This is a genomic window from Sphingobacterium sp. UBA3549 (genome assembly GCF_002376635.1).
Lineage (GTDB): Bacteria > Bacteroidota > Bacteroidia > Sphingobacteriales > Sphingobacteriaceae > Sphingobacterium.
Map to the genome: position 1 here is coordinate 115,344 of NZ_DFOE01000028.1, position 230,686 is coordinate 346,029.

Below are 230,686 nucleotides of genomic sequence, written 5' to 3' on the forward strand. Positions count from 1 at the left end.
TTTCGGCGAGTTGGAAAGCAGATAATACGTCGGATTCATATTGATATACTTTCTCCGTGCTGGCACCTTTCTGCAAAAGATAATCTATGGCTATTTTGTTTTTCATTAAGATCGCTTTTCCAAGTAATGTACATTGTGTGAAGCTATAATCTGCTTTAACTTCATCTATACCCAGACGGTTCAGACTATTTAAAGAAGCTTTACGGATAAAATCCATGTCATTTTTTTCTATTGCCATCTTCAAGACTTCGAAATCATTAAATTGTCTATTTCGAGGCAGAAATAAGCGGTAAAATTGTTTGGCAATAGCATACTGATCCTTTTCTAAAATCCGATGAATGGCATTGCTGCTAAATTCCTCTACTGTGGAAAATCCATGCAGCTGACTAAAAAATAAAAGTATATTTTCAAAAGGGAGCATGGTCGTTTCGAGTTGCAGGAGGCCATGGAGGTCATTCGTGTCAAACAGCTCCTCTATGTGCTTCAGACTATCCAACGTCATCGTGCGAACTGCCGGCTGCATGCTAGGCAGCCAATTTGAGGATTTGGATACAACAAATCTGTGGTCGGTAATCTTATAACTGGCGGAAATGGGAGGAGTATCAAAGCTAATGATCGTTATTATTGTATCGGATAGCTCATAGTGCTTTGATCGAAGGTGCTCTACCGTTGAATTTGTAAATACCGCGTTTAAATCAACCTGAATTGTGTTGATTTGATTCTCCTCAGCCGACAAATTGTAACAAAGTATTCCTTGGTCGCTGATGTAAAAGGGCAGTTTGTCGCCTGTCTGTTGCTGTATATCAAACACCATACTGCTTTGGGATGAAAAAAGTACCGTTGGCAGGAATGATAGCCAACAAAGTAAGTAAAGACCTGTTTTTAGCCATTGGCGATTAATAGGATAAAATGATCGCATAATTAATCGTGATACTGTTCTAAAAACTGATTGATCTGATTCGTTAGACCGAAAGATTCTGTTTCCAATAAATTGATTTCAGCCTCTATCTCGGTTGTCGTCGGTGATAAGGTTAGCTTTTGGTACACCTGAATGTCCAGTTCCAAAACAGCTAATTGCAGCGCTAACAGATGCTTTCCCTCGGTAGTATGGAGCTGCAGTTCGTTGAAGGCATGTTTTAAACGTTCCAGTTCAGCAATTGACTTTTGAAAGTCATTTTCATCGGCCTTGCCAAAGTTCGGATAGGTTTCACCCAAGGTACGAAAAGCATCGAGGTATTCTTCCTCTGACATTTCATAAATATTCGAATAGAGCATATTGTACGCATCGATGGCGTCATAGGTCTCCTCATCCATTAAGTCTTCGCGATAGTTTTCGACCAATTGGTTGATGTCTTGAGATTCAATTTGTATGATTGATTCAATATCTTGTTTGATAAGATTGGCTAATTCCATGCTTTATGCTTAAATAAATCAAAGTCTCTCTCAGCCTACAAATGTGCTGACAAAGATTTTCGTGACTATGGTATAGACAAAGATCATGTTTTATCGTAAAATTTCAATCCCTATAATCCGCTAATTTCGATGAAAACCAGATCGATTTTTTCGTTACACAGATTTTTTCAAATTATTTAACTGGTTTTCAGTGCTGTATGTTCTATTTTAATTTTTATGAGTAAAAAGTACTCAATATATTTTGCAGCGTTAAATTTAATCTCCATATTTGTTGAGTAAAAAATACTCAACAGGATAAAGGAAAATTAGAAGTTATGATTGTATTAAATAAGCATCAGATAGTCACAGAGCAATTTCCAAATGGGGAGACAAAAGTGAAAGATTTTGATCAGTTGATCTTAAAGAACAATCTCATCGAATTTACTTATCAGGAGGATGGCGATTTGATCCGCTTGCTTTTTGTCAAAAAGCGACTGGACGAGGTTCCCTGCGAATCTTGCCGTCTACTGATTCGATATATGCCCTATAGCCGCATGGATCGTAAGATTGAAGGTGATTTGTTTACCTTACAGTATGTGGCTGACTTTATAAATAGTTTACAATTTGATACGGTATCTGTTGTCGAGCCACATTCCAATGTGACGTTGGAGCTCCTGGCGAACAGTGTGGGGATTTATCCGGCACTGGACTGGTTGCCACAATTAATGGAAAAACTTGATTTTTCAGCTCAAGACCGGATTGTTTTTCCGGATAAAGGAGCCGCGGCACGTTATATCAACAGTGGTTATGAAAATAGCTGCATTTTTGAGAAGAAGCGAAACCCACAAACAGGCCGAATCGAAGGGATGGAGCTCAAGGCCGGGGATATTCCGCTCGGGGCAAAATGCATTATTGTCGATGACTTATGTTCTGCAGGTGGAACCTTTCTCTGGGCAGGGAAAATTTTGAAAGAAATGGGAGCTAGTGTGGTCTATCTTTTGGTTACACATTGTGAACCTCGAATTTTTAAAGGCGCATTGCTGGATGATGATTCACCGATAGTCAGTGTGTTTACCACCAATTCAATGATGGATACGGTCCATCCTAAAATAAATTATATCAACTTAACAAATGAGAACCATGTTTAAATCGATGAACAAAAATCCAATCCTTTGGACAGATGGTTACAAATTGTGTCATAAGGATCAATATCCGGATCATACACAATGGGTATACGAAACCTGGACTCCACGCATGTCACGCCTAGAAGGTATCAATCATGTTGTTTTCTTTGGACTTCAAGGGGCACTCGCCGAAATCACCAATTCATTTGATGAGAACTTTTTTGCCCAGCCGGAAGAAAAGGTCGTCGCGGCGTATGAGGAAGCAATCGCATCCGTTTTTGAGCCGACAAACGTTAATTTTGCCTCAACACATGAATCAAAACATATCCGCGATCTGCATCGATTGGGCTATCTCCCAATCAAAGTAAAAGCCTTGCCCGAGGGCAGTCTAGTGCCAATCGGTGTGCCGATGTTTACGATTGAAAATACACATCCGGATTTTTTCTGGCTGCCCGGATATCTGGAGACACAGCTATCCGCTTACGTCTGGTCGCCGATGACTGCGGCGACGATAGCGGATCAATATAAAAGATTGTTGATGGGCTTTGCGGAGAAAACGGGCGACGTCAATAAAGTTTTCACGCAAGCCGGAGATTTTTCCATGCGTGGCATGGGTTCTCCCGAAACAGCATATCGTACAGCCGGTGGGCATCTATTAAGCTTCGGTGTATCGGCTACGCTTTCTGTCAGAGAGTATCTGAAATCGTACTACCATGCAAAAAGTGATGTAATGATGTATACCCCATCCACGGAACACAGCGTTATGTGTTCCTATGGAGACGACGAAGTGGAAGCTTTCAGGCATCTCATCACCAACGTCTACCCAAGTGGAAATATCTCTATTGTATCAGACACCTATGACCTCTGGCATGTCGTCGATCATGTTTTGCCGCAGTTGAAGGACATTATTATGGCAAGAGCGGGTAAAGTGGTGATCCGTCCCGATAGTGGCGATCCTGTAAAAATTATCTGTGGTGATGCAGAATCTGATCGCAGTACTGTTCAGAAAGGTATTGTCGAACGTCTATATGAACTTTTTGGCGGCACGACCAACAGCAAAGGATTTAAGGAGCTGGATTCACATATCGGAGTGGTATATGGCGATTCCATTACACTAGATAGGGCCAATGAAATCTGTCAAGGTCTGCTTGATAAGGGTTTTGCTTCCACCAATACCATATTGGGAATAGGCTCTTATACCTATCAATATGTCACACGCGATACTTTTGGTTTTGCGTTAAAAGGGACTGCCGAAATTGTCAATGGAGAATTTAAAGCAATTCAGAAGCGTCCCGCTACAGATACCGGAAACTTTAAGAAATCGCAAAAGGGTATGGTGGCTGTTGTTTTCGAACATGATGAACTTCGTTTAATAGATAACCTGAACCCACAAACTGTAGCTGAACTGGAAAATAGAAACTTGCTGCGAGAATGTTATTTGAACGGTGAATTTATTCACACGTCTAGCTTTGAGGAAATAAGAAATAGATTAAAAACCGAAACAATTCGAGTATATGGAAAATAGCGTAAACAAACCGTTTTTCATCCAGGATGAAAACGTAGCACAGTATGCACAATTAATGGCATCCTGGATTGCTCAGCAAGTGAAATCGGCCGGCCGTAAAGGACTTGTATTGGGAATGAGCGGTGGTATCGACTGCAGTGTTGTGGCTTGTTTATGCCGCCTTGCTCAAGTGGATGTACACTTGGTTATGATGCCCTATGGCAGCGATATGAATACTAGTAAAAGCCATCAGCATGCGATGGAGCTTATTCAGAAGTTTGATTTTCCCTATCATGTATTTGATATTCAGCCCGCGGTTGATGCCCTGACGATTCAGCGCGAAGGGTTTATAACGGAAGCCTCAGCAGCAAACAGAGCCTTGAGTATAGCGAATATCCGTCCACGTGTGCGGATGACCTATTTGTATCAATTTGCGCAGCTAGGAAGTAGATTTGTCATCGGTACAGGTAATATGGCCGAAGCTACCGTGGGTTATTTTACAAAATGGGGCGATGGTGCCTACGATCTGAATCCGCTGGCAATGGTCACTAAACAGGAAGTGTATACATTAGCAAAATACTTGGGCGTACCGGAATCTATTCAGTATAAAAGTCCGTCTGCTGGTCTTTGGGAAGGGCAGACAGATGAAGAGGAATTGGGGATGACTTATGCGCAAATTGATGGGTTTATTCTTAGCGGCACATCGGGCGACCTTACGATAGACGAACGTATTCGTAAGCGTATTGAGCAATCTGCACATAAGTTTGCTGCGATACCTACTTTTAAGGGGTAGTTTTAAATGTTTAAGTAAACTAGCGCAAGCGCGCTCAGGTTGATCGGACCGCAAGGACGATTAGCGTTTTAACGCAATAAATACGGACTTAAAGAAAATGAATAGCATGAAAACACCATTTGATCAGATTGTCGATGTGCAGCATATTGCCAGCGGCAAAAGCGATAATGTACCGGCAATGCTGGCCTTGGCACATGAGGAAAAGGTCGAGCCTGCAGCTTTGGATGCGAAACGAACACTGCTTTTGGCAATAGATGTTCAGAACGATTTTATGGAATCTATTGGGAGCCTCGCCGTCAAGGGTTCCAAAGGAGATGTTCACCGTCTAACACAGTGGATGTACCGCAATTTGGGTTCCCTGACACAAGTGATGTGCAGCCTTGATTGTCATTCGATGATGCAGATTTTCCATGCCGACTGGTGGGTGGATGCGGAAGGAAATCATCCGGAGCCATTTACCATCATTCGCTATGCCGATGTCCGCTACGGTATCTGGCGCGCTACCGATGGCTGCCATACAGCATTAGCGCTCGATTATCTCCAGCAGCTGGAATCTGCGGGTAAAAAACAATTGTGTATCTGGCCATACCATTGTTTGGAGGGAACCTGGGGTGCACAGCTTGAGAGTCAATTTACGAATATGCTCTATTTCCATAGTGCTGTGCGCAAGGTAAAACCGATCTTGGTTTACAAAGGACAGGATCCGTATACGGAGATGTATGGTATTATCAAAGCCGAGTATGATGACAATAAATTCGTAAACCATGCTGTACTTGAAGCAATACGGGCATACGATGCTATTTATATTGCGGGGGAGGCATCAAGCCACTGCGTATTGGCTTCGGCGGTACAGATTTTGGAATATTTTGAACATGATCGGTCAATTACCTCCCGTATTACTTTATTAACAGACTGTATGTCGCCGATCGGCGGATTCGAAGAGCAAACGCTACTGCAGTTTGACGCACTTAAAGAAAAATATGGGATACAGCTCAAACTGTCAACCGAAGTAAATTTGTAGCTCATGGAAAGTTCAATAGAAAAATACACCTATGTATATCCCAGACCGGCTGTCACAGTGGATTGTGTCATCTTTGGCTTTGATAAAAGCCAGCTCAAGGTATTATTGACAAAACGGGCAATAGAACCTTTCTTGGGAAAATGGGCATTTCCTGGCGGTTTTATCCAGGAAGATGAAACAGCCGAAGACTGTGCGCTTCGTAAGCTGCGCGAGGAGGCGGGTCTCCAGGATATTTTCCTTGAACAGCTATATACGTTTTCAGACTTAGCTCGTGATCCGCGTGGAAGAGTGATCAGCATTGCTTATTATGCACTTGTCAAGCCTGAAGCATATATGTTGCAAGCGGGTGTAGATATTGAAGCGGTTAGGTGGTTCGGCATTGATGAAAATAAAGATCTCGCTTTTGATCATATGCAGATCTTGAATACCGCAATCCAAAGACTCAAGGGGAAAATACGTTATCAGCCGATCGGTTTTGAACTTTTGCCCGAGCAGTTTACGTTGCCCGATTTGCACAATTTGTATGAAACCGTTCTGCAGCGCTCAATCGACCGCGGTAATTTTCGGAAAAAAATCCTCAGTATGGGGTTATTAATCGACCACAGCGATAAGCAAAAAGATCGGCGTGCTAGGGCCGCGAAGATCTATAGTTTTGACAGGGTAAAATATAAACAACTTACTGAATCGGGTTTTTATTTTGAAATATAAGTTTAACCATTGGAGCCAGACAGGCGGTCGTCAATGAACGACTGCCTGTCTGTTTTAACCCAGGCTGAATCTTTTGATATCTTTAATAAAGGCTCCGTGCAGATTTCATATCATCCCGCAATTGTCAGGTGAAGTCGGGTTAGGCTAACCCTGAAAATCGCCACAATCATGGACTTCAAACTGATCGATCAAAGCTTTCTGTGTGTAGTGTTTTGCGATACGTTTATTCTTTAGCAAAAGAGCATCCCCCTTTATTTGCAATTCGAAAATAGGTTCTTTCTCTACTCGCTTGAAGATAAATTCATTGTGTTGAGTCTTTAGGATTAAGCCCGCCTCGCTGCTGGTATAGGTGAAGTCCTTAATCTGGTAGATTTCATTCGAATCACAGACGTTGACCAAATGAAGCTGCTCTTTACTGATCTTGATTTCTGCAAGATCACAGGCATAACATATTCCCGAGAATTCGATCCCATATTTTTTAAAACTATTTTTGCTTTCCGGCCGAAGAACGGTAATGGGATAGAGCTGCCTGAAAAGCGTAAGGTCATCAACGGATAGCGAGGTTTGGTCTTGTTGTTTGTGTATGGAGTCTATGCTGGGAGCCCTGCTAAATACAACAGTAGATTTTTTAACCTCATTCTTTTGTTGGCAGTTAAAAAGCAATGCCACGCAGGGCAGAAAAATAATCTTTCGTATTAATTTCATTGTCGTTTCTTTTAGTAATGATTGTCGTTGCTGATAAACATATGGATTGACATGTAGTTTTCATTGTTCAATCTCGATACATTTTTTTTAAATAGAGACCGAAAAAAATCCCTATTTTCCGCTATTCGAAAAAACTGATAAATGCGGTATTTTTATCACATTCGCACGAGTCATAGGATGATTTAAATCAATGCGACAAAGACGAAAAATAGAAAAATTAACGCATGGCACATCGCATTTATATTTATAATGTAAATCTCAAGACCAAAGAAACATATCCTTTTTATCTGGCCGAATGGAATTACGAAATTCCTATCCTCATGCGGCCGTTATTTTCCGCCAATATTCGGTCTAAAGGTAGCCAGCTTTTTGCAAATAAGGAAGATGGAATCGCTAGGCTTCGCTATTTTTATGCGTTGTTGGCCGATAGGTATCAACTGCATTATAAAAAAAAATATTATGAGCCTGTGAACCGAATGTTTGAATTTTTGGGAGGCTTACCTTTCGATACATTTCAGATCGATGGGCGGGATGTGTTTAGCATGAACGCGGAGAAAGATACCCTGCAGGCTAAAGCATGGGCCGAAGAAATCAGCATGCAAGCCTTATTGTATGAACAAGCTGTCGATGAACAATCCTTAGATCCGCTGGGCTCGCTGTTGGAAACTTCTGGCTATGCTTCTTTTTTGGATGCTCTTCAAACCGATTGGATTGATTACGGATTGGGATTATGGTCGGAAGAGCTTTTGCGGGACAAAGGAGCTGAGGTTTTTGAAGCAGAGGGAAAGCAAGGATTAAGAAATGCGAAAGGTGATCTCCTGATTCCGGCAATATATGATGAAATATTCGAATTTAATGAACAGGGGATCGCTGTAGTTGAAGCAAATGGACGATTTGGCTACATCCATGCGAGCGGCGCTGAACTGGTATCCTGTCAATATAGTGATGCTTTTGACGCCCGGTCTATCCATGGAAACAACTATGCAGAAGTGGAAGTGGCAGGAAAACGTGGCGTACTACATATTGATAGCAAACAGCTGAGCATACCTGCCTTATACGATGAGCTCGACTGGATCGCCTACGGTTTTTTAAATGCGAGACAAGGGGAGAGCAACATTCTCCTTTCAGTTGAAGGACGATTGATTATTTCAGATCCTGTGCCCGAGTCGTTTATGTATGACTATAACAAGCTGTTCTATAGCCGACAAAAAGGAACGATAAAAAAGAAGTATTATCTTATGGACGGTCAGTATTTGGGGACTTTTTTGGAAGGTAGCCTGGAGCCATTGGCCAATCGGTATTTTTGGATTAAACCCAATAAGCTACAGCCAAAAATTTCTGTCATTCAACCCAATGGTAATATGTTGGATGAGGGAATTGACCGGATTATTGTGTTAGAAGGCTACCGAAGTATCGCGTATCTCAAAAATAAGAAATGGCAGCTTTATTCGCTTGAACATGGGATATTCCGATTGATGGATAATCTGATAGAAAACGTCGCAGTAGATAGTATACAGCAGTACCGTAAAGATATTTTTGTCTTAAGCTGCTCCAAGACACAGGGGATTTATGATGCGCATCGCGGAAAATGGTTACTTGAACCTGCTGATGTCTATCAGAAAATCGAACATTGCTTTTTGGATTTTATGCGCATACACTGCCCACAGGGAATGCGCTATTTCGATACGAAGCTTAAATTTTGTAGTGAGCCTTATGATTATATCTGTTCGCCTTTTCACTATCCAGCGCCCGATGCAGTCTCAGGCGAACTTTTATTGCTTTTTAAGGGTGAGCGGATGTTTTATCTCGACCTAAACCGAAATGTGATAGAAATACCGGAGACAGCATTCGGATATTTATATACAGAGCGCTATCATCTACAGGGACGCGATCAAAACTATTTTGTACAGTTTTATCAAGCCTGGACGAAACGCAAGGGGGATGGGTATGAACAGTATTTCGATAATGACACATTAATGGAAAAGGGGAAGAGGCTTGATGCTGAAGGAAAATTCTCCGAAGCTATTCGCTTGCTCACAATCGGAGCCGGTCGCGGTAGTGCAGACTGTCAGTATTTACTTGGAAATATATATACAGATGCAGACTACGAGGGGATGGATATCGAAAAGGGAAAGTCCTTCTATGAACAGGCAATGGCGCAGGATCATGCTCAAGCATGGAATAACTGGGCGTTTCTTTATGCGACAGCACATGGGGTTGAACTCGATATTTCGAAAGCTTTAAAAGGATATAGGCAAGCTGTTGCACTTGGAGAAGCTCAAGCTATGAGCAACTTAGGGAATTGGTATTACGAGGGTGTCTACGTGGAGCAAGACCATAGCGTAGCCTTGGATTACTTTAAGCAAGCGGAAAAGGCGGGTATTTTCAATGATGCGCAAATGGCAGAAATCTATTATCAAAGACACGATTACACGAACTTATTGCGTTATTTGAAGAGAGATAAGGCAAATCAGTTTGCGGCTATTTATTATGGAATTTTGTATGAGGAAGGACTGGGCGTTAAACAAAGCTTACCCAAAGCCATCCGTTACTATGAGCAGGCCAATCAAGGGAGCGTGTATGTCTATGCTGTCAATCGTTTGCTGCAGCTGTATGCTGCGCATGGAGTTGCAGCAAATGCTGAAAAATATGAGTTTTGGTTACATTTTGCTAAAGAAAATGCTGTGGAAATTGAATAATAGCACGAGCATTATGATCGCATGGAAAACGACTCATTACAAATACCGCTATCGCACGGATAAGAGAAGTGTCTTTAATAAATTAGTTAAACATAATTAGTAAATCATGTTGTCATCAGCAAATATAGATTTCAGCGGCATTCTAATCGATTTGATCACGATTGTTTTTTTTGGATTTGGAACAGTTTACACGCTCGCGCTGGGGATTATTCACATTGTAAGGAAAAAGACGCGAACTGTAGGTTATTATTTGCTGTCGTTTCTGCTGTCGGGCCTTATTGGGCTGGCTATTGCAGGATTGATGGCCTTTCTGTGGGTATTGTCACTTCAATAAAGCGTGATGGCGTCGTTGGCTTTATTGCCATGATCTTTTATCGATGAAATGATCATTGCGATAAAGCCAACGCTATTAATAGTTTTTGGCATTGGCAATGTGCATAAGGTGATGGTTACAATGCCAGGCATATAAGCCAATGTTTACCTTTAAAGAGATCAACCTTTTGGTAGCCGGATGAATAAATCCTCTTTCTAGCTGTTCATCGGTTAGACTTTTGAGCAGAATCCCCCAACGTTCATGTAGGCCTTCAAGTAATTTTACCGAACTTTCTATGGGAATATTCTTAGCGTCTGGAAGTTCGGCCCACAATTTTTCTTCATATAATTTGATGGTGGGATCTTCTTCTGTCAAGGCCAATTTGAATCGAATAAAGCTGTTCATATGGCTGTCAGCACAGTGATGAACAACCTGACGAATGGTCCACCCTTCGGGCCGGTAGCGTTTCTCCAGCATATCGTCCGTTAGGTCCCCGACTTCGGACTTTAATCTAGCCGGAAAATCTGTAATTGTTTTAATCCAGTCATTCAATAGCGTATGGTCGATAACATCTGATATGGCGAAGCGACCGATAGGGTATCTGAGTTTTTCTAATTCATGTTGCATAGCCTAAAATTAATTAAAATAAACGCTAGATTCCTAATATTTATAGCTATGGCTTAGTAAATATTTTCTGGTATTTGCACTTATGCTCGTGTAATTTGGATGCGATAAAGAATTGTGGTAATTTCGGCAAAATTGATTAGGACATGGAAGTTCCATTCGGGTGGTGGGCGATTGACCATGCAATAAAAAGCAAAAAATGAAAAGTCTAAAAGAATTGATAGATACAGGTAATTCTGGATGGAAGCTCGTGCAGAGTTGGATGAACGAAGCGACAAATTCATATGAAGTGCTTACCCGCGATCCAAAGAGAGCTGATGAAGAACTTCTGCGGGCGCAGATCACCACGAAATCTCCCATGGGAGCCATTATCCACCAGACTGGTGGCATTTTAATCGATGGAGGCTGGCTACGAATTTTAGGTTCAGGTTCGCCAAAACTGAACCGCGGAATAATGGAATGGAATAAAGGGAAGAGCTTTGTTAAGGAAGGTGAAAAAGGTGGCTTTTTACTCATAGCTGACGACGTTTTGGGTGGTTACTTTGCGATCAACGCAGGGGCTCTAGGCGATAGTATTGGACAGGTTTACTATTTTGCGCAAGATACTTTACAATGGGAAAGCTTGGAGTGTGGCTATTCGGACTTTATCTTTTGGGCATTAAAAGGGGATGTCGCACAGTTCTATGAAACGTTCAAATGGAAAGACTGGAACGACGATGTGAAATCCCTCAATGGTAATCAGGTATTTTTGTTTTACCCGTTTTTATGGACGGATGAAGCGCGGGACTTTCGAAAAGTGGACCGTAAGCCTGTGGCTATTGACGAGAACTACCACTTTACCATGGAATTTGCGGGCGGACGTTAATCCGTTACGTTGTGAATAGCAGGGATTAAGCCGTTTAATGCCATTGCGCTATCAATTCGAAAGCAGTCGAAGATCGTATTCCAGAAGATCGTATTCCATTTGTTGGGGCCCACTACAATTTAATTAGTCGATAAAACAAACCGTATTGTCTTATCGACTAAAAAATCTGCTTGAGTAACACCAATCTATATAGATTTGTTTTGAAGGCTAAAGCTTACTTCGTTCAGCCTAACAATTTGTATTTGGATCCCCTCAGCGAGAGCAAGTTGGGTTGCAGCTTCCTTTCCTAATTTAAGGACGTGAAAGCCTCTGCCCCGATAGGTGAAATTACATTCATATTCACCAGCGTTGATCATAATCCTTAATTTTTGGGATTTGGTTGGAAACAAAGGTTTAAATTCCTTTGTGATCCGGATCTGTGTCTTTTTAACATCATCCGCCGTGATCTTATTGCCTTCCGAGGGGAATAGCATACTGCTGGACAAATCGCCCGATGTTGGAGCAGTGACTTCTTTTTTCTGTTCCGGCGCCGCAGGACTTTGCACAGTCTCTTTTGGCGTTATTTCAGCAGGTATTTTATCCTGCCGTTTCCCAGGCCTTCCTTTTTTTCTACCGTTTTGATTCGCTGGTTTGTCTGTATGTTCCGTTGTAGTCGTACTGTTCGAAACTATTTTAGGTTCACTATCCAGCGGCGGTGTAGGCGTCACAGCGGACAAAGGACGCTTAATGATGTTACGGATATAATAGTGTTTTATACGCGATTTGTCCGTGTTCCTTTCCTCAATTTCAAAATCTTCCTTATACGCTTTGAAAAGGTGGGACATCTTGTCGTAACCGTAATTGCGCGCATCAAAGTCAGGCTTTCTTTTATTAAAAAGACTTCCAATCTCTCCCAAGAATGCCCAGCCATTTTCATCCGCTGTATCATCCACAGTGTCTTTCAAAAGTTCTAGGGTTTCCTCATCCAGTACTGCTATGCTTGTTACATTTTCAACAGGATTTGGTTTAGGCTGATTTTGCTGCTTTTTCTTCGCTACCGTTTCTTTCTTTTGATTTTTTTCAAATATTTCGACGTAGATGAATTTGTCACAGGAGGCGATGAAAGGCTTAGGAGTCTTTTTTTCACCAATACCGATAACAAGTTTACCCGACTCCCGTAAACGTGTGGCTAAACGGGTGAAGTCACTATCGCTTGAAACGATACAAAATCCGTCCACTCTGTCCGAGTGCAGAATATCCATGGCGTCAATAATTAAAGCCGAATCGGTCGAATTTTTGCCTTGTGTATAACTGTATTGTTGGATTGGAGTAATAGCATGGGTAAGAAGTTTGTCCTTCCATTTTTCAACGTAAGGATTGGTCCAGTCTCCGTAGATGCGCTTGATGGTTGGAATTCCATACCTTTTAACTTCATTCAAAATCTCTTCGATCTTTCGATAAGATACATTATCCGCATCGATTAGTATTGCGATTTGCAAATCCCCATGTTCTGCCATATATTTCGATTATATTTTCACTATTAAAATTTCTTATTTATACATCTGAGGGCTTTCATCCCAATATATCCGTTAAAAATACAGTATTGTTAAACAACTTCTCTAATTTTTTGAGAATTAATTTAAGCACTATTCTTTTAGAACAGGCGATCAGCAAATTTTGTTTTGTAATAAGCGTTGTTGAAAAAGGGTTGATAGAACATTAGAGTAATAAAAAAAGGTTTTCAAACGGGGAGAATGAAAACCTTAAATAACCAATTATAAACCTAAATTATGATGATACAAAGATAGTGTAAATGTTACACCTCTGCAAATCTTATTTCATTTTTTTTTAATTACCCTTGATACTTGTAGCTAAAGAGCTATGGATAAGCAGTGTTATTCTGAGTCATTAATCCTTCAGCCTATCAAATTCAATGTATGTTGCATTATTCACATCATGAAAGATCCGTTGGGTAGCTTTCTGAAAATCAGCTTTGGTAGCGGTATATGGTGGTAAGAATACCTGTGGATTTCGTTCTGCTAGGGGAAACCAGGAATTTTGTACCTGAACCATTATCCGATGCCCTTTTTTGAAGGTATGGGCCACATCTGGCATTTCAAAATTGACCTTTTCGACCATTCCTGGCGTTAGTGCCTCTGCTTTTTCAAAACCGTTGCGATATTTTCCCGCCATAATTTCTCCGCGAACCATCATTTGGTATCCGGCCATTGTTTTTCCTTGATAGCTCGGTGCATCATTCGGATAAACATCAATCAGTTTAACGACATAGTCTGCATCTGTACTCGTTGAGGACACTTTAAGATGGTTTTTGATGGGACCCACAATTGTAATATCCTCAGTCAATGGATCTGTTTGATACACCATTACGTCCGGACGGCTGGCTGCAAAACGTTGGTCGTCAACCATATATTCCCGTGTTCGGTTTTGAATTAAGCCACCTTGATGTGGAACGGGTTTATTGGGGTCAGTTACATATTCATCCCACGAATCTGTACGTTGCACTTTGTCAAATGCAAGTTTTCCCTGAGGGTGGAAGTAGAGTTTTTTTGTCTCTACATTTTTCGGAGGCCATTGTTCAAAATGTTTCCATTCGTTGGTGCCCGATACAAAAATAGTAGCTTCGGAAGGAGTGAAACTCCCTTCATCTTTCAGGTAATATTTGAAAAATGGTTGCTCAAATTGTTCCTGATACGTAATGCTGGTTTTTTTATCAAATTGAATATCGCCCAGAAAGCTGCCGTCTGATCGTACCCAGCCGCCATGATACCAAGGGCCAGCCACCAAAATCGAATTGTTTTTATTACTTTTATCTTCAATCGATTGATAGGTCTTAAATGTTCCATAGGCATCTTCAGCATCGAAGAAGCCCCCGACGACCATCACTGCTGGTTTCACCTCCTGTAAAGCGTTGGTAATTACACGAGATTTCCAAAAATCGTCGTAATCGGGATGTTTAAACAGGTCATTCCAGAATTGAACAGAATCGCCAAAATATTTTTCTTTGAGTTCTCGCGCTGTTCCAGCTTCTAAAAAGAAGTTGTATTTATCAGCTTCTTTGATCTGAATTTTGCTTTTAAACTGATCTGGGGTAATGGGCTTGGGCCGCGGGACGCCAAAGGTTGACATAAAGGTAAACGCATCCTGCAAAAACAGTACGCCGTTATGATGGAAGTCATCGCCGATGTACCAATCTGTTACCGGAGCCTGGGGCGAGACTGCTTTTAAGCTTGGATGTGTTTTGACAAGCCCTACAGTAGAATAGAAGCCCGGGTAGGAGATTCCGTAAAGCCCGGCGTTACCATTGTAGTTTTTAAGATTCTTCCGCAACCATTCCAGTGCATCGTAGGTGTCTGTACTTTCATCAATTGCTTTTTTATCTTTGCTGTATGTAGTTGGACGTATATCCTCAAAATCGCCTTCACTCATCCACTTACCGCGCACATCCTGATAGACGAAAATATAACCGTCACGCATCATTGCCGGAAAGTTTCCTAGACTTTTCTTATATTCATTTTGCCCATAGGGAGAAACAGTATAAGGCGTTCTGTTGAGCAAAACTGGATACTTCTTGGATTTATCTTTTGGACTATAGATCGCAGTAAACAATTTTTTTCCATCTCTCATTGGTATTGTTACTTCAGTTTTTTCATAAAAATCTCTAACATAAGCAGAGTCGGCAGCTGTTTGAGCATGTAAATGGCTGGCACATAAAAACGTTAAGGTGAGGTACGAAATCGTATTTTTCATTCAGATAATTATTTGTTCGGTGCTTACTCGGTGTAACCGTATTTCACACTCCATTTGTTACTAATAATGTTGTGGAATTATTGCGGGTATTAGATTTTAAACCTAAAGGTAGTGCTAGTAACGCCATTTTCCAATTTTATTGTCATATTTGTGAGAAATAGAAAAGGAAAAATTGACCAGTTTTTTAGAAATAAAAACTTTTTTTGTTTTGAATTTGGATTAGATTTCGAATGTTGATATATTGAGTAGGATTAGTAGGAGGTTATTTTTCGATTGACATGTATAGCTAAAATCATTAAATCTCAGCGAGATGGTGTGATTTAATACGAATAATAATTGTTTTTCAGGTTATTTATTTCGGTTTCAAATCGCATTATTATCGATACTTTTCACGATTTTTATAAATATAATGCCAAGTGGTATGAATTATGTTTTTTTAAGCTAATTTTAAGAATTATTTTATCATAATACATCAATTAAATAACAATTTAAGTATATAGAATTAATATGGGACAACAAGTGAAAGATGCCAATGGGAAATTGGGTATTCTTATTCCGGGATTAGGTGCTGTGGCTACAACATTGATCGCTGGTGTGGCATCTATAAACAAAGGTTTTTCAAAACCAATCGGATCTGTTTCTCAATTGAGCAGAATTCGTCTGGGTAAACGCACTGAGAACAGAAATCCATTAATTAAAGATTTCGTCCCTTTAGCAAAATTGGAAGATGTAGTTTTTGGCGGATGGGACGTATATGAAGATAACGTATACGAGGCTGCGTCAAAAGCACAGGTATTGGAGCAAGGTCAATTGGATGCTGTTAAAGCTGAATTGGAGGCTATCCAACCAATGAAGGCTGTGTTTGATCGTAATTTTGTTAAAAATTTAGATGGAACACACATCAAATCTGAAAAAACTCGTCGTGAATTGGCAGATGCCGTACAACGAGATATTCGTGAATTTAAAGAGAAAAATGGATTAGACCGCGTCGTATTGGTATGGTGTGGCTCTACAGAACGTTATATTGAAACGAACGAAGCTTTTTCAACATTAGCTAAATTGGAAGAGGCTTTGGATAATGACGATCAGCGCATTCCGCCAAGCATGATTTATTGTTATGCGGCTTTAAAAGAAGGTGCTCCTTATGTCAATGGTGCACCAAATTTAACGTGTGATGTTCCGGCAATCGTTGAGCTAGCTCACGAAAACGGGGTAGCTATTGCAGGTAAAGACTTTAAAACAGGTCAAACATTAATGAAAACAATCGTAGCACCAGGTCTTCAGGCAAGAGCTTTAGGTGTTGAAGGTTGGTTCTCGACCAACATCTTGGGCAACCGCGATGGATTGGTATTAGATGACCCTGAAAATTTCAAAACAAAAGAAGTCTCTAAATTATCGGTATTGGAAGAAATTTTAGATGCGAAAAAGAATCCGGAGTTGTACGGTGACCTTTATCACAAAGTGCGCATCAATTATTATCCTCCTCATGGTGATAATAAAGAGTCTTGGGACAACATTGATATCTTCGGTTGGTTGGGCTACAAGATGCAGATTAAGATCAATTTCTTGTGCCGTGATTCAATTTTAGCAGCTCCAGTTGCGTTGGATTTAGCACTTTTTATCGATTTGGCTCAACGTGCAGGTATGTCAGGTATTCAAGAGTGGTTGTCATTTTACTTGAAATCGCCTCAAACGGCTCCAGGTTTACCTCCAGAACATGATATCTTCAAACAATTGATGAAATTGCAAAATACCTTGCGTCACATTATGGGTGAAGATTTAATCACGCACTTGGGATTGGATTATTACCAAGAGCTCGTAGATAGCATTCAATAAGCGACCTTAATAAGATGGGGGAAACAATTGTTAAAGACAGTTTTTCCCCTTTTTCTTCAACACCATTGATGCGGTTGAAGACTTGATATAACCCTCTGTAGGCTTTTGTGTTTATCAACGCTGAGCGAGTGACGGGGGTTTTGCTTTTTTTAATAAATGATTTTATTTTGCAATTAGAAGAGATGGAATTTGCTATCATAGCAGCGGGAGAAGGTTCTCGATTGCGAAAGGAGGGATTCAATTTACCGAAACCCTTGCTACCATTACATGGAGTTCCATTAATTGAACGATTGATTCGCATATTTGCCAAAGAAGGAGCACAAAAGGTTCATGTCATCATCAATAAACAATCTCCGGAATTGAAATTGTTTTTGGAAAAAACGACTTTTGAGTTACCTATTGTGCTGCTAGAGGAAGATACTGAAAGTTCCTTGCACAGTTTTGCTTTGCTTGTTAAAAACAATCCTGATTGGTCTTCCTGTTGTCTTACGACAACCGATACGGTCTTTAAGCCACATGAATTTCATGCCTATTTAGATGATTTTCATCACCATAAAAATGCAGATGCTTTTATGGCTGTTACCCCTTTTATTGATGACGAGAGCCCTTTGTATGTCAATACCAACCAACAACTTGAGGTGGAAGCTTTCTTAGATAGAGCGACACCAGAAACGAGATATGTTTCTGGCGGAATTTATTGTTTTCGTAAAGCCGCCATGGATTGTGCATTAAGTTCCGTTGCTGCTGGAAATTCGAGAATGCGTAATTTTCAGCGTGCGTTACTGGAAAATAGTTTGAAAGTTGAAGCATTTGTGTTTGAAAAAGTCGTCGACATTGATCATCTAAAAGATCGAGAAGTCGCAGAACAATTTTTGAGTGAGGAAGTTAGTTAGAAAAATGAGCGAGATGATTTCTATTTTAGGCGTAACTCGAAAAAATCGCTTTTCACCCAATCATGTGGGGAATGACGCCGCTATATTCAATGAAGTAATTTTAAAACTGAACGAAAAAGGTGCTTCAGTCGAAATTTGTAATGAAGATGAATTTTTGTCTTTGGCAACCATAAAGCAAGATAATATCTTAACGATGGGGAGAACAAAGACTTTAGTCAAAAAGTTGCAATCGCTTCAAAGCAAAGGTACCTATGTTTTGAATTCGGGTTTTGGAATTGAAAATTGCTATCGTAAGAATATGACACTTAAACTTTTGGAAGGCGGAGTTCCTTATCCCAAAAGCATTGTGATATCTACTGTAGCAGACATTCAATCTATTTTTGAGAAATTGAAAGGGAAGGGGGTGTGGATTAAGCGTGGCGATTTTCATGCTATTCATAAAGAAGATGTTACGTTTGCCAGTAGCCTGAAAGAAGCTCAACATATCTTGAATGAATATGCGCTCCGTGGAATTAAAGAAGCTGTAATTTCTGAACATCTTGCCGGAGACTTATTGAAGTTTTATGCTGTACGCGGAACAGCGTTCTTTTATTATTTCTACCCCTATGAACACAATCATCATAAATATGATTTGTACGAGCAAATTAATGATGAGGTGGTACATTTTCCTTTTGACCTAGCAAATTTAAAAGAAGTCGCTAATCGTGCGGCTGAAGTCCTTGATGTATATATCTACGGCGGCGATGTGATTATTGATGCCAATGGAGATTTCCATATTATAGATTTAAATGACTGGCCAAGTTTTGCGCCATGCCGGGCCGAGGCCGCAGAGGCTATTGCCCAAATGGTTTACCATAAATTTACTGAAAAGAACCACAATGCAGAAAGAACAAGTTAATGTAACCGAAGAAGCAAATTTGAGTGCATTCGAACAATCTTTAAAATCTAATGATACAGAAGAGCGAATTGACATCTGGTTTTATCGACCTATTGGTTATCGTATCGCAAAAGTATGTGCTAAAATAGGCATTACACCTAATGCGGTGACGATTATTAGTATCTTCTTTGGTGTTGCTGCGGGTATTTTATTCTATTACCCAGCGCTGTGGATTAATGTAATTGGTATGCTTTTACTGGTTTTTGCCAATTCTTTAGACAGTGCCGATGGACAGCTGGCAAGAATGACAGACAACAAAAGTCGTTTTGGCCGTATCTTGGATGGTTTTGCCGGTGATTTTTGGTTTGCTTCGATTCATATAGCAATCTGTTTACGCAGTATCAATGAGGGATGGTCACAATGGTTATGGGTCTTTTGTGTGCTTGCAGGTGTATCGCATATGATTCAGTCAGCAATGGCCGATTATTACCGCAATGTTCACCTGTATTTTATAAAAGGTAAAGCCGGAAGTGAGCTGGACAATACCCGTGATTTGAAAGCGGACTATGAAGCCTTATCCTGGCGTAAGAATTTCTTTAGCAAATTTGTGCTGAATGGCTATGTGGGCTATACGCGAAACCAAGAAAAGCTTTCTCCCAAATTGCAAAAACTATTGCATATTGTGAAGAGTCGCTATAAAGATGAACTGCCACAACAATTGATGGTAGATTTTAGAGCGCGGAACAAGCCATTGATGAAATATACCAATATTGTACAGTTCAACACCCGGGTGATTTTCCTATTTGTTTGGTTGTTTATCGGTCAGCCTTGGATTTATTTTTTCTTTGATATGTTTGTCTTAAATCCAATATTAATCTATATGTGTAACCGGCAGGAGAAAGTAAGTGGTTATTTTGTGGATAAATTAACAAATGATCCAACCTATGGGGAGTAAGATCTACAAAGTACTCTTTATGCTGATTGGTATAGGTACACTTGCCTATATGATTCAGGCAATGGGCATTGATGAGATTTGGAACAACCTCGAAAATATAGGATGGTGGTTTTTGCCTGTACTTGGCAGTTGGGCGGTACTCTATTGGATGAATGCAATGGCATTTAAGGCAATTATTGAAGAGCCCGAATTACCTCAGACGGACGTGCCTTTTTGGAAGGTGTTACAACTGACGATATCTGGTTATGCAATCAATTATATCACGCCATTTGTCGCCTTAGGGGGAGAACCCTATCGTATTATTGAACTCAAAAAATATGTGGGAGGCTCGAAGGCTGGTTCTTCGGTACTGTTGTATGGCGTCATGCACATCTTGTCCCATATTTTATTTTGGGTAGCTTCTGTTTTCCTCATCCTTTGGTTTGTACCGGCCAGTACGATGGTGAATGTGGCCTGTGCTGCGATTTTTGTAATGGCTATTATTTGTACTTGGCTATTTACAAAATTTTATAAGAAGGGAATTACAGTTTCGCTTTTGAAAGCATTGTCTAAATTACCTTTGGTCGGTAAAAAAGTCAATCATTTGTTGGAAACGAAGTATGAAACCTTAAATGATGTGGATCAGCAGGTGAAAAACCTTTTTCAAAATCGCCGCGACCGTTTCTACAAAGCTCTTTTCTGGGAGTTTGTAGCACGGGTAGTGGGGTGTTTTGAGATTTATTTCATTGGTTTAGCACTAGATATCAATATTGATTTTGTTGATGCCATGATCATTAGCTCAGGTTCTTCATTATTTGCCAATCTGGTGTTTTTCTTCCCCATGCAATTGGGGACTCGGGAGGGCGGATTAGCCATGGCTGTGATGAGTATAGGATTGCCCGCTAAAGTCGGTATTTTTATGGGCGTTGTCACGCGAATTAGAGAAATTGTATGGATTATGATCGGCTTGGGTTGGATGAGTTTAGTAAAAAAGAAATAAAATGAATAAGTTTAACGTTAAGGGAATTATTTTTGATTATGGTGGAACCTTGGATACGAATGGTGGTCATTGGGGAGCCGTTATCTGGTCGGGTTATGAGAAATACGAGGTTCCTGTAAATTTGAACGCTTTTCAGGAAGCCTATAGTTACGCAGAACGTCAAATGGCTTTACAGCCGATTATTAAGCCGGACTTTGATTTTTTAGCGGTACTGAAGGCAAAGCTTAATGTACAATTTGAATACCTTATTGCTGCGGGATACGAACTGGATAAAACATTAGCTGATAAAATTGCATTTGATGGCTACTCCCTCGCGAAGAATACAGTTAATCAGGTGAAGCCGCTTCTAATTTCACTGCGTGAAAAATATCCAATTGTCATGGTTTCCAACTTTTATGGCAATCTGAAATCTGTCCTCGCCGATTTTGGTATCTTACCTTATTTTCAGTCCGTTGTGGAATCTGCCGTTGTCGGTGTACGCAAACCTGATCCTGCAATCTATGCATTAGGTGTCGACAAATTAGGACTTCCTGCCCAAGAAATTGTTGTCGTAGGTGATTCGTATAGCAAAGATATGGTTCCGGCTAAAGCCGTTGGATGTCAAACCTTATGGTTGAGAGGACAGACTTGGGGCGAAGATAAACTGCAGGATACTTCTGCTGCAGATCAGCAGTTTACAAGTATCTTCGATTTAATCGACTTTGTTTAAATAGAGGTTCTGACGAAATTCTTTAGGCGAGATACCAACATTTCGCTTAAAGAATTTACCGAAAAAAGACTGATCCGAGAAGTGTAATTTCATTGCAATTTCGCGCATCGGAAGCCCTTGGCAAAGTAAAGACTTTGCTTCTTCCACCAAGACATTCTGAATAAGTTCTATTGCTGATTTTCCAGTAAGCTCCTTGGTAATTACCGAAAGATGCTTCGCCGTGATACCGAGTTCCACGGCATAAAACTGAACCATGTGTTCTTTGTGAAATGACTTTTTGAGCAGCAGGTAAAAATTTGCCAGTATTTCTCGTTTCCGCGAAGGAATAGCAGGAGTATTTCGAAGGTTTTGGCTTCCTAATCGAGCGATTTCACAAAATAGTATTTCTGTTAAAGACTTTACAATCTGATTTTTGAATAGGTAGGTAGATGCTTGCCGATCATAATGAATAAACTGCTTGAATAAGTTAGACAGGTTGATCGCATCTTGATTCGATAGCGACCAGATATAACTATCGTTGATGGCCAGCGATTTTTTCGTTACCTCAAAAAAATCCTCCTGAAAGTCCAATTTGAAGCTGAAATCCAATGTAAAGAAAAGCAAATACACTTCACAGTCCCAAGATTTGGCGACCGAAGAGCTATTGACTCTCGATGATGGACTGGTTAACAATAGGTGATTTTGGGCCACCTGTATGCGTTCATTATTAATGATAAAAGAAGTTTCACCCTTTTTTATTAAACAGAGCGAATAGAGTTCACCCTTTTTTAGGATGTGCTGCTGCTCAGAGCTGAACACAGGCTTTGATTTGTTGCCTTTAAAATGAAAAACATAAAAGCCCTTATTTTCGAATGGTATTTCCTTCACAGACATGTTTACTTCACGATAAAATCAAAATAAGTTTTACGATAAGGTTCATTTTGCAACGTATAATGCCACCATTCTTTATCGTAAGCTTTAAACCCAAATTTAGCCATAGCTTCTTTTAGAATTTTTCTATTTTTTTTCTGTTGTGCCGTTAGATTTGCATATTGATGGTGTGACACGGCTCCGAAAAAATCGAACGGCCCGCCCATATCAATCTCTTTTTTATCTTTCAGGCGAATGATCGTAAGATCTACTGTACTGCCACGGCTATGGCCTGATTTGGAGGCAATAAACCCGAGCTTAAACAAATTCTTCTTATCAAGATGTGGATAAAACTCTCTTTTTGCAATGGTGTCGTCAGTTTTTAATGACCATGACTTGAAGTTGTCAACAGCGCGCTGTGGACGGTAGGCATCAAATATTTTCAAGCCCAAACCTTTTTTATTTAAATGGTTTTCGACCTGCTGCAGTGCGAAGGCTGCCCGCTTAGTTAAAATCGCAACAGGCTTCTCATAACCCCGTATTGGTCTTCCTGTAAAGTTGTGACTGCCGAAATAACGCATTTCCAAGCTAACATTAGGAATAATGTCCTTGACGTATACAAAATCTAATGGTATGCTTTTTTCCTGTGCACAGATGAATGAACTGAAAAAGCTTAAACCAAGGGCAAGACACAAGTTGATTTTCATGGAATGAAGATACAACTTGTGCCTGAATTAATATAATAAAACATTGATTCTCGTCCGTATGGAAAGCATCCGCCAATTTCAGTGTATTGATCCGTTTGCTGTTAGATAGAAAGCCCGCTTAATGATCAGCTAATTTTTTTTTCAGGTAATTGTATATTTCAATTTGTGACCGGCATGGCGCCTTGTTATTCTCGACATAATGATTACTCAGCGAATTGTTTAGTATCCGTGCTTTGACATTATCATTAAGCTGAATTTGAAGCATTTCTTTTAAATCCTCCTTTATTTTTTTGCTTGTTATTTTTACGGCTGCTTCAATACGATGATCCAGGTTTCTTGTCATCCAGTCTGCTGACGAAATAAATAGCTGCTCCCGGCCAGCGTTGTAAAAATACATCACACGTGCATGTTCTAGATATTCGTCTACTATTGAAATGGCATTCATCTGCAGTTTAAAATTCTTCTGGTTTGTTGCGCAGTAGATTCCCCTGATAATTAGGTCTATTTTAACACCAGCCGTTGCCGCATCGTAGAGCTTTTTAATCATTTCCTTGTCGCTCAATGAATTTACCTTCACAATGAGGTATGCTTTTCGGCCTGCTTTGGCTTCTGTAATTTCTTGGTCGATGTAATGGAGCAGCTCTTTGCGCATATCCGTTGGGCATACCAAAAGGCTTTTACAATTTTTGATAATTTCAGCGGGGTTTGATTTAGGACGTCGAAGGTAATTGAAAATCTTATTGATATCGGCAATCACATCTCTGTTACTTGTTAAGAGGCAATAGTCTCCATATAATTTTGCTGTTTTTTCATTGATATTTCCTGTACTGACAAACCCATATTGGATGGTTTTCATGCCAGCACGTTTTTTTATCACACATAGTTTTGCATGTACTTTTTTATTTGGGATACCAGTCAATACTTTAATGCCCTCCAATTCGAGTTTTTCCTTCCAGTCCAAGTTATTTTCCTCATCAAATCTTGCACGGAGTTCGAGCATCACGGTGACTTCTTTTCCATTGCGGGCGGCATTGATCAAGGCATTTGCAATTTTTGAATTTGAAGCTAAGCGGTATGCTGTAATCTGGATGGTCTTCACATCCGGATCCATTGCTGCCTCACGAAGAAGGTCAATAATCGGTCTAAACTCATGATATGGAAAGGAGAGAAGCACATCCTTTTTTAATACAGTATCCGTTACCCGCTCGTAATTTTGAAAATTAGGATGCGGAAACGACGTTCTTTCCAGTGGTTGATTGTAGGATTTAAATACATTTGGAAAGTCCATAAAGTGTTTAAAGTTGTGTATTTTCTGCCCTGGAATGATGCTGTCTTTTTTGGATAGGTTAAGTTTTTTGATCAAGAATTCCACCAACTTGGTGTTCATTTCCTGGTCGAATATAAAGCGTGTGGGTTTACCTTTTCGCCTATTTTTTACCCCTTTGCTAATTTTTTCAACAAGGCTTGTATTGATGTCGTTGTCAATGTCAAATTCGGCGTCTTTCGTCACTTTAAAGACATGAGCATGGAATACATCGAAACCAAAATAGGAAAATATTAATGGGAGATTAAACTTGATCACATCCTCCAAAAGTATAATGTGCTTTTCATCCTTTGGCGACGGTAACTGTACGAAGCGCCCATTTGAACTTGTAGGAATCTCAATGAGGGCAAATTTCGTTTCATATTGCCATTCCTTTTTGCCCATCGCAATACCTAAATAAAGACTCTTGTCGCGAATATAGGGCATTGGTCGTACGTCATCTAATATTAAGGGGATAACGTTCGATTCGACATCATCCTGGTAATAGTCACTGACAAATTTTTGCTGTTCGACATTCAGTTCTTCGCTGGTTTTAATATAGACATGCTGTTTGGCCATATCTTTTTGAATACGATTCCAGGTACTGTCAAATTTCTTTTGCTGTTTGATTACCCTGATATTGAGTTCTTCGAGGATGAGCTGTGGGTCTTCATAAAATGACTGGTTGGCACTTTTGTCTTTCAGGTCAATAGCTCGCTTTAGTCCAGCGACACGTACACGGAAAAATTCATCAAGGTTATTTGAAAAAATACCTAAAAATTTGATTCTTAAGGGTAAAGGAACCGTCTCGTCCGCAGCTTCTTGGAGCACTCTTCCATTAAAGCTCAACCAACTAACATCTCTAGGAATAAATTTCTTCGCCATAACTAAATATACGTAAATTTAAAAAGCAAAACTATAGCTCTAGCGCGGATAATCGAACTTTTTTGTGTTAACGAATTATTAAGTTATTCCAAAAAAAATCCCCAAAGTTTTATACAAACTTTGGGGATGTGTCTTTCCGTTTGGCAAGGTCTAGTCCTTTTTTCCGTATTTCTTTGAGATTTGAATTGCTTTGAATTTTGTGGTGTCGAAATGCGGTGTATCGATCGATAGACTTGTTGGATAAGGAGCCGTTCGATCGAAGAAGTACACGGTTGTGATACTTCCATAATCATTAACAGGCATGAGCTCAAGACAACCTGTATAGTCTGCATTTAAAACGTCACCCACGGTCACGGCATAGATACGGATAATACCACCTTTATTTTGTTCATTTCTGACAAACGCAACTTCCTTAAAACCTCCCGGTAAGTCTTCAATACTTTTTTGATTGAAGCTATCTTTTAAAATAAATCCCAACAGCACCAAAATTGGTATGACCAAAAGCCATAACCTTTTATTCTTCTTCATTAAAATACCCTTAAATTGTAATTGTTATGCCTAATAATTTGTAAAACTCTTTCAAAATTGCCTGATGTCCTGGCCAGGCGGGAGAAGTGACCAAATTTCCATCCACGACTGCCTGATCCGCAGGAATATTTTTCCATGTGCCGCCAGCCAATTCGATATCCGGACCTACAGCAACATAGGCGGTAAGCGTACGTCCTTCAAGAACCTTTGCTGCCGTTAACACTTGAATGCCATGACATATTGCCGCGACAGGTTTATTGTGCTCAAAGAAGTGTCTTGTAATCTCCAAAACACGTTTGTTGAGTCGGATATATTCTGCCGATCGGCCACCAGCAATATATAGACCATCATAATCTTCAACATTTACCTCATCAAAATCCTTATTGATAGCGAAATTATGTCCGCGCAATTCTTTGTAGGTCTGGTCACCCGTAAAATCATGGACCGCTGTTGGCACCACATCACCGCTTTTTCGGTCTGGTGCAATTGCATCTACAGTTATTCCTATGGAACCCATTGCCTGAAATGGAACCATCGCTTCGTAATCTTCTACAAAGTCTCCTACCAGTAATAATATTTTTTTTGCCATATCAAAAACCTCTTTTAATAGGTTATCAATTTACATATTAAAAGAGGTTTTCACAATGATTATTTGTTAATCTTTTGTCAACCTTGTATCGCTAATTTTTCCGCAAGGATACGTTTTGTCTTTCTTACTTTAGCCTCTAATTGACTTCTTAAGGTTGGATCTATAATCCCTTTACCTTCTTCAAAATTTTTGTGAAATTCAGGAAGAGAGAAAGAATCTAAGATATCCGCACCATCCCAGGTAATTCGGTTGACAGCAGTGTTCAATACCGTTGCACCACCCATTGGACCAGGGGCCGTAGCCAACAAGAAAACAGGTTTGCCGTTGAATAATTTACGATTAGGAATACGCGAAACCCAGTCAACGATATTTTTGTAGGCTGAAGTATACGACCCATTGTGTTCTGCCAAAGAAATCAAAAGAAAATCTGCCGCATCCATTTTAGCAGCAAAGTCATAGGCCAATTGCGGAATGCCTAGCTCGGCTTCTTTATCGTAAGAATAGATAGGCATTTCAAAATGGTTTAGGTCCAGCAGCTCGATGGTGTCTTCTGCTTCTTTGTAGTATTTGGACGTACTTGTAACGAACATTTTGTTGATAGAATTTTTATTGCTTGTGCCTGCAAATGCTAATATTTTCATCGTTATATCATTAATTTAATCTTTATTCCTTTTATTTTCGATCTCTCTTATTTTAAAAGATGGTCAAACTTACAATATAATCGCTAAAAAAAAGTCAATCAAATGTCCTTGTGCGCTATGGAAGTGTATTTATTGATGTAGATCAATAAAATTGAACCGTTCATACATCCCAAGAATCCCTGTTAATCCGCCGGTATGAACCACAAGTATTTTGTCTGCTGGAGTGAAGTAATCATTTTTAATCAGATCATCTAGGGCATAGAGCAATTTGCCGGTATATGTAGGTTCGATCATTATCCCGGTATTTGTTACAAAATTTTGAACAAAAGATAGTAAGTCGGCAGTTGTTTTTGCATATCCTCCAAAATGATAATTGAGATGTAAAATAGGGGGAGCTATGTTGGGGTAAAGTTGATCAACTTCCTCTTGAATAAAGCCACCATTCTTTAAAACAGGTATACCATGCACACGTGTAAGAGCATCTCGTTTATCTATGGCGTTGGCTATTCCGGCCAATGTTGTTCCGGTGCCACAAGCAGTAAAGATATGCTGGTATTCTTGTCGGAGTTCATCGACCAGTTCGGCGCATCCCTTAGCGCCTAAAATACCATAGCCCCCTTCATGAATATAGAAAGTGGTTGGATCCTGACCGAAATATGTTTTGTACAGATTCTCTTTATTTCGGTAAGATTCGCGTTCGACATAAATCAGCTGCATGCCAAAGAGTCGACACATGGCTAAAACAGGGTTGTTGACTCCTTCTTCCCCTCTGACAAAAGCGGTTGTTCTAAACTTAAAGGTCGCTCCGGCGCAGGCTGTAGCTAAAAGATGATTGCTCCAGGCACCACCAAATGTAACAAGATGACTCTTCTGAAGCCGTATTGCTTCCGCTAGATTGTATTTTAATTTGCGCCATTTATTGCCTGAAATAAAAGGATGTATGAGGTCATCCCGCTTAAGCGTTACTTTTACATGCTTCTTCTCCCAAGCGGGGAGATACAATTCAGTTTCGGGACTGTGGATTTTGAACGGCAACATAACATTAAATGAAAACAAATTTAACGAAAATTGTTTCATTTGGTTTATTTTTGTAGCATGACAGAACAAATTGGATTGCAAGATCAGGAAGAACAAGAATTATTTGAACATCTACGGATAGAGGTGGACAAGGGGCAGGCCTTACTCCGCATTGATAAATATCTGATGAACAGAGTCGAAAATGCGACACGGAGTAAAATTCAGCATGCGATAGAAGCAGGTTCTGTCATGGTCAACGGTAAGGAAATCAAGGCGAGCTATAAAGTTAGACCCGATGATGTGATTACATTGGTGTTGCCTGATCCCCCGCGTGATAACGAAGTCTATCCAGAAAATATTCCTTTGGATATCAAATATGAAGATGATGACGTTCTGATTGTGAACAAAGAAGCTGGAATGGTTGTACACCCAGGATATAATAATTATACAGGAACTTTGGTGAATGCGCTCACTTATCATATTCAGCAGTTGCCACAGCTACCAGGAAATTCTGATCGTCCGGGATTAGTACACCGAATTGATAAAGATACTTCTGGGCTATTGGTTATCGCCAAAAATGAAAAGTCCATGGCCTTTTTGGCGAAACAGTTTTTCGACCACAGTATTACACGCAAGTATATCGCCATGGTATGGGGTGATTTAAAAGAAGATGGAACGATAACAGGTTATATTGGACGTCACCTAAAAGACAGACGCATCATGGCGATGTATGATAGTGAAGACAAGGGGCGTTGGTCGGTAACACACTATAAGGTTTTGGAACGCTTAGGTTATGTAACTTTAATCGAATGCCAGCTAGAAACGGGAAGAACACATCAGATCCGTACGCATATGCAGTCTATCGGGCATCCGCTGTTTAACGATGCAATGTATGGTGGAGACAAGATTTTAAAAGGTACCGTGTTTTCAAAGTATAAGCAGTTTGTCGATAACTGTTTTTCTTTGCTGCCTCGTCAAGCTCTTCATGCGCAAGTACTGGGATTTATTCATCCTGCTACAAAAGAAAATATGTACTTTGAAGTACCATACCCTGAAGATTTTCGTTTAGCTTTAGAAAAATGGCGTGGATACGCAGCAAATTCAATGGCTGTAGAAAATGGTTAAAATTTAGAACAGAATTAAGATGCCAACAAACTATATTAATTTCAATGGCAATGTAGTGCCGGAAAATCAGGAAATATTTAGCATTGAGAATAGAGGTTTTCGTTACGGGGATGGATTGTTCGAAACCATGCTCTATAAGGATGGTGATATCCGTTTTCTAAATTTTCATGTCGAACGCTTACAGAAAGGCATGGAATTGATTCATCTGGACGATGCAAATCTTTTCGACGAATTTTTTATTCGTTCGCGTTCCGAAGAATTAATCCGTAAAAATAATATGTTGGGGCAACAGGTCCGTATCCGATTGATCGTATTTAGATCAGGGGGCGGGCTGTATAGTCCGACAAGTAATAAGCCCGGCTTTGTTTTGCAGGTACAACGTCTAGAACCCAATCTGCGTGATAAGAAGGTGGGGCTGATCGTAGGCTTGTACAATGAATTTAAAAAACCGTATAGCGATCTGTCAAAAATTAAGTCTTTAAATGCGCAGATTTATGTTTTGGCCGGTATTTATAAAAAGAAAATGGCCTTTGACGATGTATTGATCCTAAATCAGGAGGGCTACTTATGTGAATCACTGACATCCAATATTTTTGTCTTTTATGAGAAAGTACTTTACACCCCTGCGCTGTCCGAAGGATGTATCGAGGGAGTTATGCGTAGGGTAGTGATGGACATGGCACAAGATGAGGGTATCGAGGTCGTTGAAGCCCAAATAAGCCCCGAAATTATGAAGCGGGCCGACGAGATTTTCTGTACCAATGCTGTACAGGGTGTGCAATGGGTGATGGGATATAAGCAAAAGCGTTATTTCAATAAAATATCCCGTATTCTGCAGGAAAAACTGCTAAACTGGAACTATGATATCAGTGATGAACAAGACTAGTACGATAGCGTCGTGGTGCCAAGAGCAGCGAAAATTAACAAAGGGCGGGAATTAATCCTGCCCTTTGTTAGTTATAAACTGCTCAGCCCATTGCTCAAATGCTTGTTTAAAGCTGTGTAGAAAATCCTTGGTTTCTCCGGATTCAATTTTGCCGTCAGATCCGATACTTGACTCAATATCACCAATATATGCTTCGGGTTGTTGCATTGTCAAGAGATTGACGAATACAAGGGATTGCCGGAGATGGTGATTGGCACCAAAACCGCCTAACGCCCCAATTGAAGAAGATATTACTGCAGCAGGTTTGCCATCCCAATTGTTCTTACCATAAGGTCTTGATCCTACATCAATTGCATTTTTCAACACAGCAGGAACTGAACGGTTATATTCTGCCGTGATAAAGAGCACTGCGTCCAATGCATTAATCTCCTCACGAAATCTTGTATAGCTAGCCGGCGGAGTGCCTTCATCATCGAAATCCTGATTATACAAAGGGAGATCGCCAATATCGATCAGGCTATAGCGAAATTTAGATTCCTCCTGATCAACGATATACTCTGCAATCTTTTTGTTAAACGAGTTTTTTCTTAAGCTACCAACCAATATACCTACGTTATATATGCTCATCGTATTTATTATTAAAGTTTCTATTATCTATTTATTTGAACAACATAGTATCCAATAATGTTTTTACTTTATTGCGAATAATACAGGTGTTCAACCTGTTAATAATGAGTTTTTTATCGATTGGTTAACAAAAATTAACATTTCGATATTAATCTTTTGCATACAGTTTGTTGTCGTATTGTAAAGAAGAAATTACAAACTAAGGGAGGAGTTACTTATGAAAAAATTGCTTTATGCAGCTGCTATCATTGCAGGCCTTTTTACGGCAAATGCTGCCCAGGCGCAAGTCAGTATTCGCGTCAACATCGGAAGTCAGCCTAATTGGGGCCCAGTAGGCTATGATTATGCCCGCTATTATTATATTCCAGAATATAATATGTATTACGATGTGCCCGCGAGATGTTATGTTTATTACGACAATGGCGGCTGGGTAAGGAGAGCTAACCTTCCTAGAAGATATAGACACTATGATTTTTATCGAGTACACAAGGTAGTTATCAACGACCGTACACCGTGGCATCATCACGACCGATATAGAAGTCGTTACGGGGGCTACCGCGGAAGACAGGTAGCCATTCGCGACAGCCATCATGGCGGTGGGTATTCATTTGCGAGCGAGCGCCGCAAAGTGAGCCGCGGACATTCATGGAATGAAGGCCATCGACACGATAGAGGACCTGGTCATCATGGACGCGGTAAGGGGCATGGACCTGGAAAGCACAGGCACTAATTTGTTACATTGAAATACAATCGTTCAATTGAAATACAAGGTCAATTGAAGTACAAAGAAGAATCTATAAGGCCATAGATTCTTCTTTTTTTACGCCCAAATAAATTAAGAAACATAATACCTTGATTCATAAAAATTATCTTAATTTTGCGCTACAATAAACCTACATGAGGCGCATGTAGTCTTCACGATAGGTTTTTGAAACAATAGTAATGCGTAAGTTAATTTTTGTAATGAGAAAAGGGATTCGTTTAGGTGCTGTATGGATAGGTTTGGGGATAGTTAGTTTAGGATTATATGCCTGTGATCAAGGAGGGAAGAGCAAGGTTCAAAATGGTGATACTACGGATGATTCCATCCCGGCCGTAAAAGATAGTTTAGTTACAGTGCAGGACTCGATCAGTAACGTGGATTCCTTACAAAAAGATACCATTGCTAAAACGGAAGAAGATAAGCCCTTTAAAAGCGCTAAAGATACAACCGTATTATTGACCGATACTGTTTCTCCGCGCTATATATATCTTACTTTTGACGATGGCCCTCTGAATGGAAGTCAGTATCTTGATTCCATTGCAACTGCAAAGGGTATTAAAATCAATACTTTTCTGATTGGACATCATGATAAAATGAGTAAAAAGCTGCACAGCTATACCGAACGTTACAAGAATAATCCTTTAGTTGATTGTTATAACCATAGTTTTTGGCATGCGCACGACAAGTATACTGTATTTTATTCCAATCCGCAGGCTGCTTTTGAGGATTTTGAACATGCTGAGCAATCCTTGGGGCTCGAGCATAAAATCGTGCGATTGCCGGGAAGAAATATTTGGTATATCGGAGACCGTAAGAAAGTTGATTTGAAAACAGGGGGATCAACGGCCGAGTTACTGCATCAAAATGGTTATAAGGTCATTGGTTGGGATTGTGAATGGAAAATTAATGGTGTGACGGGAAAACCAGACTTGTCGGTAAATCAGTTATATACCCAAATGAAGAATCTACTTCGTAAAGGAACGTCGTATACGAAAAACAATGTGGTACTGTTGACACATGATAATATGTACCAGACTAAAAAAGGACAGCGACTTTTATCAGATTTAATCGATAGCCTAAAACAACATCCAAACTATCACTTTGAGTTTGTGCGGAATTATCCCAGATAGTGAGAATAGTTAAAACAAATAAAAAGGTATAAAAGCGAAAGGCTTAAAAAGNNCTTTTTAAGCCTTTCGCTTTTAAAGAGGCAATACTTAGTTTTGTTTACGGAGATATTTGGTTAAAATAACGATCGTCTGACCTTCAATCTTTCCTTCAATCTGCTCAATGTTGTTAGCTACCAATCTGATATTCTTTACAACTGTACCTAACGTGGCTTTAAGAGAAGAGCCTTTTACGTCGAGTGTTTTCGTTAATACAACTGTGTCACCTTCAAAGAGTCTTTGACCAATGCTATCTTCATGAAAAGAAACATAGCCATCATTTTCGTGGTCGCCGGTTTTTTTAGCTTCAGCCAACGTTTCATCGTCCAAATATAAAATATCCAATGCTTCCGATGCCCAGCCTTCATTTTTTAATCGGCTTAACATCCGCCAGCATACAATTTGTACAGCCGGATTTTCAGACCACATCGCATTTGGAAGAAACTTCCAGTCTTCGGGATTTAATTGTTCTGTCTTATTAAGCTGGTTGACTAATTTTTCTGAAATCAGTAAGGTATTGTCCAAATTTGCCGTTATTTCTGGAGGTAGTGTATAGGCAACTAAAGTCAATTCATTGCCCGTTAATTCACATTTTCCGCCAGCTCTCGCCTGTAATTGTTCTTCTAACTTCATATCTTTTTTTTGAAAGTCCAAACTTAACCAAATTTGTTTTGACACGCAATGACCAATATCACGACTTTACTAATTTAGCCGCTTCTATTGCTATTTTAATGCACTGCTTTGGATAATGAACATCTTTCAATACCCGTGAATTTATGGCGTTAAAAAATGTTGGACTGCAAATGCGCTACAATTTTTTTCTTAAAATAAAGCCTTTGTATGTAGAACATTGGTATTGAATTTGTATTAGTCCAGCTTTGGAAACGATTATTAACTATAATTTAGCGATACTATGAAATGGCAAGGAGGAAAACAAAGTGGTAATTTTGAAGACCGCAGGGGGATGTCGGGTGGTGGAAAAATAGCATTAGGTGGAATAGGGGGGATTATTGTTTTAGTCATAGGATTTCTGATGGGAGGAGATCCTACGCAACTTTTACAACAAGCCCAGAATATGGGGGCGCAGACCGAACAGTCGGGGCAGCCACGTGAGCTAAATCCTGAAGAGAAAAGATTAACAGAGTTTTCATTGACTGTGCTCCAAAGCACCGAAGACGTCTGGGCAAAACTATTTAAAGAACAGATGCAGAAAAACTATACACCAACAACACTTGTGTTTTACGATGGTGGAACGCAAACGGACGGTTGCGGTATGGGACAGGCGTCTTATGGCCCTTTCTATTGTCCTGGTGATCAAAAAATTTATCTCGATTTGAGCTTTAGTAAAGAATTGTCAGATAAATTTGGAGCAAAAGGAGAATTTGCGATGGCTTATGTGATAGCGCATGAGGTTGGACATCATATCCAGCAACTGGTTGGACTGTTACCCCAAACCAATGCAGCACGAGGAAAGCTCAGTGAACGAGAAAATAATAAAATCTCTGTCATGACCGAACTACAGGCGGATTTTTATGCAGGCGTATGGGCACATTATCTCAACGAGTATACCGATATAAAAATTGATTATAACGATATTATGGATGGTATGAAAGCTGCTGAAGCGGTCGGCGATGATAAGCTGCAAACAGAAGCACAAGGTTATGCTGTGCCAGAATCATTCACCCATGGGACATCTGCACAGCGTATGGCCTGGTTTAAAAAAGGATATGATTCTGGGGATATGCGATCGGGTAATACCTTTGAGGATCCTAGCCTGAAATAATCGTTGATTTCAATGAGAACACTTGATCACACCATGGTCAAGTGTTTTTTTAGTTCAGTACCGGTAATGCGCAACAATGCTACCATATACGCTTTTTCAAATCCCTATTGAACCAGCAAGTTGCAACCCCGTATATCACTTTGATCAAACCGACCCAATATTTCAAACGATCCATCCGCATGTACTTTCCCTAAATCCTGTGTTGCGATAAACGAACAGGAATAGCGATTCGCTAGATCGATAACATTAATTCCACCAGATTTATTCGAAGGAATCAAACTCAATGGATCATTGGTATCCCGGATCAGTATTTTCATCCATTTGGGTAGCTGAAAAATTCCTTGACCAGAGGAATAACCCTGAGATAGTAGTTCCGTCATCCCATATTCAGAATGAATTCCTACCACACCGAAAGCTTTTTCAAGAAGCTGATGGATTTCTTGTTTGACCATTTCCTTGCGCTTTCCTTTCATTCCTCCTGTTTCCATAATGATTAATTCTGGAAAATCGAAGGCATAGTGTTCGATAAAATCGAGAAGGGCATACGTCACTCCGAAGAGTATCGTCTTCGTTCCTTTATTTTTGAGCCGGACAAGTGTTTCGTATAGCTCTTGATGGTTATACAGAAAGTAATTGCTTTCAGGTTGATCACTTTGTTTCATAAGATCGTCAACCATATATATCAAAGAAGATCCACTTCTCTCGAGGTAAGAAGGGAGAAGTGCGAGTACGGCAATATTGCTCAAAGGGCCATAAAAATCTTCGAAGATCCGACGAAAGGTATGTTCATAAATATTCAGGTCTGTCACAAAATGTTTCGAGGTCAGCATTCCCGTCGTTCCGGAACTGGAAAAGACCATTTCAGCCTCCATTCCTTCGGTGATAACCTGTTGGGTTTTGAAAAATTCAATAGGTAGGAAAGGAATCTCGGTATAGTGTTCAATAAGGGCTTTATCCTTTCCCAAGATGCGGATATAGTCCCGATAAATTTTGCAATGCTGGCTTTGGAATTGGTAGGTCTCTAAACACTGCTGATTAAAATCATACTCGGTTTTAATCTCAAAAAAATCCTTCCAATTCGTCATAGCATTTAAAAATTTGATAGACAAAATTAACTAAAATTTGGAAACATTAACAGGTCTTATTGTTTCAGTTTTATCGGATGCGTAGTGAAGTTGAACGATAGCATAGCCGATAAGCAGGTGCAGGCAAGAATTCTTGGGGCTAAGCTGCAGCGCGCGTGTTCACTTGTGTACGATAGGTATGTACTGGAGCTGCTAGGAAAGCGCATGCCATACATATCGTGTAACAAGCTCAGATCCAATGTAAAAAAGCATCTGAGCTTGTTTATGTTTATAGCATACCGCCGTCAACAGGAAGAACCTGGCCGGTTACGTACGCCGATAAGTCGGATGCTAAATAAAGACAGGCATGAGCAACATCTTCCGGCTGTCCCGCGCGTTTCAACGGAATTCCTGCTTCCCATCCGGCAACAACTTTCGGATCCAATACATCCGTCATTTCCGTCCGTATAAAACCTGGAGCAACAACGTTAGCACGGATATTACGCGAACCTAATTCTTTTGCGACAGATTTTGTGAACCCGATAATACCTGCTTTTGAGGCAGCGTAATTCGCCTGACCAGCATTGCCCTGAACACCCACTACCGAAGACATATTAATAAATGAACCCTTGCGGTTTTTCATCATAATTTTTGAAGCTGCCTTGGTGACGTTAAACACCGACTTGAGGTTGACATTTAAGACATCGTCCCAATTTTCTTCAGTCATACGCATCAATAAGCCGTCTTTTGTGATACCCGCATTGTTTACAACAATATCCAGTCCACCGAAATCGGCAACAATGGAATTGATTAGTTGTTCCGATTCTTCAAATTTTGAAGCATCAGAACGATAGCCGATTACTTTCGTACCGAAAGCCTGAAGCTCCTGCTCTAACGCCTGTCCTTTTTCGACAGAAGAAAGATATGTGAAAGCGACGTTAGCACCATGTTGTGCAAAAACTTCTGCAATTTTCCTTCCGATTCCTTTCGATGCTCCTGTTATTAAAGCAATTTTTCCTTCGAGTATTTTCATCTGTATAAGTTATTTATCTTTAATTATTTACGATACGACATAGATCCATCGTTCCGACTTCCTCCCGCGTTGCTCTTCCTACACATTATGGAGATCAATACGACACGGGCGCTTTCCTTCGGTCGCTATCCAGCTATGCCACAGCGATTCTTTTTTTTTATTTTTTATCCCTGTCGCTTCTAGACATTTTGCAAAAATGTTAAAACTATATTATAACACAAAATCTTTCGATAAATAACGGTCTAAATTAGCAGAACATTATGCCTTCAGCTGATGTTTACAAAAGCGTTGCTTGCTATTTTTTTAGCGAACGGATTTAGTGGTTAACAGTAAGCGTTTACTCACTTTATATAATTTTAATAAATCCATGGTATTTTTGAATAAGTGCTTCTAAAAAGTACAGTTTTTTGACAAAAGACTTGGACGTTTATCAAAAACTATATTAAATTTGCATCAATCACAAAAACATGAGCAAAAAATCAAATAAAGAAGTTGACGTTGTTCTAATCGGCGCCGGTATTATGAGTGCTACTTTGGGTACTCTAATCAATGAATTAAGCCCAGACGTTAATATTGAAATTCTTGAGCGTTTGGATGTTGTGGCTGCTGAAAGTTCAGACGCTTGGAATAATGCTGGCACGGGTCACTCTGCCTTATGCGAGTTAAATTATACGCCCGAACAGAAAGATGGTTCTGTAAAGATTGATAAAGCAGTGAAAATTGCTGAGCAATTTGAGGTATCTAAGCAGTTTTGGTCCTACCTTGTTGATAAAGGCATCATTACCCAGCCTGAAAATTTTATCCGTAGTATTCCACACCTGAGTGCGGTTTTTGGTGAAAAAGATGCTAAATTTCTAAAAACAAGATGGGAAACGTTAACGACCCAAAACTTGTTTAAGGGGATGGAGTATACCGAAGATGCTGAATTGCTGAAATCATGGATTCCATTGATGATGGAGGGGCGTGATAAAAACGAAAAGATTGCTGCAACGAAAATGGATCTTGGTACAGATGTCAATTTTGGCTCATTGACACGTGATTTGATCGCTAATCTTGCAAATAAAGAAAATATATCCATTTCGCTAAACCATGAAGTCATTGACATCGAACGTGAAGATGATGGCCGTTGGGAAGTGGAGGTCAAAGATTTAAAAACAGGAGTAAAGAGAGAAATCAAAGCGAAATTTGTATTTATTGGTGCTGGTGGACACTCCTTGCTGTTGTTGGAAAAATCTGGAATACCAGAAGCAAAAGGGTATGGTGGCTTTCCGGTAGGAGGCCAATGGCTGCGTTGCGTGAATGAGGAGATTATTAATGCCCACCACGCCAAAGTGTACGGCAAAGCCTCTGTAGGTGCTCCACCGATGTCTGTGCCGCATTTAGATACGCGTTATATCGATGGCAAACAAGCTTTGTTATTTGGGCCTTATGCGGGTTTTTCAACAAAATTCCTCAAACAGGGGTCTTATTTCGATCTACCGGCTTCTATCAAGTTGTCGAATATCCGACCGATGCTATCTGCCGGACTTGATAATTTGCCCTTGACCAAGTATTTGATCACAGAAGTCATGAAATCTCCGAAAGATAAACTGGAATCATTGAAACAATTTATGCCCACAGCAAAATTGGAGGACTGGGTGATTGAGAAGGCGGGACAACGGGTTCAGGTGATCAAGAAAGATGAGAAGAGAGGTGGAATTTTGGAATTTGGAACAGAGGTCGTTTCTAGTTCAGATGGCTCTATTGCCGCGTTATTGGGCGCTTCTCCTGGCGCTTCTACCTCTGTTGCTATCATGATCAGTTTGCTGAAGAAATGTTTTCCTGAGCGTGCTAAATCAGATGAATACCGCAAGAAGTTACGTGAGATGATACCATCACACGGTAAATCATTGAACGATGATGCACAGCTTTGTAAAGAAACACGTATACGCACACATAAGGCGCTGAAATTAATCGATATCGATTAATCAATTCGACCGCCAATATACTTGAGGGGTGCTTCGAATGGCTTTGGCCGTTCTGGGCTGAGATTATACCCAATAAAAGCGATTGTTCCTCTTTGTACAATCGCTTTTATATACCTGATCCAGGTAATGCTGGCGTAGGGATTTAATTTCAATAAAAACAGCTTTTTTCCCCGAAGGTTTATTATAAGATCACAAGCAATAATAAACAATTCGAATGACTCCCGAATCCATTATCGACGCTTTTATAAAACAGATGCAGCAGGCCACAGTAGCGGAATGGCTAGGGGTTTCTTTCGGCATTCTGCAAGTCTGGTTTTCACGGCAAAATAAATCAATCCATTATATTTTTGGAATTATAGGCATACTGATATCCGTATATGTATTATTTCATGCAAAACTGTATGCTGAAATATTGTTGCACCTGTATTATTTAGTCATGAGCATCTACGGCTGGATGTATTGGAAATATAGCAGTGACGTCGCTACGCCGATAACGCATTGTGAAAAGAAAGATTGGTGGATAGTAAGCTTTATCTGCACCGCTGGTTTTCTGTTGTTCTATTTTGGATTGGTGCACTTAACAGACTCGGATGTTCCACTATGGGATTCTGCCGTTTCTTGTACCGCTTGGGCAGGAATGTGGTTGTTGGCAAAACGTAAAATAGAAAATTGGATACTGTTGAACATTAGCAATCTAATGGCTATTCCGTTATTGATCCATAAAGGATTGTTCCTTTATTCCGGACTGACTTTGTTTTTATTTGTGATGGCATTTAGTGGATATTTAAATTGGAGGAAAATCATACGTGAAGAGAGATATGCAACTCAATAGTGCGGATATTGCAATTCTGAAAGACAGTCAGGCAAAAGGTATTCAGCAGAAATCCTTGTCGGATGAACAGTTGGAGCTAATCTATCGCAGAAAATGGTTCAAAATCTGGATTCCCGTTGAATTGGGGGGATTAGGTTTAACGGTGCCCGAAGGTCTCAATGTATTGGCTGATTTAGCGTATTGGGACGGCGGGCTGGCCTGGACAGTTACATTATGTTCGGGAGCAAATCTTTTTGTGGGTTTTATTGACCCCGTTTTAGGTGATCAAATTTTTAAAACGGAACGCGTTTGTTTCGGTGGTAGCGGTCAGGCATCTGGCACAGCAACGCGCGATGGTGAACATTATCGACTCACAGGATTTTGGAAATACGCCACTGGAGCTCCCCATTTAACCCATTTTACGTTGAATGCAACGATTCAGGAAGAGGGCAAACCCGTATTGGATGACAAGGGAGATCCCCTTGTAAAATCATTTTTTGTCGATAGGGAACATGCGCTGGTTCATTATGACTGGGATACATTCGGATTAGAAGTGACAGCCTCGCACTCTTTTTCGCTGCAGGACGTTCCTGTTGATGGTAAACGGTGTTTCGAAATCAATGCGGCAAAAAGCACACGCAGTGATCTACGCTATCAATATCCCTTTATGCCTTTTGCTGAGTTGACCCTGCTGGCCAATTTTATCGGGATGTATAAGCGATTTCTGGATTTGATTGAAAAACTGTTTGTGTTAAAAAGTAAAGCGTCCAAATGGGAGCATGCAGCGAGTAAAGCTGCTTTCGACATGCTCGATGAACTTCAACAGGATTTCATAATACAAAAGGATGCTATCCTGAATTTGGCTGATCATTCTTGGGATAACCTCAGCAATGGAATCGATAATGCCTTAATTTATGCGCAAATAGCGACGCAAAGCCGTGATTTTGTGTCTTCCATCTTAATGAATACCGCTAAACTCTATCCTCATGCAGGGATTTTGGGGGCGGCCGTTGACCAAGAGATCAATATCATCTTCCGAAATATTTTTACTGCTTCACAGCATAAGTTGTTGCAAAAAAGTATATAAATAAAAGCTTAGTTTAAAGAATTTTTTGTTACAAATGCTGGGTTATCTACAGATTTTCCGCTGCTAATTTTTGATGTGCCAAAAGAAGACCAACTTGTAACCAACTCGACCCTTTTTGCAGTGCTTGCTCAGTGCTCGTTCAGTGCTTACTCAGTGGTGATTCAGTGACGAGTGAACAAGCACTGAATCACCACTGGTTAATAATTGTTCTAAAGCTGTGTTTAGGGGTAAATTGGTGTTAGGATATCTTCTTTCTAATTGGTATCTTAGCTATTTTTTGCCATGACATAGCCAACCGATTCGCACGCATTGCGGAATTTTTGCCGTTAAGGAATGCTGAGGAATATTAAAATGGCGAAGTCAACATGGCGCTGGATTAGGTATATAAAAAAAGGAGACAATTTCTTTGAAATGTCTCCTTTTGTGTTCCCGGCGGGGGTCGAACCCACATCGTCAGAACCGGAATCTGAAATTCTATCCATTGAACTACGGGAACGTCCCGCAAAGATATACTATTTTCTAGATCTAACAAATATCTTTACGATAAAATTGAAACTTTTAGCAGGCAATTTTTAGCGATAATTAGCGCCGTTTTTTTGCTTCTAGATTTCAGCAGTTCCTCATTTTTTTAAGTCGGTGCTAATGATTTGTTTAGGCATACTTCGGATCGGAAAAAGGTGACAGTTGACAGCAGGTTGGTTATGACCGTGGGTGGTATTGCGTGATTACGGAATGCAGGTAATCCTTGTCAATATGCGTATATATTTCGGTAGTTGTGATACTTTCGTGTCCGAGCATATCCTGTACAGCGCGCAAATCGGCACCGCCTTCCACCAAATGAGAGGCAAAACTATGGCGAAAGGTATGTGGGCTAATGTTTTTCTGTAAGCCTATTTTTAGGGCAAGTTCTTTGATTATCAAAAATATCATGACCCGGGATAATGCAGCTCCTCGTCTGTTGAGAAATACAATATCTTCATTTCCCGGTTTAATCTTGATGTGAGGCCTGATGGTTTCCAGGTAGATGCGGAGGTGTTTAATGGCGTGTTGACCAATTGGTATGAGGCGTTCTTTGCTTCCCTTGCCTTCAACTTTGATAAATTCTACATCTAAAAATAGATTGGATAGTTTGAGTGTGGTAAGTTCCGAAACACGGAGGCCACATCCATATAAGATTTCGATGATAGTTTTATTTCGTTGGCCCTCGGATGAAGAGAGATCGATTGCAGAAATCAATTGATCGACCTCCTGTATACTTAAAACACTGGGCAGCTTGCGCGCCAAGCGCGGTGCCTGAATAAGGTCTGTAGGATTGTTGCTGAATGCATGCTCAATGATCAAAAAGCTAAAAAAGGTTTTAAGTCCAGATATCAATCTCGACTGCGTGAACGGTGAAATATTGAATTGCTGCAGCCAAACCAAAAATTCCTGGATATTTTTTCTCGCTATGTTGTTTAAAACCAGATGATTGTCTTCACAATATATCTGAAATTTGGATACGTCATTTAAGTAAGCGTCAATAGAATTTGCACTTAAGCCTCTTTCGAACTTTAAGAATTGTTCGAATTCTTTTTTGATGACGTTCCAGTTTTTAAAATCCATTTGCAGCAAAATTACAATTAACTGTCGTTCTTTTTGAAAGATATTCAGTATTTTTAGAATGATTTCTACCGGTCCGAACCAAATGCAGTAAAAGCAGCAGCAGTATGCTGTTCGATAAGGTGTTGGAGAATAATCGTAGTGATCTGTATTTTATGATTTATCGGAACATTCATCTCCAGTTCCGTTTACCCTAATAGCAAACAATTGATAAAAATAACTGAAAAAAAAGAAATTTTTTCTATGAAATTCATTAAACCATTAGCATTAGCTTTTCTGTTACCAGCTACCTTTTATGTAGCGGAAGCAACAATGCCAACCACGTTAACTGCGGAAGCGCGAGCGATTCTATCACAAGATAGTGTGGCTCTGAATCAGAAATTACCCTTCGACAATGAAGTGGTTACAGGTAAACTCAAAAATGGATTTACATACTTTATTCGTAAAAATAGCGAGCCGAAAGGTCGTGTTACGATGTATTTGGGTATGAAAGCAGGCTCTATTCTGGAAAATGAAAAGCAACTGGGCTTAGCCCATTTTTTGGAGCACATGAATTTCAATGGTCTGAAGCATTTTCCGAAAAACGAATTGGTCAATTATCTGCAAAAGGCCGGGGTTCGCTTCGGTTCGGATCTGAATGCCTACACCAGCTTTGACCAGACCGTTTACCAATTGCCAATTCCTTCTGATGACCCTGAACTTTTAAAGAATGGTTTGCAAGTCATGCGCGACTGGGCCCAAGATGCACTATTGGATGCTGAGGAGATCGATAAAGAACGCGGAGTTATCTTAGAAGAGAAGCGTGGCGGGAGAGGAGTGCAACAACGTCTCCAAGATCAATATTTTCCAATGTTGCTGAATGGTTCGCTTTATTCCAAACGCTTACCAATCGGTACGGAGGAGATACTTAAAACGTTTCCTTATTCGGAAATACGCCAGTTTCACCAAGACTGGTATCGGCCCGATTTGCAAGCTTTAATTATCGTAGGAGACATTGATCCTAAGGAAATGGAAGAACGGGTGAAGGTGTTGTTTGCCGATATGAAAATGCCCAAGAAAGCATTGGAGCGTAAAAAATACCGGGTAGACCTGCTAAACAAAAACCAGTTCTTAGCAATTTCAGATCCAGAGTTACCTTATACGGTGGCTCAGATTCTCATCAAAAGCGAAAAGGATAAAGTGGAAACCGTAGGAGATTACAGAAACGAACTTTTGAAAAGTGTTTTCAACAAGATGATCGCTGGTCGTTTTTCTGAATTGATGCAACAGCCGAATCCTCCTTTTATGCAAGCCGGTGGAAGTATTAGCGATTTTGTGGCCAACCTCAATACCTTTTCATTGTTGGTTGTGCCTAAGCCCGGGGAGCTCGAGTCGGGATTTAAAGCTATGTTAACCGAATTTGAGCGCATCCAAAAGTATGGTTTCACGCAAACGGAGCTGAACCGTGCTATTGCAGATATGAAAAAAGGTAATGAGATGTCTTTTATCGAACGCGATAAAAAGAAATCGGATAGCTATGTCAATCGTTATCTCAATTATTTTATCGATGGCGAACCTGCTTTAAGCAATGAAGATGCCTACCGTCTGACTAAGCAGCTGCTACCGACTTTAAAACTAACTGAGGTCAACGGCTTGGTAAAAAAATATTATACCGATCTGAACCGCGATGTATTGGTGATGGCGCCCGAGAAAGATAAAGCAACCTTGCCGACTGAATCTGCGGTAATGGGCTGGGTAAAAGCAGTTGAAGAGAGCCCCGTCACTGCTTATGATGATAAAGTTTCTGATCTTCCGCTACTCTCAAAAGAACCCGTGAAAGGCAAGGTTGTATCGTCTAAAAATATTGATGCCGTTCAAGCAAAAGAATTGACACTAAGTAACGGCGTAAAAGTGATCCTTAAGCCTACGGATTTTAAAAACGATGAGATCCAGATCATGGCGTATAGCCCGGGGGGAACCTCGCTCTATAACGACGCAGATTACTTTTCGGCCGCCAATGCATCTTCTTTAATTGATGCCAGTGGTGTAGGACAAATGAGCAACATTGAGCTCACAAAGTACCTTTCAGGAAAGGATGTTTCCATCTCTCCATACATCTCCGAACGTTATGAGGGTATTTCAGGTCGTACAGATAAAGAAGGTTTAAAGAACGCTTTTGAATTGATTTATGGTTATTTTACTGAACCTCGTTTAGATCAGGATATTTTCCAGAGTACAATGACCAGAGCGAAAGGATCTTTGGAAAATAGATTAAGCAACCCCAATAATGTGTTTTCCGACAAAGTGAAAGAAGTATTGTACGGTAATAATGTCCGCCGTCAAAATCCGACGGTCGAAATGATCAGCAAAATCGATAGGGACCGTGCGTTGGCAATTTATAAAGAACGCTTTGCGGATGCCTCTGATTTTGTGTTTACCATCGTAGGGTCGTTTGACGAGAATCAGATTAAGCCTTATTTAGAAACGTATCTCGCTTCGCTACCGATTCAAAAAAGAGGCGAAAGTTATAGAGATCTAAATATTGTGGAGCCAAGCAAAGGCGAACGCGTAGTTGTTCACAAAGGCAAGGAAGAAAAGGCGAGCACACAATTGGCGTATTATGGAGACTATAGCTTTGGAGAGGCTGAAAATGTCAATATGGAAGCTTTAGAAAGTGTGTTGACGATCAAATTACTTGAACGACTTCGTGAAAAAGAAGGTGGTGTCTATGGTGTAGGGGCTCAGGCAAATTTCAATAAACTACCAAGACCCCGCTATGCTTTTTCTATTGGCTTTGGTTCAGCAGTTGATAAGACTGATGCCTTAATCGCTTCGGCATTGGATGAGGTAAAAAAGATTCAGGAACAAGGACCCGACAAAGTGGATCTGGAGAAATTTCTGGCAGAGCAACAGCGACAAAACGAGTTAAATCTTCGTGAAAATAGCTATTGGTTGAACTACATATCCAGTTCTTATCAGAATGATCTCGATCTTATGCGCTATACACGCAGGTTGGATAATTTGAAAAAGGTGACACCAAAGTCCGTACAGGATGTTGCAGGAAAATATTTGAAAAAGGATCGACTTTTTGAATTTATTTTGATGCCGGATTCAAAATAAGAGGTACATAAAAAATCCCAATCATTTCTGATTGGGATTGCCAAAATTTTTAATAAGTATCTCTTATTAACCCAAGTAGGATTTTAAGATTTTGCTTCTTGAAGTGTGTCTCAAACGTTGAAGAGCTTTGTCTTTGATCTGACGAACGCGCTCACGTGTCAAACTGAATTTCTCTCCGATTTCCTCTAACGACAGTTGGTGGTTGGAACCTAATCCAAAGAAAAGTACGATAATTTCACGTTCTCTTTCTGTTAATGTTGCCAATGATCGTTTGATTTCTTCGGATAGTGATTCATCGATCAAAGAACTGTCTGTGTCTGGATCATGGTTTTCCAGTACGTCCAAAAGTGTGTTTTCTTCACCTTGAACAAAGGGAGCATCCATAGATACGTGACGCCCAGAGTTACTTAGGGTATCCGAAACTTTGTCTACCGTAGTTTCAAGAATATCCGCTAATTCTTCTGGAGACGGCTCTCGTTCGTATTCTTGTTCTAGTTTTGAGAAAGCCTTACTGATTTTGCTCAATGAACCAACTTGATTCAATGGCAAACGTACGATACGTGATTGTTCAGCAATTGCTTGAAGAATAGATTGGCGAATCCACCAAACCGCATAAGAAATAAATTTAAAACCCTTTGTTTCGTCAAAACGTTTAGCTGCTTTAATTAAGCCCAAGTTACCTTCATTGATTAAATCACCTAAGGTTAAACCTTGATTTTGATATTGTTTTGCTACTGATACGACGAAACGAAGGTTGGTTTTAGTCAATTTTTCCAAGGCAACTTGGTCACCTTCACGGATGCGCTGTGCTAATTCAACTTCTTCTTCTGCTGTAATTAAGTCTACTTTACCAATTTCGTGTAAGTATTTGTCCAAAGACTGTGACTCACGATTGGTAATAGATTGTGTAATTTTGAGCTGTCTCATTAATTTTTATTAATTCTCCTCTCTAAGAAATGTTTGCGAAAATACGAAAAATTTTTGAATTATTAATGGAAAATTGATTAACTAACCACTCATATCTAATGAGTTAGGTTTTTTTGACATGGAATTTAAAGCTATCAAAAACTATTCCATTTTAATGTTTTTTTTCTTATATTTACCACTAATCGTATTCAACTATTTGACTGCTAAAGCGCTAAAGGGTTTAATTTTTTTTCTTATTATTCGCAATCTAACGGTCTGATAGTTGATTCATGTTCCAATTCACATTTTCGAAATTTATTTTAAAATGATAATTTTATGATAAAACAAAACTGTGTGTGTTTTTGTTTTACTAATGACATTAATAAATTTTAAAGAATAAAAATTATATTATGCCAATCTTAATTCACTTGGATAGAATAATGAAAGAGAAAAAGATGTCACTCAATCAATTGAGTGACAAAGTCGGAATTACCTTGTCTAATCTTTCAATCATTAAGAACCAAAAAGCAAAGGCATTGCGATTAGACACCCTTGAAGCGATATGCAAAGCATTAGACTGTCAGCCTGGTGATCTGCTGCAATACGATGATGGTGGGGACTAGAAAGGCTAAAATCGATAGCCTTTTAGAAAATCCACTACATTCATTCTTTTTTTGCCTTCCAGCTGAAGGTCAGAGATAATAAGGTAGCCGTCCTGAGTCGCAATTTTTAAGAAACTTTTTTTATCGGTGGCAAGTGTGCCCGGCACTGTACTAGTATGAACAGTTTCTTTTTTCGCATCATAGATTTTTAATACCTTTTCATTTAGCAGCGTAAATGCAGCAGGGTAAGGGCTTAAGCCTCGGATAAAGTTGTAGACAGTTTCTGTTGGTTGATCCCAATTTATTTTACAGTCTTCTTTAAAAATTTTTGGTGCATGTTTTAAAGGCCCTTCTGTTACAACGACCTCTTGCGGCTGAGGCTGTAAAGTTCCTGCTTTTAATTGTTGGATCGTTTGAAGAAGCGTTTCTGCCCCCGCAACCATAAGCTTGTCATGAAGATCGCCCGCATTATCGGTATCTTTGATCGTCACTTTTTTTGACAATAATATATTGCCGGTATCGATTTCGTGTTGTAGCAAGAAGGTAGTTACTCCGGATTCTTTCTCCCCATTTATAACTGCATGGTTAATGGGCGCAGCTCCTCTGTACTGGGGTAGCAGAGAGGCGTGAACATTGATTGTTCCAAATTTAGGCATATTCCACACCACCTCAGGAAGCATGCGAAAAGCAACTACAACCTGTAGGTCAGCTTGGTAGCTCCTCAGTTCGTTTAAAAAAGATTCCTCGCGCAGCTTGACCGGCTGGAGAACTGGAATGTGATGTTGTTTAGCAAATATTTTTACGGCCGACTCGTGTATTTTTTGTCCACGTCCAGCAGGTTTGTCCGGAACCGTTACTACAGCTACGACTTGTTCGCCAGATTGAATAAGTGCCTCAAGTGAAGCGACAGCAAAATCGGGAGTACCCATGAAAATAATACGCATCATATTTTTTTTTAAACTCTTTAAACAGGTGTCGTAATGGATCGTGGAATGACCTGCTACAAAACACCTAATTATTTGTCATTTCAGTTTTGAGACTAACAAATTTTTATAACTTTGCGAAGTTACATAAATATATTTAAAGCTTGAATTTTCCTTATTTTTTAGCAAATCGGATTGCATTTTCTGGCAAAAGAACGTTTTCAAAATTGATCGTTCGGGTAACTATTGGTGCTATTGCTCTTGCCATTGCAGCGATAATTATCTCCATTGCAGTATTGCGCGGATTCAAAGACGAAATTATAAGTAAGCAAAGAAGCTTTTTTGCAGATGTATTGGTCCTACGTTACGACCTCAATAAATCGTACGAGAATGCCGCGATTTCGCTTACGCCAAAGCTTCAAAAGTCAATACTGGCTATTCCTGAAGTAAGTTCGATCAGTTCTTTTGCAACCAAGGCAGGGATTATTAATGTAAACAATGAGGTTGAAGGCGTAGTGCTTAAAGGTATCGATTCATTGTATAATCAACAGCCCTTTCAGCGTATGTTGATTGAAGGGAATATGATAGACTTTAAATCGGACGATGCTGACAATCAGATTTTGGTATCCAAGTATCTTGCAGATCGATTATTGTTGAACGTTGGTGATGATTTTATCATGTATTTCGTCCAAGACCCAATCCGTAAACGTAAATTTGTCATAAAAGGAATTTTTAATACGGGTTCTGAAGAGTTAGATAAGGTTTATGTCATCGGATCGCTCCATGTTATTCGCAAACTAAGTAACCTCGACGATCATGAAGTGGGCGGTTATGAGATTAGAATTAAAGATTTTAGTCAGCTTGCTCAGACAACCAGTAAGGTGGAAGATCTATTGCCTATCGATATGCAGGCGATCAATATTAAGGATCAGGTGCCGGATATTTTTCAGTGGCTGGAATTGTTGGATATGAATACCAAGATCATTTTTATATTGATGACTGTGGTCGCTATCATTAATATGATCTCTGCACTGTTGATCACAATCCTTGAGCGCACATCGATGATCGGTATTTTAAAAGCACTGGGCTATCACAATGCTGGAATTCGTCGGGTCTTCATGTATAGTGCACTTTACCTGATCGGTCTTGGATTATTAATTGGTAATCTGATCGGTTTGGGCTTTTACTTTTTCCAGGACTTTACCCACTTTTTTAAATTGGACGAGAAAACCTATTACATCTCCTATGTCGCTGTTAAGCTGCAGTGGTCTGATGTGATTTTAGTCAATTTTGCCGTTGTATTTATTGGGATGATTTCATTGTTTATTCCTTCGATGTTAATTACCAAGATTAATCCAATTAAGGCAATTTCTTTTAAGTAGCACTGTTTTTAGACATCGCATTCTAAAAAAAATCGTATTTTTAGTGCTGTTAACTATTTTTCGAGCTGTATAGAAAAATAAGTAGTTATGTTTTACGGTTAGTATACAAGCACTTATGAATAAAACTTTTGAGCATATTTCCCACGCTTTCGAAGCGCCTTTACAAAATCCTGTACTTATATTTTCTCTGGTACTTTTTATTATACTTTTATCACCTATTGTACTACGTCCAATTAAGGTTCCGGGTATTATAGGATTGATTATATCGGGTGTGATTATTGGTCCGCATGGGTTAAATTGGCTGGAGAAAAATTCGGCTATTACACTATTTTCAACAATAGGTCTTCTCTATATCATGTTTATCGCCGGCCTCGAGTTAGATATGAATGAATTTAAAAAGACCAAGAACAAAAGTCTGCTTTTTGGCTTCCTGACATTCATTGTTCCGATCAGCATTGGCTATCCGGTTTGTCACTTATTACTCGGATATGGTGTATTGCCAAGCTTATTGATTTCGAGTATGTTCGCTACCCACACATTGGTTTCCTATCCCATTGTAAACAGTTATGGTATTTCGAAAATGGAAGCTGTTGCCATTACGATCGGTGGAACAATCCTGACGGATACGGCTGTGTTAATTATACTTGCTGTTATTACGGGAGTGTCTCAGGGGAATATTGGAAATGAGTTTTGGATAACGCTGGCAATTTCTTTCGCCATCTTCCTTTTTATCATGTTTGGTGTTATTCCGCGAATTGCAAAATGGTTTTTTGAACGTCTGGGGAGTGAAAAGACCTCCAATTATATTTTTGTTCTTTCTGTGGTGTTTTTTGCTGCTTTTTTAGCTGAAATTGCTGGTTTAGAGCCTATTATTGGAGCATTCGTGGCAGGTTTGGCCCTGAACAAACTGATTCCTCATTCCTCCGCTTTGATGAATCGGATTGAGTTTATTGGGAATGCAATTTTCATTCCGTTTTTCTTGATATCGGTAGGGATGATTGTCGATGTGAGTGTGATTCTGAAAGGTCCACAAGCGCTTATAATCGCGGGGACGCTCACCGTTGTGGCGATCGTCGGAAAATATGTGGCGGCCTGGTTGACACAGATTGTTTTCAAGTATAGCCGTGGTCAGCGCAATCTAATATTTGGGTTGAGTAGTGCGCATGCTGCGGCAACACTGGCTGTAATCATGGTTGGCCATAAGAATGGAATTATCGATGAAAACGTACTTAATGGAACGATCTTGTTGATTTTGGTTACCTGCATTGTCGCAACTGTGGTTACGGGGAATGCTTCACGTAAAGTGGTGATGGACGGAGAACAGGATGAAGAACATACGGATGTAGTGAAGGAAAAAGACGAAAACATTCTCATATCAATCGCTAATATGGATAATATGGAACCTATTCTTGATTTTTCAACCTACATTAAGAGTAAGAAGTGTTCGTATCCCGTCAGTATTGTTTCTGTTGTGAAAGATAACGAACAGGCACAATTGAACATGTCAAAGGCACGGAAAAATCTGGATAACATGGTGCGTTATGCCTCTGGCAGTGAGACAAGTGTTAATATCAGTGCAACAATAGACTTGAATATTGCCAGCGGAGTGGCGAGGTCTGCAAAAGAAGTTTCTGCCAATTGTATTGTTTTGGGCTGGCCGAGTGTAGCCAATTTTATGGATAAGTTTGTGGGGGAGAAAACGGAAAGTATTTTAAATCGAACGTCAGCGAATGTGATGTTATGTCATTTTAAAAAACCCTTTATCTCCAACAAGTCCATTATCGTTTTTGCTCCGCCCATGTGTGAGGCCGAATTTGGTTTTGAGTACTGGCTGGAAAAGGTTGTCAAGCTTGCTCAGGAGTTATCCATTCCGATCACGTTTGTTGTCGATGAGCGCTCTGCTGCCGCGATTGAAGAATATCTTGTTGAGTTGAAAAATTCTGTCCCCGTTACTTTTAAACATTATAATGCCTGGGACAATTTGCAGGGGCTTAAAGCGTTTAAAGAAGAAGGGGCGATGTTCATTTTCGTTTCTGCCAGAAATGGTGAAGTTTCCTATCGCGATTCATTGGATGGTGTAGCAAAGAAATTAGATCGGATTTATGCAAACGAAAATCTTGTTTTAGTGTTCCCTAGTAGGATTGAAAATGCACACATCGATGAGTATGAAGATGTAGAAGCTGCTCCAATCTTTAGAAAGATTAGCAAAGAAATCGGAAATATGTTTAATAAGGGATAGTAATTTGTCCGTTAAAATTGAAGGTTATGTCAAATAAGATTACAATGTCAAGCGAAGGCGTCTTACAGGTGCCAGATTTCCCAACAATTCCTTTTATTATCGGTGACGGTATAGGTCCTGACCTTTGGCATGCGGCCGTTCGTGTGTTTGATAAGGCGGTAGAAAAAGGGTATGGTGGACAGCGTAAAATAACATGGAAAGAGGTGTTGGCAGGCGAGAAGGCCTTCAAAGAAACGGGTGAATGGCTGCCAAGAGAAACGTTGAATATATTGAAAGAATATCTGGTTGGCATCAAAGGGCCGCTAACAACACCTGTTGGGGGAGGTATTCGTTCGTTAAATGTTGCATTGCGTAAGGATCTGGATCTGTATGTTTGTCAGCGTCCTACCAAATGGTTTAAAGGAGTTCCTTCGCCTGTTAAACATCCGGAATATGTGGATATGGTTATCTTTCGGGAAAATACGGAGGATATTTATGCGGGAATAGAATTTCAGGCGGGTACAGCTGAAGCCAATAAACTTCAAGATTTTTTGCACGATGAGCTTGATATCGACTATGGCTTTTCGGCGACTACAGGAGTCGGCGTTAAATTAGTCTCTGAGGAAGGTTCTAAGCGATTGGTTCGCGCTGCTATAGCACACGCTATTGATCACAGTTTACCTTCCGTGACGATCGTTCACAAAGGAAACATCATGAAATTTACCGAAGGGGCGTTTAAGTTATGGGGCTATGAGGTTGCTGAGAAGGAATTTGCCGATCATACGTATACCTGGGGGCAATGGGAGCGCACAAAAGCTGATAAGGGTGAGGAGGCTGCCAATCAAGAGCAGAAAGATGCGCTGGGATCGGGGAAAATTTTAATTAAAGATATCATCGCAGATAATTTTTTACAGCAAATTCTGCTCAATCCACGTGATTTTTCGGTGGTCGCTACATTAAATCTGAATGGTGATTATATTTCAGATGCTTTGGCGGCAATGGTTGGGGGGATAGGTATAGCACCCGGGGCGAATATTAATTTTAAAACTGGGCATGCCGTTTTTGAAGCAACCCATGGTACTGCGCCAAGATTTGCCAATACCGATACCATGAACCCCTCTTCTGTGATTTTGAGCGGTGTCATGTTATTTCAATACCTGGGCTGGAACGAGGCAGCGGACGCAATTGTAAAGGCTTTGGGTGAGACAATAATAGCCAAGACGGTGACGATAGATTTTTATAATTTGATGGACGATGCTACGTTAGTCAAAACAAGTGAATTTGCGGATCGGATGATTGAAAAAATGTAAGCATTTTATTTTTCGAGATATTAAGCAGAAATTAGAATAAAATTTCTGCTTTTTTATGGATTATAATCAACTGCCGGTTTTTGTAAGGGAATCGAATATTTTTACTGAAAGTGATAAAATTAAGTTAGCTCAGATCGAACGTTTACCGACGCCTCAGGAGGTAGATGAGATTACGAGCCTCCCCGAAATTTACGAATTGTTAAATGCCTTTATTGGCGATCAATCCGCCCGTAATACTCATCTGCAGTTAAAAGCAAAGGAGTATTTGCAAGAGAATCAGTTAGATATGGCCTGGCGTGTACTGCTTATCTGATGTTTTTCGCATTAAATTTAGTATTTTTTGTGCGATCTTTTTATTGAAATCATTTGTAATTTTTTAAATTTTCAATAAAAAAACAGATTAGTTGAAAAATATATAATTTTATTTTAACTTTGGTTTTTAAAACAACAGATTGCTTAGCTAGGGTTAAACAAAAGCAATCAAACAAACTATAACATCAATGAAACATAATTTTGGAGCAGGTCCATGTATTCTGCCAAAGGAAGTATTTCAACAAGCCTCAGAAGCTGTAATTGATTTTAACAACACCGGTTTGTCAATTTTAGAGATCTCTCACCGTTCCAAAGAGTTTGAAGCAGTGATAGATGAAGCGACACAATTAGTAAGAGAGTTATTGGCAGTACCGCAGGGATATTCGATTCTTTTCCTTCAAGGCGGAGCTAGTTTGCAATTTGCGATGGCACCTTTGAATCTTTTACCTGAAGGAGGTAAAGCCGCATATTTGGATACTGGTGTGTGGGCGACAAAAGCATTAAAAGAAGCCAAAAAATTTGGTACAGTAGATGTTGTCGCTTCGTCCATCGATAAAAATTATTCCTACATTCCTAAAGGATATGTTATTCCTTCGGATGCAGCATATTTCCACTATACGGCCAATAATACTATTTATGGGACGGAAGTCTTTGAAAAGCCCGCCACGACGTTACCCGTGGTGGTGGATATGTCTTCAGATATTTTCTCACGGGAAATCAACGTAGCAGATTACGATTTGATCTATGCAGGAGCGCAAAAAAATATGGGGCCTGCTGGTGTTACACTTGTCATTGTCAAAGATGATAGGCTAGGTAAGTCAGGACGTGTTCTTCCATCGATGTTGGATTATCAATTGCAGATAGCTGGTGGTTCAATGTATAATACACCGCCTGTATACTCCATCTTTGTTTCGATGTTGAACCTACGCTGGTTAAAAGCAAAAGGTGGTGTGCCAGTATTGGAACAAGAAAATATCATAAAAGCACGTGCTTTATACGATGAAATAGATCGTAACCCATTCTTTAAAGGCACTGCTGCTGTAGAAGACCGCTCTCGTATGAATGTAACGTTTGTAATGGATACACCAGAGCTGGAAGCTGAATTTTTGGCTTTGGCAAAAGAACGCAATTTGATAGGCATCAAAGGTCACCGTTCGGTCGGTGGATTTAGAGCTTCCATCTACAATGCGTTACCACTAAGTAGTGTAAACGCACTGATTGATGCGATGAAGGAATTTGAAGACACCCATACTGCCTAAAGCTGTATGCATGTTGCTGAAGTTTAAATAGTGGCAAATAAACCATTAGTTTAGATGAAGAATTAACGAGGTCAAATCTTTTCACATGGTAGGTCTTCGGATAAGTTGAATGTTACTGATACTTTTAAAAACGATTTATAAAGATGAAAATATTAGCAAATGACGGTATCGATCCACTAGGAAAAAAAATGTTGGAGGATGCTGGTCATACGGTAGATACCAATCATATCCCACAGGAGGAGCTTGCAGCAAGGCTACCTGCCTATGATGCAATTACGGTGCGTAGCGCAACAAAAGTTCGCCAAGCCCTGATTGATGGCTGCCCCAATTTGAAAGTGATTGGTCGTGGTGGGGTAGGTATGGATAATATTGATGTAGACTATGCCCGTTCAAAAGGGATTGCGGTTGTTAATACACCGGCGGCATCTTCATTATCGGTTGCTGAGCTGGTTTTTGCCCACTTATTGAATGGTGTACGTTTTTTATACGATGCCAACAGGAAAATGCCTGTTGAAGGCAATACAAAATTTGGTGCACTCAAAAAGGCGTACGGTGCTGGAACGGAGCTACGTGGCAAGACGATCGGTATTGTTGGTTTTGGCCGTATCGGTCGCGAAGTGGCTAAAATCGCTATTGGTTTGGGTATGGATGTTGTTTACACGGATTTATTCGAGGGACCAAAAGCGTTGACGGTAACACTTTCAGGTGGTATACACGTGGAGGTTCCGATTAAACAGGTTGACATGGAAAGCCTGTTGAAAGTTTCTGACTTCATCTCTTTGCATGTTCCATTCTTGGATAAACCGGCTATCGGAGCTGCTGAGTTCCCATTGTTGAAAGATGGTGTTGGGTTGGTCAATGCCTCAAGAGGTGGTGTTATTGATGAGTTGGAATTGGTCAAAGCATTGGATTCGGGTAAAGTTGCCTTTGCAGGTTTAGACGTGTTCGACAATGAGCCGACTCCACGCGAGGAAATCTTAACGCACCCAAAAATTTCATTGACGCCACATATCGGGGCGGCAACCAACGAAGCGCAAGAACGGATCGGCGAAGAATTGGCTGGCCTGTTGATCGAAAACTTGAAGAAGTAATTCTTCCGCATAACACAAAGATATGCGGCACAAAACTTTCATGATTTTGTGCCGCATTTTTTTTAATATAAATTCATGAATTGCCTATATTGGCACACAGAAATTTAATAATTGTAACTTCAGTATGAAAGTTTTAAAATTTGGTGGTACTTCCGTGGGGAGTGCAGCACGTATCAAAGGGTTGTTGGATATTGTAAACCCTGCTGAACGTCAGATCGTCGTGTTGTCCGCAGTTGCTGGAACGACAAATGCTTTGGTCGAAATAAGTCAAGCTTACACAGCAGGTAAGAAGGACGAAGCTAAAGATTTGGTCAAGAAGCATAAGGACAAGTACGAAGACCTTATTAAAGAACTTTTCAGCACTGAACAAGGATATAAAAATGGTAAAGAATTGATCGATTACCATTTTAATCTGATTTCTACCCTAGCCAATGAATTATTTACATCAATCGAAGAGAAAGTGATCTTGGCTCAAGGCGAGTTGATGTCTACTGCCTTATGGCATTTCTACCTCAATGAAATCGGTATTAAATCCGTGTTGCTGCCGGCCTTGGATTTTATGAAAATCGACGAGGACAATGAGCCTATGGTCGAGTATATTGGTGAAAAGCTGAGCCACATCCTGGCGCAAAGCCCAGAGAATACGTTATTTATCACACAGGGTTTTATTTGTAGAAACTCGTTCGGCGAAATCGATAATTTGCGCCGTGGTGGGTCGGATTATACCGCATCTTTGATCGGCGCTGCAATCCGTGCTGATGAGGTTCAGATCTGGACAGATATCGATGGTATGCACAACAATGATCCACGTGTCGTGAAAGGTACAACACCGATTGCACACCTGAGCTTTGATGAAGCTGCCGAGCTGGCTTATTTCGGTGCTAAGATTTTACACCCCCAATCGGTATTTCCTGCACAGAAATATAATGTTCCTGTCCGGTTGTTGAATACCATGGAACCGAATGCTAAGGGTACATTGATCAGTAAAGACGGTGCTCAAAAAGGGTGTATCCGTGCCATTGCCGCGAAGGATGGTATCACGGCAATCCATATCCATTCCTCGAGAATGCTCCTTGCTTATGGCTTTTTACGTCGCGTATTTGAAATATTCGAGCGTTACAAAACGCCAATCGATATGATTACGACTTCGGAAGTAGCCGTATCGTTGACCATAGACGATACCACAAACTTGACTGATATTATTAAAGAGGTGGAAGATTTTGGCTCTGTCACCGTGGATGGCGATCAGACCATTGTTTGTGTTGTCGGAGATTTTGGATTGAATAGCCACGGATATGCTGCTCGTGTACTGGATGCTGTTAAACACCTGCCTGTCCGTATGATTTCCTATGGGGGTTCAGACTTTAACGTGTCGATTCTATTGAATTCAGATCATAAAACTGAAGCATTACGTTCACTGCACAATCGTTTATTTTAAGTTTAGGTTTTATATGATAAATACAGATATCGCGGCGAAATTTGCGGAGAACGAAACGCCGTTTTATTATTATGATCTGAATGTGTTGAACAAGACTTTGGAAGCTGCACATGTTGCATCCCACAAACGGGGATTTCACGTTCACTATGCATTAAAAGCCAATTTTAATGATCAGTTATTGAAAGCCATCCAATCGGTCGGCTTTGGAGCGGATTGTGTGAGTGGCAACGAGGTAAAGAAAGCCATTGAATGTGGCTTTGATTCTAAAAAAATTACCTTTGCCGGCGTTGGTAAATCCGATAAGGAAATCAATTATGCACTCGATCAAAATATCTTTGCATTTAATGTGGAATCTATCCAGGAGCTTGAAGTAATCAATGAACTTGCCTCCAACAAAGGTGTGAAGGCCAATGTTGCGTTGCGGATTAATCCTAACGTGGATGCGCACACCCATCATTATATTACCACGGGGCTTGATGAAAACAAATTTGGCGTACCCAATGCGGATTTGGAAAAATGTGCCGCAGTGCTTAAAAGATGCGAATTCATTGAATTGGTAGGCCTGCATTTCCATGTAGGTTCGCAGATTACGGATATGACGGTATTCAAAAGTCTATGTGTGAAGGTCAATGAATGGAAAAACTGGTTTGAGGAACGTGGTACACAAATTCGTGTGTTGAATGTTGGCGGTGGACTGGGGATTGATTATAAAAATCCTGACGGAAATGCAATTCCTGATTTTGAAGCTTATTTTGATATTTTCGATCGCTTCCTGGAGCGTACGCCACAGCAGGAAGTGCATTTTGAGTTGGGGAGAGCTTTGGTCGCGCAGTGTGGAAGCCTCGTTAGCCGCGTGCTATATGTCAAAAACGGTGTAAAGAAAAACTTTTTGGTATTGGATGCGGGAATGACGGAATTAATGCGTCCGGCTTTGTATCAGGCTTATCATAAAATAGAGAATATCAGTGCCGCAAATACGGCTGAGCCTGTGAACTATGACGTTGTTGGACCGATCTGTGAATCGTCCGATTGCTTTGGTAAGGAAGTTCCACTTCCTATTTCAAAACGTGGTGACTTGATCGCCATTCGATCGGCTGGAGCATATGGAGAGGTGATGGCTTCGCGGTATAACTTACGGGAAGAAATTCGTTTTGTATATAACACGCAGTTATAAACTGCGGTAACAGAAAATTCATTTTAAAGCCAGTCCAAAATAAGGACTGGCTTTTTGGTGTCCATACTGTCGTGTGTGTGTGCAGCGTGCTATTTTGTTCATCATTTTATTGATTGTCTTTTGTATACTTGTTTATGCTAATGACCATCGAATTTCCAGTAACGATTGATCTGTTTGGAAAAACATTTCTCCTACATCCTTTTATGGAAGGGCTGGGCATGTTTATTGGCATGCGCTATTATCAGTTGCTCAAATGGAAGGATCAAGAAAGCCTGGGGCATAGCAATTCACTTCTTATTGTCATCGCAGCAGGAGTAGGGGCGCTCATCGGATCACATCTTATCGGCTCCCTGGAGCGTCCGGACGAATTGCTTAGCGCGAGCAATATATGGGCCTATATCTGGGTAAATAATACCATTATAGGGGGCTTAGCTGGCGGTTTGATTGCAGTTGAACTGATGAAAAAGCTCATGGGGAAAAAAGAGAGCACGGGCGATCTGATGGTTTTCCCCCTGATTTTGGCCATCGCCATTGGTAGAGTTGGTTGCTTTTATACAGGAGTCTTCGAACAAACCTATGGTCTGCCTACCGAATGCCCATTTGGGATGTATCTCGGTGACGCTTATAAACGTCATCCGGTGGCGCTGTATGAAATTGCATTTCTCCTTCTTTTATTTACAGCGCTCCAATGCTTTAAAACACGCTACAATTATCATAAAGGGGTATTATTTCAGCTTTTTATGCTCAGTTATTTTAGCTTTCGTTTTGTGTTGGATTTTATAAAACCGCGGGCGATTATTCTTTTTGGCCTCAGTACCATACAAATTACGTGCATCGTGGTGATAATTTATTATATTTATTTATTAAATAGTGAACGTTTCATCAAAAAATAGGAACTATGTATTTGCTTGAAGGATCATTTGGGTCGGAAAGTACCGCAATGTTGGGACTGTTTCTACTTACCATAGGGGCTATTGTGATCGGTATTGCGCTCTTGGTGATTATTATCGGTTCGATTATCAAAGCAGGCAATAAGGAGTCAAAATTCAATGTTAACCCCTGGCTGAAAGTACTTTTGGGTGGAATTGGTGCGATGTTGGCAGGAGGACTTGCCTGTGGTCTGACTTTTATGAACTAGAAATTGTCTTTATGCCCGTTAGAAACTACACCTATTACGACTATACCATCAGTCTCTGTCCAACATGTCTTTCGCGTGTTGGCGCAAAAATCATTATTGAAAATGAGCAGGTGTTCATGACAAAAACCTGTCCCGAGCACGGATTTTTCAAAACGCTGATTGCTACCGATGTGGACTATTATAAAAACATTCGAAATTATAATAAGGCTTCGGAGACTCCTTTAAAATTCGATCATCAGGTTCACTATGGTTGTCCCTATGATTGTGGTCTATGCATCGATCATGAACAGCACAGTTGTCTCTCGATCATCGAGGTGACCGACCGGTGTAATTTGACCTGTCCAACCTGTTATGCAATGTCTTCGCCCCACTATGGGCGGCATCGGTCACTGCAAGAGATTGAGCTGATGTTGGATAAAATCGTCGAAAGTGAAGGTGAACCCGATGTCGTTCAGATCAGCGGCGGCGAACCAACCATTCACCCTGATTTTTTTAAGATTTTAGATATCGCAAAAACGAAACCCATCAAGCATCTTATGCTCAATACGAATGGGATCCGGATTGCCAATGATCCCGGTTTTGCGGAGCAACTCGCCACTTATGCGCCCGAATTTGAAATCTATCTCCAGTTTGATTCTTTTCGCCCATCGGTGCTCGAAAAGTTTCGGGGCAAGGATTTGACAGCTATTCGAAAAAAGGCTATTGACAAATTAAATGCTTTGAATTTGAGTACAACACTGGTGGTGGTGCTGGAGAGAGGGGCTAATGACGATGAAATTGGCGATATATTGGACTTTGCATTGAAGCAGCAATGCGTTAGGGGGGTAACTTTCCAGCCGGTGGAAATTGCGGGTAGAAATGCGACCGATGCGCACCATCATAAAATGACGCTTACTGAAGTACGCCAAGAAATACTGAATCAGTGTTCATTGTTGGATCCTCATGATATTATCCCTGTACCCTGTAATCCAGATGCGTTGGCTATGGGCTATATCTTGAAGATAGGAGATGAACGGATACCGTTAACCCGACATATTGATCCCGCTTTGCTGTTGAATAATCAATCCCGCAACACCATTGTCTATGAGCAGGACAAGGGGGTACAGATGCAGTTGCTGGATATTTTCAGTACGGGAATTTCCGTAGACAGCGTCAAACCAAAAGTTAATCAGCTGCTTTGCTGTCTGCCGGAGGTTTGTGCTCCCGACCTCGACTACGACAACCTTTTTCGCATCATCATCATGAATTTTATGGATGCTTACGACTTTGACGTTCGCGCTGTCAAAAAGTCCTGTGTGCATATTGTCAATAAAGATTTGAAGATAATTCCATTTGAAACAATGAATTTATTTTATCGTGATGATAAATTGAAGCGTCTGGAAGAACTTAAATTATCGGACGCTATTCGATTTTAGTGTTATATAAGCTATTTTTGTCGAAAAAAGGAACGCCGGTCCTTTTCTGGATTTTTTAGCTGGTTGGGGGGCTCTCGGCTTGTAGATCGGAGCGGAAAAAAGGGTAATAAAATAAGCAGTATGAAATTGGGGATTTTTAAGCATTTAGTTTTTGTTTTCAGCCTTTTGGCTTGCCAGTTGCAGGTCTCTGCGCAAGATTCAGTTCAAGTAAGGAGAATTTTGAGCATTGATCGGACGTCGCATGCCAACCTGAATAGACGGGCCAGTTCCGATTCAACCCGTGTCGGAAACGATTCTTTGCGGAATGACCTGAAGAAGGTTAATCTGACTTTTTTATCCAACATCCGCACATCGTCGCTAGCCGAATTTGTTGCGCAATTGAATGAAAAGTCCAACGCTTATTTGGGCACGAATGCGAGATCAGCGAAAGATAGTATTGCTGCAATAAAAAATAGTATTCAGGAAGAGATCCGACAGCTTAAGTCCATTAAAGGGAGTATCAGTAATTATTCAAACAGCCTCAACGCTACGCAAGATCAAATCAGAAACCTGATCAGCCAATACGATATCAATGCCAACAACCATAGCCGTGCATACCAGTACCTCGATAACGCGCAGGTTAAACTTGAGGCTAAGATGGACTCCCTAGAGCTGATCAATCGGACCATCGATGAACTGATCGTCAAGAATCAGCGGCATTTGGTTCGGTTAGACGACGTACATGCGTTAAAAAGCGATAGTAAGAAGGTAGATACCGTAGCAGGTAAGCGTTCAATCTGGAAAGCCAATACGACAGCAATTTCAAAGGATGTGCTACTGAATAATATCCGTACAAATTACAGTAACAATAAATCGATCGACAAATACGTCAATCGGACAGACTGGGCAAGCCGTATCCTGCTCATTATACTGGGCTTGGGATATTGCTATTGGATAGCACGGGTGTCCTATATTCTAAGACAACATGATCCTGAACATCAACTTGCTATTGACGCTATTGTCGGGAAGACAATCATTTTTCTACTGACTTTATTGCCTTTTGTAAACTTCTTTACGCCGAGTTTTATTTTGCAGGCTTCCCAGTTGATCATCATGTTGATCTTTATGTTTTTACTAAGACATCGTATGACGGGGGTGCAGCGTAAAATAGCCATTATTCTCATTGTATTCTATGTACTTGATATTTTTGTCAATATAATCGTAAGTGACGATCTCTTCCCGAGGATCATTTGCATTGTTTTTAATCTGATTGCCCTTGGGCTCGTCAGTTATACAAAACGACGCATAAAAAATGCGCAAAGTCCGGGATACATCAGCAATTTTATCTATGTCATTTTCGCTATTTTAAATATTACGGCAATAACATTGAATGTCATTGGTCATGTCGAGCACTCTCGGAGTTTCAGTATAGCGTGTGCCGTCGGTTTGGTGCAGTCGTTTACATTGCAATACTTCGCAGACATGATTAAGGCTGATGTGCGTAATCAGTTTAAAAAAGATCGCCTCACGTTGGGGTTCTGGATGCGGTTCAATGAGCAGCGCACATTGGGGATCATCACCCAGTTTCTTCGGGTCGTTTGTATACTTTTAGCAATCATCGTGCTGGCCAATAATCTGCAGTTTATTGAAACATTACTGGCCGTTAGTGAAGTCTTTTTTGGTAAAGTGCGCAGTATTGGTAGCATATCGTTCACACTGGGTAATCTTGTAGTGGCTATCTTACTGCTTTTGGTGGCGCAGTGGTTCCAAAAAAATATCAGTTTAATCGTACTTGGAGGCGAAGACGGCCAACTTAGCCAGGCCTATAATCAGAAGATGACGCTATTTCCGCTATTTCGGTTGGCAATTATTCTGATTGGTTTTTTTATGGCGGTTTCTGCATTGGGCATGAGTTTGGATAAACTGACCGTTGTGATTGGAGCGCTGAGTGTTGGTATCGGTCTGGGGTTGCAGAATATCATCAATAATTTTGTGTCAGGTATTATTTTGGTTTTCGACAAGCCGTTTCGGGTGGGGGATCAAATTGAGCTTGCCGATAAAAAAGGACGTGTTAAAGAAATCGGTATACGTGCCAGCGTTTTAAAAACGGGCGATGGGGCTGATGTTATTATTCCAAATGGTGATTTGCTTTCAGGAAGGGTTGTCAACTGGACGTTATCCCAAGAATACAGCAAGACAAGTTTTGTCCTCCACATCGATCGGAAAGCAGATTTGGATCAAGCTAAACAGTGGATTAAGGATGCGATGGAAAGTAGCGCCCATTTTATCAAAGATAGAGATAGCGGCATCAGTATACAGGATATCAGTGAAGAGATGATTTATCTCAGCGTGTCCGGCTGGGTAAACTTTGCGGCCAATACCTCAGCCTTTAAAAATGATGTATTACTTATATTATACAAAAAGTTTGAAGCAGAGGGTTTGAAGTTCTACAGTGTCATGCCGCCCAAAAGCTAATCCAATCCATTGATTTTCTATTGACGGATGTATTTAATCGTGTGCTGTATAGGCTTACAATTTAATCAGCTGCGTTCGGTAGTATAACGGACTGAATCCTTTGGCACGTTTGTAGAAATGTGAAAGATGGCTCTCGTCTGTAAATCCGAGTTCTGCAGCAATTTGCTTCAGTGTGTAAGCCTTGGATTTCAGTCGATTTTCGATGAGTTCGATCCGGTAGGTATTGATATATGACCTTAAGCTCGTGCCAAAGTTTTTCTTAAAATAGATACCAAAATAGGATGGAGCGATATTGAATTTCTGAGCCAGGATACTGACTTTGAGTTTTTCGGGTGAAAAGATATAGCGATGGATGTAGGCCGAAATTGATCGATCAATATATAATTCAGGCTGCTGGGGCAAACGCTGTGCCTCCGATATCTCTTTATAAAGCCCAAATATGGCAACGAGTTGGTCAAATAGCCAGTCAGCATGCTGATTGATGGCCATATCAGCATATAGTCGGACAGCTTCCAGCACATGGGAAAAAATCAGACGATAATGTTCGCCAATATTCAATTTGCGCTCCTTGAGGCCTTTATCGTTCATCAGCTCCATGATCCAGGAATAGAGCTTTTGGTTCCGTTTGTTCTGCAGGAAATAACCGTCTGTAAACAAAATAAATAAGAAATGTGTCTTTTTCTCAATTTTAAAATAATGCATGTCTGCTGGACTAATCAAGAAGATATCGCCACGTTCATAATTCAGTTCAAATTTGTTAATCACATGCGTTCCTCTACCCGAACGAATATAAACGAGCTCATAATAATTCTGCTGATGCGGTGGCAGGTGGAAGCTATCCTCAACAAATTCACTGATCCGTAGCGGTTCAAACTGTTTTTTACGCATTACTTTTCGGTTTGTACATCCCTAAATATACATAAAAATAATGTATTTATACATGTTTTTGCCTGTTGTACTATTGCACCTTTGTGTCGGATAAAACGGTATAAAACATGGTTAATTTTATAATGATTGCATTTTGCATCGCGGCCGGCATGTTGTTGCGGAGAACAAATTTAATTCATTCCGAAGCACATAAGGGCATCAATACCTGGATTCTTTATTTTGCACTGCCAGCAGTATCTTTTAAATATATTCCAAAGATCGTATGGTCTTCACAATTGCTGTTTCCTGTATTTTCGGCCATACTCGTTTGGGCAGGTAGCTGGTTATTTATGGAGGTATACTGTAAACGTAAAAATTATAAGCAACGTTCGCGCAGCAGTTTGGAATTGGCGGCGGGATATAGTAACACTTCTTTTATCGGTTTCCCGCTGATTATTGCTTATTTTGGTGAGGCACACTTACCCATAGCGATTATTTGCGACCAAACGACCTTTATTCTGCTCTCCACAGCAGGAATTATCAATGCGCTGAAAGCGAATGTACATGAGGGCGAGACAATTGATGTGAAATTTATGCTGCGAAAGCTGCTTAGCTTTCCGCCTTTAATCGGTTGCACTGCCGCCTTGCTGCTATCTCAATTTGTTGATCTGTCCGTTGCCGAGCCTTTTTTCGATAAGCTCGTTGCCACAGTGGGACCTTTGGCACTATTCTCTATTGGGTTGCAGCTTAAGTTTGATGGCTGGAAGCAGCAGGCCTCGCAAATTAGCACAGCAATGATCTATAAACTGATTTTAGCACCCCTGCTTGTCTGTATATTTGCTTTATTGTTGGGTGTAAAGGGTTCCATTGCAAGGATCAGCATTTTTGAAGCAGCCATGCCAACTTTGGTAACTTCAGGTATTATTGCCGAGCAATATCATTTAAATACGAAACTGGTCAACCTGGTCATTGGCTTTAGTATCGTCGCCGGATTGCTGACCACCTTATGCTGGGATTTTGCCATTCGGATATTGTTTCCCTAATTGACAAGGTGAATAAAAAGAAAAAACTCCTTCATGTATGGAAGGAGTTTTTTCTTTTTACTATTTGCTATGTGTGTCAATCCATTGGCGCGCATTGACAAATGCTTCAATCCAAGGAGAAACTTCATCTTGGCGTCCTTTGGGGTAATTTGCCCAATGCCATTGGAAAATCGAGCGTTCGATATGTGGCATAGTAGCCAAGTGGCGACCGGTTTTATCACAGATCATTGCGGTATTATAATCTGAACCATTTGGGTTGTGCGGATAGTGTTCATATCCATATTTTGCGACAATATTGTATTGGTCTTCAGCATATGGAAGGTTGAATTTTCCCTCACCATGTGAGATCCAGACACCCAAAGTACTTCCGGCTAACGTCGATAACATCACAGAATTGTTCTCTTGCACTTTTACGGAAACGAAGTTTGACTCATGTTTTCCTGAGGTGTTGTGCAGCATTTTTCCATGTACTTCGTGCTCAGGATTGATCATTTCGAGTTCCATAAATAATTGGCAACCGTTGCATATACCAACAGAGAGCGTGTCTGGGCGAGCAAAGAAATCTGTTAGCGCTTTTTTCGCTTTCTCATTGTAGAGGAAGGCTCCGGCCCAGCCTTTTGCTGATCCAAGTACATCGGAGTTAGAGAAACCACCTACTGCACCGATAAACTGTATATCCTCCAATGTCTCCCGTCCAGTTATCAAATCTGTCATGTGGACATCCTTCACGTCAAAGCCGGCCAAAAACATGGCATTAGCCATTTCACGTTCTGAATTCGAACCTTTTTCACGAAGAATGGCAGCTTTTGGACGTACCTTAGTACTGTCGATCACTGGTTTCTTACCATTGAATTGGCTTGGAAAAGAAAAAGTTAAAGGCTGGTTTTTATAGTTGTCAAAGCGTTGTTGTGCCGTTCCATTTTTAGATTGCTTTGAATCCAAAAGGAATGATGTCGTAAACCATACATCACGGGTCGCTGCGACATCAAAGCTAAAAGAAGCCTCTTGATTTTTAACTGTTACCGTATTTCCTTCGATCACCTGGCCAATTTTTACAGCATCAACACCTGCATCCTGCATACTGGCTTCGAAGGCCGCATCGTCTTTCGCTTGCAATACCAGTGCGATATTTTCATTAAAAAACGCTTTTACGGTATCCGATTCATTTAACGCCGAAAGGTCATAGTTGGCAGCAAGGTTGGTGTCAGCAAAGGTCATTTCCAATAAGGTGGTAATCAAGCCACCCGATCCGACGTCGTGACCAGCTTCGATCTGTCCTTCTTGAATTAATTGCTGTATGGTATTAAAAGCTGTTTTAAAATAAGCAGGATTCTGAATGGTCTGTACTTCAGTACCTAATTTATTGATGATTTGCGCAAATGACGAACCGCCTAATTTGAACTGATCTTTTGATAAGTTGATGTAATAGATCGATCCAGCCGTTTTGTTCAGTACAGGTTCAACCACTTTGGTGATATCCGTACAATTTCCGGCGGCAGAAATGATCAATGTGCCTGGAGCAATGACGTTTTCGCCGTTTGGATATTTTTGCTTCATGGACAAGGAATCTTTTCCCGTCGGGATATTAATTCCCAATGCGATGGCAAATTCCGAGCAGGCTTTAACAGCTTGGTATAAGCGGGCGTCTTCACCTTCATTATTGGCTGCCCACATCCAGTTGGCCGATAGGGAGATTCCTGCGAGGCCATTTTTGATCGGAGCAAATACGATGTTGGAAAGCGATTCGGCAATAGCCGTTCGGCTTGCCGCAGCGGGATCCACTAAGGCAGCAATAGGGGAGTGACCTATTGTTGTCGCAATACCTTCTTTACCTTTATAGTCAAGTGCCATCACTCCGACGTTGTTCAACGGCAATTGCAATGGACCAGCACATTGTTGTTTGGCAACACGGCCTCCAACACAACGGTCTACTTTATTGGTTAACCAATCTTTGGAAGCAACAGCTTCCAATTGCAATACTTGGTTTAAGTAGCTTGGAATGTTGGCTGCATCATAAGCAAGGTCAGCGTAGTTACGAACTACGGTTTTATCGCGCATAAAAGTTTTTGGCGATGAGCCAAAGAAATCTTCGAGCGCATAATCCATTGGTTTTTCACCCGTACTTTTTGATTCGAAAGTAAAGCGGTGGTCGCCAGTAACATCACCTACGGTGTACATTGGTGCACGTTCGCGATCGGCAACACGTTTTAAGGTGTCAATATCATCTTTAGCGATCACAAGCCCCATACGTTCTTGCGATTCATTACCGATAATTTCTTTTGCGGATAGTGTCGGGTCGCCTACAGGAAGTGCATCCAGATCAATTAAACCGCCGGTCTCTTCAACAAGTTCAGAAAGGCAGTTTAAGTGGCCACCTGCACCATGATCGTGGATAGAGACAATGGGGTTATGATCAGACTCCACTAATCCACGAACAGCATTCGCTGCACGTTTTTGCATTTCGGGATTGGAACGCTGAATGGCATTAAGCTCAATTCCAGAACCAAATGCCCCTGTGTCTGCAGAAGATACAGCAGCTCCACCCATTCCGATGCGGTAATTTTCACCACCCAGGATAACGACTTTATCACCGGTTTTCGGTGTATGTTTTTTCGCTTGATCCAGTTTTCCATAGCCAACTCCGCCGGCCTGCATAATGACTTTGTCGTAACCAAGTTTACGGCCATCCTCTTCATGCTCGAAGGTCAATACAGAACCCGTAATTAGGGGCTGACCAAACTTATTACCGAAGTCAGAAGCACCATTGGATGCTTTGATCAGGATGTCAACTGGGGTTTGGTACAACCATTGACGCTCTTGCATCGCATTTTCCCATGGACGCGTCTTGTTGAGTTCTTCTGCTGGCGCAGTTAAAGTTCCTGCCTGAAGATCCAATTTATTTTGTTCCAATCGCGAATAAGCAGTCATGTATACGGCTGTACCCGCCAATGGAATTGCACCTTGGCCGCCCGCCATACGATCCCGGATTTCGCCACCCGATCCTGTTGCTGCACCAGAAAATGGCTCTACTGTAGTTGGGAAATTATGCGTTTCAGCTTTAACAGATAAAACCGAATCAAAAGGTTTTTCTTCGTAAAAATCAGGTTTGTCGGCAGATTTAGGGGCAAATTGTGTCACACGTGGACCTTTAACAAAAGCAACGTTATCTTTATACGCCGAAACAATCTCGTTGGGATTGGTCTCAGACGTCTTTTTGATCATTTTAAACAGGGAAGTCGGTTGTTCTTCGCCATCAATGATAAAGGTACCATTGAAAATCTTATGTCTACAGTGTTCTGAATTGGCTTGTGAAAAGGCGAATACTTCAGAATCTGTGAGCAAGCGACCTAACTTGGCCGAAAGTTGATTAAGGTAATCAACCTCTTCTGCATTGAGCGCTAGTCCTTCAGCTTTATTGTAGGCATCGATGTCTTCGATTTCCACTATCGGTTCTGGCGTGATGTTAACAGTATACATATCCTGCGTCAGCATGCTGAATTTTTGGGAAATCATTGGATCGAAGTCATTGAAATCTTCTGACACCGGCTGAAATTCTTCAATGCGAACAATGCCGTCAATACCCATGTTCTGTGTGATTTCTACAGCATTGGTACTCCAAGGAGTAACCATCGCAGCACGGGGTCCTACAAAGTAATGGTTAAGGTTTTGGTCGTCTAGTTTTTTGGCGTTGCCGAATAGCCAGTTGAGTTTAGTAATGTCTTCTTGTGATAAAGAGTTTACGCTTTGAACACCATATATAGTGTTCGATGGGTTCTCAAAGAAATGAATCATTATAAATGTTTGTTTTGAACGTTCTTCAAATTAAAGCACAAAGTTACATATTATTTTGGTGGAAATGATTGAATTTTGATTAAAAAATAGGTGTATATTTCCCCTGTTACGTCGGGTTATAAATTCGTTTAACGGTAAATTGACGTTGGATATAAACGCAAATTTATCTAAGTTTGTGGATCAAATCAAATTCGAGATGAATATTTCATATAATTGGTTAAAACAACATGTTAATATAGATTCAACTCCGGAAGAACTCTCTTTAATCTTGACAAATACAGGATTGGAAGTAGAGGCTTTGGACGTTGTACAGAGTATCCCCGGTGGATTAGATGGCTTGGTGGTTGGTGAAGTGAAAACTTGTGAACAGCATCCTAACGCAGATAAATTGCGCGTAACTACGGTTGATGTCGGTGGGCCGGACTTGTTGCACATTGTGTGTGGCGCTCCAAACTGCCGTACAGGCTTGAAAGTTATTGTTGCGACGGTAGGGACTACGTGTCATCCATTGACAGGGGAGCCTTTTAAAATAACTAAATCCAAAATTCGTGGCGAAGTTTCCGAAGGTATGTTGTGCGGGGAAGATGAAATTGGTTTAGGTACATCCCATGCAGGAATTGTGGAGTTGCCGGCTGAAGTGGCTGTAGGAACTTTGGTGAAAGAACACTTCAATGTTCAGGATGATTACCGTTACGAAATTGGTTTAACACCAAATCGTGCAGACGCAGCTTCGCATTTGGGGGTTGCCAGGGACATTGCTGCACATTTCCGTACGCAAGTTTTAAAGGCAGATGTTTCTGCATTCGAGGCCGGAGAGGCTGAGGGAACGACAGTCGTCGTGGCAGATGCGCAGGCCTGCCCGCGTTACAGCGGTATTAATATTACTGGTGTTCGCGTTGGCGAATCTCCAGATTGGTTGAAAGAGAAATTAAACGTGATCGGTGTACGTCCGATCAATACTATCGTCGACGTAACGAATTATATCCTGCACGACTTAGGGCAGCCACTTCACGCTTTTGATGCCGATAAAATTGCAGGGAATAAAGTTCTTGTTCGCCAGGCGACGGAAGGTGAAAAATTTGTTACGCTTGACGGTGTTGAACGGATCTTATCTGCTGAGGATTTAGTGATCGCGGATACGGAAAAACCGATGTGTATTTCCGGTGTTTTTGGCGGCGCATATTCGGGTGTGAGTGCAGAAACAACGACTATATTTTTGGAGTCTGCATATTTCAATGCTGTTTCTGTACGGAAGACCGCTAAAAGGCATGGCCTAAAGACAGATTCGTCGTTCCGTTTCGAACGCGGTACTGATCCGAATATTACGGTTGAGGCGTTGAAACGTGCGGCATTATTGATTCAGGAAATCGCGGGTGGAACAATTTCATCGACGCTCAAAGATGAGTACCCCGTCGAGATCAAACCGTTTTCGTTCCACGTCAGCTATGCAAACGTGATTCGTTTGATCGGACAGGAGATTCCAACGCAAGAAATTAAATCCATTATTGTTGCACTTGGCATTGAGGTAGCTGCTGAAACGGAAGAGGGCCTTGATGTGCTGGTACCTGCTTATCGTGTTGACGTAACACGTGAAGTGGATGTTGTCGAAGAGGTATTACGGATTTATGGCTATAATAATATTGCGTTGAAGTCGCAAATTAAGGCCTCTTTGAATACGGTTGAAAAGCCGGATAAGGAAGTTGTCTTAAATCAATTGGCCGATCTGCTCATCGCCAATGGATTTCGTGAGATCCTATCTAATTCATTGACGAAGCTAGATTATGTTGATGATAGCGATACAGCGGTTAAGTTGTATAATCCATTGAGTTCGGATTTGGACACGATGCGTCAAAATATGGTTTTTTCGATGTTGAATGCGATTGAATATAACCAGAAGCGCAGAAATTTTGATCTAAAATTCTTTGAGTTCGGTAAGACCTATGCATTGGATGGTGAAGGTTATAAAGAAACACAGCACCTTGTTTTTGCGATGGCAGGCAAAAATGAGCCAGAGCAATGGAATAGCAAGAAAGATGCAGTCAATTTCTATCATCTGAAAGCAGCCGTAGATACCCTTGTCAAACGGCTGAAAATAGAAGGTGTTCAAATGCAAGATACATCGAGTGCGCATTTTGCGTATGGCTTAAACTATATGAAAGGCCAGAAATGTCTGGTTTCTTTTGGTGCGGTAGCCCAGCGCGATTTGAAAAAAGCCGATGTAGAGGGGCAGGTGTTCTTTGCTGACTTTGATTGGGATGTTTTAATGAAAATAATCCGTAAAAATAGTATTCAATATAAGGAAGTTTCTAAATTCCCTGCTGTACGTCGAGATTTGTCACTTTTGATTGATGAGAATGTGAGTTTTGATAAGCTACAATTTGTTGCTCAGAAGACCGAACGCAAGCTTTTAAAGCATGTAAATGTGTTTGATGTGTATAAAGGTGACAAAATTCCGGAAGGGAAAAAGTCTTATGCTCTGAGCTTTATCTTACAGGATGAAGAAAAAACACTCAATGATAAGCAAATTGATGCGATAGTTCAAAAATTAATTGTTAATTTTGAGAAGGAACTAGGCGCGGAAGTGCGTGGTTAATGCGAGATACAACATTAATTGGTAATATTCAATTTATAATATGGCAACATTGTCTTCACAAATGAATCTGATCGTTGAGAAAACGAAAAATTTAATTCAATTGTGCGAAGTCTTGCAAGAAGAAAATGATTTGCTTAAATTAGAGGTACAATCTTTAAAAGTAGCTTTCGATGCGAGCAACGATAAGAGCAAGCAGTTGGAAGAGAAGGTTAAAGCACTGGCAGTGGCCCGTACTTTAGATTCAGAAACGGATAAAGATGCAATTAATGAAAAAATACTTGACACAAAACAAAAAATTAACGATTTTGTGCGGGAAATAGACAAGTGTATTAGTTTGCTGAAGTAGTAAGGATACGTGAAGTCGGATTCATTCAAACGAATACAACGTTAAAAAGCTCAAAGAAATGGGAGAGATTTCCATAAAAATAAATATCGCAGATCGTGTTTACCCGCTTCGTGTGGAGAGCGCGGAAGAGGAAGTAATTCGACATGCTGCGAAATTGATAAATGAAAAAGTAAAGGAATTGCAGGAAAACTATACTGTGCGAGATAAGCAGGATTTGTTGTCCATGTGTGTATTGCAATTTGCGACGCGTATGCTCAATGCCGAACGACAGTCCCAAAATCACGAAGTGGGTTTGGAAAATTCAGTACAGGAACTTGATCAGTTGTTGACGGATTTCTTTAAAAAATAAATTTACGTTCTTTATATTTAGAGCTTAAACGACGAATTTGCCGCAATTAAATTCGGGTTGTCACTATTTTAAACTTAACGCTTCAATATTACAGGCGCAAAAAGATATAGGCCATTTTGCGAAAGCCATCTGGGTCACAATCTAAGCCTAATTATGTAATCTCGAAGTTTAATAATACATGATACCTGTTTAAATTTAATTGCGGTTTTTTTTTGTCATGAAATCCTCCGGAGCGCATGGAGCTCGTAGTCTATTGGCTACATCGACCTTACGGATTGAAAAGGGCAATTGACGATTTTAGGGGAATTGAAACACAAATTAGGATATAATTAATAAAAACAAATAAATAATACAATTATACATACATGGACATCGCAATTTATAGCATAATTTCTCTGATTGTTGGTGTTGTTATAGGTCGTTATCTATTGGTTCTGTTGTTTAAAAAACAAGAACAGGAAGCCAAAGATAAGGTAAATAGCATACTGAAAGATGCAGAGCAGGAAGGGGAACTCATCAAAAAGAAACGCCTGTTGGAGGCTAAAGAGAAGTTCCTTCAATTAAAATCTGAACATGAAAAGGAAGTCAACCAACGTAACAATGCCATCAACCAAAAGGAAAATACGTTGAGACAAAAAGAGCAGTCAATTAACCAAAAACTGGAAAACATCAACCGCGATAAGCAAGAGGTGGATACAAAGAAAAAGCAATTGGATAAGTTGGTTGAGTTGAATGAAAAGAAATCCGAAGAAGTAGAGTCCTTAAAATTACAACAGATTAAGCAACTGGAGAGCATCGCTGGCGTAACTGCCGACGAAGCAAGAAATCAATTGGTAGATTCTTTACGTGAAGAAGCACGTTCACAAGCAATGATTCAAATCAAGGATATAGTGGATGAGGCAAAACTGACGGCGACAAAAGAGGCTAAAAAGGTTGTAATCCAAACGATCCAACGGACCGCTACTGAATCGGCAATCGAAAATACCGTTTCAATTTTCAATATCGAAAACGACGAAATCAAAGGCCGTATTATTGGTCGCGAGGGGCGTAATATTCGTGCGCTGGAAGCTGCAACAGGAGTTGAAATCATCGTAGATGATACCCCCGAAGCCATTATCCTCTCTGGTTTTGATCCGGTACGCCGCGAAATTGCGCGTCTGGCTTTACACCGTTTGGTAACCGACGGTCGTATTCACCCAGCCCGAATTGAAGAAGTGGTCGCAAAAACACGGACACAAATTGAAGATGAGATCGTCGAAATTGGCGAACGTACAGCGATTGATTTGGGAATACATGGTTTGCACCCCGAATTGATCCGTATGGTAGGACGTATGCGTTACCGTTCGTCTTACGGACAGAATCTTTTACAACACTCTCGTGAAGTGGCTAATTTTGCGGCAACAATGGCTGCAGAGCTTGGACTGAATGTTAAGCACGCAAAGCGCGCAGGTTTACTACATGATATCGGTAAAGTGCCTGATGATAATCCTGAGTTGCCACACGCTATTTTGGGGATGCAACTTGCTGAGAAATACAAAGAACATCCTGATGTATGTAATGCCATCGGCGCTCACCACGATGAGATCGAAATGACCGCCTTAATATCTCCGATTGTTCAGGCCTGTGATGCGATTTCTGGGGCACGTCCGGGTGCACGCCGCGAGGTGGTAGAAAGCTATATTAAGCGGCTGAAAGAGCTGGAAGATCTGGCGCTATCTTACCCTGGTGTTGAAAAAACTTTTGCGATACAAGCTGGACGTGAGCTTCGTGTGATCGTGGAAAGTGAGAGAGTATCTGATGCGCAATCGGAAATATTGGCCGCGGATATTTCCAACCGTATCCAAACGGAAATGACTTATCCGGGACAAATTAAAGTAACTGTTATCCGCGAGACGAGATCGGTGTCTTACGCAAAATAGACCATTCAAGCGCAACACGAATAAAAAAGCTCCAATCAGCAGATTGGAGCTTTTTTTATTATCCGAAAAATTCAATTAAATCTGCTACACTATGCAACAAGTAGGCGGGCGACTCCTGTTCGATTTCCATCCGGCTACCATAGCCATACAGCACTCCGATCGCATCCATTCCCGTCTCACGGGCGCCAATCAGGTCATGTTTACGATCGCCGATCATGATGCAGTGCTGGGGATCGGAAAGCGCACTGTTTTCCATCACATATTGAATGACGCTGGTCTTTGTCGGTCTGGAATCATCCAAAGCACTTCCGCCTGCAAAATCAAAATATTGATCGATTGCAAAATGACTCAATATTTTTCGGGCGAATATTTCAGGTTTCGATGTGGCTAGGTAGACGTGGTAATCTTTTGATTTTAGCTTTTCCAAAAGTTCGGGTATCCGATCGAACAGTATATTCTCATATAATCCTATTGTTGAAAAGCGTTCCCGATATTTGTCGACACAGCTGATCGCTTCGTTTTCCTCAAACCCAAAAGTATGCATAAAGGAATCTTTAAGCGGCGGGCCGATCAACGGTTTGAGACTGTTGAGGTCTGCTGTCTGGATTCCTTTCGATTCCAGCGCATAAGCAATACATTTGGTGATACCTTCTGCGGGGTCGGTGAGTGTTCCGTCAAGATCGAATAAGATATGTTTGTAAGACTTCATGCTGCAATATTACGGAATAGTATAGGAGTAAGCGAGTCTGTAGGGCACGAAAGTATTTAATGACTTATGGCAGACCTAAAAATAGCGAATATTATTAGGGTACAGGGCCAAGGCATGCGCAATATTTGTTAAATTTGCCGAATGAAACAAAAGAAGAAAGTGCAAGAAGCCGAACCTTTACGCCCCGTAGACAAGTATTTTGCGGAGCTGGATGCTAATTTTCAGGATCCGACCAACCGTCTGATTCAGGCCATCTTTTTACCGTTATTATTTTTTGGTATCATGGGTGCGATCTGGATGATTCCATTTCCGCAATTCGAGTTCCTGGTTAAACTTAATTGGCATACTTTTTTAAACTGGGGCTCTTTCTTCATTGCTATTGTCATTTATTATTATTTAAAGCTGTCGGCAACCTTATCGTATGCGATATTATTCACAATAGGGGCTATGAGCTACTTTATCGTACAATTGGAGCATGTGCAGCGGGATGGTGGCCCAGCGGTCATTTGGGTGTGTCTTGGCATCGCACTAATTTCTATTATAGCCTTATTTCTCGGAAAGGGGAAGGAGAAAAGGGATATAACCGGGCAGCAGTTTCTCCAATTTCTATTGGTTGGACCGATTTGGCTTTGGCATTTTGTATTTAAAAAATTGAAATTAAGATACTAGTTGAACGATCCTGAGGTGCTGATCTTGCGCAATAGGATTAAAACCTAATGCGCCAAAGCCCAAAAAAGCCAANNTTGGCTTTTTTGGGCTTTGGCGATGTCTGTATCGCATTTATCACGATGTAGCTGCTGCTGTCCGCAGCTAACTTTTGTAATTAAACCATTTGATAATTTCCTTTAGATTTGCCTTCTTACCATAGATCAGGATGCCTACGCGGTAGACCCGTGCAGCAACCCAGGTGACCAATAGGAAGGTTACTATGAGGAGCGCCAATGAAGTGAGGATCTGCCACAAAGGGACACCGAAAGGTATGCGTACCAGCATGGCAATAGGTGAGGTGAACGGAATAAAGCTCAACCACGTTGCAATTGGACCATTGGGGTCATTGATAATAACGCCGAAAGAAAGGATGTAGGTTAATAACAACGGCATGGTAATGGGCATGGAGAATTGATTGGCTTCGGTTTCATTATCGACAGCAGAACCGGCGGCTGCGAAAATTGCACTGTACAATAGATAACCAGCGATAAAAAATAGAAAGAAGAAAATGATAACTTCGGTAAAGTTGAAGCTTTGTATTGAACTAAGGATAGCAGCTGATCCATTTTGCGCCATTGCTTTTGATACCGTGCTCATGTTACCTCCACCAGGCTGGCTCGCTGCTACTTCCTGCATGTCATGAGGATTGACGAATAAGATCGTTGCAGTAATAAATAGGCCACCCGTAAGCAACAGCCACATGACAAATTGTGTCAGGCCAACCATACCGATCCCGACAATTTTGCCCATCATGAGCTGAAAGGGTTTGACAGAGGAAATAATAACTTCGATGATGCGACTGCTTTTCTCTTCGATAATGCCCCGCATTACCTGCGCTCCATATAGAAATAATGATAGATAGACTAAGATGGCCAAAGCAACGCCCAGCCCCATTGCGATGGCGGTATTGCTGTTCTTTTCTTCACCGTCGGCTGTTATTTCTTTGGCATCAATGGCCACTTTGGGTTTAATCGATTGGATGATAGTTAGGTCGATACCCTTGGCTTTGTACTCCTTTTCGCGGATGATTTCTTCTAGTTGCTCAGTAATAATCTCCTGTGTGACAAAACTGGTCTTTCCGCTCGTAATAAGCTCCGCTTTTTGGCTGGATAAAATGTCTTTGGGAATATAAAGAATCGACTGTTTTGCTTCACTTTTGGCAAGCTGTGCTTTTTGTGCTTGGAGACCTAGTGTGCTAACTGTATAACTTACATTTTTATTACTTTGGAGTTTGCTTGCAAAGTCGCCTTGTTCATCTAAGACAAAGACTTCGGTATGCGAATCTTTAAAGCTCTTTTTGGTGAGATAAAACATGCCTGCATATAGGGCGAAGAAAAACAGTGGCACGGCAAAGGTCATGACAATAAAGGATTTTTTCTTGACTCTAGACAGGTACTCTCTTTGGATAATAAGTAATATTTTATGCATGACTGTTGGCTATAGGTGAGGCTTGTGTAACTTTTTGAATGAAAATATCGGCCATGGAGGGGACGATTTCTATCAGTTGATTGAGCTGTATTTGCGGTATTAAATGCATTAAGACTTCATTGATATGGATATTGTTATTTAGCTGAATTGTAGTGAAGTATGTTTTATCTATCATTTTTGTCTCGATGACTTCAAACTGGGTGTTATGGGATAGAAGAAAATTATCTTCGGTTGTTGTATATTCTAGTTTATAGGTTTGATTACGGTATTCTTTTTTAATGGCTTGTACAGCACCATCCAATATTTTCTTTGATCGGTTGATCAGCGCAATATTATCACAGAGTTCTTCAACGGTTTCCATTCGGTGGGTAGAGAAGATGATGGTTGCACCTTCTTGATTCAAACGGAGAATCTGCTCTTTTATGATATTGGCATTGACAGGGTCGAATCCCGAAAAGGGTTCATCCAGGATGATCAATTGCGGTTGATGAATGACTGTAGCAACAAATTGTACTTTTTGCTGCATTCCCTTACTAAGGTCTTCTATTTTTTTGTCCCACCAGGATGTGATGTCTAAGCGTTCGCACCAATCTTGAATGCGCTGTAGTGCTTCTTTCTTGGAAAGCCCTTTCAGCTGTGCCAAATACAGCATTTGATCGCCAATTTTCATTTTTTTGTATAACCCGCGCTCTTCTGGTAAATAGCCGATTTGAGCAATGTGCTTAGGTCCTAAAATCTCGCCATTAAACAAGATTTCGCCAGAATCGGGGGCTGTAATTTGGTTGATAATACGGATTAGGGACGTTTTTCCGGCACCGTTCGGCCCTAGTAATCCAAAAATTTTCCCCTTGGGAATTTGAATGGAAACATCGTCCAATGCCCGGTGATTGGCGTAATCTTTAGTAACATGATTGATTTCGAGTAACATCTATTGAAGGTTTAATTTTAATTTTTATGTTGAGTTTGTTAAAGCTATTCTATCGCTCAATGACTGCTGTCTATTGATAGGTTAGTATCATTTACCAGTGAATTGTTACAGCACCGCTGAAAAATTTGTTTTGAGTGCTATTTCAATCGTACTGTTGCAACGGCTTCTGGTATTGGTATGATGGCAAATATTCTACCAACGATAGGGCAGCTTCAGCGCTGGCGTACTCATTTTGACAGTTGCTAGAATGGAAAGTTAGAAATAATTGCGCACATTTTGATCCTCATCTTATAAAATGGGACATAAAGCTTTTTTATGGAATAGAAGCTGCACAAATCTTGTCAAAGGGATTGATTTAACGTACCTTTGCTCCATGGAAGTGAAAAAAGCCGAATTCGTGTGTAGTAACACGAGAGTTGACAAATTACCAGCACCAACTTTGCCGGAGTATGCTTTTATCGGACGTTCGAATGTCGGTAAATCATCATTGATTAATGCGATGACCAACAAAAAAGGACTTGCCAAAACCTCTCAAAAGCCAGGTAAGACCCAGTTGATCAATCATTTTATCATCGACGACACGTGGTATCTGGTGGATTTGCCAGGATATGGTTTTGCCAAAGCCTCAAAGACAAGTCGTAATGAATGGGAAAAGTTCATCCGCAGATACCTTACTCACCGGGATAATTTGCAATGCGTTTTCGTGTTGGTGGATAGCCGGCTTGAACCACAAAAGATCGACCTGGATTTCTGCTATTGGCTCGGAGAATGCGGGTTGCCTTTTATGTTGGTTTTTACAAAAGCCGACAAGCAATCGGCTGTCAAATCTGATGCTAATGTTGCGAAGTTTAAAAAATCATTGCTACAATGGTTTGAAGAGGTACCACAGATTTTCCTTACCTCGGCGGAAAAGAAAATGGGGCATGAGCCTATTTTAGATACTATTGCTGAAGTTAACAGCCGATTTGTTCGCCCTGAGCTGGATGGAAACGAACAGTTTCAGCCTAGATTTTAAGTTCGGATGAAAAAATATTTGTCTTTAGTTTTATTTGCCCACAGTGTATTCGCATTGCCATTTGCCTTTATAGGTTTTTTTTTAGCTCTGCATACAATGGAGTATGCTTTTTCGTGGAAATTATTAGTGCTGATGCTTGTATGCATGGTAACGGCTCGTAATGCCGCTATGGCATTCAATCGCTATCTGGATAGAGATATTGATGCGATAAATCCAAGGACAGCCATGCGTGATATTCCTGCAGGAAAGATTTCAGCGAGTAATGCATTGGTTTTTACGATTGTAAATAGTCTCATTTTTATCGGCGCGACGTATTTTATCAATTCTCTTTGTTTTATGCTGTCGCCGGTAGCACTTTTTGTGGTACTTTTCTATTCTTATACGAAGCGTATAACACCCTTATGTCACCTTGTTTTGGGGGCTGGACTGGGATTGGCGCCAATAGGCGCCTATATGGTGATTACCGGGCAGTTTGCAACAGTACCCGTGCTTTACGGCTTTGCAGTGTTGACCTGGGTGAGTGGATTTGATATTATATATGCTTTGCAGGATGAAGCGTTTGATCGGGAAAATCAGCTCAATTCTATACCTGTTTGGTTAGGGACGAAAGGTGCCATGCGCGTTTCTGAATGCCTGCACGTATTGTCCTTTATCTTTATTTTAATACCGGCATTTTTGATGCCCGTAGGCTGGATTTATTGTTTAGGGGTGGTCTTTTACGCCGCACTGCTCATCTATCAGCATACCTTGTTTTCTTCAACAGATTTAAGCCGGGTCAACCGTGATTTTATGACCACTAACGGCTATGCCTCGGTAATCTTTGCTCTGTTTTACCTCTTGGATATTTGGCTGATTAAATAAACGTTTTAGCATAAAATAAGAAAGGCTTTAGGAATTCCTAAAGCCTTTCTTATTTTTGCATCTAAACCCATATAGATGAAATGAAGAAAAGTTTCCTTTTTGCCGCTATTTTAGGTGTATCATTAACCTCACGGGCACAAAAGCTGCCGGCCTATGTAATTCAATATAACCAAAGTTTCAATGGAAATGCAGCTGCTAATCAGAATGCCATTCTGGTTTATGCAAACGAGAAAGAGACGTTTGTAAGTTCAGAGAAAGAAATGAAGGGACAGTTGGCGGCACCCTACGAACGTGTTGTAGTGCAGCGTGATGCGGGCAATTCCCTACTTAAAATTGCTAAACTCAAAGACGGATCAATCATCCTGACAAAAGATGCTCTTGCACTTGGAAAACAGCAGTTTAATGCAACCAACGAGACTAAAACCATCTTAGGCTACCCCTGTAAAAAAGTGGAAACGAGTATCAACTCTAATAAAATAGAAGTTTGGTATACCGACAAATTGGGAATAAAGGCTGCGCCTACGGAACTGGGTCAGGATCTTGGTTTGGTACTTGAAGTGATCCGCAACGGGAACACGCGCACCTTTGCAACCAAGGTAGAAAAGGTAAAGGCTCTTCCTGAACAACTGAGGTTAACAGGAAATGAGCAACTTTATGATGAGCTCACCTATAAGGATCTCATCTGGAAGAATCGTTTTGTTCAAATACCGATTTTTAGAAAGGAACGCGTACGTTTCGCTGATGATGTCAGGTCGGATTCTATCTTGCGTTTTGCTCATGGGACAGTTATTGTTAAAAAAGTGAAAATCCCAAAAATAAAGAGCGGTGACAATGTATTTGTACAGCTGGTGGAACAATCCAAAGGTGACGCTTACGATCGCACCGGGTCAGTTTTTATTATCCCGACCAATAAAGCACAGCACTTTTTGGATGGGATGAAAAATGGCATGGGCACACTGCCGAAGTATGAGAATGGAAATGGTAAGACTTATCAAGGTGTTGTGAAAACAGCTTCCTTTGAACCTATTGTGGAATTGATGCGTTTCTTTACACCCTTTGGTGTTAAGCAATTTAACTACCTTCAGTTAAAGGATAAAGTTTGGCAGGACTCGGTGCCGTACCGTCAAGATGTTTCTGAATTAGCAGGCATGCTGAGCGGACAGGAGGTTTATGTGGGTACCTTTATCGGTAATTATGATAAAGAGGGTCATGAAGTGAGTGTTGAGTTGACGATACATCCCGGCTTCGATGCCGCCTCACAGGGCAATCTGAAAAAGGCGATGCCTTTATTTACGACGACCAATGTCATGGAAATGGGAGGGCAGGAGTATGGATCTATGTTTGACAAGGAGAAGGGTTTGAAGGTATCTTTTCATTTGGACCAAGACGCTAAAAATGTGCAATTACGTTACATTACCACAGGGCATGGCGGCTGGGGTAAAGGTGATGAATTTGTGCCTAAGGAAAACCGTATTTTCCTCAACGATTCATTACTCTTCAAATATACACCTTGGCGCAACGACTGCGGGTCTTATCGGTTGTTTAATCCAGCTTCAGGCAATTTTGCTACCGGTCTGTCTTCCTCTGATCTGAGCCGTTCCAATTGGTGTCCTGGTACTGTCACACCGCCCATCTACATCGACTTGGGTGATTTAAAAGCTGGTGACTATACGATGCAGGTACAGATTCCACAAGGAGCTCCTGAAGGAACAAGTTTTAGCAGCTGGAATGTAACGGGTACCTTGCTATTCGATTAATCATTTTTTCATCGCTGTCATGTGCAACCGTATGATGATACATGACAGCGATATTGCCTCATTTTTATTACGTGGGTTAAAGAGGATAAGCGGTCTCGCTTTTAGTTTCCGATAATACAAAGTAGGTCTGTACGGTGTTCACTTGAGGTAATACGGCCAGACGATGTCGCAAAAAAATATGATAGGCATCCATATCTTTGGTGGCAATACGCAACATAAAGTCGTAAGAACCCGCCATTTGGTAGCATTCCATCACCTCGGGAAATTTAGCTACTTCTTTTTCGAATTCATTCAACACTTCAAATGTATGTGCTTTAAGAAAGACCTGAGAAAATGAAATCAGCCCAATACCGATCTTATGACGGTCTAAAATAGCCACCGTTTTCTTAATATAGCCTAAACGCTTGAGCTTTCGAACGCGTTCGTGAACGGCTGCAATAGATTTATTGAGTTCAAAAGATAGCGCTTTGTTGCTTAGTGATGCATCCTGCTGTAGGAGACGTAATAATTTTACATCGATTTCATCTAATTCCATAATCTGAATATTTTCGGTACTGCTGTAAAAATACACTATTGTTCTGTATTATTTACTGTTTTTAATGTTGTTTCACTTAATTTTTATCGAAATTAAAGTTATATATTGAATATTATCTTGTCAATAGTCAATTTTGCAACAGAATAATCATTTATTAAAATGGCTGAACAAGAATTATTAAGCGCGTGTTTGTCGCCTACATTGGACAAGAGATTCAAACATCTGTGGAGATTGGTAGGAAATACGCCTATGCTGGAATTGCAGTATACTTATCGAGGTAAACCAGGGCGAATTTTCGTAAAATGTGAGAACTACAATCTAACGGGCAGCATAAAGGATAGGATGGCGCTGTATATTTTGTATAAAGCGTATATGAACTGTCAGATCCGCCCCAGTGATGTGGTAATTGAAGCGACAAGTGGAAACACCGGGATTGCGTTTTCAGCAATCGGTAAAGCGCTTGGTCATCAAGTAAAGATTATTATGCCAAACTGGCTGAGCAAGGAGCGTACTGATATTATCCGCAGTATGGGAGCCGATATTCAACTGATAAGCAAAGAAGAAGGCGGCTTTTTGGGTAGTATCCATTTAAGTGAGGAACTTGCTTCAAAAGGTGGGGTTTTTCTGCCAAGACAATTCGAAAATCAATATAATGCTGAGGCGCATGAGAAAACCACAGGCTACGAGATTGTGAAGCAGTTAGAAGAGCAAGGCTTGGTGGCGGATGCTTTCGTTGCTGGTGTCGGTACGGGTGGTACGGTCATGGGGGTAGGCCGAAGCTTGAGAAAGGTCAATCCAAATGTCCGCGTTCATCCATTGGAACCTGCAGAAAGTCCGACATTAACCACAGGGCATAAGGTGGGATCGCATCGTATCCAAGGAATTTCCGATGAGTTTATTCCAGCGATTGTGGATTTAAATGAACTTGATGCTGTTGTTTGTGCCAATGATGGCGATGCCATTATCATGGCACAGAAATTATCGCGGCAATTGGGACTGGCTGTTGGAATCTCTTCAGGTGCAAATGTTATCGGAGCGATTAAATTACAGCGTGAACTGGGCGATGACGCGGTTGTAGTGACCCTGCTATGTGATGACAATAAAAAATACCTAAGTACTGATTTAGTGAAAGAGGAGCCTGTAAAAGAAGGATACCTTTCTACGGACATAGATTTTTCAGGTTTTCAACCTATTTGCAGATTGCCAAACCCGGTATTTGGTGCTTAAAAAAAGATTTAGTTTCATATGTTTATAGTTAACTCGGGGAGTCTCTAGCTCCTCGGGTTTCAATGTTGAAAAACCAATTTAATACCTAAGAATAATACAACATGAAAGTCAATTTCAAACTATTTATCCTCTTGTTGTTACTGATTGCGCCGTTTGGTATGTTTGCCCAGTCTGACACAACAAATTCGATGGAAGGAATCGAATTTACGGACGGCAGCATAAGTCCCGACTCCTTATCTTTTGAAGAATCGCCGGATACTGCTTCGGTCAAGGCTGATGTAAATAAGCCGACCACAGTGGCCGCTGCAGCAGCGACCAAGCCTGCAGCCGAAGGGAAAAAGTCGTTGTGGAGTATTTTCATAGCGGGACTAGTAGGCGGTTTTGCGGCGTTATTGATGCCGTGTATTTTTCCGATGCTGCCTTTGACGGTGAGTTACTTTACCAAACAGTCGGGAAGTCGTGCAAATGGCATCAGTAAAGCCCTATTATATGGATTGTTTATTATAGTGATCTATGTGGCTTTGGGGATGCTCATCACGATCTCATTCGGCTCAGATGCCCTCAATGCGCTTTCGACCGACGGTATCTTCAATTTCATCTTCTTTTTGTTATTGGTCGGGTTTGCGGCTTCTTTTTTTGGCGCATTTGAAATTACATTACCAAGTTCGTTTGTCAATAAAATGGATGCAAAATCAGACAAAGGTGGTTTAGTGGGCTTATTCTTTATGGCTTTCAGCTTATCACTGGTCTCATTTTCCTGTACGGGACCGATTATAGGCACACTGCTGGTGGAGGCAGCCTCCAAAGGCGAAAGGCTAGGGCCAGCGATTGGTATGCTGGGATTCTCTATTGCCTTAGCGATTCCGTTTGGTTTGTTCGCCATGTTTCCTTCTATGCTTAAATCTTTACCTAAATCGGGTGGGTGGTTGAACAGTGTAAAAGTGGTACTGGGATTTTTGGAACTCGCTTTAGCGTTGAAATTTTTATCCAATGTCGATTTAGCTTACCACTGGAATTGGTTGGATAGAGAGGTGTTTCTATCGCTTTGGATTGCTATCTTTGCGCTAATGGGCTTATATTTAATTGGTAAGATCAAATTCTCCCATGACAGTGATTTGAAATTCCTATCGGTTCCCCGGACTATTTTGGCTATTGTTGTATTTTCTTTTGTGGTGTATATGGTTCCAGGGTTGTGGGGTGCGCCTTTAAAATCGATTTCTGCTTTTTTACCACCATCGGCAACACAAGACTTTGATTTATCTTCGGGTGTAAGTACTGGGGCTGCGCATTCGGACGGGAAAATTAAAAAATATGCTGAAATCTTCCATGAAAGGGGTACCCCGAAAGGATTTGATCCGTATTACGATTATGAACAGGCATTAGCGACGGCTAAAGAATTAAATAAGCCTGTATTAATTGATTTTACGGGTTGGAACTGTGTTAATTGTCGTAAAATGGAAGCGAATGTTTGGACGGACAAAGCGGTAGCCAAATTGTTGAAGGAAGAGTTTGTTATGGCCGAACTTTTCGTTGACGATAAAACAGCATTGGCTGCAAACGAACAATTTGTTTCGAAATACAGTGGTAAAAAGATTAATACAATCGGTAAGAAGAACAGCGATTTTCAAGCAGCTACATTCGATAGTAATTCGCAACCGCTGTATGTAATTGTCGATCCAACGGGCAAAAAACTAGTGCCTCAAAGTGGAGCCAACTATAATGTAGCGGAGTATAAAGCTTTCCTTCAAAGTGGTTTAGATGCCTTTAAACAAAAAAACTAACCCTCCTCATATTCTAATTTTATCCTCCTTGTTGTCATAGGCAAGGGGGATTTTTTGTTGTTGATATTGACTAAAAAGTGGCTGGTTAGGGGCTATTCGAATGTGAAAAATGGGGCGGTTCTGCTGGGTTGCGGTGATGTAAGCTTTGGTCAAACAAAGAAGCCTTGTCCATTTGCATGGACAAGGCTTCTTTGTATCCGATAGATTATCGAAACTATTAGAAGTCAAATCTGACACGGGCACGAATTCCCCACGCTGGTGCATCGACGTGATCAAGATAATTCAGCCGTTTTACGTAGTCTACACGCAATATTTTGAAAATGTTGGAGAGACCGATACTGGCTTCCATATACGGTTGTGAGCCGAAGGTGTAAGAGCTTTGTACACCATCCGAATTGTGCTGCCAGGTAAATACCTTTGAACCATAATTAGGGTCGTCAGGATTGTTTTCTTTGCGCAGTCCACCGTATACACCCTTGAAACTAAATACCTCGCGTAATTTAAGCTTTTTGATCAAAGGAATCTTATTTAAAAGAAAACCATTCATGTAGTACTGTACATTTAATGATGCGTTATGGTCACTGACAAACTCAAGGAAGTTCATCAGGTTATACGAATTCAATTGATAGGCATAAGTCTGGTTGGCGCGGTGAATAGTTAAGAAAGGGAATGGAATTTCTTTCCCTGCGATATAATTCCCCTCAGCTGTGACGTCTGCAAATCCAAACTGACTAAAATAGAAGCGCTTAAAGGCGCCAACATTGAAGTTGTGATAATTGTATTCACCTTTAGCCAGGCCTTTGATTCCCGCGGTATAGTTGAATGTAAAGATCGGGTATTGATTGAAAATAGGTGTTCTATAAATCTTTCCTTGATAAAACTCTTCATGAGGGGCATATCTAAAATTAACGGACAATTCTGTTGAATTCAATTCGTTAAATAACCTGCTCTCGTTATTGGCATCAATCATTTGGTAGGTTAAGCTTCCGGCTGGCGTTTGTCTGTTAATATTGAAAGCCGCTCCGACCGCCACGTGATTTAAAAATTCTTTTTTGTACTCTAAACCATAATTTGTCTCATAGATATATCGATCATTATCCCCACGTTTGAAAGACAGTAAAAAGTTGTCTTCCTGAATAAACTCGAGCTTTTGCCCAGGAATCTTAGTGTCTTTTTTATAAGATGCCCTGATGTAGTGCATAGGAAAAGAATAGACAGATTTGTTATTGAACGCATAGGTTCCACTGAAAAAATATTTCCATTTCTGGTCTTTAAATCCGTAAGCAGCATAAGTTTCAGCATAGAAACGCTTGCTCAGCGCTTCCGTGGTACGGCCACCGACACGCAAACGGAAACCTTCTACGGGATTAAAACTATAGAACGTATTCACAGGACCGATTTCAACCGGACCAGCCTGTTTGTAACCGGAAAGTACCAGCGCGGCGATGTCCATGAATGTACGGAATGAAGGAATCTTTTGTAAGGTATCAATGTTATGATAGATGTTCAATTCGTTTTGCGCAAGGGCAAGTGGGCGCTGTGTTTCAAATAAAGTCTTTGTTGCTTTCTTGTTTTCAACATTATAGGCGATTACCGTTGACGGACCATCATAGATACTGTCGGGTTGTTGTATGCCTACTTTATAATTGTTGTAATCCACTGTCCGGCTGCCGCGGATTCCCATACCTTTCTCCGTTAACGAAAAATCGATACCCAGCGTACTTGTTTTTAGGTAGAAGCGGCTTTTGCTATCTTTCTCAAATTTAAGTTGTATCTGAAGATCACGCACGAAATTTAAGTTGATATCATCAGCAACCGTCATGTTGGCGCCCTGAACGGCATAGTTGCCATCCAATGTGACATAGAGTTGGCCTTTGAACAACATATCTGCTTTGTTGCGTGGAAAAAAGCTTAATTCGACTACCCAAGGTTGTACAGTCTTTATGGTATCCGTAATGAAAAACTTATAAAAAGTGGGTGCTGAATTGGCAATCGGACTCAAAAACTGATTAGTAACCAGGGAGATGTTGTTATCATAAATATCGACTTGTTCATAAAGTTTATTGAAGTAAGCTGTCAAACCATCGTTATCAATAAATTTAGGATCAAATTGTGCGCGCTGATCCCCAAGGATATACTGTTTAGTTTTGCTTGGGTCTTTACGATAATAGACCTTTGAGATCTTTTCCTCGATGAAAGCTGGCAAGACATATTTGTTGGCCGTTTTAGCCGAATCGTCTGTTTCGAAAAGAAATTGATAGTTTTTGAAGATCTTTTTATTGACAAATTTTTCCGAAAGATTACTTAATCCTAAGGACATTTTTTCATACTGGTCGTATTGCGCATATTGCTGACCTGCAAGTCTATTTTTTTCCTTATTCTCAATGACTTTTCGGATCAGTGCAACGGCAGGATTATCTTTATTGCTATATTTTTTCTTTTTGGCCTTGACAACAACTTCTTCCAGCATATTGTCCTGCTGATCCATTAAAATTTCTTTTGTTTGCGTTGCATCATTCGTTACAAAAGCGTCTTTGCTGTCATAACCGATATAGCTTGCTCTAATTTTTACATAAGATGTCGGAAAGACGAGTTTAAATTCACCATTGGCGTTGGTCGATGTCGTGGTTCCGGCAGAAGCTGGAGCACCTACTACAGCGACGGTGGCGTAAGGTATAGGGCTCTTGGTCTTTGCGTCTCTAACGATACCCGTAACAGTCTTATTTTGGGCAAGGGCCAAAGATACCGTTAGCACGAGTGTTATCGAAAAAAAGAATTTAGTTATGAAGGTCTTTGCGTCTATGTTAGCTCTCATTATATTGCTATAATCTTGAAAATTCAAAATTGTTTTCTTGTTCCAACTTTATTTTTGACTTTATAGGTATTAAAATCAAAAAATCAGTGAACAAAGGAAATAAAAAATTAAGAATAATTAAAATTTTATTGTAATATAATAGCAGTAACCAGTTGCGTACTTTTTTGATGTAAAATATTGTTTACTAAATGTTTATATCAAATTATTGATTTAGGGTACTAATTTTAATACTAGATTTTGACTTGGCGATGATTTTCCGCCGTCTTATTTATTGACTTTTGTAACGATATAGTCAGTCCTATCAAAAATCTGGGTCAATTTCGAAGGTCATTTCTTGCTTTGAACTGGGGTGAATAAAAGTAATGGAAGCGGCGTGTAAATGTAGTCTATTGGCTTTTCTGCCATATAGATCGTCGCCGACAATAGGCGTGTTTAATCCCTTTGGGTGCACTGCATGCATGCGAAGTTGGTGGGTTCGGCCTGTCAGCGGATAGAATCTAACTCTTGTCTGATTATTTTCGACGGCCATTTTTTCCCATTTTGTCTGTGCCGGTTTGCCGTAGGTATAGCAGACCATTTGTCGGGGCCTATCCTCTAAGTCAACGCGCAGGGGTAGATCGATTAAACCCGAATTCGCTTCGATAATGCCATCGAGCAAAGCAATATATGTTTTCTTGATGGTGTGCTGTATAAATTGATCTTGAATGAATTTATGGGACGCTTTGTTTTTGGCAACAATCAGCAGGCCGGATGTGGACATATCCAAGCGGTGGATAATAATCGGACCTGCTTCAGGATAGCGTTGGAGAACGCGATTGTAGACTGAATCCTTAACATATATGCCAGGTACAGACAGAAATTCTGCGGGTTTATTGATAATGATGATATCTTCATCTTCGTAAATTTGAGGAAGTTCTATCGCCAATGTAGTTTCCTGCTGCATGGGATTAGGGTCTACGACCAAGCCTTCGAGCATATATCCTAAAATTGGTTCACATTTTTTGCGGCAGGCAGGGTAGTAGTTTTTGTGTCTCCGTATTTCGGAGGCAGGGGAACAGCCCCACCAAAATTCGCCTAAGGCGACCGGTGTCATCTTGTTTTCATAGGCATATTGCAAAAGCTTAGGCGCGGCACATTCTCCGGACCCAGCTGGGGGCGTTGTGTTGTCAAAATCTTGGAACACATCTACTACATTTTTGCATTGTCCTTTTGCATTGCGAAAATTATATTGTTCAAAAAGTTGCTTTTGAAGGTTGCCCGAGCGTATTTTTCGCTCTTCTTTAAGCGATGTAATCGTCGATAGCAATTCTTGCAGGTGATCGCTTTCCTGTTTCATGGCGATATGCATTTCATACTGAAAGCGCTGAAGCTGTTGTTTGTCTTTTAAACTCTGGCGCTGCATATCTTCCATGAGTAATGCATAATCTGCATCCGATAAGCTGGACTTTAATAGCGTACGTGTTTCCTTTCGATTCTTCTTTTGCGCCTTCAATTTTAATTTAAGTGCGTCAAGTGACTCCCCCCATTCACTTTTTAACAGGTCGAGGTTACGCTTGGCATTTTCCAGCTCGGCACTTGTTTCGAGGTTTTCAATTTTTCGGTTCAGCGCATTAAGATGTACTTCTTCGTTTAGAAAAAAGCTATTATCTTCGAGCATATCGAAAATTGGCGGTACAAAATGCTGATTTTTATTGCTTCCCGCCAACTTACCGGAAACAGCGGCGAGATAACCAAGTTCTTCGTCCTGGTTTTTAACCACCAAAACGCCAAACATTTTTCCAATGGGAAGTCCCTCTCCAGTGCTATCCAAGCCAAAATTGTGTGTCCATTCGTTCTGCTTTTCAATGTAATGTTGAAGTTCTTGTGCCGCCATTGCGGCAAGAGGGTGTGGCTCATAACAAAACGGAAAGGTAAATCGTGCCGGAAGTTCAATTGTTGAAATATCCTGTTTGAATGTGTGAAAATAAGTGTTGTCTTCCATTTGGTCTGGGGCGTTTCCTCAAAATAAATATGTCGGCAAAAATACAACATTATGTCTTAAATAATTGCTTGATCGTTTTTTTATGTCAACAGGGGATGCGATAATTTGTTCAAATTTGGCGCCTGTATTTTTTGTTTTTATCGCATTGTTTCGGTAAATTTAATCAAGCAATTAAAACATATAGTTAACAAAAAAAATACAGAATGAAAACTTCAATTGGAATTAAAGATGCCGACTTGAAAAAAGTCGCCAAGTTGCTAAATGTGCTTTTGGCAGATGAACATGTTGTCTATATGAAGACACGTAATGCGCATTGGAATGTGGAGGGCGCGGATTTTCATGCTGCTCATCTATTTTTGGAATCGCAATACGATGAACTTGCTGAAGTAATCGATGAGGTTGCAGAGCGTGTGCGCACACTGGGGCATTATGCCGTTGGCACCTTTGACAAATATTTAAAGTTGACCCGTTTAACGGAGTCTACTTCCGAAAAGACAGATAGCCTTTCCTATTATAAGGAACTGTTAGCTGATCATGAAGCAATTGCGATGTCGATTCGTGCTGATCTTGCGGCAGTTGAACAGACCGCAGACAATGGTACGGAGGACTTTTTGGTTGGTTTGCTGGAAAAGCATGAAAAAATGGCTTGGATGCTGCGTGCACATTTTGTGAAATAGGCTGTAGTTACTTTACTACAATTCGTATAAAAAATCCTGCTAACAAGAAATTGGCGGGATTTTTTTTGTGTTTTGTTGTCGACACAGGATTAATTTTCTATCTTAAAGAGGAATTAAGCCTTCAGAAACTTTTTAATATATTACAACTATGCTTGAAGACGACAACCTAAATCAAACCACACTACATGAGGAGGAAAATGATGGTACTTTGGAGAGTATGCATCATGTGAATAATCCAGTATTGGATCTACCTAAAATTGAGAAAAAATACCTAGAAACCATAGTTGACCATAGTCAGAATGATAAATCTTATTATTTTTCCGACAGCAAAGCGAAGGTAGAAATTAAAATTGTAACTGACGAGATCGTACGGGTACGGCTCGCGCCTGAAGGAACTTTTTTGGAAGACTTCTCTTACGCATTAGCCAAAAAAGATCATCGTGTAAGCATACACCAATGTAAGGAAGAGACAGACCATTATTTAGTCCACACGAACACCATTTCCTGTAAGATCAATAAAAGCGACTTTTTAATTTCTTTTTCAGATCGTTCCGGTAAGCTGTTTAACGCCGATCTGGCACCAATGCATTGGGAGGAAAACCCAGATTTTGGCGGCTACTATGTATATAGTACCAAAGTGGCCTTTGCAAATGAAGCTTTTTATGGTCTAGGTGATAAGGCCACCAAATTGAATCTGAGAGGTAAAAGACTTAAAAACTGGAATTCAGATACTTATGCTTTTGCTTACGATCAGGACCCACTTTATAAAACTATTCCGTTTTATATTGGTTTAAAAGATGGGGAAGCTTACGGAATATTTTTTGACAATACGTTTAAAACATATTTTGATTTTGCTGCCGAAGACCCGGGGAAAACGAGCTTTTGGTCGGAAGGTGGAGAGCTGCAGTACTATTATATCCATGGTCCGCGTATCATTGATGTTATCCGTCGTTACCATACATTGACTGGCACACATTATCTGCCACCATTATGGGCAATCGGCTATCATCAGTGTCGCTGGAGTTACTATCCAGAAGCCAATGTGCGTAAGGTCGCTAAAGAATTTAGAAATCGCCAGATTCCATGTGACGCCATTTATCTTGATATTGACTATATGGAAGGCTATCGCTGTTTTACATGGAATAAACAGTATTTTCCAAATCCAAAAACTATGATTAGTGATTTGGCAAATGATGGGTTTAAAACCGTAGTGATGATCGATCCAGGAATTAAGGTCGATGAGAACTATTGGGTGTTCAGAGAAGGGAAGGAGAACCGGTATTTCTGTCGCCGAGGAGATGATTATTTTATGGAAGGATTTGTTTGGCCAGGACGCTGTCAATTTCCTGATTTTACCAATCCGGAGGTTCGGCAATGGTGGGGTACATTGTATCAGGGTCTTGTGGAAGATGGTGTTGCAGGTTTCTGGAACGATATGAATGAGCCGGCTGTATTTGGTCGGGGAACATTTCCAGATGACGTACGCCATCAATACGACGGCCATCGGGGGTCGCATCGTAAAGCACATAATATTTATGGTATGCAGATGGTGCGCGCAACGTATGATGGTTTAAAGAAATTGTATAAAAACAAGCGCCCATTTACCATTACCCGAGCAGCTTATGCTGGTACACAGCGTTATTCTTCGGTTTGGACAGGTGATAATCTGGCTAGTTGGGAACACCTCAAATTAGGAACCTTACAGTTGCAGCGATTGTCAACTTCCGGAATGTCCTTTTGTGGGACGGATATTGGTGGATTCACAGGCGAACCAGACGGAGAATTGTTTACTCGATGGATGCAATTTGGTGTTTTCTCACCGTTTATGCGTGTGCATTCCGCTGGCGATACGCGGGATCGCGAGCCGTGGAGTTTTGGAGAGGACTGGGAGCAGATTAACCGGAAATTTATTGAACTCCGTTACCAGCTGTTGCCGTATATCTATACCTGTTTTTGGGAGCAGACCAAATATGGTTATCCAATACTCCGTCCAATTTCTATGGTTGAGCAACATATACCAACAAACTGGCAGCGTGAAGAAGAATTCTGTTTTGGAGATAAAATATTGGTATCCCCGGTCTTGCAGCCGGGACAAAAGAGTAAAATTGTCTATTTGCCGGAAGGTTGTTGGTACTATTATTTCAACAACGAAATCTATGCCGGAGGTAAAGAACATACAGTCGCTACGCCGATCGACGAAATGCCGATCTTCATTCGTGGGGGATCTGTGATTCCGGAATATCCAGTGATGCAATATACTGGTGAAAAGAAAATTGAAGAGCTGCAGCTCAATGTTTACTTCGCTGATGGCGTGACGCGTTCGTATGTGTATTCAGACCACGGCGACACCTTTGCTTATGAGCAGGATATTTATCTCGAAAAATGCTTTACGGTATCCGGACTCAACGATTCTTTATCGATCAAGCAAACCAGAGAAGGTTTGTTTACCGAACGGTACGAAGAATATAAATTACAGTTAATTGGCTTGCCATTCCGTATTAAGAAAGTTAAGACGGATGGAATAGACACAAAAGTACAACAAGATGAAAAGGGGCGATATTGGATTAATGTCGCACGTGAATTTGATAATATATTGATAGAAGGTTAAACATGGCCAATGAAGTAATTCCGCATAGTCTATTTTCTGAATTTGATGTCGCCTTATTCCAGTCGGGTAAGCACTTTAAATTATACGAAAAGTTCGGTTCACATGAACTGGAAGTCAACGGTGAGAAAGGCGTTTATTTTGCGGTTTGGGCTCCAAATGCAAAATCTGTTGCTGTCTCCGGCGACTTTAATTCTTGGAATAAAGAGCGTGATGCGCTTTATGTGCGCTGGGACGGCAGCGGAATATGGGAGGGATTTATTCCTGGCCTAGCTAATGGTGAGGCATACAAGTATGTTATTCAGACCTATTTGGGCGAACAGCTTGAAAAAGGCGATCCATTTGCATTTAAATGGGAAGTTGCACCCAGGACTGCGTCGCTGGTACATTCGACTTGGTACGCGTGGCAAGACAAGCAATGGATGCAGGAGCGCGTCATTAAAAACAGATTGGATCAACCGTGGTCTGTCTACGAAGTACATTTAGGATCTTGGGTGCGCGATCCGGAAAGTCCTGAGACTTTGCTGAATTACCGGGAAATAGCCGTGCAGCTTGTTTCTTATGTCAAGGAGATGAATTTTACGCACGTGGAATTTATGCCACTGATGGAACATCCCTATTATCCTTCCTGGGGATATCAGATCACAGGATATTTCGCGGCAAGCTCGCGTTATGGCTCGGCGCAGGACCTGATGTATTTGATTGAAGAGCTTCATGCAGCAGGTATAGGGGTGTTGTTGGATTGGGTGCCTTCTCATTTTCCGGGTGATGCTCACGGTCTTTATCGATTTGATGGCAGCAGTCTATATGAACACGAAGATCCAAGGAAAGGCTTTCATCCTGACTGGCAATCCTATATATTCAATTATGGCCGCAATGAGGTAAGGTCTTTTTTGATCAGTAACGCATTTTACTGGCTGGATCGTTTTCATATTGATGGCCTTCGGGTAGATGCTGTTGCGTCTATGTTATATCTGGATTATAGCCGAAATGCGGGAGAATGGATTCCCAATGAATATGGTGGCAATGAAAATTTAGAAGCGGTACAGTTTTTAAAAGAGCTAAACGAGGCGGTATATAGTAATTTTCCACATGTGCAGACAATCGCTGAAGAATCTACTTCTTGGCCTGGGGTGAGCAGGCCTACTTATGCGGATGGCCTAGGCTTTGGTATGAAGTGGATGATGGGGTGGATGCACGACACGTTGGATTATTTTAAGGAGGATCCGATTAATCGTCAATATCATCACGACCGCCTGACTTTCGCAACTGTCTATGCTTTCCACGAAAATTTTATGCTTCCGTTGTCGCATGATGAGGTGGTGTATGGAAAGCATTCGCTGATTTATAAAATGCCCGGGGATGAATGGCAGAAATTTGCCAATCTCCGCACATTGTATCTCTTCATGTATACTTTTTCAGGAACAAAATTATTGTTTATGGGGGGTGAATTTGGACAGACGGCAGAGTGGAACGTTAATAAATCGCTGGATTGGCATCTTTTGGACTATGCTCCGCATCAGGGCATGAAACAATTTGTAGCAGAGCTGAACTCCTTATATAAGGGGCAACCGAGCCTTTATCAAAAAGCTTTTGAAGCATCAGGCTTCGATTGGATAGATGCAGGCGACCGTGAAAATTCAGTCGTGGTCTATTGGCGCAAGGGATTTGATGCGTGGGATGATACAGTCGTTGTGCTGAACCTAACACCCGTTGTTCGCGAGCATTTTCGCATAGGTCTGCCTTATGCTGGAGAATGGGAAGTGGTTTTCAATTCTGACGACTTGATCTATTTCGGCTCAGGAATTCATCAGCCAAATATTCATACTGAACACCTGCATTGGATGAATCAGATACAGTCTGCTCAAGTTCATTTGCCGCCATTAGGTGGTTATGTTCTTCAAAGGAAGAAAGAACTAAAGGGTGTCAATTCGGCGGAAGAAAAGGCTGTTAGCGCTGTTTAGCACAGCGCGCAAAAAATTATGTAATGGAATAAGTGTAGATTTAGATGAGAACTTGGTATTGATTTTCAGGTTCGTTATAATGCGTTGTTACAACTAATAGGAAGGCAGCTTTTTGCCTTTAACACAGATAAAATATGGACTTATTCTAATGAAAGTTTTTCACTTAAGTGTAGAATGTTATCCCGTGGCCAAAGTTGGCGGGCTTGCGGATGTCGTAGGGGCACTGCCCAAGTATCAGGCCAAACTTGGTTGGGAAGCAGCTGTCGTTATGCCTTGGTATGACCGCCCGTTTGTTCGGGATAACGCTTTTACGGTTGTTCACGAGGGTTCTTTTTATCAAGGATCCAAATTGTTGAACTATGCTGTTTACAAGCAGGCGGAGGATATACTGGGTTTTGAACTCTATTTAATCAAGATTCCAGGCAAACTCGATCGTCAGGAAGTGTATTGCTATGCGGATGAGGGTGAGCAATTTATGGCGTTTCAGCATGCGGTATTAAGCTGGTTTAAGGCAAAAGCTATACGGCCTGATATCGTGCATTGTCATGATCATCATGTCGGCTTAATACCTTTTTTGATGAAATATAGCCATGACTACATTCATCTCGCCGATGTAAAAACTGTGGCTACTGTACATAATGGGCAATACCAAGGTTGGACTCCGTGGAACAAGGCAGTTCTATTACCTGCTTACGATAGCTGGAAATGGGGGCTGTTGGATTGGGATGGCTTAATTAACCCACTTGCCGCGCTGATCAAATGTTGCGATGCGTATACGACAGTATCTGAAGGGTATCTGGAAGAGCTTTATGTAGAAGCAAATGGTTTGCAGCAGCTTTTTTATGATGAGCGGGATAAATCGGTCGGAATTGTCAATGGTATCGACTGGGAGATATGGGATCCTGCGACTGATTATACGCTAATCGCAAATTATGATGCCAAGCAAGCTTTTGCGGGTAAATTGAAAAATAAAGAGGCCTTGGCAACGCAATATAAAATCGATCCAAAGTTGCCATTGCTCGTTTTTATTGGTCGCTTTGCCACTGAAAAGGGTGCTGATTTACTGCCGGATATAATTTTGGAATTAACAGCCAAATATCGAGGTAGATTAGGTATATTTATACTAGGTGCCGGAGATCCTGCGATCCAGTCGCGTGTGAAATTGCTCGTTGATGCTGGCGTAGAAAATTTGGACGTGTTCTTTGGTTATGATGAAAACCTGGCGCATTGCCTGTACGCGAGTGCTGACTTTCTTTTAATGCCTTCCCGGGTGGAACCTTGCGGGCTTAACCAGCTCTATGCTATGAAATATGGCACATTGCCGGTTGTGCATCGCGTGGGCGGACTAAGAGATACTGTAATTGATCTTGATAACGACGGTTATGGTGTTGGTTTTGACGGTCTGACAATACCTGTAATTACGGAAGCTATTATTCGTGCTACCACTTTTTACGCAAGCAAAAAGCAGTTTGAAGAGAATCAACGTAAAATGATGCGCTTGGATTTTTCTTGGGATAAATCTGCTGCAAAATATATAAGTCTATATAACCAAATAATGTAATTTGATATGTCACGTCACAATGTAGTAGCTATCGTCTTGGGCGGGGGAAGGGGCTCACGTCTGTATCCATTGACCGATCAGCGGTCTAAACCAGCAGTTCCCATTGCAGGGAAATATCGTTTGGTGGACATTCCCATCTCGAATTGTCTTAATTCGGGTTTCAATAAGATTTTTGTATTGACTCAGTTCAATTCTTCATCGCTCAACTCTCATATTAAAAACACCTATAACTTTAGTATTTTTAGTAAGGGGTTTGTCGATATTTTGGCTGCAGAGCAGACCAATGATGGTGACAAATGGTTTGAAGGGACAGCCGATGCGGTACGTCGCTCGTTCCGCAAGTTGGCGAGCATTGATTATGATTATATATTGATCTTATCCGGCGATCAGTTGTACCAAATGGATTTTGATGCCTTGGTAGACTTCCACGTCGAAAATGAGGGTGATCTGACGATTGCGACCATTCCTGTGAATGGAAAAGACGCGACGGGCTTTGGGATTCTGAAATCGGATGAAAAAAATCACATTACTTCTTTTATCGAAAAACCGAAGACGGAGCAATTGGTGGATTGGAATTCCGAAGTGAGCGATCATTTAAAGCGTGAAGGGAGAGAATACCTAGCGTCCATGGGGATCTATGTTTTTTCTAAGAGTGTGCTCAAGCGTATGCTCGAGGAAAATGAAGGGATGGATTTTGGTAAAGAAATTATTCCGGATGCGATCGAAACCCATAGGGTGCTGAGTTACCAATTTGAGGGCTATTGGACTGATATTGGAACAATAGGGTCTTTCTATGAAGCGAATATTGGTCTGACCGATAATATCCCAGCCTTTAACCTATTTGACAAAAATACGGTTTTCACGCGTCCGCGGATGTTACCACCATCAAAAATCTCCGGAACAACATTAATCAATTCGGTTATTTCCGATGGATGTATTATTCAGGCCGATAAGATCGACCGCTCGGTGGTTGGCGTTCGTTCGCGTATCGGGACAGGATCTGTGGTGCGAGGCACCTATATGATGGGATCCGATTATTATGAGGATCTTGTTGATATGGAGGAGGCCAAGCGGAAAAATGTTCCCGTAGTAGGTGTCGGTGAGCGGTGTTATATCGAAAATGCGATTCTCGATAAGAACTGCCGTATTGGCAATGATGTGCGTATTAACGGCGGCCCGCATCTTTTAAATGCTAACCACGCAACTTATACCATTTGTGATGGGATCGTGGTCGTCAAGAAGAATGCGGTTATTCCAAATGGTACGACGATAGGATTGACGTCCATCTAAATTTTATTGTACAAGGGAGATAATTTAGTTGTATCATTTTATGTTATACTTATACACGTCTCTTAAAAGTAATCACCCGGACACAATTTACCTCTAGTGGAAAATAATGTGACATGGTACTGTCTTTGCTGTTAAGGAACATATAATATCATAAAATAGTATGCGATTTAGACAGATTATCTCCCTTTTTTTTGTGTTGTTCACCCTGGTCAACTGCGATACGTCTTTGATGGTGCAGGGGACTGGCGTATTGCGCGATGCAGCGCGTAAATTTGAGCTTCGAAATGGCAATAGGACGGTGATTTATATTCCGATGCGGCATTTGGGCACAAGGGTATACTATGATCATATTCAAAACACCGTCGATTCTCTTCAAAAATCAGGATATGTCGTTTTTTACGAAAGTATAGCCTATCAGGTAGATAGCGCTGCGCAACGTGATCTTTATGACCGCAAGTTCAGAAAGCTGACGGGCAATCGGCTCGGATTGCAGCAATGCATTGAAACACCTGGAGATACTTCAAGAGTACTCCGGGCGCCCATGTACCGTAAGCTGGGGCAGCGAATTATTAGTCAGCCCGATTATTCGTTTTTCCGCGTAGATTATGAGACAGCCGTGAATGCCGATATTCCCAAAAATAAATTGCTTGACGAGTTTGAATACCTGTATGGTACCATCAATCTGGATGCATGTGATTTTAAAACGCCATTGAATGAGCCTTATTCCTGTAAGCCCATGAAGACAGCGTTAAAAAATAAATTTGATAAAGAATTTATCATGAAAAAAAGGGAAGAGAATCTTGCGTCTTTAGTGGCTGATGCTCCGCAGCAAAAGATTTTAATCTTATTTGGAACCTCACATTTTAAAGGCTTTTTGCGTAATTTGCGGGCTCGGGATCCCAAATGGATACAGATCAAATAGTATGTTAGAAAAACTGTTCATTGTACTGCTTATACCGGTAACGATTTATGTCGTGTATTATCTGCTAAATCGTACGGCCAAAAATAGCAAAGCCATCAAACGTGTATTGAGTGACGAAGGTAAGGAAATTCTCGAAAGAGAAGTCGCCTACTACCGCAAATTGTCCACTGCAGACCGTGCGGAATTTGAAGCGCGTTGTTTAAATTTTTTGGATACCGTCAAAGTGGAAGGTGTGGGGGTAGAGATTGAACTGAAAGATTATATGATGATTGCTGCAAGTGCGATTATACCTATATTTTCCTTTAAAAAATGGACTTATCCCAACCTAACGAATATTATGGTTTACCCTTCACAGTTCAATACAGCTTATGAATTTGAAGGGCATGCCGATCGCCATATTATGGGTATGGTCGGGGAAGGCGCCATGAACGGACAGATGATTTTGTCCAAGTCGGCTTTGGAGTATGGATTTAGAAATCCAAATGATGGACAGAATACCGCCATTCACGAATTTGTTCATCTCCTCGATAAAACCGATGGTACAGTGGATGGTATTCCAACACAATTAATGGATAAAGCTTCGGTAATCCCTTTTATGAACTTAATACGAACAGAAATTGAAAATATAAAAGCCAATAAATCGGATATTGATGTGTATGGAATGACAAATCCGGCAGAGTTTTTTGCTGTTGCATCGGAATATTTCTTTGAAAATCCAGAAAAATTTAAACAGCATCATCCGGAGCTTTATGCGGCGCTTTCGGAAATTTTTGAACAAAGCTAATTATTGATAATTGAAATTTTTAGGTGTAAGAAAGGACTGTCCGATGAATTATTCATCGTTTTTAGGAGCTTCGCTAAAGTTTTGTTAACTCTATTTATTAACTATATCTGTTATGCCTAAAACTACACTTTACTCTACGATTACTCTGGTTTGCATCCTCCTCTGTAGTAATCATCAGGGGCTGGCCCAGCAGCGTTTCACTCGAGCGCCAACCTTTACGGAAATGGCCGACCCAACAAAAGATACGTTATCCGATTGGTCAAATGTTGAAGACGGATTACACGCTTCCTTTGTATCTATTGATAAACGTTATCCCAAATCCCTAAATCCCAATTTGACTGCCCAACGCGCAGCAACCGTATACGCCTGGAAAGGCGAGCAGGTGTCAGCTCAGTTTATTCTATGGACTTCAGCTGCTGCACCTCATGTAACTGTTTCTGCAGGTGATTTAAAGTCCACCACTAGTAAATCGATTCCTGGCGATGTGGTACAGACGCGCTTTGTGCGGTATGTCATGACGGACGAATTTGCGAGTGGATGTGGGTACCGTAAACCAGCGGATTTTAAGGCTTCGCTTTCTGCAGATATGTTGGATAACCTCAAAAGTTACGATCTCGAAGCAAAAAAAGTTCGTCCTGTCTGGGTTACTGTCAAAGTGCCCAATGATGTAACGGGGGGAAATTATCATACAACACTCTCGATTCATCAAAATGGTATCGTGAAAGAGCAGCTGCGGCTGACAGTTATCGTTCAAAATCATGTGCTGCCTCCCGCGTCTCAGTGGAGTTACCATCTGGATCAGTGGCAACATCCTTCGGCAGTTGCTCGCGTGAACAAGGTGAAGATGTGGAGCGATGCACATTTTGAGACTTTGAAACCGACGATGATGCAGTTGGCGGCAGCAGGGCAGAAGGTCATTACAGCTACGCTCAACAAAGATCCCTGGAATGTACAAACCTATGATCCCTACGCCGATATGATCATCTGGAAAAAGGGTAAGGATGGATCTTGGTCTTACGACTATTCGGTATTCGACCGTTGGGTCACCTTTATGATGGGTCTGGGGATCAGTAAGGAGATCAACTGTTACTCTTTATTGCCATGGAATAATGAGGTTCATTATTTTGACGAAGGAAAAAACCAATTGGTCAATGTTACAGCAAAGCCAGGAACAGCGGTATTCGAAGCATTATGGTCGTCTTTCTTAAAAGATTTCAGTAAACATCTGCGTGTGAAAGGCTGGTTGAAGATAACCAATATTGCCATGGATGAACGGAGCCGTGAGGAAATGGATGCTGCCGTCGCCTTGTTGGAGAAGGTCACTCCTGAATTTAACATCGCGTTTGCAGATAACCACAAAAGTTACCAGCGTTATCCCAAAAGTATCGATATCAGCGTTGCTGCTGGCGATCCTTTTGATCAGCAAGATCTCATTGCCAGAAGAAAGAAGGGATATGTAACGACATTCTATGTGTGTTGTTCTGACGAATTTCCAAATCAATTTACATTCTCCGACCCCGCAGAATCTACTTATATGGCTTGGTATGCCCTGGCAGCTGGCTTCGATGGCGCGTTGCGCTGGGCTTTTAATTCATGGGTGCTAGATCCTCTGCGTGATTCCAGGTTTCGCACATGGCCAGCAGGAGATACCTATATTGTCTATCCACAGGGAAGAAGTTCGATCCGCTATGAGCGCATGCTGGAGGGAATACAAGACTACACAAAAGTGAACCTGTTAATCAAAATGTTGGAGGAATCAAATGATCAACTTAATTTAACGAAACTGAATGCGAAAATTGCAAAACTCAATACAGCGAAACGCTATGCGGACTGGAATAAAGACCTCAATGACGCAAAGAATTTTGTGAATGAACTGTCGCAAGAAATCAGACCGAGCGGCAAATAGCCAATATGGGTTGTGCCCGAGGAAATTGGCAAACCATTACCCCTATAATATTGTTGTTAACATGTAGCGATTGGGTAAACAGCACAAATCGCTTGATTACATTCTAAAATTATATTATGCGTATGAAAAATGTAGCACATCAGATTGTTGACCTTTTAAAGAATGCGGGAATTAAGCGTATTTATGCCGTAACGGGCGATAGTTTAAATTTTTTCAACGAAGCGGTCCACGCCGATGGAACGATGCAATGGATACATGTAAGACATGAAGAAGCTGGAGCATTTGCCGCAACAGCAGAAGCAGATTTACATGGGATTGCCTGTTGTGCCGGTAGCAGTGGACCGGGGCATGTGCATCTGATCAATGGTGTGTATGAAGCCCACAAAACGCGTGTACCGATGCTTGTGATTGCATCAACGTGTGCTACATACGAGTTTGGAACGGATTATTTTCAAGAAACCAATCCAATCAAATTGTTTGATGATTGTTCTTGCTACAATCAAATGATCACCCGGCCTGAGCAGGTGCAGCGCATGGTTCAGAATGCGCTTCAACAAGCCATATCTAAACGTGATGTTGCTGTTATCGGGCTTCCTGGGGACGTCTCTGAAATGGAGGCGGTCGATATGAATACATCGTCGAAAGTATTTTTTACTGAGCCTCAGGTGAGACCTTCGGACATGGAAATCGGTCGTCTTGCACAGTATATCAATCAGGCCGAAAAAGTGACTTTATTTTGCGGTGTAGGTGCAAAAAAAGCACAAAAGCAGATTGTTGAATTATCGCAAAAGATCCAAGCGCCGGTTGGCTATTCTTTTAAAGCAAAGCTGGATATTCAGCGCGATAACCCTAACGAAATTGGTATGACCGGACTGTTAGGTATGGCTTCGGCTTTTCAAAGTATGCATCAATCGGATCTTATTTTACTTCTAGGGACCGACTTTCCTTATAAGGATTTTATACCTACGAATAAAACCATTATTCAGATTGACATTGAAGGTGAAAAGCTAGGACGTCGATCTATAGTAGATTATGGGCTGGTAGGAGATATCGAACATACGTTAAAAGCTGTATTGCCCTTTATAGAGGCGCGAGCCGATACGGAATTTCTAGATAAGCAGTTGGAGTCGTACGCGAAGGTGAAGGAAGATTTAATGACTTACGTAGACGATCGGGGTAGCGAATGTGCTATTCAACCTGAATTTGTTGCCCATGCAATTGATCAGAAGGCCAGTGATGATGCTGTTTTTTTGCTGGATACAGGAATGTGCTGTGTTTGGGGAGCGCGTTATATTAACCAGCGCAAGGACCGTATTATGTTGGGTTCCTTCAATCATGGTTCTATGGCAAATGCCATGCCGATGGCTATTGGAGCAGCATTGACACATCCCGAACGCCAAATTATTGCGTTTTGCGGTGATGGGGGATTGTCTATGTTACTGGGGGATCTCGCAACAATAAAGCAATATAACTTACCTATTAAAATCGTTGTTTTCAACAACCGCTCTCTGGGTATGGTCAAGTTGGAAATGCAGGTGGCAGGTTTGAAAGACCAGGAAACCAATATGGTGAACCCCGACTTTGCTCTGATTGCGCAGGCGATGGGTATCCGCGCATTTACAGTAACGCAGCCCGAAGATGTGGATAGGGTACTTAACGAAGCACTCAACATCACCGATGAGCCAGTTTTGCTGGATATTTATACCAATCCGAATGCGCTTGCCATGCCCCCAAAAATATCATTTAGCCAAATGAAAGGCATGACAGAAAGCATGGCTAAGTTGATGTTATCGGGTAATTTTGAAGAAGTATGGGATACCATTAAGTCGAATTATAAGCATTTAAAGTCGCTTTAGTTATTGCTGAGAAACTGGTCAAGAAACAGACAATGCCCTCGAAAATCAGCTTCGAGGGCATTGTCTGTTAAAGTAGAATTTGGAAGAAATATTATCTTAATATTGACGTTGAACAAACCATAGGCTTTTCAGTAACTCTTCCTTACAGCGTCTGAGTTTTTCAATTTTCGATTCTGGAGAAATTCCAACTTGCTCATTAACAATAATAGCTAAGTCTGTTTCAATCGACAATTTTGTGAGTGAATTACATCCACTATCAAATTTCTTAAAGCTTACATCTTTCATACTAATATTGGTTAAGAATTCCTGAATTTTATCACGTACAATTTACTAATAAAAATTAGCTTTACAATAAGCCTTCGATAATTTTATTGTTACTAAATTGTTTATTTTTAATAGCTTATCGGTAATATTGATAGCCTATTTATTTAATAGATAAACAATGTTTACATTTTTTTGTTTTGTGAATTTTAAAATTCTAAATGTTAGTTATTTAAAACAAAATTTATTTTGAATTGCTTTTTATAGTGTAAATAAAAAATACAATATGAGAATAATCAATTTTGGATTTATACTATTGCTGTGTAGCACTGCTTGCCACCAAGAAAAGAAAAACCAGGAGTCTTCAACGAAGCGGGATACTACTGTATATGATGCTCGACCATTGGAAGGTTCGATCCCTTCTACGGGAAAGAGTACTTATCAATATCTTAAAAATGGCGATACAATTTCATTGGCAGTCGTTATCGACGGGGAGAAGGTACATGGTGATTTAAGCTATGCCTGGAAGGAAAAAGACCGTAACACGGGACATATTGAAGGGGAATTAAAAGGCGATCTATTACTGGCTAATTATACCTTTTCTTCTGAGGGACAGGAATCTGTCCGACAGGTAGCGTTTAAACTCTCCAAGGAGCATGCGCTGGAAGGTTATGGCGCAATGGAGGAAAAAGCTGGAAAAATGTCTTTTGTTGATGTAAACAAGCTAGCATTTGATGAAAAATTCCCGCTAAGAAATGTATCTGGAGATAAATGAGATTAGCTTTGGGATAAAAATTAGTAGGCCGACTAGTAATGCTGTGATGCTGCTTATCATCACAGCAGCTGCGGCTACATCTTTACTCTTTTTTATGGTCGGGTTTTCCTCGTTACAGATAAAGTCTGCTATATTTTCCACCGCGGTGTTTAATAGCTCACAGACGAACACGAAGCCAATGGAAAATAGCACGGCAATCCATTCGTTTACACTGATGTTAAGTATAATGGAGAGAATTAAGGCGATAACAGCCGCTACGCTGTGCACCCTGAAATTGTGTTCATCCTGCCAAGCTGTCTTTATTCCGTTGAAAGCATAGCGAAAACTCTTTAATCTTGCACTAAATGAAAAGTTATCTTTTGCCATTGTTGTCATTTCTATTTGATATAAAGATAATGCTTTATGAGGGGCTAGGATGCACGATTTTTAGTGTTTTTTTACATCAAGCTAATCCTGTTATACTATTCATTTTATCTCGTGTTTTAAATCTAAGTCTACTTTGTCCTCCTTTTCTTTCGAATGCCTCCTAATTTTCATTAAATTGCTGTATGATCTATAATTTTGACAAAACAATTGTTCGTCGTGGTACCGATTCAGTCAAATGGAATCAGCAGAACTATGAAGATTTGATTCCGCTTTGGGTGGCAGATATGGATTTTCCTGCAGCACAACCTATCGTAAATGCACTTTCAGAACGGGTTCAGCATGCCATATATGGTTATGCTTCTGTTCCTTTTGCGTTTTACAGGGCGATTATGAACTGGTCTTTTCAACGGCATAAATTTGCCCTTCTGCAGGAATGGCTGCTCCCTGTGATTGGTGTTGTACCGGCACTTTCGGCTTTAGTTAAAGCATTTACCGCTCCTGGTGACAAGATTCTGGTTCAGGAACCTGTCTATCATTGTTTTTTTTCCGCTATTGAACGTAATGGGGCGGAGGTTGTATCCAATGACTTAAAGTATCATGATGGGCAGTATAGCATCGACTTTGAGGATTTTGAATTGCAGGCAAGCGACCCGAGAGTTAAGGTATTTATCTTATGCAGCCCCCATAATCCCGCAGGACGGGTTTGGACTCGAGCGGAATTAGAACGTTTAGGAGATATCTGCTTGCGGCATCATGTTTTAGTTATTTCAGACGAAATTCATTGTGATTTGGTATTTGATGGCTATACGCATATTCCATTTGGAAGCATCAGCGCTTCCTTTTTGGCAAATTCAATTACGTGCATTGCGCCGAGCAAAACCTTTAACTTGGCAGGCTTACAGGTTGCTACGGTCGTTGCAGCAGATCCTGAGCTCAAGAAGAAGGTCCAGCTGGCTTTTCTTGCGAATGAGATTAGCAGTGTAAGCCCCTTCGCCATAACAGGTTTGATCGCCGCATATGAATCGGGCGGGGAATGGTTGGATCAGGCGTTAGATTATATTCACGCCAATTATTTGTATTTAAAAGATTTTATGACTGAGCATCTTTCGGCTTTGCATGTACTTCCTTTGGAAGGCACCTATCTTGTATGGGTAGATTGTAGTGCTCTGGGCGTTTCAAGTCGAAAATTAGGACAGTTGTTATTGGAAGAAGTGCATGTTCAGGTTAACGTAGGAGCAATGTACGGTAAAGGGAGCGACACCTTTATCCGTCTAAATATTGCCTGTTCAAGGGATGTTTTAACCAGCGGCTTATTGCGGTTAAAAACAGTTTTTTTACCGTTACTGCAAGCTGGAGAATAGTGGATAGTCACCCTGACACGAAAGTAAGCTATTCGCGCGGGTGTTGACGTCATCGTGTCGGTACGAACAAAAAATCCGCTACATTAGACGATGCAGCGGATTTTTTGAGACTTGTTTCAGTGCGTATTAAATACCCATTTCTTTCAGAATGAACTGTGCATCATCAATTTTATCGGCAACCCAAAGGACATAACGTATGTCTACGCCGATGGATCTACTATAGCTTTCGTTCCAAGCGAAATCATTGATTGTTGCGTCATAGGCACGATCAAAATTTACGCCGATCAATTCGCCATTGGCATTCATAATTGGAGATCCTGAATTTCCTCCGGTCGTATCCATATCATATAAAATATTCACAGGGACAGATCCGAGATCTTTTTGCAGGTAAGGTCCAAAATTTTTGTTGAGATAAGCTGTTTTGATTTCTTGTGGATAGTCAAACTCAGGTAAGCCCAGGTTTCCTTTTTGAATGATTCCTTCGATCGTGGTGAACGGTTTCATATAGGTTGCGTCAGCAGGAGAATAACCTTTGATGTGACCATAAGTCAAACGTAAGGTAGAGTTTGCATCCGGAATAAAGTTTTTGGCCTGAAAGATTTCCTTAACAGCGACATAATCGCCCATTAATTTGTTGAGTACTCCTTCGCGTCTTTTCTGCTCAGCCGCGTACTCGACGATATCGTTATGTAGCTTATCCTGGAAATCCAATAATTCGTCGTTAAATTTTAGAAGCGCATCGGCATTGGCCAAGACGGTATTCAGTACATATTGTTGATCGCCAAGTTTGCTATTCTGAATGATTTCAGTCGCAAACTGCTGCGCTTTTTCATTGTTGAATTGCAATTTCTGAATAGAGGCAAGTTGATTTTTGCCCTGAAAGGCAACGGCATCTTCCAACATTTTAGCGAAAATCCGCTTATCGGCCTGTTTATTATAACTTTCGTAAGTTTCGTTGAGAGCCGTTTTTAATTTTTCGATATTGAGATCGAACAATTGTTTGGCCGATTGGGGTGACCTCTCCTTGGCCAAGAAGGCTTTCAACATGTTGATATCGCGAGCGACTTTCAATAGGCTTGTGCTGTTGTAAATGTTGTTGATCCAAAGCTCCTTTAGCGCATCTTGATCACTCAGCTCGTAATAAGCGTCAATTTCAGCAAGGAGGTTTCCATATTTATTTTTTAGTTCGGGCTTACTTAGAATAAATGCCGCCAATGCTTCGTCTTCCTGTTTTTTTGTCGAGAGCAGGTTGATACCTTTTAAACCCTTGAGTTTGCCACGATAGTTCTTTAATACATTGGCATTTCGTTTTATACGAGTGGCCAAGGATAATGCAATATCAGTATTGTCTTTTCCAGCTTCTTCCATTTGTCTATTTTGGAAGTCGTATAGATTGGATACGTAAGGTAAAAGATATTCTTGTTGATATCGGATATATTGTGCTGGGCGGTGCCGGAATGTTTTTCCGGGATAGCCGAGTATAAAAGTAAAATCATTTTCCCGTACGCCATTTGGATTGATCTTAAGGTGTTTTTTGGGCTGGTAAGGAACGTTATCTTTTGAATAAGGAGCAGATTTTCCGTTTTTGTCTACGTATGCCCTCAAAAAAGAGTAATCTCCAGTGTGGCGAGGCCATACCCAGTTGTCTGTTTCTCCACCAAATTCGCCGATATTTTGACGGGGAATATAAACTAGACGAACATCCTCGATCGTTTTATAGCGAAACAACACATAACTTTTTCCGATAAACATTTCCGACACTTCGGCTTTAATGGTTGGATCCTCTTTTTCAGCTTGTTTAACCAGTTCCTGTTGTTTACGTTTGATGGTATTGATGCGTTCTACAGGATCGCTGATATTGGCCACAGCATTCAATATTTTGGCTGAAACATCTTCGTAAGAATCGGTGATTCTGATTTTTAATCCTTTAGCTTCAATCTCTTGTTCTTGGTTTTGCGCGACAAAACCATTTTTCAGGTAATTGTTTATTGCTGTACTGGCAAGCTGCACAGCCGAAAAGGCACAGTGGTGATTGGTTATGATCAGTCCACGATTGGAAACAAACGATCCTGTACATCCGCTGACTTGAACAAGGGCATCTACCAGACCGACCTGGCCAGGGTTGTAAATGTCTTTCTCACTGATCTTTAGTCCAGCTTTCTTCAACCCAGCCCTATTTAATTCACTTAATGGAAACATTCCCTCGTCCGGATTCGCCTTGGTATAAGAGCTATTTGCCACGGTTAAGAATAAAGCTAGCGCAATTGTCGTATGATTTATAAACTTCATAGGGTTTTAACTATCAACTGTTGTAAATCTCCAAATTTAAGAAAAGCATTTTGATGAAATCGATTTTTTATGCGAACAAATGTAACAATAGTGGATATATAGGGCTTTTTTGGCAAGGTATTTATTGTATAATGTACGAGCCAAATACTTATGCTGAGTTTAATTATAAAGGATTTGACTATGGTTTACGACAGGATTCGTAGTTTTGTGCTTTAAAGATAGTAAGATGACCTTAATCCAATTGGAATATATTGTAGCTGTTGATACCTACCGAAGTTTTGTTGCAGCTGCCGAAAAATGTTTTGTCACGCAGCCAACATTGAGCATGCAAATTCAAAAACTTGAAGAGTCTTTAGGAGCGAAAATCTTTGATCGCAGTCGACAGCCTGTTATTCCAACAGAAATCGGCGAGAAAATTATTCTTCAGGCTCGACTAGTCTTAACAGAAAGCCGGAAGATCAATGAAATTGTTCAAGATAAAAAAGGAGAAATTGAAGGCACGTTAAAGGTCGGTGTCATTCCAACAATTGCCCCTTATTTACTTCCAAATGTGTTGTCCACATTTATGGAGAAGTATCCGAAACTACAATTGCAGATATGGGAATATACGACAGAACGAATTGTTCATGAATTGAAAGTCGGACTTTTGGATTGTGGTGTGTTGTCAACTCCGTTAAATGACCCTGGGATATTGGAATCGCCTTTGTTTTATGAAAACTTTGTTGCTTATATTTCGACCAATAGTTCCCTATTTTCAAAGAAAATACTTAGTGGTGATGATATTGCTGACGATAAGCTTTGGTTACTTAATGAAGGCCATTGCATGCGCGGTCAAGTACTTAATATTTGTCACCACAAGCACAATCAAGATCTTACAGGAAGATTCGAGTACAATACGGGTAGTGTAGAGACGTTAAAGCGCATGGTGGATGTCAACGACGGAATTACGATATTGCCAGAATTATCGATCTGGGATTATTCTGATGAACAATTGGATCGGATCCGTTATTTCAAATCGCCAGAACCGGTACGGGAAATATCCTTGGTAACGACCCAAAATTACGTCAAAAGACATGCAATCCAGGCCTTAGAAAAAGAAATACTAGCCGTAGTGCCTGATAAATTTAAAACAAAAAAGAAGAAGGAAGTGTTGAGCTTTCAATAAGATAATATGGGAAACCTCAAAGGACGTTTTTTTAGAAAGATAGACCAAATTAACCAATGGCGGATGAAAAAAGTTTCGAACAGAAATTTTATCATTCTATTGGCATTTTTGGTGGGAATTGTTGGCGGTATCATGGCGTCTGTCCTGAAGAGGCTGACTCATTTTATTGCGGCAACTATACAAGATGATATTGATTGGAAGGTAAAGTACTCAGTCTATTTGATTTTTCCATTGATCGGGATCTTGCTTAGTGTATTTTTTGTCCGCAAGTTTTTAAAAGGGAAGAAGATGGAGCACGGTATTACACCGATCATCTATGCCATTAGTCGCAAGGGAAGCCGGTTAGACCCGAGTAATATTTATTCTCAGGTAGTCACCTCTGCCATTACCGTGGGTTTTGGTGGATCTTGTGGTTTGGAGGCTCCAGTTGCTTTGGGTGGGTCTTCTATTGGTTCTAATATAGCCCGCTTTTTTGGTTTACAGTATAAGGAAGTCACCATGTTATTGGCTTGCGGAGCCGCAGCGGGAATTTCAGGGGCGTTCAACAGCCCTTTGGCGGGAATGATTTTTGCGATTGAGATTTTACTGCCTGAATTTTCTATTCCTGTGTTTATTCCTTTATTAATTTCCTCGGCCCTGGCTTCAGTAGTGTCGCGAGTCTTGTACAATGAACCTCTATTTAGTACGTTTAATTCCGATTGGCAGGTTTCGGCGTTACTATTTTATTTGCTGCTGGCGGTACTTATTGGTCTTTATACCATTTATTTTGCGCGTGTTTCCAGAACTGTTGGAAAATGGTTTGCAAACATTAAGAATCCCTATAACAAAGTTTGGGTGAGTGGTATTTCCTTAGGTTTGATGATTTTTATATTTCCCGCATTGTACGGTGAGGGATACATTACCATACAGCAAATTCTCAACGGGCAGTTTAACTCGATTGTTAAAAATAGCTTGTTTTCGAATTATAAGGACATTGGCTTAGTGGTCTTTGGTTATACGATATTGACGTTATTTGGAAAATCCTTTGCTGCATTGTTTACATTGAATGGGGGAGGCAACGGGGGCGTTTTTGGACCAAGTTTGGTAATGGGAGGCCTGTTGGGCTTCGCGTTTTCATACGGGATAAACTTGACTGGAATTGCCGAGTTAAATGTACCAAATTTTGTGGTAGCGGGAATGGCTGGTGCTTTGAGTGGCATTATGCATGCTCCGTTAACTGGTATATTTTTGATTGCAGAGGTGACCGGAGGTTACACATTAATGGTCCCGTTGATGTTGGTATGTTCAATTTCTTATTTGATCAATCGGACCGTATTGAAACACTCCATTTATACAAAAGTATTGGCGGAATCTGGGGATCTGATTTCATATGAGGATAAGGATCGATCGGTACTAAGTATGATGCGAATAAAATATGTATTGGAAACTAATTTTGTCATCCTGCGTCCTGATGAAACACCTAAAAGTAGGCAAACGGACATTATCCATAGTAAGCGTAATATCTTTCCGGTGGTCGATTACGAGGGCAAATTTATTGGGCTTCTTTATAGCGAGTTTCTATTTTCAGCGTTATTGGGCGAAGTAGAGGGGGGAGATACGACCTTTGAAAAATTAGCTCAGAAGCCAAATGATACAGTAGGAATCAATGAAAATATGGAAATTGTGATGGCCAAAATGAATAAGGATGATACCTGGATACTTCCTGTTTTAGGGCCCGAAAACAAATATATGGGCTTCGTTTCCAAATCGAGTGTATTTAATAAGTACCGCGCATTACTGATACGTCAGGGGCATTATTTGGAATAGCTAGAACACGTCATCTTTGGTATAAGCTTTCTCGGGTAGATTTAGACCCGAGAAAGCTTAAAGAATTTCTTACCGACGCAAAGCCATGATCTTGCTGACATATTTCCCGATGATATCAAACTCGAGATTGACTGTGCTACCTACTTCCACATGTTGCAAGTTAGTATGTTCGAGTGTATATGGAATGATTGCGACTGAAAATTGATCGTCTCTTGAATCTACGACTGTCAAGCTGATACCATTTACAGTAATGGATCCCTTTTCTACGGTAATATTTTGTTTGGAGATATCGTATTGAAAGGTAAAAACATAACTACCATTTTCGTCGCGCTTGGCTATGCAACTGGCAATCTGATCAACATGCCCTTGGACGATATGTCCGTCAAATCTTCCACCAGCCAAGGTACAGCGCTCCAGGTTGATCAAGTCTCCCACTTTTAATTGTGCCAAATTTGTCTTTTGCAGCGTTTCGTCAATTGCCGTTACCTGATGAAGATCGTTGTTCAATCCCACCACGGTAAGGCATACCCCATTGTGGCTCACACTTTGGTCTATTTTAAGTTCATTGGAAATAGCGGAACTGACATAAAAATGAAGATTGCTTTTGTCCTGTTCGATATTTTCTATTTTTCCTAGCGTTTCTATAATTCCAGTAAACATGATGCTTTTTTTGATTGATTCAAAGTTACTAAATAATTAAATGAATCATCTATGTTTAGCTCCTACAAAAATGGGCAGTAAAGTTCATGAGAATAACATTAAAAAAATGTGAAAAGATTGTAGTGTACATTTTACACTTACTAATCCTTTTGTGAAGGCTATCCTAAAGCAAATTTATGGGAGTTGAAAAAAAATATAACAAAATTTTTGTTTATATCATTTGAACCATTATCTTTGTAATAGGTTTAGGTTGATTGCCTCTACAAAGAGGTATTTATAAAAGCTTAGCAGGTCGCCCGACCAATGCTAAGCTTTTTTTTAGCACCTATTTTTCATAGTTATTCCACCACATCTTGATTGTAAGTTTTTGCTTTCTTTGTTATGTCGACACTTTGTGCGGATCAGGCATAGCATGTATTCGTGAAGGTTTATTGAATAAAAGTATGGGAATATAACAAATTTACACGCTGGTTAGCTCGTGCTGATTACGTAAATTGATGATGATTACAGCGGTTAAAATAAGCAGTATGCCAAACCACTGAAATCCCGTTACGACTTCCTGCAAAACAAACATGGCAGAGAGTGTTGAAATAGGAATCTCTAGGCTTGAAATTATATTACCCATTGCTATTCCAGTTTGAGGTATGCCTTTGGTAAATAATAAAGGCGGAAGGATGGTGCCAAAGATCGCAATAAGCAGTCCCCAGGGTAATGCTTCAATTTGCATATACCGGACGATATCAATATTCCAAAATACCACGATGAGTAATAGTCCGCCGAGAACTAGGAATTGGCTGCGCACTAGACTTGGTAATTGCTTCTCTATAGAACTTGACGCATAAATCGCTAGTGCATAACTTATCCCGGCTCCGAAACCTAATAGTATTCCTTTGTAGTTAAGGGCAATATCATTTTGCAATATATTTATAGCAAAGGCTGTTCCGAGTAGGACAATAATAACACCTATTATTTTTCCACGTGATGGGAATTTTTTTAGAAGCAATGCTTCTGCAACTAAACTAATCCAAATAGACTGCATCAGTAGAATAATCCCAATGGATACTGGAACGTATTGAATGGATAGATAATAAAGTGTTGTTGTCAGCCCTAGAGAAATGCCCCAGATCATCAATTTAATTTTCGATGAGAATTTGATGACGCTATATTCTTCTATGTTGCGTTTTGATAAAAGATTCAATGCCAACAAAACGAGAAATCCGAACATAAATTGCAAAAAGGTCAACAAGCTGGTATGTATACCTAAATGATTGGCATATTTTACAATTGTTGCAAGAAGTCCGTAACTGCAAGCACCAGCAGCGACATAGAGTGTTGATTTATAGTCCTTCATTTTGAAAATAGTTTTGAAATAAAGCCAATTGCTGTGATAATGATTTGCTCCAGTAGGCTGTATCATGTCCTCCTTTTGATTCCATATATAAGTGCTCGATATTTTTGCTGGTCAGATGCTTATGAAATGTTCTGTTCATTTCCAGCATTTGTTGGTCTTCGGTTCCACAATCGATAATATAGTGCTGCTCATTTTGCATCATCCTATCTTCATTGCTGTAAATCCGTTCGCTGTCGTTTAGAGCTTTTAAATCTCCCAGTACTTGGTCTACCTGATAGCCTTGATATCCTTTTCCGAAGCGATCGAAATCTATGGCACCGCAGGAGCTTCCGACAATTGAAAAGGTGTGCGGATAAGCTATACCGATGTGTAGCGCTCCATAACCACCCATGCTCCAGCCGAGTATCCCTCGAGCACTTCTATACGGTAAGGTGGGGTAGTGCTGGTCGATGTAGTTGACGAGTTCGGCACCGATAAAAGAGCTGTATTGTGAATGAGGATTTATGGGGCTATCCACGTACCAGGAATTGAAATTTCCATTGGGCAGAACATAAATAGTTTGAAATGTTTTTGCTTTTTGAAGTAAGTCGGGAATATCGTCCTGCAAAGTGCGGTCTGGATTGCCACTATAACCATGAAGAATATAGACCGTTTTATATTGAACTCCATGTTGGATGTCGGGTGTAACGATAATGGTCTCGATATTTTTGTCCATCTTTTCACTATGGACTTTTGTTCTGATTACCTGTTGAGCTGTTAGCGGTAGGATAAGAGCAGAGAGTAGGAGTGTGCATATTATTTTCATGTCCTAATAATTTATCTTTATAGGACAAAATTCTAAAGTTTAAATGTAGAGAACATGTACAAATGTTGATGGAATTATGATTTTAATTCTTTACGGATTCGGCTCAGCTGTGTTGGCGTTACTCCTAGATAAGACGCTATATGGTGTTGTTTCAGTCTTTTAAAAAGCGATTGATTTTTATGAAGCTCTATATACCGCTCTTTGGCAGATTTCCATTTGAGTTCAATTTCAAGTGGTTCTTTTTTTACGACTCAATTCTTTTCGAGATAAGCAATCTGAAAAAGTGCTAGATCATGGTGGGTTGCCATAAGTTCGCGAAACACTTTAGCGGAATACTGGATCAATTGGACATCTTCGAGTGCAACGATACTGAATTTACTTGGTCTTTCTTCGATGATTGCAGCAGTAGAAGCACAAAAGCTGTTTTCCTCGAAAAATAATTTGTAGACGATATTGCCATCAGCATCCGGTCTATAATAGCCTAATAGTCCCTTGCAGACGAAGTAATAGTATTTCGCATATTCTCCAGCGCGTAGGATGAGTTCGTTTTTTTTGAACTGTTTTACATGACAGATCGTTTTCAAAACTTCCGTTGTGTCCAGGCTAAGCGCCGCATAGCTATTCATTTCGAAGAGGAGTTTTTCTATCATCAGGAGCGGCTGTTAGTTTTTAATGCCTGTTAAGCCGATGGACAAAGTTAATGAAATGATCGCATGAATAACACTTTTTAGTGGATTGTATATTTCTTTATCTAAGTCGTTACGGCAGCCGATAAAAAGAGGATACTCCCTTCAAGAGCATCTGTTCATTGGTGAAATCTGTACAAGGTTTTTTTCTGCTGAGGCGAAAAACCAATTTAATACCTTCTTCAATCAAACCCTTATTTTTTTCGCGAAACTCTAGCAAATCAGTGTCCACTGATTCATCTTGGGGCAAGATTAGGCAGGTTCAAAATGGTCAAAATAAATTATGCAAAATTTTTCATCGGTTATCATATTTAGCGCGCATAACAAGATTATTAAATTCGCCTTTTAAAAAAAATCCATGGAAATAGGGGTTTTCATAAGACTCATCTAAACAGTGACCGATTGGAAGTTGGTATTGTAAAAGAATTGTTAGATTTGAGGACCGAATTGTACGTTAGATCCACGGAGTTCGAAAAAAATTAAGTGAGAAAGATTGGTAATATGACTCATGTTTTAACAAATTATCTGTTATCCATAACAGAACTGTCTGTGGAAGAAATTAGCTTTTCTGTACAGTTTTTCAAGCCGACTTACTTAAGAAAAGGTGATTTTTTTATCCGTGAGGATGAACCCTGCCGTTATATTGGATTTATCGCTAGCGGTGCTGTAAAAGCATACGCTTTAGATCGCGAAGGATCAGAAAATATAACCTGTTTTAAATTTGAAAATGAGTTTGTCACTTCTTTTTCGGAGTTTGTTGCGCAAAAAGAATCTAGAAGGAGTATTAGGGCAATCGAAGATAGTGTAATCTTTAGCATAAACTACGCCGATTACCAATATCTGCTACGCCAAGTGAATAGTTGGCATGGAGTTGTAAAATCTGTGATGGAGCGGGAGTATAGCCAAAAGGAAAGTTATCTGTTAAATTATAACAATAGGTCAGCTTTAGACAAGTATCGCTATGTGCTATTGAATGAGCCGATGCTGATCCAGCGGACTGCAACGCAGGATCTGGCATCGTATTTAGGTATTACACAGCGATCGCTTACCCGGGCGAAACATCAAATATTACGATTGGGTATCTTATAGGACAAATGTCCTTTAATTCTTCTGATATGCGGTGTAGGTTTGCACAAAAAACTATGTTACGTCAAATTGCTCGCGAAGTATTCCAGCTGTCACTGCTACCACGAAACAGTGTCAATTGCTATGTTATCGAAGGTGTATTGGTCGACTCCGGAATACGGAACTCCTATAGCACTATCCAGAAAGCACTTCAGGAAATCCCCATTTACCAGCATGTACTCACTCATGCTCATCCGGACCACCAAGGCTGTTCGGATCAGTTGTGCGCTGAGTTTGCGATACCCTTATTATGTCATCCCGATGAAGTTTTTAGGATCGAAACGGGCTTGGTCACTAAAGACTATCCCAATCGGCATCATTGGATAGCAAAGCTACAGCAGAAGTATTGGGCAGGTCAGGGGCATGCCGTGAGCTGTACAGTTGTTGAAAATGATACGATTGGAAACTTTAGGATAATAGAGACACCGGGACATTCTACTGGGCATATTTCTTTGTTCCGCGAACATGATGGTGTACTGATCATCGGTGATGCAGCAACAAATATGAGTTTGCTTACGACAAAGTCTGGTTTGCACCTGCCGCCAAATTTATTCACTTCGGATCAACAGCTCAACATTAGATCACTCGAGAAGTTAGCAAAACTGGCCCCTTCCATTATCTGTTTTGGACATGGCCCCGTTATGAGAAATACAGATCGGAAGTTTGAGCGGTTCGTCACTGAATGCAGCAGTAAGTTTTAGTTTATTAGGAAAAATCAATTACGAATACCGACGAGCTTAAACAAAGAAAAGCTAATCGTAAGATTAGCTTTTCTTTTGTGATCCCGCTGGGATTCGAACCCAGGACCCATACATTAAAAGTGTATTGCTCTACCAGCTGAGCTACGGAATCTTACTTCTTATTTATGAACTACCGTTCCTTGTTTGAAGTGATGCAAAGATAGGGTTAATCCCTATTTCTCGCAAGTATTTATGTGATAAAAATGCGGTCTAGCTCTTTACGGCTTCATTTTTAGTGATTTATTTTTTGTTTTAGGAGAGGAATTCCCGGTCTTCTTCCGATAATTGGGGCTTTCGTTCGTTGCTCTCTTCGTCAGATTCGTCTATATTGTCCTGTTCATACACCTCTTGTTTCTTCTTTCCGATTTTTAGGACGAATACAAATGCGATTCCGGCAATAAAAAAGGCTAATAGCAGCTTCCATAGTGCGACCTGTGTTTCTCCGAGAAAATTGAGCGGCACCGATTGTGGGTTTTTGACACAGACCACTGTGACGATCACCGTTATGAAAATTAAAAAGATATTACGCATGTTTCTATAGACTATGTATCATTATTATAACAGCGAATATAGGGAATATCTGTTTTTAATTGATGTCGATCTTTGCACGATTTAAGCGTAGTGAACTTAAGATAACCGAAACTGAACTGAAACTCATGGCAGTGGCAGCAATCATCGGTGACAGTAGAATTACGAACGATGGATACAGCAGACCTGACACCACTGGAATACCGAGCGCGTTATAGAGAAAGGCAAAACCTAAATTTTCCTTATATTATGCAATATTTTGTGACTTAGAAGCTTTGCCTTGGCCTTTTAATTCGCCACGTTAGGGAAGATATCCAACCCCGTTGAAAAAAAGACCAGCAGGTATAAACGAAAACTGGTAAACATAACATGAGCTGTACTCATCCGGACCAACTTTGAAGCATAATTTTTCCTACTGGATTGCCGGAAAGCATTTCGCCCATGGAAAGCACAAATATAGGAATAGTGAATAGTATGGAAATCCATAATTTCATACGTAGATCACGATATGTTTGATCTTCTGCCTCATCACTACCATTCGCCATAGTTACTAAGTCCATTTCGCATATGGGACAATTTCCTGGATGCTCCTGTACAATTTCGGGATGCATGGGACAGGTATATTGATGGTTCGTCTGCTCGATCGTTGTGCTACATTTTTCGCAGGACATACCGGAAAGTTTATAGTGGTGTTGCATAGCGTTATCTTTGTCGAATAAAGTTAACGGTTATTTTAGCTGGGAATTTACATTATTATCAGGATCTATTGTAAAATTTTTGCAGGTTAATAGGTATTTTTCGGTAGGCTTCCATCTTGTCAGCAGAACTATTTATCGCCTTAAGGTGGTAGATTGCGATGTCAAAAGAATTTTACTGAATTCACGCTATACTACGCAGAATAGGAGGGCTTTCGTGTTGTCGTTGAGATAATCAGTATATGAGATTAAGATAGGAGCATTGCATGTGGATGTTTGATCAAGGTGCTGATGGTTGCTTCATTTTTCAGGATTTCTTCATGAAAAGGAGCAGGAATCATCAGTTTAAATGTTTTTCGAGCAGTTTTTATCATAAAAAGGGCACCGTGTACGATCTGTTTATCGTCAATGATCATAGTATGTTGCTTTGCCACCTGACTGCCTAATTTTTCCTTTTCTATAACTTGTAAAAGTTGCTGCATTGTTTTAAAATATTTAGCCAAAATTACGAAATACTTAGCATTTTTTGCTTTTTTTTCTGGACGTCGTTATTTTAAATTTGGTCCTTGCTTTCTGTTTTTATTGTTTTTTTTATAGCTAATAAACGTTTTAGCAAAAAAAAGTTTGCAAAATTAAGTGCAAACGATTGCGTATTTATGTTGCTAAAATGCTCGCTATTAAAGCGATGTGTTGGCTAAAACTTGCTTAACTTTTTTAGCTTTGTGCAACAAATATCCAATAAAACAATATTATGAGTGGTATAACTACATTAGGTCAATTTATTATTGAAAAACAGGCTGATTTTCCATATGCCAAAGGTGAGCTCTCCCGTCTCTTACGCGATATTGGGATCGCAGCAAAGATTGTAAATAGAGAGGTTAATAAGGCCGGATTAGTTGATATTTTAGGCGATGCCGGACAAGTCAATATACAAGGCGAAGGACAAAAGAAGCTGGATGTTTATGCGGATGAACAATTTATTAATGCATTGCAAAGTGGGGGAGAGTGTTGTGTGGTTGCGTCCGAGGAACATGAAAATCCAGTGTATATCCAATCTGGGATTTCCAAAAATGCGAAATATATTGTATGTATTGACCCATTGGATGGTTCAAGCAATATTGATGTAAATGTGTCTGTCGGGACAATCTTCTCTATCTACAGGAGGATATCTGACACGGGCGTTTCCTGCAATAGCAATGACATTTTACAGCACGGGACAAAGCAGGTAGCGGCTGGTTATGTGATCTATGGTAGTTCGACGATGTTAGTATACACGACAGGAAAGGGTGTAAATGGCTTCACATTGGATCCTTCGATCGGTGAGTTTTGTTTATCTCATCCAGATATGAAAATTCCTGCTTCAGGTCAGATCTACTCGATTAACGAGGGTAATTATTCTAAATTTCCGAACGGGGTAAAGCAGTATATTAAATATTGCCAAACGGAAGATCGTGCAACGCAGCGGCCATATGCTTCGCGGTATATTGGCTCAATGGTGGCGGATATTCACCGCAATCTCCTTAAGGGAGGAATCTTTCTTTATCCAACAACCTCTGCACATCCTAATGGCAAATTGAGATTGATGTATGAATGCAACCCCATTGCATTCATTATTGAGCAGGCAGGGGGCAAAGCTTCTAATGGCGCTCAGCGTATACTGGATATTGAACCTACAACTTTGCATCAACGATCAGCTGCTTTTTTGGGTAATACCGATATGGTCGAACTACTGGAAGATTTCTTAAAAAAATACATTGATTGAATCTGTAGTAATTCAATGACAGGTAAGATTCTTTAGACCATAAGAATTATTTATCTTTACACTCAGAAAATGGCTTCATTATTGCGAAGCCATTTCTTTTCATGATTTGTCGTATGTTACGTTTTTCAGTGTTTGTTTCGTTTGTTTCAGTAGTGTTTTTTTCTTGTAAAGAGAATCCTCCTACATATGGCGATGTTTTGGCGAAGGGGTTTGAAAATAAATCCTATAAAGATTTTGATACAATTGCGTATGTAAAAATCTTCCATGAAGTGTACAGTAAGGAAAAATCGAAGTTGGTTAATCCAAGCTGGATGAAGGAATTAGCTGATTCTACGGACGGCATGACTTTAATTTCGGAACATCTCTTTGATGGTAGCATTGATACATTGCTGGCGTATTTTGAACGAAGTGAGGAACATGGCATTCGTACTAGTTATTTCCATACTTCAGCCATTAAAGAAACCTTGTTTTCTCTGCGGAAGCTGAAAACTAAAGAGGTTGCGGAGGTCTACCCTTTATTAGCTAAGCTTGATTTATTGAGCACAGATGGACTGGTAGCTTATGTAAGTAGCTTAAAGTATGGTGTTGTAAACCCCAAGCGGCTCTATGGACGATATTTTGTTCCTCAAAAGCGCATGAACTATAGCAAAGTTGTGCACTTGCTGGACAGTGTGAAAATTGGAACTGTATTGACTGATATCCAACCTAAAAACCAATACTACGTTAAGTTTCAGAATCTGTTGCAAAGTGGAAATTTATCTGGTACGCAACGGAGCCAAGTGCTAATGGTATTGGAAAAATTACGTTGGATGGGACAGGATTTTCCAGAAAGATATGTCTTTGTTAATATCCCTGAACAGCGTCTGCATATTATGGAAGATGGAAAGACAATCCAATTAATGAATGTATGCGTAGGTGAAACAGAAAATCCCGCCTATTCACGAAAAGGCGAGAACCATGAAACTCCTGTTATGCAGGGCATGTTGGATGCCATGCAAGTTAATCCGGTGTGGAATATTCCAAATAGTATTGTTAAAAAGGAGATATTAGCAAGCGTCCGAAATAATCCAAACTACCTGGCGTCGCGCAACATGGTTGCTTATTACAAAGGTAAACAAGTGGATCCTGCCACTGTCAACTGGAATTCCGATTCTGTCGAGAACTTTCGTTTTAAACAGAATCCAGGTTCGGATAATTCCTTGGGGAATGTGAAATTTTTATTTGAGAATCCATATTCCATTTACCTACACGACACGCCGGCAAAGCAAATGTTCGGGCAAAGTAATCGAGCCGTCAGCCACGGCTGTGTTCGTGTGGAAAAACCCGTGGATTTGGCATCTTACCTCGTCAATAATGAGAAACAGGCCGAAAAAATTGCGAAGGAAATTACCACAGATTCGATTTCGAAGTCTCGTTGGGTCACTCTTAAACGCCAGATGCCAGTTTACATCACCTATTATACGACTTGGTTGGATGATGGAGGGAACATTGTTACATATCCTGATATCTATGGTTATGATCCGCGCTTGAAAGAGGCGTTAAAGAGATATTGGGCTAACTAATAGCAATGGCTTAACACCTCGAGTTAAGCCTTTGCTATTAGTTAGTATTGGGAGTTATAGGCAAGTGCTATCCGAACAAAAGGATAATCTTTGTTCACATTGTTATGGTCTTGATAGTGACCTTCCAATCTGAAGTAGCCGGAGTAAAGGTTTACACCGAAGTTTTTCCAGATACGCATGGAAGCGCTCGTGGATGCGGTATGTAGAAAATGGTGCGACTTATTGCCACTGATGGTTACAAAATAACCACCACGATAGTCTACACCAAATTTAAAGCGATTTAATGTGCTCAATGTGGCTGAAGCGCGAACATCTGCTCCGGGACCATAATCATATGTACGGCTTTCACCAAAATGGAGATAGGGATCTGGTACAGCGGCTAATACCACAGGGCCACCGCCAAGAATGGTTGTTAGCTTGCTACGGCTGCCGATATTGAAGTTGGAAAAGACATTATAATTGATACTCTGTGATCCATAGTAAAAAGCTTCGTTGCGTAGGAAGTCGAAATGTGCAGACACTATGCCACGGTGGCGGCCTGTTAAATTAGATAGAATACGACTACCATATAGCGAGGCATATACATTGACAGCATTAACGATAGAACTATCATCTGATCCAAGTTCTAAGTTGAGGAAGAAGTCATCAAAAGGTTTCTTTTTATCTAAATCATCGTTTGTATAAATCAATTTGATACGTGCGTAGATATCATTTTTCCCTTTATTTAATACATCGTGTTCCTTGGCGTCAAAGCGCCTTAGCCCCAATTCAACTTCGGTGTGAACCAAGGAACTGTCGATAACGGCACCTTTGACCTTATTGCCCCAGCGCCCATCCAGAAGCCGATTAAGCCCATTTATTGGATTGATCAGCATCGCCAGTAGCTCTTTTTTATTGCGCTGTCCTTTGGTCAAACTTGGGCGGGAAAGAATATGATGCGATAGTCTATGGGTCATTTCACCTAAAATTGTTCCACCAAAGCTTGTATTGATGATATCATTGATGGAAGGTGGCTCGGTTTCACCTGCAGTCTCCCAGATATAGCTACCGGCAACGGTGGCAGCTGTTGATTGCAGGAAACTATAATTGTTGGATCGAAACGAATTGAAATAAAACTGCCCATGATAGGGGTGTGCCATTTGGTTTGTTGCGAAAAGATTATCATCCCACGTCCACGCTGAGAGTTTTAAATGGCTGAAAAAATTTTTAAAAGAAATATGCGAAACAGGATCTTTACGGATGAAGTAATTTACGGAGGCTGGAATGGCCTGGATGGAAAACCATTCAATTCCAGCTCTTAAAAAGTTTTTTTTCTGATAATCGAATATACTGTCAGTTTGTTGTGTGTTGAAGATGGGATGGTGTTCCCACAATTGCGGATTGTTATCGTGAAACACGTTATATTTATCGAAAAGTTTAAATCGAGACAGACGTTCTGAAGGTATTAGCGAGTCGCTATCGGCTAGAATTGCTGCTCTGCTGCTCCCGAGCTGAACAAGCAAGAGATAGAAAAATATAATAAGACTATAATGAAAGCTAATCGCGCGTAGTTTGAAAGAGATAAACATACTGTTTTGCAATAAAATTTGTAAAGAATAACAAATATAGCATAAAAGTGTTTGTGCGATTAGTACCTTTGATGCGTTTTATCGTGGTTCAAGTAATTTAGAAATGAACAATACCTTCGACATAGTTAATATAAAATCGATCAATCTTAAGAATGAGCTGTTCGCCGGACTAACAGTTGCAATGACGATGATTCCGGAGTCGCTCTCTTTTGCTATTTTAGCGGGGCTGCCACCTTTAACGGGACTTTATGCCGCATTCTTGATGGGGTTGGTTACTTCCATTCTGGGCGGTAGGCCTGGAATGGTATCCGGGGGTGCGGGAGCCACTGTGGTTGTCTTGATGGCGCTTGCAGCAAGCCATGGAATAGATTATCTCTTTGCTGCAGTTGTATTGGCTGGCATTTTTCAATTTTTGGTAGGGCTATTTAGGTGGGGAAAATTTGTGCGCTTAATTCCCCAGCCTGTGATGTATGGCTTTTTGAATGGTTTGGCCATAATCATATTTATGGCTCAAGTGGTGCAATTTAAAGTAAGCTCTGGAAGCGACGCGGTATGGATGTCAGGTACAACGTTGTACATCATGGGCGGACTGACTTTGTTGACGATGCTGATTGTAATTGGATTTCCGCGTATCACAAAGGCCATCCCCGCCTCTTTGGTTGCCATTCTGATGGTATTTGGCGTAGTGTCTCTTTTAGATATTCCAACAAAGAAAGTCGTTGACATAGCATCCGTCAGTGGAACTTTACCGCGTTTACATGTGCCCATGGTTCCTTGGAATTGGGAAACCTTGCAGCTGATTTTTCCGTATTCATTGGTAATGGCAGGAGTCGGGCTGGTGGAATCGCTGTTGACACTGAACATGGTCGATGAAATTACAGCGACAAAAGGAAATGCGAACCGTGAATCTATGGCACAGGGGATAGCGAATGCAATCAATGGATTTTTTGGCGGAATGGGGGGATGTGCCATGGTCGCGCAAACATTGGTCAATTTAAATGCTGGTGCACGTACACGGCTTTCTTCTTTTATAGGAGCAATGACCATCTTACTGATTATTTTAATAGGAGCGCCTTTTATTGAGCAGATACCAATGGCAGCGCTGGTCGGCGTAATGATGATGGTAGCGATTGGAACCTTCCAATGGGTGAGTTTACGTATTGTCAATAAATTTCCAAAATCGGATATTTTCGTGGGGATACTTGTCGCAGCGATTACAGTGATCTTGCATAATTTGGCACTTGCGGTGCTCATCGGTGTAGTCATATCTGCACTTGTATTTGCTTGGGATAATGCAAAGCGTATTCGGGCAAGAAAATATATGGATTCTGAAGGTATTATGCATTATGAAATATATGGGCCACTTTTTTTCGGTTCTACAGCTAATTTTTTGGATAAATTTGATGTTTTAAACGATCCCGAACGTGTTATATTAGATTTTAAGGAAAGCAGGGTAGTGGATATGTCTGCTGTGGATGCACTTAACAAAGTTACCGAGCGCTACGCCGCACAAGGGAAAAGAATAGAACTTTGGCACCTCAGTGAGGACTGCCGTTCCCTATTGAAAAATGCTACTGGTGTTGTGGTGGTTAATATCATGGAAGATCCAACCTATCACGTCATGCCGCGGACTTAGACTGCTGCTTTTTTTTGTAATTCAATAAATAATTCGTTTCCCTGTCGCTGTGGAATGCTATTGGAAGAATCTATTAGCTGCAAAATGTCAAACTCGGATTGGAATAGCTGCTGATATTCCTCTTGATTCCCTCCGAAAGGAGGCCCTTGCTGAGCGAATTCCCTTTTAAACAGCAATCCTATAAGGATACCGTGAGGCTTCAACAGGGTAAGCATTTGCCGTACATAGCTTGTACGTAATGATGGGTGGAGAGCACAAAAAAAGGTCTGTTCAATAATGTAGTCGTATTGGCCCTGATGCTGAAAGAAATCTTGACATATTACCTGAACATCGGGGCTGACTGCGAATTCTTCGCTGACTTTTTCAACCAAGCTTGGTGCAATATCCAATAATGTTATTTGACTGAATCCTTTATCCAGAAGAGCTTTAGCCTCATGCGCATTCCCACAACCAGGAATTAAAATACGCGCATTTTTGGCAATGGATTCTTCAGCGTAGCTAACGATTGCAGGAGAGGCATATCCAATATCCCATCCCGTTTCTTTGTTCTTGTAACGATCGTCCCAATAGTTTCCATCTAACAATGAAGAATTCATATCTTTTTCCTTATAAATGAGCAAGTTAAATAAACATTATGTCAGTATTGAAATAAATCCGTCGTTAAACAGGCGTATTTTTCAATGCCGCGCTATTTACTTGCTAATGTAATATTATCATTGCGTACCATAAAATAGATAAAGAACAAATGATTGACTTTAAGAGATGTATTGTTTTTTATTTTATACTCGTTTTACTTTTTATATTTCCGGTAATCGCATTCGCACAAATCAACTTGGTAAGATCTTCGTATTCGAGTGAAAGGTATCATTTTAAATCTGCAATATACTTTTGTAAACCAGATGGTTAGGTGGGTAATTCTATTCTTTCAGGACATGCGGAAACGGCATTTTTTGGTGCCGAATTGTTGTGGCACGAATACCCAGCGGAGTCAATTTAGTACGGTATCGAGCGTGTGCTGTTGCCGCTGGAACTGGTTATCTTAGTATGTACAACGATAAGCACTGGTTCTCAGATATCGTAATGGGAGCGGTTAAACTCCTGTTTTTTTATTCGGTCGTTCAATGGCAACATAGCCAAGCCGACTTTTGTTGTAAAAAATTTTTTTAGGTGATCTTCCTGGATTCCATTTTTCAATTTTCTAAGACTTTTCATTATCTATCCTACATGTAACGTTTATGTGCATGTTGATTCAAATATTTTTTTTATTTCTTTAATAGGATTTTGTTATCTAAATTTAATACATAATCTAATAAACTTTTACTGTTTTTTATAAAAAGAAAAGCAGGCTTAGTGAATAAACCAAATTTGAACTTGTAGGTTCTTTATTATTTTAAACCAATTTGTAATTATGATGAGAAATTTTTTTCTTCATGGAAAGGCGAGACCCATTAGCCTTTTGGGGCTCTGCCTGCTGTTTAGTCAGCCTGATTCTTACGCACTGAATCTGGATCCGATCAATGCTATTGTCGATCAAGATCAGGTTGCAGGGATCATTAAAGATGAGAGAGGTCAGGCATTAGCAGGTGCTACCATCACTGTCAAAGGAACATCCGTTCAAGCGTCCTCCAATCAACAAGGTATTTTTTCTATTCGGGCAAAGCGTGGTGATGTTTTGGTCGTGAACTACCAAGGGTTTGCAAAACAGGAGGTGGCCGTTTCCACAGGCAACGTCAATGTCGTCATGGTTTCGAGTGATCAAGCACTAGAAGAGGTCGTAATCATTGGCTATGGTAAGCAGCGGAAAGGGAATATCACCGGTTCAGTCGCTACCGTCAATGCAGAACAGTTAAAAAACATCCCCAGTTCAAATCTTTCCAATTCACTTGCCGGTAGAGCTGCAGGTGTCAATGTTACCAATACTTCGGGGATGGCCGGAGCATCGTCGAGTTTGCGTATCCGGGGGAGTTTTGCCGAACCACTCTATGTAATTGATGGCGTGGTTCGCGATAAAGCTGCATTTGATGTGCTTGAAGCGAACGAGGTTGACCAAATGACCTTCTTAAAAGATGCTGCAACTGCCGCAGTGTATGGCACCCGGGCCGGTAATGGTGTAGTAGTGGTAACGACAAAAAAAGGAACAGCTCAAGCACCTGTTTTTAATGTGCAAAGTAATTATACTTTCAATACGCCAGCACAGGAGCTCCTTGCTAATTTAACGACTGCGCAAGATGAACTCACCTATCAAAACCGGGTCGCCGAATTTCGTGGTCTTTCCATCCCAAATGGGCAGAAAGAGTTTGATTATTTCAAGGACAAAAATTACAATGCCAATGAGGTGATCTGGCGCAATCCCTTTACACACCGACAATCGATATCGGTCAATGGGGGGGGCGACAAAATCACTTATTATAGCTTGCTGAGCTACCGTAAAGAAAATGGATCGTATAAATCTTTGGATCATGAAAAATTTAACCTGCGCAGTAATATCTCCGCGCAGATTACCGAAGATTTTAGCATGGATTTTAATATTTCAGCCAACCAGACGAATTCGAAGCGCTTTTTTTGGCCATTCAGTACATCTTCGAATGATGATGATTTTGATGTATCCGATTTCTACCGTGTTACATTCAACTGGCCAAAGATGTATCCGTTTTACCTGAATGCAGACGGAACTCCGAGTAATACACCAACGGCTTATCCTGTACAGACACCTATGGGAAGCTGGCAGGCGTGGAATGTGATCGATCAGGTCATCGGAGATCGCTATATAGACCGTAAAGTGCGGCAGGTCAATCCTATTATGACCCTGAACTTGAAGCTGGATAAATTGGTACAGGGCCTTTCGACAAAAGTTGTAGGAAGTTACATTGCTCAAGACTATATGCGCAAGCGTTATATGAGTTTTCAAAAGAACTATACCTTTACCTCTTTAAACCCCAATGACAACCGCTTTATACCAGCTCCGCCATCAGAAGCTAATATTAATATTTTTACTTTTAGTCAGAGTCAGCCTTTCATGGATTACAGCCCACAACGATTGTGGGAATATCAGGTAAACTGGTTTTTAAACTATAACCGCAAGTTTGGTAAACATTCCGTCGATGGGACATTGGTTTATGAGCAGTCCAAAAAAGGAGGGACGTACGTTACTTCACGGGCAGAGAATCCGATTACAGCCCTGGATCAGATGTTTATTTATCCTACAGACCGGAACTTTAGGTCGACAACTGCCAATGAAACAATTGATTCAAGACGCGGCGTGATTGGGCGTGCCAACTACAATTATGCGGATAAATATATTGCGGAGTTTTCTTTTCGTTATGATGGTTCACCATTATTTCCGAAGGATAAGCGCTGGGGATTTTTTCCTTCAGTATCAGCAGCCTGGCGTGTATCGGACGAAAACTTCTTTACGGATATAAAAAATACGATATCGGATTTGAAGTTCAGAGCCTCTTATGGTACAACGGGTAATGATTTGGATGTCAATGCCGATCGGATCGGACAGTTTGGTTATTTAGAGAAGTATACCACTTCGGGTGGCTATATGTTTGGTGATCGCTATTATAATGGTATAGCGTATGGCGCAACACCAACCCAGAACCTCACTTGGACGACTTCTAAGAGTGTCAACTTGGGTTTAGATTTTGGATTTGTTAATAATAAACTGACCGGTAGCCTTGATCTGTTTTCACGCAAGGAAACCAATATTCTTGGCAGAAGATCACTGAAAGTCCCAGATAATTATGGACGTTTGCTTGCTCCCGAAAATTATGCGGCGAGAAGTTATAAAGGCGGGGAGATTTCTTTTAACTGGAATGACAAGGTTGGTGAAGTGGCTTACGGTCTCAATGCCAATATGGGGTATGCCAAAGACCGTTGGGACATCATTGACGAAGAGCCATCTTATGCATCGGGCCAACCACAGAACTTTCGTTCCAGGATTGGACGGCCGGAAAATAGAATTATAGGTTTTGAAGCGCTGGATCTGGTAAGGACACAGGCCGAAGCTGATGCACTGAAGGCAAAAGGATTTAAGACCTACGGAAGGGACCCTTTTCCTGGGATGATCTTATATAAAGATATTCAGGGGGCGAACTACTCAGGAGGTCCGGATGGGAAAATTGATGATAACGATGTGCAGTTATTGTCGGACAATAATTCTCCGCGCATCAATTACGGGTTTGGATTCAATGCGAGCTGGAAAGGCTTCTATCTCTCGGCCTTATTTCAGGGTGTTCTTGCTTATGATCGGATGATCAGTAATCAAGAAGGTGGTGGAATGCGTCAGCACGGTGATACCTTTCGCCCATATTATCCAATTTGGGCTTCTGATGTCTGGACACCGGATAATACCGATGCCAAATATCCGCGGCCAACAGGTTACTCCGGATGGGCCGAATCCGGTGCGGCTCCTTCGTCATTCTGGATAAGAAATGGAGCCTATTTACGCTTACGTGATCTTAATGCTTCTTATCGATTGCCGAAGAGCATGACAGAGAAACTGCGTGTCAAAGATGTTAATCTGTTTTTCAATGGAACCAATTTGTTTGTTTTTTCGCCAATGAAAGAGTTTCATGATCCCGAACAAAAGCTGTATGATTCTTATCCAGTCATGAAAACCTTTACGTTTGGACTTGATGTTAAATTTTAAATGAAAAAAGATGAAAAAAATATATTATCCTTTAATTGCATTGGCCTTGTGCATGTCCTCCTGTAAAAATGTATTGGACATCGAGGACCTCAATTCACTGGATGAAGCCAAGGTATGGGCTGATCCAAATCTAGTGAACGGCTATCTTGCCAATTTATATCCACTATTTGGTAACTGGAATGCTGGTGCGGATGGAAACTCGGAACAACTGATCGGCATCGCTTTTCCATTGGATGCAGTTACCGTCAACAATACTTCTTACAAATCGTGGGATTATACAACCATACGGAAAATCAATACAGCCATACAGAAGGTCAATGAAAGTACCTTACTAAAAGACGATTTTAAAAAAACGGTGATTGGCCAGGCGTTGTTTATGCGTGCCTTTATGTATTTTAATATGGTCAGGATCCACGGCGGTGTTCCTTATATTACGGTACCGCAAGACCTAAAAAATGATGATCTTAATGTGCCCCGCAATTCGACAAAAGAATGTTTTGATTTGATTGTTAAAGATTTGGATCAGGCTATTTCACAGTTGCCAAAAACAATCGCAAAAGGAACGGCAGATTACGGGAAAATTGATGGTGATTTTGCAGCCGCTTTTAAAGCAAAGGTATTGTTATATAAAGCTTCACCACAGTTTAATCCTTCCAATCCTTATGGAAATGCCTATTGGCAGGAGGCTAATACCGCCAACAAATTAGCTTATGATCAGCTTAAGGCAGATGGCTATAGTTTGACTCCAGATTATTCCAACATTGCGCTGGTTGAAAAAGGACCTGAGGTCGTTTTTGCTGTGATTAATGCCTATCCAAATAAAGTTGCCAATTGGGATAATGGCGTACGTCCGGGATCGGAAAGTAGGGGACCGGCAGGTTCCGTTCCATCCTGGGAATTTGTAAAAGCTTTTCCGATGAAAGATGGAAAGTTATATTCCGATCAAACGGGTAAATACCATAAGACCGAAGATCAATTTTTACAATCCTATTGGGAAAACCGCGATCCTCGCTTTGACAAGTCTATTGTGTGGAATGCCAAAATCTATGAAGTTTCCGGCAAGACTGGCAAAAGACAATACACTTCTGTCGGTATTGCTCCGGCTTTAGATGACTTTGGCATTAACCCGAAGGCAAAAACTCCATCCTCCAATTTGGATCGATATAGCGGGTTTTTTATCTTAAAAAATTCCAAACTGTCATTAAAGCAAACCGAAGTGGAAACGCAGTATGATGTCGACTTTGTATTGATGCGCTATGCCGAGGTTTTATTGAATTATGCTGAGACGGCAAATGAAACAGGAGATCTTGCGACAGCCTTAGACCTGGTTACGCAAATTAGGAAAAGAGCGGGAATCGAGCCTGGCGCAGACAATAAATATGGCATGACAGCAACCACGAAGGAACAAATGCGGGAAGCTATTTTGACGGAGCGCAATATTGAGTTCTGCTTTGAGGGACATCGTTTTTGGGATTTAAGAAGGTTACGTAAGCTCAATATTCTCAACAATACAACCAAACATGGAGTTGAAGCTATTGCCATAAATTCAAATGGAACGGAGATGAATCTGGATGATGCCAATGCATTGGCCAAAACATATACGTTGAAAGAAAACCAATTTAAATATAGCATATTGCAGGTGCCCAATACAGGAAACAAAATAAATTTGGTACCCGATACCTATTATTTCTTTCCCGTCGCGCAGTCGGTCATTGACAAGAACCCAAATATCAAGCAGAATAAAGATTGGGGAGGAACATTTAATCCAACTTTGGATTAATTTATTCGCTCATATATAGTATGATGAAAAGCTCCTCCAATGTATTTGCCCTCATAAGAATGGAGCTATTCCGACGTAGGAGTTATGGAGTGGTCAATACCAATAAAACCACCTTCTGAGTTTTGGCGAAGAAGGTGGTTTTATTGGTATTCTTTTTCTCTGAGTTACTTTCCGATGCAAAACTTTGAAAAGATATTATCTAATAAATCGTCAGTAGAGACACTACCTGTAATTTCACCAAGATGATATAAGGCTTGGCGAATATCCATTGCGAGAAAATCGGATGTGACCGGATTGTCTATACCATCTATCACCCTTTCTAGTGAATCTGCTGTTTTTTGTAGCGCTTCCACGTGGCGTATGTTGGTGACCATAACGTCATCTGTATTGAGATTTCCTAATTGTACCCGATTGATGAGTTCATCCTTTAATTCCTCCACACCAGTCTGCTCTTTTGCTGAAATATAAAGCGGATTGAGGCTGTTATAAGCCGCTTTCTGTTCCTCAGAAAGTAGATCAGATTTATTAATAATGGTGACAAATGGAATGTGGAGATCCTCAATATCAGGTAACTGAGCCTGTACTTCTTCAACTTTGTCCTGTGTAGGATCGAAAAGATAAATGATCAATCGTGCCTGTTTCATCTTTTCACGGGTGCGTTCAACTCCTTTTGCTTCAATAACATCTGCCGTCTCACGTATACCTGCTGTGTCAATAAACCGGAATGTGACGCCATGAATATTAATTTCATCTTCAATAGTATCACGCGTAGTCCCTGCAATATCGGAAACAATGGCACGTTCTTCATTTAAGAAAGCATTCAATAGGGTTGATTTTCCAACATTCGGTTTCCCGGCAATGACAACAGGAACACCATTTTTAAGGACGTTACCTTGTTCAAAAGATTGTATTAATTTTTGAACAATGACCTGTATTTTGTTGATCAGATTTTTTAGTTGATCCCTGTTCGCAAATTCCACATCTTCTTCCGAAAAATCAAGCTCTAATTCAATTAGTGATGCAAAGTGAATGAGATCTTCACGAAGGGATTTAAGCTGATTGGAGAAACCGCCCCGCATTTGTTGCATCGCCACTTGATGCGAAGCTGCAGAATTGGATGCAATTAAATCGGCAACTGCTTCTGCTTGTGATAAATCCATGCCACCATTGAGAAATGCACGTAGGGTAAATTCTCCCGGACGGGCAGCACGGCCCCCTTTTTTAATCAGTAAGCTAACAACTCTTTCGATAATGTATTTGGAGTTATGTGTTGATATTTCCACGGAGTTTTCTCTGGTATAGGAGTTAGGCGCTACAAATAGAGAAACAAGCACTTCATCAATAATTTCTTCACCATCGCGTATGGTTCCAAAGTGAATCGTATGAGACGCCTGTTGAAGAAGATTCTTTCCTTTAAAAATTTCGTTCGTAATTTTTATAGCATGCTGACCCGAAACGCGTATGACGGCAATGGCTCCATTTGTTCCCGAAGATGTCGCTAATGCAACAATGGTATCTTCAGTGATATATCCCGTATTTGACATGGTGCAAAGATACATTAAATTGAACTAATGGATTCTATATTACGCTACAAATTAAATTCAATGTGATCGGTTAAACCTTTGTTCAAACATTAAAGTCATACCTATAGAAACGCTTGTGAAAAAGAATGAAACACAGGCGGAGTGAAATTAATTTTTAAATTTAAATTATACTGTATGAGAAAGATGATATACTTCGCGTTGGCAATAGGAGGACTTGTATTAATGGCTCCACAACAATCTTCCGCTCAGTATCGGGGACATGAACGTGAATGGAGGCAGGGCAAAGAGCGTAGAAAATATGAGGAAAAAAGAGATAAAGAATATAGAAAATATTTAGAAAAACGCGAGAAAGCAGATCGTAAATATCGTAAAGAAGTTGCAAAGTCTTATCGAAAAGGATACCGTCATGGAGCACCGGTCTGGGCAAGTGCCCATCGTTACGATAGCAGGCATCATGTATACTTTAGGGACTATAAAACATTTTACGATCCATATAGAGGGGGGTATGTCTATATGCGGAATGGTCGTTGGAATTTTTCAGCAAATGTACCATCGTTTATGCTGAATGTCAATCTGGGAGCAGCTAATATTCGTGTAGTCAAAGAGGTGCCGATCAGTAGGCATCCCGAAGACTTTTATAATGATTATCGTTGGGATTAATAATAATTTATCTTTTTCAAATAAAAAAGCCTCAATCTACGGAAGATTAGGCTTTTTTATTTGCTTCTATTCTTTGATAAGCTGTTTTTTACTCCTAAGATGCTTTGTGCTATTTCAATGTGTCGTTTGCTGCCTACTCGTCTATTTCCATCTGATAGAGGTTATTGAACGCCTCTTGATGGTGTTCGAGAATCACCTTCCGTTTCATTTTCAAGGTTGGCGTTAACTCCCCATTTTCAATGGTAAATTCATCTGTTAAAATAATTGGTTTCTTAATTTGCTCCCAATTGCCAAAATGCTGGTTCGCACGGCGTACCTCCTGATTGACTTTTTTTACAATTGCCGGGTCAGTCAGAAAATCATCCTTTGTCATGCTTGCAAGTTCAGGAGCATCTGTTTTGGCCCAATCTAACAAATGAGCATAGTTTGGAACAATAAAGGCGGAGGCAAATTTCATTCCGTCACCAATCACCATTGCCTGTTCAATAAATTTAGATTCAACAAGTTTCGTTTCGATCGGCTGAGGAATGACATATTTTCCACCTGAAATTTTAAACATTTCTTTTTTTCGGTCGATGATTTTCAAGAATTTCTCGTCTTCCCACTTCCCAATATCTCCGGTATGCAGCCATCCATCAATGATAGTTTTATCCGTTTCGGCCTTATTCTTATAATATCCCATCATGACGTTAGGACCTTTAACCAGTATTTCGCTGTCTTCAGCTAGTTTTATTTCGACAAAGCGCACGGGAAGTCCAACAGTGCCAATACGTATTCCTTTGATGTAGTGATTGACGGAAATTAATGGCGAGGCCTCGGTCATACCATATCCCTCATATAAGGGGATACCAGCAGCCAGGAACGCGCGTGTTAATTTACTATGCAGGGAAGCTGATCCTGAAGCGACAGTGAGCAATTCTCCGCCTAGCGCTTCGTACCATTTATTGAGAACAAGCTGTTTGGCCAGTTTCAATTTGACATTATAACCAAAGCTCCTTTTCTTTGGATTGGGATCATATTCTTCTGCAATTGAAACTGCCCAGTCAAATACCTTTCTCTTCAAGCCGGTGAGATTATGGCCTGTCTTCATTATTTTCTCGTAGACTTTCTCAAGAATACGGGGGACAACGGTCATGATATGAGGTTTTACCTCTCTTAGATTATCACCAATCTTATCAAAGGATTCTGCTATATAGATCGTAAAACCGAGGTACATATAGGTGTATAAAACCATACGCTCGTAGGCGTGACAAGGAGGGAGGAAGGTCAGTCCGCGGTCGTAAGCTTTACAAGGGGTAATTTCTGCTGCGCCGAGTACATTGGAAAAGATATTATTGTGCGACAACATTACGCCTTTTGGTTTTCCGGTGGTTCCGGAAGTGTAAATCAGGGTAGCGAGATTTTCAGGTTTAACCTGGTCACGTAGCGCTGCTAGTTTTTCCAGGGAGCTATCGGAACCTATATCATTAAGTTCTTTCCAGCTACGTGTGTCTTCCTGATCTGCGATACAAAAAATATAATTCAGTGTATAGATAGAGTCGGTTAGATTCATCAGACGGTCATATAGGCTTTTGTTGCTGACGATACACACTCTTATTTCGGCATCATTAAAGATATATTGATAGTCTGTATCTGTAATATTGGGATATATGGCCACCACTACTGCACCAATTTGCTGGATTGCAAAGTCAATCAAATGCCATTCTATACTGCTGCCGGCAATGAGACCAACTTTTTCGTTGGGTTTCACGCCAAGTTCAATCAGCCCTTTGGAGAGGCTGTCTACTTGTTCAAGAAAATCTGCTGTTTTGATATAATTCCACTTGCCGTCCACTTTATGTGCAAATATGTCAAGATCGGGATATTTACTGACCTGTTGACGTGCAAGATCAAATAATCTAAGTTTTTCTTCCATTTCAAATTGTATTCTTTTAAGCTCCGGCGGAGCACCCTCCCAGTATGAACTTTGTTTTAAGGAAAAAGTTTGCAAACATAAATAATAGTTTCAAGATTATGGAATGATTTTGTAATTAGGTTGTTTTGAAAGGACGAAGGGGGAGCGAGTGATAGTAAAAGTGCTTTTGCGCTTTTCAAAAGTAAGCTGTTTCTTGGAGACTATTTGAGCATAGTTCCTTAAGTAGATGGACTTGATGCCCACCAATTATAAAAAAAGCTAGTCGTTATCGACTAGCTTTTCTTCTTTGTTTTTCTTTGATCAGAAGCCCGAGCTCCCGACCTGTTGCTCCTGCGACGGAAGTATTTTCCTGTGCTCTACGGAAAAGGTATGGCATGACCGCCTTAACCGGTCCATAAGGCATGTATTTGGCAACATTGTAGCCATGTGCAGCTAAATTGAAGCTCAAGTTATCAGACATGCCCAATAATTGTGCAAAGTAAATGCGGTCGATTGATCTGTCGATACCACGCCTGTCAATTTCCTTTGCCAGTAACATGCTGCTATCCTCATTGTGTGTACCGGCCATTAGTCCAAAGTTGTCCAGGTGGTCCAAGATAAATTCAATAGCTTCATTATAATCTCTGTCGGACGCTTCTTTGTTTGGCTGGATAGGATCGGAATAACCTTTTTGTGCGGCGCGAGCACGTTCAATCTCCATGTAGGCACCACGAACGATCTTAGCACCCATGTGAAATCCTCTAACTTTTGCGTATTCGAAGTCAGCTTTCAAAGATGCCAACTTATCACTACGGTACAATTGATAAGTATTATAAACAATAGGTTTTTCCATATTGTATTTTTCCATCATTTCCCGAGCGATATCGTCAATGGCATCTTGAATCCATGAATGTTCAGCATCCACCAAAACTTTTACACCTGCTGCATGACATGCTTTACAGATGCTGTCAGTACGATCCAACATGCGTTGGTATTCTTTTTGTTCTGCCTCTGTTAAAGTTTCTTTGGCGTTGACCTTTTCAAATAACTCAAAACGTCCTAATCCAGTTGGTTTAAATACGGAGAATGGAATATATTTGTTTTTACTGGCCGCGACTACGGTGCGTAATACCTCGTTGCAGCAGGCGTCAAATGCTCTTTCAGTTTCTTCTCCTTCAACGGAATAATCCAGGATCGTCCCCACTCCGTTCTCTCCCAATTCGTTGATGGCTGTTTCGCAACCTTCGATAGTCTCTCCTCCACAAAAATGCTTGAAGATTGTTTTGCGGATGATGCCCTGGATAGGCAATCCAATGTTCAGGGCAAAATTGGTCATTGACGGACCTACTTTTGTTAAGAAGTTATTCGCTATTATTTTGAATAACCAATACGCTCTTTCCAAATCCTTATCGCTTTTACTTTTAAAAGCAATCTCTGTATTATCAAAGGATAATGTCTTGGGCTCAGAATTCTCAATCATAATCTTTATTTGCAATAAGGCAAATGTAGCAATTTAGTAGGCATTAAAACGATGATTATTCTTGCATTACCCAGTTAAACCGCTATTTTTGTGAAATGCAAGAATTTAAAATCGAGGGGGAATATATACAGCTTATACAATTACTTAAAGCTTTAAATTGGGTAGAGCATGGTGCTATGGCCCAGTGGGTTGTGTCGGAAGGGTATGTGAAGTATAACGGGCAGGTTGATTACCGAAAAAGACTCAAATTAAGACCAGGAGATGTTGTTGAATTTGATGGGATGCAAATAAAATTGGTGTAATATTAAACAATATTGGTAAATAGAAAACTTAAACCTTAAAGAATCGTAGAATGGAAGTCATAGAAAGTTTGGGCTATCAGGTATATTTTGATGATACGTTGGCCTCTTTAGAGGCATTTTTAGCTGAGCGCAATTATTCAAAGATCATCGTATTGGTAGATACTAATACCCTGGATAATTGCTTGCCGCTGTTTCAACAAGCTTTACCCAATTTATCGAATTATGATGTGATAGAAGTTGATCCGGGCGAAGAAAATAAAAATATTGATTTCTGTATTGGTGTATGGCATAATATGCTCGATTTCGGAGCTGATAGATCTTCATTGATGATCAATCTTGGCGGTGGTGTGGTGACTGATATGGGAGGATTTGCCGCATCGACTTTTAAAAGGGGAATGGATTTTATTCAAATTCCGACGACTTTACTTTCCCAGGTAGACGCATCAGTAGGAGGTAAAACTGGTATTGATATGGGAAGTGTAAAAAATATTATAGGGACTTTTGCACAGCCCCAGGCTGTATTTATTTCAAGTCAGTTTTTGAAAACTTTAGATCAACGCCAGTTAATCTCAGGTTTTGCTGAAGTGATTAAACATGGACTGATCTTCGATCGGGCTTATTATGAGCGAGTGAAAACATTGGAGATCGATCAAATCGACAATTCTTTGGTCAAACATTCTGTTTCGATCAAAAACCGTGTCATCCTTGAGGATCCGAAAGAAAAAGGGCTGCGTAAAATTTTAAACTTTGGCCATACAATTGGTCATGCTATTGAGGGCTACTCGTTGTTGAACGATGCTTCACCTTTATTACATGGAGAAGCTATTGCTGTGGGAATGATTTGTGAGGGGTATCTATCTCATAAATTGAATGGATTGCCTTTGGGTGAATTAAACGATTTGATTCAAACTTTTAGAAAATATTTCAACGACTACACATTTGATTCATCCATTGATACAGCCTTATTGGATCTGATGCGAAATGATAAGAAAAACCTGTCCAATCAGATCGGTTTTGCATTGCTTGACCAAATAGGCAGTTGTCAATATGATATCTACGTTTCTGAGGATGATATTATAGAAAGCCTTGATTTTTACCGTGAGCTAATCACACCATAATAAAACAGAGAAGCCGTGTATCGGGAGAATGCGCGGCTTTTCTTTACAGCTATTTTTATCGCAATTTCGTTGCGGAAAATAGTAAACCTAAACTTAAATCATCATAATAACCATTTATATCATGAATAGAATTTTCATTTTTCTGTTTCTCCTGTTGGGGATATCAGCTGCTGTTCAGGCTCAAAGGCAAGTATTAATCTTTAGCAAGACAAAGGGATTTAGACACGGAAGCATCGAAAAGGGTGCGCAGGTACTTAAGCAGTTACTTGATAAAGAAAAGATAAAATCTGATCATTCGGAGGATGCTGCTCTGTTTACAGATCAAGGATTGAAAAAATATGACGCTGTTATCTTTCTGAGTACAACTGGCGATATTCTCGATAATGCGCAACAGGAAGCTTTTGTGCGGTATATCCAATCAGGAAAAGGATTTGTGGGCATTCATGCCGCGACGGATACTGAGTTTGATTGGCCATGGTATAACGGCCTTGTAGGTGCCTATTTTGCGTCTCATCCTGCCGTACAAAAAGCCAAAATTGATGTGCTGGACAGAAAACATCCGGCCACCAAGCACCTCGATCCGATTTGGTGGCACAAAGATGAATGGTATAATTTCAAGGATGTGAAGAACGGATTGCATGTGTTGATGAATTTGGATGAAAAAAGCTACCAAGGTGGAAAAATGGGTGATCAACATCCAATCTCCTGGACCCAGAGCTACGATGGAGGGAAAGTCTTCTATACTGGGCTTGGACATACCGATGAGTCCTATGACGAACCTGAGTTCCAAAAACATTTAATTGGAGGAATTATATCTGTTCTTCCCAAGAAAAAGTAGCTTATTTTATAGTTGGCGTTTTCTTAACTAGGGCTTGGTACATGCTTCTATGTGTCGATGGCACAATGAAAAATCCCAAATGGTCATTCCATTTGGGATTTTTTATCGCGAATGTTGAAATCAGAAGGGTATTGATTTTGCCATTTGCTTGGGTTTAATAGTTCAGTTTATATTTTGCGCCGATACTAAACCAACGACCGGGCATTGGAACGGCGGCAGCTTCTATATAGCTCTTGTCAAATATATTTTGAACATCCACAAAGATGTTTAAGTCTTGGAGTTGGTACGATCCTCTTACGTCAGCAATGAAATAAGATTTGTAACTTATACGTTCATTAAAACGGTTGGAACTGGTTAACATCCAATTTTTGTGGTTTATGGTAAAGTTGGCAATAACTTGATGCTTTAAGCTTTCAATAGCATATTTGGATAGTATCCCGTCTGCTAATGTCACGCTAGGATGAAGATAATTGTAGCTGAGGGTGGTGAAATAGCGTGTCGTAGCGCCAGGGTCATTGAAATTGTATCGGAATGATGCATTCACTCCATCGATTTTGTTTTTTCCAATATTCGTTGGTTTCCAAGGAATAATTGTTCCAGTTCCGGCATTGGCATCGTCTTTTTGCCAGTCAATGAAATCGTCTATTTTGCGGTGGAAATAACCCGCTTGGGCAACAATTCGATTGGATAGGTATTTGATCCCCCCCTCAATCTGATAGGCATTTTCGGAGGTAAGGTTTGGATTTCCGATGTTGGCCGTTTGATTATTGTAAAGATCGGTAAAAGAAGGAATACGTTGGCTTGAGCCCGCATTAACGATAATCTTCCAATGTTCAGTAATATCGTAACCTAAATCAAGACCTGGAAATACCTGCCATCCAAATTTCGAGTTGTAATTGATATAGGCTCCGGCATTGATCATCAGTTTTTCGATCACTTCCGTTTTGAATTCTAGATAGCCACCGTAATTCTCGCGGTCATGACGCCCAATACTGGTGCTATTAATGCGTTCAAATCTACCTTCAAGCCCTATGCCGAAAGTTCCATAATGCTGCTCCAACGCGGCATTAATTTCTGCACCAAAAACATTGCTATAGTGTTTGGCTCTTCCTTTTGTCGTTTCCCTTCCTAGATACCAATATTCGTCTTCATTATAACGATTGCTGAGACGTGGACTGAGAGAAAACGTCGATGTTAATTGATGCTTGGACTGTAGGGAAGCGAAAGCTGTCTTAACCTGTTCATAAGCTTCCTTGTCACTCGGTGCAGCATAGTAACCATTGGCTCCAAATTGATTGTTGATATAGCCAACATTGGCTTTTATCATATTGGCTGTATTCGGTTGATAGGTCCCGTCATAATAGAGTTTATTATTGTTAGAGGCTGTATTATAACGTTGTCCATTCGAATCTTCATGGCCAAAATATAAACCGTGGCTTGTTTGCTTTATTAAGAACTGTGAGCCAAGCTGAACACCTTTACCATAATACTTGCCTGCACTTGTCTGCTCATTGTCTTTGAAGGATGAACCACTATATACCTGAGCGCTAATTTGATTCGATTCAATTTTCTTTGTTACGATGTTAATGGCGCCGGTTAGCGCATTAATGCCGAAAATTCGTGAAGCCGGCCCCCGAATGATTTCGATACGCTCGATGGCCTCCAAAGGAACCGGAAGATTCATGTTATGATGGGCACTCTGCGGATCGGTGATTTTAACACCATTAACTAGAATCGCCGTTTGTTCAAAAGAGCCGCCATCAATACTAATATCTGCCTGCGAGCCAAATGGTCCACGTTGGCGAATATCAACGCCTGGGATATTGCTAAGCAACTCGTTGATTGATCGATTTGGTAGTCTCTGTATATCTTCCTGCGTCAATATTTGGATATTTTTGCTTTGTTTTGAAAAAGGGATCTGTAAGCGATTTTGATTAATGATGACTTCGCTCAGAGCGGTTGTGTCTTTAATCTGAGCAGTCGCAGCTCCAATACTCAGCACTAATGCAAGGTTTGTTAACGTAATATTCTTATTCAACATGCTTTCCTAGATTTTACGCTGCAAAAGTAGCTTAGTTGACGACAACATAAGTGGTCCGGTATGAATAATGTAAGTAGTCCAGTTATAAGGTATATTTTACATCCACTCTTCACGGCCAATCGGCTTTCTACCTATGATATCAATTTGATCTTGTTTGCTATTGATTTTTATTTTCTCAATGTTGTTTAAATTTGGTTGCCCAGATTCAAGCCAAGCAGAATACCAATAGGAAGAAATACGTAAGATCGTTTTTCGCATCCTTCTTTCGACCATTCCGTTCATGGCATCGTGATACGCGTTCGCATAGCGATCCGAATACGTCCATACCAGTTGATTGTTTCGCTCAATAAATGTTTTTTTTTGAGAATCTTTAAACTGGCGATTGAGCTTGGCTTCGATATTCAATACAGAATCGACGAGACGATTGCTTTCGCGAACCATAAGCCATGCTTCTGCTAAAGGATCGTGGATATAGATTGCTTTCCCTACGCGAAGATTATATCTTTCTGAAAACATTTCTGGCAAGCGACTTTCCCAAAATGCATGTATTCCAATTTGGTTAGTGAATTGTCCATTGTAATTTTTAGTTGTATGTAAAGGAACATGCGCATCAGCAATATAGTGCCCGAGTTCTGCAGAGTGTTTGATGATCAGATTATAATTTTTTGTCTGAAAAGCTTTCACTAGCTTTTGATAGGTTAAATTAATTTGCCAGGGAACAATACCATTTTTTAGCAACTGTTTTTCCTGATATTTTTCTTTCGCTTTTGACCAATGAATGGGTATGGAATCATTTTTTCCATCTTCTTCATAATCTTCTATATCTATAAAATGCCGGGGACCTTCAGCACTATCGGTGTAGCAGCGTTTATCTGGGTCAACAGCTTTCTCGGTAATTAGTTCGATATTGTCTTTATAGAATTTCGCCATCTTCGCTGGCAAGGCGAATACGGCATAATGGTTAATTTTTTTATGTGCAAAAAATCCCCACGAGGTAAAAATCGGTATCACAATTAGTGGAAGCATCGTATACAACAGAAATTTCATGGTTTATTGAACTGGCTATTAAATAATTGTTGATATTAAATATACAGAAAGGAAGGTTAAAAAAAGATTAATAGGCTTTTTTATTGATGTTAATTTATATTTTCTTAACCTAACTAAACAATAAAATAATATTGATAATCGTTAAAATTGATTAATTTGCCGAAACAAATACAGTCGTTATGAAGATATTGTATGCCGTACAAGGGACAGGAAATGGACATCTTAGCCGTGCGATGGATATTGTTCCCTGTTTGAGAGCGTTAGGAGAAGTTGATGTTTTGGTTAGTGGAATTCAAGCAGATCTATCATTACCTTTTGACGTGAAATACCGTTTTCATGGGCTGAGTTTTATCTTTGGTAAGTCTGGTGGGGTCGATTTGTGGAAGACTTTCATGAGTTCGACTATTCGTAAATTTACAAATGAAATTAAGAGCTTGCCCATTGAAAACTATGATTTGGTGATCAACGATTTTGAACCTATCTCGGCTTGGGCCTGTCATTCAAAAGATTTAGAATGCATTGGATTGAGTCATCAGATTGCTGCCTTAGATCCGTCGAGTCCCAAACCAGAAGACAGTGATATGCTGGGTAAGTTCATCATGAAAAACTATGCACCCTCCACACATTCTTACGGTTTCCATTTCAAGCGGTACGCCAAGAATATTTATCAACCGGTTATCCGTAATGCTGTTCGTGAATTGAATGTGACAGATCAGGGACATTATACGGTTTACCTCCCGGCATATGACGATGCGCATCTTTTAAAGCATTTAATGAAGTTTCCGGAGGTGAAGTGGGATGTTTTTAGTAAACATAATTCGAAGGCATTTGACATGAAAAATGTAACGATAAGACCGATCAATAACCAATCTTTTATTGATAGTATGGCATCTTCTTCTGGAGTTTTATGTGGGGCAGGTTTTGAAACACCGGCAGAAGCGTTATATTTGAAAAAGAAACTGTTAGTTATCCCGATGAAAAACCAATATGAGCAGCATTTGAATGCAGCGTCATTGGAAGAGATGGGGGTGCCTGTAATTTCGAGCTTAAAACAGAAAAACATGCTGGCGATAGAAGCCTGGCTCAACAGTAAATCTAGGGTTGAAGTTGATTACCCTAATATCACGCAGGAAATTATAAATGAAATCGTGCAGAAGCACCGTTAAACAAACATGAAGTATATTGCATTAGCCCTATTATCCTTGACAACAGTCACAGGATTTGCCCAACAAAAAAAAACGAACACGACGGCGAAGAAGAAGGTCGTCGCAACTAAATCAAGTGCAACAAATCAACTGAAAACGAAGGCCGATTCTGTGTCTTATGCGTTTGGTGCCGATATCGGAAATTCACTAAAATCTATTGAGATTGATTACTTGAAGTCAGATGTTATTGCAAAAGCAATTTCGGATGTCTTGAAAGGGGAGAAATCGCTATTGGAAGAAGGCCAAGGAAGAGCTGTTATCCAACAGGCGATCATGGACGTTCGTGCTAAAAAAGAGGCTGCTAGCCGTGCTGAAGAAGATAAATTTTTTGCAGAAAATGCTAAGGTTGCTGGGATGAAATCTACAGCCGAAGGAATTCAATATCTTGTTCTCAATGAGGCAGAAGGTCCAAAGCCAAAAAGTGACGATGAGGTAACCGTGCATTATAAAGGTACCTTACTCAATGGAAAGCAATTTGATAACTCATACGACCGTAAGGAGCCATTGAAACTATCCTTGGGTCAGGTGATCAAAGGGTGGCAGATTGGAATCCCGTTAATGTCCAAAGGTGCAAAGTATAAATTTTTTATACCTAGTAGATTAGCCTATGGCGAACGGGCGACAGGTGAAATTCCTGCAAACAGCACATTGGTGTTTGAGGTAGAATTGCTTGATATTGGTGCAGATGGAACAACGTAAATTAGGAAATACAAGCTTAGTCGTTTCGCAAATAGGTTTGGGCTGCATGTCTTTAAAAAGCAATCAGTCCAAGCAATCCAAAGATATTATCCAAAAAGCTTACGAGAACGGGATCACCTTCTTTGATACCGCTGATCTCTACGATAAAGGCCTAAACGAGATGATCGTCGGGGAGAGTGTGCAAAGCTTTCGCAAGCATATTGTTTTGGCGTCGAAAGTTGGTAACCTTTGGCGTGCAGATGGATCCGGCTGGGATTGGAAGGCTTCGAAGGACTATATTATCAAGGCTGTGGATGGTTCGTTGTCACGTTTAAAAACGGATTACATCGACCTCTATCAGTTACATGGTGGTACGATAGAAGATCCGATAGAGGAGATTGTTGAAGCGTTTGAGCTGTTGAAGCAACAGGGGAAAATCCGTGCTTACGGTCTTTCATCAATTCGCCCAAATGTTATCAAGGCATTTTTGTCCAAATCTGACATTGCTTCAGTAATGATGCAATACAGTCTATTGGATAGAAGACCAGAAGAAGAAATCAGTGGCATGTTGAAAGAACAGGGTGTAAGTATCGTCGTACGCGGTGTATTAGCCAAAGGCGTTCTCATCAACAAGCCAATAGAACCTTTTCTTCAGTATAGTTCGGGAGAGGTGGCCCATATTGTGCGAAACTTGGCAAATCTTTCCAAACGTATCGGAAAAGACAATATGGTTGTTGCACTTTCTTATGTGCTTTCTAACGCGGCTGTTGCTACAGCACTCGTTGGTGTGAGTACCAAATTGCAATTGGATGAATTGATCAGAGCAAAAGCGCAGATGATGAAATTAAGTGATTTGGATAAGCAGGTTCTATTGGAAGGTGTCCGGTCGTTATATTATACCGAACACCGGTAAGCTTTACTATTTATTGAAAAATAGTCTTAATATTTTAGCGAGGTCTTCTTTTGTATCTACGGCGACAGTTTCATGCGTTGTAATTGCCGTTTGAATGGCGTAGCCATTTTCTAACCAGCGTAGCTGTTCCAGAGCCTCTGCTTCTTCTAGCATAGAAATAGGAAGTTGTGTCAGGGCTTTTAATGTATCTACCTGGTAAGCATATATTCCGATATGTTTATAGAATGTTTGCCTTTGTAACCATTGGTCTTTTTCCACAGCTCTTAAAAAAGGAATGGTCTGCCTACTAAAGAAGATGGCTTCTCCTTTGGTGTTTCGGACAACTTTAGGGATGTTTACATTAAATAGTTCCTCCTCCGCAGTAATTTCCTTGATTAGGGTCGCTATCTGCGTAGTGGTATCTTCAAAACAATTTGCTAAAAGATCAATTTGTGCGGGGTCTATAAAGGGTTCGTCACCCTGTATATTGATGGCAACATCATAACCTTCTATATTGGTGATGACTTCAGCACAACGATCTGTTCCCGATTGATGGTGCTCTTCGGTCATGACAACTTCGCCACCAAAAGAAAGTACAGTTTCGGCGATGCGCTGGTCGTCAGTTGCTACAACAACATCGTTTAATTTTGTTGATTTTTTAACCTGTTCGTAGACCCGCTGAATCATCGTTTTTCCTTCGATGTCGATCAGCGGTTTTCCAGGGAATCTGCTCGATGCATATCGGGCAGGAATAATACCTAAAAATTTCATTTTTTACTATTTATCGTTGGCTGAGGAAATGCGAGTTTATCAAAAAGCCTGTAAAATTAAGTGTCTTACAGGCTTTCTGATATCGCAATTATTCGAATAATCCGTATAATTCGGCTTCGATTTTTTGAATGATATTGCCGAGGTCCTCTGGGTTTGTGGTGAAATCTAGGTTGTCCTTGTCCAGAATCATAACCTTACCTTCTTTGTAATTATTGATCCATTTATCATATTTATCGTTCAGCTTCGACAAATAATCCAAGCGAATTGCGGATTCATAGTCACGGCCCCTTTTTTGGATATTATTAACCAAAGTAGGAACGGATGCTTTGAGGTAAATCAATAAATCTGGCGGTTTGATATAATGGATAATGCTTTGAAAAATATTACTATAATTTTCAAAGTCACGCGCGCTCATCAGGCCCATATCATACAAGTTTTCGGCAAAAATATACGCATCTTCATAGATGGTACGATCTTGAATCATATCGATGCCTGTTTCCTGTAATTTTACAATATGTCTAAAGCGACTGTTTAGGAAAAAAATCTGAAGATTGAATGCCCAGCGTTTCATGTCTGAATAAAAATCTTCCAGATAAGGGTTGTTGTCTACAGCTTCAAACTGAGGTTCAAATTTGAAGTGGCTGGCCAACAACTCTGTTAATGTCGTTTTTCCGGCACCTATATTTCCAACGATAGCTATATGCATATTATTTCTAGCTTAATAAAATCTTTTAATACCAATTATCTCACGAACCTCTTTCAGCGTTTTTCGCGCAGATTCGCTAGCCTTTTCAGCGCCCATTTTCGCAACTTTTGCAATGTAAGCATCATCATTTGAAATATCTTCAATTCGTAAACGCACGTCATTAGTCGCCAATACCATATCTTCAGCCAATTGTTTCTTAAAATCGCCATAACGAATTTCACATTTATTATAGAGATCGTCAAAATGTTGCAGTGTATCAGGGGTGGATACGACTTTCATCAAATCGAAGAGATTTTGAATGGCTTCGGGTTTTGGTTGATTCATTTCAGTTGGTCCAGAATCGGACACTGCACGCATTACTTTTTTGCGGATTACCGTTTCACTATCCGAGAGATAAATACAATCTGCTTCGCCGTTTGACTTACCCATTTTCCCTTGACCTGCTAGCCCAGGAACTTTAACCAATTTATCTGAATAAGAAAAGGCGAATGCTTCCTTGAAATAATCTACGTTATACAAGCGATTGAAGCGATTGCCGAAAGTTCGTGTCATTTCAAGATGTTGTTCCTGATCTTTACCTACAGGAACCTTTGTGCCATGATGGATTAATATATCACAGGCCATCAGGACCGGATAGGTCAATAATCCTGCGTTGACATTATCAGGATTGCTTCTGACTTTGTCTTTAAACGCAGTGGCACGTTCAAGTTCGCCAAGATAGGCGTTCACGTTCATGTATAGATAGAGTTCCGCAACTTCTGGAACGTCTGATTGAACGTAAATTGTCGATTTTTCTGGGTCTATTCCTGCTGCTAAGTATTCGACAATAACTTGGCGAACCGTCCCTTGAAGCCCCTGTGGGGTGGGGTGGGTCGTCAGTGAATGTAAGTCTGCAATGAAAAAAAAGCAATTATATTCGTTTTGCATTTTCACAAAATTGCTCAATGCGCCGTAGTAGTTTCCTAAATGTAATTTTCCGGTACTTCTGATACCGCTAACAACTGTTTCCATATTCCTGCGAATTTACGCATAAATTTGACAAAGTCGAATTAAATTCCGTTGCTGATTTCCCTTTTTGGGAGTGGCTTTATTTTTTAATTTTTTTAGCTTCATTCCAATAAACGTCCATTTCTTCTAAACTCATTTCCTGCAACTGTTGATTATTTGCAGCTGCTTTTTGCTCCAAATAGCTAAATCGCTCAATGAATTTTTTGTTGGTTCGTTCGAGTGCATTTTCGGGGTTTATGCCCATATGCCGTGCATAATTTATCAATGAGAATAAGAGGTCGCCAAATTCACCTTCCGCTTTTTCCTGATCGATTGGAGCCGTAGCCTCTAGATTAAATTCAGCTTTAAATTCAGCAAGCTCTTCCTCTACTTTTTCCCAGACTTGTCTCTTGTCTTCCCAATCAAACCCGACACCGCGAACCTTATCTTGGATACGATAAGCTTTGACCAGAGCGGGTAATCCTTTTGGGACGCCAGATAGAACGGACTTGTTACCTTCTTTGAGTTTAATAGTCTCCCAATTGGATTTAACTTGGTCTTCTGTGTCCGCATTGGTATCGGCGTAGATGTGGGGATGACGTGTAATCAATTTATCACAGATTGCATTGAGCACATCTACAATATCGAACTGTCCCTCTTCCTCCGCAATGCGCGCATAGAACACGAGATGCATCAATACATCGCCAAGTTCTTTCTTTATTTCGGGGTAATCTTTTTCTAAGATGGCGTCTGTCAATTCATACATTTCCTCCATTGTCAGATGCCGAAGAGATTCCATGGTCTGTTTTTTATCCCATGGACATTCTGTTCTTAAGGTATATAAGACGTCGAGTAATCGTTGAAATGCTAATTGGGGAGTATGCTGATAAGCGGGTGCCTCTAGATTTGCCATATATTATTGTGTTTGGTAGCACAAAAATAGAAATATGATTTCGAATAAACTATTTCAAATTGTGGAAAACAAAACCCTTTTGTCAATCGTTTTATAATAAAAAATAGAATTTGGATCGGATTTAGAATAATCAACTATGGAAAGAATGCATGGGTACTCATCTGCAAGTGTTGCGTTGGAAAAGTTAAACAACTTGGGCTATACAATTGACTACAATATTGAATTTGACGATTTGCTGGCTAACGCGGATCAATACAGGATTGATTACCTATTTCGCTATGAAGGTGAGTCAGATCCCGGCGATGAATCATCGGTATATGGAATTAGCAAAAATTCGGGACAGAAAGGTGTTTTTGTTGCCGGTAATTTGTCTTTGATTGAAGGTAAGAAGCGCGATATTTTATTGCAATTGGAGCTCAACGAACGGGAAGTTTAGCAGGATGCAAAAAAATGGATTTGAGGAAACTGAACGGCTCAAGCAACTGAAGAGTTGGGCTTTGCAACGTGATAGTAAACATGCGGATGCTGAATATCATGATCTTGCTTCAGATCGCTGGTTGATGCCTGGTACAATTGTCGTTTTGCTTAGCGTCAGAGAGTCCGATTTTCCATCTGTCTATAATAACGATCAGGATGCTGATATGCGTAGCTCCCCTAACTGGCTTCTAAATCAGTCAAATAACGATATTTGGGTGGATATGCACCAAACTGCTTTGAATAATATTCACTATCCAGATAAAATTCTTTAGTCAGGAAAATTTTTGCAACCGACCAATCTAGAGAGCGGAAACTTAATTATGTTATCCACTTTCTGGATTTTTTATGGAATTGTAAACCTTTTCTAAATTTTTATTTTATGATGTTATACATTGGTATTTTTGCTGTGATCGTTGTGGTTTGCGTATTCATTTCTCTTATGATGATGAAGAAGCAAAAAGAGACGGCCAAAAAGTATGAAGGAGAATCTGGAATTTCCTTGGCGCCAGCAGTAAAGGATGAATTGTTATATGATGAATTTAACGAATTAAGAAAACGAATGAATGGCGCTCCCATCGATGCCTTTACGCAATGTGCGTATATTGCAACGGTGGGGGATAAAGTTGCTTCGGCTGCAGCGACTGCAGCGAAGACTGTTGCCTGGGCAGCTGTGGGGGTAAAGGCTCGTTATAGCGAACGGGATAATGCTTCTTATTTGGTGCTCAGCAATGATGAGTTACATTATGTGTTTTTTGATGATGGCGAAGCAAGGGACCATTTGGTTTTCGATCAGGCAACTTTACTCGATGCGAGACCAGCGCAGATCAGCAATTCCGAAAAAGTGACACGTATGGGATCTGTTATGGGATTAAATCCAAAGAAAATGCATCTTGAAGTTAATGGAAATGGACTTGATATTATATATTATGGTACTGTGCAGCGTATGCCACATGGTATTATCTCTCCTGGTGCCGGCATGTTTGAAACACAGGCCAAACTTCAATTAATGGGGCGTTTCTTCTTGGATAGATTTTATAAAAAATATCCGCAGCTACAAAATTGATGAGATGAGAAATGTCATCTTAGTTTCGTTTTAAATAAAGTAAATGGTCTTTGCCTACTTAGTCACTTTTGCTTTTTGTAAATTGTATTGATCATAAAATTTATATCATATGAAAATTTTAGCAGATAAAGTAGCTTTAGTAACAGGGGCTGGTTCGGGGATCGGACTGGCTGTTGCATTGGCTTATGCCAAGGAAGGTGCAAAAGTCGTTGTCTCGGATATCAACGAGCGAGCGGGGCATGAAACCGTAAAACACGTCGAATCTCTAGGTGGAGAGGCTGCATTTTTTAAAGCAGATAGTTCGTCCCCGGCTGATAATGAAGCGTTGGTTGGTTTTGCGGTCAAAACATTTGGTCGACTTGATATCGCATGTAACAATGCTGGGATCGGAGGAGAAGCTGCACTGACAGGAGACTATAGTTTAGATGGTTGGAAAAAAGTGATTGATATAAATTTCAATGGGGTATTTTATGGCTGTAAGTATCAAATAGAAGCGATGGAAAAGAATGGCGGTGGTGTAATCGTTAATATGGCTTCCATCCATGGTACTGTTGCGGCTCCTCTATCGAGTGCCTATACTTCAGCAAAACATGCAGTGGTGGGTTTGACAAAAAATATCGGTGCAGAATATGGGCAAAAAAATATCCGTTGCAATGCAGTCGGACCAGGTTATATCGATACCCCTTTATTAGCTCAACTGGATAAAGAACATATTAATGCTTTAATCAGTAAGCACCCCATTGGGCGTTTGGGAAAAGCAGAAGAAGTGGCTGAATTGGTTCTTTTTCTAAGTTCGGATAAATCGTCCTTTATGACCGGAGGCTATTATTTAGTTGACGGTGGTTACACGGTTGTTTAATTGCGATTAAAAAACAAAAGGTCTCGAAATTTTTATCGAGACCTTTTGTCTATATTTCCTGTTTATTGTCTGGGGTCTGAACATTGGTTTTTACATCCATGGGTAAATTTCTTTGGCGAGTAGGATTGATTTTGTTACCCATATTACTATTTCTTTTTAGCAACAGATATGTATTTTCAAAGATTGCGAGCAATATCCAGATCGAGAATCCTTGGGTCAAGCGGATTCTTGTTTTTGGTTTGAATAAAGTGAAGTTTGATATCCTTGATTTGGATCATAACGAAAGTTTCTATACTATTTAAAAGTCAAAATTTATTCAGGTTCTCGAAATACTGGCGGCACCAAGTAGCAAACCATTTTGGATATGTATCTTTGTACAATGGCTTATTTTACTTTTTATCTGGTTTACCAATTAGGCTATGGGAATGTCTCATGTATGTTGTCCAGTGATTGATCTTATTTTCTGCTATAAAAAATGCACCGGTCGTCGTTCTATAGATTTTATTTAGTATTTTAACTGAAAGAAGCATAAAAATGAATTAAAAGCCTCTCATTATGAAAAAGATCTTTTTTACTACTGTCGTTTTTTTTATTGTATCATGTGTTTTTGCTCAAGCACCTCAGGTAAAGGTTGAAGCCGGCATACTGGAAGGGATTACCTTGTCAAGCGGGGTGCAGTCTTTTCGAGGGATTCCATTTACGAAGCCACCTGTTGGTGATCTAAGATGGAAAGAACCGCAAGCAGTGGTGCCTTGGAATGGTATTCGTAAAGCAGATCATTTTGGCAGCTCCCCTATGCAAAAGCCCATCTATGGAGATATGAGATTTCGTTCGCCCGGAATGAGTGAAGATTGTCTCTATCTGAATGTGTGGCGTCCAAAGGCAGCCGACGAGGGCAAACTTCCTGTATTGGTTTATTTTTATGGTGGAGGTTTCAATGCCGGTGATGGATCGGAAAATCGTTACGATGGGGAAAGTTTTGCAAAAGAAGGACTTATCGTTGTTACAGTGAATTATCGTCTTGGTATTTTTGGCTTCTTTGCACATCCAGCATTAACCAAAGAATCTCCTCAACATGCATCAGGAAACTATGGACTTTTGGACCAGCATGCTGCCTTGTTGTGGGTAAAAAAAAATATTGCTGCATTTGGTGGAGATCCTGATGCGGTCACCATTGGAGGGGAGTCGGCGGGTAGTATGTCCGTCTCCGCACAGATGGCCAGTCCGTTATCCAAAGGATTGTTTAAGCGTGCTATTGGTCAAAGTGGAAGTGTCTTTAACTTGAGATACGGCACTATATCTCTTTCTGAGCAAGAACAGCAGGGGATTACATTTGCAGATCGTGTAAATGCCAAAGAGCTTGATAAACTGCGTGAGATACCTGCATCTGAACTTCTTGATAAAGCCAGTGAGCCTGGGGCATTCGCTACCCGGTTGATCGTTGATGGGTATTTCTTGCCGAAATCTCCGCTCGCGATTTTTGAAGCTGGCGAACAGTCTAAAGTGCCTCTACTCGCAGGCTGGACTTCGACAGAAGCGCCATATACAGCGTATATGGGTAAATCTTACCCCTCTCCAGAGAATTATGAAAAGTTGGTCAGAACGCAATATGGAGCTAAAGCCGACGAAGTTCTGAAACTATATCCCGGAAAAACCGAGATGGAAGTAATTCGATCGTCTACAGCATTGGCCAGTGATAATTTTATAGTCTATAGTACATGGAAATGGCTCGATCTGCAACGGAAAAATAGTGGTCAGCCCGTATTTGTCTATATATTTAGTAAACCACGGCCGGCGATGCAACCAGCATATAGCGATGTACAGACTGGGCTTGCGGGGGGAATTAGTAAAAAATCTGAAAAACAGCCTAAAGAGAAAATGCCAGAACCACTACCTGGCGCTTTCCATGCCAGTGATATCGAATATTTATTAGGCAATCTTAAAAGTAACGATGTTTTTGCCTGGACAGATGATGATTATAGGGTATCGAGACTGGGGCAGAATTATTTTGTCAATTTCATTAAGACAGGTGATCCAAATGGGAAGGAGCTTTCTCTATGGCCGAAAACACTAGGCAAAGATAAGCGCATGAACATTCTTAATTTAAATGTCGATGCGAAAGCATCTCCTGAGGAGTTTCGGGACAGATATCTTTTTCTTGATAAGCTATTTATGGATCAAGCACAGAAGGATCGAGAAAATCTGTAATGTGTCTTTTTAATTTTATGAGGAGGGTAAAACTATTTCTTGGTAAGATCTGTTATCAAAATGACTGGTAGAAAGCAGCCCCATCGATCATGGCCTGTGCGGTGTTTCCTAACAATATTTTGAAGATTACTAACGCGGAGCAAGTTTGCTATATGGAAATAAATCCTGATGTAATTATAATAGGTGGTGGTTTAGCTGGGCTCACAAGTGCATTGCATTTGTCCAAACAGGGACTGAAGGTAACATTAATCGAAAAACATGAGTACCCACATCATAGAGTTTGCGGGGAATACCTCTCCAATGAGATTTTACCCTATTTGGACTGGCTTAAGGTTGATGTGAATACTTTGCGCGCCACACATCTTGAAGAATTACAATATACGACACAACATGGGCAATCCGATAAGATCAGATTACCATTGGGTGGCATTGGTGTAAGTCGCTATTCCTTGGATGAGTTGCTCTATAAAAAGGCAAAAGATAATGGCTGTTCAATCGTGATTGCTACGGTCACCGGAATTTCCTTTAGCGATGATATATTTGCTGTTTCGTTTCAGGGGCAGAAGTTAAGCGCAAAGATTGTATTGGGGGCTTATGGCAAACGAAGTAATATCGATCAATTGTTGTCACGGGATTTCATGAAGAGACCCTCCATTTGGATGGCTGTAAAGGCTCATTATTCGGGAGATTTTCCCGACAACCTCATCGCCTTACACAACTTTGAAGGTGGCTACTGTGGCATTTCCAAAGTTGAAGATAACAAGATAAATGTCTGTTATTTGGCCGATGTAAAAACTTTTAAGAAATATAAGAACATCGAAGCGTATCAAAAGTACGTCATATCTAAAAATAGGTATCTAAAGTGTTTTTTTGAAAAGAGCACGATGCTTTTTGATAAACCGATTACGATCAGTCAATTTTCTTTTGATAAAAAATATGCGGTGGAAAACCACATCCTCATGGTCGGTGATACGGCTGGTCTTATTCATCCATTCTGTGGAAATGGAATGGCTATGGCGATACACGGCGCAAAGTTAGCTTCGGAACTTATTTTGGATTACTGTAGCCGTAAAATTGAATCCCGTCAACAATTGGAAGTAATGTATGTCACTCGCTGGAAACAAGCTTTTGGAAGGCGATTATGGTTCGGGCGGATGCTGTCTAGTATATTACGTTATGAATTTGGCGCGGCAATACTGATGAAGATCGGGGTCCTTTTTCCAAAAATTTTGATTTGGGTTATCAAACAAACTCATGGAAATGCAAACACAATAAAATGTCTATAAACACGAAACATAGAACAGGGGAGACTGAGATCATGGATGATTTCTTGCTTGCAGGTGAGGAACTTCGTGTCACATTGGATCGTATTTCAAAGATCAACCAGTTTTTGGGTGGAAATAGCATCACCTTGGATGGAGTCAAGAAACTTCTTTCTGGTGTAGAGAAGAGCAAGCCAATTTCAATTATTGATATCGGATGCGGGAATGGAGACATGCTTCGCATGCTGAGTGATTATGGTTATAAAAATAATATCAATCTGAATCTATTGGGTGTAGATGCAAATCAATATACGGTAAATTATGCGCGGTCGCTGTCAAAAGATTACAGTAATATATCCTATTTGTGTGCAGATATATTCGACACAGATTTTGAAAATAACAGTTATGATATTGTGCTGTGTACGCTGACCATTCATCATTTTGACAATGAAAGAATTATTGAATTGATAGACAGACTCATCAAGATTTCAAATTTGGGAATCGTCGTCAACGACCTGCATAGGAGCAAAGTAGCCTATCGTCTTTTTCAAGCTGTAGGTACCTTTTTTAGGTTAAATAAAATGACAAAAGTGGATGGACTTATCTCCATACTACGCGGATTTAAAAAATATGAGTTAGAGCAATTCTCAGAAACATTGCAATTAAAAAGTTATACCATCCAATGGAAATGGGCTTTTCGTTACCAGTGGATAATTTCCAATATATGAGTGTCAAGATAATTACTGTTGCCAAGCAACTGCCTAAATATTCCTGTACTACCGATGAGGTTCTTCCGTTATTGGATATTTGGCTTAAAGGACAGGAGCTCCGTTTTGTAAAAAAGATAAAAAAACTTTTTGAAGGCTCTGCTGTGGAGAGGCGTTATGCTATCATGGATCCCATCGAAGTTTTTAAAGTGACATCCTTTGAAGAAAAGAATAATATTTATTGCCGTGAAGCAATCGAATTAGGGGAGAAAGTGCTGCGTAAAGCACTTAAGAAAGCAGCTTGGGACCCGCAGTCATTAGACTATATTATAACGGTGAGTTGTACGGGAATTATGATACCATCATTAGACGGATATTTAATTAACAAGATGAAGCTCCGGCAGGATATTGTCAGGCTGCCGGTTACAGAAATGGGATGTGTTGCTGGGGTTTCAGGGGTTATCTACGCTAAGAATTTCTTACAGGCGAATCCGGGTAAACGTGCTGCGGTAATTGCCGTAGAGGCCCCAACAGCTACTTTTCAGCTGGAGGATTTCTCCATGTCAAATATGGTCAGTGCGGCTATATTTGGAGATGGTGCTGCCTGTAGTCTGCTTTCATCGCATGAAGAGGATTGCGGACCAGAAATTCTTGACCAGCAGATGTATCATTTTTATCATACAGAAGATATCATGGGTTTTAAGCTGACCAACAGTGGTATGCAGATGATATTGGATGTTGATGTGCCGAATGTGATCGCGTCACATTTTGCAGATGTGCTACATCCATTTTTGAAAAAGAATGGTTTGGAAATCAAAGATATCAATCACATGATTTTTCATCCCGGAGGTAAGAAGATTGTGGCGACGATTGAGCAGATTTTTGCTGAGTTTGGTAAAGATATCAAAGACACTAAGGCAGTGCTTGCGCAATATGGCAATATGTCGAGTGCTACCGTGCTGTATGTTCTTGAACGCATCATGAAGCATCAACCAAAGACTGGAGAATTTGGTTTAATGCTAAGTTTTGGCCCTGGATTTTCAGCTCAGCGCGTATTGTTAAAATGGTGACCTAATTAGATCTCATCAATGGATTTGAATAATATAGTGGCAAAGTTGCCCTACAGAGAACCTTTTTTGTTTGTTGATGAATTAATTCATGTTGATGAGGAAGGTATTACAGGTGCCTATACTTTTAATGAAAACCTGGATTTTTATAGAGGCCATTTTTATGGCAAACCTGTTACTCCGGGAGTTATTTTGATCGAAACGATGGCACAGATAGGTTTAGCCTGTCTGGGAATTTTTTTGCTGGATAAAGAGTTTACGGCTAATGCTGCTATAGCGTTGACCTCAACGGATATAGAATTTTTAAAGCCTGTATATCCGAAGGAGAGAGTTACCGTGTCTTCAAAAAAGATATATTTCAGGTTTGGTAAACTAAAATGTGAGGTCGTTATGAAAAATGAAAGCGGCCAGGAGGTTTGTAAAGGACTATTGGCAGGTATGATTACGGAGGAGCTATGAAGAGAGTCGTCATTACAGGAATGGGGGTTGTAGCACCGAATGGGGTAGGCCTACCATCTTTTACGCAAGCGATAAAAGATGGGGTCTCGGGTATTCGACATGATGTACAACTCGAGAAATTACAGTTTTCCTGCCAGATAGCAGGAACTCCTGAAATAACGGATGATTTTAAAAGGCGCTATTTCACTGAACTCGAGCTTAGAGGTTTTAACAGTACGGGGATATTATATGGAGTCATTGCAGGTATGGAAGCTTGGGCAAATGCGGGGTTACCGATAGCGACTGAATCTGCTCCAGATTGGGACAGTGGAACCATTTTTGGATCCGGGAGCTCTGGTATTGATAAGTTTCGTGAGAGCATCTATAAAATTGACGATTTGCAGACCCGCAGATTAGGTAGTACAGTTGTGGCCCAGACGATGAGCAGTGGTGTCAGCGCATATTTGGGCGGTAAATTGGGACTTGGAAACCAAGTAACAACAAATTCATCTGCTTGTGCAACTGGGACCGAAGCAATTTTAATGGCCTATGACCGTATTCGATCCGGCAAGGCAAAGCGGATGCTAGCAGGAAGCACTGGAGATAGCGGCCCTTATATTTGGGGTGGTTTTGATGCGTTGCGTGTGTGTAGTTCGCACTATAATGACCGTCCGCATGAGGGGTCTCGTCCGATGAGTGCGACAGCCGGAGGGTTTGTTCCCGGCAGCGGAGCAGGAGCTTTGCTATTGGAAGATTTGGAAAGTGCCTTAGCCCGAAAGACGACGATATATGGTGAGTTGTTGGGTGGTGAGGTAAATTCCGGAGGGCAGCGGGGGACAGGTAGTATGACCGCTCCGAATGCTGATGCTGTTCGTCGGTGTATTATAGAAGCCTTGAAGAATTCAGGTGTTTCCGCTTTAGAAATCGATGCTATAAATGGCCATTTAACAGCAACTACCAAAGATGCTTTTGAAATAGAAAACTGGACTGAGGCTCTTGGACGTAGGGGGAAGGATTTTCCTTTTATAAACTCATTAAAAGGTATGACTGGACATTGTCTTAGTGCAGCTGGCAGTATAGAAAGCGTAGCTACAATATTGCAGCTATATCACGGTTTTATATTTGGAAACAGTAATTGTGTTGACCTACATGCTGAAATTGCTGCACTGATAGATCAATCAAACGTCCCTTTGCATACAATGAGTGTTGCACCTCAAATTATTGCCAAGGCAAGTTTTGGATTTGGGGATGTGAATGCTTGCTTAATATTTAAAAAATTTGATAACTTGCCATATGAATAGAGAAGAACTGATCAATGCTTTAAAACCTATTATTGCACCTTACACGACAAACGAAGAAGCATTTGGAAAGCTTTCCGAAGAAACTGATTTTATTCACGATTTACAAATCAATTCCGCTAATCTGGTTGATATTGTACTGGATATCGAAGAGCAATTCGACATAGTTATTGAGAATGCTGATATGGAACGTATGCTTAATGTAAGGGCGGCAATCGATATTATCGAAACCAAGCTTAATGAAAAATGATTGGTAATGATATTGTCGATCTAGTTCAGTCCAGAAAAGACAGCAATTGGAGACGTCGGGGGTTTGTTACTAAGATATTTAATGAAAATGAGCAACTGTTAATAGCCAATAGTCACGATCCGGAGATTGTTGTGTGGCTTTTGTGGAGCATGAAAGAAGCTGCTTACAAAATATGGAACAGAGAGACGAGAAACAGAAAATATGCACCCAATAAATTAATTTGTTCGATCGTTAAAAAGTCTTGCGATAGCGCTGTGGGAGAGGTTGTCTTTGAAGGAAGTCATTATTACACCAATACCATTGTTAATCCTGATTTTATACATACTATAGCAGTTAAGGTATTCGATCATTTGGATCATGTGGTGGAACTCGAAAGATGTCAAGTTGTTAAAGATCCACTTGGTTTACCTGGCATTGCTACGGAGGGACGAAGGGAACTGTTGCCAGTTTCCATAAGTAATCACGGTCGTTTTGAGAAAATAGTTGGGGTACTATAAACCAGTATATAAAAGCCAATCTGCGAAAATTCGCTAATAACTTATTGTACTTGAATCGATTCTTCCCGCAGCATTTGCTTGAACCTGGGATCTCGTATGTAACGACTAAAATCGTGGCTTGACATTCCTGTAAAATCCGTCATCGAAAAGATCGTATAGTTTTTCTTAAGCGCGTTAAAGCTATCCTCTTTATACCCCAGATCCGTTGGGGTAAGCTTGTTGGATAGAAATCCAAAAAATTTCTTTAGCATTTTATCAGTGCCATTAATCGTGATATGTATTTTCTTTACTTGGGTGCTCAGATCCACAAATTTTTTTGTGTTAGTTGTTGTGTCAGTATATTGAAATTCGGAAAGGCCTATTGCTGGCGCAAGCATGATGCAGGTAATCCTGTTTTTGTTTTCCAGCAATGGCTTTGCCCGCTCGATATCAATATTGTGAATATCTTTCGCTTGCGCAGAAAATGAAGTATTGTATTCTGGATTTGAAATTGCGCTCATGACCACGGAGGCCCCCCGACTGTGCGAGATAATATAAACATCTTTATCCGCCATGTTGTTAAGTATGCGTCTTAAACCGAATTCACCGGCCATCTGGCTAAAAGAAGCCGCGGAAAACCAATTTTTTGCTGATCGAAAAGGGGAGGTCGATCGCAAACCATCCCAATAAAATCGAATGATTTCATCGTTTTTGGGATTGGTGACGATATGATCTGCAATATATTTATATTGTTTTACAACAGATTCTTCATCCGCATTGAAGCCATGAACTAAAATAAAAACTCGTTTTTTAGGTGCAATACGTTTCGAAAGACGAAGCATATTACCTCGTTCAAAAGCAAGTAATTGTTCGCGGTCACCTCTGTCGGTGGCAATTTTCATCAGGGAATATGGATCCCTAGCGGCTTTATTCGAAGGGATGCCATAGTTTTTCTTCCAGTTGTCGGGATAAAAATTACCATTTTGATCCACAAATGAATACCATAAATTAGGATCTGCTCCGGTATTGGGAGAAGCCGAATCAGGAAGATTATGGATGAGGCCACACGAGGTGAACAAGCCGATGATGATAATGACGTAGAAAAAATATCTTGTATTCATATGATGTATTTCCTTCTGTACCTGAAATTTATTTTAACTAGGATCCAATGGCTACCAAATTGGATATATATTCACAAATTCATCTCTTGTAAGATAGTGATTATTTTGGATAGCGAAAAGTTAGAATGTATATGGAAGGCGAAATTTTTCAAGACGATGCATAATATAAAAGACCTCCATAAAATACTTTTTTTAGCTTATCCATATACTACTCCACCAGTGGCAAAACGCTCTAATTTAGGTTATAAGATAAATTAGAGCGCCGAATTGATCTAGATGTAATTTAGATTTTTTCTTTCAGTTTTAAATGCTTGATAAAAAGATTTATTTTTTTTGAGACCTTGTAAAAATCTCTTTAACACCACCTTTTGTTAAAATAAAGGTATTATAGTTACCTGTTTTATCCCGAATAAATTCGATAGTTCTATCGTTGTCGTCCCCTCTGAAGAATTTTGTTTTAGACTCTGGAATGAGTTCTATGTCTTTGTCATTGTAGAAAAGTTTGCCGTCGATTTTCAATAACTTGATTTTACCATATTGACCGATATACTTGTCGTATATTGCCGTGTCTATTTTGACGCGATGATGCTTGTATGGGAGCTCTACCTGTTTGTCGAAAGCAATTGCCGAAAGTCCATAACCTATGATATGAGACAAGGAGCCATTATTGGAAAGCACTGTGACAAATAGTTTGTCCTGTGTAAATCGATTAAAGGAAGTCATTGTTCCAAAAAATCCGCCATCATGCGCAATTAGATCATGTCCGTGATTATAAAACGGATTGATAATAAACCCATAGCCCCAATTTTCGGAACTATAGGGGGTGAACATTTTTTTCTTCATTGCGGCAGATAATACAGTTGTTCCGTACAAGGCTTTGTCCCAGAGGGCTAAATCCTCGACAGTTGAATAAACACCGTCGTGGCCCAAGTTGATGTTCCAGTTGATATAAGGATTATGAATCAGCCTCTGTTGGCTCTGACAATATACTTTTGCTTTTTTTGCGACGATGGATTCATTGTTACTAATCCCCGTATTCTTCATCCCCACTTTATCAAAGATATTCTTCTCTAAGAAAGCTTCATAACGCTCACCTGAAACCTTTTCAATAATTTTAGCTAATAAATAATAACCAATATTGCTGTAGGAGCTTTTCGTACCCGGTGAAAATTCGAAAGGAATTTTCTTAATTGCAGTATAAGCAGAATCGCTGCTCATACTGCTCAATGCGATTTCCTTGAAACCCATGGCTAGTCCTGAAGTATGTGATAACAGCATGTGAATGCTGACGCTATCAGCTTTTGGATAATCCGGAAGAAATTTACTGAGTTTATCATTTAGGGATAATCGTCCGCTGTCTATCAATTGGAGAATAGCAGTTGCTGTAAATTGTTTTGTGACCGATGCTAATTGGAATTTCGTATCTATTGTATTTTTAACGTTCCATTCATAATCTGCGAGACCATAGGCTTTTTTTAGCAAAATAGTGTTGTTTTTCCTAACGAGCACGGTTCCACTAAAGTTATTTATTTCGACCTGTGCTCGCATATATTTTGCAAGTTTCGTTGGTGTATTTTCTTGTCCATATAGAAGAACTGGGCACAAGATGAGTAGAATTAATAGCTTCATAAAGTATTGTATAAGTAATTATGAAGCAATGTTACTATTTAATGAACTGGCATGATTGTATTTTTGTAAAGCTGCTAGATAAAAATCCATTTTATCTGGCCTCGTTCAAGATTCGATATCTTGGAAAAGAAAACTTTTGGCGTAAAGCCTGTCAATTTTTTAAAATCTCTAATCATATGGGATTGGTCGAAGTAATCCAGATTATATGACAGACCAATTTTTTTCCCGTCTTCCAATTGACTTTGAATAGCTGTGCGGAATCTAATTATTTTTTTAAATTGGGAGGGTGTTTTACAGATATGCTGATCAAAATGCTTGTTTATTGTCATTCTTGAACGTCCTGTTTTTAATGAGAATTCGGCCATGGATTGATTTAGGTTCGCTTTATTTAACATTTCGGAAATCACGTTTTCTAGCAAGGCATTTTCAAAAAAAACTAATTTCGAGAGCCAATAAGCTTCTAAGGCCTTTATTCTTTCGCAATGGTCATCTATCGAAAGAATGGAGCTCATCGCATCTTTATAATCCGTATAGGGATTAAAATCGGGAAACGTTCCATGGCTATAATATCTTAGATCCTCTGGTATGAAAGCATTTATCCCAAGGGGTTTAAAGTAGGTGGTGATTTCGTTTATTTTTCCTTCATAACAGATGAGAACGGGGTCATTAAAGTTACATACGAGGTTAGTTTCTATCGGGTTAGATGGACAGTGTTTGGTCACCAATTTATTTCCATTTATCGCAGTTTGGGTTTGCTGACTTATGGTAACAATCGTGTAAATACTAGGAAATGTAAAATATACTGTAGATTTTTCCTCTGCAGTTTTTTCAAGTATATAAAAGCATTCGATATGTCTTTTGAGAAGCACATGATCAGGTTTATAGATTTTTATTGTCATTTTTATAATAATATCAAAAGTGATAAAATCTAAATGTTATTGACTTGGCATAGATGAATTTGGTTTGACTTTTTACTTGGTATCCTGCTTAGCGTTTCAGGATTGACCCCAAGGTAGGATGCACTATGAAAAGTGAAATGCGGCTATATGAAAAAGGCAATTGGTTCAGAAAGTAAAGGTAGCGCCCGTTGGCGTCTAATAGTAAAAAAGAGCTTTCGCGACGGAACTTTTTGATATATAGTTTTGTATCGAGCGCTTCCCGCTCGGACGCAACCAATGTAAGTAGTTGACTCTGGTTACTATAAAAAAAGTCTAGTGAACGATCAGGCATGGTCATTTCTTTTTCAGATAACGATTAATCATGGGGCGAAAATCTATTTTGGAAGAATTCTGAATATGCTCTGTTAATACTGATATCGGAAATTCATCCAATGTTTTGAAATTAATGCAGCCTTTTTGGAACTTTGCTTTGGGCAACTTTGATTTTAGTTCTGCCATTAATTGTGGGTTAGTATACATCACCAAGGAATGGAATGAAATATAATTCTTTGCAAGCGTTAGCCCATATTTAAATACCCCTTGTTCGTTGAAGCTGATTGCATTGGGATTTGACATGAATTTTTCGAAGCTCTCGGAAACAGCGCTGTCATTTTCTGCTATTGTTTTTCGGAATTGACCAATTATTTGTTGCTCACTGTCTGAGAGTGTACCGATATACTGATCTATTTCCATTAATTTTTTGTCGTCCATAAGGCCTGTAATTGTGTTCTAAAAATATTCAATTTTCTTTGATTTAGATGCAGATATCCTTAAAAAGATTCGATGGGTGATCACAAATAGTGTCTTCAATGAAATTATTTTTGATTTTACCCCGTATGACCTGCAATTTGTTTATAACTTAATGTGATTAATCAAATTATAAAGTTCGTATTTCTTGGGACAAGAATGCGTGTATTACAAATTGTAACAATTATTAAAATTACAAACAAAATTATGAGAAAATTTATCATGATGATTTCAATCGGAACCAGTTGGATTAATGAGTTGTCAGAAACCAATTCAACTGGAATCTGCGGGATCGTTGAAAGCAAAAGCGAAAGCTGATTTAAACAGTGTCGGTAATACTTATTATGTTGACCCAAGCAGATAATGGACTGAAGTTTAACAATAATTGTTTATTTCCGTCGAGCACATTTACGGCGTTAAATTGGGGAACGACAGTTCGTAGCAATAATTTCTATGAGGATCCTGTATTTGTTAATCCTATAGGCAGAAACGGGCTTGACGCTGCAAAAGGGTATGACGTTGGTGCAGGTTGTCATGTCGTCAATGCAGGTGTTTTTATCAATAATAATGGTGGACAAGATTTCGCTGGCAGTACGTTGCCTTCTGGCAATCCGGATGTTGGGGCATTTCAGCATGCTTTTATTGCTAACGCGGGGAGTTCTCTTGCATATGCCTATGTCCGTAATGGCACTTAATTGCTGAAGTAGCATTTGAAAATTAGTCCCGAGCGGAATATGCAAACGCAGATCTAGCCTATTCGTCACACTACAGCCAGTTTTTTTATGTAAAAAGGAATATCGCTTACAGAAGGAATATTATTTCGTAAATTCATCCTATGGAGCAAACAATAATGATTTGAATTGCTTCTTATTACTAGAAAGGAATGCATGAAAAGCACGAAACGAAATAAAGGTTTTCTATTCAAACAATATGACGAGCCGTTTCTAACGCCTTTTGATAAATTATTTGATATTTTCAAAGAACTGATTACCCATACTTCAGGTGATTTCGATGAAGCCATTGATTGGTTAAGGCAATTGGATAAAGAGTTTAAACTCACGACGCCAGATTATACTATAGACGACTTCATTGCTGATTTGAAGGATAAAGGATATATCAAAGAAAGGCTAGAATCTACCGGTGAGGGTGGGCTGGATATTACATCAAAGCTGGAAAAGGCGCTGAGGCAGCATGCCTTGGACCAAATTTTTGGAAAAATGCGAAAAGGAAGGTCGGGCAATCATAAAACCAATCACCAAGGACGCAGTGACGAAAATATGGGCGATTTCAGGAACTATCAGTATGGAGATGGCCTGGATAAAATAGTTCTGACCGAGAGCTTAAAAAACGCACAGATCAATCACGGTGTAGGTGAGTTTGCTCTAGCGGAAAATGATCTGGTTGTTGAGGATACCCAGTTTAAGTCACAGATGAGCACGGTGTTGATGATTGATATCAGCCACAGCATGATTTTATATGGAGAGGATCGGATTACACCTGCGAAGAAAGTCGCAATGGCTTTATCGGAGCTGATCCTAACACGTTATCCGAAAGACTCACTTGACGTCATCGTGTTCGGTAACGACGCCTGGCCTATTGCGATAAAAGACCTTCCTTACCTGCAGGTTGGACCATTTCATACCAACACGGTCGCTGGATTAAAATTAGCGATGGATTTGCTACGGCGGAAACGCCATGCGAATAAGCAGATATTTATGATAACCGATGGAAAACCGAGCTGTTTAAATATGCCGGACGGTACTTATTATAAAAATCCTATGGGGCTCGATCCGTTTATCACCAGTAAATGCTATAGTATGGCGGCGCAAGCTCGAAAGCTGGGAATACCTATTACCACTTTTATGATTGCCTCAGATCCTTATCTGCAGCAATTCGTCGACGAATTTACAGCTTCAAATCAAGGGAAAGCTTATTATACAGGACTTGGAAATCTAGGTGAAATGATTTTTGAGGATTATGAAGAAAACCGTAAAAAAAGAATACGATAAGAATATATGGATTACACGAAGATTACAACATTTGGTGCATTAAAAACTTCGGGTTATAAACCTAAAACAATAAAAGAAGAATTGCGTCAGAATCTGATTACAAAAATAAGGAAAGGTGAAACAGTGTTCACCGGCGTGCATGGTTATGAAGATACAGTTATTCCAGAACTTGAAAGAGCTATTCTTTCCAAGCACAATATTAATTTTCTAGGTCTCCGTGGTCAGGCAAAAACACGTCTAGCTAGACTTATGGTCAATCTGCTGGACGAATATGTTCCGGTGGTACAGGGGTCAGAGATTAATGATGATCCGTACAATCCGATATCACGTTATGCCCTAGAGCTATTAAAGGAGAAAGGCGATGAAACGCCGATCGGCTGGCTTCATAGAAATGATCGTTTTGCTGAAAAACTTGCCACTCCTGATGTAACTGTAGCCGACTTGATCGGTGATGTGGATCCGATCAAAGCAGCAAATTTAAAATTGAGCTATGCAGACGATCGTGTGATTCACTTTGGCATGATTCCAAGAGCAAATCGCTCCATATTTGTCATTAATGAACTGCCTGATCTTCAGGCGAGAATTCAGGTGGCACTTTTCAATATCTTACAAGAGGGAGATATTCAGATTCGTGGTTTTAAGCTGCGCTTACCCTTAGATGTGCAGTTTATATTTACTGCGAACCCGGAAGATTATACCAATAGAGGAAGTATAGTGACACCTCTAAAAGATCGTATAGGATCACAGATATTGACACATTATCCGGCATCAGTTGAGATAGCAAAGGCAATTACTGCGCAGGAGGCCAATCTAGAAGCGGCTCAGAAGGATCAGATATATGTTCCTGAGTTGGCACGGGAATTAATTGAGCAGATAAGCTTTGAAGCCCGAAATAGTGAATATGTTGATGAAAAAAGTGGTGTGAGCGCTCGTATGAGCATAACAGCTTTTCAAAACCTATTGAGTACCGCCGAATTGCGCATGCTTAAAAACGGGTCGCAAGCAACCGCAGTGAGATTGGGTGATTTTATGGGTATTATACCTGCAATAACTGGCAAGGTTGAGCTTGTTTATGAGGGCGAGCAGGAAGGAGCCGATATTGTGGCATTGCAACTGATTGAAAATGCTATAAAAAGCATCTTTCCCGTCTTATTCCCAAAAATTGAGAAGCTGGAAAGAGAGAGCGATCGTTATCCTTATGATGATATTGTGCGTTGGTTTGCAGAATCGGAGGGTATTGAATTATCTGAAGAGCTCAGTGATTTGGAGTATTTTAAGGTTCTGGATGACGTAGTACCTATTAAAGCTTTGATTCAGCAATATCAGCCAGAAACGAAATCTGAAGACATCCATTTTTTAACCGAATTTGTGTTATGGGGGCTCACTTTAAACAATAAACTAAGTAAATATAGGATTGGAATGGGACTGCAGTTTCAGGATAACTTTCAAGGATATCTAAGAAACAATTTGTAAGTATTATCATAATGCTATTTAATTTCTCAAGATAGACTACAGATTCAGGCATAGGAAGTGTCAGCTGTTGAGTATATTTGATCAATCGAAAATAGTTGGGTTAATTAAAAAATGTGGAACGACTATGTCGTTCCACATCATGTTTTTCATTGTAGTATTGTAGGATCTTTACAGTATTTTTATTGAATCGATTAGGAATTAAAATGTTGAGACATGGATCGTTATCCAGTTCAGCAGTTACCTCTATCGAATCAATTCTACTTATTTGACAAATGTAACTCAGATTAGATGCAGAAAGAATATGAAAATCATCCTTTTTTATGTGAAAATGGGAATATTTAATTTGTATGTAAAAACTAAACCCTAACCCTTTTTTATCAGGATCTCTTTTAACAAATATCGCGTTCCCTATCAGTTTACGAATTAATGCACTTGTATTGGGTTCAAAAGCGACCGTGTTATTAACATGAAATACTATGTTTTTAGAATCTCTATAAACTAATTATGGAAATCTTAGTATTGTGTCAGACATACAGTGAGGCATTAGAGAACGCTGGATGAACAGAATTTGGACGAATATGGTTTTACTACTATAAAATAGAGTTGATTTCTTCTTTAAACTTTAGTACCTTTAACTTGGCCTAGTCAGATCTCAAAATGGTTCATAATGATTGGCATGTCCGAAAAAAATGAGAAAAATGGTCTTTATAGTTTTATTTATCGTGGCGGCAGTCGGAGCCGGTGTAGCCTATTATTTATTCACCAATGGTAACGTTAAAGTAGATATGGGATTGAAATCATCCACTATCCATGAATTTAAAGTCAACGGACTGGACGGCTCAACCATAAACTTTGCGAAATATAAAGGTAAAAAGATTCTTATTGTGAACACCGCTTCCAAATGTGGATTTACTCCGCAGTACGAGGGGCTTGAACGTCTATATAATAAATTCAATGATAAGCTAGTTATTATAGGCTTTCCTTCAAATGATTTTTTAGATCAAGAACCAGGTAAGGACGCTGAAATAGCAGCATTTTGTCAACGAAATTACGGTGTAACTTTTCCGATGGCAGCAAAGATTGATGTGAAAGGGAAGCGACAGGCGCCTATCTATCAGTGGTTGACGAATAAAAGGCTGAACGGTGTAGAAAGTTCAGCAGTCTTATGGAACTTTCAGAAGTATTTAATTGATGAAAATGGCAAGCTCATAAAGCATTTTTCACCAAAAACTGACCCAGAGGATAAGGAAATTATATCTCTACTCGATTAAAAAGGGACTCTCATTCAATTTGGGAACTCAATCAAAAGATCCTGTGAATTAAAATGTATACCATATATTGTAGCTCATAACATAGCAGTTTTAATTATCTCTACGATTTTCTGCTATAATCCTAGATTTATGGAACTCTATTGCGTGGAACATGTTCTATGGCTCTAAACAGGGGTTAATATAAGATGAACTGCCTTTTTAGTGGTATTAGCTACTATTTTGTTTTTTAAAAAACAAAGCAATCATTATTCGCAAGAACAAAATTTATATTCGTGCATCCCTCTCGAGAAATAACTTAATATCTTTGTAAGAGAACACGAAGGAATAATCGACGACTAAAAGAGCAATATTTGCTAGTGGTCATAGCAAGTGTTAAAAATGGGAAAAATCATAGTAAAATTTTGGTTGGTCAATGTGCTGATAAGTATTCTGCTATTTATCTTATATCGACTCGTTATTGAAGAAAAAAATACGGTTGATACTGGATTTCTGAATACTATTATTGTTATAATGGACATTATTGTCAATCTTGTTTTTTCAGTGGTCTACCTTTTCGCCATAGTATTGTGTTCTTTACTGTTTTTTCTAAATCGTATAGAAAAAGTAAGGAATAGTAAAACATTATGCTTTTTGGTTTTCTCAGGAATACCAGCTATATGCTTCGTAATATTAATTGTTCATATATTGGTGCAAGTCTGCTACTATAATATGGCAATTGAACCTTTAAAAACGCTTCTCTTGTTCGCGTTTATTTACCTGGCCTGTACCATTTTAGAATTTGTTGTCTTTAGAAAAGTAATCGAAAAAGTGAAATGACTTACTATTTAAATAATGGTCATAAACAATCCATATGCCCATGAAATATATTGGAATAATACTGTTGCAAGCTTTAATTTTTTTATTGGGTTGCCACGCTAAGTTATATGGAGATGTTGGTAAAGGCGCAAGCTTATATTGCTTTACATGGTGATGTATATCGCTGTTCCATATCCGGAGGATAAGATAATAAAGAGGAAGGATTTCAAATCCTTTACCAATTATGACTATGGCAAAAAGGAGCATATCGTCAGACAGCATGAGATAGGATTGTTTAACAAGTATATGAAAAATGAACAATAACAAAAAGTCGATTTATAGTGCTCTTATTGCAAATCTTCTGATCGCACTCACCAAATTTCTAGCAGGATCTTTTACAAACAGTTCTTCCATGATTTCGGAAGGTATCCATTCAACAGTCGATACTGCAAATCAGATACTGATATTATATGGACTAAAACGTAGTAAAAAGGCACCGGATCAGTCGCACCCCTTTGGCTATGGAAAGGAGCTTTACTTTTGGTCTTTTGTCGTTTCTATTCTGATATTCGGTTTGGGGGGAGCGTTGTCTATTTATCAGGGTGTTCTTCATATACGGAATCCGCAAATGATGAAGGATCCTTTTTGGAATTACGTTGTTTTAATCCTATCGCTTATTTTTGAGGGGACTTCCTTTATCATTGCGATGAAAGCATTTAACAAGACCCGGAATGGCATGGGCTGGTGGAAAGCTATGATTAAAAGTAAAGACCCTTCAAGTTTTCTTGTCCTCTTTGAGGATGGGGCAGCTGTGGCGGGGCTTATTACCGTCATGATTCTGATGGCCTTAAGTCATGCACTGCAGATTCCTGAATTAGACGGATTGGCATCCATAATTGTCGGTTTACTATTGGTTTTCGTTTCCTTTATCCTTGCTAGGGAAAGCAGAAGTTTACTCATGGGCGAAGGCATTGCTTCTGAAACAAGAACTGAAATTGCCAGACTGGTGGAACAAGATGTTTGTGTGATAAAAACAAAAAACATTTTATCTACTTACCAGTCACCCGAGGACGTTGTATTGATGCTTATTATCGATTTTAAGGATCACTTGGATACTGAAGATATTAATGAGGCGATAAATCGGATTCGTACAACCATAAAAACCAAATTTAAATTTATACATTATGTAATTATACAGCCCGAATAAATAGGATTGGATGTACCCTTTATATCTTATGTAAAGTATATTGCAAACTGGTTTTACTTTGCCTAGGCATATTGGCGCAGTAGAATCACTAGAACGAGCTTTATACGCCTGATTGCTCCTAGGCACGGACTGCATAATTTTGCCTGGACCAATTAAACGATCCCTCTGTTTTTTTCGAGTTTATATTTTTGCGATTTCTCCATTAACTCATACTCTCTTTTTGCATTTATAAGAGTCGTTTCACCTGCTTGTTGAGATGACAAAAGAATCCGCCTAAATAGCTTTTACGCTTACAATCTGGAAGGTCATATTGCTTAGATCGAATAGTAACTGATCAGCTACGAATTCTAAGTGATTGGCGACAGATATTTAATCATCATTTCAGTCATTGAATGTGTCTCTATTTTTATAGTCGTATTCAATATTATGCCAAGAAAGCATATTATGGTTTAACAAATAAAGTTAAAAACAATGAAAAAATTAATGATGAGTAAGCAGGGTTTGGTCACGCTAAAATTTGCTAGATCGGCTAGGACATTTGCAATAGCAGTCGAAAGAAATTCAAAATTGAAAATATCTAGTTATCATATCGCCAAAAATATGGTTGATGTTACATAGTAAACCACGGAAGCAAATACGGTATCGTCACTTTAGACTTCGTAAATAACTTTTCTTCAACTAGGGGTTGTGCGATCTTTTTTAGTAATGCACGATTTGTTTGAAATCAAATAACATTTTATTCAATCTTTTACGACAAATAAAAGCGGTGCTTAGGCCCGTTATTTAAAATACAAATTATCATGTATAAATATTATATATTTTTTTTAGTTCTATTCCTTTCTAGGTTATCGTTTGCGCAGCGGATTCACGCCGTTTACGAATACATACCATCTGCAATGGCTACTTTTAAGGAAAATGTTTATTATGATGGAACGGTGAAGATCGCTGTTCGGGATTCGACTCCACAGCAGATTCAAGTACTTGATAAGGATGTGGACGATGAAGTAGCGCCTTCATATTCTATCACAATTGGTTCCGGCAAGAAGTTTAATAGGGTCGTAATGCATCAAAATAATGCCAACCAACAGTTGGAAACCCGTTCCATTCAAGGGGTCAATTATCTAGTGACTGACAAATTTCCGTTATTAGAATGGAACACAGCGTATGGCGATGTTGATACTTTGGGTAAATATGTATGCCACAAGGCGACAGCATCTTATCGGGGAACGACCCTGGTAGCTTATTATACAAATGCCATTCCTGTACCTGTAGGGCCATCGAAGTTTGGCGGTCTACCAGGAATAATTGTTATGCTCTATAATGAAAGCGCTAATCCAAACTACTGGTATCTAAAGGAGGTCAACTACCCTTATAGTGGACGTATCCCAATTGATGATAAGTATATACATTCCTTGAGCAAATTGAGTCTTGAAGAGTTTGTTAAGAAAGAAGACCAATTTAACGAAGAGCATATGCGTATGCTATATAGTAAAATGCCAATGATGGAGGGGGTTAGTGTAGAGAAGCAAAAAGTTAGAGGCGGTGTAGAACAAGTTTATGAATGGGAACATCAATAAGCAGATAGCGACCTTATTTAGTATTCTATTATTCGCTATAGCAACTCGTGGTCAGGTCGCTATCCATGGAAGGATTTGGGCTGCAGGAAAAGCTGTGGGAGGAGTCCGTATTGAACTACGGGGTGATGGCGATAACAAAATGTTGGCATATACGTTCAGCGACGGGCAGGGAAAATATAATTTGCAAACTGTGCGGAGTGGACCATTCTCTTTACTGTTCACTGCACTCAGCTTTAAGCCCGTCTCGCTACCTATCGTGGCATTGCGGGCAGATACGTTGATCGATGTTCAGTTATCGGCTGGAGGTGTGGAGCGATTGCAAGAAGTAATAGTCCATTCCAAACGTCCTTACCGTCTAGGGAAAGATACCATTGAGCTTGCAGTCAAATCGTTTCTGCAGGGGGACGAACGTACCGTAGAGGATTTACTTAAGAAGATTCCGGGTATTCAGGTCGGGACCGACGGCAGCATCAAAATAGGAGATAAGGAGGTGCAAAAAGTAATGGTTGAGGGGGACGATTTTTTTGAAAAAGGCTACCGTTTGCTAACGCAGAGCATGTCTGTTAGGCCCCTAAAAAAAATTCAGATTTTGCAGCGATATTCTCATAATAAACAACTTAAAGGTATTGAAAATTCGGACAAGATCGCACTAAATTTGGAATTGGAAGAGGATAGTAAGGCACAGTGGATGGCGTCTTTAGATGCTCAGATCGTTCCGATTGGACCCAAATATCATCAGGCTAGTGCCAATTTGATGAACTTCGGAAAAAAAAACAAGTATTATTTATTGGGAACTACCAATAACAATGGATTTGATGCCGTCAGCAGTATTAATCACCTGATTCAATCTGGATCGCCTCATGAACCAGGCCAGATCGGTGTGGGAATAACAACACCCACCTTGATAGACAATACTCCAAATATTCCTGGATTTGATCACAAGCGGACCAATTTCAATAATGATAAATTGCTCTCGTTAAATACCATTTTAAATCCTACAGCGCAGCTAAAGATTAAATGGCTCGGTTTTGCAAATCCTACCAAAAAAATATTTTATCGAAATACGGTGCAAGACTATCATCTACAGGATAATCAATTTACCAATACCGAAGATCACCAGTTTAAGAGAAAAATCGATAATTATTTCACAAAACTGGAGCTCCAATTTGAGCCTCACAAGGATGCAATATTGACCTATACAGGTACCCTCGGTTCCCTTGGTAAAATTGATCTCGGTACATTAGTATTCAATGGTGTCCAAAGTGAGGAAAGGACCAAAAGCAATGGTTACGTCACCAACCAAAATATAAGTTATAGTCACAAATTTTCTAATCGTGACGTACTAGTTAGCTCATTACGCTGGATTAAGCAGCAGACGCCAATAGATTATAATATTAATAAATTTTATTATGAAGACCTCTTTGGAGTTAAAGACATCTATGCGGTGCAACAGCACATTGCGAATAATTTAATGTACATAGGTGCCACCACTCATTATGTAAGCCGTAGAAGTAATGGCGATTTTTTTCAACTAGCCTTCAATATGGATTATCAACAACAGCAGCTCAACACCGAATTGAAATTGCTGTCTAATCCAACAGGTTTAGGTGATTCAGTATCCTCTCCTTCGGGATTTTCTAATGCAATGGATTTTAACGTTTTTCAGACTAACATTAATACCAAATATACTTTTAAACGAGGTCTATGGGAATTAACGCCACGTTTGGAGGTTGGTATGGTACAAAACATATTGATAGATTTTGGAAAATCAAAAAGTAAAAATAACGTAGTGCTTTCTCCTGGATTGTCGGGTAAATGGGGGCTTCATGAAAAAGGGCGATTGGAAGCAGACTTTTATTTTCAGCAACAGAATGCTACAAGCACTCAACTAGTTCCCAATTACTATACAACAGGTGTACGTAATTTTATCCGGGGAATGGATAATCTTGCTGCTCTAAGTAGTTCAGGTGCATCGCTAACATATACTTATGGTAGTCTGACAGATCGTTTTTTTGCCAATTTCTCTGCCGGACATCAAATTTTGTTTGATTATGTGGGTATATCAAGCAGACTAGATCCGAATTTCAGCCTTGTTCAACAGGTGTTACTTAAGGATAAAAAAAGCAGCTATTTTAAGGGCGACTTTAATTATTATCTGAGAGCTGTACATGGAAATTTTCGGTTAGATCTGGGAATGAATGCTACAGATTATGCAAACCTTGTAGAAGGAGTGGGCAGCCGTCGAATCCGTGCAGCAAGTTATGATTATGGACTATCGTTTAGAAGCGCGTGGAATTCTAAATTGAATATCTATATGGGGTATACCCTTCAGCACGTTAACTATCGAACAGAAGGTAAACTTATACTAAATAATAGCCGGGGGTTCCTGAATGTATTTTTCAGCATGTCGAAAAATATTCAGTGCAATTTAAAAAATGAATCTTATCGCTTCGGAAGTTTAATGGGGAAGAGATCCAAGATCTATTGTTTTTCGGATTTCACTTTATCGTATGAGATGAAAAAGCACAGAACGAGATTTAACATTATAGCAAAAAACATTTTTAATACGAAGTTTTTTAGAAATGTTGAGCTGACTGATATGTACAATTCTAGCACTGAATACAGACTATTGCCAGGATACATCAGTTTTGGCTTAGACCTTAGCTTTTAAAATTTACATTTGGTATTTTAGAGGAATTGAGAAATGCGCCATTTGATTTTTACAATCAACAGATTATCAAAATCAAATGGCATATTTTTTTATAATTAAGAGCTGCATGAAAGCGTAGAACATCCTGCGATATTGTCGTAGATGGGCGGACGCTTGACAGAAAACTCTGGAAATATTTCTTGATATGGTTTTTCTAAAGCTTGTGTTAGTTTTAATAACATTGCTGTGTTTCCATTACTGATTTCTTCAATACATTGGTAAAGTAAATAGTTTCTTAGTATGAACTTCGGATTTGTTGTTCTCATTAATTCTAGTGACTCTGCTTTTGAAATTGAATTTAAACGCAAACGGTATTGGTACTGGTCAATGAAATCTTTTAGTTTTTTGAGCTTTTCTTCATTCAGAGCAGTGTATGTAATGGGACTGAAATGATCTTTAACATCAGTATCTGCTTTTATTTGTTCCAATTGATTAAAGAATAAGGTGTGATCCATTTCAAGGTCTTGCATCAAGCTTTGCCAGTTTGAGAAAAATAATTCGTCTTCTTTTATGAACTCATTAAATCCAAATTTTTTGCAAAGCATTTTGTTATTGGCCTCTGAAAAATATACACCAAAATTGCTCAATGAATTTTCAAGAAATTTTTCATCATTGATGACGGGGTGGAGGGCATTTGCTAGTTTCCATAAATTCCACTGTCCGATCTGTGCCTGTTTACCGAATGCATATCGCCTTCCTGGCAGATCGGTAGTGTTTGGTGTGAAATTTAAATTATATTCATCCATCATTGCATAAGGGCCATAATCGATCGTCAAGCCCAAAATAGACATGTTATCTGTATTCATTACGCCATGTACAAAACCGACTCTCAACCATTCTACTATTAGGTCTGCTGTGGCTCTACATACAGTTTCAAAAAAATCTTTATATTTATGAGGGGTAGAGGAAACTATAGTGGGGAAGTAATTATCAATAGTAAAATCAAGCAGATCTTGTAATAACTTGTGTTCGCCTTGAGCAAATAGGAATTCAAAATGGCCAAAACGAAGGAATGTGTCTGCGGTTCTTACAACTACCGCCCCTTTTTCGTATTGTGGATTTCCGTTATACATAATATCCCGTATTACATCTTCTCCGGTAAAGGAAAGGCTTAATGCCCTCGTTGTAGGGACACACAAGTGATGCATAGCTTCACTCATCAGGTACTCGCGTACAGAGGATCTTAATACTGCCCTTCCGTCTGCACGTCTTGAGTATGGCGTCTCACCAGCACCTTTCCATTGGATTTCCGTTTTTTTGCCCTTAAGATTGATGATTTCTCCTGCGAAAATTGCTCTTCCGTCACCGAGTTGACCGGCCCAATTACCAAATTGGTGCCCTGCGTAAGCTGTCGCATACGTCTGAATATTTTGGGGTAGTTGAGAGCCCACAAGAAAGTTAAGATCTTTTTCTTCAAATTCTCCAAGACCTATTTCCTTCGAAAGAGCCTCATTAAAAGCAATTAGTTCGGGTTTTTCAAATCCTGCTGTTTCAGTCGTGGCAAATAATACTTTTGGCGTAGCTCTCGGTAAAGGGCTATTGGAAAAATCGCCAGGAAATCTTTTAAGGAAAGGTTGTGTGATCTGTTCAATATTCATACCTCAAATATATTAATTATTAAAGAAAAGACTATCCAATAGTAAGAAGGCCTTACATTTTTTAGAATAATAGAAAGTGAATTATTGGTTAATTCTATTGTCAGTTCTATAATTTACTACTGTTTCTTTTTTGATAAAATAAAAGCAGAGACAATTACGAAACTATTCTTTCGGTTTGAATGTTATCTTTCCGTAAGAAACGATAGTAAAATTTAGCGAGTTATGAGTCTACAAGTTGATAGTGTCGTCAGAGAGATAGAAAATTATGAAGGTAATTTTCATAAGGACGTGATAGAGGGTTTAAATACTTATCCCAAGAAATTATATTCAAAATATTTTTATGATCCTATCGGCGACCGGCTTTTTCAGGACATTATGCAGATGCCGGAATATTATCTGACAGACTGTGAACTCGAGATTTTTAGCACAAGAACATCGCAGATAGCTGAGCTCATCAACTCTGATCATTCTGCTTTCGACCTCATTGAACTGGGGGCTGGTGATGCGCTTAAATCAAGTCATTTATTACGACATCTTAGTAAAAGTGATATTGATTATTCTTATATGCCAATAGATATATCAGGGAATATCCTTAAAGTATTGTGTGAAAAATTATCCAAAGAAATTCCAAACTTAGACACTGTTCCTTTGAAAGGCGAATATTTTGAGATGCTGAATGAGGCAATGAAAATATCCGAACGTCGAAAAGTAGTTTTATTTCTAGGGGGAAACATTGGTAACATGGATATGGAAGAAGCACAACTTTTTTGTGCTGAAATTCGTCGTAGATTGAGTCCCGGCGATTTATTTATTATTGGTTTTGACTTAAAGAAAAATCCTCACACCATTCTCTCTGCATACAATGATAAATCTGGAATCACTTCGGCATTCAATATTAATTTACTTAACCGAATAAACAGGGAGCTGGGCGCAAACTTCGATACACAATATTTTCAGCATTACCAAACTTATGATCCTATCTCTGGAGCTTGTAGAAGCTTTTTGGTCAGTCTAGCAAACCAATATGTACACATTAAAGGAGATTCGATTTTTTTTAAGGAAAATGAATTGATTGACATGGAGATTTCACAGAAATATTCGCTTGAAGAAATTCAACGTGTTTCTTCTTTGGCTGGGTTTGAACTGCTGGTAAATTTGGATGATGATAAAGGTTGGTTTGTGGATTCCATTTGGATGGTAGCGTAATTATAATCGGTTATGAAAAATATAAATTCAGCATTTAGCCTAGTGCCACAAAAAGAAGTGTTAAATGCAAGGTATCTTACTATAAGAGGCTATTCTGAAGAAATCTGCCAACCGTTGGAAATTGAGGACTATGTAGTTCAGCCAATAGTTGATGTTAGTCCTCCAAAATGGCATCTTGGGCATACCACATGGTTTTTTGAAACCTTTATATTGATTCCTCATTTGCCAAATTATCAAGTTTTTGATGACGAATACAACTTTGTTTTCAACAGCTATTACGAAACAATAGGTTCCCGTGTGATTCGAACGGACCGAGGTAATCTCAGTAGGCCATCAGTAGGAGACATCTATAATTACCGCCGATACGTTGACAAGCATATGATCGAATTTTTGGATGGGGGATTTTTGACACAAAATCTTGTTGGTATCTTTGTCTTGGGTTTGAATCACGAACAGCAACACCAAGAATTGCTGCTCACGGATATAAAATATATATTAGGGCATAATCCTCTTTTTCCTCCCTATAGCAAAGAAATTACGTCACCCGAATGCAAGAATTACGACAGAGAGTATGTTAGATTTGAGGCTGGAATTTATGAAATTGGATTCGAGGGACAAGGTTTCTGTTTTGATAACGAACTGGGACGGCATAAAGTCTACCTAGATGATTTCGAAATTGAGAATACCTTGGTCACAAATCAGCAGTTTCTTGAGTTCATAAAAGCTGGGGGATATTTAGATTTTCAATTTTGGCATGCAGAAGGATGGGATTGGGTTAAAAAGCATCAAGCAAAAGCGCCTTTGTATTGGCATATGATTGATGGGAAGTGGATGAATTATACCCTGAACGGATTGACGGATATCGACTTAGAGGCCGCGGTTTGCCATATTAATTTCTATGAAGCTGCTGCGTATGCGTCTTGGAGAGGTATGCGACTTCCGACAGAGGCGGAATGGGAAGTCGCAGCCGACCACATTAGTTGGGGAGAACGTTGGGAATGGACAAGTTCGGCTTATCTTCCTTATCCAAAATTTAAAAAAGAGGCGGGTGCAGTAGGTGAATATAATGGCAAATTTATGATTAATCAAATGGTGTTAAGGGGCGCTTCATTAGCTACACCAAAGGGCCATAGCCGCAAGACTTACAGAAATTTTTTTCAAACCGCACATCAGTGGCAGTTCACAGGAATTAGATTAGCCAGATAATATGGTCGAGATCGACTCAGTTTCTAAATCATTTAACGGTAAGGCGGCCGTTGATCACATATCAATAGAAGTGAGAGATGGTGAATTTCTTGTTATTTTGGGTACCAGTGGTTGTGGTAAAACCACTACTTTAAAAATGATTAATAGGCTGATTGAACCTGATAAGGGTAAGATTTTTATCCGAGGTAAAGATATATCCAAAAGGAGGCCGGAAGATTTGCGTAGAGAAATTGGTTTCGTAATGCAGCATTCGGGTCTTTTTCCCCATTATACGATAGCCAAAAATATTGCTGTGGTTCCAGAATTGCTGAACTGGCAAAAAAATAAAATTAAGGATCGTACGGTTGAGCTTCTTAGCAAATTAAATTTAGGAGAGGATCTGTTAAAACTCTACCCACATCAATTGAGCGGAGGGCAACAACAGCGCGTAGGTATAGCAAGGGCGTTAATAGCCAATTCCCCTATATTGTTGATGGATGAACCCTTCTCGGCACTGGATAACATGACTAGAAGTGGCATCCATGCCGAATTCAAATTGTTGGAAGAGATCCGAAGCAAAACTATTGTCTTGGTTACACATGATGTGCCTGAAGCTTTTGAACTTGGACATCGTATCTGTTTGATGGATCAGGGAAAGATTGTACAGATTGGAACACCTAAAGAGCTACTATATAGTCCAGCAAATGAATTTGTGTTTGATTTTTTTTTAGAAAATCGCTTACTGTTGGAGTATAAAGTAACGATGCTACATGAATTAAAAGGAATTATAGCGTTGGATCATTTCATCGATAACTATGGTTTTTCTGAAAACACAGACCTATGGCGTGTTTTACAGGTGTTAAGTGCACGTGCGGATGCCATACTAGACTATGAATGTATGATAGTTGCATTCAACACGTATAGAAAACAGCAGGTGGTATGACGGATCAAACTCTTTGGCAATTCGCACTTGAGCAGCAGGAAAAGTTATTGATACAGATCTGGCAGCATTTAGAACTTACATTTTTATCTCTGACATTTGCCATTCTTATTGGAGTACCTTTGGGAATATTGATTTCGAGGAAAAAGAAATTTGCTGCTATTGTTTTAGCTTTTGCAGGGATTTTACAAACTCTTCCTAGTATTGCATTGCTGGGGTTTCTTATTCCAATCCTAGGTATTGGTCCTATTCCAGCTATTGTTGCACTTATTATATATGCACTTTTACCCATTATTAGAAATACTTATACTGGAATCACTAGCGTAGACCATAGTATCTTGGAATCAGCCAAAGCTATAGGTATGACCGATTGGCAAATACTATTCAAAGTTCAACTTCCCCTGGGTATACCGGTGATTGTCGCCGGAGTTCGGACAGCCGCAGTGATCAATGTAGGCGTCGCAACCTTAGCATCATTCGTTGGGGCCGGCGGATTGGGTGAATTTATCTTTGGTGGTATATCACTCAATAACTCCAATATGATCTTAGCGGGAGCTATTCCCGCTGCATTACTTGCGATACTTTTAGATAAAGGTATCGGATTGCTACAAAATTCAATCGCTAATTTCAGAATTTTTCTAATCTTTATTTTGCCCAGCTTTCTTCTTATTCTTGCTATCCTCTATATAAGAACAAACAGTGTTAATCGGCAGATAAAAGCTGGTTTTACACCCGAATTTATGGGGCGCCAGGATGGTTACTTAGGCCTCCGTAGTGTTTATGGTCTAAAAATAAAACCGCTTATCATTAGCGATGCGATTATGTACAAAGCCGCTTTTGAAAAGGATATCGATCTTATTAGTGGATATTCCACTGACGGTCGCGTCAAAGCTTATGATCTGTTTGCATTGAAAGATGACAGGAATATTTTTCCGCCCTACTTTGCCGCACCGATTGTCAAGGTAGCGACGCTCAAGAAATTTCCACAATTGGAAGAGACAATAAATCTATTGGCAGAGAAGTTCACTGATTCGGTGATGATTAGCCTTAATTATAGGGCTGATTTCCTAAAACAGACGCCTGAAAATATTGCCAAGGACTTTTTAGTGCAAAACAAACTCTATAGACCATCACGCCGAGGTCAGGCTGGTACCGTCAGGATAGGTTCTAAAATTTTTGGGGAACAATACATTTTGTCGGCCATTTATAAAATTCTCCTTGAAGGGTATACCGATTATAAAGTGGAGACAAAGACAGGACTTGGCGGAACCAAAATTTGCTTTGATGCTTTGATACACGATGCCGTAGACTTTTATGTGGAGTATACGGGGACAGGGCTTTTGGTATTACTGCAGCCGGAGCAACAAATTATATCCAATGTGTCCAAAGATCCTGCTGGCACCTATAACTATGTAAAGGGTGAATTTGAGAAGAGATTTGGCATTACTTGGCTAAAACCTCTTGGTTTTAATAATGCATACGCTCTAATGATGCGGCGTTCTCAAGCTGAACAAAATCATATCCAAAGTATTAGCGACTTAAAAAAATACGAATAACCGAAAAAGTAATTCCAACATTTACTTCAAAATGTAAATAATTGAAACTATCAATGCTCTGACATTGTTTCAAGAACATCGCAATATAGCTTATTGTGGTATAAATTAAACTACATAGCTATGAAAATTTATTATGGAGAGGATTGATCAACAAATCCTGGGAGCATTGCACCGTTGACAACAAACACGTTACCTATAAAAAGACTCGCGCTTAATGTCAGGCCACTTTGAGTTAGTGGCTTAACATCGTTATAATTTGATGATAATGGAGTCGAATTGCTTTCAATTGATAGGATGTGATGAATTTAAATTATATTTCTACGTGTTCGAACTATTTGCTTGTTAAGCTTGTTGATAAGTTAAATGAAAAATATTATTATGTTATCTAATTATAAAAACATCATTCAGATCTCTTTATGGGGCATATTTTTGATAAGCTTTGTTTTTACAGGTTGCCGGGACCGCAATACTAAAAATCAGCCGGCAGGGAAAGAAGTCTCTAAAATGAAGGAGCAGGCTGAGAATACAGATTTTACACTTGCGTTCCTTAATGCCCTCTTCTATGAGGAGGATTTTGAGTCCTCTTTAAAATCCCAATTGCAACTCAGTCAAAGGCAGATTGCTGATTTAAAGGTAGCAGCGAGTACAGCTGTGGAAAAACTTAGCGAGGAGGATGAACCTTCCAGTAAATCATTTAAAGAGTCTATAAACCAGGCCACGACTCAAATTGTAAAAATACTCGGTAATCAAAAGGCTGCTCAATTCTTTCATTTTATAACTGCACGTTATAATGATGGAAAAAATACGCTACCAATTGAGCCAAATCATATTCCTGAAGACACGCGTATTATTGTAAATGGACCAGCTTTTCGAATGGATGTATTTCAGCAGGGTAAGCTAGTTAAGACCTACAGTATTGCTATTGGATATCCCGAGTTCCCGTTGCCTACTGGTGTACGTAAAGCGACCAACATCATATTTAATCCTACATGGACACCTCCGGATGAGCCTTGGGTGAAAGGTAAGGTTAGTCCGGGCGAGAAAGTCCCTGCTGGAAGTAAACTAAACCCTCTTGGGCCCATTAAAATTCCCATTGGTATGCCGTCTTTGATCCATGGCGGAAAAGATGTATCCAAATTGGGAGCGTTTGCTTCTCATGGTTGTGTTGGTCTTACGGACGGTCAGGTGCAGGATTTTACAAAATTTTTGTCCTTAGTAGCAGGAAATCCGATTTCGGCAGAGGCAATCGCTAATTACGAAAAAAAGGATACAAAAACTGAAACTGTAAAATTAAAGCAACCTGTATTAGTAGAACTTCGATATGAAACCATTGTTGCTCAGGATGGAGGTTTGCATATCTTTCGGGATGTTTATGAGCGTGGTACAAATACCATTGAAAATGCGACCCGTGTTCTTGATAAATATAATATCAAGCTAGAGAAGCTCAGTGAGCAAGAGCGCACTAGCTTAATGAAAGGTTTGGAAGATATGAATCAGGATGCGCGTGGTAATAAAATTGCCGGCGTTGACAATCCGGAATCATCCTCAACAGGCGATAGTGCAAAAGAACGAGCCGCTGATAAAGAAAGCCGAAAAGACAAAGGCCAAGTAACGAAAAAGGTAGTTGGCCAGAAAGAAATCGTTGTTAGAATTGCAGCATTGAAAGGTAAAGGATATCCACTTCCTGTAGACATTAATTCAGGGAAATAAATAAGTTCTAATTGCTTATTAGCACCCCCATGAAACTTTATGCTACAAGTATCATGGGGGTGTTTACATACCTTTTTATTTAATTTTGACGAGTTCCACACGTCTGTTTTTAGACCTGTTGTCTTCTGAGTCGTTAGCGACCAAAGGACGGTCTGCACCGTAGCCCTTAGCTGATAATCGGGATTTATCAATTTTCTGAGCAATGAGTGCATCCATCACAGCTTTTGCACGATCACTAGAAAGCTTTTTGTTGTGAGCGCTATCGCCAATATTGTCCGTGTGCCCTTCGATTGCGATTTTTAATGAGGGATCATTTTTTAGCGCTTCGGCAATCTGAATGACCAAATCGATTCCTGACGTGGTAATACTTGATTTATCCGTATCGAATGTGATATAAACGATCGATTTACCTGTTTCAGAGAGATCTTTTGTGATTTCATCTGCTGTAATTTTTTTTATCGTTTGTTTGAAATCATTCTCTTGAAGAATATTAAGTTTGGCTCCAGCATTGTTGCACGTATATTGAATAAATATATTACCTTGATTTTTGGTTCTAATAACATAAACTCTGATTTGTTCATCAACATATCCGATGTCACCTTCATCACCTTTGTGTGGATCCTGCTTATTGTATCGATCATACTCTTCCCTTGTAATGGTGCCATCAAAAACTTTTACAGCGCCGATAGACGCTAAATAATCCTCCATGCTTTTTTCAAAATAGCGTTGTGAAAATTGAGTACCTTGCTCATTTGTTATATTTGCTTTATAGAGTCTACCTTCGAATGGTTTCATAACTCCGTTGATGGCAAAATAGCAAACATCAAAGTCTTTTTTAATGGGCTGGTTCATCTCTTTGTAACCTTTTGGCGGAGTAAAAAATGGGAACACGCCGATATCACTCTCTGAGTACGGGATACTTGCAAGATCAAAGCTTGTTGTTGTGTCAATTTTTGTAGGCGCTTCTTCAATCGTTCTTTCCTGTGGAGTTGGCGGCGGGGTATTATCTTTTACCTGTTGGGTGCATGAGGCAACTGCCCATGCAGATGTCAATAAAAGTATTGTGCTTTTCATATTTTCTTTATTTTAGCTGTGGCAAATTTTATGCCTAAAACGTTGACATATTTGTCAATTGGATTGAAATGCGGAGCAATTCTTTTTCTTTTACGCAGCTCCTATTGAAGTCTTTAGGAAGCTGCAGGAGTAAAGTTGTTGAAGCATTTTAGTATAAATTCCTATTATTATGGAATCCGTTTAAGCTCGTTTCTTGTTCATGGTTTTCACTCTCTCTTTTCTCAAACAGTAAAAATAAATAGCAATAAAAATCATCACGTAGAGGTTTGACTGTTGCTAAAATAAATGGAGACAAGGTAATTTATATTAAAAGATTTGGCTATCGTGATTTCGCCAATAAATTGGCTGAAAATTTCTATTTTTAGATCCTCAACCTTATATAGTATAGTTAAGTCAACAAAGATAACCCGCACACAAAAACTAATGGATAAAAGCACAAAAATTATTATCTTTATTTTCTGTATCTTCAAACTGACACTTCATATCATTGCGGGTATACATTCAGGATTTCAGGGAGATGAGCTACTGCATATAGCAACCGGAAACCACCAAATATGGTATGGCAATACGTACATGACTTTCCAGCTTTGCATATGTTTGATAGACTTTACCTGACGCAATTGGATGATCTTACTTTCACTGAAGTAGTATCTGGTCTCTTTTTAGATATCAACCCGATTACATCTATCATGCTACTTCCTACATTTATTTTCATTTTAGGAGGTCAAAAAATAAAACATCATTACCGGCCCTTAGCGACTTCAATTTTATTTTCTGTTCTATTTTTAGCGTATTCTAAAGGCAAAGCCTATTACTTTTTCCCGATTGTTCTAACATTATTGCCATTTGTGGGTGTTTTTTTTGAGCGTATCATTATGCCTCGAAGAAGGTGGTTGTTATATCCATTAGGTTTTATTTTATTATTAGGAACTATGTTGATTCCTTTTGGTCTACCCATTTATTCTTATGCCCACTATATAGATACTATTCACAAATACCTTCCTAAAAACGTGAAAAATGGTAAGGAGGTTCTTCCTATGCAAGAATACATTACAAAGCAAAAGTGGGAAAGTACTATGCAGGAGTTACGATCCGTTTATGACAGTTTGCCTGCAAATGAACAGTCGAACTGTCTCATTTGGGGTAAACATTATTCTCAGGCTGGCGCTATCGAGCTGATGAAGAGTACATACAGGCTTCCGAATGCCTTTTGCTACCACGGTAGTTTCTATAGTTGGGCACCATTTGGACAAATGCCAAAAACTGTAATAGCCATTTGTTACAACGATACCAGCGAAGAGTTTTTTTATCCTTTTTTTGAAGAAATCATTCCTGTGAAAAAGTTATATAGTCCATATGCCAGTAACGAAGGATGGGTGCTACAGACGATTTATATCTGCAAAAAACCTAAACAAAACTTTGACAAATTGAAAGATCATTTTACAACGAGAATATTTGAATAAGCAAACCTATAGATAGGGATGTTATATTTTTTCCAACAATCATTTGTTAATAAATTTAAATCCTCTTTAGTCTTCAAAACCGTATTGTCACAATCTCAAATAGCGATGGCCATTCTGCTATTTCTGATTATGATCACGTCACTGTTATTTTCTTATCCCAAAATAACACTAGAAAAAATTTTTTTTATTTAAATTTAGCTGAATCCAGGTAAGACAACTAATAATCTCGGGCAATGCATACTTCGTATCTACACCTTTTAACATCTAAAAAGAATATTAAGTGTTATTTTTTTATAGCTATTTTTCTTTTATGTACTAATTTGAATCAGCTTTTTGCGCAGAAAACAACTGCTCTATTAAAAGAGAAAATTGAACGAATAATTTCAACGAAGGATATGAGGGTAGGAGTTTCAATTTTAGCAAATGATGGTCAGGATAGCATTTCAATAAACGCTGAAGAGCATTATCCTTTACAAAGTGTTTTTAAACTGCATATTGCTCTCGCAGTGCTCTCAGAAGTAGACAAAGGTAAGTTGTCATTAAACAAAAAGATAAAAGTTACTGAAAGGGAACTTCTCCCTGACTTTTGGAGCCCGCTTAGAGACGAACATCCAAAAGGGGGTGATTTTACGATTAAGAAACTAATCCAATATTCTGTTTCTCAAAGTGATAATGTGGCTTGTGATGTGCTAATTCGCTTGTTAGGCAAACCGAAGACAGTGGAGGACTATTTCAAGAAAAACCATATTATTGATAATTTTGAAATTAACTATACCGAAGAGGATATGCAGTCTAAATGGGAAAATATGTTTCAAAATTGGACAACAGCTAACGCTGCAAGTGAGCTTTTGATGAAATTCTATGCCAATGGAAATAATCTACTATCCCAGCATAGTTATGATTTTGTTTGGAAAACTCTGAGAGAAACAAATACTGGTGAAGACAGGCTAAAGGGAGCTTTACCAAAAGGAACGGTAGTAGCACACAAGACAGGATATTCTGGCAAAAACAGCGAAGGAATTACGGCCGCTTTTAATGATATCGGTATAGTGTTTCTCCCTAATGGTAAGTATTTTATTATCAGTGTTTTTGTGGCGGATTCTAAAGAGAGCAATGAAGTTAATGCACAAATGATTTCAGCTATATCAAAGGCGACTTGGGATTTCTATTTGGAGAAATAAATTGGAGTGTACGAAATTAATGTTAGATTAAACCTGCTTTTAGGAGAATGATTAGGAGATAGATGGATGTTATTCTTGTGCAAAGAAATGAAAAAATCAGCTGTAAACCAATATGTTATCGATAAATTTTCTCATTTTAATTTGAATGAGGAGGAACTTTTTGAACTTAACAAGATTTTAATCTTTAAAAGATTTCGTCGAAAAGAAATTATTTTTTCATATGGCGAACGCGTCACTACAATCGCTTTAATTATTGAGGGCGCTGTATATTCAAGTATCCTACAGCCGGATGGTACCACCCGTATTACCAGTTTGCATTATCCTTCATCTCTGGGAGAAATAATTTTTAATTTTGAAGATTACCTTCAAGACCGACCATCTAAGAAAGATTATCGGGTACAGGATGACTGTTTGCTATTGATGCTGGATATTCCAGCAGTTAAACGTCTGTATGAGCAATTTCCAAGATTTTATCAATTGGAACTAATGATTATTCAACCAAATTTCGTCACGGCACTGAAAAATATCGAGATTCTACAATCAAAAAATGCAGCAGATAAAATAAAACTATTAAAATTTCATGCGCCCGAAGTATTTAAATTATTTCCTTATGGTCATATCGCATCATATCTTGGAATACATCGGAATACGTTCAACAATGTTATATCAATTTTATAACTATTATACGATAAAATGCACAATTTTGTGCATTTTTTTAACGCTATTGTGATGTTAATTTGCTTCATGATTTGTAAAATGACTGAAAACAGTATTGGTATCGCAGTGGCAGATGATTCGCCAATTCATAGAAAGCTCATTTCTATTATTTTAAAAAGGGATCCACGTTTCCATCTTCATGGCGTTTTTAACAATGGGAGCGATTTAATTTTGGCAACCGATCAAATGGATCTCAAGCCTAGTGTATATTTTCTTGATATTTTGATGCCTATTAAGAACGGACCTCAAACTACTATTTTGCTGAAAGAGCTGAATCCGAACGCTTTAATTTTTGGATACACTAGCCTGTTTTGCAGTCCAATGGTGGACCAGATGTATTATAATGGTGCGAAGAAGATATACCAAAAAGGGGAAAAATCTCTTCAGTTAATTTTCGATGAAATATACGAATGCTGTATCTTAGAGTGGGCAGAATGATACCTTCCTTACGGCAGTATCAATATATAAAAAAATACGATCATTATAATTAGATTAGAAAGAAGTATTCGCCGATTGGTTGTGTCCTACCAGATTATGTAACCGTCGAAGACGGGGAGGCTGAAATTAAATTTTGCAAAAAATGAATGTTGTTAAATATGTAAAGGTTTATATGAATTTAATGGATCCAAAAGCGTATATTCTTAACTTGACGAATGGGGCAGACCAAAATAATAGGGGTGGTTTCAATAAAAGCTTTTATCGTTTCATTGCATTTATTTTGATGTTAGTACCGTTAAATTTATTTTCTCAAAATATTGTTAGCAGAAAAAAATACACTTATCAGATTAGAGAAGAGATTGGGGATTTAAATAATGACGGTAAAATGGATAAAATTACCGTTAATATGGATACAACTGATGATTCACAACCGTTGAGATTACAAATATTTCTATCTGGAAATCAGGGGAAGTTAACCTTAGCATTAACTTCAGATCAAGCTATTGAACCGCAATATCCAGTCGAAAACCAAAGAAAGTACAATGGTTTTCAAGTGCCCGATTTTATTATTGAAAAAGGAATTTTAAAAATGTGGCAAGAAATTAAAGGTGGAAATATAACCTATCACTTCAAGTACAATAGAGGTAATTTCGAATTGATTTATGTTGAAAAACTTACTAGTGATATCGCCAAAAGCTATTTTGACGAAAACACGATCTTTACTGAAACTAAATTTGATCTCATACGCGGAATAAGAACCGAAACAGATGAGCACTTTGGATCAGGCAAAGTACTTAGTATACGAAAGAAGACAGTTTTGATAAGGCCTTTGCCAAGATTACAGGATTTCAAATTTTCCGATAAGAATCGATATTGAGGATTGCTCGTTATTTCCCAAATAATTCGACATGTGGAGTGGTTTTTCTTTTGTTTTAGCCGTGATCAGGTAGTTGCATGTTATTTTAAGATATACTGTAAATAATCGAAACTTTTGTGTGAAGGCCAGCGTTACATTAAGTAGCATTGAAATATTGATCATTGAAATATTACATATTCGAATAATCCAAGCGATTATTACAATGTCAATGTTACAAATTTAAAAGCAAAGCAAAATTAATTTTAGAAATTCAAAAAAATTGGAAAATAAAGATCCTTTACCACAGATAAACCATCGATTTGTGTCAAGAGTATGGATAGCCGCAGGCATCATATCGTTTATAGTCGTCGCCCTCCTGCTATCTTGGAAAGCCAATCAGGTGTTCTTGTATACTTTAGCTGGTGCCATCATTGCAATATACTTTCATGGATTTGCAGGTTTAATCGCCCGAAAAACAAAGATATCCCCAAAATGGTCACTTCCACTTTCTATCATTTTGTCGATCAGCTTTTTATTTGGAACTTTTTTTCTAATTGGAGCCCGCGTTACAGGTGAGGTGGTTCAGTTTACCAAAGAAGTTCCTAGCCTAGTAGAAGATGCTAAAAACTTCATCGAAGGCAATAGTAACATAAAACTGATTTATGAAAAAATAGCTTCTTCTAAAATAGTCGAGAAAGCTTCACTATTATTGGGTGGATTTTTTAATAGTACAGTCGGCGTTTTTGGAGATATCTATATCGTACTATTTATTGGAATTTTTTTCACGGCGGCTCCCGACCAATATAAGACTGGCATTGTAAAGCTTCTTCCAGCCGATATGCGTTTACAAGGTAATAATTTGATAGAAAAAATTGTAAAAAATCTCAGGTCTTGGTTAAAGGGAATGCTATTCTCAATGTTCGTTGTGTTTGTACTTACGAGCATTGGACTTGCTATTCTGGGTATAGATTTGTGGCTAGTATTAGCTCTTATTGCAGGGCTATTAAGTTTCATTCCCAACTTTGGTCCGATTATATCGATTATTCCAGCAGCTCTTGTTGCCCTTTCAAAATCCCCATCTACTGCTTTGTGGGTGATTGTGCTTTATTGTTTTGTTCAGCTGGTAGAGAGCAATTTTATTACACCCTTGGTGCAACAGGAATTGATCAAAACGCCCCCCGCCTTAATTATCATTTCGCAAGTATTTGTCGGGATCTGGCTTGGAGCCTGGGGGGTTATACTTGCTACACCAATTTTGGTCATTGTTATGGTGTTGGTACAAGAACTTTATATTAAAAAGCAGGATCAAAGGCAGTCACTTTCTAAATAATATTAAGTCCGTCTCTGCATACTTATAGCAGTACTATCGCTATCGACTAACTTCGGTATTCAGCAAGGTACGGGAGCAAAAAAAATCGCTCGTTAAGCTGAGGCGACGAGCGATTTGAGATTTAGATTGGAGAGTTTTAATCCAATAGACCATATACACGGACATAATCTATTTCGAACGTTGCGGGGAATATTGTATCATCTACGCCCTCTTTGCCGCCCCAGTTTCCGCCGACAGCGAGGTTAAGTAACCAATGGAACTTTTGGTCAAAAGGCCATTCTTTGAAGCTCCTATTTTGATTGACAAAGTGAAAGATCTCTTGTCCATCAATGAAACCTTTTATATATGTCGGTGTCCAGTCTACACGATAGCTGTGAAATTCTTCAGAAACACCAGACACCTTTTTTTTACTCGTTTTCTGTGTGTTTATGCTATGATTATAAGCTTGGGTATGCACCGATATATGCACCATATCCTGATCGTATCCGACATGTTCAAGTATATCTATTTCGCCCGATTTAGGCCAATTACCATATTTCATATGAGTAGGAAGCATCCAGATCGCTGGCCAGGTACCAATCCCTCTTGGCAATTTTGCACGCGCCTCAAATCTGCCATACTTGAAGTCTCCTTTATTCTTGCTGGTCAGCCGTGCAGAGGTATAGGGGGTGTCCTTTTTATTTCCTTTTCTCGCCATAATCTTAAGGACACCGTTTTCCACGATGGAATTTGATGCTGAAGCCTCCATGTAATACTGCTGTTCATTGTTGCCCCAGCCGTTGTACAAAGAACCGACATCATAAGACCATTTGGTTTTATCTGGCAATCCTGAGTAATTAAATTCATCAGCCCATATTGGTGTTGGCGAAAAATGATAGGTTATCTCATTTGCTTTACCTGAATTTGACTTGACAAAAAAGGGGATGTTGGCGGTCGCTACCTTGTTATTTCCATCGTTTGCATAGACGAAGAGCCGATAGGCGCCTTCTAGAGGAGGAGCCGTCAAGAGTGTCCTGTCAACTGCATTATTTTGTATAAAGCCACTTAATCCCTGCGGACGCTCTTCACGGTCGCCACCTTCTTTAAGGTCTGTGCTTTCTTTGAGAAGCTCCCAACGTATCTGTAATTTATCGCCGTCGGGATCATGTACAAAGGCTTCTATAGGGTAGGATTTACCGGATTCAAGGTAGATAAAATCTTTTGCATGCCTATGATTCAATAATAGAGAGTCTAACTGCGGGGCCCGATTACGGGGCCATTGGGCCGACCAAAGGTACTGCATAACATCGACAACCTCATTTTCCTCACCTTGCTCTGTGAATAATCCATACCATGTTGGTGTACGTTCCTGTTTTTGTCCCCACAAAAAGACATAAGAGCCCAGACAGTTTTTATCTTGTCCGATAGCGGCTTCGTATCGGCTTTTGTAGACTTTCGCTTTTTCGTGGCTGGTCTCTTCAATCGGAGCTCCCCAAGGTGTTTGCAGGCATTCCCAATGGCCTGTAGGTCCCCATTCTGTCACAATATAGGGTTTATTCCATCCCGTCTTTTTTAATTGCTCAGGAACAGCGGCAAGGCCACCATATACTTGTACAGCAATCAGGTCCAGTGCTGGGCACCTGGTTTTGATATAATCAATTTCCTTTTGATTCACACCGGCCAGCATGGTAGTAACCAGATGATTGGGATCTAATTCATGGATCATCTCGGCGATCGAATTGACCGCATCCCATACTTTTGGGTTACTGTAATGTAGGTTGAGCTCGTTGCCGATTCCCCATGTTAGCAATGCCGGATGATCCTTATATTTCAGGATAATTGCGCGAACATATTCTTTTTGTTTGGCAACAGCTGCGGGATTATTGTAATCGAAGCCATGGCGTTCTGTTTTCACATCAAGCCCTAAGGTGACTGTAAGGCCCAGCGTTTGTGCTTTATTTAGGATTTCATCAGCTTGCTGGGGTGTCCATGTGCGTATGGAGTTGCCTCCATACGCTTTTAATTTTTCTAGATTGCTTGTTCCGCCTGCTCCTTTAATGAAGTACGGCTGTCCATTACGCATTATTGTAAAACCATTGTCAACTTTAACGATTGTCGATTTAACGGGTTTGCCTTGCTTTCCCAATCCATAGGAAAGGAAAAGTACGTTTAACAATATGAATATTAGTAGTCTTGCTGCTGTCATCATCTATCGAAAGTTAGGGTTTGCATCTATCTGAGTTTGCGGAATAGGTATGTACTCACTGACACCAGGGGTGAATTTTGCGCCGAAGACTTCTTTGGCACGCTCGGTACGGACCAGGTCATTAAAACGCTCGCCCCACCATTCGCAGGCAAATTCAGCTCGACGTTCATCCAAGATCTGATTTAAATTTACATTTGTAATCGGTGCTAGTTTTGCGCGTTCACGAATCAAACGAAAAGGCTCATCTCCATTTTGTCCCTTCCTGACCTTCGCTTCGGCATTTAATAAAAGAACATCCGCATAACGCAATATACGTACATTATTGTTTGCTCCATATTCCATTCGGCCTGCTGTCATCTGCGATTTTGGGAGATAGGCTTTACCATTGAAATATTTTACGCCAAAAGGATTGCCATAAACGACATCGCCACTTGGAGTTAACGATGTAGTCGCCGGATTGCCATCTACGCCACAATATAAAATTGTTGTTTTTAAGCGTTCCGTTTCACCTCTATTGGTTAAGAAATCAACGATGTTTTGCGATGGTGGTACCCAGCCTGCTCCGGAGATTGGGCTTCCTTTTTGATCCCCAGAAGGGCCCTGCCATTTAAAAAAGGTACCCCAATCGACGCCCGGACGAACAATATCTCCGGTCCCTAAGCCGAAATCAGAATATTGCAGCTCAAAGATAGACTCGTTTGACAATTTTCCCGGTATTTTAAAGAGCTCATAGTAATTTGGGTATAGCGAAAAGCGACCGCTCGCAATAATTTTGTTTGTTGCATCCAGAACATCATTCCAGTGAGCACTACCGTTATCATTCCCGGCCAAATCAGCAGCTGCCTTCGCTTTCAAAAGAAGTGCAGAATATTTAGTTACCGCCCCAATGTGCTTCGATTGATTTGGACGAGCATCTTCAAGATCTTCCGAGCAGGCATTCATTTCATCAATGATAAACTGACGTACTTCTGCTACCGTACTTTTTTGGATCGTAGCCAAACGGCCAATGTTATCGCTGTCAATAAGGATAGGTACATTGCCAAACAGGCGTGAAACCATCAGGTGAGCATATGCTCTTAAAAACCTGACTTCGGCTTTGTACTGTCTATTCAGTTTTATATCCCCCGCATTGGAAACTGGAATTTTTTCAGCAAAATTATCCAATTCGATCAAAGCATTGTTTGCGGCGATGACGAGACTGTAATAACTGATCCAGGATTGATTTATTCCCCAGTAAGATTGAATAGTAACATCATTTTGAAAGTTTTTGATGCCCATTAATTCGGGATTATCATTTGGATTCGGTGCGGCCTGCTGGTAGTCGTCATCGCGCATACAGCGAATGGAAAGATCAATCCAATGGACTAGGTTATCGTCGGAAGCCGAACGATATACACCAGATACGGGGCCGTACATTAAGGCGGTGTTGCTATAGTCGATCTCTTCCGATCGCTGCTGGTTTTCTAAGGGTTTGTCCAAAAATTTATTACAGCTAGATAGGCTAGAAGAAAGACCTAAACAACTTGCAATCAGGATATATTGAAAAGTTTTCATGCAGTTTAAATTAAAAGGTTAATAATTAGAACGATACTTTGACACCCAAACTATAAGAAGAAGCGATCGGATACACATTGGCGTCAAATCCCATTCCAGCTATTTCGGGTGTAAAACCATTATATTTTGTAAATATAAAAGGGCGGTCGGCAGTTGCGAACACACGCGCGGGTATTTTATTGAGTTCAAAATTATAACCCAATTGTATATTTTGTATCCGTAGGTATGCTCCACTTTCGACAAAAAATGAACTTGCCTGAAGATTCCAAGGGGCAACGGATCCTTTGGCAGATGGGTGCGTATTACTGCTTCCTTCTGCGGTCCAGAGGTTTTCCACGAATGCGGCGTCGACATTCATCTGATTGTATTTTCGGCGCATTGCACGATTAAGATTATGGATCTTGTTGCCGGCTACACCTTGAAAGGCGATGCTCAGATCAAACTTTTTATAATCAAATGCCAGGTTAAATCCATAGGCTATCGTAGGAAGATAATTGCCGAGGTTTACCCGATCCTTTTCATCAAGCTCACCATTATTGTTCTGATCCTTATATTGAAGATATCCAGGTAAAATTGGTGTGTTTGGATTCTGTTGGTTGTATCTTTTTGCTATGGGATCTGCATCAATTTGGGCTTGATTTTGATAGACACCGGCTACTTCATAGCCGTAGAAAAAGTTTATGGGTTGATTCAATTCTATACGTGCAGGGAATTCAGCAGACCATTCTGGATAACCATTCATTATGTTTTCTAGTCCACCTAGATTCGTAACTCTGTTTTTTAGGGTAGTCAGGTTTCCGCCGATCGCATAGCTCAATTCACCAATTTTGTCTTTCCATTGCAGACCAATTTCCCAACCACTGTTTGTCACACTTCCCCAATTGCCATATACACGATCCCACGAAAAGGGGATAGGTCGGCTAAAAGCAAGGTCATGTGTAGTGAGGTGATAATAATCTACCGCGCCAGTCAAACGATTATTCAGCAAGGCAAAGTCAATTCCGCCATCCCATTCTTCAACAACTTCCCAGCGTACTTGAGTGAAAAAACGGCCGACACGATATCCAGGTACGCGCGTTCCGTTGGTAGTCCCTTCGCTTCCAAATATACCAGAGTAGTTATTGCCTGAGTAAACTGTGGCATAGCCCGCATTAGGCTGAATACCATCGTTTCCCAATTTACCCCAGCTTCCGCGCAATTTCAGCTGGTTGAAAAGCTTTTGATTTTCCATAAACTTTTCCTTGGTCAATACCCAGCCTAGGCCCACCGATGGAAAATAGCCCCATTTTGTTTGGTATTTTGAGCTGCCGTCTGCACGGAATGTTGCTGTCAGCAAATATTTGTTGTCATAATCGTAGGTACCTCTGGTAAAATAGGATATTCCGGCATTTCGGAATCCCTTTTCTCCATATCCTGTGGCCGAACCCGTACCTTGCGCATCTACGCCTACATACCAAAACTCCTCCGATTCTGGCACGTCATTGGCTTGTACCCAAGTTTCCCGCCAGCGTTCCTCACGTGATGATTGCCCGAGCAACAATGACCAGTGATGTTTACCCGCCTGATCTTTATACGTTAGGAGATTGTCCAAAATATAATTGGTGTTGCGTGCTTGTGCTGAACGTAAAAAGGAGCGGTCATTGCGCTGATCATTGTCAATGTAGTAAACAGGATTATAGTTTATAGTATGTGTGGATTGATACCTCTGGCTCAGCTGCGAACGAAAAGTGATCTTGTCCTTCCATAATGTTGCTTCGAGATAAATCGTCGGAAGAATCTGGAAGCCCTTTGTTTGATTCGTATTATAAAAAGCTGTCGCTACCGGATTGTTATACCAAAATCCGGATTGCATCCCGATGGCGGTACTTGATCCAAATTTTTCTGGTTTGGCCAATTCCAATGAGGGGTCATAAACAGGGTAGAGTGGCGATGCGAAATAGGCTTGTCTAAAAGCTGCATTATTAGGCGAGTAGGTCCTGAAGTTATTGATGTGTGCGCTAAAACCCGCTTTCAGCCAATCTGTTACTTTGGCATCTGCCTGCAAGCGGATATTGTATTTTTGATTCATATTGCTGGCATCCATGATGCCCTCTTGTTTGACATAATTGAGTCCCATGGAATAGGTGATTTTATCAGACCCACCCATAATGTCCAGGTTATGATTGGTGATCAGCGCCTTAGAGCGCAGGAGCTCTTTGAACCAATCCGTATCCATCGCCGGGTTGGTCGCTGTCCCGCCATATTTTTCCACCGAACTTTTTACAAAGGCCTCATTGCCAATGGCTGTTGCATATTCCGCATATTGCTTTGCATTAGCCATTTTCAAAACATGTGTCGGTGCTTGGAAACCAGCGAAGCCATTATATGTAACTTTTCCTTTCATATTTAAGCTTCCTTTTTTTGTGGTCACCAAAATGACACCATTTGCGGCACGGACTCCATAGATTGCTGCACCAGAAGCATCTTTTAAAACCGAAATGTCGGCAATATCATTTGGATTGAGGAAATCAATATTGTCCATGAACATGCCATCCACCACATATAAAGGACTTTCATTATTAAAAGAGCCAACGCCACGTACACGAACAGAGGGAGAAGATCCGGGCGCGCCCGAACTTACGATTTGCACACCAGCAACAGCGCCTTGTAGTGCATCCATTGGGTTTGAAACAGTACGTTTGGCCATTTCTTCCATATTTACCGTTCCTATGGGCGCTGTTAGGTCGCCCTTTCGTTGGGTACCGTAGCCTACAACTACAACTTCATCCAGGTTAAAGTCGCTGTTGTTTTGCATGAGCTGAATCGTTAAGATATCTCCATTTATGGGTACTGTCTTCGCCTCATATCCTAATGATGAGATAATGAGGTATTTGACGTTTGTAGGAATAGCGAGTGAAAATTCCCCATTTTCATTGCTGCTTGTCCCGATCGTTGCATTTCCTTGCACAGTAATGCTGGCCGAGATAGGAGAACCTTTTTCGTTTGTAATCCGTCCAGTCACTGTTTTAGTCTGTGCACTTACTATATTGGATAGGCAAGAGAACAGTACAGTACTGGCAATAATACTGATATTATTTTTCATGTGTAATGAATTGAAATTTAGGAATTGTTTATAATTATCAAGAATCAAAATTAGGCTTAAGCAGCTTATTGCAGAATTTTAGAGGTACAACAACACTACTTCATGTTGGTTTTTTCGGCTGCAATTCAATATATTTGGGGTACGTCAAGTTTACGTCAGCCAATTGAAGGGAATTATTATGAGGTGTTTTGCCATTCTGTTTTTTATACTATTTTCTATTTTTTCAAACACGCTATCTGCACAGGAGTTACTTGGCTTACCTTTGGTTTATAATTATGGTAAATCGGTCTATCAGGGGGGAAGTCGCACCTGGGATATAAAACAAGATAGCCATGGCATCATGTACTTTGGTAACAGTGAAGGGCTACTAACCTTTGATGGACGATATTGGAAAACATTTTCCCTCCCCAATCATACCAATATCCGTTCTGTCTGGATTGATGATGAGGATCGAATTTATGTTGGCGGACAGGGTGATTTTGGCTATTTTGAGCGTTCGCCGCAATTTGGACTCGTTTATCATTCCTTACACGATCTCGTTCCAGAAGGATATCGGAATTTTGCGGATATCTGGAATACGGTTGGCGTAGGGCAATCTGTTTTTTTTCGCGGTACCAATGCGATATTTGAACTAAAGGGACAAAAGATTCAAGTACATCCGGCGGCGGCTGAGTGGTATTATATGGGGCAGTCGGACGGCATACTTTATGCGCAGGATAAAAGCAATGGTTTGCTGGAGTTTCGCGATAATAAATGGAATCCCTACATAAAAGACTTACCGTTTAAAGATGTGAAGATCGCATCCATGCTCTCCCTTGGCAAGGGGCGTTTGTTGCTGTCTACTTTAAATAACGAAACCTACAGCTTACAGAACCGGAAGCTGACAATACTGCGTACCCAGGGGGGCGACGGCAGCTATACACCGTCCATAGGGAAAATAGATGACTCAACCTTCGTCGTCGGTAATGCCAAAGAAGGTTGCCAGATCCGTAGCCTCAATGGCAAAACAATTCAAAAGATTGGTGTCAGGGAAGGATTGCAAAATAAAAATGTCACTTCCGTATTTGTGGACAGACAGAAGAATATCTGGGTGGGTACAGACAATGTCATCTCTGTGATTAGCTATGGAAGTGCCATTCGCTATCTCCGGCCCAATATGGAGAATGATGTGACGGGATATTCTACACTTCTCTTCAATAATAGACTTTACCTTTCCTCCTCGAATGGAGTTTATTATGCTGGAATAAAAGAAGGATTGACCGATCAAAGCCGTTCACCAGCTTTTTTTTCCCTTCTTCCGGGCAGCGATGGTGGCGAAGCATGGCGCCTTGAACAACTTAATGGTCAATTATTACTTGGACACAACAAGGGTTTATTCCAGATTACGGATCATTCCCTAAAGCCAGTTCGGCAGGGGATAGGAACTTGGAAGTTGCTTCCGCTTAGTATGGTTTATCCGGTAAAAGAAAGTTTAATAGGAACCTATAATGGCCTCGAGTTGCTTGATTTTAATCAAGGCTTATTCTCGATAAAAGGCCCGCTGGATGGAGCTTCTGACTCTTTCCGATTTCTCGAACAAGATGAAAAAGGGACCATATGGGCATCTCATCCCTATCGGGGTATTTACCGGATTACGCTTTCGGACGATAAGAAATCGTATCAGGCCAAACTCTGCAATCATAAAGACGGGCTACCTGCCGATTATCAGAATTATGTATTTAAAATAAAAAATCAGATTGTATTTGCGACGGAGAAAGGGCTTTATCGCTACGATTATAAGATAAATCGCTTTTTGCCTGCAGAACAGTTCGTAGCGTTTAAAGACTTGACCATACGTTATCTAAAAGATGACCAGGAAGGAAATGTCTGGTTTTGTACAAGGAAAATGGTTGGGGTAGGGCGATTTGATTCCAAGCTTCGAACCTATCATCTTATTAATTTTCCTGAGATAGAAGGGATGAACACCACAGGATTTGAACATATTTATGCTATTGATCAACACAATATATATATAGGAGCAGAGAAAGGGGCAATTCATATCAATTATGATAAGTATTTGAAACATAGTGTAAGACCTGTAGCGATGTTATCTCAAACTATTGCAACAGGAAAAAGGGATAGTCTTATTTATGCAGGTTTTTTTTCAAATACCTTTGAGTCAAAGGAGCAGCCAGTCAATGCTAAAAAAGGCAACGTCCTAAGGTTACCTTCCATTTTTAACTCTTTCCGATTCAGCTTTTCCTCACCAAGTTATGGGATAAATCAGCATCTTGAATTCAGTTATAAATTATTGGGTTATGATGACGAATGGTCTTCATGGAGCCCGCAGTCTGAAAAGGCCTATACCAATCTGTCGGATGGACAGTATACATTCCTTGTGAAAGTAAGGAATAATTTAAACCAGCAATCCGATGTGGCCGAATACCGATTTATCGTTTTACCCCCATGGTATAAGACCCTATTGGCCAAAATGGTATATTTTCTATTGGCTATACTCGCTGTGTTCGGCTTGATTCATCTGCGTAAGATAGAGAGACACAAACAGCAGCTGAAACATGAGCAACAGTTAGCGCAACTCCGTTATATCCATCAGCTGGAAATTGAGAAAAATGAGAAAGAAATCGTGAAGTTGAATAACGAGAAATTAGCACATGAAGTGATGTCCAAAACGAAAGAACTAGCGAGTACTAGCATGCAGTTGCTTGAAAATTCGGGTGCATTAATCAAAGTTAAGGATGAAATCGCAAAGCTTGATACTGGCGATCACGGAGACTCTAATTTGAAACGTATTCACATGTTATTGAAGGATATTGAAAAGAATAGCGCAAACTGGAACCAATTTGCGAGTCATTTTGATGAGCTCAATGATGGATTTTTAAACAATTTGAAAGCAAAGCATCCAGCATTATCTCGAAATGATCTCAAAGTATGCGCGTATTTAAAATTACATTTTACATCCAAACAGATTGCTCAGCTGCAGAATATTACCGTTAGGGGAGTAGAAATTCATCGTTATAGACTGCGCAAAAAATTGCAGATCGAAACAGAATTATCTTTAAATGAGTATTTAAATACAATTTAATTTGAGACATTATCTATTCCAAAGCGCGATTATATCTTAATAATCGATACGTATCTGTCTTGTTGTCTTTATCAACTTCAAGTGTGGTGGCAAAATTAGGAAGGAAAGTTACGGTATCGACTGAATGTAACAATGAAAAATGAATTACAACATCAAGTAGTAAAACCTAACAGCCCATTAACGGAATTTGTTGAAAGTTTTTACTTTTGGAAATGAACAATCCATCATTGTAAGTGCAAAGGGAGAGGGCAGTTTAACATTTTATACCGGTTGCAAAGTGTCCGAAAATTGAGTGCAGGACAGCGGTATTGAATTTAATGGCAAAAAACAGGTTTTTGTGTGGTTTAAGGTTGCTTTCGCATCGTAGCGTGAGCAATGGCAAGAACTTTTTTCAGGTAATACCATTTGGTGTATCCCGTGTCCACAATTTCATTTTCCATTGCACCAGACTTGGCCGACATTACCTCACTTGACAATGCTTGGCGATGCAGCACATTGCATGCCACCATATGCCGGTGAGTGAGTAAACCAGGCAATGCAGGACGCTTTTGAGTTAGCAGAAAATTTAACAAGCGATAACTTTCCGGACATTCAAACTGCCATCGCACATTATGAAAAAAAATGCAGGCAAGAGCTTCATTGGTAACTTGCGATACGTTGAAAAATACTGAAATATTACACAGCGAAAATGGGCTTATTAAATTGCTTGGAATGTTTAAATAGTTTCTATTCCGTTAGACTGGCCACAATTTCTTGTTTTGATGGTTCACGAAGAATGATAATCTGATTATTTTTAAAAATTATAAGGCCGCTTTCATTAAATTTATTTAGCCACCCCATCATGGGCCAGACTCCCCACTTTTGAAAAAATTGAGTAGCGTTGGTGACAATGGATTTGAAGTGGTTTAAAGGTGGATTATAACTTGGGTGATATTGGTGATACGCCAATGCATCAATTGTGATATGAGCTATACTGTTTTTCCTTGCGCTGAAGCCAAAATCCGTATCTTCAGCTCCATATCCAATATAGTTTTGATCGAATCCACCAATTTTATTGAAAGTCTCTTTGCTACACCCAAAATTGAGTGACCAGAAGAGTTCGTAACTAAATTGATCTAACTCGTTCCTGACAGGATCGGGCCTACTGTTTTCCATTAATTGCGACATCCAGTCAGGTTTATCTGCAAACCCTTTTTTTAAATACCTAACCCGGCCACTTAATAAAGCATTCTTTTTATTCGAGTAGGGCAGATACTGCTCGATTAAATTTTGTGCAGGAATGCAGTCTACGTCTAAGAAGATATTAAATGAAGAACTGGAACTTTTTATAGCCATATTTCTTGCTTCGCCTAAATTTAAATGCCCTTCTGTTTCCATTTCTACAGTATTTACTCTAAAGGGATATTCATTATCTTCAAACGGGTAAGCACGTTCATTAATAAACACGATCACTATTTCTACCGGTAAGATAGAATTTTTGGCGAGCCCGTTAACCAGGTTTATTAGTGCATGATGGCGTTTATGTACAATTGTCAATACGGACACCGGAGCAGTAGAGTACATATTTTTAATTTGATAATGTTTTAAATAGTTGTGAGTGCAGTTTCTTAAGCTGCGTTGCAATTTCAAAAGTCGCTTTTGGATTCATCAATTTTTCCCAGGCTTCAATCTTCAACTTTTTTGTGTTTTCAATGATATGTAACCAGTTTGCCTGAAGTAAATCTTTCTCTTCTACTACCTTGGCTACTCCTGCATTTTCCAAAAGTTTGGCCTTTATTTTTTGTTCTTCAAAAGGCCTTTCTGCAGGTATACAAATAATTTTTTTTCTTAAATCACCCAATTCCATTATGCAGTTATGGCCCGCATTGCTTATTACGATCCCGCAATTTTTAAGTATAGGGTATGCATCCTTTGAATTCCCATAATAACTGACTCCATCAATAGCTTTATAATTTTGTATGGTACCCAGTATATGTAAATTGGATGTTTGCGGTAGATCCCTCCTAATTTGAGCAATGAGCGGCCAATCAAAACATGTGCCACCTTGGCCAAAGAAAATAGCGATCTGATTTTCCGAGCTCGAATTCTCTTCAATTGACATTCCGCTATATTTAGAGAACCCACCTGAATAAAATGTCTTCTGTATAAACTCCTTTTCGATAGGCTGCGCCATTGATTTTGCGTAGGGTGCCAGCAAAAGAGATGCGCTTTCATAAGCCAGGGAGTGCGGAGTGTCAGAACGGTCACCGTGTTGTCTCACCACTACGGTTGGTATCCCACAGAGACGGGCTAGTAATGCGATTTCGACAGACACATCAACGATAAGTAAGCAATGGTTATTATTTTTGAAAAAATTTATTATTAGATCGTTTCTATTCACTATCCCCTTCACATTAAGAGGGGCATAATGTAAAAAATTTAGCTCACTACTTGTCCAATCCCTATCGCTATCAGAAGGCGTGTCAAATGGCAGTTCGATAGTTAAGATATCTTCCGGTAACACATCCTTATAAGTTGCTAATGAACTACCAAAAAAGACCACTTCGTTATGGGGAAGTTGCGCTGCTATCGCTAAGGCTCTAGTCAAATGACCTGCCCCGTGGTGATGGATATAAAAAGCGTACTTATAAGGCATACTTACTTTCGCAATTTTCGATGACTTGAGCAAATACATTTTCATAGGAGGATACCATTTCTTGAATATCCAATGCTGATTCAGCATGTGCTCGACAGGCTTTTCTAATAAGCTGCGCCGCATCATTTATGCATTTTGCCAATTCAACCACCGAGCACGACGCTGTAAGACATCCAGTTTCGTTATTTACAATCTTTGGCAGTGCTCCTCTAGCGAAACCCGCAACTGGGGTTCCGCACGCTAAGCTTTCGGCGACAACCAAACCGAAAGGTTCTTCCCAACAAGGCGTAATCACACTTACCGCTGCATTTCCAATAAGGTCATTAAGTTCTTCGTGTGTACAGTGCTCTACCCACTCAGCGCTTTCATCTAGAAGCGGCTTAACAAAAGTTTCAAAATAATGTTTGTCGGCAACTGAACCCGCTATTTTAATAGGCCTTCCGGCCAATTTTGCTGCTGCGATTGCAAAATGGGTTCCTTTATCAGGATGGATTCTACCAAACCATAATACATAATTCCCGGCATTTTTAGCTGTAAATATCCATTTATCCAGATTGATACCATTTTGTATGACCTTGCATTCGGTGATATAAGGCTCCCACGAAGAAGCATTCGTTTCCGACACAGAGACATACGTTAGCTTTTTGTAGCGATTTGCTGCCAAAATAGCCCTTTTCATCTCAAAGATGGGAGGAGTATGCAATACCGTTACCATTGGCGTTTGCATAAGGGTTGCCATAGTGATCGGTACATAATTTAAGCTATTGTTAAACACTACATCAAAATCATATTGGTCTATCTCTTGCATCAGTTCCAAATAAGCGTGATGTGTAGAGATAAAATCCTCACTTAATTCGTGAGAGCGAAATCTGCTTAATGTTTCCATATCATAATCTACATCGCTAAGAATAGAATGTACATTTAGATTAGGATCCGAATGCTCACTCGCAAACAAGGTAACCTCATGTCCCCTTTGCAATAAAAGTTTAGTTACTTCGTATGTAAAGGCTTCCAGTCCGCCCATAAATGGTTTGCGGATGGGATGTTTTAAATGAGCAAGCACTGCTATTTTCATAATATATTGAATGTATATATGCTGGCAACGTCACCATGCTGATTAGAACACGGCCAAGAGAAATTGGTTCACCACTATTTAAAATTATTTTTGGACTATCCCGGGCCAGTTGCTTACATGGTTAATACTGCGATGCAATATAGGGTTGTCTGTAGTTTAGTTAGTCGAGTTGTAAGGTCAATATTTGTATTTTGATAATTAGAAACAAAGACTGTTAGCTGTTGTTATATCTTTTTTTACGCTTTAGGTATGTTTACATTAATTTTATAAGACTCGAGATTATCCTATCTATTGCCGTCAATAACTATGGCAGTTGATTTCGTTGTAGACATTTATTTTTAAATTTGTGTTTAACAATAGTTTAAAATCTATGCGCAAACGGACGGTATCTATTCCTATTAGAACCTGGGGTCGAGATTACGGTAATGGCATAGCTGTCATTAATATGGAGTCGGAAATTCCAGGAAGTAAAGAATTCAATTATGCACATCGACACGATTATCACCTTTTCGTATTGCAGGAAAGTGGCATCTCGCATACCGAAATTGATTTTAAGCAATATTTCATAGATCAGCCTACTATTATCTATCAATCGCCAAATCAGGTGCACAGGGCTTTGAAAGTTAAACAGTTAAGTGGTTTTATAATGACCATGTCCAATGAAAACTTACATGCGGATTATTTGAAAATATTGCAGATGAATACACCTGTCGAGCCATTAACTTTATCCTCAAAGACAGATTTAGCAATTATACGAGAAGCTTTTTCTTTATGTAAAAAGCTATTCGATCGAAGAGATGACAAACTATACGATCGCCAGGTAAGAGACAGTTGCAATACCTTAGTTGGCCTATTTATGTCGCAATTTCTCAAACAAACAAAAGACGCAGAGAAACTTTCGCGTTTTGAAATAGTTCATAAGGCATTCACGGGTTTACTTGAGCAAAATTTTGTGAGCATGAAACGTCCCGCAGACTATGCCGCAGCATTAAACATCTCCGTTGCTTATCTGAATGAGTGCGTGAAGAACGCAACAGGTGTATCCGTTTCATATCAGATACAACAACGAATTATTTTAGAGGCTAAGCGCCTGCTTTATCACTCAGATAGATCCGTAAAGGAGGTTGCAATTGAATTAGGCTACGATGATTATCCTTATTTTTCGCGACTATTTACAAAAGTTGCAGGAGTTACCGCTTTGACATTTCGTAGAAAAAACCACGATTAATCCCATACTTACTCTCATCTGTTCTTTTTTATACGATCGAATCTCGTGTACTTTGCTTAAACAAAATGTAATATTATGCCAAGTGCACCAAAATGGTTATTTGATACTTTAGAGTTCTTAACGCCCAAGCTACCCTTGATCGAAGTTATTGAAACGGTCTTTTTATCAAAATCTGTTAAGAAGATTTGTTTTAAAGGTGATTTAAAAGACATAAAATTCGCGGTCGGCTCCTTTATCGACTTTAGGGTGAACGATACAGAAGCGCGAAGATATTCGGTTTCTTATTCAGATATTGAAAAGGGTTTGTTTGAATTCATCATTTATTTGAATGGTAAAGGTTGCGGAAGTAGTTTTATGGCGAACGTAAAGGTGGGCGACAAAATAGTTATGTATAAGCCGAGAGCGATAAGTAGGTATTATGATAAAACAGCGCGAAGGTTTGTGATTTTTGGCGATGAAACTTCATTAGCACTTGCTGTTTCTTTTCTTCCGGTTTTAAAGGAGAATAAGCGACAATTTCTGTTCATTTTTGAATTAGACGAAGAGAACAAAGAAGTTCCAAAATTATTGGGTTTGGAAAACTGCCTTATATTTCCCAAAAACTTTTTGTTCAGTAAAGAGGACTGGCTAAGCGGAACACCGATAATTAATAGCTCGGATTGGCACGAAGCCAGTTTTGTGTTGACCGGGAACGTAAAGTCGGCTCAAACGTTTCGAAAAATCATTAAAGAGAAATCAAATGGTAACATTTATTTACATGGCTATTGGCTAGAGGGTAAAAAGGGATTATAGCATTAGCACTTTAGCATTGCTATCGGGTACGATGGAGAAATGTCAACATGGCCAATATCACATGATCTCCAGCGCTATATAGTAAACTGATCTTATGAAGCTGCCTAACCGTAGAGAACTAGGTGTATAGCGAAATTAATGTTACAAAAACAAGCTGTAAGTTCTGATGGTAATCATTCTTGAAAAATAGATTTACAGCCGAATCTTAGTGTGATAGTAAATACGAGCGATGCAAAAGTATAGTTGTTATGAGACTTTTATAAACTCACCATTTTCACTTACTACTTCGTTACCCCATTTCGTGATGGCTTCCAGAACTGGAAGAAGGCTTTTCCCTAAATCGGATAGGCTGTAAATTGTCATTATAGGAGGTTTCTCTCCATATACCCTCTTCGTGACTAAACCATCTTTTTCCAATTTCTTTAATTGCAGACTCAATGTCATTTCCGTAATTGTCGGCATTTCTTTCCGAAGCTCATTATACCTTTTTGGCATATCTTTTAAATGATATAGGATAACGGCTTTCCATTTTCCACCCATCAAATCCATTGTTAGACTGACTGTACAAGGGTAACTTTTCCCTTTAAGTGTCACGTAATCGCCGGTACATTCTGTTTTCATGCTACATTTATTTCGACCTATCCATCTTGATAGTTATTGCAAATGCAATTTACTTAAAATAGTTTTGTTACTAAAATAATTATAGTATGTCATTAGTAATTTTAGCACACCCCAATTATGATAAATCTTTTGCTAACAAAACGATTATTGAAGAGCTAAAGAGCAACAACATGAATATTGAAATCAGGGATATCTATGCATTATATCCTGATTATGATATTGATGTAAGAGAAGAACAGAAAGCTCTTTTACGCCATAGGAACATTATTTTTCAATACCCGTTTTATTGGTACAATATGCCGGCCATTTTAAAGCACTGGTTTGATAGGGTATTTGAGTATCAATTTGCTTATGGTTCAAAAGGAGATAAACTAAAGGACAAAAACTTTATACCGAGTTTTACAGTAGGTTCATCAGAAAGAAGTTACACCGCTTTAGGCTTTCAGCATTTTCGTGTGTATGAATTTTGTAAACACCTTGAGCAGACAGCTTACCATACCCAAATGAATTACATTGAGCCGATTTATTTTCATGGTACTTCGCTAGCTGCGGGCTATACTGAGGAAGAAATAAGAGTCAATGCAAGACTGCACGCAAAAAAATTGATACAAACGTTGATAGAGTTGGAAAGATAGCGACTTCTATTCGCGGATTCTGGCGAATTGTCAAAACTGAGTGAATAAAAATAAATAGTCTGAGCACCGCGCTATTTTCTGCTGACCATTTTTCGATCTTATATGGAGTATATTACGATAATAATCTTTTAAATTTCTGACTTTTTAAACAAACGCTAAATGTAATCGAATGTTGAATTATCGGTTTTACGAGAACGGCCTAATCTCACACAGGAAAAACTTTGAGAAAATCAGACATTTCCATAAGAACTATTAAAGGTATTGAATGCCGGCAGAAACCAAAACCCAATGGTAAGATAGCCGAGCCTTTTTTTTATAATTTTAAAAGCTATCAGGAAGAAATGCTAAAGAAGAATAGAAAGTAGTCTGCTGCCAAAAAATCAAAATAGTAATGCGATAGGTCTGAACGGAAAAGTCTACTGGATTTGTCCGATAAATTGGATGATAATAGTAGTCTATCACTAAATAGAATGGTTAGGCAAGCAACGAAATGTCTACCAATTCACTTCATAAAATAATTCTCAGGGGCTATAAAATTTTATTTGGTGTACCAATGATTTTGATTTAGTAAATTTATCACTATATTAATTTCGTCGTTCGTACCAATTATAAGAATTTGCCAAATGAAATCTCCTAAAGAAGCTGCTACCCTGGAAAAACTTAAAAATGGAGACCTAAATTCGTTTAATGAAATTTATTTCCATTATTCGCCGAAGATCTATATTAGATTGATTAAATTGGTGAAAAATCAAACTATTGCAGAAGAAATCTTACAAGAAGTATTTACCAAAATATGGCTCAAACGTGAAAAAATTGACCCTAATAAAGGATTTGTCTCATTTCTCAATCATATTTCGGATAATTTGGCCATGGATTTTTTTCGAAAAGTGCAGAGAGACAAGGCCCTTCAGTTGGAAATTTGGGCTTCAGCAATAGAACTCTATTATCATACCGAAGAAAAACTGTTTTTCAAAGATAAACAACAGATGTTAACCAATGCAATCGACTCCCTTAGCCCCAAACGAAAGGAGATTCTGATGCTCAATAAATTTGAAGACAAAAGTTATAAGGAAATTGCCGATTTATTGGGGATTTCAGTCTCTACAGTGAGTAATCAACTCGTGAGCGCACTCAAAGATATCAAAGAATATATTCAAAAAAATTACCGAGACGAGTATATAATCAGTCTTTTTGCAGCCTTTTTATTTAAGCTATAAAAAAAATAAAAAAGCAATAGTGTGTTTCTCTTTGCCAAACGTATAGAGTAACAAATACAGCAATGTATTGAACTAATTATAGAAAATTTGAAAGAGCAATCCTTTAAAGATCAATTGTTGGCGTATATCCACAACCGCTTGGATGTGCAGTATTATGAGTCATTTTTTGACGAAATGGCCGAGATAGATGCTGCAATTCTGGAATTATGGATCGCTCAGATGCTGGATCAGGATGAAGGACAAGCATTACAACAAATTCCGTTACCAGATTTAAACGTGGTTCATCGGAAAGTACTCGATCATATTTATGCCGTAGATCCGCCCAAAACTATGCCAATTCAGAGAATCAGCCCGTGGGCCTGGGCTTCCTGTGCCGCCGTGCTAATTTGCGTACTGTCGATTCTCTTTTTGAAAAATTTCTCAACCTCAACAAAAGAACAGGTTACCTGGTATGAAAATAAAAATGCTTATACAATCAATGCTCAGCTTCCTGATAGCACGACGGTTATCCTTTATCCACATGCAAAAATCGGATTCGAATATAGTGGCCGAGGCCACCGCGACGTACATCAGGTGCAAGGGCGAGTTATTTATAATGTGCACAAAAACAAAAATGCACCTTTTCAAGTCAATTACAAAGGATATTTAACCACTGCCTTAGGGACAATATTTAGCGTAGATCCAATGGATGCCGATCATGTACTGATAAAATTAATGGAGGGCAAAATCTCGGTCGGATCAGTTACAGCAGAGCACCGAAATTTAATATACCTCAAACCAAAAGAGGAAGTATTGGTTAATTTAAAACTGCAGCAGATGATTAAGTTTTCGGAGCCTGAATTGACAAAATCTCAGCCTGCTCGTGTGGATAAGGAGTTAAGAAAACTCATTCCACATCTAACCACCGCCAATGTCGAATGGACCAATCAGTCTGTCAAATTTAACCAAACCAAAAACGTTCAACTCTTAAGAGTAATCGAAAGCCTTTATGATGTTTCGATTATATGCGATAATCCTGATTTGCTCAACAGTTCCTTTACAGGAAGTTTAAATAGCAAAGAATCGCTAGCCAATTTTTTGACCAGCTTCTGTCAATTGAACGGTTGTACATTCCAAGTGAACAATGGTATTGTCAACATCAGTAATTCGGGAAGAAAGGAGGACGTACAGTAAGAGAGAATCAAGCCAACGCGGAAAAATAAACCAAAATATAAATCAGAATAACCAACTGTAAACAATTATGAAGCATATTCTAATCAAATTAATGCTCGTGGGATTGCTATTTCCATACTTTTCTGTAGGATTTGCGCAATCAAACCTGAAAGTAAATGGTAAAATAGTAGACAACGAAGGTAATACATTACCCGGTGCAACTATTGATCTTGTCCACGAGAAGAGCAGCAAAAAGCTCCATTTTGTGGCCGATAACAATGGATTGTTTGTTTTAACGCCACTTGTAGCTGGCGAAAATTATACGATCTATGCACACCATCTCGGCTACGATACCGATTCTGTTAAGCATTTTGTGGCAACCGCTACCAGCAAAAACACCGTGCTTATCCGTCTGAAATCACACACCGGAATGATAGACGAAGTTGTTGTCGTCGGTTATGGTGTTCAAAAAAAGGTGAATTTGACGGGCGCTGTTTCCGCCGTATCGGGTGAAGATCTGAATAATAGACCCGCTGGACAAACTTCGTCGGCCCTACAGGGCATGGCCTCGGGAGTAACCGTGACGCAGCGTTCTGGTAAGCCGGGAGCGGACGGTGCGGATATCCGTATTCGCGGTATCGGTACACTTGGCAACGCGGCGCCTTTAGTACTGATTGATGGGATTGAAGGCTCCATCAATAATATCGACCCCAATTTAATAGAGAATATTTCCATATTAAAAGATGCCGCATCGGCGTCGATCTATGGCTCGAGAGCTGCCAATGGTGTCATCTTGGTCACGACGAAAAGAGGAAGTTCTGATAAAGTCGCTATTGCCTACAATAATTATTTTGGCTGGCAGTCCGCAACCAATATGCCCAAAATCGTCAATGCCCTAGATCATATGCTGCTGACGAACGAAGCGTATACCAATGTTGGTGCGAGTCCATTATATCCAGAAGATATCATTGCCGCCTACCGTAGTCAGGGCAACGGTAGTTCGGACGAGTATCCCAATACTGATTGGCAAAAGGAATCCTTGCAGGGGAATGGATTTCAGCAAAGCCATTTTCTGACAGTCAATGCGGGCACAAACAAAGTTAAAATGCTGACTTCGGTCGGTTATTTCGACCAGAAGGGCTTAACACTGAATAGTTCGTTTAAGCGCTATACCATCCGCAACAACGTGGATGTTAAATTCTCAGATCAGCTCGCCGTTAAATTTGACTTTCAATACGTCAATCCGATCGTCACCTCACCAGCAGCGAGCATCGAAGAACTTTTTCAGTGGATGAGCAGTATTCCCGCCAATCAATCCTTCAGAAATTCCAATGGTACCTGGGGATTGGGCTGGAATGGTAATAATCCCGTCTCGGCCGCGGCTGATGGTGGTGTTGCTACCAACAAAAGTCCATTTGGCAGTATCAATGCATCATTGATCTACAGACCCAAAGAATGGTTGACCGCCGAGGTCAATTATGCACCTAAATATGCGACGCAGGTAAATAAGAATTTCCGAAAAGCAGTACAATCCTATTTTCCAGATGGTACGCCGAGCTTCTCGGTCCCTGTGCGTACAGCACTTACTCAATACAATAGCCAAGAACTTTTTAATAATATGCGGGCGACCCTTACGCTAAACAAAGATTTTGGTCCGCATCAGCTGAAAGCATTGATTGGTGGTTCGCGTGAAGACTACAAAATTGACTACTCCCAGGGTTTTAGAGACACCTACGTTCTCCCTGACTATGAAGTGCTCAATGCCGGGTCGGCACTGAATCAGTCGGCTACAGGTAGTGCCTCCGAGTGGGCGTTACAATCTTTATTTTCCCGCATCAATTACGTTTTCAGAGATCGTTATCTTTTGGAACTCAATGCACGCTACGATGGTTCGTCCAGGTTTGCCAAAGGTAATCGCTATGGCTTTTTCCCGTCGGCGTCTGCCGGATGGCGTTTTTCTGAGGAGCAGTTCCTAACAGCATCCAAGGGCTGGCTTACAGAGGGAAAAATCAGGGCGTCATGGGGTAAACTGGGAAACCAGAATATCGGTACCTATCCAGCCGTGGCCTCTTTAAACCTAGGTTCTTACACATTGGGCAATGGCATCGTCAATACGGCAGCGCTAAATGATATGTCCAATCCTGATATTACATGGGAGTCTACAGAAGAGAAAAATATCGGAATTGATCTTACCTTATTTAAGCGATGGACTATTACCGCAGATCTATACAACAGAAAAACCAGTGATATATTATTACAGCTGGACATCCCGCTCATCATTGGTTTGAATAAGCCTTATCAAAACGCAGGCGTCGTTGAAAATAAAGGGTGGGAGCTTTCCATGGGCTATCGAAGCGATCCGGCCAAAGACTTTAAATATAATTTTACATTCAACCTCTCTGATGTCAAAAACAAAGTGCTTGATATGCGAGGAATCAATCAGACTGGTCTAACGGTTAATCGGGAAGGCTACCCAATTAATTCGATCTTTGGCTATGTTTCGGAAGGCTTTTTCCAGACTGCCGACGAAGTGAAAGCACATGCCACACAGTTTGGTACCTTGGCGCCGGGTGACCTCAAATACCGTGATCAAAATGGCGATGGCGTAGTTAATGAGTCCGATAAGGTCATTATCGGGAGTACCATTCCAAGATATACCTATTCGCTCAACTCCAATTTCAGTTTCAAGGGATTCGATCTCAGTTTTCTGTTGCAGGGTGTGGGGAAAGCCGATGGCTACCTCTACGGGGCCGGTATACAGCCTTTTACAACAACGGGAGCAATTGGCGGAACGATCCGTGAAGACAATAAAGACCGATGGACGCCTGACCATACTACGGCTAAATATCCGCGGCTCGCTTTCGGACAGAATAATAACCAGCAGTCCTCCCAATTCTGGATGAAAAATGCCGCCTATCTTCGCCTGAAAAATTTGCAGCTCGGCTATACCTTTCAGGCTGAGCTGCTAAAGTCCATCGGACTGAATAAACTTCGGGTATTTGTTAATGGTTCAAACTTATTCAGCGTAGATAAATTTTGGGACGGTTATGACGTCGAAGCACCAGTAGGTTATGGTAACTTTTACCCACAGGTAAAGGTCTATTCTTTTGGATTGGATATTACATTATAAACTTGGCTTGTATGAAAACTCTAAATAAACTCGCGTTATATATGCTGTCGATTGCAGTTCTCCTTTTGGTGGGGGCATGCGAAAAATACCTAGACAGATCTCCCTTGGATGGCCCTTCGGACGAAAATTATTTCAAAAATCAGGATGAACTGACATTGGTTGTCAATGGTTTGTACAGTGCCTTGGCATTTCACCCTACGGACGACATGCCGATCAATCTCACACTTGATGATGCCACCGATATTGGGTGGGACCGTAATACCTCTGATCTACAGGCTGTGGGAAGAGGAGACCACGATAGTAACAATGGCTACATCCGGAATATCTGGACCAATTCTTATAAGGTCATTGGCAAATGTAATTTCATCCTGGATAATATCCAAAAGTTGGATGGAAAGATGGATGCCAACCTCCAAAAGCGTTATAAAGCCGAAACACAGTTTATCCGGGCTTATGTCTACCAATATCTGATCGATTACTTTGGCGGAGTGCCCCTTGTAACGAGTGGCCTAAGCCTTGCTGATGCGAATGTTCCGAAAACATCGCAGGCTGAAATTGCTAGCTTCATCCTCAAAGAACTTGCTGAAGCATCAGCTATTTTGCCGGTGAGCTATGGCTCGGCAGATGTAGGACGCGCTACCAAAGGAGCGGCTTTGGCAATACGGGCTCGGGCAGCACTTAATAACGGACTTTGGGAAGAAGCAGCCCGTTCGGCCAAAGAAGTCATGGACCTGAAAGTATACGCCTTACACGCTGATTTTGGCCAATTATTTACCTATGATGGGCAGGCTTCCAAGGAGATTATTTTTGCTTTTCAATATTTACGGTTACAAAAAACAAAGACCCACAGTGCTACGCGCGGATTTCTGTCGCGCAATGCACAAGGGACTTCCAACAAAATTCCATCGCAATCCATCGTTGATAGCTATCTCTGTACCGACGGATTGGCCATTGACAAATCTTCCAGATTTGATCCTAAAAAACCATTTGCCAATCGTGATCCACGCTTGGGATACACCATTGCGCTCCCTGGAACCACATTTTTTGGTTTTCAGTTTGAGACCCATAAGGATAGTATAACCTGTTGGAACTATACATACAATACATCTACGGCAGTACGTATCCAAAATCAGGATGCGATCAATGCTTATGCGACCTTTTCTGGTTATTGTTGGAAAAAATATGTCGATATAAAGGACAAAGATTTTACCATGGAATCGGAGTTAAATATTATTCAGAGCCGCTATGCCGAAGTGTTGTTGATTTACGCCGAGGCGATGGTCGAAAACAATACGATCGACCAGACTGTCTATGACGCAATCAACAGCATCAGGCAGCGCCCTACAGTCGATATGCCGGCAATCGCGAGTAATAAAACGCAAGCTGAGCTGCGCGAGATCATACGGAAAGAAAGACTTTACGAATTAGCCAATGAAGGCTTTCGCTTAGTCGATTTGAGACGTTGGAAACTGGCCGATAAATTTATGAATTCGACGCTCTATGGCCGCATTCCAAAAGGCTTGCTGGCCAATGCGCCGACGATCGATGCGGATAATTACGTGAATTATAAAAATGTCACTAATCAGAAAGACATGCGGGTTATCGAGCTCCGAAAGTTCGATCCCAACAAGAATTACCTATGGCCGATCCCGAATATTGAAATTGTAACCAATAAAAACCTGGAACAAAATCCAGGCTATTAAATCCGAAGATGATGAAGAAAACACTTTTATTGACTATTGGGCTTTTGACCATGTTTTGGCATTTAGTCAATGGGCAAACAGACAGACAGGTAGATCTATGTATTTATGGCGCCACCTCAGCCGGCGTAATAGCCGCCTACACCGCTTCGCAGGCCGGAAAATCAGTTTTACTGATTGATCCTGGTACACGGGTGGGCGGGCTCAGCTCCGGCGGATTGGGGCAGACGGATATCGGAAACAAATATGTCGTCACAGGACTCGCTCTTGATTTTTATCGCAAAATAGGCAAGCACTATGGCAGTTTTGAACAATGGATTTTTGAACCCAAGGTAGCCGAATCTATTTTTAAGGACTATCTGGTACATGCTAACACACCAATGTTAATGGGACATCGTTTGGTAGCCGTAAAGACCGACAACCGATCGATTAAAACCATTTCACTGCTTCCAAGTGAGCAAAGGGATGGCAAAAAAATAACTGTAGCCGCCAAAATATTTATGGACTGCAGCTATGAGGGTGACCTCATGGCCAAAGCTGGCGTGTCCTATCACGTTGGGCGAGAGTCAAATAGCACCTATGGAGAGACAATTAATGGTGTGCAGTTACTTGACGGTCATCAGTTTCCGGACGGTGTAGATCCCTATAAGAAAAAAGGTGATCCTAAGAGCGGTATTTTATGGGGGATCAATACGGAGCCTTTAAAAGAAAATGGAACGGGAGACACCAAGGTTCAAGCCTATAATTATCGGATCACATTGACTAATGTCCCTGAAAATAGAATAGCAATCACCAAACCCTACAATTACGACGCAACCAAATATGAACTCTTAAAGCGCCAAAAGGAGATACAGCCCTGGAAGAGTATTCAGGACGTATTTATCTGGAGTCTGATGCCCAATGGAAAGACTGATATCAATAACAGGAATGGATTTTCCACAGATATGATTGGCATGAACTGGCGTTATCCCGAAGCCGATTATTTCGAACGGAAAGAGATTATTCAGGCCCATGAAGATTACACCAAAGGTCTGTTATATTTTGTTGCCACCGATAGTTCGGTACCGGAGGCGATCCGAAGCGAATTTCAAAAATGGGGATACCCCAAAGATGAATATCTTGACAATAGGCATTGGTCTCCACAATTATATATCCGCGAAGCCCGAAGGATGATTGCTGATGTCGTCATGACCCAAGACCACTGTCAGGGTCGTGCGCTAGTCGCCGATGGCGTAGGCTATGCTGCGTATACCATGGACTCGCACAACTGCGATCGTGTGATCGTGAATGGCATGGTCAAAAACGAGGGCAATGTTGAGGTCGGTGGTTTCGCCCCCTTTCCGATTTCCTATAGGGCCATTGTGCCCAAAAAAGAAGAAATCAACAATCTTGTTGTCCCCGTATGTCTGTCGGCAAGCCACATCGCTTTTGGCTCCATCCGCATGGAGCCCGTGTTTATGGTATTGGGGCAATCTGGTGCTGTGGCCGCTTGCGAAGCAATCGACAACAAAATAGCCGTTCAAGATGTTGATATTAAACGCGTGCAAAAAATATTGCGGGAAAACCCGAAAGCAGATGGCCGGATGGCCGATTATATTATTCACGTCGAAAATAAAGATCAAGTGATGTTGAAAGGAACTTGGCGTAAATCCGCAAAAAAAGGTTATGGTATGAGTTATCAGGAAGTGGATACTGATCTCGCTGCTGTCGCACGTTTTACGCCTGGAAAAGATTTTGCCGCTGGGAAGTATAAACTTTATAGCTATTTTCCAAAAACTGCCGAAAGCGCGGAAGCCGGAAAATTCATTATTCATACCGGAAAGACAAGGATCGAAAAAAATATAAATTTCAAGGAGGTCCATATTCTCGGACAGACAACCAGTACCTGGGTAGCACTCGGTGAATATGAATTTGAAAACGGAGGCAACAAGCCTTATGTTGAGATTATGCCAGCCGCAAAGGGCGTTTTGGCTGCAAATGCCATCTTGTGGGTTCCGGTTTCAGATCAAAATTAATTACATATGCAAAAGATAAAAATAGGGTTAAAATTAGTGCTTGCCTTGGCTTTTCTACAGGCTGAAGCGCAGCATTTGACCAAAAAGGTAGATGTTTTGGTTTATGGAGGAACTCCTGCGGCGATTACTGCCGCATTGCAAGTGAAGAAGGCCGGTAAGTCTGTAATCATCTTATCGCCCGATCAGCATTTAGGAGGTCTGAGTTCGGGCGGACTTGGCTTTACCGATACCGGGAATAAAGCAGTTATTGGTGGCCTTGCCAAAAAATTCTATCAGGACGTATACGATCATTATTCGAAAGAATCGAGCTGGAACTGGCAGTCCCGTACGTCGTTTGGCAATCGGGGGCAGGGCACCGTCGCGATGGACAGTGCGCATGGGACGATGTGGATCTTTGAGCCTCATGTCGCCGAGGGTATTTTTGATGCCTGGGTGCGCGATCATCAGATTGATGTGGTCCGTGGAGCTTATTTAGATCGGCAGGAAAGTGCCATTCAAAAAGAATCCACAGCCATCAAATCGATTAAGACCTTAGATGGAACAGTCTACGAAGCAAAAATATTTATTGATGCCACTTATGAAGGCGATCTAATGGCGCTGGCCAAAGTAGGCTATACGATCGGGCGGGAGGCCAATAAGACTTATGGGGAGCAGTGGAACGGTGTACAGACCGGAGTCTTTCAGCACCGGCATCACTTTATTGCGCAAATTAGCCCCTATAAACGCGAGGGAGATCCTGGCAGTGGCCTGGTGTTCGGCGTTTCTGCAGAAGATCCCGGGGAATATGGCGCTGCAGATCAGAAGCTGCAGGCCTATTGCTTTCGGATGTGCCTGACCAATGATGCCCGAAATCGAAAGGCCTTTGCTAAGCCTGTTGGCTACGATCCACAGCACTATATTCTTCTGCAACGTTTATTCCGTGCCGGCTGGGACGAAGCCTTTCAAAAATTTGATCTGGTGCCCAATCATAAGACTGATGCCAACAACCATGGTCCGTTCAGCACCGATTTTATTGGGATGAACTATAGCTATCCTGAAGCGAGCTATGCGGAACGCAAATCCATTATCGATGCCCATCGCCGGTATCAACAGGGCCTATATTATTTTATGGCCAATGATCCTTCGGTCCCAGCAGCAATCAGGACAAAGATGGCCGATTGGGGACTTGCAAAAGACGAATTTCAAGATAATGACAATTGGCCTTTTCAGCTGTATATCCGCGAAGCAAGGCGGATGATAGGGCAATATGTGACGACCGAACATAATATTCTAGGGAAGAGCAGCGTAGAAAATCCGATCGGCATGGGCTCCTATACGTTGGATTCCCACAATGTACAACGCTATGTGACCAAGGAAGGATACGTTCAAAATGAAGGTGATATCGGTGTTCATGTACCACGGCCTTATGCTATTTCCTATGGATCGATCATCCCAAAGAGCGATGAATGTACAAATTTGCTTGTCCCGGTCTGCGTATCCAGTTCACATATTGCCTTTGGTTCCATTCGTATGGAGCCCGTATTTATGGTGCTGGGGCAAAGTGCTGGTGCCGCTGCAGTATTGGCACTTGATCATGATCTTGTTGTGCAGCATGTCGATTACGGGCTATTAAAAAAGGAGCTGTTGAAAGCAGGACAAGTATTGGAACAAAAATAATATATTGCGTTAGAATTATACTTAGATATATGATGGATTTGGCTAATATGAATGCCCTCACGCTGGTATTTGCGTCAATTTTAATTTTTGCGCTCGCATACCGCTTTTACGGAATTTTCATGGCGCAGAAAGTGCTACGTCTCAACGATGCGGTAGCGACTCCAGCGGTCGAGTTTGCTGATGGCCATGATTACGTTAAGACGGACCGTAAGGTCTTGTTTGGGCATCATTTTGCCGCAATAGCCGCGGCAGGGCCATTGGTAGGTCCGGTGCTTGCTGCACAGTTTGGTTATCTTCCTGGGGCGCTTTGGATTTTGATCGGCTGTGTTCTGGGCGGTGGAGTGCATGATATGGTTGTCCTGTTTGCTTCTGTACGGCACAAAGGGCAGAGTCTTGCTACTATTGCGTCCAAGGAGATCGGCCCCGTTGTCGGGGGTATAGCCGGTATAGCCGTTCTGTTTATTCTGATCCTCACTTTGGCCGGTCTATCCCTGGCCTGCATCAGCGCCATGCACGAAGCCCCCTGGTCCTTATTTACCATTATTCTGACTATGCCAATTGCGATATTTATGGGACTCTTGATGCGGTATAAAACAGGGTCTGTTACATTGGCTAGTGTTTTGGGGGGAATTTTATTGATCGTTGGCATCATAGGAGGGCATCGTTTGATGGAGATTCCGGGCGTACATAACCTGTTCGATTGGGATGTCAAGACCATTTCAATCGCGATTGCTGTTTACGGATTTTTAGCATCAGTCTTACCCATCTGGCTGCTTCTGGTGCCACGTGATTACCTTTCCACCTATCTCAAGATCGGTACGATCCTGATGCTGGCCATAGGCATTGTCTTTGTTCATCCGACCATACAGATGCCAGCGCTGACGGATTTTATCCATGGTGGTGGGCCTGTGATCGGCGGACCTGTGCTGCCATTTATCTTTATCGTGATCGCTTGCGGTGCAATTTCGGGTTTCCATGCGATTATTGCCACCGGAACTACGCCTAAGATGCTGGGAACCGAAAGGGAAATTCTTTTTGTAGGGTATGGTGCAATGCTGGTTGAGGGATTTGTTGCTTTAATGGCATTGATCGCTGCCTGTACCTTACTGCCCGGCGACTATTTTGCGATCAACACACCAGTCGGTGATTATGCAGGATTTTTGGCACAACATCCCGAATTAAAAGCGGTAGATCTGCAGCATTTTTCAGATCGGATAGGCGTAGACCTCCACGGCCGTACGGGGGGCGCCGTGTCCCTCGCCGTCGGGATGGCCCATATTTTTGATAATGTTCCTTTTATGGACAATGTGATGGCTTATTGGTATAATTTTGCTATCATGTTTGAAGCCGTGTTTATTCTCACAGCTATCGATGCCGGTACGCGGGTCGGACGGTTCTTTTTGCAGGAAATGCTGGGCAATGTCTTTCCGGCATTCAAAGATAAGGATTGGAAACCGGGCGTTTGGTTATGCAGCGCTATTTTTACTTTTTCATGGGGCTATCTTGTTTTTACGGGAAATGTAAGCAGTATCTGGCCGCTATTTGGAATCAGCAACCAGCTGTTGGCTGCCTGTGGGCTTATTGTCTGTACGACAATGCTTATTCGGATGAATCGGGGGAAATATGCCTTAATTACGGCAATTCCGGGCGTATTTATGGCTGGAATTACCTTTTGGGCGGGCTATCTACAGGTGATGGATATTTATTTGCCTAAGGGACAGCTGCTATTAGCTTCATTGGCGATATTAGCTATGCTTTTGATGCTGCTTGTCTTTATAGGTACGTTCCGTAAATGGTATCAGTTATTTAAAACTGAGGCTAAATTTATCGACCAAAATGGAGAATCTGTCAAAGAATTGGTTGACCGTTAAGGGGAAGTTTCAAACCACACTCAAAATTATAATTAAACTTTTTTAATTTCTTATTTATTACTTTTTTTAAATTCAAAAGTAATAAATAGGTTATTTAAATACTTTTTTTGCGGATTTTTATTACTCTTAAATTATATTGTAAGTTTTTTAATGGGAAATGTGTTCCTAATTAAGTACTATATTTTGTGCTAAAGGGAGCGTGATTTTCGATAACGTTACCGCTACTTTATCCGGTTAAAGTGTTGGATTTTTAGGCTTTTAGATCTTTCTTTGGGTTATAACGCAATTGAATAAACTAAAAATCTTAACCCTAAATGGATAAATTATGATAGTTCATATCCACAGTAATCCAACATTTTTAGTAGGCACGATGCTGAGCTGTCTCTTCCTTTGGACAGGTCTAGCTTCGGCACAGACTACAACAATACAGGGACGTGTCACCAATTCGACCGATGATGCCGCATTGGAAGGTGTAACGATCACTAATCTGAGTATGGCTGCTGCAGCACGGACAGACAAACAGGGAAATTTTAATATCAGAGCGAATGCAGGGGATAGGCTCAAAGTTTCGCTGCTGGGTTTTAAGACAGTCGAAATTGCTGTTCCCTCCACGGGTAATCTCCAGATAGCACTTAACGAAGAAAGTCGACAGATTGATGAAGTGGTGGTTACTGCGTTGGGTATCAAACGTCAGACCAGGGGGCTGACCTATGCGACACAACAACTGGATGGAAGTGCAGTCAATGATGCGCGCGACAACAGTGGCAACGTACTGAGTAGTCTGACGGGTAAAGTCGCTGGTGCTGTCGTGACTACAGCGGCTACGGGCCCCGGAGCCTCCGCCAAAGTGGTTTTGCGGGGCAACAAATCCATCTCCGGTAATAACAATGCGCTCATCGTGGTGGATGGTATACCTTATGATAATTCCAGTGCACAACAAGCTACCGGAACAACCTACAATTATGGGACGAGCGATGGCGCTGCGAATATCAACCCGGACGATATAGAATCCATCAATGTGCTCAAAGGCCCTTCGGCTGCTGCGCTATACGGTAGCAGGGCCGCAAATGGTGCCATATTGATTACAACGAAACAAGGTAAGGCTGGTCGGTATAATATTGATTATAATGGTAGTGCATCCTTAGATCAGGTCAACTTGCTCAGTAAATTCCAGAATACCTACGGGCGGGGAAATGGAGGTGTCAGTGGTACGAATGTCGGTGAGAGCTGGGGACCACAAGGGCAAACCTATAAAAATAATGTCCGCGATTTCTTTGAAAATGCGACCTCCTTCAACAATAGCATTAGCACCTATGGAGGGACGGAAAAAGTGCAGGGTTATGTTTCTTATACAAACAATAAAATCGGAGGCATTGTTCCTGGCAACGACTTGAAACGTAATAGCTTGAATCTTCGCGTCAATACGGAACTGATCCCAAAACTAAAAACAGATGTAAAGCTCAATTACGTTAACCAGCAGATTGACAATCGTCCGCGTTTAGGCGATATGGGAATCCCCGTGGAAGTGTACGTGATGCCGCGGGATATGGATGAGGCTGAACTTAAAGACTTTGAGGATATTGATCCGGTTACCGGTGAGCCGCAGCGGAAGTACTGGTCCGGTTCTGCTGTATACGACAATCCGTATTGGAGTACCAACCGCACCTCGGTCAATGAAGTACGCGATCGCATTACCGCATTGGGTTCGGCAACCTATCAGTTGACGGATTGGCTAAATGTAATGGGAAGATTCAGTTATGATAAATACATTGATAAGACAACCGGATCATTCTACGCAGGTACTGTTTCTCTTGGCGATGTCCGTCCCGGAGGTAAATATTATGAAACACATGCGCGCTATCAGGAACGCAACTTTGATTTGTTGTTCAATGGAAATAATATACTTAACGAGGCGGTCAAAATTAGCTATAATGTTGGTGCAAGTTCCTTAAATCGGGAGTACAGTAGCTTTCAGAATATGGCCAATGGCCTGTCCGTACCGAATGAGTTTAGCCTAACCATGGCTACCACGCCAGAATTTCTACTGATCAACGGTTACCAACGACGTCTAAATTCGGTCTATGGAAGTGCACAGCTGACCTTTTTTGATCATACCTTTCTCGATATGACGGCACGCAACGACTGGACCTCAACCTTAAAATCTCCACACAGTTATTTCTATCCCTCAATCGGCGTATCTACTATTTTCAATGAATGGCTCAGGTTGCCAACCTGGATCAGTTATGGTAAGCTAAGGGCTTCCTATACGCAGGTCGGTAACGATGCGAATCCCTATCTACTTCAACAGTTGTATTCTTTTGGGCTAGGTGCTGGAAAAGGATTTATCTCCCGTTCACCAATAAAGGCAATCCCAGAATTGAAACCTGAGCTGACCAAATCCTATGAAGCGGGGCTGGATATGAAATTCTTTGCCAACAGATTGGGGTTTGACCTGACGATGTACAAAAGTAATACAGTCAATCAGCTTTTGTTTCTTGGGTTGCCAATGGCAAGCGGCTTTAGCAGGCAATACATCAATGCCGGAAATATAGCAAATAAGGGAATTGAAGTCCAATTAACTGCGTCGCCTATAAAAAATGAAAAGCTAGAATGGCAGACCACTTTCAATTTTGCAGCCAATACCAATAAAGTGATTGAACTGCACGAGCGGACAAAACGAGCAACGATTACCGAAAGTACCAAATATGCTTCTGTTGTCGTCAATGAAGGGGAGAAATACGGGGATCTTTACGGTTATAAATGGAAAAGGGATGCGGCGACAGGGAAATATGTGGTTGACGACAGCGGCTTGCCGGTGGTCGAAGCGAATCAAAAATTGGGCAATTTTAACCCCAAGGCCTTATTGGGCTGGTCTAATTCGGTCCGCTATAAGAATTTTACGGTCAATGCCTTAATTGATACACGTATTGGAGGCGAGATCGTATCGGGTACCTCGGCTTATCTAGCGGCTTTTGGAGTAGCTGATTATACCACCGATTACCGGGAAGGAGGTCTGGTGCTCGATGCCGTGGACGTGAGTGGCGCAGCTAATACCAAGGCTATCACATCTCAGCAGCTTTGGACCCGAGTATCGCAGAACGGACGCGATGCCTGGGGAGAATTCTTTACCTATGATATGACCAATGTTCGCTTACGAGAACTATCTGTCAGTTATAAATTTAACCTCAAAAATACCGCTGCGATCAAAAGTGCACAGCTCATGCTGACTGGCCGCAACCTATTTTTCTTTTATCGTGGAAAATCCAAATTGGATATTCCGGGAATAGGCAAAACAGACAACCCCATAGATCCTGAAGCAGCATTGGGAGCGGGTAATTTTCAGGGAATTGAAGTGGGCTTGCCGCCTACTGTCCGTTCCTTTGGGCTGAATGTTAAGTTAACTTTTTAAATCCTTGAACAATGAAAAAAAGCACCCTCTTTACTTCGCTATTCGCACTAAGCTTGTTGTCCTGTACCAAGGACTTTCAGGATATCAATACCGATCCCAACAATATCACGGTGATCACACAGCGTGAATTGCCCTTTATGTTTGCCAAAGCGCAGTCGTCGGCCGCAATGAATCGATCCTTTTATCAAACAGTGCAAAACCTGGGGCCGGATCTATATGCCCAATACTTTGCACTTACTACGAATTCCTTCAGTACGGACCGTTATCTGCTTACTCCAGATTGGCAGCGCCGGTTTTGGACAGTTATTTATGTGGATACCGCACCACAGCTCAAAAGCATTCTCGAAAATACAGAATCCAAATCAGGTGAGGCCGCATTGGCCAATATCATGTGGGTATATGCCTTTCATCGGCTAACAGACCAATTTGGACCGATACCTTATTTCGGTGCTGCCGAGGCCAACGACGTTATTCCTTATGACGCCATGGATAAGATCTATGCAGATTTCTTTGAAAAATTGACTACAGCTGTAGCCAATCTGAAGGCCTTACCAGCCGGAACGAAAATCTTTCAGGGATACGACCTGATCTTCGATGGAAATACCGAAAACTGGATCCGATTTGCTAATTCGCTCCGTTTGCGGTTGGCCTTGCGTATCGCCAAGGTGGATGCCAATCAAGCAAAAGTCGAAGCAGAAGCAGCTGTTGCTGCCGGTCTGATGTCTAGCAATACCCATAATGCCAGTATGCTCAAATCCCTTTCTGGAAATGATACCAATGGATTGGCGCAGGTTGCGGTATGGAACGAGTTTTCAATGAGTTCCACGATTGCTTCATATCTAAAAGGCTATGGCGATCCGCGTTTAGGTATTTATTTTCAACCCAGTTATATTGGAAAGACATTCAATAGTGTGCGAAATGGGGCTACGGCCACGGATTTAGGGAACGTACGTAATCAGTCAGGTTCCAATTCCAATGTCGGTACCTATTGGGTACGTTACAATGGCGTGGCTATAGAAGGAAATTTTACCCAGAATTTCCATGTGATGTGTGCTGCTGAATCTTTTTTCTTAAGGGCCGAAGGGGCGTTGAATGGCTGGAATATGGGCGGTGAGGCCAAGCAACTGTACGAGGAAGGCATCAAAACAAGTATGGAACAATGGGGCATTACAGATGCTACACAGATCAGTAATTACATCGCATCAAACCATGTGCCTATCGCTCCCGGCGATTATCATAATTCGCCAGCTGTAGCCAGTATCCCCGTCAGATGGGCAACAACCGTGGCCGAACAACGTGAACAGATCGGCGTACAGAAGTGGTTGGCGATCTATCCCAACGGTATGGAGGCTTGGGCAGAATATAGACGTACAGGATTCCCAAAAATGTATGCATTGATCCATTCCGACAACCCAGACCTGCCTATTGGGACATTTATTAAAAGATTGCCTTATCCACTGACCGAGGTGACAGACAATCTCGTTGAACTGAGTAAAGGACGTGCACTGCTTGGCGGTACAGACAATGCGGCAACCAAACTCTGGTGGGATGTGGACTAAATTGGGTAAATTACAATGATAGACTTCAAGATCTGGTTAGTTTCTTTCGGCACACTTATGGGATTAAATTCGAGCATTCAAGCACAACAACAACAACAACAAAAAGCGGCGTTGCCCAGCGTATTGGCCATACCTGCTGAGATCGATCCGATAAAGATCATGATGGAAGATCAGGCAGAACAGCTCATCAGGGCTTTGGATGGCGAGAAAGCTGCAAATCCGCAAGATATTATCCAGTTGGTCAGAAAAAACCTGAAACTGGACGGATATGCTATTCCGCCAATGGACATGCAGCTAATTTCGTCAATTGAGCAAGACAATTATACCATTCACAGCCTGATCTTTCAGAGCTTGCCTGGGCTGTATGTTCCCGCAAGCTTATATGTGCCAAAAGGCAAGGGACCATTTCCGGCAATACTCAATAGCCACGGGCATTGGCCACCGGGGCGGCGAAGTGAAATTGTTCAGCGTACGGCCCATATGTTGGCATCCAACGGCTATGTATGTCTTTGTATCGATGCCATGGGGTCGGGCGAGCGCGGACGTGGGCATCAGCATGAGTATCATGGGGCTAATCTTGGGTCGGCACTGCTCGATCTGGGGACACCACTGATGGGTATACAGCTACTTGAAAACAGTCGTGCCATTGATCTGCTCTGTAGCTTACCTGAGGTAGATCCCGAAAGGATTGGGGCTACCGGCGCCAGTGGTGGTGGCAATCAGACGATGTGGCTCGCGGCTATGGATCCGCGGATCAAGGCCGCCGTTCCTGTCGTCAGCGTCGGAACTTTCCGAGCCTATATCATGAACAGCAATTGTGTCTGCGAACTCCATCCCAATGGGCTCCTGCATTTTGAAGAAGGACAACTGTTACAAATAATGGCTCCTAAGGCAATTAAGATTATTTCGGCACTTAAAGATGGTAACGCTGCTTTCAACGCTCATCAGATGCTCAAGTCTTTTCGTATTGCCAAGGAAGCTTTTTCGCGGCAAGGGGTACCAGAACGGATCGATTATGAGCTTTTTGATGAACCACATAGCTATACCACAGAAATGAATATAAGTATGATCAATTGGTTTGATGGGGCATTTGGCGTGACGCGCGAGAAAGGATTGCTGTTGGACAATGTGCTTCTATTGGATACGAATGAGCTTGCAGTACTGAAACATGGGGTTAAGCAAGAGCTGATCCTCAGTATACCAGATTTTATCAGCCGTGTATTTAGTCGGACTGAATCACGGATTGCGACATCCACACTGGATAAAGTCGACTATAAAAAACAGCTACGGGCATTACTTTATACAGGCAGTACCGATAGTTTGCTACGTGTTCAGACGTTGGAATCGCAGCAGGGCTGGCAACGGGTTCTATTGGAGACATCGACGCGACAACTGATTCCATTATTGATCAGCCCGCCTCTTACCAACTCAAATACGCTGCACGTCTATTTCCCCTCGATGGGTAAACAGCAGGTCGCTATGCAGGAAATTGAGGCGCTTCGCAGCAAAGGTGAAGGAGTGGTGCTCATCGATCTCTTTGGGCTCGGAGAGCGCTCTTCAGTTACTGCTGATCAAATCGATGGAGCGTTACCGCGCTTTCATACACTTTCGCGCTCACTGCTCTGGATGGGTCGTAGCATGATGGGCATTTGGGCGTCTGAAATTGGGCTTATCAATGCTTATCTGCAGCAAGAATATAAGTCCAGCAAGCAGACCTTGGTTGCGGACCGGGAGACGGCAATAGCAGCATTGATCAGCAATGTGCTGAATACCTCAGAACCGGAATTACTGCTTCGCGAGCTCCCCATCAGTTATCTGCCGGGCGCAACGGGAGCGCTGGACAGCTACAATATGGCAATCCATATTCCAGGTATTCTCCATTGGGGCGATATTCCGATGCTGCTCGCGCTCAATGAACAGCGAGTCATGGTCGATGGACTTAACCAGTTGGACGGTAAGCCTTGCGAAATAGCAAATAAACAGCAATTAAAAAACAAAGTGCAGCACTATAAGAAGCAATTAAATAACCAAGGAACACTCCTTATCAATTAAATAGTATGGGAACAAATCGAAGATCATTTTTAAAACTGTCTGGGCTAGCCGGAATTGGATTGATGGCTGGCTGTGGACAGGAAAATAAGGCTTCAGCAAAGACAAATCTGGATCATATCCGGCTGGAAGCGGCAAAGAAATATACAGCTACATTTAATATGTCGGGCTACGCGGCCCCCAAAATACCAACTGTAAGAGTCGGTTTTATCGGTGTCGGCAATAGGGGATCTGCTGCAGTGGAACGTATGAGCCAGATTGAAGGTGTTGCGATTAACGGCATCTGTGATGTACGGGCCGAAAAGGCTACCGAAGCAAAGGCAAGGATAAAATCAGCTGGTCACCGCGCGGAGTTATTTACGGAGAATGCCGAACACTGGAAAAAGATGTGTGAACAGGCAGATTATGATCTTATCTATATTGCAACCCATTGGAAATTGCATGCCGAGATGGCGATATATGCCATGGAACAGGGAAAGCATGTCGCTTTGGAGATTCCTGCAGCGACGACGGTGGAAGACTGCTGGCGATTGGTACAAACCTCCGAGAAGACCAAAAAACACTGTGTCATGCTGGAAAATTGTTGCTACGATTACTTTGAACTGCTGACCTTAAACCTAGCTAGACAAGGTTTTTTTGGAGATATCGTCCACTGCGAAGGGGCTTATATCCATGACATTTTGGAGAGTTTTTTTGATGCTGAAAAACGCTTTGATTTTTGGCGCTTAAAGGAAAATGCGACGCGCAACGGGAATCTTTATCCCACCCACGGTCTGGGACCGATCTGTCAGATTCTGAAGGTCAACCGCGGTAATAAGATGGAGTATATGAGTTCGATGTCTTCAAAAGATTTTATGCTAGGGCAGAAAGCCAAAGAGATGGCCGCGACCGATAAGCAATTTGAGTCTTATATAGACAAGCCCTTCCGCGGCAATATGAATATTTCCAATATCCTCACCAATAATGGCAGTACCATAATGTTACAGCATGATGTGAGTTCGCCAAGGCCTTATTCACGCCTCCATCTGATTAGTGGCACCAAAGCCTTTGCGCAGAAATATCCTCTGCCCGGCAAAATTGCTATTGGCCATGCCGATTTCCTGTCGGCCGAAGAGATGACCAAACTGGAACAGCAATATACACCGGGTATAGTCAAAAAGATCGGCGAACTGGCCAAGCAGATCGGTGGTCATGGAGGTATGGATTTTATGATGGACTGGCGCCTGATCGATTGCCTGCGCAATGGTTTACCGATGGACATGGATGTCTATGATGCCGCCAGCTGGAGTGTCATTGGCCCTTTAAGTGAATGGTCGGTCGCCAATGGTTCCCAGCCAATCGAGGTGCCTGATTTTACTGCTGGTCATTGGAAAAGTAATCAGGTACATGATATTGAGCTGGCGAGGGAAACGAGCATAGTATCATCATAAACAAAACACAACGAGAACATTATATTAAATCAAGAGACGTGAATATTAAAACTTTTAACACCCGGTTAGAACTGGGACAACATGCAGGAGCTGCAGGAATTGAAGCTATTAACGCTGCCATTGCGGCGAGGGGAGAAGCCAACATTATTTTAGCAACCGGACAGAGCCAGTTCGAAACATTAGAAACGCTGGTGGCTAGTGATAATATCGACTGGAGCAAGGTGCGCATGTTCCACCTCGATGAATATATTGGCATGCCAATTAGCCATAAAGCTAGCTTTCGGAAATACTTAACCGAACGTTTTATCACGCAGGTGGTGACACTGAAGGAAGTTGTACTGATTAATGGTGAAGCGGATCCAGCTGCGGAATGCGAACGTCTGCACAACAAAATTAATGCACATCCCATCGATGTTGCCTTTGTGGGAATCGGAGAGAATGGCCATTTGGCTTTTAATGATCCTCCTGCTGATTTTGATGTAAAGGATGCTTATCTAATTGTCAATCTTGACGAGCAGTGTCGTCGTCAGCAGTTGGGAGAAGGGTGGTTTGGCTCACTCGCCGAAGTACCGTTGCAGGCTATCAGTATGTCCATACAGCAGATTCTATCGGCTCAGAAAATAATCTGCGCTGTGCCGGATGAACGTAAAGCACTTGCTGTGAAAAATTGCCTCACGCAACCTGTTTCCAATTTGTATCCAGCGAGTATCCTGCAGCAGCATGCCGACTGCACCTGCTACCTGGACGCGGAATCTGCATCGCTTTTAAAATGATGTATCCTATGACAGCATCGGCACGCGATAGGAAAACTACCTGGGTATCCATAGGCATTATTGGAACAATGTTTTTTATCTTTGGATTTGTATCCTGGATTAATGCGATTCTCATTCCATATTTTAAAATAGCCTGTGAACTGAGCAATTTTCAGTCATACCTTGTTGCTTTTGCATTTTATATCTCTTATTTGTTGATGTCGATGCCTTCCTCGTATTTGCTCAAAAAAATAGGCTATAAAAATGGAATTATGGTAGGCTTTTGGATTATGGCATTGGGGGCATTTTTATTTGTCCCTGCGGCCTATAATAGGGCCTATCCGATCTTTTTGATTGGTCTATTTACGTTGGGAAGTGGATTAGCCCTGTTACAGACCGTCGCCAATCTATACATTACCCTGATTGGTGAAAAGGAACGTGCAGCGCAACGGATCAGTATGATGGGCATTTGTAATAAGGGAGCAGGTATACTGGCACCCTTACTATTTTCCTATATTATTTTGCGCCCGCAGGACAATGAGCTATTTAAGCAGCTTCCGCAGATGACAGAAACGGCCCGTACATTGGCTTTGGATGAATTGATCTTACGCGTAGTAGGTCCGTATACTGCGGTCGGAATCATCTTACTATTGATCGGGCTGTTTGTTAAGTTTTCTATTCTTCCCGAATTGGATCAACAACAAGATGGTCAAGGGAAAGACAGGGACGGAACCAAGAAAAGTATCTTTCAATACCCACACCTCATTCTGGGTGCTGTGGCAATATTCCTCCATGTGGGTACACAGGTTATCGCAATTGATACGATCATCAATTATGCAGGGGTGATGGGCCTATCCCTACTGGAAGCCAAAGCACTACCTTCCTATACGCTGACGGCTACAATACTAGGCTACTTGTCGGGAATTGTCTTGATTCCCAAAGTGTTCAGTCAACACAGTATGCTGCGTTTCAGCACAGTTGTTGGTCTGATTTTGTCTATCTTAGTTGTGTCGACTCATGGACATGTTGTCCTGTTTAATATGGATCTGGATATTTCGATCTGGTTTATTGTATTGATTGGGTTTCCTAATGCACTTATCTGGGCAGGCATATGGCCATTGGCGCTTGAAGGGCTTGGTCCATTGGCCAAACAAGGATCGGCACTATTAATTATGGGACTATGTGGCAATGCTTTACTTCCGCTCCTATATGGGGTACTGGCCGATACGATCGATCCTAAATCAGCCTATTGGATATTGACGCCATGTTTTTTATACCTGTTATTTTACGCCTTTAAAGGGTATCGGGTTCAGACATGGTCAGGACAAACAAAAAAATCAACGAATTAATATGTGGATTATAACAAATACCAATATTATAACACCTTACCGCGTGATCGCGGATGGAACAGTATGGATTGCCGAGGGGAAAATTGTGCATATTCGCGAAGGCTATTTGGCAAAAGAAGCTGTCGAAGAAGGTTGGTCAGCTGCCCAATGGCTGGATGCCGGGGGGCTGTATCTTGCACCGGGTTTTATTGATATACATGTCCATGGCGGTGGCGGCGCTGATTTTATGGATAACAGTGTGTCTGCATTTTTAACTGTTGCCGAAACGCATCTACGTTATGGTACCACTGCCATGCTGCCGACCACCTTGACCAGTGAACGCGAGGAGCTATTGGAACTTTTCTCCGTCTATGAAGCAGCTAGGGAGCAGAATAGCAAAGGGAGCCGATTTTTAGGTCTGCATCTCGAAGGGCCCTATTTTGCGATGAACCAACGGGGGGCGCAGGACCCCAAGTATATCCGTAATCCGGATCCAAAAGAATACATGCCTATACTTGAACGTTATCACCACCTCATCAGTCGATGGAGTGCGGCTCCTGAGCTGCCTGGAGCATTGGACTTTGGACGGGCTGTGCGCAGTCATGGTATCTTATTGGCTCTGGCACATACCGATGCAGTGTATGAGGAGATATTACCTGCGGTCGAAGTTGGATATCGCCTGGCAACACATTTCTACTCTGGTATGTCCGGCATGAGGCGCGTTCACGCGCATCGTTATGCCGGAGTTATTGAGAGCTGCTTTCTATTGGACCAGATCGATGTGGAGATTATAGCAGATGGTGTCCATTTGCCCGAGCCCTTTTTGCGGCTAATTCATAAAGTGAAAGGGGTGGACAAAATGATCCTGATTACTGACGCGATGCGTGCAGCCGGTATGCCCGAGGGGAAAAGTGTGTTGGGAAGCTTGCGTAATGGAACCGAAGTAATCGTCGAGGAAGGAGTAGCCAAGCTAACCGATCGTTCTTCTTTTGCAGGTAGTGTGGCTACTGCAGATCGCCTTGTCCGCACAATGCTCAACAAGGGAGGTGTCAGTTTGGTAGAAGCCGTACAGATGATGACGGTCAACCCCGCAAGACTTCTTGGGCTGGATCATAAGATTGGAGCAATAGCTGTAGGAATGGAAGCAGATATTGTGCTTTTTGATGATGATGTGGTCATTCATCATAGTTTTGTTGCCGGTGAATTACGTTACAGTAAATAAAGACATCTAGGAAGATCGTTTGGTAGAATCCCGTTCGATTAATTTTCCCGGCAATATCATATCCTGAATTTCAAAATCCCGATTTTTTATATGACGGATGAGTAGCGCACAACTCCTTTTGCCGATCTCCATGGCAGGTTCTTCAATTGTGCTTAAATTGGGTTCTACCACAGTAGCAATGGGATCATTGGTAAATCCGATGACGCCAATGTCCTGGCCTACACGGAGCCCCTGCTGCTTGATTGTCTGAATGGCACCAACGGCTTTGCGGTCATTGGCAGCGAAGATCGCATCTGGACGATCAGGGAGGGCAAGTAACTTCAATGCATCAGTGGCGCCGTGAGCCTGTGAAAAACCCGAATATACAATAAGACGCTGATCGATGATCATATTGTGCTGTTCCAATGCTTGCAGATAGCCATTTAGCCGCTGCTGTGTGAATTGCAGATTTTCGGGGCCGGCGATATGAGCAATGCGCGTATAGCCTTGTCGGATCAGGTATTCGGTCGCCTGTAAGGCTCCTGCAAAATCATCTTGGACAACTTTGGAAGCATCTATATCTTTAGGTACACGGTCAAAGAATACGATTGGCATTCCTTTGGCCATCAATTGTTCAAAATGATCGTTTGTGGATGAATCGGAAGAGATCGAAATAAGAAGTCCATCCAGACTGCTCGTTGATAGGTTTTCCAATAGGTTCTGTTCC

At 40.5% G+C, this 230,686-nt stretch carries 186 protein-coding genes, 2 tRNA genes and 1 pseudogene (2 of these 189 only partly in view); 122 read left to right on the forward strand and 67 right to left on the reverse strand.

Going from position 1 to position 230,686, the window contains the following annotated elements:
• Both B2W36_RS13970 and B2W36_RS13975 read right to left on the reverse strand, forming a co-directional pair.
• Positions 1-919, reverse strand: the 5' portion of a protein-coding gene (locus B2W36_RS13970; RefSeq protein ID WP_293881049.1) for a hypothetical protein. Its footprint begins 38 nt before the window's first position; 919 of the gene's 957 nt are visible here — the first part of the coding sequence; its start codon is at positions 917-919; its stop codon lies beyond the left edge, outside the window.
• A gap of 2 nt (positions 920-921) precedes the next feature.
• Positions 922-1,413, reverse strand: coding sequence for a hypothetical protein (locus B2W36_RS13975; protein WP_293881047.1), 492 nt, complete (start codon positions 1,411-1,413; stop codon positions 922-924).
• 314 nt (positions 1,414-1,727) lie between these two features.
• Between B2W36_RS13975 and B2W36_RS13980 the strand changes: the two genes are divergently transcribed.
• The 5 genes from B2W36_RS13980 (at position 1,728) to B2W36_RS14000 (ending at position 6,542) form a co-directional block, all read left to right on the forward strand.
• The gene (locus tag B2W36_RS13980; RefSeq protein WP_293881046.1) at positions 1,728-2,540 is read left to right on the forward strand and encodes a hypothetical protein; all 813 of its coding nucleotides are present in this window, start codon (positions 1,728-1,730) and stop codon (positions 2,538-2,540) included.
• A 4-nt stretch (positions 2,541-2,544) separates the two neighbouring features.
• Positions 2,545-4,041: a nicotinate phosphoribosyltransferase gene (locus tag B2W36_RS13985; protein WP_293888246.1), complete on the forward strand. Its 1,497-nt coding sequence runs from the start codon at positions 2,545-2,547 to the stop codon at positions 4,039-4,041.
• Positions 4,031-4,813, forward strand: coding sequence for an NAD(+) synthase (gene nadE, locus B2W36_RS13990; RefSeq protein WP_293881042.1), 783 nt, complete (start codon positions 4,031-4,033; stop codon positions 4,811-4,813). The genes B2W36_RS13985 and nadE overlap by 11 nt, the downstream gene beginning before the upstream one ends.
• Before the next feature lie 106 nt (positions 4,814-4,919).
• The gene (locus tag B2W36_RS13995) at positions 4,920-5,834 is read left to right on the forward strand and encodes a hypothetical protein (RefSeq protein WP_293881040.1); all 915 of its coding nucleotides are present in this window, start codon (positions 4,920-4,922) and stop codon (positions 5,832-5,834) included.
• A 3-nt stretch (positions 5,835-5,837) separates the two neighbouring features.
• The gene (locus B2W36_RS14000) at positions 5,838-6,542 is read left to right on the forward strand and encodes an NUDIX hydrolase (protein WP_293881038.1); all 705 of its coding nucleotides are present in this window, start codon (positions 5,838-5,840) and stop codon (positions 6,540-6,542) included.
• A gap of 144 nt (positions 6,543-6,686) precedes the next feature.
• On the opposite strand, the gene B2W36_RS14005 is transcribed toward B2W36_RS14000, so the two are convergent.
• Positions 6,687-7,247 carry a hypothetical protein gene (locus B2W36_RS14005; RefSeq protein WP_293881036.1) on the reverse strand — a complete coding sequence of 187 codons (561 nt, stop codon included), beginning with the start codon at positions 7,245-7,247 and terminating at the stop codon, positions 6,687-6,689.
• Between the two features lie 224 nt (positions 7,248-7,471).
• On the opposite strand from B2W36_RS14005, the gene B2W36_RS14010 reads away from it, so the two are divergent.
• The gene (locus B2W36_RS14010; protein ID WP_293881034.1) at positions 7,472-9,946 is read left to right on the forward strand and encodes an SEL1-like repeat protein; all 2,475 of its coding nucleotides are present in this window, start codon (positions 7,472-7,474) and stop codon (positions 9,944-9,946) included.
• Between the two features lie 106 nt (positions 9,947-10,052).
• The gene (locus tag B2W36_RS14015; RefSeq protein WP_209575743.1) at positions 10,053-10,280 is read left to right on the forward strand and encodes a hypothetical protein; all 228 of its coding nucleotides are present in this window, start codon (positions 10,053-10,055) and stop codon (positions 10,278-10,280) included.
• Between the two features lie 75 nt (positions 10,281-10,355).
• On the opposite strand, the gene B2W36_RS14020 is transcribed toward B2W36_RS14015, so the two are convergent.
• A complete protein-coding gene (locus tag B2W36_RS14020; protein WP_293881030.1) occupies positions 10,356-10,886 on the reverse strand; it encodes a YfiT family bacillithiol transferase in 531 nt (176 codons plus the stop codon).
• Between the two features lie 196 nt (positions 10,887-11,082).
• Between B2W36_RS14020 and B2W36_RS14025 the strand changes: the two genes are divergently transcribed.
• On the forward strand, positions 11,083-11,748 hold the full coding sequence (locus B2W36_RS14025; RefSeq protein ID WP_293888249.1) for a DUF2625 domain-containing protein: 666 nt from the start codon (positions 11,083-11,085) through the stop codon (positions 11,746-11,748).
• 185 nt (positions 11,749-11,933) lie between these two features.
• Here B2W36_RS14025 and B2W36_RS14030 read toward each other — a convergent pair whose 3' ends face one another.
• Both B2W36_RS14030 and B2W36_RS14035 read right to left on the reverse strand, forming a co-directional pair.
• A complete protein-coding gene (locus B2W36_RS14030) occupies positions 11,934-13,244 on the reverse strand; it encodes an NYN domain-containing protein (protein ID WP_293888250.1) in 1,311 nt (436 codons plus the stop codon).
• A 391-nt stretch (positions 13,245-13,635) separates the two neighbouring features.
• Positions 13,636-15,495, reverse strand: coding sequence for a CocE/NonD family hydrolase (locus B2W36_RS14035; RefSeq protein ID WP_293888252.1), 1,860 nt, complete (start codon positions 15,493-15,495; stop codon positions 13,636-13,638).
• Between the two features lie 507 nt (positions 15,496-16,002).
• On the opposite strand from B2W36_RS14035, the gene B2W36_RS14040 reads away from it, so the two are divergent.
• The 6 genes from B2W36_RS14040 (at position 16,003) to B2W36_RS14065 (ending at position 21,744) form a co-directional block, all read left to right on the forward strand.
• The gene (locus B2W36_RS14040) at positions 16,003-17,331 is read left to right on the forward strand and encodes an inositol-3-phosphate synthase (RefSeq protein ID WP_046675789.1); all 1,329 of its coding nucleotides are present in this window, start codon (positions 16,003-16,005) and stop codon (positions 17,329-17,331) included.
• 182 nt (positions 17,332-17,513) lie between these two features.
• Complete coding sequence (locus B2W36_RS14045) at positions 17,514-18,224, forward strand: nucleotidyltransferase family protein (RefSeq protein WP_293888254.1); 711 nt, start codon at positions 17,514-17,516, stop codon at positions 18,222-18,224.
• 4 nt (positions 18,225-18,228) lie between these two features.
• Positions 18,229-19,122, forward strand: a complete 894-nt coding sequence (locus tag B2W36_RS14050) for a hypothetical protein (RefSeq protein WP_293881018.1) — start codon at positions 18,229-18,231, stop codon at positions 19,120-19,122.
• Positions 19,103-20,056: a CDP-alcohol phosphatidyltransferase family protein gene (locus B2W36_RS14055; RefSeq protein ID WP_293888256.1), complete on the forward strand. Its 954-nt coding sequence runs from the start codon at positions 19,103-19,105 to the stop codon at positions 20,054-20,056. The genes B2W36_RS14050 and B2W36_RS14055 overlap by 20 nt, the downstream gene beginning before the upstream one ends.
• Positions 20,046-21,035: a lysylphosphatidylglycerol synthase transmembrane domain-containing protein gene (locus B2W36_RS14060; protein ID WP_209575729.1), complete on the forward strand. Its 990-nt coding sequence runs from the start codon at positions 20,046-20,048 to the stop codon at positions 21,033-21,035. The genes B2W36_RS14055 and B2W36_RS14060 overlap by 11 nt, the downstream gene beginning before the upstream one ends.
• Position 21,036: 1 nt before the next feature.
• Positions 21,037-21,744 carry an HAD family hydrolase gene (locus B2W36_RS14065; protein WP_293881012.1) on the forward strand — a complete coding sequence of 236 codons (708 nt, stop codon included), beginning with the start codon at positions 21,037-21,039 and terminating at the stop codon, positions 21,742-21,744.
• On the opposite strand, the gene B2W36_RS14070 is transcribed toward B2W36_RS14065, so the two are convergent.
• The 7 genes from B2W36_RS14070 to B2W36_RS14100 form a co-directional block, all read right to left on the reverse strand.
• Positions 21,727-22,617, reverse strand: coding sequence for a helix-turn-helix domain-containing protein (locus B2W36_RS14070; RefSeq protein WP_293881010.1), 891 nt, complete (start codon positions 22,615-22,617; stop codon positions 21,727-21,729). The genes B2W36_RS14065 and B2W36_RS14070 overlap by 18 nt on opposite strands.
• Positions 22,618-22,619: 2 nt before the next feature.
• Positions 22,620-23,300, reverse strand: coding sequence for a M15 family metallopeptidase (locus B2W36_RS14075; RefSeq protein ID WP_293881008.1), 681 nt, complete (start codon positions 23,298-23,300; stop codon positions 22,620-22,622).
• 118 nt (positions 23,301-23,418) lie between these two features.
• Positions 23,419-25,488 carry a polyphosphate kinase 1 gene (gene ppk1, locus B2W36_RS14080; RefSeq protein WP_209575721.1) on the reverse strand — a complete coding sequence of 690 codons (2,070 nt, stop codon included), beginning with the start codon at positions 25,486-25,488 and terminating at the stop codon, positions 23,419-23,421.
• A gap of 150 nt (positions 25,489-25,638) precedes the next feature.
• Positions 25,639-26,016, reverse strand: coding sequence for a hypothetical protein (locus B2W36_RS14085; RefSeq protein ID WP_209575719.1), 378 nt, complete (start codon positions 26,014-26,016; stop codon positions 25,639-25,641).
• Between the two features lie 10 nt (positions 26,017-26,026).
• The gene (locus tag B2W36_RS14090; RefSeq protein ID WP_293881002.1) at positions 26,027-26,605 is read right to left on the reverse strand and encodes a DJ-1/PfpI family protein; all 579 of its coding nucleotides are present in this window, start codon (positions 26,603-26,605) and stop codon (positions 26,027-26,029) included.
• A gap of 77 nt (positions 26,606-26,682) precedes the next feature.
• Positions 26,683-27,246, reverse strand: coding sequence for an NADPH-dependent FMN reductase (locus B2W36_RS14095; RefSeq protein ID WP_209575714.1), 564 nt, complete (start codon positions 27,244-27,246; stop codon positions 26,683-26,685).
• Between the two features lie 129 nt (positions 27,247-27,375).
• Entirely contained in the window at positions 27,376-28,323 is a 948-nt protein-coding gene (locus B2W36_RS14100) for a 1-aminocyclopropane-1-carboxylate deaminase/D-cysteine desulfhydrase (protein WP_293880999.1), read from the reverse strand.
• Positions 28,324-28,341: 18 nt separating this feature from the next.
• On the opposite strand from B2W36_RS14100, the gene B2W36_RS14105 reads away from it, so the two are divergent.
• Together B2W36_RS14105 and B2W36_RS14110 are read left to right on the forward strand one after the other, a co-directional pair.
• The gene (locus B2W36_RS14105; protein WP_293880997.1) at positions 28,342-29,388 is read left to right on the forward strand and encodes an RluA family pseudouridine synthase; all 1,047 of its coding nucleotides are present in this window, start codon (positions 28,342-28,344) and stop codon (positions 29,386-29,388) included.
• A 19-nt stretch (positions 29,389-29,407) separates the two neighbouring features.
• Positions 29,408-30,274 (forward strand): aminotransferase class IV, encoded by an 867-nt coding sequence (locus B2W36_RS14110; RefSeq protein ID WP_293880995.1) that lies wholly within the window; start codon positions 29,408-29,410, stop codon positions 30,272-30,274.
• 51 nt (positions 30,275-30,325) lie between these two features.
• On the opposite strand, the gene B2W36_RS14115 is transcribed toward B2W36_RS14110, so the two are convergent.
• Positions 30,326-30,901 (reverse strand): NADPH-dependent FMN reductase, encoded by a 576-nt coding sequence (locus B2W36_RS14115; protein WP_293888258.1) that lies wholly within the window; start codon positions 30,899-30,901, stop codon positions 30,326-30,328.
• Positions 30,902-31,118: 217 nt separating this feature from the next.
• Here B2W36_RS14115 and B2W36_RS14120 point away from each other — a divergent pair, with 217 nt between their 5' ends.
• Positions 31,119-31,631: a hypothetical protein gene (locus B2W36_RS14120; RefSeq protein ID WP_293880991.1), complete on the forward strand. Its 513-nt coding sequence runs from the start codon at positions 31,119-31,121 to the stop codon at positions 31,629-31,631.
• A gap of 212 nt (positions 31,632-31,843) precedes the next feature.
• Complete coding sequence (locus tag B2W36_RS14125; RefSeq protein ID WP_293888259.1) at positions 31,844-32,794, forward strand: polysaccharide deacetylase family protein; 951 nt, start codon at positions 31,844-31,846, stop codon at positions 32,792-32,794.
• A gap of 87 nt (positions 32,795-32,881) precedes the next feature.
• On the opposite strand, the gene B2W36_RS14130 is transcribed toward B2W36_RS14125, so the two are convergent.
• Positions 32,882-33,463, reverse strand: coding sequence for a PhnA domain-containing protein (locus tag B2W36_RS14130; protein WP_209575703.1), 582 nt, complete (start codon positions 33,461-33,463; stop codon positions 32,882-32,884).
• 280 nt (positions 33,464-33,743) lie between these two features.
• On the opposite strand from B2W36_RS14130, the gene B2W36_RS14135 reads away from it, so the two are divergent.
• Entirely contained in the window at positions 33,744-34,613 is an 870-nt protein-coding gene (locus B2W36_RS14135; RefSeq protein WP_293888262.1) for a KPN_02809 family neutral zinc metallopeptidase, read from the forward strand.
• 104 nt (positions 34,614-34,717) lie between these two features.
• Here B2W36_RS14135 and B2W36_RS14140 read toward each other — a convergent pair whose 3' ends face one another.
• Positions 34,718-35,698 carry an acyl transferase gene (locus B2W36_RS14140; protein WP_293888264.1) on the reverse strand — a complete coding sequence of 327 codons (981 nt, stop codon included), beginning with the start codon at positions 35,696-35,698 and terminating at the stop codon, positions 34,718-34,720.
• A gap of 268 nt (positions 35,699-35,966) precedes the next feature.
• Positions 35,967-36,710, reverse strand: coding sequence for a 3-oxoacyl-[acyl-carrier-protein] reductase (gene fabG, locus B2W36_RS14145; protein WP_293888266.1), 744 nt, complete (start codon positions 36,708-36,710; stop codon positions 35,967-35,969).
• A 467-nt stretch (positions 36,711-37,177) separates the two neighbouring features.
• Between fabG and B2W36_RS14150 the strand changes: the two genes are divergently transcribed.
• The 3 genes from B2W36_RS14150 (at position 37,178) to B2W36_RS14160 (ending at position 40,575) form a co-directional block, all read left to right on the forward strand.
• Positions 37,178-38,677, forward strand: coding sequence for a malate:quinone oxidoreductase (locus B2W36_RS14150; RefSeq protein ID WP_209575696.1), 1,500 nt, complete (start codon positions 37,178-37,180; stop codon positions 38,675-38,677).
• Between the two features lie 214 nt (positions 38,678-38,891).
• Positions 38,892-39,509, forward strand: a complete 618-nt coding sequence (gene pnuC / locus B2W36_RS14155) for a nicotinamide riboside transporter PnuC (RefSeq protein ID WP_293880979.1) — start codon at positions 38,892-38,894, stop codon at positions 39,507-39,509.
• Positions 39,484-40,575, forward strand: a complete 1,092-nt coding sequence (locus B2W36_RS14160; RefSeq protein WP_293888267.1) for an acyl-CoA dehydrogenase — start codon at positions 39,484-39,486, stop codon at positions 40,573-40,575. The genes pnuC and B2W36_RS14160 overlap by 26 nt, the downstream gene beginning before the upstream one ends.
• 424 nt (positions 40,576-40,999) lie before the next feature.
• Here the strand turns inward: B2W36_RS14160 and B2W36_RS14165 are convergent.
• A tRNA-Arg gene (locus tag B2W36_RS14165) sits at positions 41,000-41,071 on the reverse strand.
• Positions 41,072-41,274: 203 nt separating this feature from the next.
• Positions 41,275-42,177, reverse strand: coding sequence for a site-specific tyrosine recombinase XerD (gene xerD, locus B2W36_RS14170; RefSeq protein WP_293888268.1), 903 nt, complete (start codon positions 42,175-42,177; stop codon positions 41,275-41,277).
• A 240-nt stretch (positions 42,178-42,417) separates the two neighbouring features.
• Here xerD and B2W36_RS14175 point away from each other — a divergent pair, with 240 nt between their 5' ends.
• Positions 42,418-45,273 (forward strand): M16 family metallopeptidase, encoded by a 2,856-nt coding sequence (locus B2W36_RS14175; protein WP_293888270.1) that lies wholly within the window; start codon positions 42,418-42,420, stop codon positions 45,271-45,273.
• A gap of 66 nt (positions 45,274-45,339) precedes the next feature.
• Here B2W36_RS14175 and B2W36_RS14180 read toward each other — a convergent pair whose 3' ends face one another.
• The gene (locus B2W36_RS14180) at positions 45,340-46,200 is read right to left on the reverse strand and encodes a sigma-70 family RNA polymerase sigma factor (protein WP_209575686.1); all 861 of its coding nucleotides are present in this window, start codon (positions 46,198-46,200) and stop codon (positions 45,340-45,342) included.
• 389 nt (positions 46,201-46,589) lie between these two features.
• Between B2W36_RS14180 and B2W36_RS14185 the strand changes: the two genes are divergently transcribed.
• A complete protein-coding gene (locus tag B2W36_RS14185; protein WP_209575684.1) occupies positions 46,590-46,802 on the forward strand; it encodes a helix-turn-helix domain-containing protein in 213 nt (70 codons plus the stop codon).
• A gap of 5 nt (positions 46,803-46,807) precedes the next feature.
• Here B2W36_RS14185 and fmt read toward each other — a convergent pair whose 3' ends face one another.
• The gene (fmt, locus tag B2W36_RS14190) at positions 46,808-47,725 is read right to left on the reverse strand and encodes a methionyl-tRNA formyltransferase (protein ID WP_293888497.1); all 918 of its coding nucleotides are present in this window, start codon (positions 47,723-47,725) and stop codon (positions 46,808-46,810) included.
• A 143-nt stretch (positions 47,726-47,868) separates the two neighbouring features.
• Between fmt and B2W36_RS14195 the strand changes: the two genes are divergently transcribed.
• From B2W36_RS14195 to B2W36_RS14250, 12 genes are all read left to right on the forward strand, one after another.
• Entirely contained in the window at positions 47,869-49,086 is a 1,218-nt protein-coding gene (locus tag B2W36_RS14195; protein WP_293880968.1) for an ABC transporter permease, read from the forward strand.
• Between the two features lie 115 nt (positions 49,087-49,201).
• Complete coding sequence (locus tag B2W36_RS14200) at positions 49,202-51,325, forward strand: cation:proton antiporter (protein ID WP_293880966.1); 2,124 nt, start codon at positions 49,202-49,204, stop codon at positions 51,323-51,325.
• Between the two features lie 26 nt (positions 51,326-51,351).
• Positions 51,352-52,614 carry an NADP-dependent isocitrate dehydrogenase gene (gene icd / locus B2W36_RS14205; RefSeq protein WP_293880964.1) on the forward strand — a complete coding sequence of 421 codons (1,263 nt, stop codon included), beginning with the start codon at positions 51,352-51,354 and terminating at the stop codon, positions 52,612-52,614.
• 55 nt (positions 52,615-52,669) lie between these two features.
• Positions 52,670-52,927, forward strand: coding sequence for a hypothetical protein (locus B2W36_RS14210; RefSeq protein WP_209575674.1), 258 nt, complete (start codon positions 52,670-52,672; stop codon positions 52,925-52,927).
• Between the two features lie 187 nt (positions 52,928-53,114).
• The gene (gene serC / locus B2W36_RS14215) at positions 53,115-54,185 is read left to right on the forward strand and encodes a 3-phosphoserine/phosphohydroxythreonine transaminase (protein ID WP_293888273.1); all 1,071 of its coding nucleotides are present in this window, start codon (positions 53,115-53,117) and stop codon (positions 54,183-54,185) included.
• Positions 54,186-54,328: 143 nt separating this feature from the next.
• A complete protein-coding gene (locus tag B2W36_RS14220) occupies positions 54,329-55,276 on the forward strand; it encodes a D-2-hydroxyacid dehydrogenase (RefSeq protein ID WP_209575670.1) in 948 nt (315 codons plus the stop codon).
• 124 nt (positions 55,277-55,400) lie between these two features.
• The gene (locus B2W36_RS14225; RefSeq protein WP_293888275.1) at positions 55,401-56,714 is read left to right on the forward strand and encodes an aspartate kinase; all 1,314 of its coding nucleotides are present in this window, start codon (positions 55,401-55,403) and stop codon (positions 56,712-56,714) included.
• Positions 56,715-56,727: 13 nt separating this feature from the next.
• A complete protein-coding gene (lysA, locus tag B2W36_RS14230; RefSeq protein WP_293888276.1) occupies positions 56,728-57,888 on the forward strand; it encodes a diaminopimelate decarboxylase in 1,161 nt (386 codons plus the stop codon).
• A 134-nt stretch (positions 57,889-58,022) separates the two neighbouring features.
• Positions 58,023-58,781: a prolipoprotein diacylglyceryl transferase gene (locus tag B2W36_RS14235; RefSeq protein WP_293888278.1), complete on the forward strand. Its 759-nt coding sequence runs from the start codon at positions 58,023-58,025 to the stop codon at positions 58,779-58,781.
• Between the two features lie 5 nt (positions 58,782-58,786).
• The gene (locus B2W36_RS14240; RefSeq protein WP_046675824.1) at positions 58,787-59,026 is read left to right on the forward strand and encodes a hypothetical protein; all 240 of its coding nucleotides are present in this window, start codon (positions 58,787-58,789) and stop codon (positions 59,024-59,026) included.
• Positions 59,027-59,037: 11 nt separating this feature from the next.
• Entirely contained in the window at positions 59,038-60,441 is a 1,404-nt protein-coding gene (locus B2W36_RS14245) for a radical SAM protein (protein WP_209575662.1), read from the forward strand.
• Between the two features lie 120 nt (positions 60,442-60,561).
• Positions 60,562-62,895, forward strand: a complete 2,334-nt coding sequence (locus B2W36_RS14250; protein WP_293888283.1) for a mechanosensitive ion channel domain-containing protein — start codon at positions 60,562-60,564, stop codon at positions 62,893-62,895.
• Between the two features lie 54 nt (positions 62,896-62,949).
• Here the strand turns inward: B2W36_RS14250 and B2W36_RS14255 are convergent, their stop codons facing one another.
• On the reverse strand, positions 62,950-63,783 hold the full coding sequence (locus B2W36_RS14255; protein WP_293888285.1) for an AraC family transcriptional regulator: 834 nt from the start codon (positions 63,781-63,783) through the stop codon (positions 62,950-62,952).
• A 107-nt stretch (positions 63,784-63,890) separates the two neighbouring features.
• Between B2W36_RS14255 and B2W36_RS14260 the strand changes: the two genes are divergently transcribed.
• The gene (locus B2W36_RS14260; protein ID WP_293880943.1) at positions 63,891-64,805 is read left to right on the forward strand and encodes an AEC family transporter; all 915 of its coding nucleotides are present in this window, start codon (positions 63,891-63,893) and stop codon (positions 64,803-64,805) included.
• Positions 64,806-64,865: 60 nt separating this feature from the next.
• Here the strand turns inward: B2W36_RS14260 and purL are convergent, their stop codons facing one another.
• Complete coding sequence (purL, locus tag B2W36_RS14265) at positions 64,866-68,597, reverse strand: phosphoribosylformylglycinamidine synthase (protein ID WP_293888287.1); 3,732 nt, start codon at positions 68,595-68,597, stop codon at positions 64,866-64,868.
• 196 nt (positions 68,598-68,793) lie between these two features.
• Here purL and pheT point away from each other — a divergent pair, with 196 nt between their 5' ends.
• From pheT to rny, 4 genes are all read left to right on the forward strand, one after another.
• The gene (pheT, locus tag B2W36_RS14270) at positions 68,794-71,190 is read left to right on the forward strand and encodes a phenylalanine--tRNA ligase subunit beta (RefSeq protein WP_293888289.1); all 2,397 of its coding nucleotides are present in this window, start codon (positions 68,794-68,796) and stop codon (positions 71,188-71,190) included.
• 40 nt (positions 71,191-71,230) lie between these two features.
• The gene (locus B2W36_RS14275) at positions 71,231-71,536 is read left to right on the forward strand and encodes a hypothetical protein (RefSeq protein ID WP_209575649.1); all 306 of its coding nucleotides are present in this window, start codon (positions 71,231-71,233) and stop codon (positions 71,534-71,536) included.
• A 58-nt stretch (positions 71,537-71,594) separates the two neighbouring features.
• Positions 71,595-71,885, forward strand: coding sequence for a cell division protein ZapA (locus tag B2W36_RS14280; protein WP_046675831.1), 291 nt, complete (start codon positions 71,595-71,597; stop codon positions 71,883-71,885).
• Between the two features lie 365 nt (positions 71,886-72,250).
• Positions 72,251-73,804: a ribonuclease Y gene (gene rny / locus B2W36_RS14285; RefSeq protein WP_209575647.1), complete on the forward strand. Its 1,554-nt coding sequence runs from the start codon at positions 72,251-72,253 to the stop codon at positions 73,802-73,804.
• 58 nt (positions 73,805-73,862) lie between these two features.
• Here rny and B2W36_RS14290 read toward each other — a convergent pair whose 3' ends face one another.
• On the reverse strand, positions 73,863-74,513 hold the full coding sequence (locus tag B2W36_RS14290; RefSeq protein WP_293888291.1) for an HAD-IA family hydrolase: 651 nt from the start codon (positions 74,511-74,513) through the stop codon (positions 73,863-73,865).
• A 141-nt stretch (positions 74,514-74,654) separates the two neighbouring features.
• Here B2W36_RS14290 and B2W36_RS14295 point away from each other — a divergent pair, with 141 nt between their 5' ends.
• Positions 74,655-75,182: an Mpo1-like protein gene (locus B2W36_RS14295; RefSeq protein WP_209575643.1), complete on the forward strand. Its 528-nt coding sequence runs from the start codon at positions 74,655-74,657 to the stop codon at positions 75,180-75,182.
• 141 nt (positions 75,183-75,323) lie between these two features.
• On the opposite strand, the gene B2W36_RS14300 is transcribed toward B2W36_RS14295, so the two are convergent.
• Together B2W36_RS14300 and B2W36_RS14305 are read right to left on the reverse strand one after the other, a co-directional pair.
• The gene (locus B2W36_RS14300; protein WP_293888293.1) at positions 75,324-76,649 is read right to left on the reverse strand and encodes an ABC transporter permease; all 1,326 of its coding nucleotides are present in this window, start codon (positions 76,647-76,649) and stop codon (positions 75,324-75,326) included.
• Positions 76,642-77,577 (reverse strand): ABC transporter ATP-binding protein, encoded by a 936-nt coding sequence (locus B2W36_RS14305; protein WP_293880917.1) that lies wholly within the window; start codon positions 77,575-77,577, stop codon positions 76,642-76,644. The genes B2W36_RS14300 and B2W36_RS14305 overlap by 8 nt, the downstream gene beginning before the upstream one ends.
• Before the next feature lie 373 nt (positions 77,578-77,950).
• On the opposite strand from B2W36_RS14305, the gene yihA reads away from it, so the two are divergent.
• The 3 genes from yihA (at position 77,951) to B2W36_RS14320 (ending at position 81,210) form a co-directional block, all read left to right on the forward strand.
• A complete protein-coding gene (gene yihA / locus B2W36_RS14310; protein ID WP_209575637.1) occupies positions 77,951-78,592 on the forward strand; it encodes a ribosome biogenesis GTP-binding protein YihA/YsxC in 642 nt (213 codons plus the stop codon).
• 6 nt (positions 78,593-78,598) lie between these two features.
• A complete protein-coding gene (locus B2W36_RS14315; protein ID WP_293888294.1) occupies positions 78,599-79,453 on the forward strand; it encodes a UbiA-like polyprenyltransferase in 855 nt (284 codons plus the stop codon).
• A gap of 80 nt (positions 79,454-79,533) precedes the next feature.
• On the forward strand, positions 79,534-81,210 hold the full coding sequence (locus tag B2W36_RS14320) for a PNGase F N-terminal domain-containing protein (RefSeq protein ID WP_293888296.1): 1,677 nt from the start codon (positions 79,534-79,536) through the stop codon (positions 81,208-81,210).
• Between the two features lie 76 nt (positions 81,211-81,286).
• Here B2W36_RS14320 and B2W36_RS14325 read toward each other — a convergent pair whose 3' ends face one another.
• Entirely contained in the window at positions 81,287-81,745 is a 459-nt protein-coding gene (locus tag B2W36_RS14325) for an Lrp/AsnC family transcriptional regulator (protein ID WP_370877880.1), read from the reverse strand.
• Between the two features lie 159 nt (positions 81,746-81,904).
• Between B2W36_RS14325 and B2W36_RS14330 the strand changes: the two genes are divergently transcribed.
• Positions 81,905-82,972, forward strand: coding sequence for a PLP-dependent cysteine synthase family protein (locus tag B2W36_RS14330; RefSeq protein ID WP_293880910.1), 1,068 nt, complete (start codon positions 81,905-81,907; stop codon positions 82,970-82,972).
• A 101-nt stretch (positions 82,973-83,073) separates the two neighbouring features.
• A complete protein-coding gene (locus tag B2W36_RS14335) occupies positions 83,074-84,753 on the forward strand; it encodes a protein-disulfide reductase DsbD family protein (protein ID WP_293880908.1) in 1,680 nt (559 codons plus the stop codon).
• Positions 84,754-84,970: 217 nt separating this feature from the next.
• Here the strand turns inward: B2W36_RS14335 and B2W36_RS14340 are convergent, their stop codons facing one another.
• Positions 84,971-87,568 (reverse strand): DUF5686 family protein, encoded by a 2,598-nt coding sequence (locus tag B2W36_RS14340; RefSeq protein ID WP_293880906.1) that lies wholly within the window; start codon positions 87,566-87,568, stop codon positions 84,971-84,973.
• Between the two features lie 301 nt (positions 87,569-87,869).
• Entirely contained in the window at positions 87,870-89,549 is a 1,680-nt protein-coding gene (locus B2W36_RS14345) for an RluA family pseudouridine synthase (RefSeq protein ID WP_293888298.1), read from the reverse strand.
• A gap of 203 nt (positions 89,550-89,752) precedes the next feature.
• Between B2W36_RS14345 and B2W36_RS14350 the strand changes: the two genes are divergently transcribed.
• The 9 genes from B2W36_RS14350 to B2W36_RS14390 all read left to right on the forward strand — a co-directional run bounded on the left by B2W36_RS14350 (position 89,753) and on the right by B2W36_RS14390 (position 103,114).
• Positions 89,753-90,226 carry a Dps family protein gene (locus tag B2W36_RS14350; protein ID WP_209575624.1) on the forward strand — a complete coding sequence of 158 codons (474 nt, stop codon included), beginning with the start codon at positions 89,753-89,755 and terminating at the stop codon, positions 90,224-90,226.
• Positions 90,227-90,374: 148 nt separating this feature from the next.
• Positions 90,375-92,834: a glycoside hydrolase family 31 protein gene (locus B2W36_RS14355; RefSeq protein WP_293888300.1), complete on the forward strand. Its 2,460-nt coding sequence runs from the start codon at positions 90,375-90,377 to the stop codon at positions 92,832-92,834.
• A gap of 2 nt (positions 92,835-92,836) precedes the next feature.
• Positions 92,837-94,795: a 1,4-alpha-glucan branching protein GlgB gene (glgB, locus tag B2W36_RS14360; protein WP_293880900.1), complete on the forward strand. Its 1,959-nt coding sequence runs from the start codon at positions 92,837-92,839 to the stop codon at positions 94,793-94,795.
• 148 nt (positions 94,796-94,943) lie between these two features.
• Positions 94,944-96,356 carry a glycogen synthase gene (locus B2W36_RS14365; RefSeq protein ID WP_293888301.1) on the forward strand — a complete coding sequence of 471 codons (1,413 nt, stop codon included), beginning with the start codon at positions 94,944-94,946 and terminating at the stop codon, positions 96,354-96,356.
• A 6-nt stretch (positions 96,357-96,362) separates the two neighbouring features.
• On the forward strand, positions 96,363-97,646 hold the full coding sequence (locus tag B2W36_RS14370; protein ID WP_209575616.1) for a glucose-1-phosphate adenylyltransferase: 1,284 nt from the start codon (positions 96,363-96,365) through the stop codon (positions 97,644-97,646).
• Positions 97,647-97,806: 160 nt separating this feature from the next.
• Positions 97,807-98,568: a hypothetical protein gene (locus B2W36_RS14375; protein WP_293888303.1), complete on the forward strand. Its 762-nt coding sequence runs from the start codon at positions 97,807-97,809 to the stop codon at positions 98,566-98,568.
• Position 98,569: 1 nt separating this feature from the next.
• Entirely contained in the window at positions 98,570-99,352 is a 783-nt protein-coding gene (locus B2W36_RS14380) for a zinc-dependent peptidase (protein ID WP_293880894.1), read from the forward strand.
• Between the two features lie 112 nt (positions 99,353-99,464).
• Positions 99,465-101,258, forward strand: a complete 1,794-nt coding sequence (locus B2W36_RS14385) for a DUF4091 domain-containing protein (protein WP_293888305.1) — start codon at positions 99,465-99,467, stop codon at positions 101,256-101,258.
• 122 nt (positions 101,259-101,380) lie between these two features.
• Entirely contained in the window at positions 101,381-103,114 is a 1,734-nt protein-coding gene (locus B2W36_RS14390; protein ID WP_293880890.1) for a thiamine pyrophosphate-dependent enzyme, read from the forward strand.
• Positions 103,115-103,210: 96 nt separating this feature from the next.
• On the opposite strand, the gene B2W36_RS14395 is transcribed toward B2W36_RS14390, so the two are convergent.
• Positions 103,211-103,399 (reverse strand): hypothetical protein, encoded by a 189-nt coding sequence (locus B2W36_RS14395; protein ID WP_209575606.1) that lies wholly within the window; start codon positions 103,397-103,399, stop codon positions 103,211-103,213.
• 262 nt (positions 103,400-103,661) lie between these two features.
• Between B2W36_RS14395 and B2W36_RS14400 the strand changes: the two genes are divergently transcribed.
• On the forward strand, positions 103,662-104,150 hold the full coding sequence (locus B2W36_RS14400) for a hypothetical protein (protein ID WP_293888307.1): 489 nt from the start codon (positions 103,662-103,664) through the stop codon (positions 104,148-104,150).
• Here B2W36_RS14400 and B2W36_RS14405 read toward each other — a convergent pair.
• On the reverse strand, positions 104,124-104,516 hold the full coding sequence (locus tag B2W36_RS14405; protein WP_293880886.1) for a diacylglycerol kinase family protein: 393 nt from the start codon (positions 104,514-104,516) through the stop codon (positions 104,124-104,126). The two genes, B2W36_RS14400 and B2W36_RS14405, sit on opposite strands and share 27 nt — an antisense overlap.
• A gap of 182 nt (positions 104,517-104,698) precedes the next feature.
• On the opposite strand from B2W36_RS14405, the gene B2W36_RS14410 reads away from it, so the two are divergent.
• Complete coding sequence (locus tag B2W36_RS14410) at positions 104,699-105,877, forward strand: MalY/PatB family protein (RefSeq protein WP_293888309.1); 1,179 nt, start codon at positions 104,699-104,701, stop codon at positions 105,875-105,877.
• A 126-nt stretch (positions 105,878-106,003) separates the two neighbouring features.
• Here the strand turns inward: B2W36_RS14410 and B2W36_RS14415 are convergent, their stop codons facing one another.
• Positions 106,004-108,166 (reverse strand): S46 family peptidase, encoded by a 2,163-nt coding sequence (locus B2W36_RS14415; protein WP_293888311.1) that lies wholly within the window; start codon positions 108,164-108,166, stop codon positions 106,004-106,006.
• A gap of 226 nt (positions 108,167-108,392) precedes the next feature.
• Between B2W36_RS14415 and B2W36_RS14420 the strand changes: the two genes are divergently transcribed.
• Together B2W36_RS14420 and B2W36_RS14425 are read left to right on the forward strand one after the other, a co-directional pair.
• Positions 108,393-109,331: a hydrogen peroxide-inducible genes activator gene (locus tag B2W36_RS14420; protein ID WP_293880881.1), complete on the forward strand. Its 939-nt coding sequence runs from the start codon at positions 108,393-108,395 to the stop codon at positions 109,329-109,331.
• 6 nt (positions 109,332-109,337) lie between these two features.
• Complete coding sequence (locus tag B2W36_RS14425) at positions 109,338-111,137, forward strand: chloride channel protein (RefSeq protein WP_293880879.1); 1,800 nt, start codon at positions 109,338-109,340, stop codon at positions 111,135-111,137.
• A 69-nt stretch (positions 111,138-111,206) separates the two neighbouring features.
• Here B2W36_RS14425 and B2W36_RS14430 read toward each other — a convergent pair whose 3' ends face one another.
• The 4 genes from B2W36_RS14430 to B2W36_RS14445 all read right to left on the reverse strand — a co-directional run bounded on the left by B2W36_RS14430 (position 111,207) and on the right by B2W36_RS14445 (position 114,603).
• On the reverse strand, positions 111,207-111,797 hold the full coding sequence (locus tag B2W36_RS14430) for a riboflavin synthase (RefSeq protein WP_293880877.1): 591 nt from the start codon (positions 111,795-111,797) through the stop codon (positions 111,207-111,209).
• Positions 111,798-112,257: 460 nt separating this feature from the next.
• Complete coding sequence (locus tag B2W36_RS14435) at positions 112,258-113,148, reverse strand: EamA family transporter (RefSeq protein WP_293888313.1); 891 nt, start codon at positions 113,146-113,148, stop codon at positions 112,258-112,260.
• On the reverse strand, positions 113,135-113,953 hold the full coding sequence (locus B2W36_RS14440) for an alpha/beta hydrolase (protein ID WP_293888315.1): 819 nt from the start codon (positions 113,951-113,953) through the stop codon (positions 113,135-113,137). Before B2W36_RS14440 ends, B2W36_RS14435 begins: the two co-directional genes overlap by 14 nt.
• Before the next feature lie 251 nt (positions 113,954-114,204).
• Positions 114,205-114,603 (reverse strand): Crp/Fnr family transcriptional regulator, encoded by a 399-nt coding sequence (locus B2W36_RS14445; RefSeq protein WP_293888317.1) that lies wholly within the window; start codon positions 114,601-114,603, stop codon positions 114,205-114,207.
• A 537-nt stretch (positions 114,604-115,140) separates the two neighbouring features.
• Between B2W36_RS14445 and B2W36_RS14450 the strand changes: the two genes are divergently transcribed.
• Together B2W36_RS14450 and B2W36_RS14455 are read left to right on the forward strand one after the other, a co-directional pair.
• Positions 115,141-115,728 carry a Crp/Fnr family transcriptional regulator gene (locus tag B2W36_RS14450; RefSeq protein ID WP_293888319.1) on the forward strand — a complete coding sequence of 196 codons (588 nt, stop codon included), beginning with the start codon at positions 115,141-115,143 and terminating at the stop codon, positions 115,726-115,728.
• A gap of 53 nt (positions 115,729-115,781) precedes the next feature.
• Positions 115,782-116,465: an MBL fold metallo-hydrolase gene (locus tag B2W36_RS14455; RefSeq protein ID WP_293888321.1), complete on the forward strand. Its 684-nt coding sequence runs from the start codon at positions 115,782-115,784 to the stop codon at positions 116,463-116,465.
• A gap of 78 nt (positions 116,466-116,543) precedes the next feature.
• Here B2W36_RS14455 and B2W36_RS14460 read toward each other — a convergent pair.
• From B2W36_RS14460 to B2W36_RS14480, 5 genes and pseudogenes are all read right to left on the reverse strand, one after another.
• Positions 116,544-116,616 (reverse strand) — tRNA-Lys (locus B2W36_RS14460).
• Positions 116,617-116,756: 140 nt separating this feature from the next.
• Entirely contained in the window at positions 116,757-117,035 is a 279-nt protein-coding gene (locus tag B2W36_RS14465) for a LapA family protein (protein WP_209575576.1), read from the reverse strand.
• Positions 117,036-117,090: 55 nt separating this feature from the next.
• Positions 117,091-117,276 (reverse strand): annotated as a pseudogene (locus B2W36_RS22670) (hypothetical protein); the annotation flags it as partial.
• A 136-nt stretch (positions 117,277-117,412) separates the two neighbouring features.
• On the reverse strand, positions 117,413-117,730 hold the full coding sequence (locus B2W36_RS14475; protein ID WP_293888325.1) for a heavy metal-binding domain-containing protein: 318 nt from the start codon (positions 117,728-117,730) through the stop codon (positions 117,413-117,415).
• A gap of 245 nt (positions 117,731-117,975) precedes the next feature.
• Positions 117,976-118,209 (reverse strand): hypothetical protein, encoded by a 234-nt coding sequence (locus B2W36_RS14480; protein ID WP_293880859.1) that lies wholly within the window; start codon positions 118,207-118,209, stop codon positions 117,976-117,978.
• Between the two features lie 269 nt (positions 118,210-118,478).
• Between B2W36_RS14480 and fbp the strand changes: the two genes are divergently transcribed.
• Both fbp and B2W36_RS14490 read left to right on the forward strand, forming a co-directional pair.
• Complete coding sequence (gene fbp, locus B2W36_RS14485; protein ID WP_293888327.1) at positions 118,479-119,489, forward strand: class 1 fructose-bisphosphatase; 1,011 nt, start codon at positions 118,479-118,481, stop codon at positions 119,487-119,489.
• Positions 119,490-119,602: 113 nt separating this feature from the next.
• Positions 119,603-121,051, forward strand: a complete 1,449-nt coding sequence (locus B2W36_RS14490; RefSeq protein ID WP_293888329.1) for a L,D-transpeptidase family protein — start codon at positions 119,603-119,605, stop codon at positions 121,049-121,051.
• A 41-nt stretch (positions 121,052-121,092) separates the two neighbouring features.
• Here the strand turns inward: B2W36_RS14490 and B2W36_RS14495 are convergent, their stop codons facing one another.
• On the reverse strand, positions 121,093-122,619 hold the full coding sequence (locus B2W36_RS14495) for a DUF3943 domain-containing protein (RefSeq protein ID WP_293888331.1): 1,527 nt from the start codon (positions 122,617-122,619) through the stop codon (positions 121,093-121,095).
• Positions 122,620-122,722: 103 nt separating this feature from the next.
• On the opposite strand from B2W36_RS14495, the gene B2W36_RS14500 reads away from it, so the two are divergent.
• Positions 122,723-124,255: a SulP family inorganic anion transporter gene (locus B2W36_RS14500; protein ID WP_293888333.1), complete on the forward strand. Its 1,533-nt coding sequence runs from the start codon at positions 122,723-122,725 to the stop codon at positions 124,253-124,255.
• On the opposite strand, the gene B2W36_RS14505 is transcribed toward B2W36_RS14500, so the two are convergent.
• Complete coding sequence (locus B2W36_RS14505; protein WP_293888335.1) at positions 124,252-124,851, reverse strand: methyltransferase domain-containing protein; 600 nt, start codon at positions 124,849-124,851, stop codon at positions 124,252-124,254. The two genes, B2W36_RS14500 and B2W36_RS14505, sit on opposite strands and share 4 nt — an antisense overlap.
• Positions 124,852-125,663: 812 nt before the next feature.
• Between B2W36_RS14505 and B2W36_RS14510 the strand changes: the two genes are divergently transcribed.
• Positions 125,664-128,909, forward strand: coding sequence for a SusC/RagA family TonB-linked outer membrane protein (locus B2W36_RS14510; RefSeq protein WP_293888337.1), 3,246 nt, complete (start codon positions 125,664-125,666; stop codon positions 128,907-128,909).
• A gap of 10 nt (positions 128,910-128,919) precedes the next feature.
• Entirely contained in the window at positions 128,920-130,689 is a 1,770-nt protein-coding gene (locus B2W36_RS14515) for a RagB/SusD family nutrient uptake outer membrane protein (protein ID WP_293888339.1), read from the forward strand.
• A 164-nt stretch (positions 130,690-130,853) separates the two neighbouring features.
• Here B2W36_RS14515 and mnmE read toward each other — a convergent pair whose 3' ends face one another.
• Entirely contained in the window at positions 130,854-132,233 is a 1,380-nt protein-coding gene (mnmE, locus tag B2W36_RS14520) for a tRNA uridine-5-carboxymethylaminomethyl(34) synthesis GTPase MnmE (RefSeq protein WP_293888341.1), read from the reverse strand.
• A 174-nt stretch (positions 132,234-132,407) separates the two neighbouring features.
• Here mnmE and B2W36_RS14525 point away from each other — a divergent pair, with 174 nt between their 5' ends.
• Positions 132,408-132,893: a hypothetical protein gene (locus B2W36_RS14525; protein WP_293880839.1), complete on the forward strand. Its 486-nt coding sequence runs from the start codon at positions 132,408-132,410 to the stop codon at positions 132,891-132,893.
• A gap of 133 nt (positions 132,894-133,026) precedes the next feature.
• Here the strand turns inward: B2W36_RS14525 and B2W36_RS14530 are convergent, their stop codons facing one another.
• On the reverse strand, positions 133,027-134,808 hold the full coding sequence (locus tag B2W36_RS14530; protein ID WP_293888343.1) for an AMP-dependent synthetase/ligase: 1,782 nt from the start codon (positions 134,806-134,808) through the stop codon (positions 133,027-133,029).
• Positions 134,809-135,073: 265 nt separating this feature from the next.
• A complete protein-coding gene (locus tag B2W36_RS14535) occupies positions 135,074-136,267 on the reverse strand; it encodes a proline dehydrogenase family protein (protein WP_293880835.1) in 1,194 nt (397 codons plus the stop codon).
• Between the two features lie 95 nt (positions 136,268-136,362).
• On the opposite strand from B2W36_RS14535, the gene B2W36_RS14540 reads away from it, so the two are divergent.
• The 3 genes from B2W36_RS14540 (at position 136,363) to B2W36_RS14550 (ending at position 138,525) form a co-directional block, all read left to right on the forward strand.
• Positions 136,363-136,569 carry an RNA-binding S4 domain-containing protein gene (locus tag B2W36_RS14540; RefSeq protein WP_293880833.1) on the forward strand — a complete coding sequence of 69 codons (207 nt, stop codon included), beginning with the start codon at positions 136,363-136,365 and terminating at the stop codon, positions 136,567-136,569.
• A 50-nt stretch (positions 136,570-136,619) separates the two neighbouring features.
• The gene (gene aroB / locus B2W36_RS14545; RefSeq protein ID WP_293880831.1) at positions 136,620-137,687 is read left to right on the forward strand and encodes a 3-dehydroquinate synthase; all 1,068 of its coding nucleotides are present in this window, start codon (positions 136,620-136,622) and stop codon (positions 137,685-137,687) included.
• A 121-nt stretch (positions 137,688-137,808) separates the two neighbouring features.
• Entirely contained in the window at positions 137,809-138,525 is a 717-nt protein-coding gene (locus tag B2W36_RS14550; RefSeq protein ID WP_293880829.1) for a ThuA domain-containing protein, read from the forward strand.
• Positions 138,526-138,679: 154 nt separating this feature from the next.
• On the opposite strand, the gene B2W36_RS14555 is transcribed toward B2W36_RS14550, so the two are convergent.
• Together B2W36_RS14555 and B2W36_RS14560 are read right to left on the reverse strand one after the other, a co-directional pair.
• Positions 138,680-140,566: a TonB-dependent receptor plug domain-containing protein gene (locus tag B2W36_RS14555; RefSeq protein ID WP_293880827.1), complete on the reverse strand. Its 1,887-nt coding sequence runs from the start codon at positions 140,564-140,566 to the stop codon at positions 138,680-138,682.
• Positions 140,567-140,662: 96 nt separating this feature from the next.
• Positions 140,663-141,613 carry a zinc dependent phospholipase C family protein gene (locus B2W36_RS14560; protein ID WP_293888345.1) on the reverse strand — a complete coding sequence of 317 codons (951 nt, stop codon included), beginning with the start codon at positions 141,611-141,613 and terminating at the stop codon, positions 140,663-140,665.
• Between the two features lie 179 nt (positions 141,614-141,792).
• On the opposite strand from B2W36_RS14560, the gene B2W36_RS14565 reads away from it, so the two are divergent.
• Genes B2W36_RS14565 through B2W36_RS14575 form a run of 3 tightly spaced genes read left to right on the forward strand, consistent with a single transcriptional unit; the run spans position 141,793 to position 144,409 of the window.
• The gene (locus B2W36_RS14565) at positions 141,793-142,779 is read left to right on the forward strand and encodes a glycosyltransferase family protein (protein WP_293880823.1); all 987 of its coding nucleotides are present in this window, start codon (positions 141,793-141,795) and stop codon (positions 142,777-142,779) included.
• Positions 142,780-142,785: 6 nt separating this feature from the next.
• The gene (locus B2W36_RS14570) at positions 142,786-143,517 is read left to right on the forward strand and encodes an FKBP-type peptidyl-prolyl cis-trans isomerase (protein ID WP_293880821.1); all 732 of its coding nucleotides are present in this window, start codon (positions 142,786-142,788) and stop codon (positions 143,515-143,517) included.
• Positions 143,504-144,409: an aldo/keto reductase gene (locus B2W36_RS14575; protein ID WP_293880819.1), complete on the forward strand. Its 906-nt coding sequence runs from the start codon at positions 143,504-143,506 to the stop codon at positions 144,407-144,409. The genes B2W36_RS14570 and B2W36_RS14575 overlap by 14 nt, the downstream gene beginning before the upstream one ends.
• Positions 144,410-144,415: 6 nt before the next feature.
• Here B2W36_RS14575 and kdsB read toward each other — a convergent pair whose 3' ends face one another.
• From kdsB to mazG, 4 genes are all read right to left on the reverse strand, one after another.
• Positions 144,416-145,159 (reverse strand): 3-deoxy-manno-octulosonate cytidylyltransferase, encoded by a 744-nt coding sequence (gene kdsB, locus B2W36_RS14580; protein WP_293880817.1) that lies wholly within the window; start codon positions 145,157-145,159, stop codon positions 144,416-144,418.
• Positions 145,160-145,247: 88 nt separating this feature from the next.
• Positions 145,248-145,865 carry a deoxynucleoside kinase gene (locus tag B2W36_RS14585; RefSeq protein ID WP_293880815.1) on the reverse strand — a complete coding sequence of 206 codons (618 nt, stop codon included), beginning with the start codon at positions 145,863-145,865 and terminating at the stop codon, positions 145,248-145,250.
• Between the two features lie 12 nt (positions 145,866-145,877).
• A complete protein-coding gene (gene trpS / locus B2W36_RS14590; RefSeq protein WP_293880813.1) occupies positions 145,878-146,876 on the reverse strand; it encodes a tryptophan--tRNA ligase in 999 nt (332 codons plus the stop codon).
• A gap of 76 nt (positions 146,877-146,952) precedes the next feature.
• Entirely contained in the window at positions 146,953-147,765 is an 813-nt protein-coding gene (gene mazG, locus B2W36_RS14595) for a nucleoside triphosphate pyrophosphohydrolase (protein ID WP_293880811.1), read from the reverse strand.
• Positions 147,766-147,901: 136 nt separating this feature from the next.
• Here mazG and B2W36_RS14600 point away from each other — a divergent pair, with 136 nt between their 5' ends.
• From B2W36_RS14600 to B2W36_RS14655, 12 genes are all read left to right on the forward strand, one after another.
• Entirely contained in the window at positions 147,902-148,201 is a 300-nt protein-coding gene (locus B2W36_RS14600) for a hypothetical protein (protein ID WP_293880809.1), read from the forward strand.
• Positions 148,202-148,205: 4 nt separating this feature from the next.
• Positions 148,206-148,514 carry a hypothetical protein gene (locus tag B2W36_RS14605; RefSeq protein ID WP_293880807.1) on the forward strand — a complete coding sequence of 103 codons (309 nt, stop codon included), beginning with the start codon at positions 148,206-148,208 and terminating at the stop codon, positions 148,512-148,514.
• Between the two features lie 107 nt (positions 148,515-148,621).
• A complete protein-coding gene (locus B2W36_RS14610; RefSeq protein WP_293880805.1) occupies positions 148,622-149,305 on the forward strand; it encodes a hypothetical protein in 684 nt (227 codons plus the stop codon).
• A gap of 109 nt (positions 149,306-149,414) precedes the next feature.
• Positions 149,415-150,164 carry an SDR family NAD(P)-dependent oxidoreductase gene (locus B2W36_RS14615; protein WP_293880803.1) on the forward strand — a complete coding sequence of 250 codons (750 nt, stop codon included), beginning with the start codon at positions 149,415-149,417 and terminating at the stop codon, positions 150,162-150,164.
• A gap of 555 nt (positions 150,165-150,719) precedes the next feature.
• Positions 150,720-152,372, forward strand: a complete 1,653-nt coding sequence (locus tag B2W36_RS14620) for a carboxylesterase/lipase family protein (RefSeq protein WP_293888347.1) — start codon at positions 150,720-150,722, stop codon at positions 152,370-152,372.
• Positions 152,373-152,524: 152 nt separating this feature from the next.
• The gene (locus B2W36_RS14625; RefSeq protein WP_293880799.1) at positions 152,525-153,658 is read left to right on the forward strand and encodes an NAD(P)/FAD-dependent oxidoreductase; all 1,134 of its coding nucleotides are present in this window, start codon (positions 152,525-152,527) and stop codon (positions 153,656-153,658) included.
• Positions 153,649-154,362, forward strand: coding sequence for a methyltransferase domain-containing protein (locus B2W36_RS14630; protein ID WP_293880797.1), 714 nt, complete (start codon positions 153,649-153,651; stop codon positions 154,360-154,362). Before B2W36_RS14625 ends, B2W36_RS14630 begins: the two co-directional genes overlap by 10 nt.
• Complete coding sequence (locus B2W36_RS14635; protein WP_293888349.1) at positions 154,359-155,411, forward strand: type III polyketide synthase; 1,053 nt, start codon at positions 154,359-154,361, stop codon at positions 155,409-155,411. The genes B2W36_RS14630 and B2W36_RS14635 overlap by 4 nt, the downstream gene beginning before the upstream one ends.
• 18 nt (positions 155,412-155,429) lie before the next feature.
• Positions 155,430-155,867, forward strand: coding sequence for a 3-hydroxyacyl-ACP dehydratase FabZ family protein (locus tag B2W36_RS14640; RefSeq protein ID WP_293880793.1), 438 nt, complete (start codon positions 155,430-155,432; stop codon positions 155,865-155,867).
• Entirely contained in the window at positions 155,864-157,147 is a 1,284-nt protein-coding gene (locus B2W36_RS14645; protein ID WP_293888351.1) for a beta-ketoacyl-[acyl-carrier-protein] synthase family protein, read from the forward strand. The genes B2W36_RS14640 and B2W36_RS14645 overlap by 4 nt, the downstream gene beginning before the upstream one ends.
• Complete coding sequence (locus B2W36_RS14650) at positions 157,140-157,394, forward strand: acyl carrier protein (protein ID WP_293880789.1); 255 nt, start codon at positions 157,140-157,142, stop codon at positions 157,392-157,394. The genes B2W36_RS14645 and B2W36_RS14650 overlap by 8 nt, the downstream gene beginning before the upstream one ends.
• The gene (locus B2W36_RS14655) at positions 157,391-157,891 is read left to right on the forward strand and encodes a 4'-phosphopantetheinyl transferase family protein (protein WP_293880787.1); all 501 of its coding nucleotides are present in this window, start codon (positions 157,391-157,393) and stop codon (positions 157,889-157,891) included. Before B2W36_RS14650 ends, B2W36_RS14655 begins: the two co-directional genes overlap by 4 nt.
• Before the next feature lie 41 nt (positions 157,892-157,932).
• Here B2W36_RS14655 and B2W36_RS14660 read toward each other — a convergent pair whose 3' ends face one another.
• The 4 genes from B2W36_RS14660 to B2W36_RS14675 form a co-directional block, all read right to left on the reverse strand.
• Positions 157,933-158,991 carry an alpha/beta hydrolase gene (locus tag B2W36_RS14660; RefSeq protein WP_293880785.1) on the reverse strand — a complete coding sequence of 353 codons (1,059 nt, stop codon included), beginning with the start codon at positions 158,989-158,991 and terminating at the stop codon, positions 157,933-157,935.
• A 324-nt stretch (positions 158,992-159,315) separates the two neighbouring features.
• Positions 159,316-160,620: a serine hydrolase domain-containing protein gene (locus tag B2W36_RS14665; RefSeq protein WP_293888353.1), complete on the reverse strand. Its 1,305-nt coding sequence runs from the start codon at positions 160,618-160,620 to the stop codon at positions 159,316-159,318.
• 74 nt (positions 160,621-160,694) lie between these two features.
• Positions 160,695-161,519: a helix-turn-helix domain-containing protein gene (locus tag B2W36_RS14670; protein WP_293880781.1), complete on the reverse strand. Its 825-nt coding sequence runs from the start codon at positions 161,517-161,519 to the stop codon at positions 160,695-160,697.
• A 333-nt stretch (positions 161,520-161,852) separates the two neighbouring features.
• Entirely contained in the window at positions 161,853-162,269 is a 417-nt protein-coding gene (locus B2W36_RS14675) for a hypothetical protein (protein ID WP_293880779.1), read from the reverse strand.
• 380 nt (positions 162,270-162,649) lie between these two features.
• Between B2W36_RS14675 and B2W36_RS14680 the strand changes: the two genes are divergently transcribed.
• The 7 genes from B2W36_RS14680 (at position 162,650) to B2W36_RS14710 (ending at position 173,308) form a co-directional block, all read left to right on the forward strand.
• Entirely contained in the window at positions 162,650-163,000 is a 351-nt protein-coding gene (locus tag B2W36_RS14680) for a hypothetical protein (RefSeq protein ID WP_293888355.1), read from the forward strand.
• A gap of 192 nt (positions 163,001-163,192) precedes the next feature.
• Complete coding sequence (locus B2W36_RS14685) at positions 163,193-164,314, forward strand: vWA domain-containing protein (RefSeq protein ID WP_293888357.1); 1,122 nt, start codon at positions 163,193-163,195, stop codon at positions 164,312-164,314.
• 6 nt (positions 164,315-164,320) lie between these two features.
• Positions 164,321-165,787 (forward strand): sigma 54-interacting transcriptional regulator, encoded by a 1,467-nt coding sequence (locus B2W36_RS14690; RefSeq protein WP_293880773.1) that lies wholly within the window; start codon positions 164,321-164,323, stop codon positions 165,785-165,787.
• 698 nt (positions 165,788-166,485) lie between these two features.
• On the forward strand, positions 166,486-167,058 hold the full coding sequence (locus tag B2W36_RS14695; RefSeq protein WP_293880771.1) for a glutathione peroxidase: 573 nt from the start codon (positions 166,486-166,488) through the stop codon (positions 167,056-167,058).
• Positions 167,059-168,166: 1,108 nt separating this feature from the next.
• Positions 168,167-169,060 carry a cation diffusion facilitator family transporter gene (locus B2W36_RS14700; RefSeq protein ID WP_293880769.1) on the forward strand — a complete coding sequence of 298 codons (894 nt, stop codon included), beginning with the start codon at positions 168,167-168,169 and terminating at the stop codon, positions 169,058-169,060.
• An 800-nt stretch (positions 169,061-169,860) separates the two neighbouring features.
• Positions 169,861-170,637, forward strand: coding sequence for a GLPGLI family protein (locus tag B2W36_RS14705; RefSeq protein WP_293880767.1), 777 nt, complete (start codon positions 169,861-169,863; stop codon positions 170,635-170,637).
• A complete protein-coding gene (locus B2W36_RS14710) occupies positions 170,618-173,308 on the forward strand; it encodes a carboxypeptidase-like regulatory domain-containing protein (protein WP_293888359.1) in 2,691 nt (896 codons plus the stop codon). Before B2W36_RS14705 ends, B2W36_RS14710 begins: the two co-directional genes overlap by 20 nt.
• 95 nt (positions 173,309-173,403) lie before the next feature.
• Here the strand turns inward: B2W36_RS14710 and B2W36_RS14715 are convergent, their stop codons facing one another.
• On the reverse strand, positions 173,404-174,945 hold the full coding sequence (locus B2W36_RS14715; protein ID WP_293888361.1) for a protein adenylyltransferase SelO: 1,542 nt from the start codon (positions 174,943-174,945) through the stop codon (positions 173,404-173,406).
• Between the two features lie 222 nt (positions 174,946-175,167).
• On the opposite strand from B2W36_RS14715, the gene B2W36_RS14720 reads away from it, so the two are divergent.
• From B2W36_RS14720 to B2W36_RS14740, 5 genes are all read left to right on the forward strand, one after another.
• Positions 175,168-176,151, forward strand: a complete 984-nt coding sequence (locus tag B2W36_RS14720; protein WP_293888363.1) for an L-histidine N(alpha)-methyltransferase — start codon at positions 175,168-175,170, stop codon at positions 176,149-176,151.
• A gap of 12 nt (positions 176,152-176,163) precedes the next feature.
• Complete coding sequence (gene egtB / locus B2W36_RS14725; RefSeq protein WP_293888365.1) at positions 176,164-177,357, forward strand: ergothioneine biosynthesis protein EgtB; 1,194 nt, start codon at positions 176,164-176,166, stop codon at positions 177,355-177,357.
• 1 nt (position 177,358) lies between these two features.
• Positions 177,359-178,279, forward strand: coding sequence for an ABC transporter ATP-binding protein (locus B2W36_RS14730; protein ID WP_293888367.1), 921 nt, complete (start codon positions 177,359-177,361; stop codon positions 178,277-178,279).
• The gene (locus tag B2W36_RS14735) at positions 178,276-179,832 is read left to right on the forward strand and encodes an ABC transporter permease/substrate-binding protein (protein WP_293888369.1); all 1,557 of its coding nucleotides are present in this window, start codon (positions 178,276-178,278) and stop codon (positions 179,830-179,832) included. Before B2W36_RS14730 ends, B2W36_RS14735 begins: the two co-directional genes overlap by 4 nt.
• 378 nt (positions 179,833-180,210) lie before the next feature.
• Complete coding sequence (locus tag B2W36_RS14740; protein WP_293888371.1) at positions 180,211-181,542, forward strand: L,D-transpeptidase; 1,332 nt, start codon at positions 180,211-180,213, stop codon at positions 181,540-181,542.
• A gap of 75 nt (positions 181,543-181,617) precedes the next feature.
• Here the strand turns inward: B2W36_RS14740 and B2W36_RS14745 are convergent, their stop codons facing one another.
• Positions 181,618-182,616 (reverse strand): OmpA family protein, encoded by a 999-nt coding sequence (locus tag B2W36_RS14745; protein ID WP_293880749.1) that lies wholly within the window; start codon positions 182,614-182,616, stop codon positions 181,618-181,620.
• Between the two features lie 593 nt (positions 182,617-183,209).
• Here B2W36_RS14745 and B2W36_RS14750 point away from each other — a divergent pair.
• The 6 genes from B2W36_RS14750 (at position 183,210) to B2W36_RS14775 (ending at position 188,601) form a co-directional block, all read left to right on the forward strand.
• Positions 183,210-184,079, forward strand: a complete 870-nt coding sequence (locus B2W36_RS14750) for a hypothetical protein (RefSeq protein WP_293888373.1) — start codon at positions 183,210-183,212, stop codon at positions 184,077-184,079.
• A gap of 233 nt (positions 184,080-184,312) precedes the next feature.
• Positions 184,313-185,260, forward strand: a complete 948-nt coding sequence (bla, locus tag B2W36_RS14755) for a class A beta-lactamase, subclass A2 (RefSeq protein WP_293880745.1) — start codon at positions 184,313-184,315, stop codon at positions 185,258-185,260.
• Between the two features lie 87 nt (positions 185,261-185,347).
• Entirely contained in the window at positions 185,348-185,938 is a 591-nt protein-coding gene (locus tag B2W36_RS14760; protein WP_293880743.1) for a Crp/Fnr family transcriptional regulator, read from the forward strand.
• Positions 185,939-186,016: 78 nt separating this feature from the next.
• Entirely contained in the window at positions 186,017-186,415 is a 399-nt protein-coding gene (locus B2W36_RS14765) for a response regulator (RefSeq protein WP_293888375.1), read from the forward strand.
• A gap of 142 nt (positions 186,416-186,557) precedes the next feature.
• On the forward strand, positions 186,558-187,292 hold the full coding sequence (locus B2W36_RS14770) for a hypothetical protein (protein ID WP_293880739.1): 735 nt from the start codon (positions 186,558-186,560) through the stop codon (positions 187,290-187,292).
• Between the two features lie 259 nt (positions 187,293-187,551).
• On the forward strand, positions 187,552-188,601 hold the full coding sequence (locus tag B2W36_RS14775; protein WP_293888377.1) for an AI-2E family transporter: 1,050 nt from the start codon (positions 187,552-187,554) through the stop codon (positions 188,599-188,601).
• Between the two features lie 136 nt (positions 188,602-188,737).
• Here B2W36_RS14775 and B2W36_RS14780 read toward each other — a convergent pair whose 3' ends face one another.
• From B2W36_RS14780 to B2W36_RS14790, 3 genes are read right to left on the reverse strand one after another with little or no spacing between them, the layout of a single operon-like run.
• The gene (locus B2W36_RS14780; RefSeq protein WP_293888379.1) at positions 188,738-190,789 is read right to left on the reverse strand and encodes a family 16 glycosylhydrolase; all 2,052 of its coding nucleotides are present in this window, start codon (positions 190,787-190,789) and stop codon (positions 188,738-188,740) included.
• Complete coding sequence (locus tag B2W36_RS14785) at positions 190,790-192,340, reverse strand: RagB/SusD family nutrient uptake outer membrane protein (protein WP_293888381.1); 1,551 nt, start codon at positions 192,338-192,340, stop codon at positions 190,790-190,792.
• Positions 192,341-192,365: 25 nt separating this feature from the next.
• Positions 192,366-195,422: a SusC/RagA family TonB-linked outer membrane protein gene (locus tag B2W36_RS14790; protein ID WP_293888383.1), complete on the reverse strand. Its 3,057-nt coding sequence runs from the start codon at positions 195,420-195,422 to the stop codon at positions 192,366-192,368.
• Positions 195,423-195,600: 178 nt separating this feature from the next.
• Between B2W36_RS14790 and B2W36_RS14795 the strand changes: the two genes are divergently transcribed.
• Entirely contained in the window at positions 195,601-198,504 is a 2,904-nt protein-coding gene (locus tag B2W36_RS14795; protein ID WP_293888385.1) for a triple tyrosine motif-containing protein, read from the forward strand.
• A gap of 344 nt (positions 198,505-198,848) precedes the next feature.
• On the opposite strand, the gene B2W36_RS14800 is transcribed toward B2W36_RS14795, so the two are convergent.
• The 4 genes from B2W36_RS14800 to B2W36_RS14815 all read right to left on the reverse strand — a co-directional run bounded on the left by B2W36_RS14800 (position 198,849) and on the right by B2W36_RS14815 (position 202,214).
• Positions 198,849-199,112 (reverse strand): hypothetical protein, encoded by a 264-nt coding sequence (locus tag B2W36_RS14800; RefSeq protein WP_293888387.1) that lies wholly within the window; start codon positions 199,110-199,112, stop codon positions 198,849-198,851.
• A 118-nt stretch (positions 199,113-199,230) separates the two neighbouring features.
• Positions 199,231-200,067, reverse strand: a complete 837-nt coding sequence (locus B2W36_RS14805) for a glycosyltransferase family 2 protein (protein WP_349678862.1) — start codon at positions 200,065-200,067, stop codon at positions 199,231-199,233.
• A gap of 4 nt (positions 200,068-200,071) precedes the next feature.
• A complete protein-coding gene (locus B2W36_RS14810) occupies positions 200,072-201,139 on the reverse strand; it encodes a glycosyltransferase (protein ID WP_293888391.1) in 1,068 nt (355 codons plus the stop codon).
• A complete protein-coding gene (locus tag B2W36_RS14815) occupies positions 201,129-202,214 on the reverse strand; it encodes a glycosyltransferase family 4 protein (RefSeq protein WP_293888393.1) in 1,086 nt (361 codons plus the stop codon). Before B2W36_RS14815 ends, B2W36_RS14810 begins: the two co-directional genes overlap by 11 nt.
• 370 nt (positions 202,215-202,584) lie before the next feature.
• On the opposite strand from B2W36_RS14815, the gene B2W36_RS14820 reads away from it, so the two are divergent.
• Positions 202,585-203,442 (forward strand): helix-turn-helix domain-containing protein, encoded by an 858-nt coding sequence (locus tag B2W36_RS14820; RefSeq protein ID WP_293888394.1) that lies wholly within the window; start codon positions 202,585-202,587, stop codon positions 203,440-203,442.
• A 75-nt stretch (positions 203,443-203,517) separates the two neighbouring features.
• Positions 203,518-204,234, forward strand: a complete 717-nt coding sequence (locus B2W36_RS14825) for an FAD-binding oxidoreductase (RefSeq protein ID WP_293888396.1) — start codon at positions 203,518-203,520, stop codon at positions 204,232-204,234.
• 246 nt (positions 204,235-204,480) lie between these two features.
• Here B2W36_RS14825 and B2W36_RS14830 read toward each other — a convergent pair whose 3' ends face one another.
• Complete coding sequence (locus B2W36_RS14830; protein ID WP_293888398.1) at positions 204,481-204,855, reverse strand: winged helix-turn-helix transcriptional regulator; 375 nt, start codon at positions 204,853-204,855, stop codon at positions 204,481-204,483.
• A gap of 86 nt (positions 204,856-204,941) precedes the next feature.
• Between B2W36_RS14830 and B2W36_RS14835 the strand changes: the two genes are divergently transcribed.
• The 15 genes from B2W36_RS14835 to nagA all read left to right on the forward strand — a co-directional run bounded on the left by B2W36_RS14835 (position 204,942) and on the right by nagA (position 229,980).
• Entirely contained in the window at positions 204,942-205,490 is a 549-nt protein-coding gene (locus B2W36_RS14835) for an NAD(P)H-dependent oxidoreductase (RefSeq protein ID WP_293888400.1), read from the forward strand.
• Positions 205,491-206,113: 623 nt separating this feature from the next.
• A complete protein-coding gene (locus tag B2W36_RS14840; protein WP_293888402.1) occupies positions 206,114-206,707 on the forward strand; it encodes an RNA polymerase sigma factor in 594 nt (197 codons plus the stop codon).
• Between the two features lie 87 nt (positions 206,708-206,794).
• Complete coding sequence (locus B2W36_RS14845; RefSeq protein ID WP_293888404.1) at positions 206,795-207,880, forward strand: FecR family protein; 1,086 nt, start codon at positions 206,795-206,797, stop codon at positions 207,878-207,880.
• 67 nt (positions 207,881-207,947) lie between these two features.
• Complete coding sequence (locus tag B2W36_RS14850; RefSeq protein WP_293888405.1) at positions 207,948-210,989, forward strand: SusC/RagA family TonB-linked outer membrane protein; 3,042 nt, start codon at positions 207,948-207,950, stop codon at positions 210,987-210,989.
• A gap of 11 nt (positions 210,990-211,000) precedes the next feature.
• Complete coding sequence (locus B2W36_RS14855; RefSeq protein ID WP_293888407.1) at positions 211,001-212,692, forward strand: RagB/SusD family nutrient uptake outer membrane protein; 1,692 nt, start codon at positions 211,001-211,003, stop codon at positions 212,690-212,692.
• 8 nt (positions 212,693-212,700) lie between these two features.
• A complete protein-coding gene (locus B2W36_RS14860) occupies positions 212,701-214,704 on the forward strand; it encodes an FAD-dependent oxidoreductase (protein WP_293888409.1) in 2,004 nt (667 codons plus the stop codon).
• A 6-nt stretch (positions 214,705-214,710) separates the two neighbouring features.
• The gene (locus tag B2W36_RS14865) at positions 214,711-216,360 is read left to right on the forward strand and encodes an FAD-dependent oxidoreductase (protein WP_293888411.1); all 1,650 of its coding nucleotides are present in this window, start codon (positions 214,711-214,713) and stop codon (positions 216,358-216,360) included.
• Between the two features lie 29 nt (positions 216,361-216,389).
• Positions 216,390-218,231, forward strand: a complete 1,842-nt coding sequence (locus tag B2W36_RS14870; protein ID WP_293888413.1) for a carbon starvation CstA family protein — start codon at positions 216,390-216,392, stop codon at positions 218,229-218,231.
• A gap of 325 nt (positions 218,232-218,556) precedes the next feature.
• On the forward strand, positions 218,557-221,640 hold the full coding sequence (locus B2W36_RS14875) for a SusC/RagA family TonB-linked outer membrane protein (RefSeq protein ID WP_293888415.1): 3,084 nt from the start codon (positions 218,557-218,559) through the stop codon (positions 221,638-221,640).
• 11 nt (positions 221,641-221,651) lie between these two features.
• Positions 221,652-223,199 (forward strand): SusD/RagB family nutrient-binding outer membrane lipoprotein, encoded by a 1,548-nt coding sequence (locus B2W36_RS14880; RefSeq protein ID WP_293888417.1) that lies wholly within the window; start codon positions 221,652-221,654, stop codon positions 223,197-223,199.
• Positions 223,200-223,214: 15 nt separating this feature from the next.
• The gene (locus B2W36_RS14885) at positions 223,215-225,251 is read left to right on the forward strand and encodes an alpha/beta hydrolase family protein (RefSeq protein ID WP_293888418.1); all 2,037 of its coding nucleotides are present in this window, start codon (positions 223,215-223,217) and stop codon (positions 225,249-225,251) included.
• Positions 225,252-225,256: 5 nt separating this feature from the next.
• Positions 225,257-226,678: a Gfo/Idh/MocA family protein gene (locus B2W36_RS14890; protein WP_293888420.1), complete on the forward strand. Its 1,422-nt coding sequence runs from the start codon at positions 225,257-225,259 to the stop codon at positions 226,676-226,678.
• A 38-nt stretch (positions 226,679-226,716) separates the two neighbouring features.
• Complete coding sequence (locus B2W36_RS14895; RefSeq protein WP_293888422.1) at positions 226,717-227,451, forward strand: glucosamine-6-phosphate deaminase; 735 nt, start codon at positions 226,717-226,719, stop codon at positions 227,449-227,451.
• A gap of 8 nt (positions 227,452-227,459) precedes the next feature.
• Complete coding sequence (locus B2W36_RS14900) at positions 227,460-228,779, forward strand: sugar MFS transporter (protein WP_293888424.1); 1,320 nt, start codon at positions 227,460-227,462, stop codon at positions 228,777-228,779.
• Position 228,780: 1 nt separating this feature from the next.
• Entirely contained in the window at positions 228,781-229,980 is a 1,200-nt protein-coding gene (gene nagA, locus B2W36_RS14905; RefSeq protein WP_293888426.1) for an N-acetylglucosamine-6-phosphate deacetylase, read from the forward strand.
• 6 nt (positions 229,981-229,986) lie between these two features.
• Here the strand turns inward: nagA and B2W36_RS14910 are convergent, their stop codons facing one another.
• Positions 229,987-230,686 carry the 3' portion of a LacI family DNA-binding transcriptional regulator gene (locus tag B2W36_RS14910; protein ID WP_293888428.1) on the reverse strand. 317 nt of this gene lie beyond the right edge of the window, so 700 of the gene's 1,017 nt are visible here — the last part of the coding sequence; its start codon lies off the right edge, out of view — the gene reads right to left on this strand; it ends in the stop codon at positions 229,987-229,989.

Bases quoted from the DNA above. Each gene is read 5' to 3' on its own strand.
- B2W36_RS14375 (WP_293888303.1), top strand. From the start codon at position 97,807: ATGCGATTTAGACAGATTATCTCCCTTTTTTTTGTGTTGTTCACCCTG.
- B2W36_RS14430 (WP_293880877.1), bottom strand. From the start codon at position 111,797: ATGTTTACTGGAATTATAGAAACGCTAGGAAAAATAGAAAATATCGAA.
- B2W36_RS14715 (WP_293888361.1), bottom strand. From the start codon at position 174,945: ATGAATATTGAACAGATCACACAACCTTTCCTTAAAAGATTTCCTGGC.
- glgB (WP_293880900.1), top strand. From the start codon at position 92,837: ATGGCCAATGAAGTAATTCCGCATAGTCTATTTTCTGAATTTGATGTC.
- B2W36_RS14740 (WP_293888371.1), top strand. From the start codon at position 180,211: ATGTTATCTAATTATAAAAACATCATTCAGATCTCTTTATGGGGCATA.
- B2W36_RS14635 (WP_293888349.1), top strand. From the start codon at position 154,359: ATGAGTGTCAAGATAATTACTGTTGCCAAGCAACTGCCTAAATATTCC.
- B2W36_RS14585 (WP_293880815.1), bottom strand. From the start codon at position 145,865: ATGCATATAGCTATCGTTGGAAATATAGGTGCCGGAAAAACGACATTA.
- rny (WP_209575647.1), top strand. From the start codon at position 72,251: ATGGACATCGCAATTTATAGCATAATTTCTCTGATTGTTGGTGTTGTT.
- B2W36_RS14425 (WP_293880879.1), top strand. From the start codon at position 109,338: ATGGGAAACCTCAAAGGACGTTTTTTTAGAAAGATAGACCAAATTAAC.
- B2W36_RS14325 (WP_370877880.1), bottom strand. From the start codon at position 81,745: ATGGAATTAGATGAAATCGATGTAAAATTATTACGTCTCCTACAGCAG.
- B2W36_RS14180 (WP_209575686.1), bottom strand. From the start codon at position 46,200: ATGAGACAGCTCAAAATTACACAATCTATTACCAATCGTGAGTCACAG.
- B2W36_RS14880 (WP_293888417.1), top strand. From the start codon at position 221,652: ATGAAAAAAAGCACCCTCTTTACTTCGCTATTCGCACTAAGCTTGTTG.
- B2W36_RS14355 (WP_293888300.1), top strand. From the start codon at position 90,375: ATGCTTGAAGACGACAACCTAAATCAAACCACACTACATGAGGAGGAA.
- B2W36_RS14035 (WP_293888252.1), bottom strand. From the start codon at position 15,495: ATGAAAAATACGATTTCGTACCTCACCTTAACGTTTTTATGTGCCAGC.
- B2W36_RS14570 (WP_293880821.1), top strand. From the start codon at position 142,786: ATGAAGTATATTGCATTAGCCCTATTATCCTTGACAACAGTCACAGGA.
- B2W36_RS14825 (WP_293888396.1), top strand. From the start codon at position 203,518: ATGCCAAGTGCACCAAAATGGTTATTTGATACTTTAGAGTTCTTAACG.
- B2W36_RS14395 (WP_209575606.1), bottom strand. From the start codon at position 103,399: ATGAAAGATGTAAGCTTTAAGAAATTTGATAGTGGATGTAATTCACTC.
- B2W36_RS14820 (WP_293888394.1), top strand. From the start codon at position 202,585: ATGCGCAAACGGACGGTATCTATTCCTATTAGAACCTGGGGTCGAGAT.
- B2W36_RS14900 (WP_293888424.1), top strand. From the start codon at position 227,460: ATGACAGCATCGGCACGCGATAGGAAAACTACCTGGGTATCCATAGGC.
- B2W36_RS14480 (WP_293880859.1), bottom strand. From the start codon at position 118,209: ATGCAGCAACTTTTACAAGTTATAGAAAAGGAAAAATTAGGCAGTCAG.
- B2W36_RS14540 (WP_293880833.1), top strand. From the start codon at position 136,363: ATGCAAGAATTTAAAATCGAGGGGGAATATATACAGCTTATACAATTA.
- B2W36_RS14805 (WP_349678862.1), bottom strand. From the start codon at position 200,067: ATGTACTCTACTGCTCCGGTGTCCGTATTGACAATTGTACATAAACGC.
- B2W36_RS14465 (WP_209575576.1), bottom strand. From the start codon at position 117,035: ATGCGTAATATCTTTTTAATTTTCATAACGGTGATCGTCACAGTGGTC.
- B2W36_RS14510 (WP_293888337.1), top strand. From the start codon at position 125,664: ATGATGAGAAATTTTTTTCTTCATGGAAAGGCGAGACCCATTAGCCTT.
- bla (WP_293880745.1), top strand. From the start codon at position 184,313: ATGCATACTTCGTATCTACACCTTTTAACATCTAAAAAGAATATTAAG.
- B2W36_RS14665 (WP_293888353.1), bottom strand. From the start codon at position 160,620: ATGAAGCTATTAATTCTACTCATCTTGTGCCCAGTTCTTCTATATGGA.
- B2W36_RS14090 (WP_293881002.1), bottom strand. From the start codon at position 26,605: ATGGCAAAAAAAATATTATTACTGGTAGGAGACTTTGTAGAAGATTAC.
- B2W36_RS14610 (WP_293880805.1), top strand. From the start codon at position 148,622: ATGATGTTATACATTGGTATTTTTGCTGTGATCGTTGTGGTTTGCGTA.
- B2W36_RS14020 (WP_293881030.1), bottom strand. From the start codon at position 10,886: ATGCAACATGAATTAGAAAAACTCAGATACCCTATCGGTCGCTTCGCC.
- icd (WP_293880964.1), top strand. From the start codon at position 51,352: ATGTCAAATAAGATTACAATGTCAAGCGAAGGCGTCTTACAGGTGCCA.
- B2W36_RS14025 (WP_293888249.1), top strand. From the start codon at position 11,083: ATGAAAAGTCTAAAAGAATTGATAGATACAGGTAATTCTGGATGGAAG.
- B2W36_RS14735 (WP_293888369.1), top strand. From the start codon at position 178,276: ATGACGGATCAAACTCTTTGGCAATTCGCACTTGAGCAGCAGGAAAAG.
- B2W36_RS14750 (WP_293888373.1), top strand. From the start codon at position 183,210: ATGTTTGATAGACTTTACCTGACGCAATTGGATGATCTTACTTTCACT.
- B2W36_RS14885 (WP_293888418.1), top strand. From the start codon at position 223,215: ATGATAGACTTCAAGATCTGGTTAGTTTCTTTCGGCACACTTATGGGA.
- B2W36_RS14875 (WP_293888415.1), top strand. From the start codon at position 218,557: ATGATAGTTCATATCCACAGTAATCCAACATTTTTAGTAGGCACGATG.
- xerD (WP_293888268.1), bottom strand. From the start codon at position 42,177: ATGGATTTTAAAAACTGGAACGTCATCAAAAAAGAATTCGAACAATTC.
- B2W36_RS14685 (WP_293888357.1), top strand. From the start codon at position 163,193: ATGAAAAGCACGAAACGAAATAAAGGTTTTCTATTCAAACAATATGAC.
- B2W36_RS14620 (WP_293888347.1), top strand. From the start codon at position 150,720: ATGAAAAAGATCTTTTTTACTACTGTCGTTTTTTTTATTGTATCATGT.
- B2W36_RS14790 (WP_293888383.1), bottom strand. From the start codon at position 195,422: ATGAAAAATAATATCAGTATTATTGCCAGTACTGTACTGTTCTCTTGC.
- B2W36_RS14855 (WP_293888407.1), top strand. From the start codon at position 211,001: ATGAAAACTCTAAATAAACTCGCGTTATATATGCTGTCGATTGCAGTT.
- serC (WP_293888273.1), top strand. From the start codon at position 53,115: ATGAAACATAATTTTGGAGCAGGTCCATGTATTCTGCCAAAGGAAGTA.
- B2W36_RS14415 (WP_293888311.1), bottom strand. From the start codon at position 108,166: ATGAAGTTTATAAATCATACGACAATTGCGCTAGCTTTATTCTTAACC.
- B2W36_RS14745 (WP_293880749.1), bottom strand. From the start codon at position 182,616: ATGAAAAGCACAATACTTTTATTGACATCTGCATGGGCAGTTGCCTCA.
- B2W36_RS14680 (WP_293888355.1), top strand. From the start codon at position 162,650: ATGTTGACCCAAGCAGATAATGGACTGAAGTTTAACAATAATTGTTTA.
- B2W36_RS14065 (WP_293881012.1), top strand. From the start codon at position 21,037: ATGAATAAGTTTAACGTTAAGGGAATTATTTTTGATTATGGTGGAACC.
- fbp (WP_293888327.1), top strand. From the start codon at position 118,479: ATGAGTGGTATAACTACATTAGGTCAATTTATTATTGAAAAACAGGCT.
- B2W36_RS14475 (WP_293888325.1), bottom strand. From the start codon at position 117,730: ATGCAACACCACTATAAACTTTCCGGTATGTCCTGCGAAAAATGTAGC.
- B2W36_RS14095 (WP_209575714.1), bottom strand. From the start codon at position 27,246: ATGAAAATATTAGCATTTGCAGGCACAAGCAATAAAAATTCTATCAAC.
- B2W36_RS14505 (WP_293888335.1), bottom strand. From the start codon at position 124,851: ATGAATTCTTCATTGTTAGATGGAAACTATTGGGACGATCGTTACAAG.
- B2W36_RS14380 (WP_293880894.1), top strand. From the start codon at position 98,570: ATGTTAGAAAAACTGTTCATTGTACTGCTTATACCGGTAACGATTTAT.
- B2W36_RS14785 (WP_293888381.1), bottom strand. From the start codon at position 192,340: ATGAAAACTTTTCAATATATCCTGATTGCAAGTTGTTTAGGTCTTTCT.
- lysA (WP_293888276.1), top strand. From the start codon at position 56,728: ATGATAAATACAGATATCGCGGCGAAATTTGCGGAGAACGAAACGCCG.
- B2W36_RS13985 (WP_293888246.1), top strand. From the start codon at position 2,545: ATGAACAAAAATCCAATCCTTTGGACAGATGGTTACAAATTGTGTCAT.
- B2W36_RS14330 (WP_293880910.1), top strand. From the start codon at position 81,905: ATGGCTGAACAAGAATTATTAAGCGCGTGTTTGTCGCCTACATTGGAC.
- B2W36_RS14275 (WP_209575649.1), top strand. From the start codon at position 71,231: ATGGCAACATTGTCTTCACAAATGAATCTGATCGTTGAGAAAACGAAA.
- B2W36_RS14175 (WP_293888270.1), top strand. From the start codon at position 42,418: ATGAAATTCATTAAACCATTAGCATTAGCTTTTCTGTTACCAGCTACC.
- B2W36_RS14435 (WP_293888313.1), bottom strand. From the start codon at position 113,148: ATGAAGGACTATAAATCAACACTCTATGTCGCTGCTGGTGCTTGCAGT.
- B2W36_RS14280 (WP_046675831.1), top strand. From the start codon at position 71,595: ATGGGAGAGATTTCCATAAAAATAAATATCGCAGATCGTGTTTACCCG.
- B2W36_RS14385 (WP_293888305.1), top strand. From the start codon at position 99,465: ATGCCTAAAACTACACTTTACTCTACGATTACTCTGGTTTGCATCCTC.
- B2W36_RS14150 (WP_209575696.1), top strand. From the start codon at position 37,178: ATGAGCAAAAAATCAAATAAAGAAGTTGACGTTGTTCTAATCGGCGCC.
- B2W36_RS14630 (WP_293880797.1), top strand. From the start codon at position 153,649: ATGTCTATAAACACGAAACATAGAACAGGGGAGACTGAGATCATGGAT.
- B2W36_RS14760 (WP_293880743.1), top strand. From the start codon at position 185,348: ATGAAAAAATCAGCTGTAAACCAATATGTTATCGATAAATTTTCTCAT.
- B2W36_RS14130 (WP_209575703.1), bottom strand. From the start codon at position 33,463: ATGAAGTTAGAAGAACAATTACAGGCGAGAGCTGGCGGAAAATGTGAA.
- B2W36_RS14840 (WP_293888402.1), top strand. From the start codon at position 206,114: ATGAAATCTCCTAAAGAAGCTGCTACCCTGGAAAAACTTAAAAATGGA.
- B2W36_RS14045 (WP_293888254.1), top strand. From the start codon at position 17,514: ATGGAATTTGCTATCATAGCAGCGGGAGAAGGTTCTCGATTGCGAAAG.
- B2W36_RS14420 (WP_293880881.1), top strand. From the start codon at position 108,393: ATGACCTTAATCCAATTGGAATATATTGTAGCTGTTGATACCTACCGA.
- B2W36_RS14250 (WP_293888283.1), top strand. From the start codon at position 60,562: ATGAAATTGGGGATTTTTAAGCATTTAGTTTTTGTTTTCAGCCTTTTG.
- B2W36_RS14030 (WP_293888250.1), bottom strand. From the start codon at position 13,244: ATGGCAGAACATGGGGATTTGCAAATCGCAATACTAATCGATGCGGAT.
- B2W36_RS14555 (WP_293880827.1), bottom strand. From the start codon at position 140,566: ATGTTGAATAAGAATATTACGTTAACAAACCTTGCATTAGTGCTGAGT.
- B2W36_RS14575 (WP_293880819.1), top strand. From the start codon at position 143,504: ATGGAACAACGTAAATTAGGAAATACAAGCTTAGTCGTTTCGCAAATA.
- B2W36_RS14115 (WP_293888258.1), bottom strand. From the start codon at position 30,901: ATGAGCATATATAACGTAGGTATATTGGTTGGTAGCTTAAGAAAAAAC.
- B2W36_RS14565 (WP_293880823.1), top strand. From the start codon at position 141,793: ATGAAGATATTGTATGCCGTACAAGGGACAGGAAATGGACATCTTAGC.
- B2W36_RS14350 (WP_209575624.1), top strand. From the start codon at position 89,753: ATGAAAACTTCAATTGGAATTAAAGATGCCGACTTGAAAAAAGTCGCC.
- B2W36_RS14110 (WP_293880995.1), top strand. From the start codon at position 29,408: ATGCCAACAAACTATATTAATTTCAATGGCAATGTAGTGCCGGAAAAT.
- B2W36_RS14795 (WP_293888385.1), top strand. From the start codon at position 195,601: ATGAGGTGTTTTGCCATTCTGTTTTTTATACTATTTTCTATTTTTTCA.
- fmt (WP_293888497.1), bottom strand. From the start codon at position 47,725: ATGCGTATTATTTTCATGGGTACTCCCGATTTTGCTGTCGCTTCACTT.
- B2W36_RS14550 (WP_293880829.1), top strand. From the start codon at position 137,809: ATGAATAGAATTTTCATTTTTCTGTTTCTCCTGTTGGGGATATCAGCT.
- B2W36_RS14730 (WP_293888367.1), top strand. From the start codon at position 177,359: ATGGTCGAGATCGACTCAGTTTCTAAATCATTTAACGGTAAGGCGGCC.
- B2W36_RS14655 (WP_293880787.1), top strand. From the start codon at position 157,391: ATGATTGGTAATGATATTGTCGATCTAGTTCAGTCCAGAAAAGACAGC.
- B2W36_RS14440 (WP_293888315.1), bottom strand. From the start codon at position 113,953: ATGAAAATAATATGCACACTCCTACTCTCTGCTCTTATCCTACCGCTA.
- yihA (WP_209575637.1), top strand. From the start codon at position 77,951: ATGGAAGTGAAAAAAGCCGAATTCGTGTGTAGTAACACGAGAGTTGAC.
- B2W36_RS14890 (WP_293888420.1), top strand. From the start codon at position 225,257: ATGGGAACAAATCGAAGATCATTTTTAAAACTGTCTGGGCTAGCCGGA.
- B2W36_RS14405 (WP_293880886.1), bottom strand. From the start codon at position 104,516: ATGGCAAAAGATAACTTTTCATTTAGTGCAAGATTAAAGAGTTTTCGC.
- B2W36_RS14240 (WP_046675824.1), top strand. From the start codon at position 58,787: ATGTATTTGCTTGAAGGATCATTTGGGTCGGAAAGTACCGCAATGTTG.
- B2W36_RS14650 (WP_293880789.1), top strand. From the start codon at position 157,140: ATGAATAGAGAAGAACTGATCAATGCTTTAAAACCTATTATTGCACCT.
- B2W36_RS14515 (WP_293888339.1), top strand. From the start codon at position 128,920: ATGAAAAAAATATATTATCCTTTAATTGCATTGGCCTTGTGCATGTCC.
- B2W36_RS13995 (WP_293881040.1), top strand. From the start codon at position 4,920: ATGAAAACACCATTTGATCAGATTGTCGATGTGCAGCATATTGCCAGC.
- B2W36_RS14370 (WP_209575616.1), top strand. From the start codon at position 96,363: ATGTCACGTCACAATGTAGTAGCTATCGTCTTGGGCGGGGGAAGGGGC.
- B2W36_RS14640 (WP_293880793.1), top strand. From the start codon at position 155,430: ATGGATTTGAATAATATAGTGGCAAAGTTGCCCTACAGAGAACCTTTT.
- B2W36_RS14390 (WP_293880890.1), top strand. From the start codon at position 101,381: ATGAAAAATGTAGCACATCAGATTGTTGACCTTTTAAAGAATGCGGGA.
- mazG (WP_293880811.1), bottom strand. From the start codon at position 147,765: ATGGCAAATCTAGAGGCACCCGCTTATCAGCATACTCCCCAATTAGCA.
- B2W36_RS14455 (WP_293888321.1), top strand. From the start codon at position 115,782: ATGTTACGTCAAATTGCTCGCGAAGTATTCCAGCTGTCACTGCTACCA.
- B2W36_RS14765 (WP_293888375.1), top strand. From the start codon at position 186,017: ATGACTGAAAACAGTATTGGTATCGCAGTGGCAGATGATTCGCCAATT.
- B2W36_RS14345 (WP_293888298.1), bottom strand. From the start codon at position 89,549: ATGGAAGACAACACTTATTTTCACACATTCAAACAGGATATTTCAACA.
- B2W36_RS14100 (WP_293880999.1), bottom strand. From the start codon at position 28,323: ATGAAACAATTTTCGTTAAATTTGTTTTCATTTAATGTTATGTTGCCG.
- B2W36_RS14500 (WP_293888333.1), top strand. From the start codon at position 122,723: ATGAACAATACCTTCGACATAGTTAATATAAAATCGATCAATCTTAAG.
- B2W36_RS14850 (WP_293888405.1), top strand. From the start codon at position 207,948: ATGAAGCATATTCTAATCAAATTAATGCTCGTGGGATTGCTATTTCCA.
- B2W36_RS14870 (WP_293888413.1), top strand. From the start codon at position 216,390: ATGATGGATTTGGCTAATATGAATGCCCTCACGCTGGTATTTGCGTCA.
- B2W36_RS14410 (WP_293888309.1), top strand. From the start codon at position 104,699: ATGATCTATAATTTTGACAAAACAATTGTTCGTCGTGGTACCGATTCA.
- B2W36_RS14690 (WP_293880773.1), top strand. From the start codon at position 164,321: ATGGATTACACGAAGATTACAACATTTGGTGCATTAAAAACTTCGGGT.
- B2W36_RS14140 (WP_293888264.1), bottom strand. From the start codon at position 35,698: ATGACGAATTGGAAGGATTTTTTTGAGATTAAAACCGAGTATGATTTT.
- B2W36_RS14005 (WP_293881036.1), bottom strand. From the start codon at position 7,247: ATGAAATTAATACGAAAGATTATTTTTCTGCCCTGCGTGGCATTGCTT.
- B2W36_RS14495 (WP_293888331.1), bottom strand. From the start codon at position 122,619: ATGTTTATCTCTTTCAAACTACGCGCGATTAGCTTTCATTATAGTCTT.
- B2W36_RS14085 (WP_209575719.1), bottom strand. From the start codon at position 26,016: ATGAAGAAGAATAAAAGGTTATGGCTTTTGGTCATACCAATTTTGGTG.
- B2W36_RS14645 (WP_293888351.1), top strand. From the start codon at position 155,864: ATGAAGAGAGTCGTCATTACAGGAATGGGGGTTGTAGCACCGAATGGG.
- B2W36_RS13975 (WP_293881047.1), bottom strand. From the start codon at position 1,413: ATGGAATTAGCCAATCTTATCAAACAAGATATTGAATCAATCATACAA.
- B2W36_RS14185 (WP_209575684.1), top strand. From the start codon at position 46,590: ATGCCAATCTTAATTCACTTGGATAGAATAATGAAAGAGAAAAAGATG.
- B2W36_RS14015 (WP_209575743.1), top strand. From the start codon at position 10,053: ATGTTGTCATCAGCAAATATAGATTTCAGCGGCATTCTAATCGATTTG.
- nagA (WP_293888426.1), top strand. From the start codon at position 228,781: ATGTGGATTATAACAAATACCAATATTATAACACCTTACCGCGTGATC.
- B2W36_RS14695 (WP_293880771.1), top strand. From the start codon at position 166,486: ATGGTCTTTATAGTTTTATTTATCGTGGCGGCAGTCGGAGCCGGTGTA.
- B2W36_RS14120 (WP_293880991.1), top strand. From the start codon at position 31,119: ATGAAAAAATTGCTTTATGCAGCTGCTATCATTGCAGGCCTTTTTACG.
- B2W36_RS14135 (WP_293888262.1), top strand. From the start codon at position 33,744: ATGAAATGGCAAGGAGGAAAACAAAGTGGTAATTTTGAAGACCGCAGG.
- B2W36_RS14260 (WP_293880943.1), top strand. From the start codon at position 63,891: ATGGTTAATTTTATAATGATTGCATTTTGCATCGCGGCCGGCATGTTG.
- B2W36_RS14300 (WP_293888293.1), bottom strand. From the start codon at position 76,649: ATGCATAAAATATTACTTATTATCCAAAGAGAGTACCTGTCTAGAGTC.
- B2W36_RS14865 (WP_293888411.1), top strand. From the start codon at position 214,711: ATGCAAAAGATAAAAATAGGGTTAAAATTAGTGCTTGCCTTGGCTTTT.
- B2W36_RS14010 (WP_293881034.1), top strand. From the start codon at position 7,472: ATGGCACATCGCATTTATATTTATAATGTAAATCTCAAGACCAAAGAA.
- B2W36_RS14105 (WP_293880997.1), top strand. From the start codon at position 28,342: ATGACAGAACAAATTGGATTGCAAGATCAGGAAGAACAAGAATTATTT.
- B2W36_RS14615 (WP_293880803.1), top strand. From the start codon at position 149,415: ATGAAAATTTTAGCAGATAAAGTAGCTTTAGTAACAGGGGCTGGTTCG.
- B2W36_RS14290 (WP_293888291.1), bottom strand. From the start codon at position 74,513: ATGAAGTCTTACAAACATATCTTATTCGATCTTGACGGAACACTCACC.
- kdsB (WP_293880817.1), bottom strand. From the start codon at position 145,159: ATGAAATTTTTAGGTATTATTCCTGCCCGATATGCATCGAGCAGATTC.
- B2W36_RS14530 (WP_293888343.1), bottom strand. From the start codon at position 134,808: ATGGAAGAAAAACTTAGATTATTTGATCTTGCACGTCAACAGGTCAGT.
- B2W36_RS14075 (WP_293881008.1), bottom strand. From the start codon at position 23,300: ATGAAAATCAACTTGTGTCTTGCCCTTGGTTTAAGCTTTTTCAGTTCA.
- B2W36_RS14560 (WP_293888345.1), bottom strand. From the start codon at position 141,613: ATGAAATTTCTGTTGTATACGATGCTTCCACTAATTGTGATACCGATT.
- B2W36_RS14525 (WP_293880839.1), top strand. From the start codon at position 132,408: ATGAGAAAGATGATATACTTCGCGTTGGCAATAGGAGGACTTGTATTA.
- B2W36_RS14710 (WP_293888359.1), top strand. From the start codon at position 170,618: ATGAATGGGAACATCAATAAGCAGATAGCGACCTTATTTAGTATTCTA.
- B2W36_RS14060 (WP_209575729.1), top strand. From the start codon at position 20,046: ATGGGGAGTAAGATCTACAAAGTACTCTTTATGCTGATTGGTATAGGT.
- pheT (WP_293888289.1), top strand. From the start codon at position 68,794: ATGAATATTTCATATAATTGGTTAAAACAACATGTTAATATAGATTCA.
- B2W36_RS14315 (WP_293888294.1), top strand. From the start codon at position 78,599: ATGAAAAAATATTTGTCTTTAGTTTTATTTGCCCACAGTGTATTCGCA.
- purL (WP_293888287.1), bottom strand. From the start codon at position 68,597: ATGATTCATTTCTTTGAGAACCCATCGAACACTATATATGGTGTTCAA.
- B2W36_RS14670 (WP_293880781.1), bottom strand. From the start codon at position 161,519: ATGACAATAAAAATCTATAAACCTGATCATGTGCTTCTCAAAAGACAT.
- B2W36_RS14625 (WP_293880799.1), top strand. From the start codon at position 152,525: ATGGAAATAAATCCTGATGTAATTATAATAGGTGGTGGTTTAGCTGGG.
- B2W36_RS14780 (WP_293888379.1), bottom strand. From the start codon at position 190,789: ATGATGACAGCAGCAAGACTACTAATATTCATATTGTTAAACGTACTT.
- B2W36_RS14125 (WP_293888259.1), top strand. From the start codon at position 31,844: ATGCGTAAGTTAATTTTTGTAATGAGAAAAGGGATTCGTTTAGGTGCT.
- B2W36_RS14365 (WP_293888301.1), top strand. From the start codon at position 94,944: ATGAAAGTTTTTCACTTAAGTGTAGAATGTTATCCCGTGGCCAAAGTT.
- B2W36_RS14445 (WP_293888317.1), bottom strand. From the start codon at position 114,603: ATGATAGAAAAACTCCTCTTCGAAATGAATAGCTATGCGGCGCTTAGC.
- B2W36_RS14700 (WP_293880769.1), top strand. From the start codon at position 168,167: ATGAACAATAACAAAAAGTCGATTTATAGTGCTCTTATTGCAAATCTT.
- B2W36_RS14255 (WP_293888285.1), bottom strand. From the start codon at position 63,783: ATGCGTAAAAAACAGTTTGAACCGCTACGGATCAGTGAATTTGTTGAG.
- fabG (WP_293888266.1), bottom strand. From the start codon at position 36,710: ATGAAAATACTCGAAGGAAAAATTGCTTTAATAACAGGAGCATCGAAA.
- ppk1 (WP_209575721.1), bottom strand. From the start codon at position 25,488: ATGGCGAAGAAATTTATTCCTAGAGATGTTAGTTGGTTGAGCTTTAAT.
- B2W36_RS14295 (WP_209575643.1), top strand. From the start codon at position 74,655: ATGAAACAAAAGAAGAAAGTGCAAGAAGCCGAACCTTTACGCCCCGTA.
- pnuC (WP_293880979.1), top strand. From the start codon at position 38,892: ATGACTCCCGAATCCATTATCGACGCTTTTATAAAACAGATGCAGCAG.
- aroB (WP_293880831.1), top strand. From the start codon at position 136,620: ATGGAAGTCATAGAAAGTTTGGGCTATCAGGTATATTTTGATGATACG.
- B2W36_RS14815 (WP_293888393.1), bottom strand. From the start codon at position 202,214: ATGAAAATAGCAGTGCTTGCTCATTTAAAACATCCCATCCGCAAACCA.
- B2W36_RS14605 (WP_293880807.1), top strand. From the start codon at position 148,206: ATGCAAAAAAATGGATTTGAGGAAACTGAACGGCTCAAGCAACTGAAG.
- B2W36_RS14490 (WP_293888329.1), top strand. From the start codon at position 119,603: ATGTTACGTTTTTCAGTGTTTGTTTCGTTTGTTTCAGTAGTGTTTTTT.
- B2W36_RS14660 (WP_293880785.1), bottom strand. From the start codon at position 158,991: ATGAATACAAGATATTTTTTCTACGTCATTATCATCATCGGCTTGTTC.
- B2W36_RS14675 (WP_293880779.1), bottom strand. From the start codon at position 162,269: ATGGACGACAAAAAATTAATGGAAATAGATCAGTATATCGGTACACTC.
- B2W36_RS14320 (WP_293888296.1), top strand. From the start codon at position 79,534: ATGAAGAAAAGTTTCCTTTTTGCCGCTATTTTAGGTGTATCATTAACC.
- B2W36_RS14860 (WP_293888409.1), top strand. From the start codon at position 212,701: ATGATGAAGAAAACACTTTTATTGACTATTGGGCTTTTGACCATGTTT.
- B2W36_RS14050 (WP_293881018.1), top strand. From the start codon at position 18,229: ATGAGCGAGATGATTTCTATTTTAGGCGTAACTCGAAAAAATCGCTTT.
- B2W36_RS14770 (WP_293880739.1), top strand. From the start codon at position 186,558: ATGAATGTTGTTAAATATGTAAAGGTTTATATGAATTTAATGGATCCA.
- B2W36_RS13980 (WP_293881046.1), top strand. From the start codon at position 1,728: ATGATTGTATTAAATAAGCATCAGATAGTCACAGAGCAATTTCCAAAT.
- B2W36_RS14340 (WP_293880906.1), bottom strand. From the start codon at position 87,568: ATGAGAGCTAACATAGACGCAAAGACCTTCATAACTAAATTCTTTTTT.
- nadE (WP_293881042.1), top strand. From the start codon at position 4,031: ATGGAAAATAGCGTAAACAAACCGTTTTTCATCCAGGATGAAAACGTA.
- B2W36_RS14040 (WP_046675789.1), top strand. From the start codon at position 16,003: ATGGGACAACAAGTGAAAGATGCCAATGGGAAATTGGGTATTCTTATT.
- B2W36_RS14705 (WP_293880767.1), top strand. From the start codon at position 169,861: ATGTATAAATATTATATATTTTTTTTAGTTCTATTCCTTTCTAGGTTA.
- B2W36_RS14070 (WP_293881010.1), bottom strand. From the start codon at position 22,617: ATGTCTGTGAAGGAAATACCATTCGAAAATAAGGGCTTTTATGTTTTT.
- B2W36_RS14535 (WP_293880835.1), bottom strand. From the start codon at position 136,267: ATGATTGAGAATTCTGAGCCCAAGACATTATCCTTTGATAATACAGAG.
- B2W36_RS14810 (WP_293888391.1), bottom strand. From the start codon at position 201,139: ATGCCTTATAAGTACGCTTTTTATATCCATCACCACGGGGCAGGTCAT.
- B2W36_RS14210 (WP_209575674.1), top strand. From the start codon at position 52,670: ATGGATTATAATCAACTGCCGGTTTTTGTAAGGGAATCGAATATTTTT.
- B2W36_RS14225 (WP_293888275.1), top strand. From the start codon at position 55,401: ATGAAAGTTTTAAAATTTGGTGGTACTTCCGTGGGGAGTGCAGCACGT.
- B2W36_RS14450 (WP_293888319.1), top strand. From the start codon at position 115,141: ATGACTCATGTTTTAACAAATTATCTGTTATCCATAACAGAACTGTCT.
- B2W36_RS14245 (WP_209575662.1), top strand. From the start codon at position 59,038: ATGCCCGTTAGAAACTACACCTATTACGACTATACCATCAGTCTCTGT.
- B2W36_RS14400 (WP_293888307.1), top strand. From the start codon at position 103,662: ATGAGAATAATCAATTTTGGATTTATACTATTGCTGTGTAGCACTGCT.
- B2W36_RS14835 (WP_293888400.1), top strand. From the start codon at position 204,942: ATGTCATTAGTAATTTTAGCACACCCCAATTATGATAAATCTTTTGCT.
- egtB (WP_293888365.1), top strand. From the start codon at position 176,164: ATGAAAAATATAAATTCAGCATTTAGCCTAGTGCCACAAAAAGAAGTG.
- B2W36_RS14200 (WP_293880966.1), top strand. From the start codon at position 49,202: ATGAATAAAACTTTTGAGCATATTTCCCACGCTTTCGAAGCGCCTTTA.
- trpS (WP_293880813.1), bottom strand. From the start codon at position 146,876: ATGGAAACAGTTGTTAGCGGTATCAGAAGTACCGGAAAATTACATTTA.
- B2W36_RS14220 (WP_209575670.1), top strand. From the start codon at position 54,329: ATGAAAATATTAGCAAATGACGGTATCGATCCACTAGGAAAAAAAATG.
- mnmE (WP_293888341.1), bottom strand. From the start codon at position 132,233: ATGTCAAATACGGGATATATCACTGAAGATACCATTGTTGCATTAGCG.
- B2W36_RS14720 (WP_293888363.1), top strand. From the start codon at position 175,168: ATGAGTCTACAAGTTGATAGTGTCGTCAGAGAGATAGAAAATTATGAA.
- B2W36_RS14335 (WP_293880908.1), top strand. From the start codon at position 83,074: ATGAAAGTCAATTTCAAACTATTTATCCTCTTGTTGTTACTGATTGCG.
- B2W36_RS14000 (WP_293881038.1), top strand. From the start codon at position 5,838: ATGGAAAGTTCAATAGAAAAATACACCTATGTATATCCCAGACCGGCT.
- B2W36_RS14600 (WP_293880809.1), top strand. From the start codon at position 147,902: ATGGAAAGAATGCATGGGTACTCATCTGCAAGTGTTGCGTTGGAAAAG.
- B2W36_RS14235 (WP_293888278.1), top strand. From the start codon at position 58,023: ATGCTAATGACCATCGAATTTCCAGTAACGATTGATCTGTTTGGAAAA.
- B2W36_RS14055 (WP_293888256.1), top strand. From the start codon at position 19,103: ATGCAGAAAGAACAAGTTAATGTAACCGAAGAAGCAAATTTGAGTGCA.
- B2W36_RS14830 (WP_293888398.1), bottom strand. From the start codon at position 204,855: ATGAAAACAGAATGTACCGGCGATTACGTGACACTTAAAGGGAAAAGT.
- B2W36_RS14305 (WP_293880917.1), bottom strand. From the start codon at position 77,577: ATGTTACTCGAAATCAATCATGTTACTAAAGATTACGCCAATCACCGG.